Raw genomic sequence first — 225774 nt, 5'->3', positions numbered from 1 at the left:
AGGATCGCGACGGGCGGGAACAGGATCGTCAGGACGACCGCGGTCACGGGGATCACGAGCGCGCCCAGGGTGCGCACCGGCTGGGCGGCGGGCAGCAGCAGGGCGTTCTTGAGGGTCTGGCGCACACTGTTCTTGAAATACGCGACCTGCGCCATCGCGAACAGGAACGCGGCGAAGAGGTAGACGGCGCCGATCACGGCCAGCGCCCCGGCCACTCCCGCGAACAGGGCCGGATGCGAGAACCAGAACACGCTCGAGAAGCCGAGCAGCACCGCGGGAAGCAGCAGGCAGAGCATCAGCGCCGTCGCGCGGCCGAAGTTCGCGCGGAACGCGGGGAAGAAGTCATTGAGGGGGCGTCCGCTCTCGTCGTCGGAGTAGCGGATCGTCACCTCGTACAGCGCGCTCGTCGCGGCGCCGATCGTCACGATCGGCAGACACACGACGATGTAGAGCAGGTTGAGCCCGACGAACGTCAGGAAGGTCGAGAAACCGCCGAGCGCACGGCTGTCGGGGTCGATCCTCATGCGGTGGTCACCGCGCCGCGGGTGCTCCGGTCAGCGCCGGCGGCAGCAGCCGCACGGCGGGCTTGGCGCCGCTCGCCAGGATCTCGCAGAGCATGTCGGTCGCCGCCGCGCCGATCGCCTCGGCAGGCACCGCGATGCTGTCGGCGAGCCCCGGTACCGAGCGCGCCACGTCGTCTGGGCACAGCGCAACGATGGCGGGCTCGTCGCCCCGCTGACGTCCGCGCTGGGCGATCGTCGTCGCGACATGGGGGAGTGCGCCCTCGTTGTGCACGAAGAAGCCCGTGATGCGCGGGTCCTCCGTCATGACGCCGTCGACCGTGGCGATGGACTCGGCCGTGCTCGGGCACGCGTGCACCGTGCCGTGAACCCCGTTCGCCTCGCACGCCGCGACGAAGCCGCGCGCCAGGCGTTCGGCGTACGCGGTGTGGCGTGCCATCACCTCCGGCGGTGAGCCGATGAGGGCGAGCCGGCGATGCCCGAGCGCGACGAGCCTGTCGACGGCGAGCCAGCCCGCGGCCTCGAAATCGAAGTCGACGCAGGGGATCGCGCGGCGACCCGCGGGCAGGCCGATGAGGACGCTCGGATGCCCGAGCCCCGACAGCGTGTCGATGCGCGGGTCGTCGGACTCGACGTCCATCACCAGCAGCGCGTCGACCATCGACCCCTTCGCCGCGCGCTGCAGCGCCTTGGAGTCGTCGCTGGCGAGCAGCAGGATGTCGTAACCGTGCTTTCGCGCCTGTGTGACGACACCCGTGACGATCTGCATCACGACGTGCACGTCGACGCCCGTGCGCAGCGGCGCCTGCAGGCCGATGACGTTCGTCGAGCGGGACGCCAGCGAGCGCGCGCCCGCGTGCGGGCTGAATCCGAGGCTGTCGATCGCCTTCTCGACGCGGTCCCGCGTCTCCTGCGAGATGGCCCGCTTGCCGCTCATGACGTACGACACCGTCGAGATCGACACGCCTGCCTTCTGCGCGACGTCCGCGATCGTCACCATGAGATCCCCCGCTCTCCTCGTTCGATCACCCGCGTGGTTCCGGGTGCGAGCTCGTATGTTCCGATCGAACCGTCCGGCCCGTGCACACTCATTGTGACCGCTCGCGTGCCCGCCCGAAGACGCGCCCGCACGAGTTCTCCCTCGGCCCACTCGACGTCGACCGATACGTCCCCACGGGAACGTATGCCGCGCACCCGGCCGTCCGGCCACTCCGGGGGCAGCGCAGGCAGCAGTCGCAGCGTGATGCGGGCCGGTTCGGCGCCCGACGCGGGATGGTCGTCGAACGACTGCACGAGGGCCTCGGCGATGGCCGCGGTCAGGCCGAGGTTGCCGTCGATCTGGTACGGCGGGTGGGCGCTGAAGAGGTTCGGATAGACGCCTCCGCGGTGCGCGTCCGAGTTCTCCTCCGCCGGACGCAGCGCGAGCCGCAGGTGCGCGTGCACTGCCGCGCCGTCGCCCAGGCGGGCCTGCATGGCGGCGCGCCATGCGAGTGCCCAGCCCGTCGACTCCGGACCGCGCAGACGGATGGACTCGGATGCCGCGCGCGCGAGGCCGGGCGTCGCCTCCGGGGTGATCTGCGCCAGCGGGAAGAGGCCGACGAGGTGCGAGAGGTGGCGGTGGAGCGGCTCAGCCTCGGCGCGCTCGCGATCCCACTCGAGCAGGTCGCCGCGCGCCGAGACCCGGGGATCGGGGAGGGCGCCGGTGAGCTGGGCGAGCTCCGAGATCCACGGCTCGTCGAGGTCGAGCGCGCCTGCGGCCGCGCGGCAGACCGCGGCGAGTTCGCGCAGCAGGGCGACGTCCATGGTCGCCGAGACGGCGACGCCGCGCTCGCGCCCTTCGTCGTCGAGGTAGTGGTTCTCGGGCGATGTGGACGGGCTCGTCCAGGCGCGCTCGCCGTCGGTCTGGATCCACGACCGCGCGAACTCCGCGGTCGATGCCAGCACCGGCCAGGCCTCGTCGCGCAGGTACGAGCGATCCCGGCCGAACGCGTAGTGCTCCCACAGGTGCAGCGCGAGCCACACGCCCCCGAGCGACCAGTTCGCCCACGCCGGGTCGCCGTGACCGGCGCCCACGGGGGCGGCGAACGCCCAGGCGTCCGAGTTGTGGTGCGCGACCCAGCCCAGCGGGAGGTAGGCCTGCGCCCACGGCGCCTGCATACGCTGCAGAAGCTCTTCGGCGGTGCCGATGTCGCCGGCGTCGATGGCCGTGCGCACCGCCGCCAGCGTTTCCGGCCCGCGGCCGGCGACACCCTCGAGCGGATCCGCGCCGGCGTTGCCGGACCAGGCCGTCATGTCGTTCAGCCACAGCCGTTCGCCGCCGGCGAGCCCCGCGCACATCGCGCCCCGCGCCCCGTTGCCGACCGGGTACGCCTCGAGCCACCGCGACGCGGGCGACGGGGCGCGCAGGACGTGGAGAGCCTCGGAAGGGGCCTGAGGAGTCGCATCATCGCGGCGCGTGGACAACGTCACGGTCGTAGTATACCGTCTCAGTGTTGAAGCGCTTCGAAAGTTCGACGCACTTCTCACCGACAATCCTGTGACCGCTCGATCGAACTCAGCGAAGAGGTTCCCGGCTCCATGGCCACCATCCGCGACCCGCGTCGCGTCGACGCGTTCTCCGGGATCTCGCGCGATCTCGGAGTCTGCTTCGGCGGTGACTACAACCCCGAGCAGTGGCCCCGCGAGGTGTGGCGGGAGGATGCCGAGCTCATGGTGCGCGCCGGCGTCAACCTCGTGACGGTCGGGGTGTTCAGCTGGGCGCGCCTCGAGCCGTCGCCGGGCGAGTACGACTTCGCATGGCTCGACGACGTGGTCGACCTCCTGCACGCGAGCGGCATCGCGGTGGACCTCGCGACGCCGACCGCGTCGCCGCCGCCGTGGCTCGGCATCCTCCACCCCGAGACTCTTCCAGTGAATCCCGACGGCGTCCGCCTCGCGGCCGGGTCGCGCAACCAGTTCACGCCGGCCTCGCATGCCTACCGCGAGAAGGCCCTCGCGATCGCGAGCGCACTGGCCGATCGCTATGCCGCGCACCCGGCCGTGCGGATGTGGCACGTCGGCAACGAGTTCGGGCAGATCGACTTCGGCGACGAGGCGGCGCGCGAGTTCCGGCTGTGGCTTCACGCGCGCTATGGCTCGATCGACGCGCTCAACGAGGCGTGGGGAACGATCGTGTGGTCGCAGCGCTACCGCGACTTCGACGAGATCCTGCCGCCGCGCCGCATGCCGTACCTCGTCAACCCGGCGCAGTCGCTGGACTTCCGTCGCTACACCTCGTGGGCGCTGCAGCGCGTGTTCGCCGAGCAGCGCGACGCCATCCGCGCGACCGGTGCGACGCAGCCGATAACCACGAACTTCATGGGCTTCGAGCCGCTCACCGACCTGTGGCAGTGGGCGGGCGATGTCGACGTCGTCTCCGACGACCAGTACCCCGACCACACCGCTGCGACGTCGTCGTCCGACATCGCGCTCGTGCAGGACCTCATGCGCTCGCTCGGCCACGGCCGGCCGTGGGTGCTCATGGAGCAGGCGGTGAGTGCGACCTCGTGGCGCCCGCACAACCTGCCCAAGAGCCGCGACCGCGCACGCCTGGACTCATTGCAGGCCGTCGCGCGCGGTGCCGACGCCATCTGCTTCTTCCAGTGGCGTCAGGCGCGCACCGGCGCCGAGCGCTTCCACTCCGCGATGCTGCCGCACGCCGGCGCCGACTCCGAGGTGTTCGAGACCACGTGCGCGCTGGGCGCCGACCTGCGGCGACTGCGACCGGTGGTCGGCGCGCGGGTCGAGGCATCCGTCGCCCTGCTCTACGACTGGCCGTCGCGATGGGCCGCCGAGGAGCCGGGGCGCCCGACACAGCGCCTCGACACGCTCGACCAGGTGCAGCGTTGGCACCGGGCGCTCTGGCGTCGTGGCATCTCGGTCGACCTCGTGCGTCCGGGCGCCGACCTGTCGGCGTATCGCACGGTGCTCGTGCCGCACACCTACATCGTCGAGACGGATGCTGCCGCCACCCTCCGCGCAGGGGTCGAGCGCGGCGCGAGCCTCGTGGTCGGTCCGTTCTCCGGCGTCGCAGACGTGAACGCCGGCATCCTCGCCGGGCGCTCGCCGGTGCTGCTGCGCGATCTCCTCGGCGTGAGCGGCGAGGAGTGGGTCGGTCTTCCCGACGCACCCACGCCCGTCGCGGTCGAGCCGACCTGGACGACGGCACCGGCGGAGGTCGAGGCATCCATTCTCGGTGAGCGCCTGCGCGCCGACGGGGCCGACGTGCTCGCCCGGTTCGGTGCCGGCCACCTCGAAGGCGCTCCCGCGATCACCCGCCACCGTGTCGGCGACGGCACCGCGTGGTACCTCGGCGCGATCCTCTCGGACGACGCGCTCGCCGCGGTGCTCGACGACGCCCTCGACGCCGCGGGAGTCGCCGGCGTCACCCCCGACCGCGTGCTGCCCGACGACGTCGAGGCCGTGCAGCGCGGCGAGGCCCTCTTCCTCCTCAACCACGGCCAGCGAACCCGGAGCATCACGCTGCCGGGCGCGCGCCGCGATCTCCTGTCGGACGCGGACGTCGGGGGGCAGCTGAGGCTCGATCCCGGCGCCGCCATGGTGCTCATCGAAAGGCACGCAGAGTGAAGTTCACCGATGGTTACTGGCTCACCAGGCCCGGCCTCGCCCCGCTGTACGCGGTCGAGGTCGACGACATCCGCGTCGACGAGGCGGCGGGCACGATGACCGTTTACGCTCCGACAGCGGCAATCCGCGACCGGGGCGACACCCTCAACCGCGCGATGCTCACCGTCACGGTCTCCGCGCCCGCACCGGGAGTCGTCAAGGTGCGGGTCGAGCGTCACGCGGGCGCCCTGCACCGCGGGCCGGACTTCGAGATCTTCGGCGCGGAGGGCTTCCGTCCTGGCATCACGGTCGACGACGAAGAGGGCGTCCTCGACGCCGGTCCCCTCAAGGTGCGGGTCGCGCGCGCGGCGGGCCAGTGGCGCGTCGACTTCATCGAGGCCGGCGGGCGCATGCTCACGAGCTCTCTCCCGCGGTCGATCGGGCACTACACCGACACGACGGGCAAGAACGGCACCGCGGCCACGGCGGGGACCGCCGGAACCGCCGGCACCGCCGCCGGTGGGGCGAAGCCCACGTGGGTGCACCAGCAGCTGAGCATCGAGCCGGGCGAGCGCGTCTACGGGCTGGGCGAGCGTTTCGGCGCGTTCGTCAAGAACGGCCAGGTCGTCGACACGTGGAACGCCGATGGCGGCACGTCGAGCGAGCAGGCGTACAAGAACGTGCCGTTCTACCTGACCTCGCGTGGCTACGGTGTGTTCGTCGACCACCCTGAGAACGTCTCGTTCGAGGTCGGCAGCGAGGTCAACTCGCGCGTGCAGTTCTCGGTCGGCGGCGAGTCCCTGGAGTACTACGTCATCGCCGGCCCCGAACCGAAGGACGTGCTCCGCCGCTACACCGCGCTCACCGGCCGTCCGGCCCGGGTGCCCGCGTGGTCGTTCGGATTGTGGCTCACGACATCATTCACCGCCAGCTACGACGAAGACACCGTCAGCGCGTTCGTCGACGGCATGGCCGAGCGCGACATCCCGCTGTCGGTGTTCCACTACGACTGCTTCTGGATGCGCGAGTACCAGTGGAGCGACTTCGAGTGGGACTCCCGCGCATTCCACGACCCGGTGGGGCAGATCGCCCGCATGCACGAGCGCGACGTGCACGTGTCGCTGTGGATCAACCCCTACATCGCGCAGCGCTCGGCGCTGTTCCGCGAGGCGGCCGACAACGGCTATCTCCTCAAGCGCACCGACGGCAGCGTGTGGCAGTGGGACATGTGGCAGGCGGGCATGGGCCTCGTGGATTTCACGAACGCGGATGCCGCGGACTGGTACGTCGAGAAGCTCCAGGGTCTGCTCGACCAGGGCGTCGACGCGTTCAAGACGGACTTCGGCGAGCGGATCCCGGTCGAGGGCGTCGTGTGGCACGACGGCTCCGACCCGCACCGCATGCACAACTACTACGCGAAGCTCTACAACGAGGTGGTGTTCCGTGCGCTCGAGCGGCACCACGGCGCCGGCGACGCCGTCGTGTTCGCCCGTTCCGCGACGGCCGGGTCGCAGCAGTTCCCCGTGCACTGGGGCGGCGACAACGACTCGACGTTCCTGTCGATGGCCGAATCGCTGCGCGGCGGCCTCTCGCTCGCGATGTCGGGCTTCGGCTACTGGAGCCACGACATCGGCGGCTTCGAGGGCACCCCCGACCCCGGACTCTTCAAGCGCTGGCTCGCCTTCGGCCTGCTGTCGTCGCACTCGCGGCTGCACGGCTCGTCGTCGGTGCGCGTGCCGTGGGCGTTCGACGACGAGGCGGTCGACGTCGCCCGCGCGTTCACGAAGCTCAAGATGCGGCTCATGCCGTACCTCGCGGGCGCGGCCGAGCAGGCGCATCGCTGCGGGACGCCGATGATGCGCCCGATGGCGCTCGAGTTCCCCGGCGACCGCTCGGGCTTCGACGCCGACACCCAGTACATGCTGGGCGATGCCCTGCTGGTGGCGCCGGTGTTCACGGCCGACGGCAGTGTGGAGTACTACGTGCCCGAAGGGGAGTGGGCCTCGCTCCTCGACGGATCCGTGGTCGAGGGGCGTCGGTGGGTCTCCGAGACCCACGGGTACGACTCCGTGCCGCTGCGGGTGCGTCCCGGAACGGTGCTCCCGTTCGGCGCCGACGACAGCCGCCCCGACTACGACTGGTCCGACGGCGTGACCCTGCGCTGCTTCGAGCTTCCCGACGGCTACGACCGCGAGACGAGGGTGCCGGGCCACGACGCCAAGGGATCCATCGACGGCGTCGGTGCGACCACCTTCCGCGTGCGCTGCGACGGCGCCGCGATCATCGCGTCGACGGACGACGCGCACGCCCCGTGGGCGCTGCAGGTGGGCGACCGGATCGCCCGGGCCGCAGCATCCGGAGAGATTCGTCTCGAGATCGAGGAGAACGCACGATGAGCGACACGATGACGGATGCTGCGACCGCGGCGCTCGCGCAAGACCAGACGCCCGGCAGGCCGTTGTTCCGGCAGGTGGACCAGCCGCTCGCCGCGCGCGCCCGCGACCTGCTCGACCGGCTGACGCCCGAGGAGCGCATCGCGATGCTGCACCAGGCGGCGCCGGCCGTGGAGCGTCTCGGGGTGTCCGCGTGGCACACGGGGTGCGAAGCGCTGCACGGCGTGGCGTGGCTCGGTCGTGCGACGGTGTTCCCGCAGCCGGTGGGGCTCGCCGCCACCTGGGACACCGACCTCGTCGAGAAAGTCGGCGAGGTCGCCGCGGTCGAGGTGCGCGCCAAGCGCGCCGAGAACCCGCGGGTGAGCCTCAACGTGTGGGCACCAGTCGTCAACACGCTGCGCCACCCGGGCTGGGGGCGCAACGAGGAGGGTTACTCCGAGGACCCGCACGTGACCGCGGTCCTCGGCACCGCATACTCGCGCGGCCTGCGCGGCGACCACCCGCGCGTGTGGCGCACCGTCCCCGCGCTCAAGCACTTCCTCGCCTACAACAACGAGACCGACCGTTCCACGACGTCGTCCGAGATATCGCTGCGCACGCTCCACGAGGAGGAGCTTCCGGCCTTCCGCGGCGCGATCGAGGAGGGCGTGGCGGGCGGCATGATGCTCGCGTACAACCGCGTGAACGGCGTCCCCGCGCATACGCAGCCCGAGCTCGTCGCGGAGGCGCGCACGTGGTCGGACGAGTCGATCGCGGTGGTGTCGGATGCCGGCGCCCCGACCTTCCTCGTCACCACGCAGCGCTCTCAGCCCGATCACGTGCACGCCGCGGCAGCCCTGGTGACTTCGGGGCTCGACTCGTTCACCGACAACGAGGCCGATGCGTCACCCACGATCCGCTACGTGACGGAGGCGCTCGCCGTCGGGCTGCTCACCACGGACGACGTCGATCGGGCCGTGCTGCGGCTGCTCGAGCTGCGCATCCGCACGGGCGAGTTCGACGGCGACGCCGACCCGTACGCGGGGATCGGCATCGACGCCATCGACGCGCCGGAGGCCCGTGAACTCGCCCGGGAGGCGGTGGGGCGCTCGGTCGTCGTGCTGCGCAACGACGCCGGCGTGCTGCCGCTCTCCCGGGCGTCACGGATCGCGGTCGTCGGGCCGCTCGCCGAGCTGGTGCTCACCGACTGGTATGCGGGCACCCCGCCGTACGCGGTCGGCATCGGCGGGGCCGCCGCCGAGCGCTTCGGCGAGGCCGAGGTCGTCACCGGCGCCGACACGATCGCACTCAGGGCAGCCTCGAACGGCCGTTACGTCGTGGCGAGCGCCGACGGCTCCGTGGTCGAGGCCGCCGGCGACGACGCCGCCGCCGACGACGCCCTGTTCGACGTGACCGATTGGGGCGACGGCATCCTGACTTTCCGCTCCCACGCGAGCGGACGGCTGCTCACCGGAGGGAAGTGGCCCATGCGCGCCGACGCCGCCCGCGTCGGCGAGTGGGTGGTGCAGGAGAGCTACCGCACGCACGTCCACGCCGACGGCACGTGGTCGCTGCTGCACCTCGGCTCTGGGCGGTGGCTGCGCGTGTTCCGCGACTCGGGGCTGCTGGCTGCCGAGGCGGTCACGCTCGACGATGCCGAGCGCTTCGGTGTGCGTGTGGTGCGATCGGGCGCCGCAGCGGTCGCGGAGGCGTCCGCGCGCGCGGACGCCGTCGTCGTCGCGGTCGGCAACGACCCCCACCTCAACGGCCGCGAGACGGAGGACCGGCCGCACCTGCGCCTGCCCGCCGCATGGGCCGAGGTGTGGCGTGCCGCGCGCGAGGCGAACCCGCGCGCTGTGCTCACGATCGTGTCGAGCTACCCCTACGTGCTCGACGACGTGCAGGCCGCGACCGTCGTCTGGTCGAGTCACGGCGGCCAGGAGCTCGGCCACGGCGTGATCGACGTGCTCTCGGGCGACCGCGAGCCGTCGGGCCGCCTCTCGCAGAGCTGGCCCGCGACCGTCGAGCAGGCGGGTGATCTGTTCGATTACGACACCCTCCGCCAGGGAGCGACCTACCGCCACCAGCCCGACGAACCGGCGTTCGCGTTCGGCCACGGCCTCACCTACGCGCCGGTCGCGTACGAGTCGGTTTCGCTGACGGATGCTGCGATCTCCGCGCCCGCGCCGACGCACCGGCACCCCGGCTTCGCGCCGCGGGCCGACGAGTCCGTGGTGAACGCGGTGGTGCGGGTCCGCAACACCGGCGACCGCGACGCCGAGGAGCTCGTGCAGCTCTATGCGCTGCCGGGGGCGGAGCATCCCCTGCCCGCGCCCCGCCGACTGCTCGTGGCGTACCGCCGGGTGCGGCTCGCCCCCGGCGAGACCCGAGACGTGGAGCTGTCGTTCTCGCCGGCGCGCCTCGCGGTGTGGGACGACGCGGTGCGCCTTCCGGGGGCGGTCGACGACTGGCTCCACCAGGGCGCGCTGCGGGTTCAGCCTGGGTCGTATGCCGTGGCCGCGGGCCCGTCGGCATGGGCGCTGCCCGTGCGGGCCGAGCTGGAGGTCACCGCAGACTGAGGTTGCCCGCACGCACTCGCGAGGCGTTTCGACTGCGGACGATCGAGCGCCCTCCGCTCCACGACCGGTGCATCGAGCGCCGGTCGTGGAGCGAGCGGTGCCTCGTTCTCGGACGTTGAGCGAGCGAGGAACGAGCGAGGAGAAACGCCCGCGCCCGGCGCAGACTCAGAGCGCGAGCTTCTTTCCCTCCCTCGCCCGAGGCAGGCACGACGTCGTGAATGCGGAGGCGTAATCTAGCGCCCCCGGTGCTCCCGCGGTAGAGGCATCCCCGCACGGACCGGCGGCGATAGCGTCTTCGTCATCTCATACGAGACGCCGCACCCCCCGCGGAGTCCACGAGACAGAAGGAGAGAAACATGCTCTGGACTATCCTCGGCCTGATCATCATCGGCCTGATCGCCGGCCTCATCGCTCGTGCCATCATCCCCGGCAAGCAGAGCATGGGCATCCTGCTCACGATCGTCCTCGGAATCGTCGGCTCGTTCGTCGGCGGGTTCCTCGGCTTCCTGCTGTTCGGAAGCGACCCGAACGGCGGCTTCCTGCAGCCGTCGGGCATCATCGGCTCGATCCTCGGCTCGATCGTTGTACTCGGCCTGTACGTGCTCCTCACCCGTCGCCGTGGTGTGAACCGCGTCTGACCGGCCTGCCCGACGAACGGCCACGCCCGGACCCTCGCGGGGTCCGGGCGTCGCCGTCTCGGGCGGGCGCACAACTCAGGCTGCGCGGGCCGCGCATCACGCCGAGGCCCGGATTCTCGCGGGGTGCTGCCGACGCGCGTCGCATTCTGCCTGAGTTATGCGCCGACAGCCGGGTCGCCCACCGCCGGGCCGCCGACGGCGTCAGGCCCCGGCGAGGGCCGCCGAGACCACTTCGCGGGCCTCGGCCTGCACCTGTGCGAGGTGCTCGGGGCCGCGCAGCGACTCGGCGTAGAGCTTGTAGACGTCCTCGGTGCCCGAAGGGCGGGCGGCGAACCAGGCGTGCTCGGTCTGCACCTTGAGGCCGCCGATCGCGGCCCCGTTGCCCGGAGCGTGCGAGAGCTTCGCCGTGATGGGCTCGCCGGCGAGCTCGGTCGCCGTCACGGCTTCGGGGGCGAGCTTGCCGAGCGCCGCCTTCTGGGCGGGGGATGCCGGGGCATCCACCCGCTGGTAGGCCGAGGCGCCGAACTCGGCCTCGAGCTCGGCATAGCGCTGCGACGGCGTCTTGCCGGTGACCGCGAGGATCTCGGCTGCCAGAAGGCACAGCAGGATGCCGTCCTTGTCGGTGGTCCACACCGAGCCGTCCTTGCGCAGGAACGAGGCTCCGGCCGACTCCTCGCCGCCGAAGGCCACCGATCCGTCCAGCAGTCCGGGAACGAACCACTTGAACCCGACGGGAACCTCGAGCAGTTCGCGGCCGAGCGATGCGGCCACGCGGTCGATGATCATCGAGCTGACGAGCGTCTTGCCGACCGCCGCATCCGCCGGCCATTCCGGCCGGTGCGAGTACAGGTAGTCGATCGCGACGGCGAGGTAGTGGTTCGGGTTCATGAGACCGGCGTCGGGCGTCACGATGCCGTGGCGATCGGCGTCGGCGTCGTTGCCGGTGAGGATGTCGTACTCCTCGCGGCGGCCGATGAGGCCTGCCATGGCCGACGGCGACGACGGGTCCATGCGGATCTTCTCGTCCCAGTCGAGGGTCATGAACCGCCACGTCGGGTCGACGTCGGGGTTCACGACCGTGAGGTCGAGGCCGTGCACCTCGGCGATGAGAGCCCAGTACTCCACCGACGCGCCGCCGAGCGGGTCGGCGCCGATGCGGACTCCGGCCGAGCGGATCGCCTCGACGTCGATGATGTTGGCGAGGTCGCGCACGTACGCGTCGCGGAAGTCGTACTGCCCGAGCGTGTCGGCGTCGAGGTCCTTGAACGGGGTCCGTGCCACACCCTCGAGGTCGGCGGCGATGAGCTCGTTCGCCCGGTTCGCGATCCAGCCCGTCGCGTCGGTGTCGGCGGGACCGCCGTTCGGCGGGTTGTACTTGAAGCCGCCGTCGCGGGGCGGATTGTGGCTCGGGGTGACCACGATGCCGTCGCTGCGGCCCGGGTCCGCGGCATCCTTCCCGCGGTTGTAGGTCAGGATCGCGTGGCTGAGGGCCGGGGTCGGGACCCAGGAGTCGCGGGCATCGACGCGGACGTCGATGCCGTTGGCGACGAGCACCTCGATCGCGCTGCGCTCCGCCGGCAGCGACAGGCCGTGGGTGTCGCGCCCGAGGAACAGCGGCCCCTCGATGCCCTGAGACCGGCGGTAGTCGACGATCGCCTGCGTCGTGGCGAGGATATGTGTCTCGGTGAAGCTGGCCGAGAGCGACGAGCCGCGGTGCCCGCTCGTGCCGAACGCGACGCGCTGCTCGGGGACGGCGGGGTCCGGCTTGAGGTCGTAGTAGGCCGCGATCAGCTCATCGATGTCGATGAGGTCGGATGCTTCGGCCGGCTGTCCTGCGCGAGTCATGCGTCCCAGTCTGCCTGTCCGCGGCCCGCCGCGCACGGTTCGTGACGCCGACACCCGGATCGCAACTCAGGCAGAATCGCCGATGCGGCTGACTCGCCGGCCCGATCCCGGCTATCTGCCTGAGTTGTGGTCCGGCGGGGCCGGGCAGGCGCCCCGGCTAGGCTGGCACGCGTGACTTCCGAGGTCGCCTCCGCCGAGGCATCCGTTCCCGTTCGCCGCACGTACAGCTACCTGGGCCCCGCGGGCACGTTCACCGAGGCGGCGCTGGCCCAGGTGCCGGAGGCGCGCGGCCAGGAGTGGAGGCCGGTACGCAACGTCGGCGAGGCGCTCGCCGACGTCGTCGAGGGGCGCTCCGACGCCGCGATGATCGCGATCGAGAACTCCGTCGACGGCGGCGTGTCGACGGCACAGGACGCTCTCGCGACAGTGCCGGGGCTGCGCATCGTGGGGGAGTACCTCGTGCCGGTCGAGTTCGTCCTCGTCGGACGCCCCGGTGCGCGGCTCCAGGAGGTCTCGCTCATCGCCGCGCACCCGGTCGCCTACGCGCAGTGCCTCCAGTGGCTCTCGGGAACGCTGCCCGCCCACGCGCACGTCCCGGCGGCGAGCAACGTCGCAAGCGCGATGGGGCTCCTCGACGGATCGAGCGACGCCGATGCGGCGATCGCCCCTCCGGGGATCCTCGAGCACCACCAGCTCGAGCTGCTGGCCTCGAACATCGGCGACAACCCCAACGCGGTCACCCGGTTCGTGCTGGTGAGCCGCACCGTCGTGCCGCCGCCCCCGACCGGCGCCGACAAGACCTCGCTCATCGTCGAGCTGCCCGACGACTACCCCGGCGCGCTCCTCGAGATGCTGGAGCAGTTCGCCACACGAGGCATCAACCTGTCGCTCTTGGCCTCGCGCCCGATCGGCGACGAGCTCGGCCGCTACCGCTTCGTCGTCGACGCCGACGGGCACCTCGAGGACGAGCGCATGGCCGACGCCCTCATGGGTCTTCGCCGCTTCAGCCCGCGCGTGACGTTCCTCGGGTCGTACCCGCGCGCGGACCGCGCCGTCGTGCGCTACCCGGAGCGCTACGCCGACGACGTCTTCGTCGAGGCACGTGACTGGCTGCGGGGGCTCATCTCCGGAGAGCCCGAAGTCCAGGACTGACGAGGGCCCCCGTTCAGAGTCCGAGCTCGGCGGCGAGCAGTTCCAGCGTCTGCAGGCGTCCGGGCGCGGCGTCCATCGGCTCGGCCTCGTACGAGCCGGCGATCGGCGAGACCATCACCTCGTCGACGCCGTGCTGCGCGGCGAACGAGCGGAGATCGGATGCTACGGCCGCCGCCGTGCCGACGAACCACTTCGCGCGGGCCGACGCCATGACCGTGTCGCCGAGGCCGGCGAAGTCGCCCGCGTTCGCGAGGGAGTGCTCCACCGTCTCGAGCGGGACGAGGGGCTTGTTGGTGCGCAGGCGTGCCGTCATGCGGAGGTTGGGCAGCGCACGGGCGTCGGCCTCTTCCTGCGTCGGTGCGGCCAGCACGTTCGCGGTCAGGAAGGTGCGCGGAGCAGAGAGCGCCTCGGACGCCACGAAGGTCGAGCGGTAGAGGTCGAGGGCGCGCTCGAGGCCCTCGCCCGAGAAGTGGTTGGCGAACACGTAGGGCAGGCCGAGCGACGCGGCGAGCTGCGCGGAGTAGTCGCTCGACCCGAGCAGCCACACCTCGGGGGTGGTGGTCGCCGCGGGGGTCGCGTGCACGTCGTAGGTGCCGCCCGACGTGAAGCGCAATGACGCGCCGTCGGGGGCCACGAGCGAGAGGATGTCGCGCACGTGGTCGGGGAACCGCTCGACGTCGCTCGTGGTACCGCTCTGCCGAAGCAGCTGCGTGATCACCGGGTCCGACCCCGGTGCACGCCCGAGGCCGAGATCGATGCGGCCGGGCGCGAGCGCCTCGAGGGCCGCGAACTGCTCGGCGACGACCAGCGGGGAGTGATTCGGCAGCATGACGCCGCCCGACCCGAGCCGGATCCGCGAGGTCCGCGCGGCGGCGGCCGCCGCCAGCACCGGCGGCGTGGTCGAGGCGACGGCCGGCATGTTGTGGTGCTCGGCGAACCAGTACCGGCGGAAGCCGAGCCGATCCGCCGCATCCACGAGGGACAGGGATGCTGCCACCGCCTGCGCGCTCGTCTGGCCGGTGCGCACCGGAACGAGATCGAGAACGGAGAGGGCCGGGACGGGGGTCGCAGTGCTCATCGACACCTGCAACCACGCGCCCCGGCATCCGCATTCCGGATCCGCGGTGAGGGCGCCCGTCAGGGCAGGCGGTTCGCCTTCGCGAGGTTCTCGCGCAGTTCGTCGGCGGTCTGCGCGACGACGTACGCGGGCCGATCGCGCTCGAGGCGCCACGATTCGCTCAGCGGGCCCGCACTCACGGTGTCGAAGCCCAGTGCGTCGTAGACGCCGGTGACGAACTCGATGGCGTCGGCGTCGTCGCTCGCGGTGCCGAGCGCGCGGCGCTGCGGGTCTCCCGCGCCACTGCCGCCCGCGTTGATGTCCGACGCGTAGAGGTGATTGAAGGCCTTGACGACCTTCGACGTCGGCAGGTGCTGCTGAAGGAGTCCCGAGGTCGTGGCCTCGCCGCGGTCGAGAGCGTCGATGTGGCCGTCGCGCTCGAAGTAGTAGTTGTTCGTGTCGAGGACGATCTTCCCGGCGAGCGGCTCGACGGGAACGTCCTTCAGCGCCCTGAGCGGCACCGTCACCACGGCGATGTCCGCGGCGGCGGCCGCGTCGACGGGGGTCGCTGCACTGACTTTCGGGCCGAGTTCGTCGACGAGTCCGGCGAGGCTCTCGGGTCCGCGCGAGTTCGAGATCACGACGTCGTAGCCGAGTCCCGAGAAGGCGCGGGCGAGCGCGCTGCCGATGTGTCCTGCACCGATGATTCCGATCGTGGTCATGACGGGCCGCAACCGCGGGGCGCAGCATCCCATTCCGCAACGGCGTCACAGGATGAATTCCGGCCCCGCCGCGCTCAGGAGCGGGCGGCCCGCTTGACGTGCTCGTAGGCGGCCAGGGCGGCCTTGCGCGTCTCGCCGAGGTCGACGAGCGGCTCGGAAGCCTCGTCGCCGAGCGCGTCGGGAGCCCACTCGCGCACGTAGTGCCCGTCGGCGTCGAACTTCTTCGCCTGCAGGTCGGGATTGAAGACGCGGAAGTACGGCGCCGCGTCGGCGCCCGAGCCGGCGACCCACTGCCAGTTGAACGGGTTGTTGGCCGCGTCGGCGTCCACGAGCGTGTCCCAGAACCACTCCTCGCCACGCCGCCAGTCGATGAGCAGGTTCTTGACGAGGAAAGATGCCGTCACCATCCGCACGCGGTTGTGCATGTAGCCGGTCGTCCAGAGCTCCCGCATCCCCGCGTCGACGAGCGGGACGCCCGTGCGGCCCCACTGCCACGCCTCGAGGTGCGTCGGCTTCAGCCGCGGCCACGGGAACGCGTCGAACTCGGGCCGGAGGTTCTTCGTCGCGAGCTTCGGGAAGTGGAACAGCGTGTGCCACGCGAACTCGCGCCAGCCGAGCTCCGAGAGGAACCGCCCGCCGTGCCCGGCCTCGACCGTCTCGTGCCACACGGTGAACGGGCTCACCTCGCCCCATCGCAACCGCGGCGACAGCAGCGACGTCGCGCCGGCCGCGGGCTCGTCACGCGCCCGGTCGTACGCGGCGAGGTCGTCGTCGAGGAACTGCCGCAGACGCCGCCGGGCCGCGGGTTCGCCCGGCTCCCACGCCTCACGCAGCCCGCCCGCCCAGTCCGGGTGGCGGGGGAGCAGTCCCCAGTCGTCGAGGGAATCGGATGCTGCGCCCCGGCGCCCACCGCCGACCTCACGCGGCTCGGGCAACGGTGCCCGAGGCGAGGGCAGCGCGAGGCATGCGCGCCAGAAGGGTGTGAACACCGAGAAGTGCGTTCCCCCACCCGTCTTCACCGTCCAGGGCTCGAACAGCAGCGAGCCGGCGAAGGACGCGACCTCGACGCCCTCGTCCCGCAGCCGCGCCTTGAGTGCCGCGTCGATCTCGCGCTCGGCCCCGCCGTAGCGCCGGTTCCAGAACGCGGCACCGGCCGCAGCATCCGTCACGAGATCGCTCACCACGCGCTCGGCCGGTCCGCGCCGCAGGACGAGGGCCACGCCGCGCTCGCGCAGCCGTTCGCGGAGGGAGGCGAGCGAGTGGTGCAGCCACCACCGGGCGGCGCCGCCGAGAGGCCGGATCCCCGGGGACTGCTCGTCGAGCACGTAGAGCGCGATGATCGGCTCGCCGCGGTCGATCGCCGCGCGCAGCGCGGGGTTGTCGGCGAGGCGGAGGTCATCGCGAAACCACACGATCGACGGGCTGGCCATGGGTTCATCCTCGCCCGTCGTCACTGCCCGCGCCCGGCATTGACAGGCAGGCGCCCGCCCGCCTCGTCAGAGGCCGTCGGTGGTGTGGCCCTTGGGGACCACGACGAGGAGCGCCGAAGCGTCGACCCGGGTCTTGACCGAGAGCGCCTCGCCGAACTCGTCGCCGTCGAGCTGGACGGGGCGCGCCTCGTGCGTCGCGAGCTCGATGCCGGCGCCGCGCGAGTAGACGACCGCATTGTCCTTGGTGCGCAGCGACAGCACGCGGCGGCCGGCGCGGAAGCGGCGGAGGAAGCTGTTGTCCCACGCGACGCGACGCCAGACGAAGAGCCAGCCGAACGGCCCCTTGGGCTGGAAGATCACGATGTCGAGCGCACCGTCGGCGACGGAGGCCTCCGGGATCAGGTCGAGTCCAGCCGGCAGCTTGCCGCAGTTCGCGAACAGCACGCTCTGCACCCGCGACGAGTGCAGCCGGTGCCCGGGCAGCTCGTACACGACGCGGAACGGCTTGGCGGCGGGCAGCGACCGGGCCGCCCCGTCGACGTAGGCGACCCAGCCCACGGTCTTCTTCAGCTGCGGGTTGGTGTTGGCGATCATCGCGGCGTCCAGGCCGATGCCGCCCATCACCACGAACGCGTGCTCGGCCGTGGTTCCGTCTGGACGGGCGAGCTCCGTCCAGCCGACGTCGATCGACAGCCGGTCGCCGTCGAAGACGGCCCGGATCATCGCCTCGGGCTCGGTGAGCGGCAGCTTGAGGTTGCGTGCGAGAAGGTTGCCGGTGCCGCTGGGCACGATGGCCAACGGCACGCCCGAGCCGCTCATCGCCTCCGACACCGCGCGAACGGTGCCGTCGCCGCCGGCGACGAGCACCGTGTCGACACCTTCTTCGAGCGCCTCGCGGGTCACGTCGTCGCCGAGGTCGTCGACGGTCGTCTCGTAGAAGAGAGGTTCCGACCAGCCGGCCTCGGCCGCGAGCCGGGTGACCATGGCGCGCAAGCGGTCGGCATCGACCTTGATCGGGTTGTAGACGAGCGCGGCCTTGGGGGTGGGGCGGCCGCCGCTCTTCAGGGGGCGTGTCTCGCCACCGGGACCGACGCGGCGCGCGTGTCCGCTCCCGTCGTCGGTGGTGTCGGACTCGATGTCGTCCGGTTCACGGATGACGTGGTCGGGCGCGGCGGCCTCCTCCGGATCCGGGGCTTCCGCCGCCCCGTCGGAGGCCGCCGGCGCGGGGTCCACCGCGGAGGCAGGGGCGTCAGCATCCGTCCCCTCCGTCGTCACGTCGGCGAGGTCGAGCTCGGAAGTCGATGGACCATCGGCGTAGATGGCATCAGCCGGGTGCGGATTCAGGTCGGTCGGGATCTCGCCGGGGGGAACATCGTCGACAGGACCGTCGCCGCCAGTGGGAAGGTCTTCGCCCGATCCGGATGCCGCCGCCATGAGGTACAGATTAGGACCCGAATCGCCCGGCGGGAGCATTCGGCGGGAGGCTTGACAGGCCGGGTGTCCGCTTGCGAGCCCCGACTAAGCTTGCAGGGTGATCGATCCCCTGCTGCTTCGCGATAATCCCGAGCTGGTCAAGCGGTCGCAGGAGGCGCGGGGCGAGTCGCCCGGCACCGTCGACGCCGCCGTCGAGGCCGACCGCGCGCGACGCGCCGCCATCACAGCCTTCGAAGAGCTCCGTGCAGCGCAGAACGCCCACGGCAAGAAGGTCGCTCAGGCGCCGAAAGAGGAGAAGGCGGCCCTCGTCGCCGAGGCGAAGGAGCTCAGCGAGCGGGTGAAGCGGGCCCAGCACGCGGTCGCCGCGGCGGAGGAGGCATCCGCCGAGGTCTTCGGTGCGCTCGAGAACATCGTGATCGAGGGTGTGCCCGTGGGAGGCGAGGACGACTTCATCACGCTGCGCACGCACGGCGAGGTACCGGCGTTCGGCTTCGAGCCGCGCGATCACCTGGAGCTCGGCGAGAAGCTCGGCGCGATCGACATGGAGCGCGGCACCAAGGTGTCGGGCAGCCGCTTCTACTTCCTCACGGGAATCGGCGCGCGGCTCGAGATCGCCCTCATGAACCTCGCGCTCGACCGGGCGCTGCAGGCCGGCTTCACGCCCATCATCCCGCCGACGCTGGTGCGGCCCGAGGTGATGCAGGGCACCGGGTTCCTCGGCAAGCACTCCGCCGAGGTCTACCACCTCGAAGACGACGACCTCTATCTCGTCGGCACGAGCGAGGTGCCGCTCGCCGGCTACCACATGAACGAGATCCTCGACCTGTCGCGCGGCGCCAAGCGCTACGCCGGCTGGTCGACCTGCTACCGCAGCGAGGCGGGCTCGTACGGCAAGGACACCCGCGGCATCATCCGCGTGCACCAGTTCAACAAGCTCGAGATGTTCGTCTACACGACGCCCGAGGAGGCGGAGGCCGAGCACCTGCGCCTCGTCGCGATGCAGGAGGGGATGCTGCAGGACCTCGGCCTGTCGTATCGCGTGATCGACGTCGCCGCCGGCGACCTCGGCTCCAGCGCCGCCCGCAAGTACGACATCGAAGCCTGGGTCCCCACGCAGCACGCCTACCGCGAGCTCACCTCGACCTCGAACTGCACGACCTACCAGGCTCGACGGCTCGACATCCGCTATCGGCCCGAGGGCGGCAAGACGCAGCCCGTCGCGACCCTCAACGGCACGCTCGCGACCACCCGCTGGATCGTCGCACTGCTCGAGACGCACCAGCGGGAGGACGGCTCCGTGACGGTCCCGGAGGTGCTGCGACCATTCCTCGGCGGGCTCGAGGTGATGGAGCCGATCGCGTGAGCGAAGCGCACCTGCCGAAGACCGGGTCGATCAAGGTCGTCGCGCCGAAGAAGGCCGCGAAGCTCGTGGAGCAGGTGGCCCGCGACACCGAGAACCCCGCGGTCGCGACCGAGCAGCTGCTCATCGCCCTCGACATCGACGGCACCGTCCTCCTCGAGGACGAATCGCTCAGCCCGGGTGTCGTGGACGCCGTCGAGCACGCCCACCGGTCCGGCCACGAGGTGATGGTCGCGACCGGCCGCAGCTGGGAGGGCACGCGCGGCATCGTGCGCGTGCTCGGCATCGCGCCCGAGTTCGTCGTGTGCTCGAACGGCGCCGTCGTGCTCAAACGCGTCGAGGCCGACGAGCTGCGCTACGACCGCTGGCACGTCGAGACGTTCGACCCGCGCGCGGTGCTGGAGCAGCTGCGCCTGCACCTGCCCGACGCCCGCTACCTCGTCGAGCTCGCCGACGGGCAGCGTCTGTACACCGAGTACCTCGAGGACTGGAACCTCACCGCGGCGCGGCGCGTGCCGTTCGAGGAGCTCGGCGCGCAGCCGGTGTGCCGAATCGTGGTCGTGTCGCCCGACAAGCGCGAGCAGGACTTCGTCGAGCTGGTGAAGCGCATCGGCCTCAATCACGTCTCGTACGCCGTCGGCTGGACGGCGTGGCTCGACATCGCGCCGAAGGGCGTCGACAAGAGCACCGGCCTCGAGCTCGTGCGCACGGAGCTCGGCATCGACCCCGCTCACGTGCTGGTGATGGGCGACGGCCGCAACGACGTCGGCATGTTCCGCTGGGCGCTCGACAACGGCGGCCGTGCCGTCGCGATGGCGCAGGGGCCGCAGGAGGTGCGCGACGCCGCTGGAGAGATCACGGAGTCGGTGCACGAGGGCGGCGTGGCCGCGGTGCTCCGCCGCCTCTGACGCCTTCCGCCGGTCGCCGGCCCGGCTCGGGGGGAAAGCGCGCGTCCCTCAGAGGATTGCCAGGCGCCGTTGGAAGAATGAGGCGACAGTGCCGTCGGCTAGACTCGACGCCTGTTCGACAGATGCTCCCCTCGGGGCGGCATCGGTCGGGAGGGTTGTCCGAGCGGCCGATGGACCTGGTCTTGAAAACCAGTGGGCAGCAATGTCCCGTGGGTTCGAATCCCACACCCTCCGCAGTGCTGATGTGCCGGGGGGCGAGAAGCAGTCCCCGAAAGGAACCGAGTGAGTCCGACGCACAAGCCCACGAGGCGCGGCCGCCGCACGGTGGCCCGTCACGGTGAGCTGTCGTCTCCGACCCCGTTCGGTTTCATCGTGAAGCTCGTCGGCATCGTCGCCGCCGTCGTGCTGGTGTCGGGCGCCGGCGTGGCCGCCTACGCCGCCACGGACTTCACGACGAGCTTCACCGAGGACGCCGTCGAACTCGAGGGCCAGGGTGCCGTCCCGCCGGACATCGGCGCGATCGAGGGCGGCGTCGACGTGCTCCTGGTCGGCACCGACGAGTGCGAAGAGGAGTTCGCCTACATCTTCGGTGAGCGCTGCACCGGCGCGGACGCCGGCGGGCAGCTCAACGACGTCAACATGCTCGTGCACATCTCCGACAATCCGCGGCGGGTGACGGTGGTGTCGTTCCCGCGCGACCTCATGGTGCCGATCCCGTCGTGCACCCGCGAGGACGGCTCGACCACCTCCGCGACGAGCAAGACGCAGATCAACGAAGCGTGGGGCTACGGCGGGCTCTCCTGCGTCGCGAAGACGATCAAGGAGCTCAGCGGCCAGAACATCCCGTTCGCCGCCAAGGTGAGTTTCGGCAACGTCATCAACATCACCGATGCGATCGGCGGCGTAGACGTCTGCATCGGCAACGGCGGCATCAAAGACAAGTACACCGCCATCAACTGGCCGGCCGGGCCGCGCACGATCCAGGGCGTCGAGGCGCTGCAGTTCCTGCGCACCCGCCACGGCCTGCAGAACGGCAGCGACCTGGCGCGCATCAGCAACCAGCAGCAGTACATGTCGAGCCTCGCACGCAAGCTCGTGAGCGACGAAGTGCTGTCGAACCCGGCGACGCTGTACAAGCTCGCAGCGACCGCCGTCGACAACATCACGCCGAGCAAGTCGCTGACCAACCCGATGACACTCGTGCAGATCGCGCTCGCGGTCAAGAACGTGCCCTTCGAAGACATCGTGTTCGTGCAGTACCCCGTGCTGACCGACCCCGCCGACGTCAACCGTGTGGTGCCCGACTACGACTCGGCGAAGGAGCTGTGGGCGGCGCTCGCGGCGAACGAGCCGATCGAGATCACGCACGACCAAGACCTCACCGGAGGAGTGATCGTGGCCGACCCGCAGCCCACCGAGGCGCCCGCCGACCCCGCACCCACGGCGACCGCCGATCCGTCGCCGACGCCCGCGCCGACTGACACCGCGGTGGCGCTGCCTGACAACATCCCCGGCCAGAACGCCGCCCAGCAGACCTGTTCCGCCGGCAACGTCAGGTCCAACGGCTGATGGCAGCGGTGAAGCGGCCCTCGAGAGAGGGCCAGACACCCCTCGCGCGTCACGGAGTGCTGAAGTCGCGGCATCCGTTCATGACCCTCGTGGCGATGCTGGGAGTCGCGCTCGGCGTGTTCGGCGTGAGCGCGGCCGGAATCGCCGCTTACAACCTGTTCGACGCGACGCAGACGATCACCGCGAACGCCGTCGTGCTCGACGAGGAGAAGCCGTTACCGCCGTCGCTCGGCGCGATCGAGGGCGGCGTGAACATCCTCATGGTCGGCACCGACTCGTGCGAGGGTGCGAACGCCGCGCTGTCGGGGGCGTGCCAGGCCAAGGCGACCGCGGGTGAGCGCAACGACGTCACGATGCTCGTGCACATCTCGGACGAGCCGCGCCGCGTGACCGTGGTGTCGTTCCCGCGCGACATGCTCGTGCCGATCCCGTCGTGCCCGAAGCAGGACGGCAGCGGCAGCTACTCGGCCATGTCGTCGCAGATGCTCAATGCGTCTTATCAGTACGGCGGGCTCGCGTGCACCGTGCTCACGATCGAGTCCCTGATCGATGACCAGATCGACTTCGCCGCCGCGATCCGCTGGACCGGCGTCATCAACATGTCCGACGCCATCGGCGGCGTCGACGTGTGTGTCGCGGGCGACATCAGCGACTCGCACACGGGACTCAAGCTGACGGCCGGGACCCACACCCTGCAGGGAGTCCAGGCGCTGCAATTCCTGCGCATCCGTCACGGCATCGGCGACGGCTCCGACCTCGGCCGCATCTCGAACCAGCAGCAGTTCATGTCGTCCATGGTGCGCAAGCTCCAGTCCGATTCGGTGCTCGCGAACCCCGCGACGCTGCTGAACCTCGCGTCCACGGCTATCAGCCAGGCGAAGGAAGGTCAGCTCGTGCTGAGCTCCGGCCTCACCAATCCCACGCTCATGGTGCAGATCGCGATGGCCGTCAAGGATGTGCCGTACGAGGACATCGTCTTCGTGCAGTACCCGACGCGCTACGCCTCGGGCGACGGCGCCAGCCGCGTGATGCCCGTGAAGGACGCCGCGACGGTGCTCTTCGACGCCCTGAAGGCCAATCAACCGCTGACGCTCACCGGCGACGCGAGCCAGGGGTACGGCGTCGAGGTGACCGGTGAGGCTGTCAAGCCCGAGGTTGCTCCGACGCCCGCCGCGACCGAGGCGGTCGGCGAGACGCCCGCGGCCGAGACTCCGGTCACCGAGCCCCCGCCGGCGGAGACGCGTGTCGAGCTGCCGTCGGCGATCGCCGGGCAGACCGCGGCGCAGACGACATGCACCCAGCCCGAGGGCCGGTAGGCCGCGAAGGCGTCGACGAAGCCTGGCGCGGCTCCAGCGGTGGAGCACGTCGGTGCGTTGTTCGCTTCGCGTCCCGTTCCTGTCGCTGCGGGATCGGGTTTGGGTTAGATTTCTCACGCGCCCTGGGCGCCCGACACGGGGGAGGAACCGATGATCGGACCGGACATCGACGCGCTCCCGGTCGTCGTCCTCCGGCTCGACGCCGACGACCGCGTCATCGAGTCGAACGGCTGGTTCCGTCGGTGGATCGGCGTCGAGCCCGTCGGCCGGGCGCTGCACGAGCTGCTCGTGGTCGCTCCTGACTTCCTCGATGAGACGAGCACGGTCCTCATGGCGAGCACGGCAGACCCCGATCGAGTCCTCATGCTCGTGCGCGAGCGGCAGGGCGACGGGGCGGTCCTCACGGGCATCGACGCATCGGACCGGTATGCGGCCGGCAGGCGCCTCCGGCGCCTCCACAGCCTCGCCGACCGCACGCAGACGCGTCTGCAGCTCATCATGGATGCGTCTATCGCGCTCGCGACGGCCACGACCGAGGAGCGGCTGAGCCAGATCCTCGCGAGCACGGCCGCGCAGGCGTATCGGGCCGAGGAATCGGCTGTCGCCCTCTGCGGCGAGGACGGCGTGCTCCGCCGCACCGCGGGGACCGATCCCTTCCACGACCTCATTCCCGAGTCGCTCATCGCTGGAGTGCCGATGCGGCTCCGGCAGGTCGTCAAGGTCAGCGGCCTCACCGAGGCCGAGCACCTCTCACCCGTCATCGCGTCGGCCATGCGGCAGGCCGGGGTGGACGCGTTCCTCACGGCACCGCTCCAGCTGGATGACGCCGCGGCGGGCGTCTTCGCCTGCTTCTTCCGCCACCCACGTGTCTTCGACGATGAGGCGACCCCGCTCGCCGAGGCGCTGGCGGGGCAGGCCGCCCAGAAACTCGCGGCCGTGCGGCTGCAGCGTCGCCTCGAGCACGCGGCGATGCACGACGAGACGACGGATCTGCCGAATCGGCGCAGCCTCGAGGATCTCTCCGCCTTGACGGATCTGTCGCACGGCACGGTGATCTTCATCGACCTGGACGGCTTCAAGGCCGTCAACGACCACCTCGGGCATGACTTCGGCGACGAGGTGCTCCGCGAAGTCGCACGGCGGCTCCAGGCGAACGTCCGCGAGGGAGACGTGGTCGCGCGCTACGGCGGCGACGAGTTCGTCGTCGTCCTCACCGCGGATCCCGACTCCGCTGTCGAGATCGCGGAGCGTCTGCGCCGAGCGGTGGAGGAGGACTATGCATTCCTGACGGAATCGCTCTCGATCCGTGCGAGCATCGGCGTCGCACACGCTCGCGGCCCTTCCGACGCAGGCAACGTCGATCAGCTCATACGCCTCGCCGACCAGGCGATGTACATGGCGAAGGCCCGCGGCGGCAATCAGGTGGCGTCCGCCGGATGAACCCCGGCCCGCGGATCGGCCGTGCAAGAAGCGGTCCCGGTCTCGGTTATGATTGCTGGGTGCATCCGCGCCTTCGCGGCAGGATGCCTGGAGACGTCGCATAGTCAGGCCTAGTGCACCACCCTGCTAAGGTGGAGTCCTCGTAAGGGGACCGAGGGTTCAAATCCCTCCGTCTCCGCAGAATAAAAGGCCAGGTCAGAGTATATTTCCTGCGCCTCGATCTGCGTCTGCGCGTTCGAAATGCGCCTCAGTTGCGTCACGTTTCGGACGCAGAATGCGGCGGCGGCTGGGTGCGGCGCGGACTCACGCGGAGTTTCGGCTTCGATCTCGTCGGCAGTTGACGCCCGCGACGAGCCGCCCGCTGACCGACCCGCTTGCGTACCTGCCGCGCAGATCGGGCCGGCCGGTGCAGCCCGCCGGCCCTCTCGCGGAGTCAGGACATGCCGTGGAAAGAGCCTCGGATGTCGTCCGAGAGCAACTGAAGCTCCTCCATCGCGGGAAGTGGCCGCCCTCGACGTGGTCGGTCCAGTGGTCGACGACGTTCCGGGGATCCATCGTTCGGCGGATGAGGGGGTGGGCGTCGACCGCCGCCATCGCTGACGGCACCCCGATCGTCGTGGTCCTCGACTGGAGTCTGGTGGGAGATCGTGGCCCCCGGCCGTGGCGTGGCCTTTGGCTCGTGTTGCCCTGTCCGATCTGCTGGCTGTTCGTGGTCTTGGTGCGCGGCGTCACCGACGGATGGGTGCCTTACGCCCGGGCGAACGAAGACAGACTGAGTCCGTTCGAGCGAAACTTGGTCTTTCGAGCTAGGGGCTCATCGACTGTCGGGCGGTCACAGTCCCAGAGACAGGGCGATCAGGGACGCGGAAGGAGGCCCCGTTCGGTGAAGACCTTCTTCGCGACGAAGGTCGCGTTCAGCGCGCGTGGGAATCCGCAGTAGACGGCGGAGTGCAGGAGCGCTTCGACGATCTGCTGCGGGGCCAGGCCGACGTTGAGGGCCGCATTGATGTGGACCTCCAGCTGTGGTTCGCAACCCCCGAGCGCCGTCAGCATGCCAAGGGTGACGAGTTGGCGGTCGCGCGGAGCGAGTTCGGGTCGCGCGTAGATTTCGCCGAATCCCCATGCGACGACCTGGTGACCGAGTTCGGGGGCGATGTCCTGCAGCGAATCGATCACGTTCGCCCCGGCGGTTCCGTCGACCGCGTCGAGGACCGTTCGTCCCATCTTGTAGCGTTCCTCGCGAGTTGTGGCTTCAGTCATGGATGTCTGCTCCTTCCACGAAATCGTGGGCGCGCTGTTGCGCGAGGTCGTGGCGGTAGGTCGAGATCTTGCTGTCGAGGGCTTGCTCGTGCCGCTCGAGCACGGCGATCCGCTCGCGGAGCTCTCCTTGATGGGTTTCGAGCAGCGCCAGCCTCGAGCCGAGGGTTGAAGGACCCTCGGCGCGCAAGTCGGCGTATTCGCGCATCTGCGCGATCGGCATGCCCGTCTCGCGCAGCCGCAGCAGGAACCGCAACCATTCGAGGTCCGCTTCGGAGTACCGGCGCTGGTTCGCTGAGGTTCGCGCGACCGGGTGGATCAGCCCGGCTCGCTCGTAGTAGCGCAGCGTGTGGGCCGACACCCCGGTCGCAGCTGCCATCTGCGCGACCGTCAGACCCGCGGTCCCGTTCTCGTTCGTCGTCACAGTGAAGAGGCTAAGAGTTCGAGCGCACTCGAAGTCAAGTCGTGTGGGAACTCAGTGCTTGTGCCCCTTCAGCTATCCATCGCGGGTCGACGCATCCTTCGACGCACGCGAGGCGCCGGTGTTGCAGACGAGACGGGTTCAGCAATGCGGACATAGGATGTCGCCGCGAAGGAGACCCTCTGCGCGGTTGTTCGTACGCCGGGTGCTGGCGAGAAGAGGACACAGCTTGCGACTCGATTGCGTCTGTGTGAATGACTGCGGGCATCTCGAACCTCATCGAACGCGGCCGCGAACCGCCACGAATCCACGTGGAGTACCCGGAGCGACGGTGGACGCTGGTTGCGTCCGTCAGAGTGGTGTATCGGTAGCTCGGTGAGCGTGTCGCTGTGAATGGCGTCGGTCCTAGAGGCAACGGCGAGGATCAACGCGTGCCCGGTCCAGAGAGTCGATGTCAGCTACGGTCGACGCATGTCGCTGAATGCATGCGGAAGGTCAGATCGCGCAAGATCCGCCTCACGGGGGCGCGTTCGCCGATGTGAGATGTCGCGGAAGAACTGCCATGCGATCGCCCGACTCCACCGCTGACGTCAGCCGCGCTGTCGCTCAATGACGGAACCCGAGGGACTCGATCGCGGAGCCGCTCGCCGTAATGCCGAAGGCAGGCATCCATACTCGCTTCGAAATGTCCGGTTGAGGTGAGACAGGTCGCTGAACCCCCATCTCAACGCGATGTCGGTCATAGCGCCGGCTGTCCCCGACATCAGATCTTCGGCGCAAGCGCGGACTCGCATGTGCTTCACCGTCTGCGCGTAACTGCGATCTGCCTGCTCGAACAGCCCGTGCAACTTTCTAACCGAGATGGAGAACGCGCGCGCGGTCGACGTTGCCGAGAGATCGCGGCCTTGGAGGCCAGCCTCGATGTGGCGCTCGACGGCGGCGCGCATCGCTGCGTCGCGTGCGGCCCGATCGGCACGTTCGGCGTGGGGGGTGCCTTTGTTCATCGCCGCGACGAGAACCGCGTGGAGCGATGTCTCGGCGGCCAGCATCCCTCTTCGATCGAGCTGTTCGGCGTTGCGCCAGACGTTGAGCATTGTCGATAGGGCCAGGGCAGCCATCCCCCCTTGCGCAGCACTGTGCAACTCGGCCGTTGAGGCGAGCGGCTCAAACAGCTGATCGATCACCGACTCACGAGGCAGACGGTACGAAAGAGCCCGCCACCGCCCTCGCTGGGAGTCCTCCACGTACAGCTGTCGGTACTCCCGGGTCGTGTCGACAACGGAGTAACCACCCGACGCGATCGAGGCGCAGCGTCCATCCTGCTCGACGATGCACGAACCCTCGAGCATGACATTGACGAAGATGTGGTGCCGATCAGTACGACGGACCTCGCGTGGGCCGTGGGAGATCACCTGGCTGCGTGAGGCGATCTCCGCGCCGTTCGTGTCGGACACGGGCATCGAACGCACCCAGCCGGAGTGACCGAACGCCTTTTCGCGGTCCACGTCCGCTGCAAGAGGAGTGAAGGCTTGGCAGAGCACCTCACGCCAGTACGGGAAGCGTTCCCGTGGCGCCAGCGAGTCCAGAGTCCAGTACGCCATGCGCGCTCCTGATGATTCAACGCGTCGAAGCACCCGTCTCCGACGGATGCGTCCTTTCAGACTCACGGGACGGTGCGCATGGCCGATTGCTCCGCGATTTCGGGGGTGTAACAACGTGCTCACAGACGTTCGACGATTGGAACCCGCCTGCACCGTTGCTGGAACACATGTGCAGACATCAACGACGTGTGCGGAGGCGCCGCGCTCACCACCGTACTTTGCTCTCACCGGTGCCGACACGAAAGGAGCACCACATGAACCACGACACGAACGTGCCAGCGCGACCTATCTCGCCAGACCCATCAAGAGCTGTGGATCCGATGCTGTTCAGAGACGGGATGCGAAAGCTAGCCTCCGGCGTGGCGCTCGTCACGACTCGGAGTGATGCGGGTCCGGCGGGGCTCGCGGCGACTGCGGTCAGCTCCGTGAGCTTCGATCCGCCGTCGTTGCTCGTGTGCGTGAACAAGAGCGCCTCCGCACATGACCCGATCGTGACCGAAGGTCGGTTCACCGTAAACGTGCTCTCCACCGAGCATGGCGAGGTGCTCGACGCTTTCGCGCGGAGCCGGAGTCGTGCGGAACGGTTCGCCCACGCCGACTGGGGCAGCACTGCCAGTGGCCTTCCGTCGCTGACCACTGCGCTCGCGGTGTTCGAGTGCAGCGTTACGCAACGACTCGAGTACGGAACCCACTCGATCATCGTCGGCAACGTCGTCGATGCCTCGAACGACCCCGGTGCCACAGAGCCGATGATCTATCTCGATCGGCAAACCCGCGCACTGGCTGTCGCACCTAGCTAAGACCTCACCCGCCCACCACTGCAGGAGAAATCATGAATCGCAAGCGTCTTATCTTCAACGCATTCACCATGAATGTGGTGTCGCACGTCTACCACGGGACCTGGCGCAACCCTGAGACCACCCAGGTTCATCTGAATGATCTCGACACGTGGGTCGAGCTTGCCCGGATCGCCGAAGCGGGCAAGTTCGATGCGCTCTTCTTCGCCGACGTAATCGGGATCGACCCTGCCTTCGACGGAAGCTGGGACGCCTACATCCGCGAGGGACTGCAGATTCCTTGCAACGATCCCGCAGTGCTGTGCGCTGCGCTTCTCGCGTCCACGACGAACCTCGGGCTCACCTTCACCAGCTCGATCCTCAGCGAGCATCCGTTCAGCTTCGCACGCAAGGTCTCTACACTCGATCACCTCAGTAAGGGACGCATCGGCTGGAACATCGTCACGAGCGTGTCGCACAACGCGGCTCAGAACTACGGACTCGACGAGATCGTCGCGCACGACCGACGATACGAGTGGGCCGAGGAGTACATGGACGTCGTGTACAAACTCTGGGAAGGATCGTGGGACGAGGGCGCGGTGCTCGCCGATCGGGAGGGCGGGGTCTACGCCGATAGAGACCAGATTCACCGCATTCACCATCAGGGCGAGAACTATCGAGTTATGGGGCCGCATCTCGTCTCGCCCTCACCCCAGCGAACGCCCGTACTGTACCAGGCCGGCGCGTCCGGCCGTGGAAGAGACTTCGCCGCCCGACACGCCGAAGGAACGTTCGTCGTCTTCCCCAGCGTCGAGGGCGCGCGTCGAGGCATTGCCGATCAGCGCGCACTCGCGGTCACGAACGGTCGCCGCGCCGACGACCTTAAGTTCATCCAGGGAATGTCCTTTGTGATCGGCAGCACCGAGGAAGAGGCACAGCGCAAGGCGGCGGAGATCGACGAGTGGGTCAGCTACGAGGGGTTGGCCGCCCACATCAGCCGAGACATGGGCATCGACCTCGCTAAGTACGACCCCACCATGCCGATCGAGCAGACCGACGCAGTCGGAATTCAGGGCTACGCTCGCGTCTTCGAAGACGCCAACCCGGGAAGGAAGGCCACGGTGGCCGACGTCGCCGGGGCGCTGTCGTACAACCTCCGTATGGTCGGCACGCCGGAGTCGATCGCGGATCGTCTGGAGGAATGGCAGGACGCCGGAATCGATGGCATCAACGTAATCGCCCAGTACTTCCCGGGGTCCTACCGCGAGTTTGTTGAGCACGTCATCCCTGTTCTGCAGGAGCGCGGCCTCGCCCAGCGTGAGTATGAACCGGGAACTCTGCGCGAGCGGCTCTTCCCTGACACGGACGGGCGGCTGCCCGACCGCCATCCGGCAGCCGCCTACCGCGGGGCGTTCGAACCCGAAGAGGTCCTCAGCACCCACGGGACAGGCGCCGGCTGGCACTGATCCGTATGAGGGCGGGTCGCGCATCGGCGCGACCCGCCCTGTGCCTTGCATTCCGGCGGTCTGAAGCGCCCTGAGTTTGTTGGAGGCTCGAACGCCGTGGAACCCGGGACACACCAGAGCCTCCATCAGACCCAGAGCGCTTCAGACAGCGAACGTGTTCGGCCTGGGATGAGCCTGCTGGACGCGGCCTGCTTCAACGCTTCGGATCCGGAGACGCGGCTCCACCGGCGAGTCGTCGAGATCCGAGACGCCGTCGTCGACTCGCGTGTTCCGTTCGAGATGAGCGATGCTGAGCGTGTGGTGGTTGAGGCAGTTGAGAAGCACCTGCTCGGGCGCGGCGCCAGCGCGGATGCGCCGAGTGCGGGTGCCACGACGAGGGGCACGCGTTGAGGGCCGACGCGTGGGTCGCCGGCGTCACCGGGTTCGCTCTTGCCATCGTTGCCGGAGCCGCGACTCTCGGGTTCGTGATCGCGCGCAAGCTCACGGCACCTCCGTCAGGGAGGGACTACAACCTCAAGATCCAGGACATCGTGCAGCACGAGGATCACACCGCGGTGGTTCTCGACCGCACGTCAGCGACGGCGGCGCCGGGCATCTACAACCTGTGGCTTGAGGATGGAGGGTGGGTTCGGCTCGGGCCGGTCGTCGCCCAGGACGCCGGAACGGTGACGCGGCTGGTGGAGTCAGCCGAACCAGAGGACGCGCTCCGACTTGGCCGCCGCGCGTCGTGGAGCGGCATCTACTACCGCGATCCGGCGGATGCCGGTCTCCACGCGGAGGACGTCATCGTGGAGACACCTGTCGGACCTGCGCCAGCCTGGCTGATCCGTCCTACCTCCAACGCGACCAACGCCTGGGCCGTCCACATCCACGGCCTCTCCAGCCCTCGCGCCGGCACGCTTCGCGGCGTGCAAGTCGCCGCTGACGTGGGACTTACCTCGCTCGTCGTCACCTACCGCAACGACCGCGAGGGCCCCACCGCGGGATCGGGGCGCTCAACACTCGGTGCCACCGAGACCGACGACGTTCGCGCTGCGGTGAGGTTCGCGATCGCGCGTGGCGCCGAACGAATCGTCCTGTTCGGGTGGTCGATGGGGGGCGCAATCGCGCTGCAGGTGGCCGCCGATCTCGAGTTCGAGGGCATCATCAATCGGCTCATCCTCGACTCTCCGGTGCTCGATTGGTACGCAACGATTGAAGCGAACTGCGCCCGCGCCGGCTTGCCACCTCACGTGGGTAGGCTTACTCGCCCGTGGCTGCAGTGGAGTGCGCTCGTACGAGTCGTCGGGCTAGAGTCGGCCCTGGCCCTGGACAGCTATGACTGGATCACGCGTGCCAAGGAGCTGTCCGTTCCGACGCTGATCCTCCACGGGACTGACGACACTTCATCGCCGACGGCTGCGGCCCGTCGACTCGCGCAGCTCCGCCCCGACATAGTCGAACTCGAGACATTCCGCGCTGATCACGCCTTGGGGTGGAACACGGATCCCACGCGGTGGGGGCGCCTGACCGGCGCGTGGCTCGCCGGGCCGCTCCGAGAGTCCTAGCCGCAGCGTTGGAACCCTTTCACCGCCCATGCGGTGTCCTTCACCTCGCGGGTGGACGGCAGCGAGCTAGTTCTCGCGAAGCAGCCAGTCCTGAATCGCCGCGATCGTTTCTTCTGCGCCGCGCGTGCCGGGTCGATCGAGTTGGCCGTGTGTTGTGCCTGGTTCCACGTGCACATGTGTCTCGACGCCTGCGCTTTCCAGTGCTGCCGCGTAGGCCTCACCGGAGGGGCGGATCGTGTCGATGTCGGACAGGACGAGGAATGTGGGTGGTAGCCCCGCGACGGTTCCATTCAGTGGGAAGGCGTAGGGGTCAGTTAGGAGGGCGGTGTCTCCGACGTAGTTCTGAGCCATTTGTTCGAGCCACCAGTCCGGGAATGCTTCGGTTGGTGGGTTCTCGACGGGTTGAGCGTTTGGTCCGATGAAGGGGTAAGCGAGCGCGACTGATGCGGGAAGGGGTCCGGCTCCGTCTCGCAAGCGCTTCGCGACACCGGCTGCGAGGTTACCGCCGGCGCTGGCGCCGGCGAGATGGAGCTCTTCCACCTGTTCAATTCCCAGCCGGTCCAGGTTCTGTGTCGCCCAGAGCCAACCGGTGAGGATGTCGTCGGAGGGTGCGGGGTAGTGGACGCCGCCGATCGCCTTCCGATAGTCCAGCGAGAGAACGGCGATGCCGCCGGCGGCTAGCACGGAGCTGATGTGGTGCGCTTCGGGGCCGTCGAGTGAGTAGAAGATGAAGCCGCCGCCGTGAACCCAGACGACCGCGGCGGATACGTGAGGCTCCGCGGGGCGGTAGAGCCGTGCTTGCACGGGCACGTCGCCGGGGATCGTGAGGTCGGTGACGGTGACACCTGCCTTCGCCAGGAGGGCTTTGTCTTCAGCGGGCCTCGCCCCTGGCCGTGCGTCGTATGCAGCTGGGTCCTTCTCGAGAACGTCGACGAGGTCGGGGATGGGCGTCCATCCACCGGCTCCGAACCATTCGACCATCACGGGCGCGGCGTCGTTCGTCATACAGGCCTCTTACGCGGGGAGACGCTCGTCTGAGCGTCGGTGGCAGGCATTACGGCAGGTGGAAGTATTCCTCGAGAACGTCGACGTCTTCGTCGGGGCGGCCCTCGACGAAGTACTCGGCCATCGTTCGCTGCCAGCGGGTGTTCACTTCTCTGCGTGCCATCGCGGAAGTCGCCAGGGCGTAGTCCGCTGTCTCGACGTAGCCGACGACGAGCCCATCACGCCGCCGCAGGAAGAGGGAGAAATTCGTCCACCCGGTCTCACGAAGAGCTTCCAGCATGTCCGGCCAGATGTCCTCATGCACCGTGAGGTACTCCGCCACGCGCTCGGATTTGACTTGCATGAGGAAACAGACCCGCTGCGGCGTTGAAGCATCGGCGACGTCGCTCATGCGAGCTCCTTGTTCTCTTCGGTGCGCTGATGTGTGGTCGCGACGCGACGCAGCACCTCGATCCACTGCCCGACTGCTCGCCGCGCGATCGCCGAATCCGGTACCTCGTATTCGAACCCGTGGTATCCGCCGGGGAGGAACTGCGCGGTGACTTCGACACCGTCGGCGGCGAGACGTTCGGCGTACCGCCATCCTTCCAGTCGCAACGGGTCACCGGAGGTGGTGAAGACGTAGGCCGGCGGGAGCCCGGCGAGCGTGCCGGCATGGGCTGGCACGGCGTAGATGCTGGGTTTCCGCCCTCGCGCCTGCAGGTACGCGGACCAGAACATGTTCATGTCTTCGCGGCGCAGCGGCCCCGCGTCGTCGTCGGTGGCCTCGTTGTCCAGTGCGGGGCAGATCAGGAGCTGGCAGAGGGGCAGTGGGTCGCCTTCGTCACGCAGGCGGAGACACAGTCCAGCGGCGAGGGTCGCGCCTGCGCTGGCGCCGGCGACGATGACCTGCTCTGTGGCGCTGAGCTCGCGATAGACGTTGTGTGCGTCATCGGCTGCGGCGGGGAACGGGTGCTCGGGTGCGAGCCGGTAGTCCGGCGCGACAACTCTGAGGTCACCTTCATCCGCGATGCGTTGCAGCATCATTTCGTCGCCCTCCGGCTCCCCATACAGCCACCCTCCACCGTGAAGCCACATCAGGGTCGCGCCAGCCGGGGTGGACGGTTCGTAGAGGCGGCAACGCACCCCGCCGATGATCGCCTCGACTCCGAGGGGCTCCGCTCCTTCACGCCGTTCGTGGTGCCATTCCCGGCGACGGCGGCGTTCGACGGCTTCTGGTGTTTCGTCGGGACGCCGGCGGACGTTGAACCGCCGGGTGAGTGCGGCGGCGAGCTCGGGGTCGAGGCTGACGGGTCGGATACGAGGCGAGTCGCGCTGGCTCATCGCGAGCGAAGCAGACGCTGACGGAGGCGGTCGAACGACACTGCGAGGATCAGCAGAATGCCCGTGGCTACCTGCTGCCACGACGAGTTGATGTTCAGCAGGGTCATGCCGTTGCCCAGGACCGCGACGATCAGCAGGCCGAGGACCGTGCCGCTCATCGAGCCGACGCCGCCGGTGAGGCTGGTTCCGCCGAGGATGACGGCGGTGATCGCGGCCAGTTCCATGCCGAGACCGGTGGTCCCGGAGGTGGCGCCGAGTTGGGACACGCTGGTCAGCCCGGCCAGGGCCATGCAGAGTCCGGAAATGAGGAAGGCGATGAAGATGTTCCGCTTGCTTCCCAGTCCGACCAGTCGTGCAGCGGACGGGTTCGCGCCGATGGCGTAGATGCTGCGCCCATAGACCGTGTTGCGCAGCAGCAGTGCGACGACGATGGCGACGAGGACGAAAAGGATCACGGGAAGGGGAATGCCCAGGAACGGGCGGATGAGTGCCCAGTCGAAACCGGTGACGCCGATGCTCTGACCTTGACCGATGGAGATGGTGAGTCCGCGGAAAATGGCCATCGTCCCGAGGGTGGTGATCAGCGCATTGACTCCGACGACGGTGACCAGGAACCCGTTGATGACACCGATCAGGAGTCCGCTACCGAAGGAGATGAGCAGCGCCGCCGGGGTACCGAGGATCGGATTCGTCAAGGCGAACATCAGGCCGACCCAGGCGACACCGGAGCCGATGGACAGGTCGAACTGGCCGCCGATCAGCAGGATGGTGGCGCCTGCAGCCAGGATTCCCGTGACGGCGACGGCGGAGAAGATGTTGACGAAGTTGTCCCAGCTGAGGAAGTACTTGGAGGCGACGGAGAAGAAGATGACTTCGGCGAGCAGGAAGATGATCAGCGCCAGCGTCTCCGGAAGTCGCAGCCTGTTGCGGGTGGGAGTGGGGGTGAGGCTGGGCGCGGTGAGTGTGTCAGACATGGATGGCGCCTCCGGCGGCCTCGGTCAAGGAATTGACGGTGATTTCTTGGTGAGGAATGTGTGCGACGATCTCGCCGCGCACCATGACGAGCGCAGTGTCCGCAACACCCACGATGTCCTCATAATCGGATGTGGCGATGATGATGGTGGTGCCGTTGCCGGCAAGTTCGCGCAGCACCGCGTAGATCTCTTCGCGGGCTCCGACATCGACACCACGGGTGGGCTCACTGAGGATGAGCACCCGTGAGCCGGCTTCCAGCCACCGACCCAGGAGAACTTTCTGCTGGTTGCCGCCGGACAACGTCCCCAGATTCTGCTTGGGGTCGCCGGTGGATCTCACCCCGAGAGGCTTGTGCCAGCGCCGGTAGGCGAGCGCATCGATGCTGCGTGTCATGAATGCATGCGCGGTGGCCAGACGTCGCCAACTGGGTGCGGTGAGGTTCTCCGCAACGGACAGGATGAGGAACGCCCCGTCCCGCGCGCGGTCGGGGGGAAGATAGCCGATGCCGTGCCTAATGGCGTCGGCCGGACCGGTCAGGGACAGTTCCGCGCCGTCGAGGGCGACGGTGCCCGTGTCGATAGGTCGCGTTCCGAAGAGTGCTTCGGCGACTTCGATAACGCCCGCGCCGACCTTGCCATAGAGGCCGAGGATCTGGCCGCGGTGGGCGGTGAAGCTCACGCCGCTGTATCCGGGGCCGGTCAGGTCCGCCGCTTGCAGGGCAGCGGCTTCGCTCGTGAAGTCGCGCACGGCGCCGCGGGCGCGCTCGACTTTGTGGCCGACCATGGCTTCGACCACGGCGGGCGCGTTGGTCTCAGCGACCAGCGTCTGCATGGCCATCACCCCGTCGCGCAGGACGCAGACGCGGTCGGCGATCGCAAAGACCTCGTCGAGCCGGTGGGTGATGTACAGCACGGCGACGCCGCGCTCAGTGAGCGTGGCGATAACCCGGTAAAGCTGTTTCGCCTCGGCGTCCGAGAGCGCCGCGGTCGGTTCGTCGAAAATGACCAGCTTGCTCTGCCCGCGGATCGCGCGGGCGACCTCCACGATCTGCCGCTCACCCAGCCGCAGTGAGGTTTGAATCGCGTCGAGATCCAGGTCGTCGGCGCCCAGGGCATGCAGCGCCTGTCGGGCTTCGCTTCGCATGGCCTTGCGGTTCACGAAGCCTGTGCTGGTCGGCCACGCTCCGAGCACGACGTTCTCGGCCACAGTGAGGGTGGGTGCGTCACTGATCTCCTGGGAGATCAGGCGGATGCCGCGTTTGCGGGCGCCTGCGACGGAGTAGCGCTCTTCGACCCCATCGAGGCGGATGGTGCCGCCGTCGGGCTGGTAGTCGCCCGCGATGATGCGGACGAAGGTGGACTTGCCGGCGCCATTCTCGCCCAGCAGCGCCGTGACGGTGCCGGGCGCCAGGTCGAGATCCACACCGTGGAGGACCTCGACCTGGCCGAATGACTTCCTGAGCCCACGGGCGCTGAGGAAGACGGAGTCAGTCACTAGCAGCTGTAATCCGGGTAGTAGTCCAGCAGGGTGTCCTTCGTGATGAACTCATGCGGCACCAGGATCTCGTCCGGCACTTCCTCGCCCTTGATGAGCTTGATGATCGCGGGGATGATCAGCAGCGCATACTTCTCCGGGAAGTACGCCGCGCTCCCGATCCAGTGATCGAACGTGAGAATCGCGCAGTTGTCCGGGTCCAGGTTCTGCACCCCGATATAGAGGTCATCGGTGCGGTCCTGGGCGCGAGCAGCGGCGAGGGCGCCGAGGATGACGTCCTCGTTGATGCCGACGACCACGATCTTGGATGCGCCGGGCAGCGCGGTGAGCGTGTCGGTGAACAGCCGCTGTGCGACGTCGGTCTGACCGCCGGCGCCGGTGTCGAGGATCTTCTCGTCGTGGATGGGTCCGCAGACGCTCTCGAAGCCGTCCTCCGTCCCGTCCATGCGAGCGTCGTTCACCGCGCCGACCGCGGTGGACTCCAGAGAGACATAGGCGTCGTACTCGCAGTCGAATTCATCTGCGAAGTACTTCCCGACGTGGTAGCCGATGAGCTGGCCGGCGTACTCGTTGGCCGCGCCGACGAACACCTTCTGGCAAGGGTCCTGCACGATGTCGATGGCGATGACCGGGACCTGCGCGCCCTCTTCGCAGATGGACGGCGATGCGGCCGCGTCCGCCTGGAAGGTGACCAGGCCGTCGACGTTCTGGGTCTTGAACTGGCGGGCGCAATCCAGCGCCGCCGCGGTGTCGAACTTCGAGTCGCAGGTGATGAGGTTCAGCCCGGCCTCAGCGGCTGCGTCGTCCATGCCTGCCTGCAGCGCTGTCGGGAATGCCGCGGCGAGCGTCAGCTGGGTGAAGCCCACCGTGAGACCTTCACCGGAACCCGCCTCGATCGGCTCGAACGAGGCGACGCCTGCGGGCGGGGTCGGCGGTTCGGCATCAGCGTTGACCGCCGAGCCGCCGGACGGCGCTGCGGCCCCACTGCCGGAACAGCCGGAGAGGACCAGGGCGACCGCGAACATCGCGGCCATCAGCGGGACGAGCCCGCGCTTGCTGTGTCGGGTCATGTTGTGGGGACCTCCTTGCCCCTCACCACGGTCGCCATTGTAACGTTGCAATGGATGCATCGGAGTGTAGGTCGACCGGACCGAGCCTGTCAAGTTAACCGACGGTGCTGGCGCGAACGATCAATTCAGGGAGGAATCGAGTGGATTCGTGCTGGTGTGTCTCGGGGGATTCGATCTCGTCCATCAGGAGGGCTGCCGCACGGGCGCCGATCTCGCGGGCGGGCTGACGGAGCGTTGTCAACGGCACCCGCGCCACTGCGGCGACGGAGACATCGTCATAGCCGACCACGGCGATGTCGCGCGGAACACCGATCCCCCGGTCCAGAAGGCCGGAGACGACGCCCATGGCGAGAAGATCGTTGACGGCGAAGATCGCGTCGGGTCGTTCGTCCGGTCGCCGACTGGCGATGACCGCCGCGGCCTCAAGGCCAGCCTGGACGAAGTAGCCCGAGGTGACGATCTCCTCGCACCGCATCCCGCCCTGTTGTGCGAAGTCGAGGGCGCCGGCGGATCGGCTCGCGATCTGGGGGAGTCCTTCCGGACCTCGCACGAGTGCGATACGTGAGCGACCCAACGACTCCAGGTGTTGCATGGCCAGAGTAGCCCCCAGTGTGTCGTCAACGGCCACAGAGCAGAACTGATCCGTGGCCGCCGAGAGATCGAGGAAGATCACCGGTACCCCGCGGTTGACGATGCTAGAAAGACCAGGCGGGTTCCCGCTCATCGGCGCGATCAGCAGCCCCCGCACCCTTTGCGACTCGAACAGCTCGATCAGCTGCTTCTCGATCGACGCGTTCTGGACCGCGTTTCCCACGAGCGTCGAATAGTTGCGATCACCCAACGCGATCGTTGCGGCTTGGGTGACGTCGGCGAAGAACGGGCTGGAGGCCTCGCTGACAATCACGCCGATCGCGCGACTGCTGCCCAGGCGAAGCGAGCGGGCCGCGTCATTGCGGACGTAACCGAGATCATCGATCGCGGCCTGCACTCGAGCCAGCGTCTCGGCGGCGAGGACCTGCGGACGGTTCAGGGCATTGGAGACCGTGCTGAGGCCCACGCCAGCCCGGGCAGCCACGTCACGCACAGTGACGGTGTCCCTCGCTCGCATCTCCACAGTCTTGCATTCCTCTGTTTGACAGACCTTCCTGTGCTCAATAGCGTGTCATAGAATTGCAACGTTTTCATCACAGAGGATTGATGACCGAGCAAGTGGAGACCACATAGGCGGATCCACGGCGACGCTGATCCGCGCGACGCAGGAGTGCTTGCCGTTCGCGATCGCGATGTTGCGGCACCCGGCACCGCGTTCCCGACCAGCCGCATTGGGCTCTACTTCATCATCCGTTCCGCGTAGCGGACGCCCAGCTCGTATGCCTTGGCCGTTGTGATGGTCGGATCTTCGAGGGCGACCTGCACCATGAGGCCATCGAGCAGGGCTGCCAACGTGAGGATGGCGGACTCACGTTCTTCCTCGCTCCCGGGGAAGTCGTCGGCGACAGCGTTGTCGAAGAGTGTCCGCCAGCGCTCATCCTGTCGGGCCCGCGCGTCCGCGACGACGTCTCGGTGAGCGGCCTCAGCCCAGCTTTCGAGCCAGAGGGTCCAGGCTCGAGTCTGCCGACTGTCTTCGGAGAACACCCATTCCACCAGGCGACGCAGACGCTCCGCGCCTGATGTCGGTTGTGTCACGATGGTGTCGGCTACCTCATAGAAGCGCTCCTCCGTGGAAAGGAGCGCTTCTATCAGGAGGTTCTCCAGGCTGCCGAAATAGAAATTGACAAGCCCGTGGCTGACCTTCGCGCGTTTGGCAATGTCGCCCACCCGAGTGGCGGCGAATCCCTTGTCGGCGATGAGGTCGGCGGCTGCCATGAGGATCTGCTGCTTGCGTGCTTCAGCGGCTGCTTCACCGCGGGCGGGGGATGCGCTGGGTGCTTGGGGTGTCATGGTCGACGCACCTCAGTGAAATCGATCTGAAGGAGGAGTCCGGCGACCCGCTCGAGAAGCGTTCCCGATCGTTCTGGGTCGAACGGGTGGATGTTCAGGCCGGCGTCGACGATCAGGCCATCGATCACCGCCATGATCGTGTCGAGAACCTGGTCGTCCGGCTGGGTCGGCGAGAAGACGGCAGCTTCGATGCCGTCGCGCAGCGTGCGGGCTAAGGACGCTCGCCACGAGTCGTAGATCTTGGCGACATGCGGCACGAGTTCTGGGTGCCGGGTCGCCGCGGAGCACATCGTCATCCACGCGGCACACCGCTCGCGGTCCGTGACCGATCCCCGGAGGAGCGCGCGCAGCCGTGCAATCGGGTCGTCATATTCCACGCCGAGCCGGGTCCATTCCTGCGCTCGTCGCAGACTGGCCGCGCTCACCGTCTCCAAAAGGAGATTGTCACGAGTGTCGAAGTAGTGCTGGATCGATCCGATCGACACACCAGCCCGTCGAGCGATGTCGCGTAGGCGAACGGTCTCGTAGCCCTCCTCGGCGATGAGAGACTCCGCCGCGGCCATCACCGCTCGCTTCCGATCTTCGACCTCGTCGCCCGCCAACATGTGCCTCCGCCCGAATTGTACCGGCGGCCTTCCGCGTCACGCGATTGCGGGCGACGGCTCGGTCTGCAGTCACCGTCGCCACCCTTAATAATACGCTACTATTGTAGCCTCGACAGGATGGACTGCTCTCATGGTTGCAACAGTGTTGATGCCTCGGGTCATGAGGATCGGGGGCGGCGCGATCGCACAGGTGGGCGAGGTCGTCACCGCGCTGGGGGCGCGACGCCCGCTGGTGGTGACGGATTCGTTCATGGTCTCGACCGGTGTCGCCGCGCTCGTCGTCGAGCACCTGGCCACGGCTGGTGCGCATGCGGCAGTGTTCGCGGAGACCGTGCCCGACCCCACGACGGCATCACTTGGCGCGGGGTCGGCCGCGGTGCGTGCGCACGGCGCGGATGCGATCGTCGCAGTGGGTGGTGGAAGCCCGATCGACACGGGCAAGGCTCTCGCACTGCTCAGCGCTCAGGGCGGCCACATGAGGGACTACAAGTCCCCGCGGGTCAACCACGGGCCAGCGCTGCCGGTGATTGCCGTGCCGACCACGTCGGGCAGCGGGTCGGAGGCGACGCAGTTCTCGATCATCACCGACAGTGACACGAATGAGAAGATGCTCTGCGCAGGTCCCGGGTTCCTTCCGGCGGCGGCGATCTTGGACTTCGAGCTCACAATGTCGAAGCCGCCCCGCCTCACCGCCGATACCGCAGTGGACGCGATGTGCCACGCGATCGAGGCATATGTGAGCCGGAAGGCGAGTCCGTTCTCGGACTCGATGGCGCTCGCCGCTCTCCGCACCGGAGGTGCTGCGATCCGGGACGTGTACGCCGACGGCGGGAACCGGGCCGGACGGGAATCGCTCATGCTCGCCTCCCTGCAAGCGGGGATCGCGTTCTCAAACTCGAGCGTCACCTTGATCCACGGGATGAGCCGCCCTATCGGGGGGAATCTCCATGTCGCCCACGGCCTCTCCAATGCGATGCTGCTTCCCACAGTCACAGAGTTCTCGATCGCGGGCGCACCCGAGAGATATGCCGAGATTTCCCGTGTTCTGGGAGCTTCAGGGCCGAACGCGAGCGACGTGACAGCCACGAGGAGGCTTGTGGACTGGTTGCGGCAGCTGTGTGCGGACCTCGCTGTCCCGACGCCGGCGAGCTATGGGATCGACCGATCTGTCTGGGACGCTCTCATCCCGACGATGGCGCAACAGGCGATTGCCTCGGGATCTCCCGCCAACAATCCCGTCGTGCCGTCGCGCGAGCAGGTCGAGGACTTGTATGCGCGGGTCTTCGACGCACAACCGCACTGAACCTGAGACCGCCCCCTCATCCGTCAGTCCTGACTCGGGCTGACCGTCGCTACAGGATCAAGGAGACGCGTGTCCACAGCTGACCACCCCTCGTCGGACGCACTTCAGCGCACCTCGAAGCTTCCGCTGGCTGGGATCAACGTGCTCGATCTCGGGCAGTACATCGCAGGACCCGCCGTCGCGATGGTTCTCGGCGACCTCGGAGCGACAGTGGTGAGGATCGAGCATCCCGATGGCCCGAGATGGAACAGTCCCGCCACCGCAGTGCTCAATCGCAACAAGCTCATCGTCCCGCTGGATCTGAAGTCCGCCCAGGGCCTCGACGACGCGCGGACTCTCGCGATGGAAGCAGATGTCGTGGTGGAGAACTTCCGTCCGGGAGTCCTCTCCCGGCTCGGCCTCGACCTCGCGCAGCTACGGCGGGTGCAGCCGGGGCTGATCACGTTGTCGATCCCGGGGTTCGCCTCGGACGACGAGCTCCGGTCCCAGTGGAAGGCGTTCGAGTCGATCGTCGCAGCTGCGTCCGGGGTGTTCACGGACATGGGACTGAACCGGGTGCTGATGGGGGTCAACCCCTCTTTCTCCCCTCTCCCTCTGGCCTCCGCGTACGCGACGAGCATCGCCGCAGCGTCGGTTGCCCTCGCCCTGTATGGACGCTCCCAGACCGGGAGAGGCGATCACATCGAGGTGCCGCTGGCGAGCGCTGCGATGGAGGGGCTGACGTACAACTCGATCCACATCGAGGACTATCCCGACCGTTACAGGACCCAGCGGGAGCTCGAGATCCTCCGCCGCCGCGAACTCGGGTTGACGATGGACGTCACCTACGACGAGCTCCAGGAACTGCTCGACCCGTTCTATCGCAGCTATCGGTGCAGCGACGGCCGCATGTTCTACGTCGTATGCCCAAGCCACCGTTATCACGCCAAGCGGTGCCTGCAGGCGCTCGGTCTCTATGACGAGATGGTCGCGCTCGGGTTGAAAGAGGAGGACGACGTCTACCTGCCGAAATCGGAATGGTCCTCCACCGCCTCGCTCGGCTCTTATCCGCTCCCCAAGGAGTGGGCGGACACGATTGCCGCGCGGATGAAAGAAGTGTTCCTGACGAAGACCTCGGACGAATGGAACCGTATCTTCGGGGAGGGCCAGTTCCCCGGAACGTCACAGAACTGGCTGTCGGAGTGGATCGACGACCCACACGTCCGCGAAGCCGCGCTCGTGCTCGAGGTGGATGACCCTGTGCTCGGCCCTATGATCCAACCTGGCCCGATCGCCTGGCTGACCGAGAGCGCGACGGACATGCTGTGCCCGACTCCACGGATGTGGGGCTCGATCACGGACGCGAAGGACCGCTTCGCGCGAACCCTGCGCCAGGAACCTCCGCAGACGGTGGCGCCAGCGGGCGCGCCGTGGCTGCAGGGCGTCCGGGTGCTCGACCTGTGCAACGTCATCGCCGGCCCGCATTCGGGCTCCTTCCTCAACCGGTTCGGCGCCGAGGTGATCAAGATCGACCCCGCGCAGCCGCTGTTCGATCCGTGGAACCACGTCGTCTTCGGGATGACCCACATGCGCGGCAAGAAGTCGGCGCTTGTGGACCTGCGATCCCCCGAGGGGAAGACCATCCTCGAGGACCTCGTCCGGTCCGTCGACGTCGTCATCTGGAACGCGACCGATCGTCAGGTCCGGCAGATGGGGTTGGATGCCGAATCCCTGCATGCGATCAATCCCCGCGCCGTATTCTGCCAGCTGGACTGTTTCAGCGGGGTCCTCACCGGCCCGCGGACGAACTACCTCGGTTACGACGATCTTGTCCAGGCTGCAACAGGTATCATGCTGCGGTTCGGCGGTTCCATGGAAACCCCCGAAGAACACGCCCATGTGGGAACCATCGACGTGATGTGCGGATTCGCCGCGGCGCTCGGCATGGCGTGCGCCCTCTACCAGCGCGAGACCACGGGCCACGTCGATCGTGCCCGGACCTCCCTGTCGGCGCTGACCGGTCTCGCGCAGCTGCCGTTCTTCTTCACCTACTCCGACCGTGGTGTGTTCGACGAACCGAGCGGCCGGGAGACGCGCGGATACGGCCCGCAAGAGCGCATATACCCGACGGCGTCCGGCAGCATCATGCTCGTCGTCCCGGACCGCGACCTCGACCTCCTGTCGGCCGTCGAAGGACTGCCACCCCTCGGCGGCCTGGCGTCGGAGGAGCTCGAGAACACCCTCAGCTTGGCCCTGCTCGGCGCCAGTGCGGCGATGTGGCAGGAGCGGTTCACAGCGGCCGGCATCGGTGGCGTCGCCTGCGTCGACATCGGTAGTCTGCGCGCCGAGTACGCGCGCGACGCGGACGGCACACCAGGCACCGGTACCAGGAGCAGCTACGCTTTCTCCCGGTTCCCCGACCACCCCAGCGGGCACGTCGTGACTCAGCTCGACCCGCTCGCCGTGCGGCTCACCGACGGAACCATCCTCGCGCCGGTGCCGGCTGAGAAGTACGGGACATCTACCCGTGCGATCCTCACCGCCGCCGGTTATAAGCCCAGCCGGATCCAGGAACTACTTGCTTCGGGCGTCATCAGCGAGAGCTGGAGCCGGGAATACCTGCCCTCCTGAGGCACGCCCATGATTTCGGCCCGAACGTCGCTCCAGACTTGCAACATCGGAAGGCCCCGGATCCTGGGCTTGGGATCCGAGGCCTTCACCTTGTTCTGCTACCGGTCGAGTGAGCCTTCCACGAAGGTCCGGAAGTTGCGGGCGAACAGGTCGATGTCGTCTTGCGTGTGCTGAGCGGAGATCAGCCATTGCTCGACCTTGCCCCACGGTGGCAGGAACGCCCCATTGTTATGCTGCACCAGCCAGTGCGCGTGGCTGAACCGGTCGTCCACACCCAGGAAGTCCCGGAAGTTCCGCACCCGCTCTGGCGTGAACGTGACGCATCCCTTCGCCCCGACGCTCACGACACTCCACGCAGGGCCGTGCTCGGCGATGGTCGCCTCCATCTGCGTCTGCAGCGAGCTGGCGAGGGAGTCCAGGTGGGTGTAGGTGTCCGCGGTCAGCACCCCGGACAGCGTTGCGCGCGCCGCAGCCATCGCGAGGGGGTTGCCGTTGAAGGTCCCCACCTGGTCGTAGCGGCCGTCGACGATGGCATTCATGACCTCGCGGGTACCACCGATGGCCGAGACCGCAATGCCACCGCCGAGGGCCTTCGCCAGACAGACGATGTCGGGAGTGACCCCGTACAGTGCGGTCGCGCCACCCGGGCCGGTGGTGAATCCGGTCTTCACCTCGTCGAACGCCATCAGCGCACCGTGCCGGTGCAGCAGAACCTTCAGGCCCTGCAAGTATCCAGGCTCCGGCGGAATGATGCCGGCGTTCATCATGACGGGCTCGAGCAGCATGCCTGCGACCCGCCCCTCGTGCTCGATGAGTGCCCGCTCGACCGCTTCGAGGTCGTTGAAGGGCACGACGACGGTCAGGTCGGTGAACGCCTTGGGGATTCCACCGTTCGCGATCACGCCGGTGGGACGTTCCGCGGGACCGATCTCGGCCGCGTCGGGCATGACCGAGACCTGTACGGAGTCGTGGTGTCCGTCGTAGCCGCCCTCGAGCTTGAGGATCAGGTCGCGCCCGGTTACTGCCCTCATCAGGTGAACGGCGTCCATCGTCGACTCTGTGCCGGAGTTCCCGAACCGCCAGAGGGGCAGGTCGAACCTGTTCGCCAGCTCGCGGCCGACCCAGATCGCGTCCTCGGTCGGCTGTGCGAAGTGAGTGCCGCGGCGCACGCGATCGCTGACGGCCTCGACGATCGCCGGATGGGCGTGACCGGCGATCGAGGCACCGTACCCGCCATGCATGTCGACGTACTCGTTGCCGTCGACGTCGTAGACTTTCGACCCTTTACCGTGCGTCATCCAGACGGCCTGCGGCTTCGCGATCTGCCAGCTCGACGTCGCCCCGCCCGCGAGATACTTCGCGGCCTCCGCTCCGAACTCCGCACTCCGCGGCTGACGCTTCAAGAACGCCGTCTGCTCCTGAGCGATGAGCCGCTCCACCGCATCTGGTTCAGCCATGTTCAAGCTCTCTCTTCTTCTTGCCCAATTGTTAATTGATTGGTCGTTCAATCAATAAGGTACCCGGGAGCGGGCCCCCTCACAACCCCTTGCACCGTGTGGGTGGGCCAGTGGGAAGGTTCCAAGAAGATCCGCTTCCCACTCGGTCGAGCGTCAGGGGTGATGCCTACGATGTCGGTCACGAGATGCGCCCACTCGTCGCGGCCTGATGAGGTCGGCTCTTCAGCGAGCGGTATCCCGGGAGTTCACGCCAGCTGGGAGATCGGCGTCACAGCTTCGACCGCGGCCTCGACGTCGCGCGCCGCAGCCAGAGCGATGTGATCACCGTTGCGCGGCGCGATCAGCTGAACACCCGAGGGGATGCCGTCAGCGTCCAGTCCGGTGGGCACCGCGACCGAGGGGAGGCCGAGGAAGTTCACGGTGACGAGCAGCCGATGGTCGCGCCACAGCTGCGTCGTTGCTGTCGGGCCGGAGAGGTCGTAGCCGATCAACGGCATGCGGCGAGTGGAGACCGGTCCGAGCACGATCGGGTGCTCCGACTGGAACTGCTCCCACGCAGCGGCGATGACGAGCCGTCGCCCCCACGCGTCGGCATAGTCGCCGACCGAACCGAACACGGCCGTCTCGTCGGCGTTGTCGAGGAAGTACTGCATGGCGCCAGCGCCCAGAGGAGCAGGGCGTGCTCCCGGCTGGAACAAGCCCACGAGTTCGGTGACCGACAGCTGACGCCACAGCACCGCGGCGTCTTCGATCATGGGAGGTTCCACCTCGTCCACGTCCCACCCCGCGTCGCTCAGCGCGTCGGCGGCGATCGTGAGCGCCTGTGCCACCTCCGGGTCGACGCCCCAGCCGAGCGGGTCGCGCGTCAGAGCGACCTTTCGGATGCCGTCGTATCCGTGCGGGTGAGGGATGGATGCCGTGGCAGGATCGAGCCCATCCGCGCCATGCATGAGCGAGAAGGCCATGTCGAGATCGTCGACGTGTCGCGCGATCGGGCCGTTGACGGAGAAGAACTGCTCGGTGAGAGGCGAGGGCTGCACCGGCCCCGCTGCCGGAACTCGCCCGGCCGACGGCCGCAGCGCGGTCACACCGGCGGCGTACGCCGGCAGGCGCAGCGATCCGCCGTAATCGTTGCCGAGGCCGAGTGCCACCATGCCCGTCGCGACCGCGACGGCATCGCCTCCGCTGGACCCGCCGGGCACCCGCGTGCGGTCCCATGGGTTGTAGGTGCGCCCGAACAGCTCGTTGTCGGTGTCCCAGCGCAACCCGGTCTCGGGCATGTTGCCGCGGCCGATCGGGATCGCATCCGCTTCCAGGAGGCGGCGCACGATGGTGGCGTCCTCTGAGGGGAGGGCGTCCGCGAGGAACGTCCATCCTTCCGTCGTCGGCGACCAGGTCAGATCGATGTTCTCCTTCACGGAGATGGGCACGCCCGCCAGGTCGCCGAGCTCTTCGCCGTCCGCGATGCGGCGATCCAGCTGCGCGGCGAGTTCGCGGGCTCGATCCGCGAACACGACGGTGAGCGCGCCGAGCCGCGGGTTGACATCGGCGATCCGTGCGAGGTGCGACTCGACCACCTCGAGCGCCGTCACCTCGCCCTCACGGACGAGTCGTGCGATCTCACGGGCGCTGTTGCGCCAGATGGGCTGCGGGTTCGTTGTCATCTCAGGCCTCCTGGTGGCTCGCTGTGGACGATTGGACACCGTCGTCGGGTCCGGACAGATCGAAAGCCGCGCCGCCGGGCACGGATTCGATGAGTGTTCTGGTGTACTCCGCGCGTGGCTCGGCGAAGACGGATGTCACAGGCCCCGCTTCGATGACCTCGCCGTTCAGCAGCACGACGACCTCGTCGCAGAGCTGGCTGACGACGGCGAGATTGTGCGAGATGAAAAGCATCGTCAGGCCGAGTTCCTCGCGCAGTCGGGTGAGAAGCTCGAGGATCTCCGCCTGAGTCGACACGTCGAGTGCCGACGTGATCTCGTCCGCGATGATCACCTCGGGGTCGATGGCGAGAGCGCGCGCGATCGCGATGCGCTGGCGCTGCCCGCCCGAGAACTCGTGGGGATAGCGGCTCATCACCTCCGCATCCAGCGAGACCGCGGTGAGAGCCGCTTCGAGATGCTCCCGGTGGCGCGCGACCCGGGCGAACACGGGATCGATCGCTTCGGCCAGCGTCTGCCCGATCGTTCGCCGGGGGTCGAGCGACGAGTAGGGATTCTGCGGGATGAGCTGGATCCGCCGCCGTACCGATCCGCGGGTCCGACGGTCCGCGCCGACGAGCTCGACGTCGCCGAATCGGATGGAGCCGCTCTGGGCCCGGTGGATCCCGATGATCGTCTTCGCGATCGTGGACTTGCCCGACCCGGACTCCCCGACGAGCGCCACGGTGGAGCCGCGGGTCAGCGCCAGGTCGACGTCGTGGAGGATCCTCGTCGCGCGCGCGCCGTGGCTGAGCGTCACATTCAGGCCGGTGATTTCCAGAAGGGGCCTCTCCGTGCGGGTCATGACGTCACCTCCTGGGACATCGCCGGATTCTGGCGGGCGAGAGTGGGTGTGGCATCAAGGAGTGCACGGGTGTAGGGATGCTGCACTCTGCGGGCGGCGAGATCCGCGGCGGACAGCCGTTCGACGATCTCGCCGTGCCGCATCACGATGACTCGGTCGCACAGCGCCTCCACGACGGCGATGTCATGCGAGATGAAGAGGATGGCCGTGCCCTCGCTCTTGTTGATCCGCTTGAGGTGGCGCAGCACCTCGGCCTGCACCGTGACGTCGAGGGCGGTCGTGGGCTCGTCGGCGATGATGAGCCGCGGGTTGGTGACCAGAGACGACGCGATGATCGCCCGCTGGAGCATCCCGCCCGAGAGCTGGAACGGGTGGTGATGCATGCGCTCCTCGGGCTTGCGGATACGCATCCGTCGCAGCGCGTCGACCAGCGTGTCGGCGGCCTGTCTGCGCGACAGGCCGAGATGCACGCGCGCCACTTCCGTCAGCTGGACGCCGAGTCGGAGTGCCGGGTTGAAGGTCGAGCCGGGGTCCTGATACACGAGGCCGATCTCCTTCGCAAGGCGGCCGCGGTGACGGTCGGATCGCAGATCGAGGTCGCCGAGACGCATCAGGCCTGCGTCGACGCTCACGCTCTCGGGCTGGAGTCGCGCCAGGCTCATGGCGGTCATCGACTTTCCGGAGCCCGACTCGCCCACGAGGCCGAGGATCTCACCCGGGCCGATCTCGAGATCCACGCCCTTGACGAGCACGCGACCCGTGGCCGTCGTGACGGTGAGATCACGTACCTCCACGAGCGCCAGAGGCGCGGTCGAGGGGCTCGTCGACACCGCACGCCGGCTGCGGCGCACCCGCGGCTGGCGCCCCCAGGGATCGATCCGGGCGGCGAGCCCGTCGCCGGTCAGCATCGCGGCGACGCCGGCGAAGATCAGCATCATCGATGGTGCGACGACCTGCATCGGCTGCGAGTAGATCGCGGGCAGCCCCTCGTTCAGGAGCCGCCCCCAGTCGTAGTCGGGGCTCTGCACGCCGAGGCCCACGAAGGACAGGCTCGAGATGTCGAGCAGCGACAGCGCGAAGCTGGAGGCGATCAGCACCAGGAGCGGACCGCCGATGTTCGGCAGCAGATGCCTGCTGAAGAGCATCCAGCCGGGCACGCCGAGCAGTCTCGCCGTCCCGACGAAGTCCCGGTGGGCGACCGTGGCGGTCATGTTCGACGTGATCCGCGCGAACCCGGGGATGCCGGCGATCCCGATGGCGATGATCGCGGACGACGTCGCCGGGCCGAGGATGGCGGCGATGACGAGTGCGAGGATGATCGACGGGAACGCGACGGTCGAGTCGATGATGCGCAGCACCGTTTCGCGCAGCCAGCGGGGGGCGAGCCACACCAGCGCTCCGATGAGCACGCCGGCGACCACGGCGATGGCAGTCGCGGACACCGACATCACCAGGGTGAGGCGCGTGGCCACGAGGGATCGGGCCAGGATGTCGCGGCCGAGGTCGTCGGTGCCGAACCAGTGCTCGGCCGATGGCTGAGCGCGGGTGTCGGGAGTGATGGTGTTGGCTGCGCCGCTGAGGAGGATCGGCGCGAGGATGGCGATCAGCACCAGGACGCTCATCATCGCCAGACCGGCGATCAGTGGAACGGGGTAGCCGCGTCGAGTGGCATCAGTCATCGGACGGCCCTCCCAGAGTGCGCGGATCGATCAGGCCGAGCAGGATGTCGATCACGAGATTGATGATGATCGCCAAGGCTCCGATCGTCAGGACGATGCCTTGGATCACCGGGTAGTCCCGATAGATGATGGCCTGCACGACTTCGAGCCCGAGGCCGGGAAGGCTGAAGACGGTCTCGATGATCACGGCGCCGCCCAGCAGGCCGGCCAGGATGAGCCCGGTCAGCGTGAGTGTCGACGCCATGAGGTTGGGGAGTGCGTGCCGCAGGTAGAGGCGCGCGGCGCTGATGCGCCGTCCGCGCGCGGTCCTCATGTAGTCCTGCTGCAGAACCTCGAATGTCTCCTGCCGCACGACGCGGGCGACCGCGAATGTGGGGCCGAGTGCGAGGGCGGCGATCGGCAGCACGAATGCTCCCGGCGCGGTCGCACCTCCCGCGGGGAGGATCTGCAGCCCGATGGCGAAGACGACGATGAGAAGGGTCGCAGCCACATACGCGGGGAACGACGCGAGGAAGCCCGCGAGCGCCCCGAAGCCGGTCGCCAGCGCGGGTCGGCGGCCCCCGCGGGTCAGGACCCCGATGGACATTCCCAGGGGGATCGCGACGACGATGACCACGGCGATCGCACCGAAGGCGATGGTGGCCGTGTAGGGGAGCTTCGTCATGATCGTCGTCGTCACCGGCGTGCCGTACCGGAAGCTCTCGCCGAGATCGAAGGTGAACAGGCCCTGGGCGTACAGCGCGAACTGCGTCCAGAGCGGCGAGTCGAGGTTGAGCCGTTCCCGCAGGGCGGCGATGGTCTCGGGTGTGGCATCAGGGCCGAGGATCGCGATCGCCGGGTCGCCGGGGATGAGCGGCACGATCAAGAACGTCAGGATCACGAGAAGCGCCAGCGAGAGCAGGAGCCCGCCCAGGCGTCGGACGGCGAATCCGCCCCAGGAGCTGCGGACGAAGCGCCGTCGGATGCCGAGCGCAGGTGCGTCGGCAAGGCTGGTGAGCTCTGCGCCGGACATGTGATTCCTCGGGTGTGATCGGGGCTCCCGCGGCCGACGTGACGGTCGGCCGCGGGAGCAGGTGTCAGTCAGCGATTCGGAATATCGGGTCGTCGAGCGCGCCTCCGAGCATCTGCACCGTGAAGCCGGGCCGCTGCACGTAGATGAAGGCGTCGTTCACGAGCGGGAACGTGTCGACGTTCTCGATCAGCGCGTCCACCGCGGTGTTCAGGAACGCGCACCGCTCGTCCTCCGACGTCGCGGTCAGCGAGGCGCCGAAGGCTTCGTTCGCCGCGGCGTTCGTCGCACCTCCGACGTTGCCGCCGCCCTCCTGGATCGTCGGACCGACGAAGCTGCCCAGCGGGCTGGTCAGCGAGCCCAGGAAGTTCAGATCGGCGAACATCGTCAGGTCCCAGGCATCCGGCTCGCCGAAGACCTTCGCGATCCACGAGCCCACGTCCGTGTTCTCGATCGTCACCTCGGCACCCGCGGCCCGGAGAGCCTCGGCGATGTACTCGTTGCCCGCGCCTGCAGGGCCGGCGACATTGGGGCCCACGAACCGGATGCTCACCCCGGTCAGCGCCGCCGTGGCTGCGTCGACATCCTGCTCGGGGATCGCCGGGTTCGAGGCCGGGACACACGGGATCTGCTCGGATGCCAGCGAGGTCAGGATCTCGCCGGTGCCGAGCGAGGTGACCTCTTCGAACATCGCGCGGTCCAGTGCCTGCGCCACCGCGAGGCGCAGGGTGGGATCGGTGAAGACACTGCTGGGCCGCTCGTTGAAGAGGAGGTAGAAGTCGGAGAACCGGTTGACCGAGACGTCGTACCCTTCCATGCGGTCGAAGCGTTCGATGGTCTGAGCCTGGATTTTCGCGATGTCGAGCTGACCGCTGAGCACGAGGTTCGCGGTGGCGGTGGAGTCGGGAGAGACGACGTATTCCAGCGTGCTCGCCGGGCGGCCATCGATCGTCGTCGTCCAGTCCGGCCACGCGTCGTAGTCCTCGCGGAGCGCGTAGGTGTACTTCACGCCGGGCTCGAAGGACTCCAGTGTGTACGGCCCCGATTCGCTGCCCTCCACGGTGCCGTCGGCGAGCCCCTCAGGATCTGCGAGCCCGGCCGGGCACACGATACCCGTCGATGAGATGCTCAGCCCGGCGATGAGGTCCGGCCAGGGGCTGCCCAGGTCGATCGTCACGGTGCCGGCCGCGTCGTCAGCGGTGATCGTCGGCGGAGGGCCGCCGAACACCTGGAAGGAGGTGGTCGAGCCGTTGCCTACGAAGTAGTCGAGTGAGTCCTTCACCACGGTCGGCGTGATCTCGGTGCCGTCGGCGCAGGTCGCGCCCGCTCTGATGGTGAGCACCGCCTGCGTCGGCGTCGACGTCCACTCGGCCGCGAGGCCGGGAACCAGTCCCGAGGCATCCCTGCGCACGAGGGTGTCGTATGCGGCACGCGCGAGGAGGTAGTCGGGCAGCGAGAGCGTGACGCTCGGGTCGAAGGTGGCGGGGATGTCGATGGTGGTGCGGATCGTGTCGACGTCCGCTGTGTCGCCTTCACCTCCGCCTCCACCGGTGCAGCCGGTCGCAGTCAGGGCGATCGTCGCAGCGATGGCGGCCGCGCCGATCAAGGTGAGTCGTCGGGACATGCTGGGCCTCTCTCGGTGGTTTCTCGGGTGGGACGGGAGGAGTCAGGCAAAGACGTCGAAGACGTCGATCGTGGTGTCGTGCTCATCGGCGAACGCGCGATCGACGAAGACCGAGCGTGTGAGGTGCCGCACGACGGTGCCTCCCGTGATCGGGACGAACTCGAGCAGTTCGCGATCTCGATGCTCGAGCGGGAGGTAGGCGCCCACTTCGGCGACGACCTGGAATGCGAAGCGCAGCACGGGGGCTTCGGGAGTGCTCATCAGGCTCCTGTCCTCATCACGTTGCGCCATCGCAAGTTGGAACGAGTATGGCCATAGTGACTGACATAGTCAATACTGTTCACTAAATGGACACGCGGTGGGAACAGAAAGAATGGGAATGCGCATGCATGTGCGGGTGCGGAAGGCGGGTGGCAGTTGACTGAGATCACACGGGTGCGTCGCAAGCGCGGATCCCTCTCTCGAGATGAGATCGTCGCGGCGGCGCTGCGTCTGATGGACGGCGAAGGAGAGCCCGCCCTGACCTTCGCTCGTCTCGGTGAGGAACTGAAGGCGTCTCCGACCGCCGTCTACCGTCACTTCCTGAGTCGTCAGGATCTGCTTCGCGCCCTCGCGGATCACCTGGACGGCATCTCGATCGAGGGGTACACCCCGACCGACGACTGGCGGATCGACCTGCAGGACCTCGCATGGCGGGCGTGGCGCACCGCCAACGAGCATCCGGCGGCGGCCGCGATCTCCCTCTCCCTGGTGTCGAACGGGACGAACGAACTGCGGGCAGTCGAGTGGGTTCTCAGGGCGATCCATCGAGCCGGATTGACTGGACGCCAGGCTGTCGTCCAGTACCAGGTCTACTCCAACCTCGTGCTCGGCTCGGCGGGAGCTCACGGAGCGCGCCTCAGCGCGCCCGACGCCCGCGAGGTCGATGAGGGCTGGATCCAGGTGTACGCGCCTAAGGACCCGAGTCAGTTCCCTCATGCCGAAGCGGTGAAGGCCGAGCTGGCGTCGGTCACCTACGAGGAGGTCTTCGCCAAGCAACTCGAGATGTATCTGGACGCACTCGCGATCATGGGCGCTCCAGGCGACGGCGGGTGATCCGCGTCCGGCGCCTCGTCAACCCCCGCTCCTCGGCTCGCAGGGTCTCGAGGCGGTCATCCACACCAGGTCGCTCGAGGCCCCGAACCGGTTCCGCTCGTAACACTTGGACACACGGGAGGAGCTTTTCTATGCACGGGAATAGGTGTCCGGGCCGCCATGTTGGCCTTGCTATGTCCGCACAGGGCGGACGAAGCGACTTGACGAGAAGGACAGCCATGACTGACACCAGCACGATCGACGTTCCCGGTTACACGGCGGGCACCTGGGTGCTCGACGCCGCGCACAGCGAGGTGCACTTCAGCGTTCGCCACATGATGATCGCGAAGGTGCGGGGGAAGTTCGGCGTGAAGAGCGCGACGCTGCATGCGCCGGAGAACCCGTTGGAGGCGCGCGTCGAGGCTTCCGTCGACGCCACATCGCTTGATACGAACGACGAGAACCGTGACGCACATCTGCGCTCCGCGGACTTCTTCGACGTCGAGCAGTACCCGACGATCGAGTTCCGCTCTACCGGGGTGCGCCTCGAGGCTGGCGAGTTCCTGGTTGACGGCGACCTGACGATCCGCGGCATCACGAAGCCGGTGACCTTCGATTTCGAGTTCGGCGGATTCGGCAAGGACCCGATCTACAGCAGCTACAAGGCCGGCGCGACGGCGACCACCGTCATCAATCGCGAGGACTTCGGCCTCACCTGGAACGCCGCGCTCGAGACCGGCGGCGTACTCGTCGGCAAGGACGTCACGATCACCCTCGAGCTCGAGGGCGCGCTGCAGGAGGACTGACCACCGCAGACCGAAGAGCGGATGCCTCGAACCAGAGGCATCCGCTCTCGGCCCTGGGAGCGGGGATCCCGTGTGGCCCGCCTAAGCGGCGCGTTGCAGAAGATGCATTCATTTGCACAGATTCGCCCGGAGCGGGAACCAGCCGGGGCGCAGAAGCGGAGAGATCATGAGCGAGAGCACCACGTGGGCGGGGATGCAGTTCGGCATCTTCACGGTGAGCGACATCACCGAGGACCCGACGGACGGGACGACACCCAGTGAGGCGGAGAGGATTCAGGCGACCCTGCGGATCGCCCAGCATGCCGAGGAGGTGGGGCTGGACGTCTTCGCCCTCGGTGAGCACCACAACCCGCCGTTCTGGTCCTCGTCGCCCACGACGACACTCGCGTACATCGCGGCGCGGACCGAGCGTCTCATCCTGTCGACCGCGACGACCTTGATCACCACGAACGACCCGGTGAAGATCGCCGAGGACTATGCGATGCTGCAGCACGTGTCGGGCGGTCGCACCGACCTGATGCTGGGTCGTGGCAACACCGGCCCGGTGTACCCGTGGTTCGGCAAGGACATCCGCCAGGGCCTGCCGTTGGCGATCGAGAACTACAATCTGCTGCACCGCCTCTGGCGGGAGGACGTCGTGGACTGGGAGGGGCAGTTCCGCACGCCGCTGCAGGGCTTCACCTCCACACCCCGTCCGCTGGACGGCGTGGCGCCCTTCGTGTGGCACGGGTCGATCCGCACCCCCGAGATCGCCGAGCAGGCCGCGTACTACGGCGACGGGTTCTTCGCGAACAACATCTTCTGGCCGAAGGAGCACTACCAGCGCCTGATCCAGCTGTACCGTCAGCGCTACGCGCACTACGGGCACGGCACGCCCGAGCAGGCGATCGTGGGCCTGGGTGGCCAGGTGTTCATGGCGGCGAACTCGCAGGACGCGGTGACGCGGTTCCGCCCGTACTTCGACAACGCCCCGGTCTACGGCCACGGCCCGTCGCTCGAGGACTTCAGCGAGATGACGCCGCTCACGGTGGGCTCGCCGCAGCAGGTGATCGACCGCTACGCGGCGATGCGCGAGACGTACGGTGATTACCAGCGCCAGCTGTTCCTCATCGATCACGCCGGCCTGCCGCTGAAGACCGTGCTCGAGCAGCTCGACATCCTGGGCGGCGAGGTGGTTCCGGTGCTGCGCAAGGAGCTGCAGAAGAACCGCCCCGCGGAGGTGCCCGACGCACCCACCCACACGAACCTCGTGGCCGCCAAGTACGGCGACGAGGCGCCGCGGCAGGCCATCCCCGGCGCGAACCGCGGCGACAACCTCGTGGGCGCCAGCCCGTACCAGGACAGCCCGGCCCCGGCCGGCGCTGCGTTCGGCATCCGTCCTCACCAGGGATGACCGGACGAGCTCTGGACGGGATCTCGGCCCGCCCGTCGACCACGCTTCAAGTCCCTGATGCGAGCGGTCTCCTACAGCTCCAGCGATCTCGTCGTGCGTGCTCGCCCTGAGCTGGGAGCGCACAGTCAGATGGTGAGTTCGGGTGCAGTCCACGGCCGCAATCGTGCCAGCCCAGGCAGTGATGACGTCGGAGTCTCTCACAACGGGTGCACGGTGATCCTCCTATCCCATGGGGGTATAGACGCCCTCCGGCGGCACTCCCTCAATGGCTGGATGCGGCTTCGGCAACCGCGGCTCGCGTGTCATTCGAATACCTGGTGTCGTCGAGCAGAACCGAGCCGGAGCGGTCGCCCGCATATCCCATTCTCGGATCTCGAGTTCATGCGGCCGCGGTGCTTGGCGGGCGATGGGCGTCCGGAGATCCGCGGACGCGGGCCAAGAATGCTAAGCAATCGATTGTGTTGAGGTCTGAGGCTCGGAAGCTCTCGCGGCCGCTTGACGCATCGGTACCACGCCACAATCGTTTGCAGTTCTCCTTCGCGTTTGCGAACATGTACGGGAACGCGACGACACACCCGAGGACGGCCATGACACAAACACTACGAATTGCCGATGACTGGTCTTCGTCGGACTGGATGAGTGCGCGATCCGAAGACGTTGTCGTCACCGAGACCGCGGCGAGGGTCCTGTATCTCTCCAGCGTGGGCCCGTGGGCTCCGAGCAACGAACCGAACGCGGACTTGCTCGCGCCTGGAGATTTCGCGAACAGACACGGCACGCTTTCGGGAGGCTCGAACATGTCTTGGCTCATGAAAGCGCGACTTGGCGGGACATCGTCCGGATGACGGCATACGTTGCGGATGCGTCGCACATCCGAACGTTCTTCGAAGTCCAACGCAGGGTGCTCGGTGACGCCCCGCCGACCGTAATGAAGGTCGCGAAGTTCAGTTCGCTTCAGAAGCTCGTCGAGGTAGGTGCAACGGCGGTGGTGCCATTGCCGATGTCGTCGAGGGGCGTCGATCGGGGCACGCTCGACTGATAGCCGATGTGTGCCCGCCGCCCGATGCTCTCGCGCCCACATTGCGTCCGGATTCAGATGTAGGCCGGCTCGGAAGTCGGATCACGCGGGCGTCAAGGCGGCTGGCTGTGGCGTGACTCATGGTCGCTGGGCTCCCCATTTGACAACGTGGATAGTGCAATGCCAATGACCCGGCGATTCGGGGTGTCGGTCTGTATGGACGCCAAGACCGATAGGATCACACGTGCTCGTGAGCTTCGGTGGCGCGAAGAGCAGTCGTACGATGAGGGGGTGGCGGGTGGCGGAGGCCCGGCGCGCCACGATCGCTGAGGTGGCCCAACTGGCGGGGGTGCACGCTGGGACGGCGTCCCGCGCACTGAATGCTCGCACCCGAGCGATGGTCAACGCCGACACCGTTCTGAGGGTCGAGGAGGCCGCCAAACGTCTGGGATACGTGCCCAACGCCCTGGCGCGTGGCCTCCGTACGAGGAACTCGATGACGATCGGCGTGGTCATCCCCGACATCACCAATCCCTTCTTCCCCCCGGTGGTGAGGGGCATCGAGGCGCATCTCCAGCCCCACGGGTACTCGGCGCTCATTGCGAACACTGATGGTTTCGCCGAAGGTGAGAGTGGGGCACTCCGTTCGCTGCTCGACCGCCGCGTGGATGGACTCATCGTCGCCTCCGGGCAGCGGGAAGAGACGGCGATCGCGGAACTCTACCGCTCAGGCGTGAAAGTCGTCCTGCTCAACCGCGACGCCGGGCCAGTGCCCTATCCATTGGTGGCGGGAAACGACGCAAGCGGTATCGCTGCAGCTGTCGAATCCCTCGTCGAGTTGGGGCATCGACGCCTTGTCCACGTGGCCGGCCCGATGAGCATCTCGACCAGCGCCTCTCGCGCTCAGGCGTTCGAAGCGTCCTGTTCGGCTCACGAGGGCGTCGTCGGGACCGTGGTGAATGCGGACGCACTATCGATCGAGGCAGGCCGGGATGCGATGCTGCCGCTCTTGCGTAACCGCAGTCACGGTATTACGGGTGTCATCGCGAGTACTGATCTCATCGCAGTTGGCATCCTGCGTGCGATGAAGCAGATGGCCATCCAATGCCCGCGCGACATGTCGGTCATCGGCTTCAATGACGTCCAGTTCGCCGAGGACTTCTGTCCGCCGCTCAGCACGATTAGGGTGCCGACCACCGCGATGGGGGAACGCGCAGCACGGCTGCTACTCGATGCACTCAACGGCGGTGATCAGATGGCCGAGACCGTCATGCTCCCCGTGTCCCTGGTCTTGCGAGATTCGACTGGGCCGGCGCCAGTCGAAGGCATCCAGCAACTCTGAGAGGCAACGTGCATCGGGCGATATCCCGAGCGATGCTTTGACTTCTTCGTGTTTGCGCACGCGCTGGGGAGGTGGCTCGACCGGTCCTGTTCGGGGCGTTGCATTGGGCTGCTCGACGGCGTCGCGCCACCGGACTGTTGCACCAGATCACCGCGGACGTTATGGTGGATGCAATCGATTGCTTAGCAGGGGAGCAAACATGACTACGAAGCCGACCGTCGGGTGGATTGGCGCTGGACGAATGGGCTCCCAGCTCATCAAACGCCTGCTTGATGCTGGATACGAGGTTGCGGTCTACAACCGGACTCGCGCGAAGGCCGAGCCTCTTACCGAGTTCGGCGCGACTGTCGTCGACCGGCCAGTAGAGCTGGCGGGACGCAACATCGTGTTCAGCATGGTGTCTGCATCCAAGGACCTCGAGCATGTCATGCTCGGCGAAGGTGGACTGCTCACTGACGATGGTCGTGCGCCGAAGCTGATCGGCGACGCCTCGACGGTGTCGCCGGAGGCAAGTGCGAGCGTTCGCTCGGTTGCTGAAGGTCGTGGCGTGGGCTTCCTCGCAACGCCGGTCTCGGGCAATCCCGCGGTGATCGCGGCTGGCAAGCTCACCGTCGCCGTTTCGGGCCCGCGGGATGTTTTCGAGACCGCGCTGCCGCTGCTGCAGACCTGGGGCCGAGGCGTCACTTACGTGGGCGAGGGGGAAGTTGCACGCACAGTCAAAATCGCGCACAACGTATTCCTGGGCGTTGTGACGCAGTCGCTCGCCGAGATCACCGTGCTCGCTGAGAAGGCGGGCGTGACTCGTGAGGCGTTCCTCGAATTCCTCAACGACTCGGTGATGGGCTCCGTGTTCACGCAGTACAAGACCCCCGCCTTCGTGAACCTGGACTTCAAGCCCACCTTCACCAACGTGCTGCTGCAGAAGGACTTCGATCTCGGCCTCGCCGCGGCGCACAATCTGGGTGTGGTCATGCCTGTCGCCTCGGTGACGCGAAACATCGTCGCTCAGGAGGTCGGTAACGGCAACGTCGAGCAGGACTTCGCGACGCTTCTGCTGACGGTTGCGCGCGGCTCCGCGCTCGACATCGCCTCGGAGAACGCGTCGGTGAGCGACGGCCTCGAGGCCGAGTGATGGGGGCTCACCACTCTCACGGGGGAGCCGGCCGCTTCGAGCGGCCGGTTTCCCGGCCCGCCGGTGTGCGGCCGTTGGGTGCGCCGGGTCAGAACGGCGTGGACTACGAGCATCGCGTCGACTTCGACCGGCTGCGCAACTATCGCCTCTCACGCGCCAAGCTGGCGCTCGAGAACAGCGAATGCGGTGCATTCCTGCTGTTCGACTTCTACAACATCCGGTACACCACGCAGACGTGGATCGGCGGGGCGCTGGGCGACAAGATGATCCGGTACACCCTGCTCATGCGTGATCACGATCCGATCCTCTGGGACTTCGGCTCCGCGGTCCGTCATCACAAGCTCTACTCGGACTGGGTGCCGGAGGAGAACTATCGCGCCGGGTTCCTCGGCTTCCGAGGTGCCGTCGATCCCGAGGGCGGCGCAGGTCTCATGCGGGACGCGGTGTCCGAGATCCGTTCTCTGCTGCAGGGTGCCGGCCTGGCCGACGCACCGGTAGGCGTCGACATCGTCGAACCGCCGTTCCTGTTCGAGATGCAGCGACAGGGACTGCGCGTGGTCGATGCGCAGCAGTCGATGCTGGACGCGCGTGTGATCAAGAACCAGGATGAGATCCTGCTGCTCAATCAGGCCGCAGCGATGGTTGACGGCGTCTACCAGGACATCGCCGAGGCCCTCAAGCCTGGCGTGCGTGAGAACGAGATCGTCGCTCTGGCGAACAAGCGCCTCTACGAGTATGGCTCCGACCAGGTCGAGGCAGTCAATGCCATCTCCGGTGAGCGGTGCAACCCGCACCCGCACAACTTCACCGACCGGATCATCCGTCCGGGTGACCAAGCATTCTTCGACATCATTCACTCGTTCAACGGCTACCGCACCTGCTACTACCGCACGTTCGGGGTGGGGTGGGCGACCGCGAGCCAGCGGGACGCGTACAAGCAGGCGCGAGAATGGATGGACATCGCCTTGGACGCGATCAGGCCGGGCGTCGGAAGCGATCAGGTTGCGAGTGTGCTGCCGGCCGCGCAGGACTTCGGGTTCGAGAATGAACTCGCTGCTTTCGGGTTGCAGTTCGCCCACGGTCTGGGCCTCGGTTTGCACGAACGGCCGATCATCTCGCGGCTGAACTCGATGAAGGACCCCGTCGAACTGAAGGCGGGCATGGTTTTCGCCATGGAGACGTACTGCCCTGCATCGGATGGAGTTTCGGCGGCGCGAATCGAAGAGGAAGTGGTCGTCACCGACTACGGGATCGAAGTCCTGACAAAGTTCCCGGCGCAAGAGCTGTTCGTCGCGAACCAGTACTGAGGAGTCCGGGAGCATGCCTCATTACGACGTCGCCATCCTCGGCGCGGGGCCCGGCGGCTACGTCGCGGCCGTCCGTGCTTCGCAGCTCGGCCTGAAGGTCGCCATCATCGAAGAGAAGTACTGGGGCGGTGTCTGTCTGAATGTGGGTTGCATCCCCTCGAAGGCTCTGCTGAAGAACGCGGACCTCGCGCACCAGTTCCACCACAAGGCCGATCTGTTCGGCATCTCGGGTGATGTGCGCTTCGACTTCGGTGTGGCGTGGGACCGCAGCCGCAAGGTGGCGGACACCCATGTCAAGGGCATCCATTACCTGATGAAGAAGAACAAGGTCGACGAGTACGAGGGGCGTGGTTCGTTCGTCGACGCGCACACGATCGATGTCGCGAAGTCCGACGGCGCCACCGAGCGGGTCACGTTCGACAACGCGATCATCTCGACCGGCTCGAAGGTGCGTCTGCTGCCGGGCGTGCAGATCGGGGGCAACGTCGTGACGTACGAGGAGCAGATCCTCGCCCGTGACCTGCCGCAGTCGATCGTCATCGTCGGCGCCGGCGCGATCGGCATGGAGTTCGCGTTCGTGATGGTGAACTACGGCGTGAAGGTCACGATCATCGAGTTCCTCGACCGTGCCCTGCCGAACGAGGACGCGGACGTCTCGAAGGAGATCGCGCGTCAGTACAAGGGTTACGGCGTCGACATCCTCACCTCGACCAAGGTGGAGACGGTCACCGATCACGGTGACAAGGTCACCGTGACCTACACCGCCAAGGACGGCTCCACCGGCTCGATCGACGCCGACAAGGTCATGATGTCGATCGGCTTCGCCGCCAACGTCGAGGGCTTCGGTCTCGAGAACACCGGCGTGAAGCTCACCGACCGCGGCGCCATCGACATCGACGACCACATGCGCACGAACGTTCCGCACATCTACGCGATCGGCGACGTCACGGCGAAGCTGCAGCTCGCGCACGTGGCCGAGGCGCAGGGCGTCGTCGCCGCCGAGACGATCGGCAAGGCCGAGACCATGACCCTGGGCGATTACCGCATGATGCCGCGCGCGACGTTCTGCTCGCCGCAGGTCGCCTCGTTCGGCCTCACCGAGCAGCAGGCGCGCGACGCCGGCTACGACGTCAAGGTCGCGAAGTTCCCGTTCTCGGCGAACGGCAAGGCCAACGGCCTGGGCGAGCCCATCGGCTTCGTCAAGCTCATCGCCGACGGCGAGCACCTCGAGCTGCTCGGCGGCCACCTGATCGGCCCCGACGTGTCCGAGCTGCTGCCCGAGCTCACCCTCGCGCAGAAGTGGGACCTCACCGCCCTCGAGGCCGCCCGCAACGTCCACACGCACCCGACGCTGTCGGAGGCCGTGCAGGAGGCCTTCCACGGCCTCGCCGGCCACATGATCAACCTCTGATCCGCTGACACGCGGAACGCCCCGGACCTCCTCGAAGGTCCGGGGCGTTTCTTCGTCTCACGCGCCGAGGGTGCGGGCGAGCTTGTCTTCCAGCGCGTACGCGGTGCGGCTGTCGAGGATCCGGGCGATCGGCGCCAAGGCCGACGCGCGCGCGATCTTCGAGACCGCGTCGGCGACAGCATCCGGGATCTCGCCCACCGATCCGATCGGCCAGTGCAGCAGAGACCGATGAAACGTCAGTGCACGACCTCGGTGGAAACCGCACCGGAAGAGTAGATCGGACGGCCTCCCAGGAGCGTCAGGTCTGAGGTGATCCCCGGAATGGCATCCCGCTCGACGGTGAAGTAGTCGCGGGAGAGAACGGCGATGTCGGCCAAGGCTCCTTCGGCGAGCAGTCCACGAGTGCCCTCCTCGTTCGTGAACCACGCGTTTCCCCGAGTGATCGTGTGCAATGCCTGCCGTCGCGTCATGAGCTGCGTCTGGTGGCGGCGGGGGACGCCGTCAAGAGACGATCCCGCGACCAGCCACCACAGGGCGAGCCATGGGTCGCTGGAAGAGGCGCGCGTCGCGTCGGTACCGAGACCCAGCGGCACGTGACCGTCGAGCAGTGAGCTGATGGGGGGAGCGTACGAGAGAGCGTCAGCTCCCCACGCCGTCTCGGACGACTCGGCCCGCAGCGTCTGCCGGCCATCGAGGATGACGCCCACGCCCAACGCCCGCATCCGTGCGATGGCGGTGGGGGAGGCGAGGTCGGCGTGCGCGATGGAGAACCGCAGGTCGCGAATCGGCACGACCGCGTCAACCTGCTCCCACGCGGTGAGCACGAAGTCCACGACCTGCTCTGTGACGGCGTGAACGTGGATCGGTGTGCGGGCCCGGGCGGCGTATCGACTGATCTCGAGGAACTCGCCGAAGACGGAGGGCGCGATCGTCACGTCTTCGAGACCTTCGAAGTCGTGGCATCCGAAATGCACGATTTCCCCGAGGCCGACCTCCCGGAAGAAGGGGTCGTCGGAGCTGCTGCGGATACGATCGATGATCCCCCGCGCGTCGGCGACCTCACCGCCGCGATCGACCACCGACGAGAACGTGCGCACGCGCATGTCGAGGTCGCCGGCGGCGTGGAGCGCGCGGACGTGCGCGTAGCGATCTGCGCTCATGCCGAATCCGCCCGCATCGATCACACCCGTCACCCCGCGTGCCGCCACCGCGCGGAAGAACTGGCGCGTGCCCTCCTCGGGTGTGGCCGCTGTGCCGCGCTCGGCAGCCGCGACGAAGAGCGAGAACGCGGGCAGCCCGGCGATGCGCCCGGTCGGCGCGCCCGTCTCATCCCGCTCGACCCCGGGGACGTCTTCGAGTGCCTCACCGACGATTTGCAGCGCTCTGGTGCTGGCGATCCCGATCTCGTAGAGCGCTTGGAGGTAGACAGGGTGCTCAGGCGCCCACGCGTCGAGCTCCTGAGGGTCGGGGAGCCAACGCCCGTGGAACTGCGTCGGATGCCAGCCGCCGATGACCGTGATCCAGGTCCCAGGAGGTTGTGTGGCGGCGGCGCGCACGATCTGGTCGCGTGCCTCGCGCGGATCCCGGAGGTCTTCCCAATGCAGCTCAGCAGCCCAGGTGTGGCCGGCGCGGATGGCGTGGACATGGCCGTCGATGATTCCCGGAACCACAGTTCGCCCGCCGAGGTCGAGTTCGTCGGCGTCAGCGAAGCGCTCTCTCAGGTCGAACTGATCTCCGATCGCCGCGATTCGGTCGCCGACAATTGCGAGAGCGGTTGCAGGCTCTATGTCATGCGCTGACCAGATATGTCCGTTCGTCAGCAACTGAGGCTTCGATGCCACCATGAAGGTTCGTCTCTCCCGTTGAAAGAATGCGACCGGTCGCATTCTGATACGTTCCTGAGTGTTCACTTTTCGCCGCCGCAAGTGTTCAGTTTTCGAACGCCGCCGACAGCAGTTTCAGCGGCCGGTCGAGAGGGCGTTCTGGGTTGAGATCGCTAAGGGGCTACTACCCATCGAGGCGGCTACCGTCGAAGAAGCTCTCCATCACCAGCCGAAGTATTCAACGAGGAGCTACTGTTGCTCCAACAAACCGGTGTTGCGACGACCGGTTGAATCCGGTCAGTTCCGCAGTCGGAAATTCCTGCGCGAGATCAGCCACCACCGCATGGTCGGATCGATGGGTCGCGTGCAGACCAGTCTTGGCGCCCCGCTGCCGTTCACGCCGGCGATTCGGGTGCCGACCGCGACGGTCCGTCCGGGAGCCTGATACTCGGATCGAACTCTCTCGACCGGATGCTGGTCAGCATAGCGCCTGCCAGCCTCCGGTCGTGCATGTTTGTGCCGCATGTGACGAGCCGAACGGCCTCCGAAAATTCGTCCCCTTGGTCGGTCACTGCCACTCCACCCTCCGCGCCACGCTGCGCATCTCGAGCCAACTGCTGGCGAACGGGCTCGCGCAGGGCGTGATCGGTGTCGACCCGGTCGATGACAGCCTGCGTCGTCTGTCCTCGGTGGTGTCGGTGACCTGCGACGTCGACCAGGAGAACTCCCGCGCGGCGGGATACACGACCGACGCGAGGATCATCGCCGTCCAAGCGGCGCAGCTGGACGCCGCCGGCCAGGCGCCCGCCGAAACGGCGACGATTTCCTCGCCCGCGCGGAGGCCACGGACCTGGAGCGGTCCCGGCGCGACAACCCGCGCGCCGACCTCGAGGCAAGACATGAGCCGCTGTTCGCTGGGGCTTCTCCACGTCCGTGAGGAGTGGGCGGACTGACGTGGGGCGGCGGAGCGTGTGCTCCGCAGCTTCGCGCGGGGCGAGATGAACGCGCTCGACGATCGTACTTACTTGCGGAGCGCGAAGCCGCCGTCCCAGCCGACGATTCCCTGGGCGGCGAGAGTGATCTGCAGGAAGGCGAACGCTTCCAGTTCCCGGGCGCGCTTGAGCGAGCCGATCGAAGCAGCTTCGACCCCCGCGGCGGTAATGAGGTCGATCAACGACTGCTTCGCCGCGTCATCGTCGCCAGCGACGAGCACCGTGGTCGGTAGGTCGCCGACCTGCCCCGTTGCGATCGTCCCTGCGAAGTTCGTGTTGAACGCCTTGACGACATGCGCGCCCCGAAGCTTCTTCTGGAGCTCGGCGGCCGCTGACGAGTCGGCGGGAACGGTCAGATCATCGAACGTGGCGAAATCGACCGGGTTGGTCACGTCGACGACTACCTTGCCGTCCACCTGGTCACGGTACTGCTCGGTCAGTTCCGCGAGCGCGGCGTACGGCACTGCCAGCACGACGATGTCTCCCGTGAGGGCGTCGCCGACCTCACCGGCGGTCGCGCCGACGCCGGCGGCGACGCCCGAGGTCTTTTCCGGGTCTCGGCCCAGCAGCTGCACCGCCGCGCCGCCCCTCGCGGCGACCGCAGCCACAGCTGATCCGATGTTGCCCGTGCCGATCACGGTCACATTCGTCATCGTAGATCCTTTCCACCGATCAGGGAGGCCGCATATGCTGCTCCGGGCAACGAGCCTATCCAGACCTTGTTGCCTAGGCAAATAGATCCGGTACTCTGCCTTCATGGGCATCGTCGTACCGCGGATGGATGCAACCCAAGCCCGCGCGTGGGTCGCGCTCGTCTCCGTGGCTGAGTCGCTGCCTCGGGCGCTGGACACGCAGCTGACGACGGCCGCCGGGCTCGCCAACTTCGAGTACGGGATCCTCAGCGTCTTGATCGCCGCGCCCCAGCGGACGCTGCGGATGGGCGATGTGGCTTGCGCGCTCGGCTCACCGGCGCCCAAGCTCTCCAAGGCCATCACACGTCTCGAACGGCGTGGTCTCGTCGAGCGACTTGCCTGTCCGGATGACGGCAGGGCGATCGACGTGCACCTTACGCGCGACGGCCGCCGGGCCTGGCTCGCTGCCACCCCGTCTCACATCCTTCTCGCTCGCGATACACTCCTCGCCGACCTCGACCACGACGACCTGATTCACCTCGCGGCACTCCTCGAACGAGTCCTCCACCGGCTTGATCCAGATTGGGAGCTCGGGCAGGTGCCCGCCCAGGTGCAACCCTGACCGAGGGATGGGAAGAGATCGTTCTCGGCGAGCGGCCCCCGGTAGACAGCGCCGGCTACTCAGCGGGCCGCGGGGGCGTGGCGGCGATTCCGTCGATTTCGATGGTTGAGTGGTGGTAGAGCGATTGCACGCCGATGACGGTGCTGGCCGAGGGTGTCGTGGTGTTGATGATCGCGTCGCGTGTCTCGCGCCAGGTGAACAGCTTCTCCTGGTCGAGCTCGGTGATGTATACGTTGACGCGGACGAGGTCGTCGTAGGTCACGCCGGCTGCGTGCAGCGCGCGCTCGAACTCGCCGTAGGTGAGTTCGATGGCGCGTGTGAAGTCAGTCGGGACGGAGCCGTCTTCTTCGAATCCGACCTGACCTGAGATGAAGACGAGGTCGCCGGCTGTGACTCGGGCGCTGTCGGAGATCCCCGGGATGACGGGGGCGGGGACGCGGGAGATTCGGTCGTTGGTCATGTGGTCCTTCCTCGTGCGGGGTGGCGGTCTGAAGAGCGGATGCGCCTATTCGACTCGTCCGTACACGGCGTAGAAGGGCGAGGTCGCGTCTGGAAGGGCGGATCTCTCACTGAGGACATGCCATTCGCGGTTGTGGTACACGAGCGGCTTCGGCTCACCGTTCGTGTCGATGCTCGTGCCCTTGGCCTGGATCGCTTCGACGACGATCAGACTCGATCCGTTCGCGTCGACGCGTTGGTTGACTCTGCAGCGGAGCCAGGTCGCGGCCGGATAGTAGGGCTCGCCGGTGGGTAGTCTGTCCCACTCCACGTCCGGGCCGAAACGATCGGCACCGCGACGTGCACACAGTTTGGCCAATGCGACTTCGTCGGCCGCCAGCATGTGTACGACGACTGTCTCGGCTTTGCAGATGGTTGGCGTACTGGACGACAGCGCCGAGGCCGAGAACACAAGCGCCGGCGGATCGATCGAGACAGACGCCACAGAGCTCACCGTCATCGCGACCGGGCCGTCGCCGGCATCCGCGGTGACGATCGCGACGCCCGCGGGGTGAGATCGGAACGCGTGTCGAAACTCGTCCGCGGTGATACGCGGCTCTGCGTGAGTGGTGATCATTGTTCCGCCTTCACGTGATGCGTCGGTTCGAGTACCGACGGGACGGATCGGGGCTAGCTTTCAGCCCTACGACCGACTGGTCGAAGCGCATCCGCCCGCACCGATCTCCCGCCGAAGACGGCAATCGTTTGCCGCCAGACGTTAGCGTAGACGCGGCTCGTTTCCAAGGCGTTTCGGCGAGGTATCCCCGAAGCTCGATCGGCCCTGCGTGAGCCGACGCGTTACACCTCGATGGAATCACCCACCGCGAGCTTGGTGATGGGAGCACTCTGCGCAATCAGATTCAGGAAGTAGAGCGCGTACTCCTGCCCTGGCTCACTGAGCTCGAACTCGTGAATCTGGTAGGCGCGCGTCGGAGCAACGCCGCGGACGAAGTCGATGCCCTGCCGGATGGACGTCCACGGACCGCTCGTTGGCATGAGCAGCGTCTCAACCGGGACTCCGGGGAGCTCGTACGAATCGCCCGGGTGATACACGCGTCCCTCGATCAAGTAGGAGATGTTAGACATCTCCGGCATCTCGGGGTGGATGACCGCATGTGTTCCTCCGAACGTCTCGACGAAGAATGGGCCGATGGTGAACGATTCACCGGGCGAAACCTCGGTGAATCGGTCGGAGTGGTCGCCGACGAGCTCGGCCACGGGGGCCGGTCCGTAGACCTGCAGATCCGGATTGCGGTCGAGCCCCCGACGCAGAGCATCCGCGTCGCAGTGATCGAAGTGCTCGTGCGTCACCAGGACTGCTGCAGCGGAAGACAGGAGCTCTTCCGACTCCGGGGTTGGCGTGCCCGGGTCGGTTACCAGCGAAACACCGTCCTTCTCGAACCGCACGGTGGCGTGATTGAACTTGGTGAGGATCATCTTCTGACAGACCTTTCTCAGTGGAGGGTTGAGGTATCAACGACCAGCGGCATAGCCCTGCATGCCCCGCGCGTTCGCTGCCGCCACGAGCATCCCGTCGTCGCGCACGCCCGCGGCGCTCAGACGGCCGAGAGTCCACGGCTTCGAGATCACGATGTCATGGCCGCGGCAACGAAGGTCGTCGATGACCGACGACCCGAGCGACTCCTCCACGACCAGCCCACCAGGCGTGAACGTGCGCGGGAAGAAGGAAGAGGGCATATGCGTCGAATGCCAGGTGGCGGCATCGATGGCTTCCTGGAGGTTCATCTTGTGTACGAGCAGATTCAGGAGGAACGGGACGGTCCACTGATCCTGCTGATCGCCGCCGGGAGTGCCGAATGCCAAGTGGGGCGTGCCATCACGCAACAGCATCCCGGGGCTCAGCGTCGTCCGGGGCCGCTTGCCAGGTGCGATCGAATTCGGGAGGCCGGGCTCGACCCAGAACATCTGGGCGCGAGTCGGGAGTGAGAAGCCCAGGCCCGGGACGGCAGGTGAGCTCTGGAGCCATCCGCCGCTCGGCGTCGCCGCGACGACGTTCCCCCAGCGATCCACGACGTCCAGATGGCACGTGTCCCCGCGCACGAGGCCCATGCTGCCGAGAGTCGGCTCGCCCGTGCCGACGCCGTGAATCGCGCGGTCGTTGAAGATGGCCGGGGACAGCCGGGGTTCTCGTCCGCCGGGGCGTCCGGGCCGGAGCTCAGTGGAAGCCTCCGGGCCGACAAGCGTCGCTCGCTCGCGAGCGTACTCGTCCGACAGCAGCGCCGTCAGTGGTACGTCGACGAAATCCGGATCGCCGTAAAACGCTTCCCGGTCGGCGAAGGCCAACTTGGCGGTCTCGGCTACCGCATGCACCATTTGCGCTGAGCCCGGCGCGCCGACGTCCTGGTGCGCCAGCGCAGCCAGTTGCTGCAGGAGGACCGGCCCCTGCCCCCACGGTCCGGTCTTCGCGACTGTGACGCCGCCGAACTCGATCGTCACCGGCGCCTCCCAGCGAGGCACCCAGTGCGCGAGATCCTCTCCCGTGAGCAGGCCAGCGTGGTCTTCCCCGGTGACATCCCGAACAGGCTGCCGGACGAATGCATCGATCGACTCCGCGACGAACCCGCGATAGAAGACCTCCCGCGCGCGCGCGATCACCGACTCACGCGTGCCGCCACCTGCGTTCGCCTCGCGGACGATCCGCTCCAACGTGTCTGCCAGCGTCAGGTTCCGAAACCGGGCTCCCGCTCGAGGCGCCTGTTCCCCGGTGAGATAGATCTCGGCGGAGCTCTGCCAGTGCTGGGCGAAGAGCTCGGTCACCGAGCGGATCGCGGTCGCGGCGTCGGGAATCAGCGGGTAGCCATCGCGCGCGTAGCCGATGGCGAACCGAGTGATCGCCTCCAACGGGAGCGTTCCGTGCCTCTCGATCATGCTCATCCACGCGCCGAACGAGCCAGGGATCACCGCGGCGAGATGGCCGGTACCGGGTATGACGTCCAAGCCCAGCTGCTCGAACGCACTGCCCGTCGCCGCCGAGGGTGCTGGGCCTTGCCCGCAGAGGACCCACGGCGCGCCTGACTCGACATCGAAACCCAGGATCGGCGTATCCCCGCCCAGCCCGTTCAGGTGGGGCTCGACGACGTGCAGCACGAGGCCGGCCGCGGCCGCCGCATCGAATGCGTTGCCACCCTCCTCGAGGATGGCCATTCCGGCAGCGGACGCCAGCCAATGAGTCGAGGCCACCATGCCGAAGGTTCCGACAAGTTCCGGACGTGTTGTGAACTGCATGCGGTGATCCGTTCGTTTCCTGGAGCGCGCCTGGTCCCGCGGATCCGGACGCTTCGTAGCAGGTGAGCGCGGGGACCGAGATCCTATGCTGAGTCAGATCGTATACTAACTGCGGGCACGTATACGAGACCTATCGCTGGGGCGAGTGATCGTGCCCATGCCGGTCCTCCCCTTGGGCTCCGACCAGCGGCGCGCGGCAGGCGCCTCCATGGCAGTCATCGTGCTCACTGCACCCGTCAGGGTGGTCGAGTACGCGCTGAACGGCTCGGTGAACCGGGTCGCGGACCTCATTCTCGCCGCGGGAGCGATCGTAGGCGCCCAGATCGGCACGTGCCTTCTGTCGAAGGTGTCGAATACGCGGCTGCGGTAGGGCCTTCGTCACCTTCCTCCTCGGTGTGATCGTCAGCCTGTTCCTGGTCGTCGCCTCCCGTGAGGTTGCCCTTGAACTCTCCTGGCTCAGCGGTGCGGGACTGATCGTTTGGGCCTCGGGACCGGCATCGTCGCCGGTCTGATCGGGGCGGGCGGCGGTATCGTCGTGGTGCCGACGTTGATGTTCGCGTTCGGCATGAGTGGCCTCACTGCGCGGGGCACCTCTCTCCTCATGATGATTCCTACAGCTGTGTCTGGGACGGCAGGGAACCTGCGGAGAGACAACGTGGATCTCTTCGCCGCCGCCGCGGCGGTCGGCGTCGCGGCGTGCGCGACGACGGCCGTGGGTGCGTGGGTCGCGACATTGTTGGCCCCGCACGCCGCGAAATGCGCTCTTCGCCGTCTTCCTCGCGTTCATCGCCATCCGGATAGCCGTGCGAGCCGTCCGGAGAGCGAGGGCCTGAGCAGCGGGGCTGCCACGCAGGGCGAGCTGTCTTTGGCGTGATCTCACTCCGCGGATCGGGTGATCGGCATCGCCAGGCGATCCGAGAAGCTGCACCGATCGCCGGCGGAGATGCAGAGGACAGTGGCCGCTCTCACATACCCATCGCAGCAGCGCGTCTTGGCGCCGTCCCCGTGGCGCACCACATCGGTTGGAGTCGCATTCCGTATACGAATCGCAGCAACTCCGCACTTCGTTGCGACTGCCCGGATCTACCGAGGTCATCGTCCTCGTCTGCGACTGTGACATCACTAGCGCGGATGCGCTCGTCGCGGAATGGGCGAATGTCCTCAATGTCTGGTCGTGCGTCCGGGACACCGTCTACGGACCTCAGAGGGGTCTCACATCGACTCCTTCTCCCTCGTGATCCCGCCCGGGTTCTTAGTCGAGCAGGGTGGACGAGGAGCGCGTAGAGTGAGGTGTCGGTCGTACGGAAGGGGTCGACGTGACGATGTCGGCGATTCGTGGCCGGACGTTGGTCGATGCCATCCGCGACTTGGTCGTTGCCGGCGAGCTGGCTCCGGGGTCGCGGGTTACCGAACCGGCGCTCGCGGAGCGCTTCGGCGTCTCACGTGTGCCGGTGAGGGAGGCGCTGCGGGTGCTCGCGGCGGAGGGCTTCATCGATCTGCGACCGTATGGTTCCCCGACTGTGCAACTTCTGACTGAGAACGTCGTTCGAGAGGTCAGTGACGCGCGCAACCTTCTGGAGCCGAACGTGGCGCGGGAGGCGGCGCTGCACCGCGGGGACGCGGACCTGGCGACGATTCGGTCGATCTTGACCGAGGGGGACGAGGCGATCGCTGAGAGAGAGCTTCACAGACTGAACCGCTTGAACTCGCGCTTCCACAACGCTGTCGCCTCGGCGTGCGGCAACTCCGTCCTCGGGGCCTTTGTCCATGTGCTGTCCAACCGGTCCGAGTGGATCAATGTCGCGATGATCGCTCCGAACTCGGAGCTGCTGTGGGGGGATCACCGCGAGATCTATTCCGCCATCACCCGGGGCGACGCGCCGCTCGCCGAGGCGTTGATGGCGGCGCATGTGCGGCGAGCGACCTCGGTCGATCTGCGAACAGAGCCGGCAGTGCTCGCTGGATCCGCTGAGGAATCTACGCAGACGTAATGGGTTCGCGCGCGCATTCCCGGGGACGGGGGCTTTGGTGGCGACTCGGTTTCAGTAGTGCGACTGACGCCCTCCGGACCAGCCGAACCATCGGTCGATCGCCACGTGGACCGTCACGAGCGGGCTCTCCCTGGCGGGGTAGTCCTTGCCGAGGAAATGCCTCGAGAGTCGATCGATGTCTGCGAGTCCCTCATCGGGCCTGATCGACACGACGTGCCCCTGGACAGACAGGTGCGTCCCGAAGTCATCCCGTGCGAGCACGGTCAACGACACGTGGCCGTTGTTCTGCAGGTGCTTCAGGCGCGCGCGGTCTGCGTTCATGCAGAGCATGAGCAGTCCGTCGTCTTCGATCAGATACCAGGTCGCCACCGATACGGGACGGCCCTTCGCCGTGACCGTCGCCATGACGGCGGGGTTCGGCTGTCGGAGGAAGGCGAGGGCGGCTTCGGGCAACGGAGTGTCGGTCACTGGTCCATTTTGCCAGTCCCCTACGGCACGGGCGCGGAGAGCGCGTGCTCGGCGCGGCCGGCGCTCAGGAGAACACCTCAGGGTGCCGGGAGAGTTCCAGCCGGCTCCGGCGAATGTGGCGTGAGAGAACCTGCTCCGCCTCGTCTGCATCGCCCAACCGGATCGCGTTGACGATGAGGTGATGATCGAAATGCACGCTGCGGTCTTCCTCGAGATAGAACAGTCTTGTCGCGGCGCGCCTATAGTGCTGAGTCCTGTTCCAGAGATTGAGCACAGTGGTCCCGAGGACGCTCGTTTCCACGGCTTCAATGCAGGACAGGTGGAACTCGCGGTCCATTCGCAGGAATCGCTCGACATCGGTGGCGTCCTCCATGGCGTCGGCGAGGAGGTCCAGACCGTCGGCATCGTCGGTCGTCATCAGTGGGACATTCAACCGGAGCAGCAGCGGCTCCAGACGCTCCCGCATCTGGTAGATCTCCTCACACTCCGCCATGCTGATCTTCGATACCCACGCGCCCGTGTTCGCGACCAGGTTGACAAGGCCTTCCGCCTCGAGGATACGCAGCGCGTCCCGAACCGGAAGTCGGCTCGCACCGTGGAGGTCGGCGAGTTCGTCCTGGCGGATTCGCTCCCCAGGTGCGTACGTCCCGGCCAGAATCTCGTCGCGGAGTCGTGCCGCAATCGCGGCGCCGGTTGCTCCGTGGGTCGCCGTGTTCATCGCTCGTGCTCGCCTCATCGCTCCGGGTGGACTGGGTGCCAGAGAAGGCGGGGAGCGTCCTTCTCGTACGCTTTCCCCTGCGGGAAGCTTACGAGTTCGAACTGCAAGCCCCATGGGCTGCGGAAGTAGATCCACCGCTGACCTTCGGCCGACTGCTTGCTTGCGGTAGGTTCCCCCATCACTTCCACATCGTTGTCGCGGAGATACTGCACGGCCGCATCGAGATCGTCGACGTAGAAGGCGATGTGATACCCGCCGATATCGCTGTTGCGGGGTTGGGTGCGCTGCCGATCGGCCGACTGATAGAGGAAGACCTCGAAGTTCCCGCCGTTACCCAACCGGTAGAAGCGGATCTCCCTGACAACCGTGCGTGGGTGGACTCCCAGGTGCGTGTGCATCCAGTCGTCACCGTCCGAGCGCTTGGCGCCCAGACGGTAGATCTCTTCGCAGCCGAGGATGTCCACCAGAAACGTATGCGCGTCCTCCAGGTCTGGAACGGTGAACCCGATGTGGTCCGTGCCTCGAATGCCCGGGATGCCTCGTTGAGCGCTCATTCGACCTCCGTGTCGCTGTCCTCGTAAAATTGTATCCGATCAGATCGCTGGAAGTTCAGTCAGCGGCATCAAAGCCAGACGAAGGGCTTGTATTGGATAAAATCGTTGTCTACTCTGTGTATCGGCTGGCGACCGCCGGTCGTGTGAGGGAGTGAGGCGAGGATGCCGAAGAAGAAGCGCCTGCAGACAGGGGTCGACTGGTTCGAACTGTCCACGACCAATGCGGACTGGGATGCCGTGGACCCGGTCTTGCTCGGGACGATGCTCGCGCAGCTGCACCTGATCCGCGCTTTCGAAGAGACCGTGCTGGAACTGGCAGGCGAGGGGCTGGTTCACGGACCGGCGCACTCGAGCATCGGTCAGGAAGGCGGTGCGGTCGGCTCGATCGTGGGGCTTCGCTCCACGGACGGTGTGAACGGGTCCCACCGCGGTCACCATCAGTTCCTCGCAAAGGCGCTCACACACGTCTCCGGGGGCACCATTGATCCCAACGCCCCCATCGACTCGGCGACTCAGGAAGTGCTTCAGCGCACTCTCGCCGAGATCCTGGGGCTCGCGGAGGGGTACTGCGGCGGGCGCGGCGGCTCGATGCATCTGCAGTGGTTCGAGGCGGGAGCCCTCGGCACCAACGCTATCGTCGGCGGCGGGGCACCTCTGGCTGCGGGTAACGCTTGGGCGCAGAAGCACAGCGGGACCACCGACCTCACCATCAACTACCTCGGTGACGGCGCATCCCAGATCGGCTCTGTCCTCGAGTCGATGAACCTCGCGGCCGCCTGGAAGCTGCCGGTTTCCTACTTCATCGAGAACAACCTCTACGCGGTGTCGACGCGCGCCGACGAGGTCACCGCGGATCCTCGATTCTCCGTGCGCGGGCAGGGCTTCGGCATCCCGTCTTGGCGCGTCGACGGTATGGATCCGCTTGCCGTGTACCTCGCCACCCAGGAAGCTGCTGAGCGGATGCGCTCCGGCGAAGGCCCGACCGTGATCGAAGCCGAGGTCTATCGCTTCTTCCACCAGAACGGGCCGTACCCGGGCAGCGCGTTCGGGTATCGCAGTAAGGAAGAGGAAGCGTCGTGGCGCGCCCGTGACCCGCTCGACCTGGTCGCACAGCGCATGCTGGAGCGCGGGCTGATCGCCGATGAGCAGATCGCGGACCTGCGCGCAGCGGCGCAGCGCGCGATGGCCGACGCGGTTTCGCAGCTGCTCGAAGCCGATCCGGACAAACCGGGCAAGCGCCGGATCAAGCCTGACCTGTGGCCCCAGACCAGCTTCGTGAATGTCGGTGTGCGCGGCGACGCCAGCGAACTCGAGGGGCTCCCCCTTCTGGGTGAGGTCAGTGAGACTCGTGCGCTCAAGTTCGTCGACGCGGTCGCGCAGGTGATGGACCGGCGCATGGAAGTCGACGAGCGCATCGTCGTGATGGGTGAGGACGTGCACCGCCTCAATGGCGGGACGAACGGAGCAACGAAGGGGCTGGCCAAGCGCTACGGCTCGGACCGCATTCTGGGCACTCCCATCAGTGAGAACGCGTTCACCGGGCTCGCCGGCGGGCTCGCCCTCGACGGACGCTTCCGGCCGGTGGTCGAGTTCATGTACCCCGACTTCATGTGGGTTGCAGCTGATCAGGTCTTCAACCAGATCGGCAAAGCCCGCCACATGTTCGGCGGACAGAATCCGGTGCCGCTGGTTCTGCGCACCAAAGTGGCGATGGGGTCGGGATACGGTTCCCAGCACTTGATGGATCCGGCCGGGATCTTCGCGACCAACCCCGGCTGGCGGATCGTCGCCGCCTCCAACGCCACCGACTACGTCGGCCTCATGAACGCCGCCTTGGCACTCGAAGATCCCGTGCTGGTCATCGAACACGTCGATCTGTACGGCCAAGCCGACCAGGTGCCCGCCGGCCACCTCGACTACATAATTCCTCCCGGCAGTGCGGCACTGGTGCGAACCGGTGCGGACCTCACCGTCATCAGCTACCTGTCGATGGTCGGGCACGCGCGCGAGGCGATAGAGCAGACCGGCATAGATGCCGATCTGATCGACCTTCGGTGGCTGGACCGCGCCTCCATCGACTGGGACACGATCGGCGAGAGCATAAAGAAGACCAACGCCGTCCTGGTCGTCGAGCAAGGCGCCCAGGGCACGTCGTACGGTGCCTGGCTCGCTGACGAGATTCAGCGTCGCTACTTCGACTGGCTCGATCAGCCGGTGGGGCGCGTCATGGGGCAGGAAGCGTCGCCGAGCATCTCCAAGGTGCTCGAGCGTGCAGCGATCGCCCGCACTGAAGAAGTCGTGGCCGGCCTGGAGGCCGTGCGGGCCGGGTTCGGAGGCTGATCATGGCTGAAGTGATTCGCATGCCGGAGGTTCTCGCCGGCGCGACAGAAGCTGCTATCCAGACCTGGCTGGTCGCTCAGGACACCCCGGTTGCGGTCAATCAGGGACTGGCCGAGATCGAGACCGACAAAGCGATCGTGGAACTCACCGCCGAAGTCGCCGGAACGATCGGCCGACTCCTGGTCTCGGAGGGCTCGAGCGTCTCGGTCGGAGAGCCGATCCTCGTGCTTCTCGCCGACGGTGAGGGCCAGGACGCGATCGGACCGGCGCTTGCCGCCGCCGGGGTGCACACGGGTGGCAACGCCACGGCGGCCCTCTCTCCGACACCCTCAGCCGCGTCGGCGACGGCCGAAGCAGCCCAGGCAAACCCGGACGATGCTGTCACGCAGCGGGCGGCTGCGGTCGACGTCGGGGGAGCTGGGGCAGAAGAGAGCTCCGCGCGCCGCTTGTTCGCCAGCCCGCTGGTGCGGAGGCTTGCAGCCGATGCGGGAGCCGACCTGGACGACATCCGTGGCACCGGGCCACAGGGACGCATCGTGCGGAGGGACCTCGAGCGTCATCTGGCAGATCGCGAGGCGGTGAAGCCGGCACAGCCCGATACTGCCAAGGCGCCGACACCGGCCCCCACTGCGCCGATGCCGGACGCCACGCCGGAGCCGTCGGCGAACTTCGAGGACGTTCCGCTCAACCGGATGCGAAAGGCGATCGCTCGTCGGCTCACGGAGAGCAAGTCGACGGTCCCGCACTTCTATCTCCTCGCTGATTGTCGCGTGGATGCACTGCTCGCGCTGCGCCGGACCGTGAACGAGAACGCAGCCCGAAAGATCTCGGTCAATGACTTCGTCCTCAAGGCGGTCGCTGGCGCTCTCGTAGACGTGCCGGTTGCGAACGCGATCTGGAACGACGACAGTATTCGCCGATTCTCATCGGTCGACATCTCCGTGGCGGTCGCCACCGAGGGCGGGCTGATGACGCCCGTGCTGCGTGAGGTCGAACGACTCTCACTCGGTCAGATCAGTGCAACGGTCGCAGAAATGGCGGGGCGCGCACGAGAGGGCAGATTGAAGCAGCATGAGCTGGAAGGCGGAAGCTTCTCTGTCTCCAATCTCGGCATGTACGGCACGAGCCAGTTCTCGGCCATCCTCAACCCGCCGCAGTCGGGCATCCTCGCCGTTGGTGCAGCACGTCGGCTGCCGGTTGTCGGGGCGGATGGCGAGCTCACCGTCGGGCAGGTGATGACTGTCACGCTCTCCGCCGACCACCGCGTAATGGATGGCGCGGTCGCCGCAGAGTGGCTGGCCGCGTTCCAGCGCCGGATAGAGAACCCCCTCACCATCCTCGTTTGACCCGCAAACGCTCACCGAAGAGGACACATGTCAACCATTCGCAGCATCGACCCATCCACGGGCGCCGAGATCGCCGTGTTCGAGGAGGACTCCGAGGAGGCCGTCGAGGCACGGCTGGCCGCCGCCGCAGCGGCGGTCCCTCAACTCGCCGAACTGGGGTGGGACGGTCGCGCACGCCTGATGCGCGCGGCCGCCGACCTCATCGAGTCCGAGATCGACGAGCTCGCTGGTGTGATCACCGCAGAGATGGGCAAGCCGATCGATCAGTCTCGCGCCGAAGTCACGAAGTCTGCCTACGCGATGAGGTTCTACGCCGATAACGCGGAAGCATTCCTCGTCGGGCGAGAACTCGAGAACCCGGCTGCGGTCTCTGCATCCGCGGCCCGCATCAGATTCGACCCGCTCGGCGTCGTCCTCGCCGTGATGCCGTGGAACTACCCGATCTGGCAAGTCGTCCGATTCGCGGCGCCGGCGTTGATGGCGGGCAACGCCGGTGTGCTCAAGCACGCCTCCAACGTTCCGCAGTCGGCGGTGTACCTCGGCGAACTGTTCACGCGAGCCGGGTTCCCGGAAGGGGCCTTCTCGGCCCTGTTGATCGGGTCGCGCCGCGTCGAGGCGGTGATCCGCGACCCCCGGGTCGCGGCGGTCACCCTGACCGGTTCGGAAGGCGCCGGCCGGGCGATCGGATCCGCCGCGGGCGATGTGCTGAAGAAGGCCGTGCTCGAGCTGGGAGGCTCGGATCCGTTCATCGTGATGCCGTCGGCGCAGCTCGGCGATGCCGTGGCGATGGCGGTCAAAGCACGGACCAGCAACAACGGTCAGGCGTGCATCAACGCGAAGCGGTTCATCGTGCACGAGGACGTCTATGACGACTTCGCCCGCCTGTTCGCTGACCGAATGGCCGCGTTGGTGGTGGGCAACCCGGCCGATCCATCGACCCAGGTAGGGCCCCTCGCGACCGAATCTGGTCGAAAGGACATCGAGGAGCTCGTCGAGGACGCCCGTGAGAAGGGGGCATCGATCCTGGCTGGGGGACGTCGTGGCGATTCGGAGGAGGGCTGGTTCTACGAGCCGACCGTGATCGCCGACATCGGCCCGGATATGAGGCTGTATCAAGAAGAGGCGTTCGGCCCGGTCGCGTCGCTGTATAGGGTGTCCTCCCTTGACGAAGCATTGGAAGTCGCGAACAACAGCCCGTTCGGGCTCGGGTCCGCGTTCTGGAGTAACGACGAGTCTGAGATCGCACGTGCGGAGCGTGAGATCGAGGCGGGCGCCGTGTTCGTGAACGGCATGACCATCTCGTACCCCGAGTTGCCGTTCGGCGGGATCAAGCGCTCGGGCTACGGCCGTGAGCTATCGGTCGAAGGCATCCGCGAGTTCTGTAACCTCAAGACCGTCTGGGTCGCCTGACGACCCCGACTTGCCGCCATATGTCCATCTGCACGTGATCGATTCCTGACGTTCCAGAACGACTCGGTGATGGGTCGGCGTTGACGAAGAGAACATCGTTGAGAGGCCGTGGTCATGGCACTTCTGGGAGATCGAGCGTGGCCCCGCGTGGCGCGCCAATGACATTCACATCGGCGAGCACAGGGGGACTCATATCGACGTGCCGATTCATTGGATCACGGGACCCAACGGCCGCGACGTGTCCGAGACGCCCCTGCCCCGCCTCGGTGTGGTCCGGATGCTGATGGGCGGGGAGGCTGTGCTCGGGATCGGCCGTGTCGAAGTGACGTGACCCACGGGTTGGCTACGAGTTTCGCTGGCTAAGAGCTGCCACGGAGATGAGACAGCATGGCTTCGTGGTGTGCGAGCACGTGTTCGTGCATCGCGACGGCGTCACCTCGCTGGAGCGCATCGAGCATGGCGACATGCACTTCGTCCGGCCGGTCTCTCGATACAAAGAGCCACGAGGGTGCTTTGCCGGATTCGATCCACGTCCGATAGGTGTTGCTCACGGCCGTCGTGTGCACCGCCTCGAACATCGCGGCGAGGTACTCGTTCTGACCGGCACGGACCAGGGCGACGTGAAAGACCGCGTCTGCCGCGACCCAACTCGACGCGGATGCCGCGTTCGTCATTCGATCGAGGGCCCGGTGCACTTTGCCGAGATCGGTCTCCGTGGCACCTGTGATGGCCAGCGCGGCACCACGGTCCTCGAGCAACAACCGCAGATCCAGCAGATGGTCAAGAGAGTCGCCGTCGACCTCCATCATGAGTTGCATGGACTGCGCAATGAGATGCTCGGGTCGCCGCATGACGTACGCCCCCGAGCCCGGTCGGATATCGACCAGACCCATCATCGAGAGCGTCCTGAGCGCCTGAGCGATGATGGGTCGACTCGCGCCGAGTTGTGAGGCGAGATCACGCTCTGAGGGCAGACGAGTTCCCTCAGAAAGATCATTCTTGAGGATGATATTTCTGATCTGCTCGACCACCTCATCGGCGAGGCGGCTGGCGGAGACAGGGCGAACCGCAGGGAAAGTCTGCAACGGCTTCGGATCGACCATCCGTTATCCCCTCCCTGTCAGCGCAGTCAAAAAGCCTGATCAAAATTATCAGCATCGTCAGTAGTGGTGAGTACGGCTTCCGGAATCAAGCCGGGATCGTGTCAGGTTAGCTGGTGCGCCGCTGTCGCTGCCTCGTGAGTGTCGAGAGTATCCCGGCGTAGTCGCCTCTTGCCGGCTCGCGTGTTGCGGATGGATTCTGGGAGCACCGGGCGCGGTGACCTCGGTGCGCTATGGTGCGGTCGAGCCCGAAGGTTAGCTTGACGTGGAGGGCCGCCACGGGAACCGTGGATTGTTGCTGCGAGCACGTGTACTAGAGTCCATTCTTCATCCTGTTCCTCCCCGCGACCGCTGTCCTGGTCGGGATCGAGTGAAGGAGCGGTGGCGGGCCTTCCGAACGCGGCGGCGACGCCGGCGTCAACGACTCCAGGTCGAGTTGCTGCATGCCCGCGATCCGCTCCCGCGCGATCGCGACCAGCGCAGCCAACTGCGCGCCGTCGTGGGTAGAGCCGAGGTGCTCGACGATGGTCTGCACGCCGCGATCCGTCCGAGCGATCTGCACCGCCGTCGCGCCCGACCCGGTGCGCACTTTCCGCACGAACAGGCCCACCGAAGCATTCTGGACAGTCACCGTTAGTGCGTGACCGACGCACCAAGAACCCCGGAAATCAAGGTTCCACGGCGCTCAACATCGGTAATCAGCCGAAGGTGACACGAGCCAGGTCAAGGGTGCAGCCCGGGTCTGAAACCTCCGGGTTCGAGCTGCGATCGGGCAATGCAGAAAGTGAGATTGCAGAAGCCGAGCGCGGACCCGTGGAGGCGCTCGGGCCGTTGATCACTTCGGTGGGGCTTATGCCCGACGAGGCCCTGACCCGCGAAGCGCAGGCTTGACACCGAGTCTCCTTACCCATATTGTCAATTGGCATAGCCACCTGGCCACTAGAACGGGAGTAGCTATGACGACGACGTCGACACCGGTGAGAGACACGGTCTCGCTCGCACGCGGCATCCGCCGACGTGCGGTGGGCATGGTTGCTCCGCAGGGATTCGGCTACCTGGGGCAAGCGCTGTCCAGCGCGGAGACGGTTGCGGCTCTGTATGGCAGCTATTTGCGTCCGGGGGTGGACCGGTTCATCTGTTCTCCGGGGCATTACATCATCGCGGCGTACGCTGCCGCTGCCGAGGTTGGTCTCCTCAGCGAGGAGCAGTTGCTCACCTACGGGCAGGATGGCTCGGAGCTTGAGGCGATCGGCACTGAGCGTACTCCGCTGGTGGATCTGACGTGTGGTTCGCTGGCTCAGGGGCTGTCCGGAGCTGCGGGTTTCGCGTATGCCGACAGGCTCCTCTCGCGCAACGAGGGACGTGTCTATGCCCTTATCAGCGACGGCGAGTTGGAGGAGGGTCAGGTGTGGGAGGCGGCCATGTTCGCGGCTCATCACCGTCTGGGCAGCCTCGTGGTCATTCTCGACGCGAACAACTCGCAGGTCGATGGACCGGTTGACTCCATTACGACCATCGAGCCGATTGCCGACAAGTGGACGGCGTTCGGGTGGCATGCCGTCGACGTCGACGGGCATGATGTGGACGCGGTGCACGCGGCGTTCGAGAGTGCGTTGAAGGATGAGCGCCCGTCGGTCATCATCGCCCGCACCTCCACCGTTCACGGACTCGATGTGCTGCCGCCCGACGCGGATGGTCACTTCATCAAGCTTCCGCCGGAGTTGGCGGCTGCAGCCCGAGAGGAACTCGCTGATGCATAAGCCGCCGTACGCGACCGAACTCAAGCCGTACGGGCGAGCTCTTGTTGAGCTTGCCGAGCGGCGGGACGACGTCATCTGCCTCTCTGGTGACCTCACCCGCCAGACGGAGATCGATCTGTTCCAGGCACGGTTCCCGGAGCGCTTCGTGCACGCCGGTATGGCCGAGGCGAACATGATCAGCATGGCCGGGGCGATGGCGCGTGAGGGTCTGCAGCCATTCGTGCATACTTTCGGGGTGTTCGCCACGCGGCGACCCTACGACCAGATCGTCAACGCGGTCGCCTACCCGAACCTGCCGGTGCGTCTGGTGGGCTTCATGCCCGGCATCTCCAGTCCGGGCGGCCCCAGTCACCAGGCCATCGAGGACGTCGCCATCATGCGGGCTCTGCCGAACTTCACGGTCATCGACGTCGCTGACGCGGTCGAGATCGCGCAGGTCGTCCCTCACCTGGCCACTATCCCCGGACCCGTGTATCTGCGGCTCAAGCGTGGTGAGATCCCGGTCATCTTCGAGGAGGACCACACGTTCCGCCTCAACAAGGCGCACGTGCTCACCGAGGGGGATGACGTCGCCCTCGTCACGAACGGGATGATGCTGGCTGCGAGCCTGGACGCTGCCCGGACGCTGGCGGACGCCGGCGTCGGGGTACGGATCGTGCATGTGCCGGTGGTGAAGCCGCTGGACGCCGCAACGATTCGGCAGGCGGTGGAGCAGACCCGTGTGGTTGTCACCGCGGAGAACCACTCCGTGATCGGTGGCCTCGGGTCCGCCGTCGCCGAAGTGGTCGCCGAAGCCGGCCTCGGCCGCCCACTTCGCCGGGTCGGACTGCAGGACACCTTCGCTGAGGGCTCACGCACTGCCCCGTACCTGTTCGAGAAGTACGGCCTCTCCACCCAGGCGCTCATCGACTCGATCTGGGCGCACATCGGCCGCGACGGCGCGGCGCCCATCGCCGAACGCCACGAGCTCGCCGTCGGCGAGTACCAGCCGGTCTGACCCCGGCGCCCGACTGCCTCTTCGACGAAGGAACCGAACGACATGACCACCACTCATCTTCAGACGCCTGTCTCTTCTCCCGGCGCGATCATGGGCGTCGACTGGGAGGAGCGGGTCAACTTCGCTCGCCTCCGTGACGAGCGCCTCGCCCGTGCGCAGGCTGAGCTGGAGCGCTCCTCGCTCGGTGCGCTGATCCTGTTCGACATGAACAACGTCCGCTACACCACTGCCACCCACATCGGGAACTGGGCGCGGGACAAGCTGTTCCGGTGCGTGCTGCTGATGCGCGGCCACGACCCCATCCTGTGGGACATCGGCTCGGCGGCCCGCCAGCACAAGATGCACGCACCGTGGCTGGACGAGGACAATTGGCGCGCCGGCCTGTCGACGTGGCGCGGCTCCATCCCCGAGGAAGTGGGGGTCGAGGTCGGAAACGCCAAGCGGATCGCCGACATCCTGCGCGAAAACGGCCTGCAGAACGACCCCATCGGCATCGACGTCGTCGAGATCCCGGTGTTGCGTGCGTTCGAGGGCGAGGGCCTGCACATCGTCAACGGCCAGGACCTCATGCAGCGGGCGCGGCGCATCAAGACCGTGGACGAGATCGCCCTCCTCTCACACGCCGCGGGGATGGTGGACGCCGCCTACGACGAGCTCTACCGGTTCCTGCACGTCGGCGTCCGCGAGAACGACGCGGTCGCGCTGGTCAACCGTGTGCTCTACGAGCTGGGTTCGGAAGAGGTCGAGGCCGTCAACGCCATCGCCGGCGAACGGTGCTCCCCCCACCCGCACGTGTTCTCCGACCGGATGATGCGGCCCGGCGACACGGCGTACTTCGACATCATCCACTCCTTCAACGGCTACCGCACCTGCTACTACCGCACGCTCAACATCGGCAGCGCGAACGCCAACCAGCGCGACGCCTACACCCGCGCCCGCGAGGCCATCGACGCCGCCATCGACCAGGTCAAGCCCGGCGCGTCGAGCGCCGACATCGCTCGCGCCTTCCCCTCAGCAGCCGATCTCGGCTACCACAGTGAGGAAGAGGCATTCGGCCTGCAGTACTGCCACGGCATCGGCCTGTCACTGTGGGAACAGCCGCTCATCAGCCGCTACCACTCGCTCGAGCACCCGGTGGAGATCGAAGAGGGCATGGTCTTCGCGCTCGAAACGTACTGGCCCACCAAGGACGGCTCGTCCGCGGCCAGAATCGAAGAAGAGGTCGTCGTGACCAGCGAGGGCTGCAAAGTCATCACCCGCTTCCCCGCCGACGAACTCCTCGTCGCAGGCACCCGCTACTGGAACGGCCACTCCTTCAACACCAACAACCTCGGCACCGGCATCCGTCACAACGCGTGACGAGGGTCCATGCCGCGCTCCGCTCGACGTGAGCGAGCGCGCCGGGCGGAGCTCGCAGAGTGTGTAGTCTGGCTGCACGTGATGCGAGCTTCGCCTACGCTGGAAACCGAGTCCGCGATGTCAGGAATCGTCACGAAGTGATCGTTCGGGAGTCCGCGAACGAGCGCCCGTCCACCGATCAACGCCACGATCCGAGGAGACCGCATGAACTCGCAGGCACCGGTGAACGCCGAGGCGGGCGCATTCCTCGCACTTGTCAACGACAACCCTCCCCTCGACACGCAGACCGCGACGAAGAACCGGGAGGATCTGGTGCACGCGTTGCCGCTGACCGGCGTCGGCCCCGCCGTGGCGCAGGTCGTGGACACGCAGATCGTCGGCGTTGGGGTCAGGGTCTATGCCGTATCGGACTTACCCGACCAGCCGTGCGTGGTCTACTTCCACGGCGGGGGATGGGTGCTGGGCGATCTTGAACTGGCTGACTCCACCGCGCGTGCGCTTGCCGTCTACGCCCACGCGACCGTCGTCAGCGTCGATTACCGGCTCGCGCCCGAACACCCTTTCCCTGCTGCGTACGATGACGCCGTCGCTGTGACGGCCGCCATTCTCGCAGGCGAGAGCGGGCTCAACGTGAACACGGCGGCGGTTGCCGTCGCTGGTGACAGCGCCGGCGGCAATCTGGCCGCGGGCGTCGCGCAGGCACTCAAGGACCGCGACCACCGTCCCGTCCACCAGGTCCTGATCTATCCGTGTCTCGATCGCGACCTGATCCGCGAGTCGGATGCGTGGCGCCACTACGGGGAGGGTCACTTCCTCACGGCCCGAGACATGGAGTACTTCTACTCGACTTACGCAGGCCATGTCCAGGAGGCGGACCCGCGCCTGGACCCCGGCACGCGGACCGATCTCGCGGGTCTTCCGCGGACCACCGTCGTCACAGCGGAATGCGACCCGATTCGCGACAGCGGCGAGGCTTATGCGCGCGCGCTCGACGCCGCCGGGGTCGAAGTGACGTGCGTGCGCTTCCAGGGACAGGTCCATCCCTTCTTCTACATGGCCGGCGCGATGAAGGACGCGGAAGCGGCTCGTCGGCTCGTCGGCGCCGAACTGCGCGCCACCTTCACGGAGACTGCAATCTGTTGACGATTCGCATCGGTGGGAGTGGGGTGCGCGCCCCGTCGCCCGGCCGATCGACCCGCGGCTCGAGGAGGCCAGATGGTCACGCCCCACGCACAGGAGGCGAGCGCCCCGACGTTCGCCAATCTCTCCGACCGGGACGTCGTGGGATGGCTTCCAACGACGCTCCCCGACGCGCGGATCCACTACTCATCCGAGGCGCTGACGTACGGTGATCTTCGGATGCCGCGTAGCGACACCGACGAGAAGGCCCCGCTGGTGGTCGTCATCCACGGCGGCGGCTGGGAGTCCAGCTATTCTTCGGACTACGTCGCGCGGCTTGCCGAAGCTGTCACGGCGCTGGGAGCGGCGACCTGGAATCTCGAATTCCGCCGCCTCAACAATCCCGGAAGCGAGTTCCCCGGGATGTTCCTCGACATCTCGCGCGGGGTGGACTTCGCACGCGAACTTGCGCGGGAGTACCCGATCGATCTGGACCGAGTGCTTCTGCTGGGGCACTCCTCTGGAGGTCATCTCGCGACGTGGGCGGCGGGCCGGAGGAACCTCTCTCCGGTCAGCCCCTTGTACGTGAAGGACCCGCTGCGGGTGCGGGGCGTCATCGATCTTGCCGGAGTGCTCGATCTCGAGCACGCCCACAGCGCGGGACGGACCGACGTCCTCCAAGTGGTCCGCGCAGATGAGCCTGCGGGGCTATCGGCCCGGGCGCGCGACGCGTCCGCGATCCGGCTCCTTCCCTTCGGTGTGCCGCAGACCCTCATCATCGGGACGAAGGACAACCCGTGGCGCATCGAGAGCCACCGGCGCTACCGCGACACAGGCACGGCACTCGGCGACGATATCGACCTGATCGAGTTGGAAGGCGCCAATCACTTCGACGTGGTCGACCCGAGCAGTCCGGCGTGGGAGAAGATCGCGAGCGCCGTCCGTGACTACGCCGGCCTTCGGAACCGCGACGCGTCATAGGACGGCTATGGCGTCGATCTCGATCGTGGCCTGGTTGTACAGGGAATGAACGCCGACAAGGGTGCTGGCCGGCATCTGGTCCGAACTGATGATCGAGTCGCGAACACGGCGATAGGTCTGCAGCTTCTCTTCATCGAGGTGCTTCACATAGATGTTCACTCGGACGAGATTGTTGAGGTTCGTTCCCGCACGCACAAGGGCCTCTTCCAGCGCGCGGAACGTCAGCTCGGTGGAGCGCGCGAAGTCGTCCGGCACGGGGACGTAGACGCCCGACACGTAGACCAGCCCGGTCGCCGTGTCGATCACGCTGTCGGAAATACCCGGTACTACGGGGGCGGGGACGCGAGTCAAACGCTGGGCGGTCATCGGCCATCTCCTATTAAGTGATAGTGGACTAATGAAGTGGTAGTGGACGTTGATGAAGCGTACATGATAACTTGACGACTGACCCGACCACCATGGGCTGGCCTCACCCGGACAGCCGTATCGACCCCCCCGGAGGAAATCATGACGATCGACACTCTTGTTCCGGCACCACGCGAAGCGATCGGGGTCGACCCTGCGCACACGCCCGTCGACGACGAACTGGTTGCTCGCGCGACCAAGCTTGTGCCGCTCATCCGGGAGCACGCCGCAGAGGGTGCCGCAGCGGAGCAGGTCTCCCAGGTGGTCATCGATGCACTCGTCTCTGAGGGCCTGCTGAGCCTGTTCGTGCCTCGTCGCCTCGGCGGCCAGGAGACCACGGCCCGCACGGCTCTCGAGGTGTTGGCAGAGGTCAGCCGAGGGGACGGTGCGACGGGATGGATCTCGGCCCTCGTCAGCGTCTCGACCTGGTTCGGAACCACCTACGGCGAGCGGACCCAACAGGAGATCTGGGGGGACAACCCGGCTTCGGTCATCTCGGCTGTCTTCACACCCGGCAGCACGATGGAGCGCGTCGAGGGCGGCTACCTGGTGAGCGGCCGCTGGCCGTGGGCGAGCGGCAGCTACGCGACGAACTGGGCGTGCCTCGGCATCGCCCTCGACGTTCCCGAAGGTGAGGACCCGCGCGGTCTCGCGCTGTTCTCGCGCGACCAGTACTCGATCGAGAAGACGTGGTTCGTCACGGGTATGAAGGGCACCGCCTCCAACACCGTCGTGATGGAGAACCAGTTCGTCCCCGACCACCGCGTGCAGGGCTTTGCCGCGATGCGCGACGCCGAGTACATCACTCCGTTCACTGAAGAGCTGACCTCGCAGATGGCGTTCATCCCGCTCGCCGCCATCATCCTCATCGCTCCGCAGCTGGGCCTGGCGCGCCACGCGCTGGAGCTGACCCTCCAGAAGCTGCCCAGCAAGGGTGTTGCCTACACGCGCTATACGGAGGCACGCAACTCGCCGTCGCATCAGGTCGGCATCGCCGAGGCCACGACCAAAATCCGTCTCGCCGAGCTCCTGGCCGCCAACATGGCCGACCTCATCGACAGCAGCGCTGCCGCGCGTGAACTCCAGCCCCTGGAGACGCGTGCGCAAATCCGCAACGACGTAGGTGTGGTCGCCGACCTGTGCAAGGAGGCCATCGACATCCTGATGTCCCTCAACGGTGCAGGCTCGTTCGCGGAGCCGAACGTCCTTTCCCGGATCTGGCGCGACTCGGAGATCGCGGCTCGTCATGCGTACGTGACCTCCGCAGTGGGCAAGGAGAACTACGGCCGGGTCCTCCTCGGCACGGACGACCCCATCGTCATGGACGTCTGATCGTCCCCGGTACCCACCTCGCGTTCCCCGTAAGAAGAAGAGAGAAACATGTCGCAAGAACGCTTCACCCGCATCCCCGCGCCCGTCGTCCCCGGGATCGCTGACAGTGTGAAGGTCACCGCAGGAGACCTTCTGTTCGTCTCCGGCGCCGTCGGATTCGAGCAGGATGGTTCGGTGCCCGCCGACTTCGCGCGCGCAACGGAACTGACCCTTCGCGAGCTGGAGCGCGCGTTGAAGGCCGGAGGAGCCGACTTCTCCTCCGTCGTGCGCTTCAACGTCTACATCACCGACCTGAACAAGGAGAAGCTCGGCATCTACCGTCGTGTGCGCGACGAGATCGTCGGCACCGACAACCTGATCGCCAGCACCTTGCTGGGTGTGGCGGCGCTGTTCAACGACTCGACGATCGAGATCGACGCGATCGCCGCCGTCTGAGCGGTCGAAGGAGAGGTGGGCACCGCAGGTGCCCACCTCTTTTCGTTGTCTCCCTGGCGCGGTCATGCGCCGGCGAGGCGTTCCCCTTCAAGCCCTGAGCTGCGAACGACTGCAGCATGAGCGCACAACAAGCCGCATTTACGTTAAGCACAGGTTGACAACATGCTCCGCGACTGTGACGATGTGACGATCGCATTGCGGAAGCCGCGGGCGAGGGTGTCCGGACGGGTGCGGTAGCGGAAGGGGCGAGCTCATGACGATCAGCATCGATGTGACCAGACTTGGACACGCATGCGTGCGGCTTGAGAAGGACGGTCGTCGGATCGTCATAGATCCGGGCGAGTATTCCGATCCGGCCAATGCTCTGGAAGGCGCCGAGCACATTCTGATCACGCACCAGCATCCCGACCACCTCGACGAGGATGCCGTCCTCCAGTACCTCGCCGCGCACCCTGACGCGACGGTCCGTGCACCTCAGGTCCCCTCGGCTCGGCTCCTCGCCGAGGCAGAGGCAGCGGGAGTCGGCGAGGATCAGATCATCGCCACCGGCGCCGGCGAGAAGTTCGACAGCGCGGGATTCTCGGTGCGGACGGTCGGCGGCCAGCATGCCGTGATCCACACCCTCATTCCGGTCGTCGCGAATACCGGCTACATCATCGACGGGCTGGTGTACCACCCGGGCGACAGTTTCATCGTCCCTGCCGGGCCGGCGCCGGACACGCTCCTGTTCCCGCTCAACGGCCCCTGGAACAAGATGTCGGAGATGGTCGACTTCATCATTGCCGTGCGGCCACGACAGGCCGTGCCCGTGCACGACATACTCCTGAATGAACTCGGGCGCGACCTTTACGTAAAGCGGGCGCAAATGTTCGCAGATCGGCACGGTGTGACTCTCACCGATCTCGCCGTGGGCCAGACGATTCTGATCGAAGGGCCTGAGCCGGTGGATGTCGATCCGGCTGCGGACTCCGGTTTCGTCGACAGACTGGACATCAGGCAGTTCAACGGCTGAGGGGAGATCGCTGCGGGGCGATCCGTCTGCGGGGCGGCGGAGCCATCAAAGTCGGTTGTCCGGAGTTAAACTGGGATTGACATTTTTCAGTTCCGCTGTACAGTCGGTTCTATGACAGAGCAACGATGCTCGATCACCCGCCTTCGACCTCACACCCACAAGGTGTCGCCTGGGCCACCGACGTCCGATCCTAACCGTGCAGTACCCCGCTCAACCCGCGGGTCCTGTCATCCGACACACCCAGGAGCGAGTGTCAGACGAGGCGCAGGGGGTGCAGCGTCGACCCGACGCCTCAAGGGCCACAGCGAGTTCCGCGCATCTTGGAGAAGCAGAGTGAAGAGAATCCGCATCGGCGCAATCGGCCTGGGAATGGTCGGATCCGCTCAGGTGAAGACGATCGCGAGCTCCGTAGGGGCGGGGGACCTCGTCGCCGTCGCCGACGCCAACCTCGAGCGTGCACAGGTAGTCGCGGCGACCCTGCCCGGCGACGTTCGCGTGTTCGCCAGCGCGGAGGAACTCATCGCATCGGCTGACGTCGACGCGATCACGATCGCGTCGAGCGCAGAGTCTCATCTCGCCCTGGTGCTGGCGTGCATCGAGCACCGCAAACCGGTGTTCTGCGAGAAGCCGTTGGCCATGACCGCCGCAGACTGCGAGCTGATCCTCGACGCCGAGATCCGGGCCGGCAGGCGATTTGTTCAGGTGGGCTTCATGCGTCGCTACGACGCGGCGTTCGTGGATCTCAAGGCAGCGGTGGACACGGGTGAGCTGGGCGAGATCGTCTCGCTGCAGTTCGTGCATCGGGCCGCGGACGTTCCCCCCTCCGTCACCTCGTCGGCCCACACCACGGAAGCGGTGGTGCACGAGGTGGACAGCACCCGCTGGCTCCTCGACGACGACATCGTCGAAGTCCGCGTGACGGGAAATGGCGGAAAGACCGGATTGGAAGACTGGCTGGACCCACAGTTCTTCTATTTCCGCACTGCTGCCGGTGTGATGATCTACTCGGAGGTCTTCCTCAAGGCCGCCTATGGGTACGAAATCGGCTGCGACGTCATCGGACGTTCGGGCATGGCCCGACTGACAAACGCGACGCCTGTCGCCGTGAGCCTGGACTTCCGCGTCTCCGGTGTGCGAGAGAAGGACTTCACAGTCCGCTTCGGCGATGCGTACCGGCGCGAGCTCGTTGCGTGGGCGCTGGACGCGGTCGAGGGAGTGGTTACGGGGCCTAACGCATGGGACGGCTACTGCGCCGCTCTCGTGACGGACGCCTGTCTTGATTCCCTCCGCAGCGGCGACTCCGTGCAGGTTCACTCCCGTGATCGCCCCGCCTTGTACGGCGCTGACTGAGATCGTGCCCTCGTGCCCTCGTTGCTGAACGTGCAGAGAGATGATCCCTCGTGGCGCACGGTCGGACGACACTCGGGGTTGGAACCGCCGTAGTTCCCGCCCTCATTCATGATCGTATACTTCGACGCGATTCCATGTGACTCGCGTTCATCAATCGCGCATCCCCGCGCGCATGCCTCAAGGGTGAGCAGCGCGCGAGCGGTGTGATGCGTCTGCTGCGTTGGCTGCCGTGTAGGAACGGCCAAAAGAGCCGCAGAATCAATGGTTATCGCCCCTGCGGACCGTCACAACGCTGTGTAAATTCTGCGTTCCAAGAACGCAACGTGGTCTTAATAAATGCACTCTTGTCGCCAGGCACTGCCCCCGGCTACTGTTGCCGCACCGACTCTTCGTATACGACAACGATTTACTAGTTCCCGCTTACGCCTTCTACGCGGCGGGTGTGCACACCTGATCTTGTTTGCCGGTCCACAGCAGTACCCGAAAGAAAGCGAGTAAGCGAACCATGAGATTCTCGTCACGAACGGTCGCCGCCCTCGGCGTTGCGACCTTGTCGGCGATCGCCCTGACCGGGTGCGTCGCCAGTGCTTCCCAGCCGAGCGGCTCGTCCGCCGGGGACGACTCCGACACGATCATCCTGGGCGCGGCGATGGCCGAGACGGGTTTCATGTCCGTCCCGGACGTACCCGCGATGAACTCCATGAAGATGGCGATCGACGACCTCAACAAGAACGGTGGCATCGGCGGGAAGCAGGTCGAACTCCGCGTCGTCGACACCGGCTCCAAGCTGGAGGAGTATGCGCCGGCGGCCCAGCAGCTGATCGACGACGGAGCCAAGGCGATTCTGTTCACCTGCGACTTCGATCTCTCCAGCCCCGGAGCCCTCGTCGCCGAGCAGGCCAACGTCCTGAGCGTCTCCCCGTGCATCAACGAGGCGCTCTTCGGTCCGAAGGGCGGCCTCAACCTCAGCTTCTCCTACGGCAACTCCACCATCGGCGAGGGCGTCGTGATGTCGGAGTTCGCCGACAGCAAGGGCTGGAAGAGCGCGGCGTTCCTGACCGACACGACTCTCAAGTACACCCAGAGCCAGTGCCAGTACGCCCGTGATCGCTTCACCGAGCTCGGCGGCACGGACGTGGGCGATTACGAATACGTCCAGGGCGACAGCATCCCCGAGATCGTCTCGAAGATCACCGGCGGAACCGCGCCCGACGTCATCTTCAACTGCGGTTACCTTCCCGGCGGCGCCCAGGTGGCCAAAGACCTGCGCGACGGAGGCATCACCGCCCCCATCGTCTCGGGCTTCGGTATGGACGGAACCACCTGGCTCGACGCCATCCCCGGGCTCAAGGACTACTACACCGTCGGGCCGGTCTCGCTCACCGGCGACGACCCCGACCCCGCCGTCAACGAGTTCCTCGAGCGGTACACGGCCGAGTACGGTGCTCCCGCCATGGGCACGTTCGTGATGGGGCCGTCGGCGATCGATGGAATCGCGAAGGCGTATGACATCGCCGGCACCTGGGACGGAGCCGAGATCGCCGACGCCATGGCGACTTTCACCGATGAGGAGTTCCTGGTCGGTGCCACCACCTTTACGCCGGAGTACCACATCGCCCTCGAGCGCCCGCAGGCTGTGCGCGTCGTCGAGGACGGGACGCTCAAGTTCGTCGAGCGACGAGCTCCCGAGAAGATCAACGTCAATGGCTGATGTACGCACTCTCCCTGGAGCCGGGCGCGACAGCGTCCGGCTCCAGGGGCGCGGTATCACGCGGTCGTACCGCGGCGTCAAAGCTCTCAACGACGTGCACATCGAGATTCCCCGTGGTCGGGTGACCGGCTTGATCGGCGCCAACGGAGCCGGGAAGTCGACACTCGTCAACATCCTGAGCGGTTTCGACCGCCCTGACGAGGGCATCGTCGAGATCGATGGCGAGGCTCTCCCGAAAGAGCCTGCGCAGCGCAGGACCCACCGAGGGATCGCGCGCACGTTCCAGCACGGTCACCTCTATCCGCTGCTCACCGTCCTCGAGAACGTCGAGGTCACTGCTCTGGCATGCGGGCTGCATCATCGCACGGCGCGCTCCCTCTCCCTGGAACTCCTGGCGGAGTTGAATCTCGAGGAGTGGGCACTTCACAGCGCCGACCATCTGCCGCACGGCGTCGAGCGGCGTCTGGGTGTGGCGCGGGCGCTCGCGACGCAACCCAGCTGGGTGCTGTTCGACGAGCCGGCGGCCGGCCTGAACGAGGGGGAGGCGCAGCACTTCCGCGACACGATGCGTACCCTCGCGGAGCGCGGAATCGGAGTTCTCCTGATCGATCACAACATGCCGCTCGTGTTCGGCAGCTGTGATCACATCTTCGTTCTCGGGGCGGGCCGAAACGTCCTGGACGGATCGCCCGACGAGATTCGTCACGATGAGCGCCTGGCTACGTCGTATCTCGGCAACGCCGCCCGCCAGATCGCGCAAGGGGGTCAAGATGTCACGCTCTGATACCGACCGGATACTGACGGTCGCGAATCTCAAGGTCGCGTACCGCGGCGTCCCCGCGGTGCGAGATGTCACGTTCCATGTTGACGCGGGCGAGCTGGTGGGAATCATCGGCCCGAACGGCGCCGGGAAGTCCTCGACCCTTCTCGGCATCGTCAACGCCGTGGGATCCGAGTCCACCGAGACAAGCCTGCAAGGCACCGATCTGCGTCGGATGCCTCCCGAGCGCGTGGCACGGAGTGGGCTGGCGCTGGTGACGGAGGGACATCACATCTTCGGTCGGCTGAGCGTGCGTGACAACCTCCGGCTGGGATCCACCGCCCGTCGTGACCGCGCCGGGCTGGAGGAAGACCTCGAGTGGGTGTACGAACTGTTCCCCATCCTGAACGAGTTCTCCGACCGTCCTGCAGGGCTCCTGTCCGGCGGGCAGCAACAGCAGCTCGCGATCGGACGCGCGCTACTTGCCGCACCGGCCCTCCTGGCTCTGGATGAGCCCTCCCTCGGTTTGTCGCCGACAGCGGTCGACACGGTCTTCAGCGCCATCGAGAGCATCCGCGCTCGTGGCACGGCGGTGCTGATCGTCGAGCAGCGCGCGCAGCAGACGGTGGCCGCAGCCACCCGCACATACGTATTGAGCGAAGGGCGTATTGCGATGACACTCTCTCCGACCGACGCGGACGACCCCGCGCTCCTCATGAAGGCGTACCTCGGATCGTGATTCCTTTCATTCAGTCACTCATCGACGCGACATCCGCGGGTGCCGTCTATGCGCTCGCCGCTCTGGGTATCGGACTCGTGTTCGGCGTGCTGCGCCTGGCGAACTTCGCCAATGGCGAGATCATCACGGGCGCCGCGTACGCCCTCCTCCTTCTGTGGCCGGTCTCCTGGCCGCTCGCACTCGTCGCCTCCATTGTGGTCGCGATCGCGCTCTCGCTGCTGATGGACCTCGCGGTCTTCCGGTGGATGAGGTCGCAGTCGCCCGCGGCGCTTCTCATCGCCAGCTTCGGGGTGAGCATCCTGCTGCAGCGCTTCTACGAGGGGATCTTCGGTGCCAGGGTTCGCAGCGGCTCCGTCGCCCCGGCGTTGACGCAATCCGTCAACGTCGGCGGGCTCCGGCTCAACCTTCTCGCCCTCGTCGCGATCGTGCTCGCGGGGATCCTCCTCCTCGGGGTGCACCTGTTCCTCAGCCGCTCGCGGATGGGACTGCAAGTGCAGGCCGCTGCGGCGGACTTCCGGGTGGCCCGCATTCTGGGCATCCGATCGGGAGTCGTGATCGCCGTCACTCTGGGCATGAGCGGAGTGTTGGCCGCCGCCGTGGCCTTCATCCTCACCGCGCAGTCGGGCGCCGTGGACCCGACCTTCGGGGTCCAGGCGACTGTGTTCGGACTCATCGGGGCCGTGATCGGCGGGCTGAATCGCGTCGGCGGTGCGGTCGTCGGCGGTTTCGCCGTCGGGTTCGCTCTCTCGCTGTTCACCTCCTGGCTGCCCTCCGGATTCGACGACTTCCGCGTCGCATTCGTCTACCTACTCGTCATCGTCGTCCTCTTGATCGTCCCGAACGGGATCTTCGCCGGACGCACCGCCAAGGAGCGCACATGACCTCCTCACATTCTTCCCGCACTAATCGCTTCGGCTGGTCGGTGCCCAGTTCGGTGCTCTCCCTGTGGACGCTCGCCGTGCCGCTGGTGACCGTGTGGCTGTTCACATCGCTGGGGAGCAACCTGTCGTCCTCCGCGGCGATCGATCTCGGCTATGCGCTGGCGAACCTCATCGTCGTCGTGGCGATGTGGACTTTCATCGGCAACAGCGGCGTCCTGTCGTTCGGTCATCTTGCGTTCGTCGCCGCGGGTGCGTGGACGATGTCTCTGCTCACCATCAGCCCCCTCGTCAAATCGTCGATCATGCCGGACCTCGCGCCCTTCCTGGCGGACGCGTCCGTCGAGCCCTTCGTCGCCCTGATCATCGCGGGTGTGGTCGGCGGTCTCACGGCACTCATCAGCGGCTTCGCACTCATGCGCCTCCACGGACTCGAGGCCGGCATCGCCACCTTCGCCCTGCTGATGCTGGTCGTCCAGGTCCTCACGTACTGGAGTGCCATCGGCCCCAAGTCCGGTCAGTCGATGACGGGCGTTCCGCGCAGCTTCGATCTGCAGAGCACGATGTTCGTCGCGCTCATCGTGATCGTGATCGCCTGGGGCTATGGACAGAGCCGCAGCGCCCGGATGCTTCGCGCATCCCGCGAGAACGCGCAGGCCGCCCCGGCATCCGGGATCAGCACCACCCGGCATCGGATCATCGCGTTCGCCGTGTCCGGAGCGCTCGCAGGCGTCGGCGGCGCGATCTGGGCACAGACCAACCGCGTGGTCCAGGCCTCGCAGTTCGGTCTGGATTTCACCTTCACCACGATCGCCATGCTCATCATCGGCGGGATGTTGTCGCTGTGGGGAGCGGTTGTCGGCACGCTTCTGATCGCCGCGCTGAACCATGTGCTCGGCGTCGTCGAGAACGGTGTGCAGATAGGAGGAGTGATCGTCTCGCTTCCTTCCGGCAGTCGTCTCGTCGTCGTCGCCGTGCTGATGGTGCTGATCATCATTCTGCGACCGTCCGGAATCACCGGGGGACGAGAGGCCCGGTGGCCGTTCCGACCGCGAGACCCTTTCCCCGCCGCCGCGGGCCGGAACCGAGTTCAACCACCGTCTGAGAAGACGCCAGCTGCTGCCGGAGCAGCGGTCTAAGAGAAGGATTCAATCATGAGCTTTTTGTCTCACAAGCCGATCGAGAGCGTGGCGGAGGCGCGCGCGCGCGCGAAGAGGCTGCTCCCCAAGGATGTCTTCACCGCGATGGAGGCCGGAAGCGACAGCGGAGCCACGATGCGTGAGAATCTGCGCGCGTTCGAGCAGATCGGGATGATCCCGCGTGTCGGAGTGGACATTCCGACACGGCCCGACCTAAAGACGCGCTTCATGGGGATGGACATCGATCTCCCCGTCGTCATCGCCCCCGCAGCCGCGCAGGCGATGCACCCAGACGGCGAGGTGGGCGTCGCGCGGGCTGCGAGTCGTGCCGGCACCGTGATGGGTCTGTCCAACTTCGCCTCCATGCCCGTCGAGTCCGTCGCCAGTGCGAACTCGCAGCTCGTCGGCCACCTGTATCTGTCCGGCGATCGCGACACCATGGCCGATCGTGTCGAGCGCTTTCGTCGGGCCGGCGTCAAGGGGTTGATCTTCACGCTCGACCTCTCCGCCAGCCGGGTCGTGCACCAGCCACGGGACTGGGGTTCGCCCGTCTACCCTGACGGACTCGGTCTCGGCACCTTCCTCAAGTACGCACCGACGGCGGCACTTCATCCTCGATGGACGTTGCGCTACCTGCGGCGCGGATCGGTCCCGGGCCTGTACGCGCCGAACATGAGCAAGAAGGGTGGAGCCGTGCCGACCCTCATCGGAGGGTTGAACGAGTGGATCGGCACACACATCCCGACCTGGGAGGACATGGCATGGCTGAGCAACCTGTGGGGCGGACCGTTCATGATCAAGGGCCTGGTCACTCCTGACGACGCGCGACGGGCGATCGACGTCGGTGCGACGGCGATCGGTGTCTCCAACCACGGCGGGAACAACCTCGACACCACGCCGTCTCCGCTGCGATTCCTCCCCGCCGTGGTGAAGGCGGTCGGCGATCAGGCAGAAGTGACATTCGACAGCGGGGTGCGCAGGGGTACCGACGTCGTGAAGGCGCTCGCGCTGGGAGCCACGTCCGTCATGATCGGCCGGCCGTGGTTCTATGGCCTCGCGACAGACGGAGAGCGCGGCGTCTATGAGGTGCTGGAGACTTTCAGGGTCACCATAGAGCGAGCTCTCATCGGTCTCGGGAAGTCGTCGATCAAAGCCCTCACGCCTGACGACCTGGTGGTCCCGAAGGACTTCTTCATTGACGAGATCGCGGTCGCACGATATTGAATGGCGAGCTCTGAGGGGGGCTGGTCTTGACACAGCCAGGCCCGCGGGGCGAATTGCTTGTCGAAGCCATTCGCGATCTCATCATCGCCGGCGAGCTGGCACCGGGATCGCGCGTGACGGAGCCCTATCTGGCCGGTCGATTCGGGGTGTCCCGCGTTCCGGTGAGGGAGGGTCTCCGAGCTCTCGCCGCGGAAGGATTGATCGACCTCAGGCCGTACGGATCCCCCACGGTTGCGAAGCTCACCGAGGAGGTGGTGCGGGAAGTCCGCGCAGCACGGAACATCCTGGAGCCGCCGGCTGCGCGTGAAGCGGCTCTGCACCGCACCGACGAGCATGTCGCGATCATCGACAGCATCCTCGCGGAGGGGGATGAGGCGCTAAAGCGTGCGGCGACGAGCACGATCAATCGACTCAACACCCGATTCCACGATGCGATCGCTTCGGCGTGCGGCAATGCCGTTCTCAGCGCCTTCGTACACGTGCTCAGCAGCCGATCCGAGTGGATCAACACCGCCACCATCACTCCCGACAATGAGAATCTCTGGTGCGATCACCACGAGATCCGTTTCGCCATCGCGGCAGGAGACGGTCCGTTGGCCGAGGCCCTCATGGTCGCCCATGTGCAGCGCGCCACCTCCGCGACACTCCTGGCAGCAACCCGGACGTCACGCGCGCTCACGATGGACGGCTGATCGCGGCGGCGACGCCATCGCGGCTCTCGCTTAAGAATCATTGCACTGGACTGAACGCCCCATGTACTCTTACTACACATCCGAGCAGCATTGGTTACCGCCGCATCCACTACCCGAGAAAGACCGGCATGTCATGAGCGAACGTAAGACCGACTACTCCATCTACTCTCTCGAATTCTGCCAGGGCGACGTGCCGACGGACTTCGTCGGAGGAGTGATCATCCATAGCAACGAGGGCATCTCGCGAGCGTCGATGCTGTACACGCTCATCATCGGTGGCGAGGTCGGCGGAAAGCAGCATGTGGCACTCGTGGACTGCGGATTCCGCAACGACTACTGGCTCGATCGATTCCCCTTCACCAAGTGGGAAAGCCCGGAGGAGGTCCTCGCCCGCGTCGACCTGCGCCCGGAGGACATCGAGGTAATTCTCGTCTCCCACATGCACTTCGATCACATGGGAAACTTCGAGGCGTTCCCCAACGCCCAGCTGTATGTGCAGCTGGATGAGTACGTCGGCTGGTCGCAGGCGGTGGAGACGGCGAACCAGCTGACCTCCGATGCCGAGCGCGCCTGGATCTTCTCCTCCTTCGACCCCACCGACCTGACTCGCGCGGCGAAGGGCATCGCGGACGGCCGTATTCGCTTTGTCAAGGGCGACCAGGAGCTTCTGCCCGGTGTGACCGCGCGACTCGCGCGCGACTCGCACACCTTCGGGTCGCAGTGGTTCAAGATCGAGACGCAGAATGGTCCGTTCATCGTCGCGGGGGATACCGTCTATTGGTACGAGAACGTCGAGAGGATGTGGGTTCCCGGCTACGGCCAGGGCAACTCGTTCAACCTCATCAACCTCTACAAGACGTATAAAGAGGAGCTCAAGGGCGAGACGAACAGGCTGATCCCCGGACACGACCCGGAGATCAAGCGGCGCTACACCTCTTGGCAGTCGGAGAGCGGCAACTCGACAACCGAGGTCAATCTGCGGGCGATCGATGCGTCGCGCGCGCCCAAGACCGGTGAGTCGCTGATGCTCTGACCCCATTCGAATCGTGCGTTCCCGTCCGACTCCGAGGTCGGGCGGGAACGACTTTTGGGAGTGGGGGTCACCGGCCAATGCGTTTAGTATTAGTTACAGTCAGTCGCTCCGACTGAACACCAACCGGTCGCACCGACCGTTTCATGGGAGAAACATCATGGCTGCAAGAAAGATTCTGATCGTCGGCGGATCCAGTGGCATAGGCCTCGCGCTGGCACAAGACCTGACGGGCGCCGGCGATGAGGTCATCGTCACCAGTCGCTCGCTCGAGACAGCAGAGCGGATCGCGGCCGAGATCGGCGGCAAGACACAGGGCATCGCCGTCGATGTGTCGGACCCTGAGGGGATCGCTGCGCAGCTGGCGGACGTGGGAAAGCTGGACGGCATCGTGCTCAGCGCGATCGAGCGCGATGTGAACTCCGTGCGCGACTTCGACATCAGCCGTGCCCGGCGTCTTGTGACCCTGAAGCTGCTCGGCTACACGGAGGTGGTCCACTCATTGATCGATCGGCTCGAGCCGTCCGTGGAGACCGGAATCGTGCTCTTCGGAGGCCGCGCGAAGGATGCCCCCTACCCCGGCTCGCTGGTCGTGTCGGCGATCAATGGCGGCGTGGACGGGCTCATGAACGCGATGGCGCTGGAACTCGCGCCCATCCGCGTGAATGCGCTGCACCCGGGCATCATCGGCGATAGCCCGTTCTGGGCCGCAAAGCCCGCCGAGGTGCTCGACGGCTACCGGTCATCGACGCCGGGAGGCGAGCTCGCGACGACGCGGGACATCGTCGACGCGACGAAGTTCCTTCTCTTCAACCAGGGCGTGTCCGCTCACAGTCTGAACGTCGACCGGGGCTGGCGGATCAGCTGACCCGAGCGCCTTCTCCGTCGCTCGCATCGAATCCATCAGAGCCGGGTCGTCATTACGCCCCGGCTCTGATGCGTGATCAGCAGCATCACGCAGGCCTTGGACCTACTGGACATCCAGGGAGTCGAGTCGGCGCAGCACATCCACCGCGGAACGAGCGGGCGGACGCGCGGAACTCGACGTCTCTAGGGCGGACACCATGGTCTCTCCGTGGCGCCCGACGACGAACCAAATGCCTACTGCGGGAGTATCGCCTCGGTTCGCGGCGAGATGAGGCCTCGACGAATCGAAATGCCATGAGTCGCCCGCGTTCAGCTCGTACGTGTCGAACTCCACCTGCAGGTGGAGGGAGCCTTCGAGAAGATATGCGTACTCAAGGCCGACGTGCCGCATCAGCCGATTCTCGACCGAGCTGGAAGCGCCAGGCTGATACGTGACCAGGAGGACATCCGCGGGGCCGCCGGCTCCCATGGCGAGCTTCTCCCACCGGACGCCGTTCTCCATCTCGATGACCGGATTCTGTGTCGCGCGCTGCACGATCGATTCTTCCTTGGACAGAGGGAGTGGCGCAGTCCCGGCCGGCTCCAGCCCGAGGAGCTCGTCGACGGAAACGGAGAGCAACGTGGCAAGCGAGTACAGCGTCGCCACGGATGGCTGGCTCTTGCCGGTCTCTACTTGAGAAATGAGGCTCGCCGAGACCTTGAGTTCTTGTGCGACGGCACGCAGGCTCAGACCCTGCGCCTGACGATGGCGGCGGAGGCGGGTGCCGATTTCATTCTCCGTCGACATGGTTACCTACTCTGGTCAAACAGCGGGGGACGTGTTCAGTTTAGCGCGACGAAGAACAGCAAGGGGTTCACTTCGGAACGACACGCGGGAGCACGGCGCGGAAGCACGGACGCACATCTGCCGAGGAGCATGCCCGTCTCGGCCCACGGGAACCCATGGTCGAGATCTCGATATGGTATCCCCCTCTGTTGGCCGGCCCTCCGACCGAGGAATGGAACGCGGAGCTGTTCACTGGCCCCTCTGCCCCGATAGCATTGTTCAATGCTGCTTACAAAGTTCACTCACGCCACTGTACGGTTCGAGAAGGACGGGCACAGTATCATCACCGACCCCGGGACACTCAGCACGGAGGCGCCGGAACTCCTCACGAGCGCCCTGGGGGTCCTCGTGACACACGACCACTTCGATCACCTGGATGTCGACGCCGTGAAGGAGGCGCTCGCGGTGAACCCGCAGCTCCAGGTGTACGGGCCCGTCGGGCTCGCGGAACTCCTGGGATCCGACGACCGTGTCACGGAGGTGAGCCCTGGCGATTCCTACGACATCGGCCCCTTCTCCGTGAGGGCATTCGGAGGGACGCACGCCGCGGTTCACCCGGACCTGCCGCCCGCGCGCAACATCTCGTACCTCGTGGACGGCCGGGTCTTCCATCCCGGCGACTCATACGAACTCCCGGGCGTTCCCGTCGACACTCTGCTGATGCCCACGAGCGGCCCGTGGACGTCGATCGGGAAGGCGATCGACTTCATCCGGGGAGTCGCTCCCGCTCGGGCGATCCAGATCCACGAGGTCGAGCTCAGTGAACTGGGCCAGGAGTATGCGCTGTACTTCCTCGGCGTGGACGGTGTCGGCGGAGTGCCGATCTCCAAGCTGCCCTACGGCGAGTCCGTCGACGCGTGACCCTGACGGTCAGCGGCCGGCGTGGGGCCACCTGACCGGAATGTCCACAGAGGCACGGACGGCCCGGCGATGCGATCGCAACGCCAAGCCGTCCGTGCCTGGGCTTCGCGTCAGGCCTTTGCCTGGCCCCAAGGCGTGTTGAGGTGGGACTGAGAGTCGCGGACATTGTTGAGCGGCCCCCCCACGGCGATGTATCGCGGTCCCGCGATAAGGAGCTTCTCGGCCGGGAACTTGGTGATGACCTCGCACCCGTCCGCCGTCACGACGACTTCCTCCTCGATGCGCGCCGCGCCCCAGCCGTCGGCTGACGGCCAATAGGTCTCGAGCGCGAAGACCATGCCCTCCTTCAGCTCCTCTGGGTGGTCGAAGGACGTCAGCCGCGAGAAGATCGGCTTCTCCCAGATCGAGAGGCCGACCCCATGGCCGTACTGCAGCGCGAAGGCGGCCTCCTCGTCGCCGAAACCGAACTCTTGCGCGGTGGGCCAGACCGCGCAGATGTCGGCAGTCGTCGCGCCGGGACGCACGAGAGCGATCGCGCGATCCATGTACTCGCGAGCTCGTGTGTACGCGTCCTCTTGGGCGCTTGAGGCCGACCCTACGGCGAAGGTGCGGTAATAGCACGTCCGGTACCCGTTCCAGCTGTGCAGGATGTCGAAGAACGCGGGGTCTCCGGGACGAATGAGGCGGTCGCTGAAGACGTGGGGATGAGGGGAGCAGCGCTCTCCGGAGATCGCGTTGACGCCTTCGACGTACTCAGACCCGAGGTCGTACAGCGTCTTCGCCACGAGCCCGACGGCCTCGTTCTCGCGGACACCTGGGCGCAGGAAGCGGTACAGCTCCTCGTAAGCCGCGTCGACCATGGACGCTGCCTGCGTGAGCAGGCGGATCTCGTCGGAAGTCTTGATGCGGCGCGCTTCCAGGAACACCTGCTGACCGTCGACGACCCTGATGCCGGCTCGTTGGAGAGCGAACAGGACGGGGAGCTCGATCACGTCGACGCCGAGGGGCTCGTTCGCAACCCCGAACTTCTCGAGCTCTCGCTTTATCTTGCGAGCGACCCCGTCGGCGATGCCGGCGTCGACGGGGAAGGCGCCCCGCAGGGTCGAGATGCCCGCCCGGGCACCCGACTCGAGCCGCGGCCTCTTCGTCCCCTCGTGTGGGCTGTGGGGATCGGCATCCATCTCGGATGAGGTGACGTCGAGCCAGGGATTGTAGAGAGCGTGGTGCTTGGCCGCTGATCCGAAGTCCCACGAGATGGGGTCGGTGTTGCGTGTCAGCAAACTGAAGCGGATGAGCTTGTCCATCGCCCAGGTTCCGATGTGGGTGGACGTCATATAACGGATGTTCGAAAAGTCGAATGCCAGGACGGCTCCCAGCTCCGATCGCTGCAGCTCCGCCTTCAAACGGGCGAGTCGCTCGTCGCGAAGCCGGTCGAAATCGACCCGCGCCTCCCAGTCGACACCGTTCGTGCCCGTGGTACCGGTGTTCTTCATGTCACTCCTTCGGACGGGGCACCTGCGCCCCGTGGGATATCGGGTAGGGCGCGATCGCGGCGCGCGTCACGATGCGGTCGCCCGCCCGAGTTCGGCGATGACCGACCAGTCCAGACCCGCGAGCTGGGGGTCAGCCAGCGCGGTCTCGAACCGCGCGCGCAGAACCGGCGCCGTCGGCAACTCAACGCGCCTCTCCGCGGCGAGCTGCTCAGCGAGACTCAGATCCTTCAGGCCGAGCGCGACGGTGAAGCCCGGCGGGTCATAGCGCCTGTCCGCGATGATGCGGCCGTAGACCCGGTGAATGGGCCCGCCGAAGAAGGTGGTCGTGAACAGATCTACGAAGTCCGACCCGTTGACGCCTTCCGCCTCGACGAGCGCGATTCCCTCAGCCATGGACTCCAGGGCATGGAGCAGCATGAAATTCATCGCGACCTTCACGGCGTTGGCCTGTCGTGGCGACTCTCCGAGGTACCACCGCTTGACGCTGGCGAAGGCGAGCAGAGGATCGACCTCCGCCACGGCGTGTTGGGGTCCTGCGACGAGGATGTTCAGGGCGCCCTCTGCGGCCACCTCGGGTCGACCCAGGACCGGCGCCGCGATGTAGGTCACACCCGCATCGGCAAACCGGCGGGTGAGAAGATCTGCCATCTGGGCGCTGACGGAGGCCAGGTTCACGTGTACGCGGCCGTACGCGGCGGCCCCGATGTTCGCGCGGCTCAGGACGGCGTCGGCGGCTGAGTCGTCCGCCAGCATGGAGAACGAGACCGGCGCCGCGAGAGCCTCCGCCGCAGAATCCGCTTGTGTCAGTCCAGCGCTGAGCAGCTCACTGTCCGGGGCGAGCCGTGTCCGGTTCCAGACCACGATCGGTGATCCCGACCGAGCTACGCGTAGTGAAATGGCCGCTCCCATGCGGCCCAGGCCCAAGAAACCGATGTGGTTCATGCTGAGCCCCTCCTTTCTCGTTCTGACAACCTGGAAATCGCGTCGAACTGGACCGTCGCTCCGTTGAAGAGCGACTCGACGCCGATCACGGTGCCTGCGGGGGGGGGCCAGGTGCGACATCGCGCGGGCCTTCCCGATGCGTCGAGCGGGATGAAGTCTGCGCGCTGTCTCGCTTCGTACGTCAGTCGTCGCGCCCATACACCCTGTGGAAGGGGGGAGCCGCAGTCGTGGGCAGCTCGGTCTTCCCGTTGATCACATGCCACCGCCGATTGTGATAGACCAACGGCGCCGGCTCGCCCGCCTCATCCTCGACGTGAGGTTTCGCCTCGATCGCCTCGACGATGAGCACCGTCGACCCGTGCACGTCGATGCGTTGCACGACGCGGCCACGCAGCCACGTCACCCCCGGATAGTACGGCTCGCCGGTCGGTAGCCGCCCCCATTCGATGTCGCTTCCGAACCGCGCGGCACCGCTACGCGACCCGAGTCTGGCAAGCGCGACATGGTCGGCCGCGAGTAGGTGCACGACGACCGTCTCCGCCCTGCAGATGGTCGGGGTGCTCGACGAGATCGCCGAGGCCGAGAACATCAACGTCGGTGGGTTGATGGAGATCGACGCCACCGAACTCACCGTCATGGCCACCGGTCCGTCGCCCGCGTCAGCGGTGACGACGGCTACGCCGGCGGGGTGCGAGCGGAACGCGAAACGGAACTCCTCAGCGGAAGTTCGTGGTTCTGCCTCCATTGACATCCTCCGTACCTCTTCCTGACTCGACGCGGCCGTCACACGATGGGAAGCACGAAGCGGGCATCGTCCTCGCGTCCGAGCAGAACCTTGCCGTACGCCTCGTACCCGCTCGCGCCGAGCGTGTGACCATGCGTGGCAGCGGTAGCCTGGTCACGCCAGATCCGCTGCAGAGAAGACGCCTCCGCGAAGCCGCTCGAGCCGTGTGCCGTCACCAGGTCGTTGATCACGGCTGTGATCGTCTCGACCACCCACGCCGCTTTCGCTCGCATCTCGATGCGGGTCGCGTAAGGAGCGTAGTAGTCGCGATCGGCCCCGGCGTAGATCTCATCGGCGACCTGCTGCGCGACCGACTCGGCGGCGCTCAGGTTGACGCTCGCTCTCGCGATCACCGACTGGAAGATGCTGGAATCTGCCTGCTTCTCGTACCCGGTATACGGGATGGACTTCGTGTCGGCGTGGGAGATGAGGAAGTCGAGTGCTGCGCGCCCCATGCCCAGATGGGGCCCGACCAGCTTCATGAACAGCGACGGGACGAAGACCGTCCGATACGTTGTCTCGGTGTTGCTGCCGAGGTGGTCACCCTCGACGGCCGCGGTCAACGGCAAGACGCGGTGAGCAGGTACGAACACGTCCTGCGCGATTTGCGTGACGCTCGATGTGGACCTCATTCCGGCGACATGCCAATTGTCTTCGGAGGACAGATCAGAAGCGGGAATTAGTGCCAAGCCCGCGTCGACGATCTCGCCGGCACCGTTCCTTAGCGGGATGCCCAGAAGGGACCAGTTCGCGTGCGTGCTGCCGGTGCCGTAGGCCCACTTCCCGGAGACCCGGTATCCGCCGTCGGTGGGAGTGGAATCCGACGTCGTGGCCAGCACGATCGAGACGAGACGGTTCCCGTCTGCATCGTTGCCCCAGACGTCCGCCTGAGCGCGGTCGTCCATCAGGCTAAGGACCCAGGCCCCCGAGTCGAGAATGCCGAACATCCACGCGAGGCTTCCATCTCCGCGTGCGACTGCGCGAGCGACGGCGATCGACTCGCGGGTATTCGCAGCGAGTCCACCGAACTTCTCGGGGGCGGAGACGGCGAACGCCCCTGTGCCCACCAGTGCCGCGAACGCCTCGTCGTCCACATGGCGCGTCTGATCACCGCTTCGGCCGCTGGCGACGAGCAGTGGTCGCAGCGCGTCGATCTTGGAGATGATCGTGGACACCTGCGATCGGATCTCTGCCTCACCCATGTCTTGCTCGCTTTCGGCTTGGACGTGGTGATATTCGTTCATCACAAAATGACAGAGTCGGTGGGTTCTGTCAATTTGTACTGGACATCGAGCCTCTGACTGGACACGTCGACGCCAGGGGCGTGGCGCAGCAGAAGCGATGGCGCCCCCGTTCGTTAAGTGATTCCACATGAGGGAGTGGTAGGTGTTCACTGAGGGTCTTGACACACCAGAACTGTTCATTGAGAATGAACGCTACGAAGTTCTTGGCCGAGGGCCATACCGCCCGAGCCGCCAGGATAAGACCCGGTTGTGGAAGTGCAACCGCACTGAACGGAGACGCAAGCATGGTTACAGCGACTTCAGTGGACAGAGAGAGGTCAGCGATCGTGGAGCAGACAGCTCAAGCCGTATCGGCGGATCAGTTCAAGAGCGCCTTTCGAAACCATCCGGCCGGGGTCGCCGTGGTCTCCGCCAGTGCGGGCGGTGTGAACGCTGCTCTCACCGTCAGTTCGCTCTCCTCTTTGAGCGCAGAGCCTCCTCTCCTCGTCTTCTCCGTCTCGGACATCTCGTCGAGCACTCCCGTCGTGCTCGCTGCAGAGACGGTCGTCGTGCACATGCTCGACGCGGGGTGCGCGTGGCTGGCGAAGCTCGGCGCCGAGCGCGGCGCTGACCGATTCAGGGACGCGGAGCAGTGGGACGTGCTGCCCGGAGGCGAGCCCTTCTTCGTCGGCGCCCCCGTGATCGTCCGCGCGCGGATGGTCGACCGCGTGCGCGCCGGCTCGTCGACTCTCTGCATCGTAGAGGCGGTCGAGATCGTCGACCGGGGCGAGGCGGAGTCGGATGCGGCGCGGCCGCTCGTCTACCACAACCGCACGTGGCATGAACTAAGCCCGGCCTCGACTCTGGCATTCTGACCGATCGGGGTGAGTGCGAGCTGACTCCCGTACGCTGACACGACGTCCACGGACGAAAGCGCCCTTGCCCACCCCGTAGGCGAAGTCGTCGATCGCGACGGTGGCGATCGACGACTTCGCCGGCGACTGGAGCGCAGCCGGAGCCCATCCCTGCGCAGAGCATCGATCTCACTCTCCGGCGGGATCCGCCCCCGATCGGTCGGGGTCGACCGCGCGTCTTCGGACCCAACCCGTCTTCGCCGTCCCGTCGATAGATGCTCGTCCAGTTGGCGATGGTGCTGGGCGACGGAAGGTCGTACTCTTCGGCAAGAAATCTTCCCGGTGCCTCGCAACGGCTCGCCGCTGATCGAGATATGCGATCCATCGTCTTGCAAGGAACCGCCGGCATAGGCGTTTGCTTCAGATCGGGACACTCGCCACGCGCTAGGCGAGGAGCAGATCTTGTCGCGATTCTGGCTGGCGTAGACGCCGGCAAGTACCAACATCACTGCGTACTCATCGACGACGACGGCAAGCAGTCGTTATCGCGCGGAGTGTGCCGAATGACGAGCGCGAGCTGCTCTACATCCTCGGACGAACAATGCGCCACGCTTCCAGGACCTATCGAGGCGATGGCATTCCGATGCGCAGGACGCGGAGGACTTCGAAGTAGTGGTCCAGCTGGATCGACTCGCCGCCGCGGGCGGCGACCCGCCCGTGACGGGCGACAGCAGTGCGGCCGTCGAAGACGTCTAGGGCGTGTCTGACAATGACTTTGTCCATGCGATGACGGCGTTGAGGACACGGCGGCGCGGTAGGTGACGGCGTGTTTGTCGAAGCGGGTGGCGAGGCCGCGCCATTGCTTGGTGGGGCAGTAGCGGCGCTCGATCACGTTGCGGTTCTTGTAGTCCGCGACGTCGAGCCCGACCGGCCTGCCGCCGCGTGACCCGCGGCGCTTGCGGTGGCCCTTCTGATCGTCGGGCTCGGGGATCACCGCCTTGATCCCGCGGGAGCGGAGGTGCCCGCGGATCGCGCGAGACGAGTACGCCTTGTCACCGCGGACCGCGTCCGGACGAGTCCGCGGCCGGCCAACGTCGCGACCGACCCGCAGTTGCGCCATCAGCGGCAGGAACATCGGTGAGTCGCCGGCCTGCCTCGGCGTGATCAGCGTGACCAGTGGCAGCCCGTTGCCGTCGACGAGCTGATGGATCTTCGTCGACAGCCCGCCGCGGGAGCGGCCGATCCCATGATCAGGCGGCTCGATCAGCAGATTCGTGTAGTTCGACCCAGCCCCCTGTGGTGCGGGTCGTGTTCGTCGCGTGCTGATGCGCGCGGGCGACGGTCGAGTCCACCGACAGCTACCAATCGATCAACCCCGCCGCGTCGGCCGCGGCGGTCAGCTTCGCGTGCACCTTGTCCCAGGTGCCGGCAGCGGCCATCCGGTGATGCCACGTCCACACCGTCTGCCACGGCCCGAACACCTCCGGCAAGTCCCGCCACGCGATCCCGCACCGGTACCGGTAGATGATCGCCTCGACCATCAGCCTCGCGTCAGAGAACTTCCGCCCCGGCCGCCCGGTCGGCCGCGGCAACATGTCCTCGATCAACGACCACTGAGCATCCGAGAGCAACCGAAACCGCGACACCCATCAAGACTCTCAGCCACAGTCCTCAACCTTTTTCAGACACGCCCTAGCTCGGACGCACGCAGCGGGACGCGCACCTGCCGGCCGACCAGGCAGGCGGGCGGGCGGGGACGGCGTAGCGGGGCCATCCGCAGTTCGACGTCGTCCCTCCGGCTCGGCGACGTCATCTCGACTTTTATATAGCATCTGATGCAAAAAAGAGCCATAATCAGGAGACCCTTATCCACTCCCGAAAGGTCTACTGTGACCGAGCAGTTGCGTGCCCACCCGAGTTCTCTAGCGGCGATGATGAAGCCCGCGAGCGTCGCGATCATCGGCGCGTCCAGTTCGCGCTCGAACGCAACCGGCAACCAGGTCATCCGCAATCTGCGCGCCAGCGCGTATCCGGGTCGGATCGTCGTCATCAACCCGGCGGGCGGGCGCATCGAAGGGGTGGAGGCCGTGACGACGGCTCAAGAGGCAGGAGCAGTCGACCTCGTCGTCGTCGCCGTTGCTCCGCAGGCAGTCGTCGCCGCGGTGCGCGGCGCGCGCGAGGCAGGCGCCCGAGCGGCCCTCGTGATGAGCGTGGGCATGTCCTCGGCCGACCTGGTTGAACTCGCGTCGTTCGCCCACGACTCGGGCATGCCGGTGCACGGGCCGAACTGCATGGGCTTGATCAATGTCGCCGACGATGTGATGCTGTGGGCGGATGAGGGGATTCTCGCGGGACTCCCCGCCGGTCCGGTCGCGCTGATCTCGCAGTCCGGCTCCGGCGCCATCTTCGTGGCCCGCTCGATGACCGGCGTGGGGTTCTCGCACGTGGTGTCCACGGGGAGCGAGGCGTGCACCACTACCGCCGACTACATCGACTTCCTTGTGGATGATGACGCGACAGGCGTGATCGGCGTCATCATCGAGTCGGTGGGCGCCGCCGACCGCTTCGCGCAGGCCGTCGAAAGAGCTCGCGAGGCCGGCAAGCCGGTCGTGGCTCTGAAAGTGGGGCGAAGCCGAGCGGGTGCCATCGCGACGGTCGCGCACACCGGCGCGATGATGTCAGAGGACCGCGTCGTCGCGGCCTTCTTCGACCGAATCGGTGTGCCGCTTGTCCACGATTACGACACGCTCGCGGCCACATTGGAACTGCTGGCTCACCATCGACACAAAGCCTTCGGAACCGCAAGAATTGCTGCGATCACGATCTCGGGCGGCCAAGCCGCCCTGGCCGCCGATCTGGCGGACTCAGCGGGCGCGGCTCTCGCCCCCCTGAGCGCTGAAACCCGGGCGATGCTGCAGGAAGCACTGCCCGGCGCTGGAATCAACAATCCCCTCGACGCTGGCGGCAGCGAGAGCGTGAAGGACGATTGGTACGGCCGCTGCCTGGATCTGCTCGCTGAAGACCCCACGGTCGATGTGTTGCTTGTCATCACGGATTCGCAGGCGAGTTTGAACGACGTCGAGATCAGCTACGAGGACGAAATCGTGGCTGACGCACGCGCTGCCGCGCTTCGGCACGCCAAGCCGTTCGTCTTGGCGTCCAGCTCGTCGCTGTCCCTCCACCCCAGCCGCGTCGCTTCCACCGATGATCCGTTTCCTCACATTCGTGGGATCGGCAACGCCCTGACGGCGATCGTCGGCGCGGCTGAGGCCCTTTCGCCGGGACTCGACGAAGCGCCGCGGCCGTCAGGTCTGCCGCAGGGTTCGGAACTCGAGGAACTCCGATCCCTCGTGCGCGCTTCTGGCGGGAGAATCGCCAACGGCGTAGGCGAGCAATTGCTGCTCGCCTACGGCATCAGGAGCGCGCCGTCGATACGGACCGGTTCTGTTGAAGAAGCTGCCGCTTGGGCGGACTCAGTCGGATACCCCGTCGTCTTGAAAGTCGACTCACCGGACATACCTCACCGCACCGAGGTGGGAGGAGTGGTCGTCGGGATCCCAAGCTCGGCAGCGCTGCGAATCGAGTGGGCAGAGATGTTCGAGCGCATCCGGCTGTCACATCCTGAAGCAGTGTTGATCGGTGCCGAAGTTCAGCGTCAGTTGCCGACCGGTATCGAGGCGATCGTCGGAGCCGTGAGCGATCCGGCCATTGGTGCAACGGTTGGTGTCGGACTCGGGGGCGTACTCGTCGAGCTTCTCCGTGACACGGAGTCGGTATTCGCGCCCGCCTCACCTGGCGCTGTGAAGAGGGCCCTCGGCATGACCCGGCTGGGTCAGCTGCTGGATGGCTATCGCGGAATCAACCCGATTGTCGACGATGGCCCGCTGATCGACACCGTGGTGCGAGTCTCTTGGCTCATGCAGGATTTCCGTGGACTGATCGCGGAGTTGGAGGCCAATCCCATCCTGATCGATCCGGAAACCGGCCGAGCGTTCGCTGTGGATGTGTTGCTCGTGCCGGTATCGGGCGCGTGAGGCTGACGAGATGGCGCAATTCCGTGACCTGCGCAACGAAATCACGGGGTCTCATCGGACCGCGGGCGCGGCGACCGTGGCGCCTAGACGTCGGCAGCGGCTCCAACGAGCTCGACGACCGACACCGCGCTCAGCCGTGGCGGCTTATGGAGTTCAGCGTAAGGCGACGGTTGCTTTTTGCATAGCAGTTGTTCTATAAAAGTCCCAACGCAAGACATTCGAGGCGGAACGGCACGTAGATGAAGCGAGAGACGATGTGGCATCGAACGCGTCGGCACCGGACCAGTTCGCGCGCGTCCGCGGCGCTGCTGCTGAGCGGGATGCTGGTCGTCGTTGCCTCGGCATGCGCGCCTGGCGCAACCCCTCCCTCGGCAGAGGTGCCGGTGCTGAGCCGAATGCCTGCAGGGGAGGGGCCAGTCTCGCAAGTGGTCTGGAATCTTCCCGAAGGCGAGCCACCCACCTTGGACCCGAAGGACGCGGCGACGTACTCGGGAGCGACGGTGGTCTCGAATCTTTGCGACCCTCTCCTCGCAATCGACGAAGATTACAATCTGCGTCCCAATCTGGTGAGTTTCACCGCGCCGGACCCGCTCACCCTCGTCTACGCGCTCGAACCGGAGGCGGCGTTCTGGAACGGCAATCCCGTGACGGTCGACGACATCGTGTTCAGCCTGAAGCGAGCCGCTGACCCCGCCTCGATCACGTCCTTTCTCTTCGCCAACGTGGCGGAGATCGAGGCGACTGGTGAGCGTGCGGTGCGGGTGACGTTCTCTCGGCCCGACGTCATGTTCAACGCAGAGATGGCGACGTTCGCAGGCTCGGTCGTGGAGCGCGAGTTTGCCGAAGCGGCCGGGCCGGCGTTCGGAACCCCCGCAGGCGGAATCATGTGCAGCGGCCCGTATTCGCTCGCCTCCTGGGAACCCGGCGACAGCATCGTCCTGGAAAGGAATCCCGCCTACTGGAACAGCGACGTCCAGTCACTGGTGGAGCGAGCGAAGTTCACCTTCGTCACCGACAGCACGGCGTCGACGCAAGCTCTCTCGACCGGCGAGATCGACGGATCGTACCAGATCGATCCATCCGCGATCCCGGTCCTCAAGGACGCCGCCGAAGGCAGCCTCGTCTTCGGGCCCTCGATGGAGAGTCTGCAGCTCTACGTCGCCCGCCCCGACGGACCCCTCGCCGACGTCGACCTGCGGCGCGCGCTGCAGCAGAGCATCGACCGCGCGGCGCTCGCAGCGACGGTCTACAACGGAGCCGCCGAGCCGTTGTACACCGCGCTGACGCCGCGCACCTGGCCCAACGCGCAGCGCGAGACCTATTCCGGGGCGTACGCGAGGTGGGAGGAAGAACGCCAGTACGACCCCGCCAGTGCTCAGTCGCTCGTTGACGGGTCCACCTACAGCGGCGATCGGATCGTGCTGGGCATTCCAGCGGGTCAGGCAACCATCTCGAGCGTCGCGCAACTGCTCCAGCAGCAGTCGAAGGCGATCGGCATCGACATCGAGATCAAAGATGTTCAGTCGCTCGACTACGCCACCGCGGCATACGACGAGCAGGCACGTACGCGGCTCGGGGTGGATCTGACGATCGGCACGTCGTTCAACGCCGCTGCCGAGCCGCTCGAACCGCTGGGGTTCACATTGTCCGAGGGTGCGCCGTACAACTACACCAACTTCAGCGATGCGACCGTGTCAGCACTGCTCGAAGAGGCGCGCGGAACACTCGACCCAGACCGTCGAGCCGAACTCATCGTCGAAGCTCAGGACATCGCGGAGGAATCCTCCGCCACCATCCCGCTCTTGAGTCTGTCCACCACGACGTTCGTGAATTCTCGTCTCGGGGGAGCGATCACCTCGTTCGCTTACATGTCGATGCCGACCATCGCGTACCTCGGGGGAATGACAGCAGAGTGAGTACCGTGACCATGTCGAACCCTCCGCAGTCACGCCCGGTGTTGAACCACGTCCTGACCAACGGCATAGTTCGAACCTCCGATGCAGCTCTGACCGATGGTGACACCGTCATCGTCCGCGACGGCCGGATCGACTGGGTGGGAAAGAGCACCGATGCTCCCGATTGGGGGGAGCTCCCCGTTGTCGATCTGGGTGGGAAGACGATCATTCCCGGAATCATCGATGCGCACTCGCACCCGGGACTGGTGGCCATGAGCCGGTGGCACGTCGCGCTCCCGCGTACGGAGGATCTGGACGAACTGCTCGCGTTCATCCGTGAGTACGGTCAGCTCCACCCGAAGGAGGAGTGGCCGTACCTGTACTTCGAGTACTACTCGCCCACCATCTTCGGTGAAGGAGGCCCCACCAAGGAACTGCTCGACCGCGCGATCTCGGATCGTCCGGTGCTGTGCCAAGACGCGGGGGACCACGCGTGCTGGGTCAACACTCGAATGCTGGAGATGCTCGGAATCGATCAGGCCACGCCCGATCCGGAGCCGGCGGGGCTTGAACGGTTCGTCCGCAGCGCGTCCGGAGAGCCGACCGGCCTGGTCCTCGAGAACGCTCATGTTCCCCGTCTGCCGGTCATGTACAAGGCGCTCGGCTGGTCGCCACCCGAAGATCCCACGCCCGAGACGATCACTCCGGTTCTCGAGTTCCTCTCGAGCAAGGGTGTCGTCGCAGTGTTCGATGCCCTGATCGAGAGTCCGGAAGTCGTAGACGCGATGGTGGAGATCGACCGGCGGGGCGATCTGCCGATGCACTACGAGGGAGCGATCAGATTCCGATCGATGGCCGACCTGCCCGACGCGCTGAACATGGTGCGTCGTCTCGACGCCAAGCGGGTGTCGGAGCGGACCCGCGTTCGCACGGTGAAGCTGTTCCTGGACGGCACGAACGAACTAGGAAGCAGCGCGGTTCTCGAGCCGCTGCTCAGCGACGACAACTCGGGCGAGCTCGGCGCGATCCAGATGGAGACCGACGAACTCGTCGGATGCCTCGAGCTGTGCAACCGCGCCGGCATCGATCTGCACATTCACATGGTGGGGGACCGAGCATTCCGAACGGGCTGCGATGCGGTCGAACAGGCGCTGCGATCGCCGGAGCGCGCTGACCATCCGTGGAGCATCCAGGTCACATTCGCCCATTGCGAGCTGATCGATCCGTCCGACATGGGCCGGCCCGCAGAGCTCGGGATCATCCTCAACTGGACCAATCATTGGTCGGGCGGGTACTTCGGCGACGAAGCGATCCATCACCTGGGTGAGGCGCGCTGGAACCGTATGTACGACTTCAACGTCGTCGCGGACGCCGGGGCGGTACTGACGTTCTCGAGCGACGTGGTGTCCAGCGCTGAGCTTCATCGCGCAGACCCGTTCTTCGGGATGCAGGTCGCCGCCACACGCGTCGACCCCGAAACACCATTGGATTCCTCGCGGTGGCCCGCGGCGGTACGCCCTCGAGCCGATTCCGTCCTCGACATCGACAGGCTCCTGCTGGGCTACACCGCGCACGCAGCACTCCAGCTTCGGATCGCACATGAGTTCGGCACGATTTCGCCCGGCAAACCAGCACACCTGGTGGTCCTCGACCGTGACCCGTTCTCGACGCCTTCGTCCGAACTCGCTCAGATCACGCCGACCGCAGTGGTCTTCGAGGGACGGGTCGTCTCCGGTGCCCTGTGACGCTCATGATCACCGCGTGGACGCAGAGGTGGCTCATCCCGCGTCCGCCTCGACAACTTTCCGCCTTACACACCGTTGAAGGAGTCCCCGTGACCAATGCTCCCACCCCCGCGCTGGAGTTCGTCTTCGAGCTGTTCATCGACGTCGACGAAGGCTGGCACATCGGACGTGGCCCCGATGAGAAGCTGTGGTTCACGCCGGTGACCGGTGGCAGGATCTCAGGTCCTCGCCTCTCCGGCTCTGTCGTGCCCGGCGGCGGCGATTGGTCGACCAAGCGCCTGGACACGACGCAGGTCGAGGCGCGCTATCTCATCCGCGCTGAGGACGGCTCTATCATCGACATCGTCAATCGCGGCTACTTCCGGGCCAGCCCGGATGTTGAAGCGCGGCTGGATGCGGGAGAACGAGTCGACGAGAACGAGTACTACTTCCGCACAGCGTTCACGTTCCGTACTGATGCGCCGGCGCATCGGTGGTTGGCCGAGAGTCAGTTCGTGGGTTTCGCACGCGATGAGGAAGGCCAGATCCGTATCCGCGTCTACCTGCTCCCTTAGCGGCAGAGCGGAGCATCTCCGCGACGTATCGCCGCTAGCATTGGCCGCCGGGCGGCCAGCGGTCGCTCATCGAACGGCGAGCGGCCGCAGCTGGACTTCGAATGGAGGACTCGACCGAATGCCCAAGATCGTGGACCACAAGGAGCGGAAGCACGAGATCAGTGTCGCGGCGATGCGTGTACTTGCCCGGAGCGGACCTGATGGTCTGACGTTGCGGGCGCTTGCCCGCGAGCTGAACGGCTCGATCACGCTGGTCACACATTTCTACGCAGACCGTCAGACCCTCCTTGAGGGAATCATCGACGAGCTCTCGACGAACTACGACGAAGATCTGGCATCGATTCCGGCGGGTAGCAACAGGATCGAAGATCTCCGTGCATACCTGCTTTGGATGGTCCCCCAGACCCCTGAGGAGGTCGATGTGGAGCGCTGCCGAGTCGCGCTCGTTCACTCGGCCGACAATCCCGCTATCGCGCGGTTCTTCGCATCTATGGAGGCGAAGGCGCGCGCGGCATTCGAGGAGCGGCTCGAGGGGCTCGTTGCCCCGGCTGAGATTCCCGGGGCGGTTGATTTCCTCCGTGCCCTTGTCAACGGTGCTGTGCTGTCTGCGGTCGAGCACCCCGAGATCTGGACTCCGGAACGGCAATTCCGCGTCGTCGACTTCGGACTGAGCGCACTTGGCCTGATGCGCGTGAGCGCGCAGGGCTAGACGGCATGTAGTGGCCGCATTCTGGTGAGACGGTCGCGGGACGGGGCCCCGCTCATAAAGCTCGTGTTACCGGGCGGAGGCGGTCCGCCCGGCCTATGCCCTTTGTCAGACACGCCCGAGCTCAGGGGACGCGTCCCGTCACCCGACCCGCCGGCGCTCCGGCGGGCGCCAGCCTCGACCGGGGACAGACGCCACAAGCCGCTGCGTGTAAGGGTGTGAGGGGGAGGTGAGCACGGACTCGACGTCGCCCTCCTCGACGATCTCACCGTGGCGCATCACGATCACCCGATCGCAGACTTGTCGCACAACCGCGAGGTCGTGCGAGACGAAGAGATACGACACGTCGCTCTGCTGCCGCAGTTCGACCAGGAGATTGAGGATCTGTGCTTGGACACTGACATCGAGCGCGGAGACCGCCTCATCCAGAATGACGAGTTCCGGGCTGGGCGCAAGCGCGCGGGCGATGGCAAAGCGCTGGCGTTGGCCCCCCGACAGGGCCCGAGGGTAGGAATGTGAATGCCGTTCTTCCAGCCCGACCCGCCCTAACAGCTGGGCAACGTACTCCGTGCGGGACAAGCCAGCCGGGGCGCCGTTCACCGCGATGACCTCTTTCAGGCAGTTGCCCAGCCGCTGACGCGGGTCCAGTGAGCCGAAGGGATCCTGGAACACCATCTGCGCTCGTCTTGCCTGAGCGCGCCGGCTCGCCAGGCCGCGTGCTGGTCGCACCGGCGCGCCACGGAAAAGGATGTCGCCCGAGGTAGGCGTCTCCAGCCCCGCGATCATGCGGGCGGTCGTCGACTTCCCCGACCCCGACTCGCCGACCACGCCGAGCGATTCGCCGGGGGAGATCGCGAACGATATTGAGTCGACTGCCTTCACCGATCCTGAAGCCGTGTGGAAGCTCTTCGTCAGGCTCTCAACAGTCACGAGCGCGTCGGTCATGTGCTCACTCCCTCGATCTCCAGCGAGAGCTCGTGCGAACGAATGCAGGCGCTGACTTGCTGCGTTCCCGACTCGGTCAGCGGTGGATCTGTCGCGTAGCAGTCGGGGATGGTGAACCCGCATCGGTCTGCGAATGCGCAGCCCGATCCGGCAGTCGCCGCGGACGCCGGGACGCCAGGAATACTGAGCGGGAGTCTTCGCACCTTGGCGCTCGGGCGCGAAGCGAGAAGCGCGGCCGTATACGGATGCCTGGGATGCTCCGTCACGCGCTCCGACGGACCCTCCTCCACGATTCTCCCGGCGTACATCACCGCGATCCGATCCGTCGCGGCGGCCGCGAGGTCCAGGTCGTGAGTGATGAAGACCAAACCGACGCCATGCGTCTTCGTCATGTCGGCGAAGATGCTCATGACCTCGGCTTGCACCGTGACGTCGAGAGCGGTGGTCGGCTCATCAGCAAGGATGAGTTCGGGTTCGGGCATGAGGGCTGCGACGATCATCACTCGCTGCAGCAGGCCGCCGGACAGCTGGCTCGGATACTGCGACATCCGACGTGCCGGGGACTGCACCCCCACCTCCTCCAGGAGTTCAAGCGCCCGCGCGGTCGCGGCGCGACGAGACATCGCCCGCGTCGCCACAACCGCCTCGACAAGAAAGTCGCCCACGGTCCAGAGAGGGTTGATGTGCGCCCGCGGATCCTGATAGATCATCGCTACCCGCCGTGCCCGGAAGTCGGCGAGCCGGCGACGGTCCATCTCGAAGATGCTCTGATTCCGGAAGTCCGCACGGCCCGAGGCGACCATGCCAGCCGGCAGTTGCCGCATGATGGCGCGCATCGTCATCGACTTCCCGGAGCCGGACTCGCCGACGATTCCGAGAGCCTCGCCGGGCTTCACGTCAATGCTGACACCCCGCAGAATCGGGGTGGTGTGTCCCTTGGCGCGCACGTCGACGCGCAGATCGCGCACCGACAACAGGGTCTCCGCGTCAAACGTCTTGGAGATCGTCATGCCGTCCCCCCGACCACGCGGGCGAGTCGATCGCCGAGCAGGGTGAACGCGACCACGGAGATCACGATCATCGCGCCGGCGGCGAATGTCTGCTGCATGTTTCCCGACAGCAGCTCGGACCTCCCCGCAACGACCATCGCACCCCACTCTGCTGTGGGCGCCTGAATACCGAGCCCGATGAATGAGAGCGCGCCGAACTCGAGCAGGGCGACACCGAAGCTGAACGTGGCCTGCGCCAGGATCAGTGCACTGAGCCCGCGCACGATGTGCACATTGATCCGAGCCGAGGAGACGCCTGAGAGCGTGAGCGCTTCGATGTAGGGTTTGCGTCGCTCTACCACGGCGGACGACCGGATGATGCGGGCGACGTAGGGTGCGCTCGCGATCGACATGGCGATCACCGGTGCCCAGAACCCCGTCCCGAGGATCGTCACAGCGATGAGGGCGACCAGGATGCCGGGCACCGCGATCATCACGTTGAGCGTGCCGCCCACCCCTGCGTCGACGGGGCCACCGAACCAGGCCGAGAGCACGGCGATCGCGCAACCGATGACCATACTGAAGACGACGATGAGCGCGGCCGCCGCGTAGCTGACGCGCGCACCCCACAGCAGACGGGAGAAGATATCGCGTCCGAGCGAATCCGTTCCCAAGATGTGCGTGGGAGACGGGCCCTGATTCGCTGCCAGGATGTCGGTGGCGTCTGGCGGATAGGGAGCGAGCCAAGGGCCCAGGATTGCCACGCAGAGAAGCGTCGCACAGACGAGGATCAGGACCAGTAGGTAAGGATCCGAGACTCGAACCCATGATCTGGTGAGTGCCGGGGTCCTCGGAGTCGCCGGAGTCGTCACAAGAGCATTCATTTTGTACGCCCTCCTCGCCGGGCGGTCGGATCGATCGCGACGTGAATGAGCTCGACGAGAGTCATCATCACGACGAAGATTGCGACGATCAGCACGCTGATCGCGGCCACCACGGGTACGTCTTTGCTTGAGACGCTCCTCACGAGGAGCGACCCGACTCCGTCGATCGTGAATGCGCTCTCGACCACGACGCTTCCGGCGACGAGCGCCGCCAGCGTCAGACCCGATGCCGTGACGATGGGGATTCCTGCGTTGCGAAGGATGTGCTTCCGAATGACCAGCGAGCGCGGCAGGCCTCTTCCCTCGGCTGTGCGGACGTGTTCGTTGGCACGCTGCTCACTGACCGCTGCCATCGAGATCTGCGCCATGTACGCGATCCAGGCGATCGACAGGGCTATTGCGGGCAGCGTGAGGTGCCAGATGCGGTCCGGACCCGGCGTGCCTGCCCCGTATGTCGGGAACAGCCGCAGGTTGACCGCGAACACGCCGAGCAGCGCCGTGGCGGCGACATAACTGGGAATCGAGATGAGGACGGCGACGAGAACCACCATTGCGGGCTTGATCCGGGTGCTGAGCCCCCCGACCAAGCCCAGCGCGATCCCGACGATAAGGATGAGGATCCCTGCATAGAGCACCAGCGAGACCGTCGTCTCGATACGAGGGAGCAGCACCGTGCCGACGGCATCCTTGTATGTGTAGGAAGTTCCGAGATCCCCCGTCAGGATGCCGCCGAGCCAATCCGCGTACCGCACGATCAGCGGATCATCCAAGCCGAGCTGTTCCCGGAGCTGGGCCCGCTGTTCGGCAGACGCCTTGCCCCCGAGTATCTGCGTCACCGGGTCTCCCGGGGTGAGGGTGAGCGCGGCGAACACGATGAACGAGGTGACCAGGATCGTTGTGACGGGTCCGATGACCCATCGCCACGCGTGTGACAGGATCCGCCGTTCACGATCGCGACCCGAGCTCGAGTCGGCAGCCTGCACCCGGCTTGTCACCGTGGTCACCGCAGGAACTCCGGAAGAATCTGTCGCCAGGGGGCGATCTGCTCCCAAGCCCGCGCGAGCCGCAGCAACTCGATGTCTTGATGCTGAGGAGCGTGCAGCTGCATGCCTATCGGCAGTCCCTCGCTGTTCGATCCGGCCGGTACGGTGATCGCAGGGATACCCGCGTGGGACGCCGACTCCGTCAGCCGGTGAAAGTCGATCGCCGGATAGCGGACTTCGGTCTCGTCGACGTGAGTCGCCCCACCCAGCGCTCCGGGGTGCACGAAAGGAGCGACGGGACTAGTGGGCGTGATCAGGAAGTCATGATCCCGGAAGACGTCGTTGTAGACGCGGGTGATCTCACCGCGCGTCACTGTGGACGCGTGCAGATAGCTCGCCAGCGTGACTCGGCCTGCCGCTTCGCGCACTTCTCGCATCGCCGGATGCGGCAAGGGCGCGTCTTCGGCGAGAAAGAAGGGGCCCCAGAAGTCGATGAAGTACTCGACCGGATCAGGGAGATCCAGTCGGACCTCCGACACAACGGCGCCAGCTTCGGCCAGGCGAGCGACTGCCGCTTCCACGACTGCGCGGACTTCGGCGGCCACGGGACCGTCGGAGGGAGTCATCGCCACGGCGATCCGTACGCCAGACAGGTCCGGTGAAGCCGCCAGGGTCGCGGCGACGAAGTCCTTCCGAGCGATCGGCGTCGAGTGCGGGGATCGGGGATCGAAGCCTGCGGTCACCTCGAGCATCAGTGCGATGCCAGCCACGGTGCGCGATAGAGGCCCGTCGGTCACGGCCGTATCCCAGGGCTGATCGCCCGGAATCCAGCGCATAGAAGGCTTGAGCCCGACGACGCCGCAGTAGGAAGCCGGAATCCGAATCGAGCCTCCACCGTCCGAGCCCCATGCGAGCGGTGCCATGCCTGCGGCGACCGCCGCTGCGGCGCCCCCGCTGGAACCGCCCGTCGTGTACCCAAGTCTCCAGGGGTTGTTGGTGATGCCGGTCAGCGCGCTCTCCGTCACGCCCAGCATCCCGAACTCGGGTGTGGTCGTCTTGCCGATGAGAATGGCACCCGCACCGCGCAGGCGGCCGACGGAGATGGAGTCTTCCGAAGGCACGTGGTCCGCGAACGCGGTGCTGCCGAATGTGGTGCGTACGCCGGCAGTGGGCGCGAGGTCTTTGACAGTGAGCGGGACGCCGAACAACGGCGGCAACTCGTGCGCGCCGATCTCCATCAGACGCTTGTCCGCCTGTTCGGCGGCGCTCATCGCCTCCTCGAAGAGGACGGTGACGAACGCGTTGACCTGTGACTCGTGGTTCGAAACCTGAGCCAGCGCAGCGGCGACGGCCTCACTGGGTTTGATCTCGCGCGTGCGTATCAGCGCCGCGATCTCGTGCCCGTCGAGCCAGGCAAGCTCATTCGTCACTTCCGGCCTCCACTTCGTCGACGCTCCAGAGCACCTTCCAGGTCGCGACCAACGCCGGCTTCGACACTCCTTCGACCTCCATCTGACAGTCGTATGTGACGAGAACCGCCGAACCGCGGTCGTCCAGTCCGGTGATCTCTCCCTGGACCCTCACGCGATCGGCGGTCGTGACGGGATGGGTGAACCGAACGCGATCAAGCCCATAGTTCCACCCTTCCCACCCGTCCGATTCGATGAAAGACACCTGGCCGACCAGGTAGTCGAGGAGCGCCAGAAGATGGAAACCCTCGACGAGTCCTTCCGGGTAGGCCGAGAGGTCGAACTTCGAATCCTCTTGAGCGAGGTAGGCTGCCTGCTCGAAGTGCTCGACAGCACCTTCGGACACCCCGACCCAGGGGCTGACGAATCTCTTGCCCACCAACTTCGCAACGTCGCGCCACTCAGCGCTCGCAGTCTGGATTGTCGTCACCACGGCCCATCTCTGTATGTCAAATGCCAACCGGCCCTTCGGAGGCCGCCGAGGGGCGGCCTCCGAAGAACCGCAATCGATCTCGGAACCAGCGCCCGCGGATCAGCGTCCGCCGATGAACGCCAGCGAAGGGAGATTCGTGTACACCCACGAGGTGATCACGCCTCCGATGCGGTCGTTCACGAAGTTCACCTGATACGGATTCACGATCGCGATCGTGGCTCCGTGTGCTTCGTAGATCGACTGGATCTCGAGCGTCCGCTTCACTCGCTCGGCAGGATCAGCCGTCGTGATCGCATCCTCGAAGAGTGTGGAGAGCTCGTCATCGACGAAGCCGTCCCAGTTGTACAGACCGTCCGGCAGGTAGTAGTAGCGGATCGACGTCAGCGGCTCCTGAATGACGTCTCCGCTCACTCCGAGAAGCAAGTCGCTTCCCGCGCGGACCGCGGGGTCGTACATCGCCTGCGCGTACTCGAGCGGCTGCAACGAGTTGATCGACAGGTCGAGCCCGACGGACTTGGCCTGCTCCTGGAGAAGCTGTGCGATCTTCGACGCCGTCTCATCGCCGCTCGCGACGATGACCTCCAGCTTCTCCCCCGTCGCGCCCGCCTCTTCGACGAGGTCTTCAGCCTTCTCGGGGTCGTAGGAGCGATCGCCGGCTATCGTGTTGTACGCCTCGAGCGCCTGCTCGCTTTCTGCGGCCGGCCACGAGTTGGGGCTGATGGCTGTTGCCCACGGCTGCGCGGCTCCGGAGAACACGACGCTCGCGATCGCATCGCGATCGATGAGGTGCTGCAAAGCCTCGCGAAGCTTCGGTTCGGTTGCGAGCACACTCGACGGGTCGGCTACGCGAAGGCTCCACACCGAGGTGGTGTCGCCGAAGTACAGGGCGCCGACGTCGGTGTTCGTGAGAGCCGGCACCGCGGTGCTCGGAATCTCCCAGCCGCCGTCGACCTCTCCCGTCGCGAACGCCTGGGTCATCGCCGACGTATCGGTGATGAACGTCAGGCGAACGCTCTCGACAAGGGGAGCCCGCTCCGCGTCCCAGTAGTTCTCGTTCTTGGTGATCGTGATGTCTGTACCGGGGTTCCATCGGCCGAGCTCGAATGGGCCGGAGCACATCAGTCCGACGCCGGGAGTGCCGACGTTCTCGCCGGCTGCCTCGGTGAACGCCTGCTGCATGATGGCGCCGCCCACGCCCGCCATGGTGGGCAGGAATGCGGCATCCGGCGCGCTGAAGTCGACGGCCACCTCGGTCGGCGAAAGCGCCGTGATCGATGTGACGCCGGCGTAGGTGGGAGCGAGGTACGAAGCAGGAGAGGCGGCGAGATTCATACTGAAGACGATGTCCGCAGACGTGAGAGGTGTGCCGTCCCAGAAGGTCGGTTCGCCGCGAAGTGTGAAGACCGCACGTGTTGGCGTCTCCATCTCCACGGTGGCCAAGCCGGGAATGATCGCTCCCTCTTCATCAACGGAGAGGAGGGAATCGCAAAGGTTGGAGACCAGCGCCATCCCCGAGTAGGTGGGAACGTTGGGCGGGTTCAAGGTGGCCGGTTCCCCGGAACCCATGTTCCAGGTCACCGACTCCACCGGCTCCGAGCCGGTCGGAGACTGAGGCACCGTTTGGACGTCCTTGCTTGCCTCCGGAGCGGGGGTTCCAGCGCATGCGGTTGCGAGTAGTCCGATGCAGGCGAGGGTGACCGTCGCCAGGACTCCCGCCCGTGTGGTTGCGTGTCGACTCTTCATGACTCTCCTATGGGGGAACTACGCGGGGCGGCGAGTTTGGTGCGGTGCTGATGAGGAGATTCGCCGCTCAGGTTCTCTACTTCGAGAACATCGGTCGCGTTGTCGGGTGTGTTATTTGTCCGATTCGGGATCGGTGTGTTCATAGCTTGCGCCAGCGACGCCTTGATGTAAAGACTGATGTATAAAACGCGATGTAAAATCTGTGTTTCGGGAGGTCAGATCGCCGCGTCAAGTTGCCGCGCGGCTTCCTCGAGGAGCTGCTCCGCAACACGAGGATCGAGCTGGGCGACGGAAATCACCGCGACGAAGGCATCGGCCCCGATGATGGGGATGCGCACGAGCTTCGCCGCGGTGAACCCGTGACCAGATCTGTCCGCGATTCCGAGCGGTGGACGATCCTCACCCCAGGTGGCGTCACTGCCGCTCTCACGAGCGCGGATCGCCTGCACAGCCGTTCCCACGCCGGAAGATCCGTCGTGCACGAAGCCAGTCGGGATGGAGAGGTGGATACCTGGCATCGCCGGTTGCGCGCTGGCCACCGTCACGAGAATGCCGTCTGTATCGGCGATCAGCGCGGCCGTCGAGCCGGAGGCGTCCGCGAGGCGCTGAAGAGGAATTCGGACGATGCTCTCCAAGGGCTCTGCCACTGCTCGAGCCAGTGCCGTGATCCCGAAGCCGAGATAGTAGCGCTTCCGGGTGTCGCGACGGATGAACTGCTCGCGGAGGAACGGGCGGAGAAGCCGGTACAACGCGGTCCGTTGAGTATCGAGTCGCGCCGCGAGTTCGGAAGCGGTCAGTCCCTCGGGCTCGGCGTACAGATGCCAAAGAAGCGCCAGGGCGCGTTCCAGCGTGCTCGACGAGTCGCTCTGTTGCATTCGACCCACCTCTCCACGTTCGGTCCGGGCGCGAGCGAACAGAGTCGTCATCGGTTCAGCCGCGTCAGCTGGCCCCCGTAGAACAGCAATGGGGATCCGTCGCCGGAACCACAGCGCTGCACTTCGCCGAGAACAATCGTATGATCGCCCGCCTCATGGCGTGCCCATGGCGCGCAATGGAACCAGCCGATGGCACCCGCGACGAGTGGAACACCCATTGAGCGATCCCACTCCGGTGCTCCGTCGCGAGACTTCGACGCGAATGCGCGAGCGACGTCCGAATGGTCGGCCGAGAGCACGCTGACAGTGAACCGCCTGTCCAACAGCGCTGCGTGAGAGCGCGAATTCTTCTGGATCGAGACAAGCAGCAACGGCGGGTCGAGCGAGATCGAGGTGAGAGAGTTGACGGTCAAGCCGTGCGTGCCGGCGTCGTCTTCGTACGCGACGACGGCGACACCGGTAGCGAATCGGGCGAAGGTCGCGCGCAGTTCTGTGGCGATCTGCGGGGGCTCCAAGCGAACGGCCTCCATGACGGCGTTCACTTCTTCCTCGTCGGGAGCTCGACTCGGATGTTCGCCCGATCTGCGAACTGCGGATGCGGCGGGTAGATCGCCGACATCTCGATGTTCTCGATGAAGGGGCCGCCCTCCATGTCTTTGGTCATCCAGTACGCGCCAACCGATGGCTGCTGGTTCTGGGCAATGATGATGTGATTCGCGGCGGTGGACATGTCGCGGTAGATCCGACCCAGCCGCGATCCCTTGAAGACGCCACCGACACCGCTTTCGAGAAAGAGCGAGTTCACCACCTCGCGCATCTCGTGCACGATGAAGGTGTTCATCTCCGCCATCAGCACGCGCAACTCGTAGTCGATGTATCGGTTTTCCTGCGCGCTCGCGAAAGCCCGGGTGAGCACGTCGTTCTGGAAGAGGCGGCACGAGCGGATCCGAGCATCCGCAGTCGCGATCTTGATGTGCAGGTTCTCGTCGGTAGCGAACCGAAGCTGTCGGTAGGACCCGCGGCGGGCCTTCAGATGCGTCTGCTTGATGAGTTCTTCCATCGCGGCGGTGGCGAGCCCGATGGCGTGTGCAGAGTGGGCTGCCTGGATGAACGGGCCCTTTTCGTGGGGGGTTCCGTAGGTGATTCCCCAGATGCCTCGTTCGTCGACCATCTCAGCGGGAACGAAGACGTTGTCCACGGAGAAGTCGCCGCTGCCCGTTCCCCGAAGACCCAGTCCGTCCCACGTGTCATAGAGGGTTACGTCCTCCCGGCGGAAGTAGGGCACCACAAACCACGGCGCGCCGTCCTTCGGTGACAGCACCTCGTTGCCGTCGTCGTCATGGAGAACGCACAGACCGAACAGGTGGGTCGCCTCAGGGGATCCGCTCGAGAAGGGCCACCGCCCCGAAACCCAGTAGCCTCCCTCGACCGCCCTCGCCACGCCGCCTGCACGCCCGCCATTGCCGGCGATGATCCAACGCTCGTCGGCGAGGATCCGCTTCATGGCGTCTCTCGAGGCCCAGGTCTGCCCTGTATGGAGCATGCAGAGCCATCCGACCGAACCGTTGATGTGGGAAAGCGCCTCGACCGCTTCCAACCAATCGACGGGGTGACTCTCGAGTCCGCCGAGTTCCTTCGGGAGGAATGCGCGGTACATACCGCATTCGTAGAGCGCATCCGTGATCTCTTCGGGCACGCGGCGCTCGTTCTCGATCACGTCCTCGGCGTCACGGACGAGTTCGAAGAACGGCGTCACCCGCTCAAGCATCGAAGGGTTGGTGGTCATTGCTTCTCCTTATGTCGCAATAGTGATACGCCATTGCCAATGTGTATCACTATAGCGACACCTGTCGGACGCGCAAGCATTTGCTCTTCGTGGCGCGCGAACTCGACCTCCCGGCCGTTCGAGCGGCCCGGCGGCTACGTCGCGATCGGGGGCTCACTCGATGAGCTGCGTCGCGGGCGCAGGAACATCGGGTCGGAGGTGCTAGCGGGCGTATCCGAGTTCGGCCACGCACCTCGTGAAGCTCGGCGGCGGTGCCTCTCCGCGCGACACCGCGGCCGAACCCGACTGAGCAGACAGCGATCCTCCCGCACCGAGTGGCCGCGGGAGGATCGTCGTGTGCTGCGTCAGGAGCCGCCGGGCCCCGGGCAGTAGATGATGTGACTGATGTCCTTGCCGGAGAGCGACGACACGTCGCCGCCGCCGAAGAACTCGTACACCGTGTTGGTGCGTCCTGCCTTCACGACGACCACCGTGTAGGTGTCGGGAAGCGTGTACGACAGCACCCCGTCGTCGTCGAACTCGATCTTCTCGCAGTTGTCCCCCCACGTCGCCGCGTGATTGCCCTCCGGCGTCGCGGGTATCTCGTACGCCCACCCGTTCGCCTGCGCTGCGGCCGCGCCGCCGAGCGTGGCACAGAGGACGAGCGCCGCTGTCGCGGCAGCCTTCTTGATCGGATTCTTCATCGGACCCTCCCCAGGTTCCGGGCGCGGGAGAATCGACTCGGGCGCACGAATCCCCCTGTTGCGCCATTCCTGGCGGGATCCTATGACCGATGCACCCACCCGTCGATAAGGAACGACTGCCGAAACCCCTTAAGGAGGCGGATGCTGCGCCCTCGCAGCGTCGCGGAGACTCGACGTCTCAGGAGCCGAGTTCCGCGACCATGGCTGCGAGGCGCTCGTACTCCTCCGGCATCCCCGGGTTCGTGAGACGCCGGTCGGTCGGCACGCGCCCGGCGACGACGTCGTCGAGGTACCGGCGATCGGCGTCCACGCGGGCCACGGCATCGAACCCGGGCGTGCCGTGGCCGGGGATCACGAGCTCCGCCCGGCGGGCGAACGGCGCGAGAAGATCGAGCGCCACGAGATACGACGGCAGGTCGTCGGGAGCGAACGGCAGGGGCAACTCGAGGTCGCTCAGCATGTCGCCCGCGACGAGCACCCCCTGCTCCGGCAGCCACACGGCGGTGTGACCCGGAGCATGGCCGTCGTGCACCACCAGCTCGGGTGCGAATCCCCGAGGAATCGACGCGGGCGGGATCGCAGCATCCGTTCCCTCCACGCGCCCCATCAACTGCACCAGCTCGCCCGGAAAGTCGACGCCGAGCGCCGAGACGAGGGCCGCGCGCTCATCTCGTGCCAGCGCCGCCGTCGCGGGCGACGCCCAGCGCGGGGCGGGGCCGAAGCGCGGGTGCCACAGCAGATGGTCGTGGTGGGCGTGCGTGGCGAAGCCGCCGACGACGCGGAGCCCGCGCGCGTCCAGTTCGTCGGCGAGGGCATCCAGCTCGTCAGGCATCCACGCCGGATCGATGAGCAGGGCCTCGCCATCGCGGCACAGGACGGTCGACGTCGTCGACATCACGCGGCTGGTGGCGACGAGCACGCCGTCGGCGACCTCGATCATCGCCGTTCACTCTAACGGCCCCGCTTCCGCCCGGGCGCGTTAGCATCGCACCGACGGAACGCGTGCGATGAGAGGCAGGTGCATGAGCCTGAGTGAGATCGACACCACCGTGCCGCCCTCTGGCGAAGGCTGCGCCGACTGCGACGCCGCCGGCGGGTGGTGGGTGCATCTGCGGCGGTGCGCGGTGTGCGGGGATGTGCGGTGCTGCGACACCTCGCCCGCACAGCACGCGACCGCGCATTTCCGGGCGACGGGCCACCGGTACGTCCGCAGCTTCGAGCCGGGCGAGGACTGGTTCTGGGACTACGTCGCCGAGGGCTACGTCGACGGACCCCGGCTCTCGCCGCCCGAATCGCGTCCCGACACGCAGCCGTCGCCGGGGCCGGAGGGCCGGGTTCCGGCCGACTGGCGCGAACTGATCCACCGCTGAGAAAGGGACGTGCGATGGGCACCGCGAAGATGAAGCAGCGCGAGTTCGAGCGAATGATGAAGCCCGCACTCACCGACGCCCAGTGGGAGCGCCTGCTGTCGTTCGGTGAGCCGCACGACGTCGCGCAGGGCGAGTATCTGTTCCAGGCCGGCGACCTCGACTACGACCTCATCCTGGTCGACAGCGGCGAGATCGAGATCGTCCGCGTCGCGTTCGGCTGGGTGGGCGAGACCCACGTCGGCACGATGGGGCCGCGCAGCTTCGTCGGCGAGCTCGGGCTCCTCAACGGGCAGGGGGCGTTCCTGTCGGCACGGGCGACGAAAGCGGGACGGATGCTGCGTGTCAGTCGTTCGCGGCTGCGCGTGCTGATGGCGGAAGATGACGAGCTGTGCGACATCATCCTGCACGCGCTGTGGGCGCGGCGCGAGATCCTCCGCACCGGACCCGCCGCGCTGACCCTCAAGCTCGTCGGACCCCGCTCGTCGCGCGAATTCCTGGCGCTGCGCCGCTTCGCGGAGCGGGTCGATCTCGTGCACACGGCGATCGAGCTCGCCCCGGGCGACCTCTGGACGCTCGGCGAGCACGGAATCGGTCTCGACGACCTGCCGGTCGCCTTCATCCAGGGCGAGGCCATGAAGCGGGCGACGCCCGGCATGGTCGCCGAGCGGCTCGGGCTCAGCTACCAGGGCCGCGCCGACGAGGTGGTCGACCTCGTCGTCGTGGGCGGCGGCCCTGCAGGGCTCGCAGCCGCCATCTACGGCGCCTCCGAGGGTCTGAGCACCGTGCTGCTGGATGCTGTGGCCCCCGGCGGGCAGGCGGCGGCGACGTCGCGGATCGAGAACTTCCTGGGCTTCCCGTTCGGTGTCAGCGGCGGTGACCTCATCGGCCAGGCGTCGCTCCAGGCCCTCAAGTTCGGGGTGCGCGTCTACGCACCCTGTGAGGCCGCAGACCTCCGCCCCGCGGGGAACGACCTCGACGTCACGCTCACCGACGGACGCGTCATCCGCGCCCGCACGGCGATCGTCACCTCGGGAGCGGCGTACCGCACGCTCGACCTCGACCGCTGGAACGAGTTCGAGGGTGCGGGGATCTACTATGCCGCGACTCCGCTCGAGCTGCGACAGGTCTTCGAGTCGCCGGTGGTCGTCGTCGGCGGGGCCAATTCCGCCGGGCAGGCGTCGCTGTACCTCGCCGCGAACGGATGCCCCGTGCACCTCGTGGTCCGCGGCTCCGACCTCGGCAGCCGCATGTCGTCGTATCTCGTGGACCGGCTGCTCGAAGACCCGCGGATCGACGTGCACACCCGGTCCCGCGTCACGGCGCTCGGTGGCAGGTCGGCGCTGGAGAGCGTCCGCATCGACTCGATCGGCGACGTCACGGCGCGCGGGCTCTTCTGCTTCATCGGCGCGGAGCCCGCGACATCGTGGCTCGCGGAGCTCGATCGCGACGCCGACGGGTTCCTCCGCACCGGCACGGACGTGTCGGTGCAGTCGCTGGAGCGCTGGCAGGGGATGGGCCGCGAGCCGCTGCCGTTCGAGACGTCGGTGCCCCGCATCTTCGCCGCGGGAGACGTGCGCCGCGGCTCGATGAAACGCGTCGCCGCAGCGGTGGGCGAGGGATCCAGCGCCGTCGCATCGGTGCACCGCGCGCTCGCCGACATCCGCTGATCCGGGGCCGCCGCGTCGTCACCAGCCGCTGCGGGTCGGCGTGTGGCCCTCGCGGACGTCGTCGGGCATCGCCATCTCGGCGCGCACGCCGAGGAGGCGGATCGGCCGACCGGGCTCGATCTTGGCGACGAGCTCCATCGTGCGGGCGAGCACGACCTCGCGGTCGGAGGTCGACGGGATCTTCTTCGTGAACGTCTTGGTGAGGAATGGCGCGTAGCGCACCTTCAGCCCGAGTCCGACGACCGGCCGGTCGTCGGCGGCGACCTCGTCGAGCACCTCGCCCAGCAGTCTGCGGGTGGCCTCCTCGATCTCGGCGGGCTCGACGATGTCGACCTGGAACGTCGTCTCCTTGCTGTGGCCACGAGCGACCCAGGGGGTGTCGTCGACGACGTTCGAGCCGTCGCCGCGACCGAGCTGGCGGTACCACAGGCCCATCTTGGGGCCGAACTCGGCGGTCAGGGCATCCGGGTCGGCGACGGCGAGCTGCGCCACCGTCTCGATCCCCAGCAGCGCCAGCCGCTTCGAGATCTTCGATCCGACGCCCCACAGGGCGATCGTCGGGCGGTGGCCCATCACATCGAGCCAGTTGTCGGCGGTGAGGTGGAAGGTGCCGCGCGGCTTGCCGAAGTCGGTGGCGTTCTTGGCACGGACCAGGTTGTCGCCGATGCCGACACTGCAGTGCAACCGGGTGCGGTCGAGCACGTCCTGCTGCAGCCTTCGGGCATAGCCTTCGGGGTCGTCGGTCTCGACACCGACGAACGCCTCGTCCCAACCGAGCACCTGCACCACGGCTCCCGGCTGGGACCGTAGCGTCGCCATGACCTGCTCCGACGCGGCGAGGTACAGCGGCGCGTCGACCGGCAGGATGACGGCATCCGGGATCTTCCGCGCGGCGATGCGCAGCGGCATCCCCGACCCGACTCCGAACTCGCGTGCCTCGTACGACGCCGTCGAGACGACAGCGCGCTCGGTGGGATCGCCCCGGCCGCCCACGACGACCGGCTTGCCTGCGAGCACGGGGTTGCGCAGGATCTCGACGGCGGCGATGAACTGGTCGAGGTCGACGTGGAGCACCCAGCGACGAACCTCTCGCGTCTCGCGCATGAGATGAGCGTAGGCCGGGCTGCGGACGTGCACTCGCTCCACGCCGCCTCGCTCACGGCGACGCTCGTCTTCGTGACCTGACATGTATCACCGCCGAGCCCGGCGGCCTCTTCGGACGAGCACCCTCACGTCGACGATCAGAGGAGCCTTCGATGCAACCCACACCAGCGCGGTCGAGGAACCGCCATCGCCAGAGCCGGATCGCGATCGCCGCCGTCGCCTTACTCGCGGGATCCACGTTCGCGGTTCTCACACCCACCGCGGCGAGCGGAGAGACTCTGACCAATGTGCGCGTCGTCATCGAGCGTGTCGAGGAGCGCGGATGCACCGACACGTTCGACGGCTCCGACTTCTACTCCCGCGTGACGATCGACGGCGTCGACACGAGCTTCGGAGAGATCGAGGACGAGGACGAGATCTCGCCCAACTGGATCGCCGAGCACGTGGTCGACGCCGACGTGACGACATCCGTGCCCGTCGTCGTCAAGATCTCGGATTCCGACGGCTTCCTGAACTTCGACGACGACGTCTGCGACCTCACCGCGGGGCCTGGCGACGACCTCCATCTCACGGTGGATCTCTCGGTCGGCGGCTGCACCGTGACCGGCGACGTGAGCGGGCAGTGCGACTCGCAGCTGACGACCACGGGCGGTGGCGGCGAGAGTGTGTTCGTTCGCTTCCGCATCGAGGCGGATGTCGACGCCCCGCCGCAGACGGCCTCCGATGCCCTCGTGCGGTGCACGCACTCGCCGCTGTGGCCGCAACCGGGCGACACGGTCACGATCACGGCCGAGGCGCTCGATCCCGCCCTCAATGTCGGCGACACCATCCAGGACACGTCCACCGGATCCGGGCCACCCCTGGTCAACCGCGCAGTCGTGGTGGATCAGCTGGAGATCTGGGTGAACGACAAGGCCGGACCCGATCAGGTCGCCACGACCGCATCCTCCACCACCTTCACGGTGCCCGACGTAAACGCGGGTGATCTGGTCTACTCGTGCAAAGTCGCGACCAACGGCGAAGAGAGCTTCACCGGCTGGCGACGCACGCGGGTCGGCCCGCCCGAGCAGGGCTCCGCGGTTCCCGTGCTGCTCACCGGAGGGCGTGCGAACCGGGTGGACGTCGTGCTGATCGCGGACGGCGACGACTACACCGGTGCGACGGATGCGGCGTTCCAGGCGGCCGTGAGCACCACGATCCAGGGGGCTCACTTCGGCGAGGGCTTCTTCCTCGCTCGTCAGCAGGGATTCAACTTCTGGCTGGCGACCGGCACGGGCGACTCCGAGGTGGCCGCGCCGACTCCCGCAGACCCGAATGCCACGAGGTGCCAGCCGCAGGGCCCGGCGAACTGGGCGACGGACTACTCGTGGGCCGATACCGGCGCGGTGCTGCACGCCAACACGTTCCGCGACTGCGCCTCGAACGGCATGTTCACCAGCGAGCCGACATCGCTCGGGACGGTGCTGCACGAGACGGGACACTCGCCGTTCGGGCTGCCCGATGAATACTGCTGCGACGGCGGCTACTGGGAGAACACCCCGAACCCGACGATGTTCGACACGCAGGCCGAGTGCCAGGCCGATGCGCCGAACCTCGGGCGCACGGCCGCCGACTGCCGCTCGATCGCGGAGACCGGCGGCGGGACGTGGTGGGTGTCCGAGCCGACACCCGACGACCTCATGAACAGCGACAGACGACCACCCAGAGCCGGCGATGTCCGGCGGATCGACTGGTTCCTGACCGAGTGCCTCGACGGCAGCTGCTGAGGAGACGACGATGAACATCACGACGAAGCGGCGCGCGGCCCTGCTGGCCGGCGCTGTGGCCGCGGCGACGGCTCTGACCATCACCGCGGGGGCCGTCAGCGGGTACGCCGAGCCGTTCAGCGACACCGACCCTGCGGCGGCTCCGATCCCCGAGTACGACTACGACGACACGGCACGCTCGTTCGTCGTCGAGGCCGACTTCGGCCCGACGACGGCGACGCCCACCTCGGTGGTCGTGGGCATGCAGCGGTCGCGCACGCATCTCGGCGATCCCGCGCTGCTCGAGCTGCGCCTCGAAGGCCACGCGGGCGACGTGCTCGACGCCATCCACGCCTGGGATCCCCGCTGGGTCTTCGAGGAGACCGAGACCGGAGGAGAGCGTCGCGTGGTTCGTCCGGGGGCGGGCCTGCTGACGGTCCCGTTCGACGCGGATGCCGAGACCATGGTCGTGCACGACGTCCGGGCCGGAACGACGCTGGCGGAGGTCGATCTGGCCCCTGCCGTGCGCGAGTACTGCCTGGCTCACCCGGATGACGCCCAGTGCGTCGAGGCCGACCTGGGCGTCACGGAGATCGGCGCGGAGGGAGTCGGGTTCAGCGTCGTCGGCGCGACCACCGCCTTCGAGGTCACGGCGGAGGTGGCGAACCTCGGTCCCGACGGCCCTGTCGACGCCATCGTCGGAGAAACGGTGACCGCTGAACCGGGCGTCGTCGTGACTCCGGTCACGGCGACGTGGGATGCCGACGCGCTCGCGGTGGGCGCGCCGCGCGGCCACACCGGCTCGTACGCGATCACCTGCACCGAGCCGGGTCTGCACACCGTGGCGATCGCCGCCGCCGTGGCGCCGGTGCTCGCCAAGGTCGCGGACCCCGATCCCGCCAACGACCAGAAGGCGACGGAGTTCTCGATCGACTGCGCCGTACCGGTGAAGCTCGACATCAAACCGGGCTCCACTCGCAATCCGGTCACCGTGAACGAGGCCGCCATCCCGATGGCCGTGCTGACCACGGTGGCGGGCGAGTTCGGGCTGCCGCTCGCGTTCGACGCGGCCACGATCGATGCGGACAGTGTCCGCATCGGCGACCGCGCGCCGCTCGTCGCCTCGGCGACGGGTGTACCGGAACGGCATGGCAAGGTGCATCTCGAGGACGTGGTGGCAGCCGACGGCGACCGCGACGCGATGCTGCACGCCGCGGGCCGCGGGATCCCGGTGCGCAAGACGACGACCGAGCTGTGCGTGCGCGGCACGACCACGGACGGGCTGAGCTTCTTCGGCTGCGACGTCGTCGACGTGGTGCCCTGATCGCGCGCACGGGAACGGGACGGATGCTGCGGGCGCGGCATCCGTGTCTATACGAAGGCGAAGAGCGGCGGGAAGGCGACCACCACGATCGCCGCCCACGCGAGGTACACGGGCAGGAAGCCCGTCTGCCAGCGCTCGAGACGCTCGTACGGAGCCCGGTGCATCGAGAAGCGCAGCTGCAGCCAGGCGGCGCCGGCGAGATTGGCGAGCAGGATGACGTTGAGCCCGAGTGAGGCCAGCTTGTTCGGGCTCGCGCCCCACTCGGCGATGCGCCCGATCATGGCGACGAGCACCATGATGTCGACCACGAGCGCCGCGACGACCATGACCAGCTGCATCCGGTCGAACCACGAGGGCGGCGCCAGCGGATCGCGGGCAGAGAGCGCGTAGAGCAGCAGGCCCACCACCACGATGAGCACGATGTCGAAGAGGATGAGCAGGTCGCGCTGGCCGAACACCTCGGTCGCGCTGTCGTCGATCAGGTTCCCCTGGATGAAGCCCGCGGCGATGAACGCGAGCAGCAGCACGGTGAACAGCGGCGTGAAGAGCTTCGTGAGCACCGGGGCGATGTTCTCGATGACGCTCTGCTTCGCCTCCACGAGCCATGCGGCGACGAGGATCGCGCCCGCCAGACCGCACGGCACCATGACCTCTTCCACGAACCAGCCGGCGTCGAGGTCGATGGCGGCGAAGACGCCCATCGTGAGCGCGATGAGCACGCCACCGCCGAGCGCGATGAGCGCGAGGTAGACGACCCACTCGCCGGTGAAGCGGATGAAGTCCATGCGGGCGCGGCTCGATCTGACCCGGCCGTTGACATAGGCGATGCCGGTGACGAGCCACAGCACCACGACGACGTGCGTCGCCGCGAGCATCAGCGTCGCGCCGCCCGGGGCGAACGGGTAGACCGCCATCACCAGGGCTGCCGCCACGAACGGCACCGCCACGACCGCGATCGTCGAGAGCGTCGCCGTCCGCCGCACCAGGAAGTACGTCGCGAGGAAGGGCAGCACGAGCAGTGCGTACCAGCGGCCGTAGAAGTCCCCGTTCTCCGCGAACTGCACACCGAACAGGGCCGGGATCTTCACCGCGAGGGCGGCACCCACTGCGAGTCCGACCGCGAGCAGCACACCACCGCCGGTGCGGGGTGCGCGCGGCTCGTCCTGGAACATCAGCTGCTTCCAGAGCCGCTCGGAGTGCTCGCGCGCAAACTCGCGCGACAGGTCGTCGAGGCCGCCGAGCCGCTTCACCGCGACCAGGAAGGCCTCGTCACGGTCGAGGCCGGAGGCCTCGAGTCGGTCGATCTGGCCGCGCAGGTGGTCTTCGAGCTCGTCGACGTCACGGCCGTCGATCGCCTCGGGGCGTGACACGTACGCGCGCCACGCCGAGATCTGGTCCTCGATGCGAGGGTCGAGGTCTTCAGTCATGTCAGGCACCTCCGAGCGCCGGGATGCCCGCGAAGTCCGTGCCGCCGTCGCGATCCGCCCACACCCGCTGCAGCGCGCGGCTCACGACCGCCCACTGCTGCCGCTGTTCGGCGAACGCCGCCCGTCCCGTGGAGCTGAGCCGGTAGTGCTTGCGGGGCCGTCCGCTCGGGGAGGCGCCCCACGACGACTCCACGTGCCCGAGCCGCTCGAGGCGGTGCAGCAGCGGGTACAGCATGCCGTCACTCCATTCGAGCTCCCCGCCCGACAGCTCGCCGACGCGCTGCAGGATCGCGTAGCCGTACGACTCGCCCTCCGCGAGGATGCCGAGCACCATCGGCGTCGCCGCGGCGGCGACCAGGTCCTTGCCGATCTTCACGTCGTCCTCCATACCTAGAAGTTCTAGGTACATAGAAGTACACGTTACCTAGAACCGCAAGGTATCCGGGTGGCGGCACGTGACATCCGAGGCCCCCTGGGGATGCGGGAACAGTCGCCTCACCCGCACGCGTCGAGGGTGGGGCGCGCGCCAGCGGACTCGCCTGAGAGTCTGCGCGCACGCGAGGGCGCGGTGCGAGCACAATGGGGCACAGCCGGAGCGCGTCCGGTCTCGCCCGACCCGAGGAGCCCCGCCATGGCCCGTTCCCTCTCCGAGATCCGCGAGCGGTCCCGCGCGCGCGCCAGCGCTCGCGCCGAGGCGCGTGCCGAGCTCAAGAACACCGCGTACGAGATCTTCATCGGCGCGCTGTCGATCCTCTCGATCGGCAACCTCGTGCTGATGTACGTCATCGCTGGCGACACCGCGCTCGAACTGGTGCTCTCGGTGATGAACGCCCTGTTCAGCGCGATCTTCCTGGGCGACTTCGTCTATCGCATCTTCACGGCGCCGAAGGCGTCGCGCTACTTCTTCCGCGGCTTCGGCTGGGCCGATCTGCTCGCCAGCCTCCCGTTCCCGCAGTTCAAGATCCTGCGACTGTTCCGCCTGCTGCGGGTCTTCCGTCTGCTGCGCGAACTCGGCCCGCGCACGGTGTGGTCGACCCTCATTCATGACCGCGCGAACAGCGCGCTGATGACCCTGCTGCTGATGGGCATCCTCGTGCTGCAGTTCGGCAGCATCTCGATCCTGTACGTCGAAGAGGACGCGGAGGGCGCCAACATCACGTCGGCCTCCGACGCGCTCTGGTACACGATCGTCACGATCTCGACCGTCGGCTACGGCGACCAGTACCCGGTCACCAACGTCGGCCGCATGATCGGCACGCTCATCATCGTCGTGGGCGTCGGCATCTTCGGTACGTTCACCGGCTATCTCGCGAACCTCTTCCTCGGTCCTCGCAAAGCGGCAGAGGAGGCGCAGACGGATGCTGAGACTCCGGCTCCCGCGGACGATACCGCCGTGGTTCCCGCCGACGCCGAGCCGGCGATCGCGGATCACGCGGCGAAGGGCGTCGCGGCCGGTGCGGTCTCCGGCGCGGTGAAGGCCGGTGTGGCCGCGGGGCAGGGGGGTGGTCCGGGGGCGCCGATCGCCGGCACGCCGGAGTCGCCGGGGCTCGAGCCCGAAGTCCGGGGGGCCGAGGCCGAGGACACGGTCGAGCGACTGCGCGCACTGCTCGCGCAGTCCGAGGAGACGATGGCAGAGATGCGGCGGCTCCTCGCCGACGCGACCCGGTAGGCGCCCGACCGGAGGGCGAGGCGAGTAACCGACCGGTCAGTGGCGCGAGGCGAGCGCGTTCCAGATGCCCGCGCCGAGCACGACGGACGCGGCGACGACGGGCGCGACGAGTGCGGTGCCGGCTCCGGCGGAGTCGGCCACGAGTCCCGTGAGCGCGGATGCTGCGGACTGGCCGACGACGATGGCAGAGCCGAGCATCGTCATCACGGTCGCGGATCGGCCCGGCGGGCTGAAGGCCGCTGCGAGGCTGTACTGCGTGACCAGGGTCGGTCCGATGCCGACGCCGATCACGAGGAGGCAGATCGCGATCGCGCCGATGCTCCCGACGAACGGCAGCGCGATCGCGCCCGCGACCAGGATCGAGGCGAACGCGAGCCACCGCGCGCGCAGTGGGAAGCGCGCCGGGAAGAGCGCGACGCCGAGAGCGAGGGCAGCCGACCCGATGCCCATCGCCCCGTAGACGAGGCCGGCCTGCTCGGGAGCGCCGCGCTCTGCCATGAACGCCGTGAGCGACGTCAGCATCGCGCCGAAGAACAGCCCCATTCCCAGGGACCCTGCCACGGGCGCGAGCACGCGCCGACGGAGCAGTTCGCGCACGGGCGCCTGCTCGGGCCGCGGGCCGCCGGTCGATGCCGTGACCGTCTGCGCGGTCGGGTGCAGGGCGAACGCGCTGACGAAGACGAGTCCGAGGACGGCGGCGCCGATCACCGGGGCAGCCGGGTCGAGAGTGGTCGCGAGCAGGCCCACGATCACCGGTCCGAAGACGAACACGATCTCGTCCGCCGCGGACTCGTATGCCATCGCTCCGTTCACGACGGGCGTGCGGCGCTCCTTCGGGTACCCGCCGCCGATGATACCGACGAGGCGACTGCGCGAGAGCGGCGCGACCTGCGGCATGGTCGCGCCGATGAAGAACGCGACGGCGAGGAGCGCAGCATCCGGAACCGGCGCGAAAGCCAGCCACGCCATCGTCCCGAGCATCGCGCTGTTGGCGGCCCCGGCGATCAGCAGCACGCGCCGCTGACCGAAGCGGTCGGCGGCGGCGCCGAGGAGCGGCCCGACGAGAGCGGTGCCGAGACCGGTCATGGCGCTGGTCGCACCGCCGAGGGAGAGCGAGCCGCGCGCCGAGACGACGAGGGTCAGGATGCCGACCACCATCATGGCGAACGGCAGCCGGGCGATGAGCGCGATGGGGAAGTACGCGTAGCCGGCCTCGCGGATGAGGCTCGGGCGCCGGAGGGCGGCGCGCACAGAGGTGTCGGTCGCGACGAGTGTCGTGTGCATCTTTCTCCTGGCCATGCGCCGAGGGTCGGCGGCTGCTGGTGCCGCCTTGTGCGCAGCCGGGAGCCGCAGACAGGTAGATGCACATCGAAATGGGCACGGACAGTCTACCGTCGCCCACCTGGGCAACGCCTGGTCGCGGCGGGCTCAGAGCACGGCGCCGACCATCGCCTCACCGAGAGGCGTGCGGCGGTGCAGCATCCGGACGCCGTCGCGGGTGCTGGCGACCAGGCCCGCGTCACGCAGCACCGTGAGGTGGTGGGAGGCGGTCGAGAGTGCGAGGGCGCAGTCGCGGGCGACCTGGGAGGTGGTTCGCGGCTCGTGGGCATCGAGCAGGATCCGGGCGCGCGCGGGGCCGAGCAGGGCGCCGAGGGCTGACGACACGTCGGTGGGGTCGCGCGCCCACGTCGCCGTCACACCCTGCGCGGGGTAGAAGAGCGTCGGCTGCGCGGGCGGCTCGGTGAGCACGAAGCAGCCCGTCGCGCCCATCACCGACGGCACGAGCACGAGACCGCTGCCTCGGCAGTCGACGAGCTCGCTCCAGATGCGCATCGTGACGCGCACCGCCCCGTCCGACCACTCGACACGATCGTGCAGCGTCTGGATCATCCCGCCGATCCCGCTCTCGGCGATGCGGCGCGAGCGCACCGCGATGTCGGCGCGCAGCAGTCGTTCGAGCTGCGTCCAGACCGGGGCGATGCCGGCGTTCCACACCGACAGCCACGCGTCGGCGATCATCGCGCGGGCGCGGTCGGGTTGATCGAGCATCCGTTGCACGGCGTCGCGGCGCGCGCCGTCGGTGCGGACGAGCACCTTCGTCATGTCGACCTCGAAGCGCTCGTCGTCGATGTCGCGCAGACGCTCGGCCTCCGCCGCGGGGGTGAGCTCCCAGGTCGGGGTCGTGGTGAGGAAGTCGGGGAAGTAGCCCTCGTCGCGGATCAGCAGCGCGAGCATGTCGAAGTCGTCGCGCGGGATCGCTCCGCGGGTCGCCCGCATCCACCCCCACTGCAGGGGGTACTCGTCGGGCCGGAGCATCGCACGCACCGCATGGCAGAGCTCGTGACCGGGCGAGATTCCGAACCGGATCGCGGTGAGGTCGTCCGGCGCGAGCTGGAAGTCGACGAACTTTCGATCCACATCGAAACTATAGAGTCCCCGTGCGTCGGCGAGGAGGGTGGCATCACAGAGAACGAGAGCAGGGAGCATCCCATGAGCATCGCGATCCCGGACATCGTCCCGGCTGCCGCCACCCGCGTCGGCTCAGGAACCCTGCGCCGCTTCATCGGCGCCGAGCACGGCGCCGGCGTGTCGTACTTCTTCGTCGACAACGAGCCGGGGCAGGGACCCGACATCCACCGTCACCCGTACCCCGAGACGTGGGTGCTCCTCGAGGGCGAGGCGCGCATCACGATCGACGGCCAGATGCTCCACGCGGTCGCCGGCGACACGGCGACCGCGCCCGCGGGCGCGTGGCACGGCTTCAAGAACTGCGGGACCGGACGCCTGCGGGTGCTCTGCATCCACGCCTCGGACCGCATCATCCAGGAGTGGCAGGATGCTCCTGGAGTACTCGACATCCCGTCCACCGGCAACTGAGGAGAACCGCATGTCGTTCCAGGCATATCTCGACAACATCGAGAGCAAGACCGGACTCACGCCGCGTCAGCTCATCGAGAAGGCGCACGAGAGGGGGTTCGACGAGAACTCCAAGGCGACGCCGATCGTCGAGTGGCTCGCAGCCGACTACGGGCTCGGCCGCGGCCACGCGATGGCCCTCGTCCACGTCATCACCAAGGGCCCGCAGATCAGCGACAAGCACGTCGGCACCGACACGACCCACTCCGATCCGTCGAACACGCTGTGGCTCGACGGCAAGGCCACGAACCCGAACCCCTGACCGAGGTCGCGGCCCGGGTTCGGGGCGCGCCGCGCCCGCTCGGGGCGCACGCGGCACGCCCCGAGCGTGCGGGATGCGCCCCGAACCCGGAAGGGTCAGGCGTGGGGACGCCGCCACCACGGCCGGCGCGGGGGTGCGGCATCCGTCGCTGCCTCGGCGCCCGCCGCGCCGACGTCGCGGCGCCCGCGCCATGCGGCGATCTCCGCCTCGACGTCGCGCGTGGGCGTCACGACGGGCGGCCCGCCGAGCAGCTGGCGGCGCGCCTCGACGACGCGGCGGTTGAAGTCTGCGAGCGCCTCGCGCACGTCGGCCTCGCTCGACAGCTCGTCGAGCTTCGCGTCGAGCTCGGCGTTCTCGACCCGCAGCATGAGCGCGGGCGGGCCGAGCCCGGTGAGCTGCTCGGTCTCGATCTTGCGGCGGATCCACCAGTCCGGGTCGTGGGTCTCACCGAGTCCAGGGATCGGCTTGCCCGCGCCGGGCAGGTGGTCGAACTCGCCGCGCCTGATCGCCTGCTGGATCGCCGTCTCGACGACCGCCGCGCGATCGGCAGCCGAATACGACCGCGCGGCCTGCGAACCCCGAGGCGCAGCATCCGTCTCGTCCGTGTCCTCGGCCTCGGTGCGGCGCGCCGCGCGGTAGCGTGCGGCGGCGAGTCGCGGGTCGTCGGTCATGAGCCCGATACGTGGTCCCGCCACGAGTGCTGCGGGTCGTAGCCCAGCAGGCGGCGAGCTTTGTCGATGGAGAGGAGGGTGTCGTGCTCGCCGAACTCGCGGGTCTCGACGCCCGGGAAGACCTCGGCGACGAGCTCGGCATTGGGACGCGACATGACGGTGTCGGCGGCGGCGATGATGTAGGTCTCGAAGCCCAGCGGAGCGCCTTCGAGCGCGCGCTGCACCGCCTGCGCGCCGTCGCGGGCGTCGATGTAGCCCCACAGGTTCCACTTGCGCTTCCGCGCGTCGTCGTCGTACGACGGGAAGGCCTCGTAGTCCTCCGGCACCATCACGTTCGAGAACCGCAGGCCGGTGATCGAGAGGTCGGGGTGCCAGCGAACGAGCTCCACCGCCATGCGCTCTTCGAGCGTCTTGACCAGCGAATACACCGACTCGGGGCGCGGCGGGTACTCCTCGTCGACCGGGATGTACGGCGGCGGCGCGTCGAACGGCAGTCCCAGAACCGTCTCGCTGGACGCGTAGACGATGCGGCGGATGCCGAGCCTCACCGCCGCCCAGAACACATTGAACGTCGCGTTCATGTTGTTGTGGAAGGTTGCGACGTCGGAGCGGATGCCGGGTGCCGGGATGGCGCCGAGATGCACGACCGCGTCGAACCCGTCGTGGCGGTCGTTCACCGCAGTGAGGGCATCGACGACCTGGCCGTAGTCGGTGAGGTCGACCTGGACGAGATCAGGACCGCGGGTGCCGACGACGTCAAGGCCGATGACGTCGTGCCCGGCCGCGCGCAGTTCGCGGGCGACAACGGTGCCGAGCTTGCCGGATGAACCGGTGAGGGCGATGCGCATGACTCCAGCCTGCCATTGCGGCGCGCTCGCCGGGCCGGATCGGCGGGTCGGATCGGCGGGTCGGATCGGCGGGCCGGATCGGGGCGCGTCGCCCGGGGTCAGGACCGCGGGGCGCGGGTCGAGTCGCGCACGATCAGGTGCGTGGGGATGGGGGTGTCCTCGGTGACGCTGTCGGGCTCCTCGACCGAGACCAGGACCTTCTGCATGATGAGCTCGCCGAGGGTGCCGAAGTCCTGCCGCACCGTCGTGAGCGGCGGGTAGAGGAAGCCCGCCTCGGGCACATCGTCGAAGCCGACGACGCTGACGTCTTCGGGCACGCCGAGCCCGCGCTCGCGCAGAGCCGACAGCAGGCCGATCGACATGTGGTCGTTCGCGGCGAAGACGGCCGAACCGGGACCGATGTCGAGCTCGAGCCCGACGCGGTGCCCGCTCGCCGCCGACCAGTCGCCGTGGCGGGGCTCGACGATCTCGAGCCGTCGGTCGGCGAGCTCGTCACGCCACCCGCGGATGCGCTCGAGCGCATCGGGGGCCCGGGTCGGCCCCGCGAGGTGGAGGATCCGTGTGTGTCCGAGCTCGGCGAGGTGGCGGACGGCCGACCGCGCGCCGCGGTACTGGTCGATCGACACGATGTGCGGGCTCCGCCGTGCGGCGGCGGTCGCGGCGACGAGGGGGATGCTGAGATCGAGCCCGCGCACGACTTCGAGAACCCCGATGTCGTCGACGATGAGCACGATCGCGTCCACCCGCTGGCGCAGCAGTCCTTCCACGACTCCCTTGACGGCGGCGGGGTCGGGATCGACCGCGCTGACCGTGTCGACGCTGTAGCGCGCCGCCCGCGCGGCGAAATTGAAGTGCGTCGCGATCGAGGTGGGGCCGTAGTCGGGGACGCCCGGTGTGACCAGGCCGATTGTGCGCGTGCGCCGGGTGACCAGTGCCCGGGCTGCGGGGGAGGGGCTGTACCGCAGCTGCGCGATCGCCTGCTCGACCCGGGCACGGGTCGCGGGGCGGACGTTCGGCAGGTCGTTGATGACGCGCGACACCGTCTGGTGGGAGACCCCGGCCAGGCGGGCGACGTCGAAGATGTTGGCGGCACGTGTCGACGCGTCGTCGGCCGTCGCCCGCGGTTCAGTCATCGGACTCATCCGGACGGGCGACGAGCGCGAGCAGGGAGTCCACCGTCAGTGCGTCGGAGGGGAGCGTGTCGACGATGCGGCCGTCGCGCACGATCGCGACGCGGTGCCCGACACGCAGCACCTCCTCGAGCTCCGCCGAGATGAACATCACCGAGAGGCCGTTGGCCGCCATCTCGCCTACCAGGTTCTGGATCTCGACCTTGGCTCCCACGTCGATGCCGCGGGTCGGCTCGTCCAGCACCAGCACCCGCGGTGAGAGCGCCAGGAGCCGGGCGAGCAGCACCTTCTGCTGGTTGCCGCCCGACAGAGTGCCGGCCGGCCGGTCGAGGTCGGGTGGACGGATGTCGAGGGCCTCCACCCAGCTCGCCGCCAGCTCTCGCTGACGTGCCGGCGGGATGCGGCGCAGCACCCCGCGGTCCGCCTGGAGCGCGAGGGTGATGTTCTCGAGCACGCTCAGCGCGCTGATGATCCCCTCGGTGCGGCGGCTCTCGGACGAGTAGACGACCCCGAGCGAGATGGCGGAACGCGGGCTCGACGGCCCCCGACCGTTGCCCTCGATGCGGATCACTCCGCTGTCGATGCGATCGATGCCCGTGAGCGCGCGCGCCAGCTCCGTGCGTCCCGACCCGAGGAGCCCCGCGACGCCCAGCACGTCGCCCTCGTGCAGATCGAGATCGGCGTCGCGGATGCCGGCGCCGGCACTCACTCCGCGGGCCGACAGGACCGGGTGCTCGTCGTCCGCGGCGGAGTCCGCGCGCGGAGCGGCATTGAGCGCAGTCGCGCTACGGCCGAGCATCGCCTGGACGAGGTCGATGCGCAGCAGCTCGCGGGTGAGGTACTCGCCGATGAACTTGCCGTCACGCAGCACCGTCACGCGGTCGCACAGCTCGTAGACCTGGTCGAGGAAATGCGACACGAACAGGATCGCCACGCCACGGCTCTTCAGGTCGCGGACGACGCGGAAGAGCTCGGCCACCTCGTCGAGGTCGAGGCTGGACGTGGGCTCGTCGAGGACGAGCACCCGCACGTCGGTCGAGATCGCCCGGGCGATGGCGACGAGCTGCTGCACCGCGAGCGAGTGAGTGCCCAGGCGCGACGCCGGGTCGATGTCGAGTCCGAGGTCGGCGAGCACGTCGTGGGCCTCACGACGCATACGACGCCAGTCGATCATGCCTGCCCGGCGCGGCTCGCGACCCAGCGCGATGTTCTCAGCCACTGAGACGTTCGGGAGCAGATCGATCTCCTGATACACCGTGCTGATGCCCGCCCGCTGCGCGTCGTGCGGGGACCCGAAGCGCACCACCTCTCCGGCGAGCGTCAGCACACCGGCGTCCAGCGGGAGGGCGCCGGTGATCGCCTTGATGAGCGTCGATTTGCCGGCGCCGTTCTCGCCCATGAGCGAGTGCACCTCACCGGGGAACAGACGGAAGTCGACGCCGTCGATCGCGGCATCTGCACCGAAGCGGACCGTCGCTCCGGACAGCTGCAGCAGCGGCCGCGACTCGTCCATCAGGCCATTATCCCGGCGGACAGGGGCGCGGCCGCTGTGCGCAGACGTGGTGTCGCCGGCTATCTGCGGCGCTGCGAGCGTGCGACGATCACGCGCTGCACCACGATGAAGACGAGCAGGAGTGCTCCGACGATGATCTGCGTCCAGGACTGCTCGGCCCCCATGAACGAGATCAGCTTCTTGATCGTCGCGTACACGAGCACCCCGACGAGCGAACCGAGGACGTAGCCCGTGCCGCCTGTCAGCAGCGTGCCGCCGATCACCACCGCGGCGATCGCGTCGAGCTCGGTGCCGATGCCGTTGCGCGGGTATCCGGCCCCCGAGTACGCCGTGAGCAGCAGGCCCGCGAGCCCCCCGCAGACGCCGCTGATCACGTAGACGACGATCTTGGTGCGCGCCACGTTCAGGCCCATGAGCCGAGCGGACTGCTCATTGCCGCCGATCCCGTACACGGTGCGGCCGAAGCGAGTCCAGAGGAGCACGAAGAACGCGATCGCGACGGCGAGCAGCGCGATGATGCCGGTGGGCGTGATGTACCACCCGGCCACGGTGAACCGTGTCCGCTGAAGCCACAGGACCGCCGGGTCCTCGACGCGGATGGAGGCGAGACTCACCACGAAGGCGAGGCCCCGCGCCAGGAACAGTGCTGCGAGTGAGGCGATGAACGGCTGAACGTCGAAGTACTGGACCAGGATGCCGATCAGCAGGCCGATCACGGCTCCGGTGATGAGCATGACAGGCACCGCGATCACCGCGGGGATCCCCTGGGCGAGAAGACTCGCCCCGAGAATTCCGGTGAACGCCATCACGGATCCGACCGACAGATCGATGCCTCCGGTGAGGATGACGAAGGTGAGCCCGACGGCGAGGACGACCAGGTAGGCGTTGTCGAGCAGGAGGGCGGAGATGTTCCCGGGGCTCAGGAACCGGGGGAACCGCGCCTGCGCGCCGACGAGCAGCACGACGAGGATCGCGACGGCGGCGAACGTCGGCATCAGTGAGGCGTGGCGGCTCATGAAGGTCGCGTACCGCGACGGGGCCGTCGTGGGACGGGTCGTCTCCAGGCTCCTGGTCATGACGACACCCCCGCTCGGCTGCCGGCGTCGGCTCCGCGGCGCGCGCCCGCGGAGGCGAGAGCGCCGCGGGCCCAGCGGTGGAGGCGAGGCGACTGCACCAGCACGACGACGATCACGACGATCGCGAAGAACACGGGACTCTGCGCCGAGGGTACGCCGAGGAACAGGATGGTGGCCTCCAGGGTCTGGATCGTGAGCACGCCGATGACCGTCCCGGCGATGGTGAACTTGCCGCCCATGAGGGAGGTGCCGCCGAGGACCACGGCGAGGATCGCATAGAGCTCGATGAAGAGGCCCGCCGCGTTCGCGTCGGCCGCGCGGATGTTGGAGCTGTAGATGATGCCGGCGATGCCCGCGAGGAATCCGCTCAGGACATACGCGCCGAAGACGATGCCCCGTGCCCGGACGCCCGCCAGCCGGCTCGCCTCGGGGTTGATGCCGACGGCCTCGGTCAGGACCCCCAGCGCCGTGCGCCGCTCGGTCAGGGCGATCACTGCGACGGCGGCGACCCAGATCAGGAACGCGACGGGGAGGGCGACCAGGTAGCCCGTCGCGATGAACTCGTACGGCGGGCTGTTGACGGTCGTGATGAAGCCCTCGGTGATGAGCAGGGCGACGCCGCGGCCGGCGAGCATCAGCACCAGCGTCGCGATGATCGGCTGAATGCCGACGACGGCGACCAGGAAGCCGTTCCAGACACCCAGCACGAGCGACACGGCGACCGCCACCACGAGCGCGACCAGCACGGTGCCGAGATTGCCGGGGTCCGAGGAGCCGTCGATGATCGTCAGGGCGACGGCGCCGGAGACCGCCATGATCGCGCCCACCGACAGGTCGATGCCGCGCGTCGCGATCACGATCGTCATGCCGAGGGCGACGAGCATGAGGGGGGCGCTGTTGCGCAGGATGTCGATGAGCGCGCCGTACAGCTCGCCGTCGCGGAGCGTCACGAGGATGAACTGCGGACGCGCGATCGTGTTGATGGCGACGAGCGCGAGCAGCGCGACGACGGGCCAGAACAGCCGGTGCTTCAGGATCGCCTTCATGCGACGCTCTCCTCTGCCTGGTTGGCGATGTAGTCGATGAGCCCGTCGAGGTCGACCTCGTGCGAGTCGAGCTCGCCGATCTTTCGCCGGTCGCGCATGACGACGATCCGCTGCGCGATGCGCAGAACCTCCTCGAGCTCGGACGAGATGAAGACGACCGACAGGCCTCGAGCGCTCAGTTCGGCCACCTTGCGCTGGATGTCGGCCTTGGCGCCGACGTCGATCCCGCGCGTGGGTTCGTCGAGCACCAGCAGGTCGGGGGCGGTCGCCAGCCAGCGCGCCAGGAGCACTTTCTGCTGATTGCCGCCGGACAGGTTACCCGCGAGCATGGCCGGGTCTGCGGGCCGGACGCCGAGTGCGGCGATGTACTCGTGAACGAGGGCGTCGGCTTCGGCCTTGGCGATCCTGCGCATGGCACCGCGGCGGGCCTGGATGCCGAGCACGATGTTCTCGGCGACGGTGAGGTCGGCGATGATGCCCTCGGCGCGCCGGTTCTCGGAGGAGAACGCGATCCGGTTCTCGATCGCCTGTCGGGGAGAGGAGTGCTTGGCCGCGCGGCCGCCCACCTCGATCTGGCCGGTCTCGGCGCGGTCCGCGCCGTAGAGCAGGCGGACCAGTTCGGTGCGGCCGGAGCCCAGCAACCCTGCGATCCCGACGACCTCTCCCTCGTAGACGTCGAGGTCGACGGGCTCGAGGACGCCGCGCCTGCCGACGCCGCTCGCCCGCAGCACGGGCGTGCCGGTTCGGTCGATCGACCGGTCGGCAACCGAGGCGAGTGCAGTGAGCTCGTCCAGTTCCCGGCCGATCATCTTGGTGACCAGGTCGCCACGCGGAAGGTCGCGCAAGAGGTACTCGCCGACGAGGCGCCCGTTGCGCAGCACCGTGATGCGGTCGGAGATCTCGTAGATCTGGTCGAGGAAGTGGCTCACGAACAGGATCGCGACGCCCTTGTCGCGCAGATCGCGGACCACCTGGAAGAGCTGCTCGACCTCGCCGCGGTCCAGGCTCGAGGTCGGCTCGTCGAGGATCAGCACCTTCGCGTCGAGCACCATGGCTCGTCCGATGGCGATCAGCTGCTGGATCGCGATCGAATGGCTCGACAGTGTGGATCGCGTGTCGATGGTGAGCCCGAGGCTCCCGAGGTGCTCCTCGGCCAGCCGATGCACGGCCTTCCAGTCGATGCCGGTGGCGGTGCGCGGCTCGTGGCCGAGCATGACGTTCTCACCGACCGAGAGGTTCGCGCACAGGTTCACCTCCTGGTACACCGTGGAGATCCCGGCGGTCTGGGCGTCGGCCGTGGTCGTGAATCGTCGGGGACGCCCGTTCACGACGATCTCGCCCGCGTCGATCGGGTAGACGCCCGTGAGAGCCTTGATGAGCGTCGACTTTCCGGCACCGTTCTCGCCCATGAGCGAGTGGACCTCGCCGGGGCGGAGGGTGAAGTCGACGGCGTCGAGTGCGAGCACGCCGGGGAATCGGATCGTGATCCCGGTCATCTCGACGACCGGAGGGATTGCGGTGTCCGCGGATATGGTCACTCATCTGCCTTTCCGGGCTGGTCGTCGGCGCGACCGCCGGGGAACCTGGGCGGTTCCCCGGCGGGGCGCTGTCGATCTCGTTGGATACAGGTCGGTGTCGATCAGTACGGACGGCTGTCGATGACTTCGGCCGCCTGCTCCTGAGTGAAGGTCTGGTCCTCGACGTAGACCTTCTTCTCCACCGTCTTGCCATCGAGCACGTCGGTGACAAGGCCCGCGGCAAGCTCGCCGAGGAGCGGGTTGCACTCGACGATGAAGTTGATCTTGCCGTCCACCAGGGCCTGCATGCCATCCTTCACCGCGTCGATCGAGACGATCTGGATGTCGACTCCCGGCTCCGCTCCCGCCGCCTCGATGGCCTCGATCGCGCCGAGTGCCATGTCGTCGTTGTGCGCGTAGACCAGGTCGATGCCGTCGACCCCGTACTTCTGCAGGAAGCCTTCCATGACGGTCTTCCCGCCGTCACGGGTGAAGTCACCCGTCTGCGAGTCGATCTTCTCGATGGCGGTGCCTTCGACGGCCTCGTCGAAGCCCTCGGCGCGGTCGTTCGCCGGGGCGGAGCCCGTGGTGCCCTCGAGGACGACCATCTTGGTCGGAGTGTCGCCGAAGGTCTCGGCCGCCCACTCGCCCGCCATGACGCCTTCCTTCTTGAAGTCCAGTCCGACCCAGCTCGCATAGAGGTCGTCGGACGACGAGACCGTGCGGTCTTCGAGGACGACGGGAATGCCGGCGTCCGCAGCCTCCTGAAGGACGTCGTCCCAGCCGTCCTCGACGATCGGCGCGATGACGATCGCGTCGACCCCCTGGTTGATGAAGTCGCGCACTGCAGCGATCTGAGCCGCCGTGTCGTTGTCGGCGGCGTTGAAGATCAGCTCGAACCCGTTCTCGGCCGAGAAAGCCGCCTTCATCGACTCGGTGTTGGCCGACCTCCAACCGGACTCCGATCCTGTCTGGGCGAAACCGACGGTGACGACCCCGTCGCCGTCGCCGCCGGCATCGCCGGAAGCGTCGTCGGTGCTTGCGCAGCCGGTCGCCGTGAGGGCGAGAGCCCCCAGGAGCGCGAACCCGGCGAGAAGCGTCTTCTTCGTCATTACCGAACCTCCTCGTTCTGGTCCGGCATCGCTGCCGGCTCGGTGTGATGCGGGCCGCTGCTGCGCGACTCCGCCGCTGGAAATGTTAGCCCTCACATTCCACCCGCTGGCAAGATGTGAGCGGTAACAGTTTTGTAACGCGAGACCGCGCCGCCCAGTGTGGGGAGGCGCACGCTCGGCAAGCCGATGTCCGAAGTGAAGGATCACATTTCATCGTCGCGCCGGTCCGGCTCGTGCCCACGCCCGCCGTGGAGACGTCCGTCAGGGCGGATAGGGTGAGCGCGATGAGCGAGCCGCAGCATCGGACCGCGTCCCGGGTGGGGGTGCGCGAGGTCGCGCGCGCCGCCGGCGTGTCGACCCAGACGGTCTCTCGGGTGATCAACGAGCACCCGAACATCCGGCCCGAGACCCGCGACCGGGTGCTGCAGGCGATCGCAGACCTCGGCTATCGGGTCAACAATGCCGCGCGCACGCTCGGCACGCGCACGACGCGCACCCTCGGCGTCATCGCCTCCGACGCGACGCTGTACGGACCGGCGGTCGGCATCGCGGCTCTGGAGGCTGCGGCGCGCGATGCGGGAAGGTGGATCGCGACGGCGTACGCGGATGCCTCGGCCGAGGCATCCGTCCGCGATGCCGCCGACCGCCTGCTCGCGCAGGGTGTCGATGGGCTGATCGTGCTCGCGCCCCACGCGACGACGTTGACCGCCCTGGTCGACGACCACCCCGGCGTCGCGATCGCCGCCCTGCATACCGGCCCTGGCGCCGAGCGGCAGGAGGCGGGCGCCGCTCTCGCGGTGTCGCATCTGCTCGAGCTGGGCCATCGGCGCATCGGGCGCATCGCCGGACCGGCGGAATGGCTCGAGGCGCGCTCGCGCGAGGTGGGCATGCAGCGCGCGCTCGCCGCGGCAGGGGTAGAGCGGCGTCCGCGCTGGAACGGCGACTGGACGGCGGCGGCGGGCGCCGCGCTGGCGCCCGAGATCGCTGCGGCACTGCGCGCGCCCGACGGCCCCACGGCGATCGCCGCGGCCAACGACCAGATGGCACTGGGGCTCATCGCGGGCCTCCGCGAGGCCGGCGTCGACGTCCCGGGCGACGTCAGCATCGTGGGCTTCGACGACAACCCGGATGCAGCGTACTACCGTCCTGCGCTCAGCACGATCGGTCTCGACCTCCCGGGAGAGGCGCGCCGTGCCGTGGCGGAGGTGCTCGGGGAGGCCGCGTCCGTCTCGGCCCTGCCGCGCCTCGTCGCACGGACGTCGACGGCCGCCCCCCGCCGCTGACCCCGCACGACGGGGAGGGCGGGGCTGCCCACCTGTCGCGTCGTGTCGTGTCGTGTCGTGCCGGCGACGCTTCCCCTTTTGCGACGGCGAGCAGCGGGGGCGAGGTTGGCAAACCCCGATGTTACCGGTAACATCGGGGCGGCGGCAGAGCGAGCCGTTCGACGACACGAGACCCGACGGAGGACCCCGTGACCAGCCCCGAACCGGCAACGCCGGCGCCGACGTTCAGCCCGGAGGTCGAGGCATCCATCGCCGCCGTCCGTGCCGATGTCGCGAAGCTCCACGGCGAGCTCGTCCGCTACAACCTGATCGTCTGGACCGGTGGCAACGTCTCGGGTCGCGTGCCCGGCGCCGACCTCTTCGTCATCAAGCCCTCGGGCGTGAGCTACGACGACCTCGCGCCCGAGAACATGATCCTGTGCGACCTCGACGGCAACGTCATCCCCGGCAGCCCGGGGAGCGAGCGCAGCCCGTCGAGCGACACCGCGGCGCACGCTTACGTGTACCGGAACATGGCCGAGGTCGGGGGAGTGGTGCACACGCACTCGACCTTCGCCGTCGCGTGGGCGGCGCGTGGCGAGGAGATCCCGTGCGTCATCACTGCGATGGCCGACGAGTTCGGCGGACCCATCCCGGTGGGTCCGTTCGCGATCATCGGCGACGACTCGATCGGCCGCGGCATCGTCGACACGCTCACCGGTCACCGCTCGCGCGCGGTGCTGATGCAGAACCATGGCCCCTTCACCATCGGCGTCTCGGCCAAGGACGCGGTGAAGGCCGCCGTCATGGTCGAGGACGTCGCCCGCACCGTGCACTACGCGCGTGAGGCCGGCCCGCTGATCCCGATTCCCCAGCACGCGATCGACAGTCTCTACGACCGGTATCAGAACGTGTACGGGCAGAGCACCGACGAGCGTCGCGACGGTGCCGGCGAGAGCGACGGGGAGGTCGAACGATGACGAATGGTGCGTCCCAGGCCATCCGCGAAGGGCGTACCGCGCTCGGCATCGAGCTCGGATCGACGCGAATCAAGGCCTGTCTTGTCGACGCCGACGACCCGGCGGCCGTCTTGGCGGTCGGCTCTCACGCGTGGGAGAACCGGTTCGACGGCGGCCTCTGGACCTACTCGCTCGACGACGTCTGGTCGGGGCTTCAGGCCGCGTACGCCGACCTCGTCGCCGATGCGCAGCAGCGCCATGGCGTCGCACCCGACACATTCGGCGCCATCGGCGTCTCGGCGATGATGCACGGCTACCTCGCGTTCGACGAGGCGGGCGAGCTGCTCGCCCCCTTCCGCACGTGGCGCAACACGAACACCGGCGCGGCAGCCGCCGAGCTCACCGAGACGTTCGGCGTGAACATCCCGCTGCGCTGGTCGATCGCGCACCTGCACCAGGTCGTGCTGGATGGCGAGGCGCACGTGCCCGACATCCGCTTCGTCACGACGCTCGCCGGTTACGTCCACTGGAAGCTGACCGGCGCGAAGGTGCTCGGCGTCGGCGACGCATCGGGGATGTTCCCGATCGACTCGGCGACGCGCGACTACGACGCCGACCTCCTCGCGCGCTACGACGCGCTGGCCGCCGGCCGGTTGCCGGTCGCGCACGTCGCCGAGCTCCTGCCCGAGTCGCTCGCCGCAGGCGCGCCCGCGGGCGCACTCACGGCCGAGGGCGCGGCGCTGCTCGATGCGTCGGGAGCCCTGCGCCCCGGCATCGCGTTCTGCGCCCCCGAGGGCGACGCCGGCACGGGCATGGTCGCGACGAACGCCGTCGCGCCGCGCACAGGGAACGTGAGCGCCGGGACGAGCATCTTCGCGATGGTCGTACTCGAGCGCCCGCTCGCCGAGGTGCACCACGAGCTCGACCTCGTCACGACGCCGGTCGGCGACACCGTCGCGATGGTGCACTGCAACAACGGCGCGAGCGAGCTCGCGGCCTGGGCCGGCATGTTCGCCCGCTTCGCCGAGGCCGCCGGAACCCCACTCGCCGACGACGCGGTCTACGAGACCCTCTTCCGCGAAGCACTGGACGGCGAAGCGGACGGTGGCGGCCTGCTCGCCTACAACCACCTCGCGGGCGAACCCATCGCGGGGCTCACCGAGGGCCGCCCGCTGTTCGTCCGCACGCCGGACAGCCGCTTGACGCTCGCGAACGCGATGCGCGCGCAGCTGTACGGCGTCTTCGGCACCCTCGCGCTCGGCATGCGCGTGCTCGACGGCGAGGGCGTGGCGCTCGACCGCATGTTCGCGCACGGCGGCATGTTCCGCACCGCCGGCGTCGCGCAGCGCTTCCTCGCAGGCGCGATCGGCGCCCCGGTGTCGGTCGGCGACACCGCCTCGGAGGGCGGCGCGTGGGGCATCGCGGTGCTCGCCGCGTACGCGCGGGCCGTGAACGGAACGGATGCCGCGGCCGCAGCATCCGTCCCCGAACTCGCGTCGTATCTCGACGACCGTGTCTTCGCCCACGCCGCCGTTGCGACCGCCGAACCGGATCCCGCCGATGTCGCGGGCTTCGCCGCCTACCTGGACCGCTATCGCGCCGGCCTCGCCGTCGAAGCCGCCGCCGTCTCCGCCCTCTGACCCGCGAAGGACCCACGATGACCCGCACCCCCCTGTCCACCACGCTCGACGCCTACGAGATCTGGTTCGTCACCGGCAGCCAGACGCTGTACGGCGAAGAGACCCTCCGCCAGGTCGCCGAGCAGTCCCAGGCCGTCGCGGCCGGACTGGAAGGCCTCCCCGTCAAGGTCGTGTGGAAGCCCGTCCTCAAGGACTCGGACTCGATCCGCCGCCTCGCCCTCGACGTGAACGCCCGCGACGAGGTCATCGGCGTCGTCGCGTGGATGCACACGTTCAGCCCGGCGAAGATGTGGATCGCCGGTCTCGACGCGCTGCAGAAGCCGCTGCTGCACCTGCACACTCAGGCCAACGTCGAGCTGCCCTGGGCCGACATCGACTTCGACTTCATGAACCTCAACCAGGCGGCGCACGGCGACCGCGAGTTCGGGTACATCCAGACGCGCCTCGGCGTCGCGCGCAAGACCGTCGTCGGCCACGTCTCGAACCCGGCGGTGCGCCAGCAGGTCGAGGACTGGCAGCGCGCCGCTGCCGGCTGGGCCGCCTCGCGCACCCTCAAGCTCGCGCGCTTCGGCGACAACATGCGCTACGTCGCCGTCACCGAGGGCGACAAGACCGAGGCCGAGCTGCGGTTCGGCGTACAGGTCAACACGTGGGGCGTGAACGAGCTCGTCGCCGCGGTCGAGGCAGCGTCCGACGACGACATCGATGCGCTGGTCCAGGTGTACCTCGACACGTACGACGTGGCCGATGAGCTGCTGCCCGACGGTGACCGCCACCAGTCGCTGCGAGACGGCGCGGCGATCGAGCTCGGCCTGCGCTCGTTCCTCGAGGAGGGCGGGTTCGGCGCGTTCACCACGTCGTTCGAGGACCTCGGCGCGCTGAAGCAGCTGCCCGGCCTCGCGGTGCAGCGCCTGATGGCCGAGGGCTACGGCTTCGGCGCCGAGGGCGACTGGAAGACCGCGATCCTGGTGCGCGTCGCCAACGTCATGGGTGCGGGCCTTCCCGGGGGAGCGAGCCTCATGGAGGACTACACCTACGACCTCGTCGCGGGCGACGAGAAGATCCTCGGCGCGCACATGCTCGAGGTCTCGCCCTCACTCACCAGGGCCAAGCCGCGCCTCGAGGTGCACCCGCTCGGCATCGGAGGCAAGGACGACCCGGTGCGCCTGGTGTTCACCGCGGACCCCGGCCCCGCGCTCGTCGTCGCGATGAGCGACATGCGCGACCGCTTCCGTCTCGTCGCCAACGTGGTGGAGAACGTCGACGCACCGGACCTGCCGAAGCTCCCTGTCGGCCGCGCGGTGTGGAAGCCCGCGCCAGACTTCGCGACGAGCGCGGCGTGCTGGCTCGCCGCGGGCGCAGCGCACCACACCGTCATGACGACGGCGGTCGGCATCGAGGTGTTCCGCGACTTCGCCGACATCGCCGCCACCGAACTCGTCGTGATCGACGAAGACACCACGGTCCGCGGTTTCCAGCGGGAGCTCCGCTGGAACCAGGCGTACTACCGCCTCGCCCAGGGCTTCTGACCCCCCGTCCGGAATCCCCGGTCTCGACAGGACCGGGGGTTCCGGGTGAAGCCGGGGGCGTCGTCCCCGGTGTCGGCGCGAATCCCCGGTTGTGATGCGCGCCGAGTCTCGATCCCTGGGTTCGAGGCGCCTCGTACCTCGCCGCTACTCTGGTTGGCGGCATCCCCGATCCGCAAGGAGCCTCCCATGGCACGTCCCCCCGCATCCGGAACCCAGCACGCCCTGCGCGCCGGTGACTACGAAGCCGTCGTTGCGAGCGTCGGCGCGACGCTCCGCTCGCTCACCTACCGCGGGCGCGACCTCGTCGTCCCGTTCGACGCGGATGAGGTGCGCCCATCCTATCGAGGGGCGACGCTGGCTCCCTGGCCGAACCGGGTCGTCGATGGCGCGTATTCGTTCGGCGGACGCGACTTCCAGCTGGCACTCACCGAGCCGGCCCGGTCTCATGCGCTGCACGGGCTCGCGGCGTGGCTGGACTTCGACGCGATCGACAAAGGCCCCGACCACGTCACGCTGGAAGCGGTGGTGCAGGCGCAGACCGGGTATCCGTGGCGTGTGGTCGTGACCACCCGGTTCTCCCTCGGGACGGATGGACTGACCCAGTCGGTGACGGCGCGGAACGAGAGTGCCGAGCCGGCGCCGTGGGGCACCGGCCCGCATCCCTATCTCGTGGCCGGCGACGGACTGGTGGATGAGTGGACCTTGGAGCTGCCCGCGTCGCGGGTGCTGGCGGTCACGGACGACCGGCTGGCGCCGACCGGGCTCGTGGCGGTGGATGCCGACGAGCCGGATCGGTTCGACTTCCGGGCCGCGCGCCGGATCGGGTCGGCGTTCATCGACCACGCATACACGGGTCTCGAGAGAGGCGCCGACGGCACCGCCACGGTGCGCCTGACCGATCCCGCCGGCTCGGGCGTCGAGATGTCGTGGGATGCCGCGTGCCCGTGGGTCCAGATCCACACCGCCGACAAGCCGGACCCCGCCCAGAGCCGCCTCGGCCTCGCCGTCGAGCCCATGACGTGCGCGCCCGATGCGTTCAACGCCGGGTCGTACGACTACGACGCGGGGCTCCTCGTCATCGAGCCCGCGGCATCCGTCACTGCTTCGTGGCGCATCGCCGCCATCGGCTGAATCTGCCGCACCAGGCACAGCGAAAGCGGAGCCGGCCCCCCGGTCGGCTCCGCTTTCATCGTCCGCGGGTCAGCTGTCCCGCAGGTCTTCCTTGATGTCGTTGCGCGTTTTCACCGAGTCGCGCTCGGCCTCGGCCTTCTTGACTTCGGCATCAGCCTTCATCTCGTCGACCTTGTCCCCGACCCGATCGGTGGTGTCCTCCCACGCGTCCTGGATCTTCTCGCCGACGGCCTTGGCCGTCTCCTTCGCGTCGTCCATGAATCCCATCGATCTCTCCTCTCATGAGGGATGACATCGACGCTACGCGCGCGACGGGGACCGATGCAGTGGGTTGATTCGGTCTGCGACCCTTGATATACGTGCGGACGGATGCTGCCGCCCTGGGCGCGCAGCGCGCGCCAGGTTCGCGACGGCCCGGGCGCGCCTCGCGGCCGATCATCGTGCGCGGTGCAGGCAGCAGCGCCTGTGTGACGTTCACGGTGCCCCCGAGATCGACATCCATGAGCCAGCGCATCTCAGACATCGTGACCTGGTCGATGTGGCCGAGCATCGACGATCCCGCGCACGTCACGAGCGCCCGGAGGCGGGAATGGCATGCCTCGACCTCCGTCACAACCGAGGCCACCGCGTCGTCGCTTCGCCATGTGATGCCTCTCGCTCCGGCCGTCGCCGTCGACGGGCCGCGCTGACGATTCCCACTGACTCGGGAGGGCCCGACGGACGCTAGCCTTTGAGGGGAGGTTCGATGGGCAAGACCGCAGAGGCGATTGCCGAAGGGGTGTCCATCGCGTCCGCCGCAGCGCGCCTGGCGATCCGCAACCGTATCCTCGTCGAGACGATCGCGCACGACGAGCAGTTCGACGTGGTCGGTTTCACGCCGTTCGCGCGCGAGACGCTGCTCCACCTCGCCGACGAGCAGGACCAGGCCGCCGCGCTCGTCAAGCGTCAGCGCAAGAAGGCCTGGGGCAAGTTCACCGACCCCGACGGCACGCACGACTACCGCGACCGCGACACCCGCAATCTCCGTCGGCGGGGCCGCCAGTATGCGGGCGTGGCCACCGCCCTCCGACGCATGGCCGACGACCCGCATGTCGTGCGGACCTTCATCGAGCAGTCCCGCGACGCCGCATGGGGCGACGTCGAGGCCAACCTGGAGCGCCGCCTGCGCGTCGAGGGCATGCGCCCCGAGCTCGACCCCGACTACGACCGCATGCGTGCCGCTCGCATGCAGTCGATCCGCCTCGTCGATCTCCCGCGCCTCGCCGCCCACAAGCGGCATCTCGACGATCCCGGGACGGATGCTGCGCCCCCTGCCGAGCCCACAGCGCACTCTCCACGGGTCTCCGGCATCGACGTCAGCGAACTCGAGTCCTGACGGTGTCACCCGTCGCGGTGAGGCTCGGGTGGCTCGCCATCCGCGTGGAGCCGGAGGCCGGTGACTGGGGGCTGCTCGCGGAGCTCATCGACACGTCCTATCGACAGGTCGCGCTGCAACGACAGTTGCGTGTTCTAGACGGCGGATAGCGCAGGCCCGGTGCGTGCGGACACGCCCGGGAAACCAGCATCCGTCCGCCGATTCGCGCGGCGCGCATCCGTCGGGTAGTCTGGACGACGTTGTGCGCGAGAGCAAGCAACGTGCGCCCGTAGCTCAATGGATAGAGCATCTGACTACGGATCAGAAGGTTAGGGGTTCGAGTCCCTTCGGGCGCGCACTGTGTTGAGACAGTAAGCACTGAAAACCCGCGGAGTTCCGCGGGTTTTCGTGTCTCTGGGGCGGGCTGGAATCTTTCTGATTCCGCGGGCCTTGCGTCTGACGCCGAATCAGGGACGGCGACAGAGTGAAGCGCGGTGCTCGACCTCAGCCCAGCCCTGGTCGGAGTTGCATGTGTGCACCTATGTGTGCACTGGAGTCGAGCATGTTTGTTTATCATCTGTGATGCCTCCGGACATCGGTGACGGTTCTGTATCAGGACATCGTTGACACTGCATGTGTCAGGACATCGGTGACAGTCCGCTCGTGCGGCCGCGGGGTCGGCTGTTGCTGACGTAGGTGGTGCCGGTCTTGGGCTGGTCCAACCCGGAATGCTCCAACGCTGCCGCACCGCCACCGCCCGTTCGGCGACCTCGTCCACGATCCGGTTCGGGCTCGACAACGGGCGCCGCGACCGCGGCTCCAACGCCGCCGCCGGCCCGTCCGCCGCAACTCGCTTGCGGATCTCGTAAAACGTCTCCGCGAGATGCCCTGCTCCGCACAGAACGAGGTCACCGACCCGCGCGGCGCGTCCTCCGGCCACTGCACGATCGCAAGACGAACACGAGGATCAACAGGCTCGGCGCGGCTCATCCCTCACAGATAGAGGGGCAGAACTGTCACCACCAACCACACCAGAACCGTCACCGATGTAATGACGCACTTCCGTCACCGACGTCCCTAGACATGGCATTGCTTGTTTCTCATCACAGCGCCGCGGCTCACGCGCGGAGGCAGCACGCGAGGCGCGATCGGGCCCCGCTACGGTCACTGTGACGAGTGGGCTTTGCGGGCAGAGGGGAGTGCGTGCGGCGTGCTCGTGTCGCTCACGTCGCACGCGCGGCCGAGGAGCGGCTTTGGGGCGGCGATCCTGTGACCACTGGGGGCGGGCACTGCTCGCTCTGTCTTCGCGCGAGATCGTGCGAACGTCGCCTCAGTTGGTTCTGCTGGCTCCGCGCAAGTGCGCGATGATCCGCCCCTGCACGTTCTCGCTTGTGGGGTCGGTCCATGCTGCGATGTGGGTGCCATCGGCGATAGGCAGGAGAACGGCGCCGGGGATCGACCCGCGCGCCCGCTCGCTCTGATCGAACGGCACGTCGGCATCAGCAGTGCCGTGCACCAACAGTGTCGGTGCGGTCACCTCGGCAAGACGGAGGTCCACGATCTCCGGGAAGGTCGTCTGGTCGTTCTTGAGCCCTGCCTTTCGCTGGGAGCCGGTCACCGACCTCGCGAGCTCGAGAGCGAACGAGCGTGTTGCCGGGTCGTTCCAGATGTGATCGACGAGGGCGGCTAGGTGCGACCGGTCGAGGTGGCCCTCTTCCTTCGCGAGTGAGCGAACAACCGACTTCGGGGCGTGGTGGACGAGCTGATCCATGACCCATCGTCCGCTGGAGCCGGCCATGAGCCGTGACTCCGTGATGCCGGTGAAGCGGAAGTCTCCGCTCACGGCGGCGATCGCGACCACACGGTCCACCCGAGCGGAGTGCGTCGTCGCCAGTGAGTACGTCGACGGTCCACCGCCGGACCAGCACACCACCGACGCCCGCTCGAGACCGAGCGCGTCCATGAGGTCGACGTGCAGCACGGCTTGCGCGGCGGGCGTGCGATTCTCCTTTGTCAGCGGCGTCCGCCCGTATCCGGGCCGCGCGGGAGCGATAACTCGAAAGCCCGCGTCTAACAGAAATGCGCCCATCAGCGCACCTTGATCCGCGCCACCCGGAGAGCCGTGGACGAACAACACCGGCTGACCCTCCCCCGCGTCGATGCACTCGATGGCACCATGCGCGGTGTCGACAACTCGCGACGTCGAACGATCCATCATCTACCTCTCGGCGCAAGCGTCTACGAGCGCGGTAGTCGGATCGTAATGCACCCGCTTGAGCGGGTCGACGATCGCCTCGCAAGCCGACCGGTCTGGGTGCCGTGGAAGGGACGGCGGCGGCTTCTATGCTCGGCTCATGATTCAGTCCGGCCGAGCGTCGCTGGTTGTGGTTTCCACCGACACGGAGCCCGTCGCCATATCGGCGGTACTTGCGCTCACCCCGACCAGAGTCGAACACAAAGGCACCGTGGCCCGCTCCGGTCGCATCCGCGAGAACCACGTCTGGTCGCTCGACGTCGACTCACTCGACGACACTGGCGCCGACCAAACCGGTACGCGAGCCCTGAGAGCGCTTCTCATGCGCAGCGATCCGGCGTTCGGGCGGGTCACGAACCTGCCGCAGGATTGCGATGCTCGGATCTGGTGGTCAATGGACTCAGACTCGACCCAGGGCGGATTCTTTCTGCCAGTGGATTTGGCCGAAAAGATCTCGGCGCTCGGTGTCGACGTCTACGCAACGGTCTACCTGGATGAAGGTGCCGCGTGATCCGAGGGGGTATACGGCGCGCGTTGGCCGACTGCCTGACGTGAGTCGCTAAGACGCTACCGATGGCGCGTTGAAGCGACGAAGGCGTCGTGCTCCTCGTAGTCGGATGCGACGCCAACGAATGCGCTGCTACGGGCTGCGAACTCGAGGACCTGCTTCCGGTATGCCCGCCGCAGAGGAAGGCGAAGGTTCTCTAGGTGTGGCAACTCGAGCAGTGGAGTCAGATCCGGGTCGATCAGGCGGGTGCCGGGAAGCTCTAGTTGCCTCAACTCGTTGAGAGAGGTCACCCATCGGAGGTCTTGAAGAACGACGCTCTTGTCGGATCCTAGGTCAGCGTTTCCAAAGCAGCGCCCTCGCAGCTGCACCAGCGATCCGAGAGCGGCACCGTCGGCCTTGTGCGCTTGTGACACGAAAAGGCGCGAGAGGACCGGCAACGAAGTCAGGGGTTCCAGCGACTCCACACTCGTTGCACCGCCCAGGGCCAGTTCTTCCAACGACCTCAACGCGGAGAGTGCGGAGAGGTCGCGGTACGGTCCCCACTTCACCGCGAGCTTCCGAAGGTGCCGCTGCCCTGAGGCGGCGTCCACGAGATCCTGCGGGACTCTTGATACGAGGTCCAGGTCGACGATGTTCGTTTCGGCCGTCGACAGAAATCGCACCCAATCCTCGAACAGGGTGCGGCGGGCAGCCGAGCTTGCCTCGTGGGTCTCAAGCTGCGTCGCCTGTACCCGCACCGCAGACTGCCCGGTGTACTGGTCGACGCGCCACAGCACCTCCACCGGCACTCCCTCGACGGGCGCAGGCAACGTCTTCTTCCGGCGGAACAGGCTCACCCGCCAGAGTGTACGGAACGCGCCACGGCAGGCCGTTGCTCCCTCGTATTCGGCGCGCTCGGCGACCGATCGCGGCTGAGGCGCTCTAAGCCCGCCCGACCGGGATGCCGAGCAAGGCGAGCAACGTGAAGAGCAAGCTGATAAGGCAAAGCGTTGCGCAGGTGCTCCTCCGACGACCGGTGAATCCCCAGATGTCCCGATCGGGAAGCAGCCAGCCGATGAGTCCGACACCCGTGAGAACCAATCCTGCGATCACTCCAGGAATGACCGGCTGCACAAGGGGAGTGTAGGCGAGTCAAGATAAGAGGTGCGCGCCCCGCAGCAGGACCGGCTAGCGCACGGCGGCAACTGAGCCTTGACCGTGGCCATGGTCTGCGAGGATCGCTGTCGTGGCTGACGATTGGTTCCGGTCTCCGCTGTGGACGGAGACGGCTCGTACGGACTTCGAGTCCCGCCTTGCGCGCGCTCGCGCGCGCAACCGGGCCCAGTACCTGCGGATCAAAGGACTCGCGCTGGCTGACGCCGGGGAGATAGTCGCCGCTCGAGCACTGTGGCAACGGGTCCTGACCGACAAGGGCGAATTCGCTCATCTGGAGAGCGCCGGGGCGCTGGAACATCTCGGAGACTCCTACGCCCGCGAGGACCCAATCCGGGCTGAGCACTACTACCGCCGACTTCTCGACGAGCACCCGAGCCTGAACGGCACGACCGCGATGCAGCACGTCAAGCTCGCCGAACTCCTCATCCGGCGACGCCAAGCAGGGGATCTCCAAGAGGCGGCCGACCTCCTGACTCATTGGGCTGGCGAAGGTCGGGTCCCGTTCCCGGGCGCTCATTTCCGGTGGAACGTGGCGATGATGTCGTTGGCCGAGGCGACTGGGGATCGGCCAACGGCGCGCGACGCTGCCCGGCGCGCGCTCGACCTCGCCGGTAGTGGGCCAGTGTTTTCGCGGCACAAGGACGTCGGCGTGGTGCGCGCCGACCGCCACACAATGAAGAAACTCCGGCGAATCGCCAACTGAGCTCGGCTGCGCGTCACATCGTTCCCGTTGCCCCTCGACACCGAGGATGTCCACGAGCAACGGCGCGCTCAACGACCCTGCCGTGCCACGCGCTCCACCAGACCTGGCGGCGTGTTCGGTTCCTCGGCCAGGATGGCGTCATGCAGTTCGTCTGAGTTCTTCCTGAGGATGCGCCCGACCCGCGGCTTGAGCGCGAGCAGTTGGTGAAGTCAATGCCAATTCCAATTATCGAGTTCGCTCCGCAGGCCGCTGTGGAGTTCGCGGACTTCAGCGTGGCTACGACGAGCAGTCGCGAAAGTGGGGTTGATGAGATGTCCGTGAGCATCTCTGCGACGCTGTGGCGCAACCCGGTCGACAAGTCCGATCCGGTGAACCTCGCTGTCCTCGATGACAGCACTCGTCGATCGATTGATGAGACTCCTCCGTGGCCGCGGCCGGCTTGGCTGATCGAGCACGTCGAGCGCATGCGATACCCGATGTTGTGGGAGGCGGTTCAGACGTCCTGGCAACGCAAGGACTCCGAGCACACCACGCTCGCCGCCCGGCTGGTGCACCACGCCAACCACATCCTCATGAACCAGTTCCGCGAAGAACTTGGCCTCGGATTGCACGACGGGGACTCACCAGCCCTCACTTCCGTACGGGTTGTCCGCGGCGGCGTCGACGTCTTGATCGATGGAGCTTTGTTCTCGGGAGCGGAGATCGACACCGATCCGTTCGTCTACGCGGTGGGCGCGAGGCTACCTAGTGGCGGCACGCTCACCGCGGTCGTTCCACGCGAGCACCTGCGGTACGTCACGCTCGAGTTCGTGCAGCGACCATCCGCCTGACGGTGGCTGAGCCGCCCGTGACGGACCGCCTCGCGTGCGAGATCGGCCAGGGAGGATCAGAAGGTTAGGGGTTCGAGTCCCTTCGGGCGCGCAGTGCGTTGAAACAGTAGCCTTGAGAAAAGTCCCGGTCTTCCGGGGTGTTTCTTGTTTCTGCCGTTCAGACGGCGTCTCTGCTGCGCGGTGCATGGCGCCCATCACGTCACCCATGTGCGTGTGAGGAGAGCATCCGCGGACCGCAGGTCCGCTTCCGCAAGCAGGCCCGCGCGATCCGCCGCCACGGCACGGTCGGGTCACTGGGGAGAGGTGGGCGCTCCGCATCGGCCCCTGGGAAGACATCGGACCCATGCGCCATTGTCGCCGAGGGTCGCGAGGATCGAAGCTTCCTGGACGAGTACCGGGATGGTGTCGAGGCTGACTGGCGTCTCATTTCGTCTGACCGCTTTCGAACCGACCCGTCCGAGCGCGCGTACCAGTTCACTCCGGCCGGCATCTACCGAGCGCAGGCATCCCGAGGACGACTTGATTATTGAGACGTAATATGTATGATCAAGTGAGAGGTCGCCGAGGGGTGACACGTCGTCAACGACGCCGACTAGAAAGGGACGCGAATGCTTGCACAGCATCAGCGCGCTTCACGCTTCATCAGACTCGCTGCGGCAGTTTCCGCCGTCGCGGGAATCGTCGCCCTGGGCGGCTGCTCGTCTGGTGGGGGGGAGGTTGACTCGAAGTACGGCTTCCCGACGGTTGAGCAGGTGCCGGACAGCGAGATCACGGTGTGGGTGGATGCAACTCGCCAGCCCGCAGTCGAGGCTTTTGAGAAGGCCAACCCCGACATCGAGGTCAACATGGTCGTCGACGACGGCTCCGCGAGCGGATCCGGGACGTTCCAGACCAAGATCGGGCTCGCCGATCAAGCCGGCGAGGGGTGGCCCGATGTCGTCTTCTCCACGCAGAACAATGACGCCTCGTGGGCCTCGAAGCCGACGAATGGGGTTCAGGCGTTCGCCGCTCCTATCAACAAGGGCTTCTTCGATCAGAGCTTCCTCGACGGCTTCACTCCCGGCGCGCTTGACCCCGTGACCGTGGATGACACGGTCTGGGGCCTTCGGAACGATCTGGCGCCCGTTCTCTTCTGGTACAACAAGCCGCTTCTCGAGCAGTTCGGCTACGAGGTGCCGACGACGTGGGAGCAGTATCAGGAGCTTGGCGACAAGCTCGCTGCGGAGCACCCGGGTTACACGCTGGGATCGGTGGGGGACTCGTTCACTGGCCCCTTCGTCTACTACTGGAGTGGGTCGGCTCCGATCTTCCAGGTGGACGGCGACTCGTTCAGCTCTGACGTGCACGCGGCCGACTCCGAGAAGGTCACCGCGCTGATCGACCACATGGTCGCGAACAAGACCCTGACTCAGGACAGTGTTTTCGGGGCTGACTTCGTCGCTGACAGCAGCAAGCTTGTCGCGATACCCGGACCGGCTTGGTATGCGGGAGCCCTGTTCCAGAATCCGAACAGCATCAACGCGACCTCGGGCCAGTGGATCGCCGCGCCTCCGCTGTCCTGGGAGGGCAGCGACGAGGTGACCGGCAATGTGGGTGGCGGCGTCTGGTATGCATCGAGTCATTCGAAGAATCTCGAGGCGGTCAAGACTTTCCTGGAGTTCGTCACGACCCAGGATGGCGTTGCCGGCACCGGCGGTCTTCCCGCCTATCAGAGCGCGGCGGACACCTGGCTGAACGACCAGGCCGCCAGCGGATTCTTCGGCCCGGACTTCGCCACGAGTGTGGGCACCGCCGCGGAAAGCGTGTGGAGTGGTTGGGGATACCCGAGCTTCTCCGCCGAGACCGCATATGCGAAGGTCATCGTTCCCGCCCTTGCCGCAGGCAAGAAGATCTCCGACGTCGCCGACGAGTGGCAGAAGGAGATGGAGAACGAAGCGACCGTTCAGGGCTACTCGGTCGATTAGGACCGCGTCATCGAAAGGCCTGTGCCAACCCCATGAGTGCACTTCGTTCGAGTGCGGTTGCCGGATCCCACCGGGTCCGGCAACCCCGCGCCGCCCGCGCCGCTGCCGGCGCGGGAGCTCAAGCCCGCATCGGGCTCTTGTTCACCAGCGTCTACACGCTCTTTCTGATCGCGTTCGGCGTGCTGCCCACGCTGTACGCCGTCTTCTTGGCGTTCACACGCGACGGGGCCTTCGCCGGCGTCGACAATTTTCTCCGGGTGTTCTCGGACTACCGCTTCCTGCCTGCAGTGATGCATGTCGCTGCGTATGTCGTGGTCTGGCTCATCAGCCTGCTCGTCTTCGTTGTCCTCCTCGCGCTGGTCGTGCAGGCGATTCGAATCCGATGGGTCTCGACGAGCGTCCGGTTCCTCTACTACGTTCCTGGTGCGCTGGCAGGCGCGGCCAGCGTCATGCTGTGGCTGTTCGTGCTCGACCCGTCCGTCAGTCCCGTGGCCTGGCTGCTGCACGCGCTCGGCAGCGATTCGCTCGTTCAAACGGTCCAGCTCGACACACTCCCGATCGTTTTGGCCGTCATCGCCTTCTGGACCGGTGCCGGCGGATGGATCGTGATCATGTACGGTGCTCTGAACAACATCAGCGCCGACATTCTGGAGGCCGCGCGGATCGATGGTGCCGGAGCGTGGTCGACTGCCTGGTTCATCCAGATCCCGCTTCTGCGCAAGTGGATCTCGTACATGGCGATCCTGTCTCTCGCGGCCGGAACGCAGCTCTTCGTCGAGCCACGCGTCCTGTCGCAGGCGACTCATGGTGTGGTCCCGCAGGACTACTCCCTCAATCAACTGAGCTTTCTCTATGCGTTCAAGCAGGCCGACTTCAACGGCTCGGCGGCGATCTCGCTGCTCCTGCTCGCTGTCGCATTGTTGCTGAGCGTCTATTTCGTCTTCAGGGGTGGTCTCTTTGAGCGTGAGTGAGCTCGATACTCGAGCCGTTACAACGAAAGGTTCGTCGCAGCGAAGGGGGGGACTCCCGCGCGACGGTCGCCCGCTGAGCCCGGCTCGGTGGATGGGGCGGGCGCTGGCGATCGCCCTCCTTGCGGTGTTCGTCTCCTTCTTCGTCATCCCGCTGGTGTGGCTCGTTCTCGCGCCGACGAAGTCGTCCCGCGAGCTTCTGCTCGGAAACCCCTTCTCGGTCGGGGGTTTGCAGCAGCTGCAGGACAACTGGCAGAGCCTCATCGCCTACCAGGACGGCGTGATGTGGACGTGGCTGGGGAATTCGACCCTGTATGCCCTCAGCGCGCTCGTCATCACCCTCGTCATCAGCATCCCCGCGGGATACGCGTTGGCACTGACCGAGTTCCGCGGACGCAAGGCGCTCCTCGCGGTGACGCTGATCGTCATGCTGATTCCCAACACCGCCCTCGTCCTGCCGATCTTCCTTCAGATGAGCGCGTTGAAACTGATCGGGAATCCCCTCTCGGTGATCCTGCCGTTCTCGTTCTTCCCGTTCGGCGTCTACCTGACGTACATCTACTTCTCCACCACCGTGTCGCGCGACCTGCTCGACGCCGCGCGCATCGATGGCGCGGGCGAGTTCCGCGTCTTCGCGCAGGTCGCCATGCCGCTCGCCACCCCGGTGATCGCGCTGGTGGGGTTCTTCAGCTTCGTCGGCAACTGGAACAACTACTTCCTCCCGTTCGTGATGGTTCCTGGCCGGAAAGCTCCCGTCCAAGTGGGCATCGCGGAGCTGCTGGCCAATGTTCCGCAGTTCAACCCCACCAATGCGGCGTCCTCGACGATCGAATTGCCGACACTCGCGCTCGCGACGCTCGTCGCCATCGCGCCGGTGCTGATCATCTTCCTGTTCTCGCAGAGATTCCTGGTCACGGGCATGACGGCGGGCGGAACGAAAGAGTGAGCACCGTACGATACGCCATGGCCTGCCGGCTCCGTCCGGACAAGCGCGCGGAGTATCTCCGCCTGCATTCCGATGTCTGGCCGGGTGTCGAGGAGATGATCTCACGCTGCGGGATTCGCAACTTCACGATCTTCATCCGCGGCGACGTGCTCTTCGGGTACTACGAATACGTGGGTGATGACTGGGACGCGGACCAGGCCCGAATGGCGGCGGACCCCGTGACGCGGGAGTGGTGGTCCCACACCGACCCATGCCAGATCGGCTTCGACTCCGACGCTGCGGATGGCGACCGTTGGCAGGCGCTTGACGAAGTGTGGCACCAGGACTGAGCCACAGCGTCCCGCCCGGCCAGGTGGGACGTTATCGGGCGGGCGGGCGTCGCCGCGACCAGGCCCGGGTGATGTGAGTGCTCATCTCCTCGGCTGCCTTGTCGCCATCGCCTGCGATCACGGCCTCCATGATCGCCCGGTGCTCCTCGAGCGTCAGCCGAACGGCATCCACGTCCTGCGTGCCCGTGAAGCGTGTGCTCTCACGGGCACGCGCGAAGAGGATCCGCGTGATGTTCGCGGCGAGACGATTTCCGGACTGCTCCATGATCATGTCGTGGAAGGCGGCATCCGCGTCGAGATAGGCGTCCATGTCACGCAGGGCCGACTCGCCCGCTTCGTACATGCGGAGCAGGTCGTTGCTCGACTCGGTCGTCTGTGCCGCGGCCGCGGCCGCCGCCATCGACCCCTCGAGGCTGGCCCGAACCACGGCCAGCTCGTCGAGGATCTCGAGTGACTCGTCGTTGTCGACAAGCGCGGAGAGAACGTCAGGATCGAGCACGTTCCAACGCGACGGCGAGTTCACGATCGTGCCCCGCCCTTGACTGACCGTGACCAGGCCCTTCTCCTCGAGACGCTTCACCGACTCGCGGATCACCGTCCGGCTGACAGCGAACTGCTGAATGAGCACACTCTCGGGAGGCAGTGCATCCCCGGGTCGCACCGAACCCGTCACCACTGCCGTAACTAGGTCCTTGACGACGGCGATGCCCAACCTTGCCGCCGGCACTCGTCCCGCCCCACTGGCCAGCAGAACCTGGCCATTGCCCCGCTCGGCCCCGATCTGGTCAGACATACGACCAGTTTACGCACCCGGCACCAGCGGGCCGGCGATGGTTCGATCGGGCGGCGGTTGCGTTGCGAGTCCGAGCCCTGCCCGTTCCGGTCGCACGTGCGGGCCGGACGCCACGAGGCGCTGCGCGTCCAGAGCGCTTCCCGCCGCGTCGCGGATGGCCGACTCGTCAATGGTGACGCCGACTCCGGGCTCGTCGCCGAGGACGATACCGCCGTCGGCGTACGTCTGATCGATCGTCATCCCGAACGGCGTACCAAGGTCCTGCACTTCGGCAGCCAGGTGGTTGGGTACGGTCGCGGCGGCATGAGCGACAGCGACGTTCGCGGTGAGCCCCACCGGGCTGATCGGCAGGTCGCGGCTATGGGCGGCGTAAGCGACGCGGAGAAAATGACTGATACCCCAGACGCTTCCCGTCTGAACGACGTCGACCGCGTGGTGCTCGAACAACGCTGAATACTGCTCGAGCCCCGTGAGGTTCTCGCCGGTGGCCACGGCCGCCTTCACGGACCTGCTGAGACGCGCATGGCCGATCGCATCCCACCGACGGAGAGGTTCTTCGATCCACGCGAGATCGTGGACCGCCTCGACGGCAGACACGTAACGGACCGCTTGCTTCAGATTCCAGGACTCGTTGGCATCGAGCATCAGGGTCGGGTGCGCGCTGTTGCGCGACAGTGCTCCGCGAATGATATCCAGCCGCTCGATATCTCCCTCGAGGTCCAAGCCGCCCTTGAGCTTGCCGCTCACGAAGCCACGTTCGGCCATCCCGTCATAGAAGCGAGCCAGCCGCTCGTTGTCGAGGGCGATGTCCAAACCGGAGGAGTAACCGGCCACGAAACGGTCGCGTGCCCCGAGGAGCCGCCAGAGCGGCTCTCCGAGAGCCTTGCTCTTGATGTCCCACAGCGCCATGTCGAGCGCGCCGATTCCTCCGAAGGTCGCGCCGCCGTGCCCGGCTTTGAACACGCGGGCGAGCATGCGCTCGTACAGCGCCGTCACCGCGCGGGGGTCCTCTCCCTCGATGGCCGGAAAGAGACGGTCGATGTCGTGATGCGATCCCATCCCGACACCGATGACGCCCACATCAGTCTCCAGGATGACGATGGGAACGTCCGTCACGCCGGAGGCGAAGTAGCCGTTGACGTCGCCGATCGGACGCCCCCAGTCGTGGAAGGTGTTGAGGAGGCGGTAGCCCGTGATCTTCATCAATCGCCCTTGGCTAAGCGGCCGACGTGAACCTCGACCGAATGATTCTCCAATTCAGCATACATCACACGTAATATGAGACGCTACCTCCTGACAGGCTCGCTCGCCACGACGGGCACGGAGATCAGTCCCAACGTCTCCCCGAGAGTGACCAGTCCAGTCACGACTCACTCCTTGATGTCGCCAGGGCGGCGGCGGTCGCACTGAGCCGTTCGATCGCCGGCCAATCGCCGCATTGAATCATGCGACGCGTTGCCATCCAGCTGCCGCTGACGGCGGGGACGGCCGCATCGCGGAGGTAGCCGGCCGCGGTTTCGGCGTCGACGCCGCCACTGGGGATGAAACGGACGTCGGGGAAGGGGCCGGCGAGAGCGCGGATGGTCGCCAACCCGCCCAGTCGATCTGCGGGGAAGAACTTCACCGTGTTGAGGCCGAGCCGCACTGCCGCCTGCACCTCGGTCGCCGTCGCCACCCCCGGGAGCACGCCGACACCGATCTTGCGCGCGACGGAGATGAGATCGGGATCGAGGCCCGGGCTCACGATGAATTGTGCTCCCGCGGCAACCGCCTCGTGGAGCTGGGTGACGGACACCACCGTGCCCGCGCCGACCACGAACCCCGTCTCTTCTCGCATTGCGGCGATGGCATCGAGCCCGGCGGACGTGCGGAGCGTGACTTCCGCGCAGCCGATCCCAGCGGTCGCGAGCACGTGAGCGGTCGGACCCGCCTGCATCGCGTCATCGACCACCAGCAACGGAACGATCAGGTGGCCGGCCAGGGGCCCGAGTTGATTGGCTGCCCGTTGGTCCGCGGCGATCATGGCAATCGGCCGTCGATCCGTGCTCATCGTCCCAGCCAGCCGCCGTCGACCGGCAGCACGACGCCGCTGACATCGTCCGAGGCGGGCGACGCGAGAAACACCGTCGCTCCACCGAGGTCGCTCGCGACCCCCCAGCGTCCTGCCGGGATGCGATCCAGGATGCTGCGCGACCTGTCCGGATCGTAGCCCCGGATGAGCATCACGCGCCCGATGAGTTGACTGAGCACGAACGGACTCGACAGATCCACCTGAATCACTTCGTCCCACCAGTCCAGCGGGGCCCCGCCGCTGGGGCCCACGGGATCGTCCCGGCATTGTTGATGAGGATGTCCACCTCGCGTGCCGCGAGCTCAGCCGCGAGGTCGGCAACGGCCTCACGATCCGAGCAGTCCCCGAGACCGGAACGTCGGACATCATGCACCGCGACCGCGACCGGCTCCGCCAGTGCCGCGTGTCGGAGGGGGAGTCCGTCGGGCACGCGTACGAGCCACTCCTCGGGCACCGTCCGCAGCTCCTGCAGCGACCCGGTATAAGCGACGGCGATACGAACCTCCCCGGTGCCGGGGGCGACGGGATCGGCTTCGCTGGGAACGACCGACCGCTCGCCGCGGTACACCGCAGCTCGCATAACGACTCCAATTCATATGATGTAATATCAATGCTGATTCAAGGAGGATACGCCATCGACGCACGAACACCAGCCAGAGGGCGGGCACTCACAGAGATCGGACTCGGCACGTCGCTGTTCGGCAACCTCTATCGCGAGACGACCGATGAACAGGTCGGCGCGGCAGCAGATCGCGCGTGGCGGGGCGGGGTGCGATACTTCGATACCGCTCCGCACTACGGCCTGGGATTGGCAGAGCAGCGGCTCGGTTCCCTTCTGCGCGCGCACCCACGGGAGGAGTACGTCCTCTCTACGAAGGTGGGGCGCATTCTGGTGCCGACGCCGGAGAACGCGCGCCTGCGAGACGACGGCGGGTTCGCCGTTCCGGCGGCCTATCGACGCGAATGGGACTTCAGCCGTGACGGCATCCTGCGCTCGGTCGATGCAAGCCTGGCGCGGCTCGGCTTGGACGGCGTGGACATTCTCTACCTGCATGATCCCGACGAGCACTGGGATGCCGCGTCGACAACCGGGATCGATGCACTCATCGAGCTGCGCGAGCAGGGAGTCGTGCAGGCTATCGGGGCGGGGATGAATCAGTCGCGCATGCTCGCGGAGTTCGTGCGCCGTGCCGACGTCGACATCGTCATGCTGGCAGGCCGCTACACCCTTCTGGATCAGTCTGCACTCGATGATCTGCTGCCTCTCGCACGAGAACGAGGAGTGAGCGTGGTCGCGGCCGGTGTGTACAACTCGGGCGTGCTCAGCCGGCCCGACGTTTCCGACGATGCCCACTTCGACTACGGTGCCGCGCCCCGCGAGATGATCGAACAAGCTCGGCGAATCGCAGCTGTGTGCCGCGATCATGGTGTGACTCTCGCCGACGCGGCAGTGCAGTTCCCCCTGCGCCACCCCGCCATCGTCTCCGCAGTGCTCGGAGCCCGCGACGGCGGCCAGGTGGCGGACGGGCTCGAGAGGTATGCGGTGCACATCCCTGAAGAGCTCTGGTTCGAGCTCGAGGATGCCGGGCTGGTAAAGCCGACCGGGTGATCGTCGTGACCCATCTGCACCTTCTGACAGGGGAGTGGTGCTCGTTGCGAGTGGCTGACGCCCGGTCCGGCAGCAGCTCGCTGCAGCGGGCCCGCGTCCGTCTACAGGATGGACATGGCGGGATCCGAAGCGGTGTGAAGGTGGGAGGCGGCGGAAGGCCGCTCGCATCCGCCCGGGCCTGTCTCCCGGGGGCGAACGAGCCAGCCATTCATCAGATGCGTGCCTCCGAGCGTTGGTGTGCGGAGGAGTCCGAAGCGGATCGAACCGGCGACGCGGAATCACCGGATGCCCACGGTCCTCTGGCATTCGACGATGTCGCACCAGGGACAATCGTGATCGCCGTCCTTGCCTGGGGCCCGCAATGAATCATATGATGTCTGATTAATTGGCGATGCCGTCTCAGCGACGAGGTGAGACGCGAACTCCGAAAGGTGACCTCATGCTCAGTGTCGAGCGCTCTGGATCCGGCTGGCGTGCGTGGCGTTTGAAGGCGCTCGTGGCGGCCTTGGTCGTCGGCTCCGGCGTCGCGGCCGTACCGATCACCACCCAGTCCGCCTCAGCGGCCGGTACCGCCCTGTACGTCGCACCGAACGGCGATGATTCGGCCGACGGCTCCATCGGCGCGCCGTTTCGCACCATCGAGCACGCACGCGATGTCGTGCGCACGATGAACAGCGGTATGACCGACGACATCACCGTCTTTCTGCGCGGCGGGACGTATCCGGTCAGCGACACCATAAGGTTCGGCGCGCAGGACTCGGGTAACAACGGCCACCGGGTGATCTACTCGGCCTACGCGAACGAAGTCCCCGTGCTGGACGCCGGTGTGCCGGTGACGGGCTGGACCCCGCACGACGGCAACATCTGGGTCGCGCCGCTGGAGCGCGCGGACAAGCTGCGTGCCCTCTACGTCGACGGATCCCGTGCGTTCATGGCGAGCAAGACGGTGCAGTCGGCCGGATGCTACGGAACGTACTCCGTGACCGCGGGGCAGGCGCCGTGGGCCTGGGAGTCCGGCTCGAAATGCGACGGGTCCTCCTACGCCCTCGGCGACGTGCCGGCGATCCCGCGGAACGCGGGGGACATGGAGCTGACCACCCAGACGACGTGGTCGACGGCGATCACCGGCATCCGCGGCGTGACGACCTCACCCGACGGGACGAAGCGCGTCGCACTCTTCCAGCAGCCCGGGGCCGCGATCGCTCAGGCTGCCGCCTACGCGCCTCTGCAGGCCACCGGCACGCACGTTCTCTCGAACGCCTACGAGTTCCTCGACCAGCCGGGCGAGTTCTTCTTCGACCGCGAAGCCCAGAAGGTGTACCTGTACCCCCTTGCCGGCACCGACCCGTCGACGGCCTCGATCTCTGCTCCGAACAGTGTGGAGACGGTCCTCGACATCTCCGGGACCGACCGGGCGAATCGCATCCACGACGTCACCTTCAGCGGCATCACCGTCCGCCACTCCGACTGGAACCTGACCCAGATCGACGGATCGTCGTTCAAGCAGACCCAACAGGGCAACACCGTCAACCTGGCCTTCACCAAGCAGAACTTCCACGTCTACACCTACCGCAACATCCAGGTGCAGCCCGGAGCAGTCGAGGTCAACAGCGCGGCCGACATCGAGTTCATCCGCAACCGTGTCGAGCATGCGGGGGCCGACGGCATCCAGTTCGTCAACGACGTCGTCGATTCCCGGATCGAGGGCAATGTCACCAATGACGTCGGGGGCAGCGCGCTCAACATCGGCGACCCTCAGCACGTGTATATCGGCGACGGCACCTCGAGCAACCGCGAGCACTACGCGCCCAGCGTCGAGGGCGCCCCGACGAACATCTCGGTGCGCAACAACTACTTCTACGACAGCGCCGTACTGTTCTGGGGATCCGCGGCGATCGCGGGGTACTTCCTGGACACCGTCGCCTTCGAGAACAACCGCATCGAGAAGACCTCCTGGGCGGGAATCTCCCTGGGCTGGGGCTGGCACAACTTCGACGGAGGCACGGGGTCGGTCAACCCGGGCAACCCGACGACCGTGGCGCGCAGCAACAGCATCCAACGCAACGACATCTTCGACACGATGCGGTTCCTGAGCGACTCCGGCCCCATCTACACGCTCGGCAGCCAGCCCGGGACAGTGATCGACGACAATTACGCTCGCGGCATCCGACCAGGGCACACGTACGGCCTGCACCCCGACGAAGGGTCGGCCTTCATCGGCTACGACAACAACGTCATCGAAGCCGATCCTGGCATCAAGTACGTCATCAACTCGGGGACATGGGGCGCCCAGCACGATCTGCAGATCCACAACACCTGGGGGCCGACCGGCACGATCTATAACCGGAACGTCCCCAACAGCGTCATCGACCCGATCCGCGTCGTCCCTGACATGGTGTGGCCGCTCCAGGCCTACGCCGTCGCCGCCGGAGCCGGCGTGCAGTCGCCATACCGCGACATCCTCGCCTCGGTCGGGAAGAGCGCGGACTTCGCTCTGCCGGCCAGTGTCCTGGCACCCGAGGGGATGCCGTCGCTTGCCGTGCGCGGGATAGGCGACGCGACTCGGACGATGTGGCTGGCACCCGCGGGCACGACGTCGTTCGCGCCATCGGCCACGATGACCTCGGCGGCCGGTGACGCCACCCGGATCCCGATGCCGTCGACCAACGGCAGCTACAAGCTCTACATCGTCGACGCCGACGGGACCGTCTCGGGCCCCTCGAGCGCGACGGTCGTGCGCACGCCCCCGCGCGCGGTCAACCAGACGCTCACCCAGGTCACCGCTGGCAAGTGCCTCGACCTGCCTGGCGCCACCAAGCTGAACGGAGCCCTGCCCGCGCTGTATACGTGCAGCGGTGCGGTGAACCAGCTGTTCACCCTCACCCTGCAGTCGGAGATCAGCGTGTACGGCAACAAGTGCCTGGACGCCGCGAGCGGCGGGACGACTCCGGGGACCGCGGTCGTCATCTGGGACTGCAATGGAGCCGCGAGCCAGAAGTGGGTCCTCAACGCCGACGGCACGATCAAGGCGACGTCGTCGGGTCTGTGCTTGGCGACGGTCAACGGCGGCACGGCCAACGGGACGCGCGTCCAGCTGGCCACCTGCTCGTCGACGGCGTCGGCCCAGAAGTGGAAGTTCCCGCCGTCGCCCGACACGGTCTGGACCGATACGGTGGCGCCGGTGGTGTCGGCGAGTACGTTGCCGGTGGTGGCGGATGGTGCGGGTGGTTGGTTTGTGTCGCCGGTGTCGGTGAGTGTGTCGGCGTCGGATGCGGATTCGGCTGTGGCGAGTGTGGAGTATCGGTTGGGTGAGGGGGCGTGGAGTGCGTACTCTTCGCCGGTGTCGATCCCGGAGGGTGCGACGACGTTCAGTTATCGCGCGACTGATGAGGCGGGCAATGTGTCGGAGGTGGGGCAGTTGCCGGTCACGGTGGACACGGTTGCGCCGGTGACTTCGGCGGTGGTGTCGCCGGGTTCGGGGGCTGTGCTGGCGGGGTCGGCGGTGTCGGCGACGTTCTCGGCGTCGGATGAGACGTCGGGTGTGGCGTTGACGGAGTATTCGACGGATGGTGGAGCGAGCTGGGTTGCGGCGACGGCGGCGGGTGTGTCGTTCACGGAGGTGGGCGCGTATGTCGTGAAGTTCCGGTCGGTGGATGCGGCGGGCAATGTGGAGGAGGCTCGGGAGGTGACCCTCAGTGTTGTTCAGCCGCGGACCTTCAGGGGTTTTTATGCTCCGGTGGATATGGCGGGTGTGGTGAATGTGGTCAAGGGCGGTTCGACGGTTCCGTTGAAGTTCGAGCTGTTCTTCGGTGAGGAGGAGCTGACGTCGACGACGGCGATCGAGTCGTTGCGGACGGTGCAGCATTCGTGTGATCCGGCGGCGCCGTCCGATGAGATCGAGTCGCTTGTTGCGGGTGGTACGTCGTTGAGTTACGACGTAGAGGCGGGGCAGTTCCAGTACAACTGGAAGACTTCGAAGGGGACTACCGGGTGCTTCGACGTGATCGTGCGCAGCACGGACGGGGTCGAGCTGAAGGCGCAGTTCCGTTTGAAGTAGACCGCACGGGCATCCAGCGTGGGCCGGCCGGGACACCCGGCCGGCCCACCAGGGCTTCCGTCGGGCGGGCGACCCATCACGAGACGGGTCACCATGACCATTCACCCCTGCAGCCGGGCGGTGGCTTCGCATGCGATGACCTCGGCGGGTTCACCGTTGTGGAGGTGGCGGACGACGCGGCGGCGCGCTACCGGGCAGGACGACTGGCGGTCGCGCTGGACTGGCCCAGGAGGTGCACCGATTCCCGTCGGATCTCGCCGAGATCATCGAACGGCAATCCTCTGCGACTGAGTGAAATGGGTCGATCGCTGTTGTCAGGGACGGGCGCCGGATGCTGCTGGAATACCGATCTCGTCCAACCAATCGGAAAGAAGCGCTGCGATGAGACGCGGGCGCTCGTGTGGAAGTGCATGCCCGGCGTCCCCGGCGGTGACGACGGTGGCGCGCGGATACCTGTCGCCGAGGTCTTGTTGCCGTTCCCAACCGACCCAGTGATCGTGTCGGCCCGAGACCACCAGTACGGGAGCTTCTACAGCCACCGTGTCCGGATCGGCGGCATGCGGACCGGCAGTGATCGCCGTCTCCAGCGTTCGTTCGTCGACCTCCCCGATGGCGGGGGCCACCGCGTGACGGAACCGCTCCAGGGTTTCCGCTGTTCGAACGACGAAGTATCCCTCGTACTCCGCTCGCTGAGCGCGATCGAGTGAGGTGGACACGAGATCGTCTCGAACCACCGTCGGCGGGGGTGTGCTTTGCTCCCCGGGCATGGCCGGGCAGATCAGTGCGAGACCGGCTACCCGGTCGGGATGCCGTGCCGCGATCGCGCGGGCGAAGTGTCCACCGAACGAATGCCCGAGCACGAGAAATCTCCCACTCGGCGCCTCCCGTCGAAGGAGACGGTCGACGAGGTCCAGCACGGCATCCGGTCGCCGAACTCCTGATGAGGGGCGGGAATCGCCGTGTCCCGGCAAGTCGATGTACACCCGACGCACCGGACGCGCCCCGATCATCGGTTCAAGGAAACCCCGCACCTCGCCCCGTGCCGAGTACGCGCCGTGAACAGCGATGAGGGGGATGCCGGAACCGACAGCGTCGTAGGCCAGCGACGCCGTCTCGCTCTCCTGAACTCTCCGCGTCATGTCCCCATGATGGCCAGGTGCAGCGCTGAGTTCGACGGAGCCCCGTTCATCGAGCACGAGGCGGGGCAACGGATTCCCGCCATACGACCTTCTGTAGAGCCTCCTCCTGGGCGGGCGGCTCAGTTCCCCGGATGGCGGCGAGGAGGCGCTGCATCGAGGAGGACCCCAGGCGCTGGCGATCCTGGAACACGGTGGTGAGGGAGGGGATGAAATGCGCGCTCATGGTGAGGTCGTCCCAGCCGGTCACGCTCACATCCCCCGGAACCGTCCAGCCGCGCGAGACCGCGCCGCGGATGGCTCCGGCGGCGAGGACGTCGTTGGCGGCGATGATCGCCAGCGGCGGAGTGTCGTCGGGCAGAGCCTGCACGCTCCGGTTCGCGGTGACGCCGCTCCAGTCGCCTCCCGCCACGCCGACTGACTCAAGGCCCAGACGATCGATTGTCGCGAGGTAGGCGTCTCGGCGTGCGACTGCCGCCGGGTAGTCAGGCGGTCCTGCGATGTGGAGGAACCGTCGGTGGCCGATCTCCGCGAGCCTCTCCATCATCTCGGCCACGGGACGGGCGTCGCTGAAGGCGCCGGTGGCGTGCATGTTCTCGTCGAATTCGGACAAGGACAGCAGCACGGGAGCCGAGTCGGTCGAGGTCGGCTGCGGCGCCCGGATCGGAGTGAACGAGAGGATGCCCTCGTACTCGCCGGATTCGGCGACGGAAGCGAGGTCGTCCGCGCGCTCCTCGGGTGAGGACGAGAGGCTGATCACTTCGACGACGTAGCCGGCGTCGCGCGCCGTGGCGGCAGCTCCCTCGAGCACCGGGAAGAGATTCAGTCCCGAGACGGGGATGACGACGGCCAGCCGTCCCGTCCGATGGGTCCGCATGGATCGGGCGGCAAGATTCGGGCGATAGTTCAGTTCGGCCGCGGCCGCCAGCACGCGCTCGCGCGTTGCGGGCGAGATCCCGCTGCGGCCCGTGAAGACGAACGAGACCGTCGTCTGCGAGACACCCGCGCGACGGGCGACATCATGACTGGTCGGGCGTTTGCCCATGTGGTGATCCCCCATCGCCGACATCCTCCCCTGGAAAAGCACTTGACCGTGCGGACGTTGGCTCCATACTATCTACTACGTCTTAGTAATACGTAGTAAGGACTTGCGAGGAAGCAATGCTCAGAATCGGAATCATCGGCACCGGCAGCATCGCGAGTGCCCACATCAGTGGGTATCTGGCGTTTCCCGGGCAATGCGAGGTCGTCGCCCTCGCCGATGTCATGCCGGGCAAGGCGGCAGAGAAGGCCGAGTCGTCCGGGCTGAGGCACGCAATCGGATACGACGACCCGCTGCGGATGATCGCGCAGGCGCGCCTCGACCTGGTGAGCATCGCCACTCCGCCCTCGTCACACGCAGCGCTCGCGATCGCCGCGCTGGATGCGGGTGTGAACGTCCTCGTCGAGAAGCCGATGGCGCCGTCGCTCGAGGAGTGCGACGCGATGCTCGCGGCGCAGGAGCGCTCGGGAAAGACCCTCTCGGTCGTCGCGCAGAATCGCTTCCGCGACGACCTCGACACTCTTAAGCGCGTCGTCGATTCGGGACTTCTCGGCTCGATCTCTCACGTACGCGTGGACTCCGCCTGGTGGCGGGGTCTGCCGTACTACGACCTGTGGTGGCGCGGCACGTGGGAGAAGGAGGGCGGGGGCAGCACGCTCAACCATGCCATCCACCACATCGATCTGCTCCTCTGGCTCCTGGGTCGGCCGACGGAGATCACGGCGATGCTCGCGAACGCACAACACGACAACAGCGAGGTGGAGGATCTCTCCGTCGCGGTGCTCCGGTACGGACGGGGCCTGGCGCAACTGACGAGCTCGGTGGTGCATCACGGCGAAGAGCAGGAGATCGTCATCCAGGGAGAGCATGCCCGCGTCTCGCAGCCGTGGAAGGTCCTCGCCGAGCGAGCCGACGGCGGGGGATTCCCCGCCAACGGCGGCGACCCCGAACTCGTCGCCGCCATCGAGGCCGTCGCCTCGCAGCGCGAGCCGCTGCGCCACCGCGGACACGAGGGGCAGATCGGCGACCTGCTCGCCGCCGTCCGCGACCGCCGGGCACCTCTCGCGGACGGCCGGGATGGCCGCAACGCGATCGAGGTCGTCACCGCGATCTACAAGGCGGGCATCGAGCACACCTTCGTATCGCTGCCACTCAGTACGGACGACCCTTACTATCGCGGCGGTCAGCTCGTTGCGCATGCACCGCGCTTCTCCGAGAAGCGGTCGTCGCTGGTCGAGGCGGGTGCGTCATGAGCGCCTCGTCATTCCCGGGCGGCACATCGCTTTCGCACCTCGACATCTACGCGGATGCCGCTCCGGACGGCGTGTGCGGCGGAAGCCCGCACATGCATCTCGTCTCGACCGAGGCGTACGTCGTCGTGGAAGGGCGCGGCGCCCTGCAGACGATCGACGGCGAGGGCTTCCACGAGACCGAGCTCCACGCGGGTTCGGTCGTATGGTTCACACCCGGAACGATCCACCGAGCCGTGAACCACGGCGGTCTGCGGGTGATCGTCCTGATGAGCAATGCGGGGCTGCCCGAGGCGGGCGACGCGGTGATGACCTTCCCCGCCGACATCGTGGCAGACCCCGACGCGTACGCCGCGGCTGCGTCCCTCGGTAAGCCGGACGGCCGTGAGAAGCGTGCCTCGCGCCGTCGCGATCTCGCGGTGACCGGGTTCGACGCGCTGCGTGACGCCGTCATCGCCGGGGATCGCGGACCTCTTGAGCACTTCTACAAGGCGGCCGGCGCGCTCGTCCTTCGCAGCGCCGCCGCGTGGGCGCAGATCGTGCGGGAACGCCCGCTCGCCCAAGCTGAGCGGTCGCTCGCGCTCACGGAGGCGATCGCGAGCGGCGACGTCGCGCACCTGCGCGACGCGCGCGTGCGCGAAGCACCGACAGCGCCCGAGCGGAGCTTCGGCATGTGCGGACGCCTCCGCGCCTACGACGTCACCGATTCCGAGGAGAATCCCCGATGAACCACCCGTATAGCTTCGATCCTCTGCCGCAGCCGGCCGTCGCTCCCGGCGAGTTCGCCTTCGCCGCCGTGGGCCTGGACCATGGCCATATCTTCGGCATGACCGACGGCCTCATCGGCGCTGGAGCGACCGTGAAATGGGTGTACGACGAGAACCCCGGCCGGGTTGCGTCGTTCACGCAGCGGTACCCCACGGCCCGCCCCGCATCGTCGGAGCAGGAGGTGCTCGACGATCCAGAGGTGCGCCTCGTCGCCACGGCGGCCATCGCCTCGGAGCGCGCACCGATCGGCCTGCGCGCGATCGAGGCAGGGAAGGACGCATTCGTCGACAAGGCACCGCTGACCACGTTCGCCCAGCTCGCGGCCGTTCGCGAGGCGACGGCGCGCACCGGTCGCAAGTACGCGGTCTACTATGGCGAGCGCGTGCACTCGGAGGCTGCGATCCTCGCCGGCCAGCTCATCGAACGCGGCGCGATCGGCACCGTCCTGCAGGTGGTCTGCTTCGGACCGCATCGCATCGGCGGAGGACGGCCCGACTGGTTCTACGACCCCGAGCAGTATGGCGGCATCCTCTGCGACATCGGCAGCCACAACTTCGAGCAGATGCTCTTCTACACCGGCGCCACCGATGGGCGCGTGTCGACCTCGACGGTCGCGAACTATGCGCACTCCGACACGCCGGGGCTGCAGGACTTCGGCGACGCGCACGTCGTGCTCGACAACGGCACGACCGGCTACGTCCGCGTCGACTGGTTCACACCAGACGGTCTGGGTGTGTTCGGCGACGGGCGCACTCTCCTTCTGGGGACCGGCGGGTACATCGAGCTGCGCAAGTACATCGACGTCGCCACGGACAACGGCGGCGGCCAGGTCATCCTCGTCAACCAGGATGGCCAGTACCGCTTCGATGCGAACGGTATGACCGGATTCCCCTACTTCGGGCAGCTCATCCGCGACTGCATCGACCGAACCGAGACGGCGATGACCCAGGCCCACGCGCTCAAGGCCGCGGAACTCAGTCTTCACGCGCAAGGCGAAGCGCTCGTGCTCGCTCCGTAACGGCCATCTGAACCACGACGATGTGGAGTTCTCATGACACAGTCTCTTGAAACACCCCTGTCGCTGGTGGGCGATCCGCCTCCTGTCAACGAGACGCGGGCGATCACGACCGCACCGGCGAGGCGGCGTCTGTTCCGAAGCGACCGCAGTCCTCGCGCCAAGCAGTCGTGGCGTCGAGCTCTCGCCCGGGATTGGCGGCTCTACACGTTTCTCATCGCACCGCTGATCTTCCTGCTGGTGTTCAAATACGTCCCGATGCTGGGCAACATCATCGCCTTTCGTCGATTCCGCCCCGGAGGATCGATCTTCGGAGACGAATGGGTGGGGTTCTACTACTTCGAGGCGTTCATCTCGAACCAGCAGTTCTGGACGGTGTTCTGGAACACCGTGATCCTCGGAGCGCTCACGCTGCTGATCACCTTCCCGCTGCCGATCATCCTGGCTCTCATGCTCAACGAGCTGCGGTCACGGCGGTTCAAGCGGATCGCGCAGACGATCTCGTACCTGCCGCACTTCATGTCGGTCGTCATCGTCGCGGGGCTCGTCCTGCAGTTGACGGCACTCAATGGAACGGTCAACCAGGTGGTCGAGGCCATGGGCGCCGACCCGGTGCCGTTCATGCAGCGGCCGGAGTGGTTCCGCGCGATCTATGTGTCCTCCGAGGTGTGGCAGACCGTCGGCTGGGGCACGATCCTCTACCTCGCCGCCCTCACGACGATCGACGAGCAGCTGTACGAGGCGGCGCGGATCGACGGCGCGAACAGGTGGCAGCAGACGTGGCACATCACGCTGCCCGGCATTCAACCGACGATGATGGTGCTCCTCATCCTGAACATCGGCTCGTTCATGTCCGTCGGATTCGAGAAGGTGCTGCTGTTGCAGAACCCGCTCATCTACTCCACGGCCGACGTCATCGCCACCTACCTGTACCGCGTGGGCATCCAGTCGGCCCAGTTCTCCTACGGCACGGCCATCGGACTCTTCGAGGCCCTCATCGGCCTGGCACTCGTGCTCGGCGCGAACGCACTCTCTCGTCGAATGGTTGGAACGTCCCTATGGTGACCGAATCCCTGCCCCAGAAGCCCGATATCGCCCACGTCCGGAGGGAGGCCGGGGTCATTCGGGAATCGCGCGGGACCCAAGCGTTCCGCGCCGTCAACGTGATCTGCGTTCTGCTGGTCTGCGCCGTCACGCTGTACCCGTTCGTCAATCTGATCGCGAAGGCGTTCTCCTCCGAGGGCTACATCGCCGCCGGCGAGGTCAATCTCATCCCGCGCGGGTTCAACCTCGACACCTTCCGTGTCGTGCTGAGCGATCAGCTGTTCTGGACGAACTACGCGAACACGTTCCTCTACACGATCGTCGGGACGATCATCGCCATGGCGATGACCACGACATACGCGTATGCGCTCAGCAAGCCCTACCTCAAGGGACGCACGTTCTTCGTCGGCGTCGCGGTCTTCACGATGTTCTTCGGTGGCGGCCTCATTCCGAACTACATCCTCATCGCCAGCTATCTCGGCTGGCGCAACAGCATCTGGGCCATCGTCGTGCCGGGTGCCTTGAGCGTCTTCAACCTCCTCGTCATGAAGTCGTTCTTCGAGAACTTCCCCACAGATCTCGAGGAGGCGGCCGCGATCGACGGGCTGTCGACGTACGGCATCTTCTTCCGCATCGTTCTGCCGCTGTCCAAGGCGGTCATCGCGACGATGACGCTCTTCTACGCGGTGAGCCTCTGGAACTCCTGGTTCAGTGCCTTCCTGTTCATGGACGACAAGACCCAGTTCCCTGTGACGGTCTACCTGCGCAACCTCATCGCCGCTGCGACCGGAACACACGAGGCGACTGGCGGCGAGGCCGTTCAGATCGCGTCCAATATCCAGGCCGTCACGATGCTGCTCACCGTGCTACCGATCATCTGCCTCTACCCCTTCATCCAGCGCTACTTCGTCTCGGGCGTGATGCTCGGGTCTGTCAAGGGCTGACGATGAGCCTCGCTCGAATCCCATCCCCCCGAACGACGACGTTCACGAACAGGAGAAAATCATGACCATCACTCGCAAGGCACTCGCGGGCTTCGCGGGCCTCGCCATATGCGCGGTCGCCCTCGCCGCATGCTCGAACGGCCCGACCGACGAGCCCGTCGCGACTGACGGCGGAGCGACCATCGACGAGGCCCACTCCGTCGGAGCCATGGAGGACTTCGGCGTCGGCGTCACCTTCGAGGCGACCGAGCCGGTCGATTTCTCGATCATGTACCGCGACCATCCCAACTATCCCGTCAAGGACGACTGGTCGATCTTCCAGCACCTCGCGGACGACCAGAACGTCACGTTCTCTCGCACCGACATCCCGATGGCCGACTTCGATCAGAAGAAATCCCTGCTCATCGGCAGCGGTGAGGCGACCGACATCATCTCGTCGACCTACGCGGGCAGCGAGACGCAGTTCGTGTCGGGCGGCGCGCTTCTGCCGGTGTCGGATTACTTCGACTACCTCCCCAACTTCATGCAGAAGATCGAGGACTGGGGCCTGGAGGAGGACCTCGACAACCGTCGACAGGCGGACGGGAAGATCTACCATCTCCCTGGCCTCCGCGAGGCGCCGGACGTCCAGTACTCGGTCGTGATCCGCGAGGACCTCTGGGAGAGGGCCGGGATCGAGGGCGACCCTGCAACGTGGGACGAGTATCTCGAGCAGCTCGAGAAGGTGAAGGAGGCGAACCCGGAGATCGACTTCGCGATGTCGGACCGCTGGACGGACTCGCAGCCCCTGGGCTCGCTGCTCAGCGTCATGGCTCCGAATTACGGCACTGCTGCAGGATGGGGCTACTCGAACACCTGGTACGACAACGAGGCCGGGGACTACGTCTTCACGGGGACGACCGACGAGTACAAGGATGTCGTCACCTACGCCGCGGACCTGGTCGCAGCCGGGGTGCTCGACCCCGAGATCACGCAGAGCGACGACCAGGCGGTCCAGAAATTCGTCTCCGGTCGGTCGGCCGCCATCTCGGGGAACACCCAGGCGCTCGCCGAATATCGCGCCAAGCTCGCGGATGCGGGCAGGGGTGATGTTCCCATCCGGCTGATCTCGGTGCCGGGTGGACCGGCCGGGTCGAATATGGCGAGCGGGCGCTTCACTTCCGGGCTTCTCATCGGCAGCGAGGCAGCTGACAAGCCGTATTTCAAGGCGCTCCTGCAGTTCATCGACTGGCTCTACTACTCCGACGAAGGGCTCGAGTTCGCCCAGTGGGGCGTCGAAGGCGAGACCTTCTCCCGCGAGACCGACGGCACGCGCACGCTCAACGACGACATCGCCTGGAGTTCAATCAACGCGGGGGCGCCCAAGCTGCTGAATGCCGACTTCGGGTACAGCAACGGGGTCTTCCTGCTCGCCAACGGGTCTTCGCGCGACCTTGTGCTCTCGATGATGACCGATGAGGTCGCCACGTGGACCGAGGAGCAGCTCGACACGAAGGAGCAGCTGCCGACAGCACCCGCTCCGCTTCTGGACGAGATCGAACTCGAGCAGACGTCGCTTGTCCAGACGCAGCTCTCTGACGCTGTGCAGTCTGCGACCGCGGCGTTCATCACCGGCCAACGGTCGATCGAGGACGACTGGGACGCGTACGTCAGCGAGATGGAGAGCCTCGGGGCGAGTCAGCTCGTCGACACTTTCAACACGGCGCTGGAGCGCGGCCGCGGCAAGTCCGCAGAGTGAGACTCGGCGGGTCGGCCGCCTTCGTGCGGCCGACCCGCCATCCCCTTCCGGAGGAGAAGCAACATGAGCGTCGACCATCACCCGCGCGTGGCACTCATGGCGGACGAGATCGGGCGCGGACCGCTCTCCCGCGCCGCTGCCGCGGTGTATCGGATGCTGGTGCTCGAGCTCCAGCTCCTGCTCGCGACACTTCCCACGATCGGCGCCGTCCTGTTGCTCGACCGCGACCCGTCCAACCTGCCGCTGTTCATCCTTGCTCTGCTGCCGATCGCTCCGGCGCTCGTTGCCGGGGTGTCGGCAGTTCGCGCGGCGGCCCGTTCCAACGACCTCGCGCCGGGGAAGTACTTCTTCCGCGCGTATCGTCGAGACATCGCCGCGACGCTCGCCTGGGCTGTTCCCGTGAGCCTGCTGCTAGCGATACTGACGTTCAACCTCATCCATCTCGATGACGTCGACGGGGGAGCAGCGATGCGTCCCTTCGTGCTCTTCCTGGCGGCGCTCGTCATCGTCTGGGCCGGCCACATGCTCGTCCTCACGGCAGGTTTCCGCTTTCGAACCCGCGATGCCGCGCGCATCGCGCTTGCGCAGATCGTTCCTCGCTGGGGCTACTCGCTGGGCGTCCTGTCGCTCGTCCTCGTCGCCGCGTTCGTGGTTCTCATTGCGTCGGAGGTGATCCTGTTGCTCTTCCTGTGGGCGGGTGTCGGTCTCCTCACGCTGATGGCGCGTCCGGTGCTCCACCACGTCACGAAGAGGTTCACGGACCAGCATTACCACCAGATGCAGGATCCCGAGGGGAACGAGTTCTGCTCGCCGTGAGCCGGCACCGATGCGGACGGGTCGTCCGGTGCGGATCCCCGTGGGTTTCGTGTTTCCGGTGAGCCGCACGCCCCGTGTCATTTCGCGGCACGCGAAGATGGAGCCATGTCCTCCTCCGTCGAACGTCAGTCCAATCCGACTGCCTGGGCCGCGTTCTGGTGCGCGCTGGCCGGCCTGGTGCTCATGCCCATACCGCTTTTCATCGGGCTGATCCTGGGCGGCGCACTCTCCATCGTCGCCGCGATCCTCGCCGTGATCGCGCTCCTCAAGGGGCTCGCGCGGAGCGGCAAGGGCATCGCGCCCGTCGTCTTCGCCGCGATCTTCATCGCGCTCACGTGGGGCGGCATCTCGATCGGCGGCGGCACCATCTGGTAGGTCCCGGAGGCTTTAGGGGCGCAGCATCCTGCCGCTCGGATGCTCGTCGAGGTGACGGGCGAGGGTCTCGAGCAGGCCACGGGTGCCCTCTTCGCGATTCGGGCCGTCCGCCCAGAACTCGTCGAAGAAGACGCCGTGTTCGACATGGGTGAGCCTGGTGCCGCCCGTGATCTCCTCGAACTCGAACGACGCCACCGACGTCGACATGTGGGTGCCGTCGAGCCACATGTCGTAGGTCGTGACGATGCGAACGTGTTCGACGATGTCGGTGTAGACGGCCTCATACCGCGAGTGCGGGCCGCCGTGGAACCTCGCCTCGTCGACGTCGCGTCCGCCGACGCGGAAGTCGAACCTCCACTCGCCGGGCTCGTACGCGTCTGCGTCGCTGAGCCAGCGGCGCTTCTGCTCCCCGTCGGCGAACGCCTCCCAGACGCTGCTGACGGGTACGGGGTACTCGCGGGTGAGCGTGAACCCGGAGTGGGCGAGGCGGCGGTCGATCGTCATCGGGATGTGTCCTCGCGGGTGAAGGTGACGTGGATCGTGCCGCTCTCGGCGACCTGGGTCTGCACTGCATGAGTCGCTTCGAGGCTGCGGAGGTCGTCCCACACGCGGATCCCTCGGGCGAGCAGGATCGGCGCGATCGCGACGTGGAGGTCGTCGACGAGTCCGGCACGGAGGAACTCGCGTGCAGTGCTCACGCCGCCGCCGACCCGCACGTCGAGACCATCTGCGGAAGCCTGCGCCTCGGCCAGGACGTCCTCGATCGCGCCGTCGCGGAACTCGAACGTCGTCCCGCCGGCCATCGGGATCGACGGCCGCGGTGCGGAGTGCGTGAGCACGTAGACGGGGTAGCCGAATGGCGGCCGGTCGCCCCACCAGCCCTTCCAGTCCGGGTCATCGGGAAACGCATGCAGACCGAACATCGCGGCGCCCATGATCTCGGCGCCCACGCCCTCGAAGAACGCGGCGGCGAACGACTCATCGAGCCCGGTCGTCCCGGCTCCGCTCGTGTCGCCGAAGACCTTCCGCCGAAAGGTGCGCGTCGCCGCGTAGGCAGCGGTCAAGGGGCCCCAGTCCTCACCCATCGGGTTGTCGGCGTCGGGCTCTGGTGCGGACGTGTATCCGTCGAGCGACGAGAACAGATCGACGCGGACGCGGCTCATTTCAGATCTCCTGGGTGGTTGTGCGGGCGAGGTGGATGCCGAGGCGGTCTGCCTGGCGTTCCGCTGAAGTTCGCTGCTCGCCGAGCCAGAGGTGCAGGACGTCGAGCGCCCCGGGGCGCAGGCTCACGGTCCGGACCCGCCCCTGCTTGCTCGAAGCCACGACCCTCGCGTCCTCGAGGATCCGAAGGTGCTGAAGCAGCGACGGCAGCGCCATCGAGAACGGCGTCAGCAGATCGGAAACGACGGCCGGCGATTTCGCCAGTCGCTCGACGACCGCGCGTCGCGTCGGGTCCGCGAGAGCGCGGAGCACCGCGTCCAGCTCTGCGTAATAGTTAGGCATATGCCTAACTATTACGGATGGCCGGGATCCCGTCAAGATTCTCGCCCGACCGGCTGCGGGAGCGTCGGCTAGCATTCGGGGATGACGAACCCGGCATCGATCGACGACGTCCCGATCGGAGGCGAGTCCATTCGCCTCGGACAGTTCCTCAAGTTCGCCGGATTCCTCGACTCGGGTGGGAACGTGAAGGAAGCGATCATCGACGGGTACGTGCTCGTCAACGGCGAGGTAGATCGCCGGCGCGGACGGCAGCTGCAACTCGGCGACGTGGTCAGCTTCGAAGGACGCCGGGTGCGCGTCTGCCCGTAGATCTCCCGATGGGACCCGCGCCGGCAGGCCGTCACGCAGCGCGTTGTCGCGGAGGACCTCACCTCCGCGGTCGTGGCGGTCGTCGACGATCGCTGGGCCGACAATATCGAGGTGGCGCTTCAGCGGTCGGACAGCGCATCAGCACGGCGACCCGTGCTCGTACCATCTGAGGCATGACCCGTACCGCCTTCAAGCCCGGTGACGATGTCTTCACGACGAGATCACGCGGCTTCATCATCGACATGCGAGCGACGCCTTCCGGCAAGTGGGTATTCGGCGTCGAGGGGGCCGACGGCGAGGTGAGCTACTTCACCAGCGCGGGTCTGCGGCTCGCAGAGCACTGACGCGGACCCACCACCGGCCGGGGCTCCCAACCGCACTTCGAGCGGCAGCGACGGACGGGCTCCTTGCCCTGAACACGTGCCTGGTCCGCGTCGTCTGGACGCGACCGCGGCTGTCGACCCGGGAACGCCGCCCGTTTACGCTCGTCGTGTGCTCACCGATCGCGACATCGCACGCTGGCGACTGCACTCGCAGCATCTGGCGGCGCCCGTCCACTGCGCGGAGGACGTCGTGCGTTCGCTCCTCGCCGTGCAGGCTGAGAATCCGTCGCAGTCGGCGTGGGCCGTCGCCACTCGCACGCACGACCCGCGCCCGGCCGACCTCGCCGGTCTGCTGGCGAGCGGACGCGTACTGAGGACGCACGTGCTGCGTCCGACATGGCACTACGTCCTCGCCGACGACGCGCTGTGGCTCCTCGAGCTCACCCGCGCCCGCGTGCTGTCGACGGTGGACCAGCAGCTCGTCGCGCTCGGCGATCGCCTGACCGCCCTCACCGACGCCGTGCTCGCAACGCTGGCCGAGTCCCCGGACCGCACGCGCACCGACCTCGCCGACGCCCTCGTGGAGCGCGGTCACGAGCTGACCGGGATGCAGCTCATGCTCCTGGCGGCCCATCTCGAGCTGCATGCCCGGATCTGCAGCGGAATCCCGCGTGACGGAGAGCACACCTACGCGCTCTTCTCGGACCGGGTCGTCGCACCTCGGCGTCTGTCTCGTGACGAGGCGCTCGTCGAACTCGCCCTCCGCTACTTCACCTCACACGGGCCCGCCACCGCGCGCGACCTCGCGTACTGGGCGACTCTCACCCTCACCGATGTGCGCCGCGGACTCGCGGGCGCGGCGGACCGACTCGAGTCGTTCGATCACGACGATCGCACCTATTGGCACGCTCCCGGGCGGCCCGCAGCATCCGTCTCGCCGAAAGGCCACCTGTTGCAGGTGCTCGACGAGATGTATCGCGGCTATCAGGACTCGCGCTGGGCGCTCGATGCCGACGGACTGCTGTCGCGGGGGCGCGAGAGCGCGATCGGAATGGCGCTCGTCGACGGGCAGGTGGTCGCGGGGATGAAGCGGACGCTCACGACGCGGGTGGCGACCTTCGAGATCCGCCCGCTGCGGCGTCTCGCTCCTGATGAAGAAGACGCGATCCAGGATGCTGCCGCCCGCTGCGCCCGCTACCTCGAACTCGAGCCGCGCCTGGTATGGCAAGAGCCGCCGGGCGTCGGCCGAGCGTGAGGCGGGAGGGGTCAGCTGATCGATGCCGCCGCGGCACGGATCGCCTCGAGCGTCGCGTCCGGCTGCGACACCATCGAGACGTGCGATGCATCGACCTCGGTGATGGTGGCTCCGGCACGCCGGGCCATGCGGCGCTGTGTGTCGATCGGGATGACGCGGTCCTCGGTGCCGAGGACCGCCCAGCTCGGAATCGTCTTCCATGCGGGCGCGGCCGAGGGCGTCACGTTCGCGACGAAGGATGCCGGACGCTGGGTCGCGACGATGGTCCACCGGTCGGCTTCCGGCAGGTCCTGCGCGAACGCGTCGTGCACCGTCTGCGGCTTGAGGAAGGCCTCGGCGGCTCCCTCCGGCGCGCCCGGGTAGCCGGCGACGTCGAGCACCGTGGTCGGATCCGCGACCGCGAGGGCGGAGCCCGATCCCTCGAGGATCCCGACGACGGTCTCGCCTTCGTCGGGGATGAAGGCATCGACGTACACCAGCGCCTTCACGTCGCCCCCGTGTGCGCCGGCGTTCGTGATCACCGCACCTCCGTAGGAGTGACCGACGAGCACGACGGGTCCACTCGTCCGCTGCGCGAGGAACGACGCGATGTAGGCCGCGTCGGCGGTCAGCCCGCGCAGCTCGTTCGGCGGGGCGAGGACCGTGTACCCCTCCGCCTGGAGAGGAACGCTCACGGCGTTCCAGCTGGATGCGTCGGCCCACGCGCCGTGCACGAGGACGATGGTCGGCTTGCTGTCTGACATTCGACTTCCCATCTGTGGCGCCGCCCCCCGGCGGCTGCGGATGAACAAAGTCGCGTCGTGTGCTGTCCTGGACGCGCTGTCCGACACCTTAGGGCCGCGCACGGCGCCGGCGCCAGCGTTGTCCGGATGGCGGGGTGCTGAACGCTCGACGATGGTCGCGCGCGACGCGACAGACGCCGCCTGTCAATGGGTATCTGCCGCCGGGCTGACGTGCCTAGCCTGGGGCGATGGCAGTGAGAGAGCTGTGGCTCGTCCGGCACGGTGAGAGCACCGGGAACATCGCGGCGACGCGCGCCGAGATCGAAGGTCTCGACGTGATCCCGCTCGACGTGCGGGATGCTGATGTCCCTCTTTCCGGGACCGGTCAGCAGCAGGCGGCCGCGCTCGGCGCGTGGCTCGCCGGCCACCGTGACGACATCGACCTGTATTGGGTGTCGCCCTACGCCCGAGCCCGGGAGACGCTCGCTATCGCGCTGGGCGACGGAGCGGCCGGCCCTCATGACGGAGCAGCCGGCCTGCGGGTCTTCGTCGACGAGCGGCTGCGCGACCGCGAGCTCGGCATCCTGGATCTGCTCACGAGGCAGGGAGTCGCGCGTCGTCACCCCGAGGAATTCTCGCGCCGCCGCCACCTCGGCAAGTTCTACCATCGGCCACCCGGGGGCGAGTCCTGGGCGGACGTCGCCCTGCGACTCCGGTCGTTCCTGCGCGAGGCGCTGGACAGCGGTCCCGACACGGCGATGCTGGTCGTGCACGATGCGGTGGTCATGCTGTTGCTATACATCCTGCTTCCGCTGCGGGAGGACGAGCTCCTCAGCTTCGCTGACGATCACACCGTCTTGAACGCCTCGATCACCCACCTGGTCCGGGCCGATGCCGGCTGGGAGCTCGCCGCGTTCTCGGATGTCGCGCACCTCCAGCGCGAGGGCGCCGATGTCACCGCTCACCCCGGGGATCCCGATGTCCAGCCGCGCTGAGCCCGTCACCGATGCGCTCCTGCGGGAGTGGGGCCTGCCCGGGCCGGGCGACTCGAAGAAGTCCCGCGGCGACGTCGTGGTCGTCGGCGGATCGCGCACCTCACCCGGAGCGGTGCTCCTCGCGGGGGAGTCGGCGCTGCGGGTCGGTGCCGGACGCGTAGCGCTCGCGGTGCCCCAGTCGATCGACGCGCAGGTGGGTATCGGGCTTCCGGAAGCCGGCATCCTGGCGCTCCCGGACGGTGCCGACGCGCCGCTGGACGGAGAGCTGGGCGAGAGGGTCGCCGCGGCCGATGCGGTGCTGATCGGGCCCGGCTTCAGCGACGCCGACGAGACGCGGGCGACGCTGCGCACCGTCGCGGCGACAGGACCTCGCCTGGTCGTGCTCGACGCCTTCGCGCTCGGAGTGCTTCCCGAGATCGATCGCGGCAGCCTTCCCGACGACCTCCTCCTGAACCCCAACAAGGACGAGGCGAAGATCCTGCTCGGCCGCGAGTTCGCCGACGACGTGGCCGACGTCTGCGAGATCGCCGCGGCCTTCGACGCGGTCGTGAACTGCTACGGCGTGGTGGCCTGCCCGGACGGGCGCGCATGGCGGCTCGACGACGGCGACGGCGGGCTGGGCACGTCCGGCAGCGGCGATGTGCTCGCCGGCGCCATCGCAGGGTTCGCCGCACGCGGCGTGGATCCGGCTCGTGCCGCGGTGTGGGGATCCTGGGCGCATGCTCGCGCGGGGGTCCGCCTCGGGGAGCGGATCGGACTCGGGTACCTCGCGCGAGATCTCGCGCGCGAACTGACTCCGGCCATCCATAGCCTCAGCGGATAACCAATGCTCCGCTCGACCGTGGGGACCGCTCGACCACAGCGCCACTCATTCCCCGTGGGGACGCACCGCGGAGGACAGGGGGCGCGCTACCTGCGCTGCTCGAAGGCCCCCGCGGTGACCGGAATGGCGACCGCGGCGACGATGCAGAGCAGGCCGGCGACGAACACCAGGGCCGGAAGGATCGGTGACGCGAACGACAAGCCCAGGATCACCATTCCGCCGATGAGCAGGATCAGATAGAGCACGAACAGCATCGCCAACCTCCAGGATCGCCTGCCTCATTGATACCCCAACCCCGGTGCGGCGGGAAGAGCGCCATCACTGGCACACCGCCGAGGCGAGGGCGAGAATGACGCCATGAGACTTGTGCAGGTGGCCCAGCACGCCGACGACCTCGAGCGTGCCGCCGGCTTCTACGCCGCTCTCCTCGGCACCGACGCGACGGCGATCTTCGATCCGCCGGGTCTGCTCTTCTTCGACCTCGACGGGGTCCGGCTGCTGCTCGACCGCAACGCCCCGACGGCGCTGCTGTACCTGCACGTCGACGATGTGGTGGCAGCTCTCGGGCGGATCGGTGAACTGGCCGAGGTCGTCTCGCCGCCGCACGTGATCTTCACCCACGACGACGACACCCTCGGACCGGCCGGCCACCGCGAGTGGCAGGCGTTCGTCAAGGACTCCGAGGGCAACACCGTGGGCCTCGTCTCGTTCCGGCCCGTCGCCGCCTGACGGCGCCACGCTGCACCATGGATGCGCCGATGAAGAGGCATCCTGCTCATATCGAGTCGATAACAGGCGTCAGACTGCGCGCCCCGATCGGGTTAGCCTGGTCGCGATGAGCGCCTACGTCTCGGCATTCGAGCTGTTCTCCATCGGCGTAGGACCCTCGAGCTCCCACACGGTCGGCCCCATGCGGGCCGCCTACGATTTCGTCGTCCGTCTCCGCGAGACCGGCGTGCTGCCGCGCGTCGGCCGCGTCACCTGCACGCTGTACGGCTCGCTGGGCGCGACAGGCATCGGTCACGGCACGCCCGACGCCGTCGTCGCGGGTCTGCAGGGTCTCGAGCCGGAGTCGGTGGATCCGGATGCTGTGCGCTCGGCGTGGACAGACTGGCCCGACGGGCGCGCGCTCGAGTTGGCCGGTACGCACCCGGTGCCGTTCGAACGCGGCGACGTCGTTTTCGCCCCCCGCACGCACCTGCCCGCCCACCCGAACGCGATGAGGCTCGAGGCATGGGCCTCACCGGGCGACGGCCCCGCGCGTTCCCTCTCCACGCCCGGGATCCGGCGGACAGGCTTGACGGCGCCGGTCGAGCCGGTGAGCGGGACGGATGCCGGAATCGTCGTCCGCGAGACCTACTACTCCGTCGGCGGCGGCTTCATCCGCCGCGACGGCGAGGTGGCGCAGGTGCGCCCGCACGCGTTCCCCCTGGACTTCTCGAGCGCCGAGGAGCTGCTCGCGGTGTGCGACGAGCGGGGCATCACCATCGCCGAGGCCGCGCGTATGAACGAGGAGTCCCTGCGTCGCGACGAGGACATCGCGGAGGGCCTCGACATGATCTGGGACGCGATGGCCGCGTGCGTCGAGGCAGGTCTCCAGTCCGTGGGTGTGCTCCCTGGAATGCTGGGCGTAAAGCGCCGAGCCTCATCCATCCGCGAGCAGCTCGAGGCGGCCGAGGCCGACGGTCGGCGAGAGCTCCCGGGGGAGTGGCTGGGCGCATTCGCGCTCGCGGTGAACGAGGAGAACGCCGCGGCCGGGCGCGTGGTGACCGCGCCGACGAACGGTGCCGCCGGCATCGTGCCAGCCGTCGCGATGTACTGGTGGCGCTTTCTCGCCGACTCCGGCCTCGGAGCCGGCAATGCGGTGACGCCGTACGGCGAGCTGGTCGGCAGCGCCCTGCTCGGCTACCACGGGCATGCGGCGACCTCCGAACAGGCCGCAGGCTGGGATGACGAGCAGGTCGCAGAGGCCAATCGTCGCAGAGGCATCCGCCGGTTCCTTCTCACCGCCACGGCGCTGGGCTCGCTGTTCAAGGCCAACGCCTCGATCTCGGGTGCCGAAGGGGGCTGCCAGGCGGAGGTCGGGTCGGCGTGCGCGATGGCCGCGGGCGGTCTCACCGCGGTGATGGGTGGCACGAACCGGCAGATCGAGAACGCTGCGGAGATCGCCATGGAGCACCATCTGGGTCTCACCTGCGACCCCGTCGGCGGCCTCGTGCAGATCCCGTGCATCGAGCGCAACGCGATCGCCGCGTCGACCGCGGTCACGGCTGCGCGCCTCGCCCTGCGCGGCGACGGCTCGCACTATGTCTCGCTCGACGCGGTGGTCGAGACCATGCGCCAGACCGGCGTCGACATGTCGCACAAGTACAAGGAGACGAGCGAGGGCGGTCTCGCCGTGAACGTCATCGAGTGTTGAGCCGAGCCGGCCGCCTGCGCACGAAAGATGGCGGCGGTGGCCGCGTGGGGTGACCTGAGCGGCGCCGGCTGCCGGGGGAGGGGGGCCGATCCCGGGCCGCGTTCGTTCACGGCGAACGCCGAACCACTTAGCACTCCGCACCCGAGAGTGCTAATCTGAGCATAGTTGAGCCGATACGACTCAACCTCAGAAACGAGAGGAGATAACCATGGCCACTTACGACCCGTTCCGGGACCTCGACCGCCTTGCGGCCGGTCTCTTCGACGCGCGCCGCGGCCCGCGCCGCATGCCGATGGACCTGTACCGCGACGGCGATCACTACGTCCTGACGGCCGACCTTCCGGGCATCGACCCGGGCTCGGTCGACATCGACGTCGACGGACAGCTGCTCACCATCCGCGCGGAGCGCACGCTGACGAGCGGCGACGACGTCAAGTGGATCACACGCGAGCGAGAGGCGGCGAGCTTCCTGCGCCAGCTCAACCTGGGCCAGGGCGTCGACACCGAGCGCATCTCGGCGAGCTACAACAACGGCGTGCTGAGCGTGACGATCCCGGTCAGCGAGAGGGCGAAGCCGCGCAAGATCGAGGTCATGTCCGAGGGTGGCGCGCCCACGATCACGGCACACGAGTCCGACGCCCCGCAGCCGATCGAGCAGTAGGGCCATTCCAGAACACGGATGCCTCCCGCCGACCGAGCGGCGAGGCATCCGTTCTGTCGTCTACGGTCGAGCGGTTCCGGTGAAGTGCCTGCGGCAGCGGGCCTGGTAGGACTCGATCCCCCCGACGTGCGCGGGCGTCGGCACACCGGCATCGCCGGCGGGAACCCCGGCGATGCGCTGGTGGAACGCGGCGTCCTCCCCGCAAACCGCGCACACCGCGGTGAGCTTCAGTACATCCTCCGCCATCGCCATCAGCTCCGGCAGCGGCTCGAACGGCCGGCCGTCGAACGTGATGCACAGCCCCGACACCACCACGGTCACCCCGCCGGCGACCAGCTCGTCGACGGCGGGGACGAGGTCGGTGCCGAAGAACTGAGCCTCGTCTATGGCGACGAGGTCGAGGCCGCGGCCTCGAACCCCGGTGACGAGGGAGGCGACGTCGGGCACGGACCGCGACGGCACGCTCAGCCCCGAGTGCGAGCTCACGAGCCCCTCGCCCCGGCGATCGTCGAGGGCGTGGCTCACCACCTCGACCTCGAGCCCGGCGATGCGCGCGCGGCGGACGCGGCGCAGCAGCTCCTCCGACTTTCCGGCGAACATCGGGCCGGCGACGACCTGCAGCCTTGCCTGCGTGCGCGTGTGCATGGCGTCAGACTACGTCCGCCGAGGATCGAACGACTCGACCCTGGAGCGTCAGCAAGGATGCCGGCCGGCCGTCGCCGTGCCCGGCCGCCGGACCCGCTTCCCGTACACCGCGAAGGACGTCGCGCCCGGCCTCGGGCTCGGTCACCATCGACGGTGTCACCCATGACGGACGTCTCCGCGAGATCCACGACGAGGTGGGCCTCGCCGAGGACGTCTGACACCGCACCACCGCGCGGCTCGTTGACGGCGCGGAGGAGGGAGAGCACTATTCGACTCGTGACGAACGAAGCAGGGGCGGATGCGGTGAGCCTGCGCGGTCTGCACGTCCGGCGCGGGAGGACCGCGGTGTTCACCGGGCTCGATCTCGACATCCCGCGCGGGCAGGTGACCGGGCTGCTCGGCCCCTCGGGATGCGGCAAGACCACCCTGATGCGCGCGATCGTGGGCGTGCAGAAGGTGGCGGGTGGCGACGTGACGGTGCTCGGCGAACCCGCGGGCTCGCGCGCACTGCGCAAGCGGGTGGCGTACGACACTCAGGCCGCGTCGGTCTACGGAGACCTCACGATCCAGCAGAACCTGCGCTACTTCGCACGGCTGGTCGACGCGCCCCGGACCGACGTCGATCGTGTCATCGAGCAGGTGGGCCTGGCCGACCAGCGCGACCAGACGATCGACTCGCTCTCCGGCGGACAGGAGAGCCGCGTCTCGCTCGCCGTCGCCATGCTGGGCGTTCCCGAGCTGCTCGTGCTCGACGAGCCCACCGTCGGCCTCGACCCACTGCTGCGCGCGGAGCTGTGGGAGGTCTTCCGCGGCCTCGCCGACGCCGGGGCGACGCTGATCGTCTCGAGCCACGTCATGGACGAAGCGCTCCGCTGCGACCGCCTCGTGCTCATGCGCGCGGGCCGCATCATCGCCGACACGACACCCGGCGGCCTCTTCGCCGACACCGGGACGACGGATCCGGATGCTGCGTTCCTCACGCTCATCGAGCGCGACGCGCCGTCTCGGGCGGAGGTCGAGGCGCAGCATCCGCTCACCCGCCGCGAAGCGCGAGAACAGTCCGAGCACGTGGAGCACCCGCACCGCGGGAGCGCGTCGTGAACGGGCTGCTGACCCTCGCGACGGCGGGCCGCGTGTTGCGGCAGCTCAGCCACGACCCGCGTTCCATCGCGCTCATGCTCGTCGCACCGAGCCTGCTGGTCGGCCTGTTCGCGTGGCTGTTCAGCGATCAGGAGGGGGTCTTCGACCAGTTCGGCGGACCGATCCTCGCGCTGTTCCCGTTCATCGTGATGTTCCTGATCACTTCCATCACGACGCTTCGCGAGCGCCGGTCCGGAACGCTCGAGCGGCTCATGACGACGCCGATCGCGAAGGCGGACTTCATCCTCGGGTACGGGTTCGCCTTCGGGCTCATGGCGACCCTGCAAGCCGTCATCACGGTGACGTTCGCCGTGTGGGTGTGCGGGCTGGAGGTCGACGGGCCGCTGTGGCAACTCGGGCTGGTGGCCGTGGTCGATGCGATCCTCGGCACCGCGCTGGGCCTTCTCGCGAGCGCCTTCGCGCGGACAGAGTTCCAGGCGGTGCAGTTCATGCCGCTGATCGTGTTCCCGCAGATCATCCTGGGCGGCCTCTTCATGCCCCGGGAGGACATGCCCGAGGCGCTGTACCAGATCTCGAAGATCCTCCCGCTGAGTTACGCCATCGACACGATCAACGCGGTGACGGACGGCGACCAGGGCTGGGAGGTCTTCGGGCCGCTGCTCATCGTGGTCGCGTTCGCGGTGGGCGCGCTGATCCTCGCGTCGCTCACCCTGCGCCGCCGCACGCCGTAGCCGCGACCGGGAGTGAAATCAGCAGCTGGGCTGCTTCTTTCGGAGCTTGGCGGTGAGGTCGCGAAGCTGTGAGAGCTCGTCGTCCGACAGGAGCGACATGCGCTCGGCGATGGCCTTGCCGTGGGCACTGGCGATGCGGCGGAACAGCGACGCCCCGGCATCCGTCGCGCGCACGAGCGCGCCGCGCCCGTCGTCGGGGTCGGCGCACTTGGTGAGCAGATCGCGCGCGACCATGCGGTCGACGAGGCGCGAGACGCTCGGCTGGCTGATCAGCATGTTCGCCGTCACGTCGCGCAGGCGCGCCGTGAGGTCGTCGGCGCGGGTCACCGTGAGGAGCACGTCGTACTCGGCCTGGCTCAGCGTCTCGTCGTCGAAGTCGTCGTTGATATCGCCGAACACCTCGTGCTGCGCGCGGAACAGACTCTCCCACGCGTCGATGGCGAGACGGCGATCGGTCATAGCGTCCAGATTAGAGCCTTGTGCCGACCCTAGGCTGGCCCCATGGGGTCTTCTGCAGTCGCGTCGTCGCGCACGCGTCGTCTCGGAGTCGTGGGTGCGGTGCTCGCCGTGCTGGGAGCCTTGGCGTTCACCGGCCTCGACCCTGCCCCCGCGCACGCGGGAGTCGACGACTTCTCGTTCGAGAGTCTCGACGTCGACTACCAGCTCGGCCGTGCCGACGACGGCACGAGCACCCTGACGGTCGTCGAGACGTTCGTCGCGATCTTCCCCGATTTCGACCAGAACCGCGGCATGCGGCGCATCATCCCCGACAGCTACCAGGGCGCGCCTCTGCACCCCGATCTCGTCTCGATCACCGACGAGACCGGCGCACCCCGCGCCGAGGAGACCGAGTCCGAGGACGGCTTCTACATCATGACGTCGCGCGCCGACGACTACGTCCACGGCCGCCAGACGTACGTCTTCACCTACACGCTCGAGAACGTCACACGGTACTTCGCCGACACCGGCGCCGACGAGTTCTACTGGGACATCAACGGCGTCGCCTGGCCGCAGCGGTTCGGTCGCATCACCGCGCGGGTGAGCATGCCCGATGACCTCACCGACGCGAGCACCGGCGCGCAGTCCTGCTACGTCGGCTACCAGGGCTCGACCCAGACCTGCCCGATCGGCGACGTCGACGGCGCGGTCGTGGCGTCGACGCTCGACGTCCAGCCGTACCAGACGATGACGATCGCGATCGGGTTCGAACCCGACACGTTCGTCCAGTTCGATCCGGGCTTCCTGGCGTCACCGTGGGGCTGGCTGCAAAGCGGCGTGGCGGTGCTCGGACTCGGCACAGCGGTCGTGCTCGCGGCCGTCGCGCGCCGGCGCCACCTCCGCGACGAGCCCGGCCGACCCGTCATCATCGCGGAGTACACGCCGCCGCACGGCATCGATGCCCTCGAAAGCGCCGTGCTGCTCGGCCGCACCACGAAGGCGATCCCGGCCGAAGTGCTCGAGCAGGCAGTGGTGGGCAGCATCCGCATCGAAGAAGGCCCGCCGAAGTGGTTCGGCGGCACGAAGCTGAAGGCCGTGCTCGTGAACCCGGCACTCGCCGACGGGGACGGACGGATGCTGCTGCCCGGTCTCTTCCCCATGGGCATGCCGGGCGAGGAGTTCGAGTTCGGCCGCAGCGACACGAGGTTCTCGACGACCGCGCAGAAGGTCCTGAAGGCGGCGTCCGCGGAGCTCTACTCCCGGCGCCTGCGGCGAAAGGTGCCGATGAGCGCACGCGCGTGGCCCATCGCCATCGCGATCATCTCAGATGTGATGGTGCTGCTCTTCGGCATCGGCGCGCTGGTGGGCTACGTGACGCCGTGGGTGCCGATCCTGCTGATCATCGCGGCGACACTCGTCACCCTCCTCGTCGCCGGGATGGTGTCCCGCAAGCCGCTGACCGTCGCCGGCGCCCAGACGCGCGACCACCTGCTCGGCCTCAAGCAGTTCATCGAGTGGGCGGAGGCCGATCGCATCCGCATGCTGCAGTCTCCGCAGGGCGCCGAGCGCGAGTACGTCGACGTGTCCGACCCCCGGGTGAAGCTGAAGCTGTACGAGACGCTGCTGCCGTACGCGGTGGTGTTCGGCCAGGAGAAGAAGTGGGCCGAGGAGCTGGTCGTGCTGTACGGGGCCGGCAACTCGCCCGGCTGGTACGCGGGTTCGAGCGGCTTCAACGCCGCGGCGTTCTCGGCGGGGATCTCGAACCTGTCGACGTCGGCCTCCTCGTCGTCGTCCTCCGGCGGATCGTCGGGCGGCGGCTCCGCGGGCGGTGGAGGCGGGGGCGGCGGAGGAGGCGGCGTCTGACGGATGCTGCCACCCGCCTGGGCCCGTTGCGCTCAGCCCTCGCGGCCGGTCGGGGCGGCCTGCTCGGGAACGTGCAGCCGCGTGAGGAACCGCTCGGTGCCCCGGGGGATGCCGCGGCGGTCGCCGAGCGAGACGAGCACGGTGACGAGCACCGCGACCGGGACGGTCCACGCGGCGGGCTGCTCGAGGAACGGCCGGAGGGCGGGGAGTGCTGCGGAGACGAGCCCGCCACCCAGGATCGCGACGCCGGACAGCACCGCCCCGGTGAGCATGCCGGCGACCGCGCCCCGCGCCGTGAGCCCGCGCCACCAGATACCGAGCAGGAGCACGGGGCACAGGGTCGACGCGGTGAACGCGAACACCAGGTCCACACTGCCCGCGAGTCCCGCCGGCTCGGTCGCGAGCGCCACGACGAGCGGCACGAACGACGAGAGCACCGCAGCGATGCGGAAGCCGCGCACGCTGCCGCCGAGCAGGTCCTGGCTGATCACGCCGGCGAGCGACACGACGAGGCCGGACGATGTGGAGAGGAACGCCGCGAACGCGCCCGCGATGACGAGAGCGGTCAGCACGTCGCCGAGCGGCCCGGAGATCAGCCGCCCCGGAAGCAGCAGGACGAGCGCATCGGCGTCGCCCGAGGCTGCAAGCTCGGGCGCGAACGCGCGTCCGAGGAATCCGAACGCGGTGGGGAACAGGTAGAACACGGAGAGCAGTACGAGCACAATGACGGTCGTGCGGCGCGCGGCGACGCCGTCGGGGTTCGTATAGAACCGCACGAGCACGTGGGGGAGTCCGAGGGTGCCGAGCAGCAGCGCCACCATGAGCGACACCGTGCGGTAGACCTCGAGATCGCCGGGGCCGGCGCTCGGCGGGAACGCCTCGACCGGCGGCAGCGCGGGCTGCACGTCGCCGACGAGGAGCAGGATCGCGACGACGGGGACCGCGAGCGCCGTGAGCTTGAGCCAGAACTGGAACGCCTGCACGAACGTGATCGAGCGCATTCCGCCCGAGGCGACGACCACCGCGACGATCACCGCGACCGCGAGCGACCCCACCCACGCCGGAAGCCCCGTGGTGATCCGCACCGTCAGTGCCGCGCCCTGCAGCTGCGGCACGATGTAGAACCAGCCGATGACGATCACGAGCGTGCTGGTGACGCGCCGCGCCCACAGCGATTCGAGCCGCGCTTCGGTGAAATCGGGGATGGTGTACGCGCCCGAGCGGCGCAGCGGCGCGGCCACGAACAGCAGCAGCATGAGGTACCCGGCCGTGTACCCGATCGGGAACCACAGTGCCGACGATCCCGTGAGCAGGATGAGACCGGCGATGCCGAGGAACGACGCCGCCGACAGGTACTCGCCGCCGATGGCCGACGCGTTCCACCACGGCCGTACGGTGCGGCTCGCGACGTAGAAGTCGCTCGTCGTGCGCGAGACGCGCAGCCCGTAGAAGCCGATGAGCGCCGACGCCACCGCGACGCCGGCGATGGCGAAGTACCCGATGGCGGCGTTCACTCGTCCTCCGCGAGCGCCCGGTACCTGGCCTCGTTGCGCGACGCCGCGCGCACGTACAGCCCGCCGACGGTGATGGCGAGCGGGTACACGCCGGCCCCCAGCAGCAGCCACGACAGCGGCACGCCGAGGACGAACGTCGTGTCGAGCGGGGGCACGAGCGCGATCGCGAGCACGAAGAGGGCCGTCGCGACCACGAATCCGAGGGCGAACACGATCCCGAGCCGCAGCTGCGAACGGATGAGCGAGCGCACGTACACGCCGGCGATGTCGCTCGTAGGTCCGTCGTCCGCCTGCGGCGATGCAGAGCGGACGGATGCTGCGGCCGAGTCCGCGTGCGGAGCAGTCACGCGCACCCGGCCCGGCGCGGGCGGGCGCCCATCGGATGGGGGGGAGCCGTTGATCGAGGTCATGTGCGCGGCCGGATCGTCGCCGACTCGAGCCGTTCGCGCAGCGCGGGCAGGCACCGCCGGCTGACGGGCAGCTCCGCACCGCCGACCGTGACGCTGGGGTGGTCGCCGCCGAGGCGCAGCCGGGCGAGATGCGGGATCGCGACGAGGTACGAGCGGTGGATGCGCACGAACGCGTCTGCCCACTGCCGCTCGAGATCCGACATCGGCACTCGCACGAGGTAGCTCGCCTCCTCGGTGTGCAGCCGTGCGTAATCGCCCTGAGCCTGCACGTAGCGCACCTCGTCGCGGCGGATCATGCGCGTCGTCCCGCCGAGCGTGACGGCGATGAGCTCCGCGTGCGCGGCCGCCGCAGCATCCGTCGCCGGCGCAGCCTGCGCCTTCATCGCCTCGATGACGCGCGTGACCGAACGGTGCAGCCGCTCGGTGCGCACGGGCTTCAGCAGGTAGTCGACCGCGGCGAGATCGAAGGCCTCGAGCGCGCTCTCTTCGTCGGCCGTCACGAACACCAGGGCGGGCCGGCGCTCGAACCGCTGGAGGGCGCGCGCGAGGTCGAACCCGCTGAGGCCGGGCATGTGGATGTCGAGGAACGCGGCGTCGACGCTCTCCCGCGTGAGCAGCCGGATCGCCTCGGCGCCCGACGACGCCTGGTGGATGATGCCGATCCGAGGGTCCTGCCCCAGCAGGAACGCGAGCTCGTCGATCGCGGGCTGCTCGTCGTCGGCGATGAGCACGGAGATCACGGCTCGCGCCTCCCCTCGCCGCGTTCGAGGGTCGCCGTGGCGCGGACGGGTCCCGTGGATGCAGCGACCCGGCCCGGCTGCGACTTCGGCACGCGCATCCGCACCAGCGTGCCCGCACCGACGTTCGTCTCGACGACGAGACCGTGCTCGTCGCCGTAGACCTGCCGGAGCCGGGCGTCGACGTTGCGCAGGCCCACGTGCTCGCCCGGAGCGCCGCCGGCGAGTGCGCGCTCCAGCACCACCGGGTCGATGCCGACGCCGTCGTCCTCGACGCTGATCTCGGCGAACGCTCCCTGATCGGAGGCCTCGATCGTGATGCGTCCGCCGCCCTCCTTGCCCTCGAGCCCGTGGCGCACCGCGTTCTCGACGAGCGGCTGGATCGAGAGGAACGGCACGACCGTCGACAGCACCTCGGGGGCGATCTGCAGCGTCACCTTCAGGCGGTCGCCGAAGCGCGCCCGTTCGAGTTTGAGGTAGCTGTCGATCGAGCGAAGCTCTTCGGCGACGGTGGTGAAGTCGCCGTGCCGGCGGAACGAGTACCGCGTGAAGTCGGCGAACTCGAGCACGAGATCGCGGGCCTTCGCGGGGTCGGTGTTGATGAAGGAGGCGATGGCGTTGAGCGAGTTGTAGATGAAGTGCGGGCTGATCTGCGCGCGGAGCGCACGGACCTCTGCCTCGGCGAGCGCGGCTCTCGAGGCGTCGAGCTCGCCGAGCTCCACCTGGGCGGCGACCCAGTCGGCCACCTCGCCGGTCGCGCGCACGAGCCCGGCCCGCACGCGCGGCGCGAACGCGACGATGGCCCCGGCGGGCACTCCGCTCGCGAGGATCGGTGCGGCGACAGCATCCGTCTCCCGTGCTCCGATCCGGGTGCGCCGCTGCATCTGCGTGCGGCCCGACGCGCGCGCCTCGGCGGCCAGCCGGCCGGCGACCTCGCGGACGGCGTCGTCGCCCTCGACGGTCACGTGACCGGACGGGTCGACGAGCGCGAGCGTCTCGCAGCCCAGGAGGGCCTTCAGGTGACGCCCCGCGCGGGTCGCGTCGCCCTCGGACATGCCGCCGCGCAGGTGCTTCGCGGCCCGGCTCGCCAGGTGGAGCGTCTGGTACGTGGCCTGTTCGACGTCGGTGCCGAGCTCTTTCGATGCCACCACGATGCGCCGGAGCAGGATCACGACGCCGACCGCGAGTGCCCCGGCGAGGACGCCGGCGGCCGCGGCGAGCAGCATCGACTCGGGCATGCGGCCAGCGTAGCCGTCGTTCGTCGTCACCCCGCCGCCGCTCGTCGCACCGTGGACGCCGCTCACCGACGACGAACGGCGACGCCCCCCGGGCCCTCCGGCCGAAGACGAGCATGGTCGCACTGTCAACGCAGCGGCGCGGCCGACGGGCGCGCCGAACCCCCTCGAAGGAGAGACGCCATGGGCAACGAAGCCCCCAGCGCCGCGACGAACCTCGCAGAGGTCGACTACGGCGCGGTCCAAGCATCCCCTGAATTCCAGCGGCTCCGGCGCACGCATCGGAGCTTCGTCTTCCCGGTGCTGGGCGCCTGCCTGGCCTGGTACTTCGCGTACGTCCTCCTCGCGAGCTACGCCCACGACTTCATGTCGATCCGGGTGTTCGGCAGCGTCAACGTCGCGATGGTCCTCGGTATGGCGCAGGTCGTCACCACCTTCGCAGTGACGACCTGGTACGTCCACTACGCCAACAAGCGCCTCGATCCGCTCGCGGAGGAGATCCGCGACGAGATCGAGATCGGCGAGTTCGAGAAGGCGGAGGAGGCGCGCTGATGCGGTACTTCACGGAAGCGGCGACCACCTCGCCCGGTGAGCCCTGGCTCAACATCGCGATCTTCGGCGCGTTCGTGGCGGTCACGATGGTGATCGTGTTCCGCGCCAGCCGCAACAACAAGACCGCGGCCGACTACTACGCCGCCGGCCGCTCGTTCACGGGCGGGCAGAACGGCTCCGCCATCGCGGGCGACTACCTGTCGGCGGCATCGTTCCTCGGCATCGTCGGCGCGATCGCCATGACCGGCTACGACGGGTTCCTGTACTCGATCGGCTTCCTCGTGGCGTGGCTCGTCGCGCTGCTCCTCGTCGCCGAGCTGCTGCGCAACACGGGAAAGTTCACGATGGCCGATGTGCTGTCGTTCCGCCTCAAGCAGCGCCCGGTGCGCATCGCGGCGGCGACCACGACGCTCGTCGTGTGCTTCTTCTATCTGCTCGCGCAGATGGCGGGTGCGGGTGGCCTGGTGTCGCTGCTGCTCGGCATCGGCGACCAGCTCGGCCAGGCCGTCGTGATCACGGTGGTCGGCGCGCTGATGATCCTCTACGTGCTCATCGGCGGCATGAAAGGCACGACATGGGTGCAGATCATCAAGGCGGTGCTGCTCATCGCGGGTGCCGGCGTGATGACGGTGTGGGTGCTCGCTCTCAACGGCTTCGACTTCTCGGCGCTGCTCGACAAGGCCGTGGCCGTCGCCGAGAACCCGGCGATCCTCGATCCGGGCCTCAAGTACGGCGTGTCCGACACCTCGAAGATCGACTTCCTCTCGCTCGGGCTCGCTCTTGTGCTCGGTACCGCGGCGCTGCCCCATGTGCTGATGCGCTTCTACACCGTGCCCACGGCGAAGGAGGCGCGCAAGTCGGTGGTGTGGGCGATCTGGCTCATCGGCATCTTCTACGTCTTCACGCTCGTGCTCGGCTACGGCGCCGCGGCCCTCGTCGGCCCGGCCGTCATCGCCGCGGCGCCCGGCGGCCCGAACTCGGCGGCTCCGCTGCTCGCGTTCTCGCTCGGTGGCCCGCTCCTGCTCGGCCTCATCTCGGCGATCGCGTTCGCCACGATCCTCGCGGTCGTCGCCGGGCTCACGATCACCGCGGCGGCGTCGTTCGCGCACGACATCTATGCGTCGGTCGTGAAGAAGGGCAAGCCCGAACCGGGCGCCGAGGTCAATGTCGCGCGCCGCACGGTGGTCATCATCGGCATCGTCGCGATCATCGGCGGCATCGGCGCCAACGGCCAGAACGTCGCGTTCCTCGTGGCGCTGGCGTTCGCGGTCGCGGCCTCCGCGAACCTGCCGACGATCGTCTACTCGCTGTTCTGGAAGCGGTTCACGACCAAGGGCGCACTGTGGAGCATGTACGGCGGGCTCGCCTCGGCGATCCTGCTGATCGTGTTCTCGCCGGTCGTCTCGGGCGCCGAGACCTCGATGCTGAAGACCGACGCGATCGACTTCGCGTGGTTCCCGCTGTCGAACCCGGGCATCGTCTCGATCCCGCTGGCGTTCTTCCTCGGCTGGATCGTGAGCGTGCTCGACAAGACTCCGGAGGATGCGAAGAAGCAGTCCGAGATGGAGGTGCGCTCGCTCACCGGCATCGGGGCCGAGAAGGCGGTCAGTCACTAGCGCGGAGGCAAGAGTAAGGGCCGGTCGGAGAGGCCACCGACCGGCCCTTGTCCCTTGCACCAAGAGTGTCCTGCAATCACATGCCGGCAGCTGCCACAGCAAAACAACTACCGTGCCAGCACTCTATAACGGCCAGGTAACGCTGACAAGGGGTGGCTGTGATCTTTTCGTGATCTTCGCAGGCTCCGTTCGACCGACGGGCTCCCGACCGCCCAGAGGTCGTGCCGGCGAGGTCGCGACGGCACGAGATGCCCTGGTCGGCAAGCAAAAGTGAAGGGCCGGTCGGAGAGGCTACCGACCGGCCCTTGTCCCTTGCACCAAGAGTGTCCTGCAATCACATGCCGGCAGCTGCCACAGCAAACAACTACCGTGGCAGCACTCTATAACGGCCAGGTAACGCTGACAAGGGGGCGTTGTGATGTTTCCGTGATCGATCTCCGGGGAGGCCGGAACGGCACGGACGTGCCGGCCGCGGGACAGGGGCTCGAGACCTCTCGACCCCCGCATTCAGATGTGTACGGTGTGAACATATCCACGCGCACATTCGGAGGTTCCGATGCAGAGCACGACCCAGAACGCCCTCCCGCCCGTCGTCGATGCCGAGACGTGGCGGCGCGAACTCGCGGAGCTCCGCGTGCGCGAGAAGGCCGCGACGCGCGAGCTCGACGCCATCGCCGCGCAGCGCCGGCGGCTGCCGATGGTTCAGATGCCCGACTACACGCTCATGGGCGAGTCCGGCCCGGTGCGCCTCGTCGACGTGTTCGAAGGCAAGTCCCAGCTCATCGTCTACAACCACATGTGGTTCGAGGGCAAGGAATGGCACTGCCCCGGCTGCACCGGCTACACGTCGCAGTTCACCCGTCTCGACTTCCTCGACGCGTACGACGCCCGCTTCGTCATCGTGACGCAGGGGCCGATCGATGAGGCGCTCGAGTACAAGGAGCGCACCGGCAACCGCATGGACTGGTTCTCCATCGCCGGCAGCGCGTTCGGCGCCGACGTCGACGCCCCGCCGGGCGGCGGGTTCGCCGTCAACGTCTTCCTCCGCCACGGCGATACCGTGTACCGCACATGGCACACGGACGGCCGCGGCACCGAGCAGCTGAGCCACACCTTCCCGCTCATCGACGTGCTGCCGTACGGCCGACAGGAGGAGTGGCAGGACTCTCCCGAAGGTTGGCCGAAGACCGACACGTTCGACGGATGGTTCTCGTCGCAGAAGGTGGCGGAACTGTACGGGCCGGGCGCTCACAGTCACGCATAGAGACGCGGATGCCGCACCCCGCGACTGCGGCCAGGGTGCGGCATCCGTCCACATCGGCGACGGATCAGTACCAGTCGGTGGCCTGGGAGTGGCCCCATGCGGCGCACGGCGTGCCGTACGAGCCGGCGATGTATCCGAGGCCCCACGAGATCTGCGTGGCGGCGTTGGTCTGCCAGTCGGCTCCGGCGCTCGCCATCTTGTTGCCGGGGAGCGACTGCGGGATGCCCGTCGCACCACTGCCGGAGTTGTAGGCCTGGTAGTTCCAGTTGGACTCCTTGGTCCAAAGCGACTCGAGGCACGAGAACTGGTCGTCGCCCCAGCCGTACTGCGAGGCCGCCATCTGTCGAGCGGTCGCCTTGGCGCCCTCGGGGGTGTTCGCGGCGGCGAGCGCGGCGGCAGCCTCGGCCTGGCGCTGCGCCTCGGCGGCAGCCTCGGCGGCGGCTGCGGCGGCCGCCTCTTCCGCGGCCTTCTTCTCCTTTGCGGCGACGAGGTGCTCGCGGAGCTCGGTCACGCGGGCCTTCACCGTCTCGGTGGCGCCGCTCACGTCGGTGGTCAGTCCCGGAACCAGCAGCATCGGAACGACATCGAGCTTCGAGAGCCGGTCCGCGGCGTGCTCGAGACCGGCGGTGTCGACCGACGTGTCGGCGAGACCGAGGTCCAATCCCGCGGCGGCGATGTCGGCGGTGATCGAGGCGGCGTCGCTCAGCGCGACACGGGCCGAGAGGAGGGTGCCCTGCGCATCGGCGCGGATCTCGCGGAAGGAGTCGGCGGTGGCTTCAGGAGTCGCGGCAGAGGCGATGGCCGATGCGGCGAGCGGCGCGGCTGCGGCGAGCGCCGGCGAGGCGAGCGTGAGGCCTGTCGTGAGGAGCACGCCCAGGGCGGCTCCGGTGGCGACGGCGGGCACGATGAAGCGGCGGCGTGAACGGCGGGCAGGCGTGGGTGACTGGTCTGAATGCATGACGAACGTACGATCCTTCGGGTTTCGCGCCGCGGGTATCGGCGCCCGTGCGCCTTCGGGTCGGACGCACAAGTCCCCGAGTCTGCCTCATCGCGTCTGGACGGTTCCCGGTGGTTTCCTGGACAGAACGTGAGAGTGCTTTTGCGGGAAAGTCCTGATCGGAGTATGAGAAATCTCTCACCCGCGCGGATCGGCGGACCCGTGCTCCGGGGCGAGATCGCGGTCGGCGGCTCGCTCATCACGGTCGACGGGAAGGAGCAGGAGGAACGGATGCTGCGGCGCGGCCTCCGGCTGGCGTGCTTCTGCGTTGGCCACCACACGATGAAGGCCGAGGCCGACCGCGAACGTCGAAGGGTGGGTGCCGGAAGCCCGGCACCCACCCTTCGTCAGGTGCGGGCTACTTGCGGTGCTCGGCGTAGTAGGCGAGGAGCGCTCGGGTCGAGGCGTCCTGGGCGGCGATCGCGGTCTCGTCTCCTTCGATCGCGGGGGCGATCTGCAGTGCGAGCTGCTTGCCGAGCTCGACGCCCCACTGGTCGAAGGAGTTGACGCCCCAGATGACGCCCTGCGTGAAGGTGATGTGCTCGTACAGAGCGACGAGCTGGCCGAGCACGGCGGGGGTCAGCGCCGGCGCGAAGATCGACGTCGTCGGCTTGTTGCCCGCGAAGGTGCGCGCGGCCACGAGGGCTCCGGTGGTGCCCTCGGCCTCGACCTCTTCGGCGGTCTTGCCGAAGGCGAGGGCCTTCGTCTGCGCGAGGAAGTTCGACAGGAACAGGCCGTGCACGTCGCGGCCGCCGTCCTCGAGCGGGTACGCCGGGTTCGCGAAGGCGATGAAGTCGGCGGGGATCAGGCGCGTGCCCTGGTGGATCAGCTGGTAGAACGCGTGCTGGCCGTTCGTGCCAGGCTCGCCCCAGAACACCTCGCCGGTGTCGGTGGTGACGGGGGAGCCGTCCCAGCGCACCGACTTGCCGTTGGACTCCATCGTGAGCTGCTGCAGGTACGCGGCGAAGCGCGACAGCTGCTGCGCGTACGGGAGCACCGCGTGCGACTGAGCGCCCAGGAAGTTCGAGTACCAGATGTTCAGGAGGCCCATCAGAACCGGCACGTTGCGCTCGAGCGGCGTGTTCGCCACGTGCTCGTCGACCGCGTGGAATCCGGCGAGCAGCTCGCGGAAGACCTCGGGTCCGAGCTCGATCATGAGCGACAGGCCGATGGCGGAGTCCACCGAATAGCGGCCGCCGACCCAGTCCCAGAAGCCGAAGGCGTTGTCGGTGTCGATCCCGAACGCGGCGACCTTGTCGAGAGCGGTCGAGACGGCGACGAAGTGGTGGGCCACAGCATCCGTCTTCGCCTCGTCCGAACCGTCGATCGCCCCCGACTTCTCCAGGCCCGCCCACAGCCAGTCGCGCGCGAGGCGCGCGTTGGTCAGCGTCTCGAGGGTCGTGAACGTCTTCGACGCGACGATGAAGAGCGTGGTCTCGGGGTCGAGGTCCTTGGTCTTGTTCGCGATGTCGAACGGATCGATGTTCGACACGAACCGGGCCTGAATGCCGGCGGTGGCGTACGGCTCGAGCGCAGCCGAGATCATCACGGGGCCGAGGTCGGAGCCGCCGATTCCGATGTTGACGATGTGGGTGACCTTCTTGCCGGTCACGCCGTGCCACTCACCCGAGCGCACGCGGTCGGCGAAGGCGGTCATGGCGGTGAGGACCGACTGCACGTCGGCGTCGATGTCCTGGCCGTCGACGACGAGCGCGGGCTCGGCGTCCGCGGGGCGGCGGAGCGCCGTGTGCAGCACCGCGCGGTCCTCGGTGGTGTTGATGTGCTCGCCGGCGAGCATCGCGGCGTAGCGCTCGGCGACGCCGGTCTCTTCCGCGAGGCGCACGAGGGAGGCGAGGATCTCGTCGGTCACGAGGTTCTTCGACAGGTCGACGTGCAGGTCGGCGAGCTCGAAGCTCAGGCGCTCGGCGCGGCGCGGATCGATGGCGAACCAGTCGCGCAGATCGGGGGCGAACGAGTCGCGGATCGAGCTGAGCTCGGCCCAGGCGGACGTGATGGTGGCATCGATGGGAGCTGTCACGCACCCCAAGGTACCCGCGCGGGTGCGCGCATTGGTTACGCATTTCTCACCGGCGGTCTCCCTGTCTTGTGAGCGCCGGGTCTCGCCTGACGGACAGGGACGCGAACGTAGGGTGGAAGCACCATGCCTTTCCCCTCGCCCGACCTTCGCCTGATCGCCGTCGACATGGACGGCACCCTGCTCGACGGCGACGGCCGCATCCCCGAGGCCCTCTGGCCGCTGCTGGACCGCCTGCACGAAGCCGGCATCCGCTTCGCCCCGGCGAGCGGGCGGCAGCTCGCGACCCTCCAGCGTGCGTTCGCCGAGCACCTCGACGACACGGTGTTCATCGCCGAGAACGGCGCGTACGTCGTCGAGGGCGACACCGAGATCAGCTCGGAGGCGATGGATGCCGCGTTCACCGCGTCCCTCGTCACGCGCCTGCGTGCGCTCGCCGCAGCCGGGCGCGATCTCGGAGTCGTCGTCTGCGGCAAGCGGTCGGCGTACATCGAGCGCGCCGGCGATGCGTTCCTGCCCGAGGCCGAGAAGTACTACGCGCGCCTCGCGACCGTGCCCGACCTCCTCGCGGTCGACGACCAGATCCTCAAGGTCGCGATCTTCGACTTCGCGGACGCCGCAGCCACCGCCCCCGCGCTCGACGACCTCCGCGCGACCCACCAGGTGGTCGTGTCGGGCGAGCACTGGATCGACGTCATGAACCAGGGCGTCAACAAGGGCGTCGCGCTGCGGCGCCTGCAGGCGGCGACAGGCATCACGCCCGGGCAGACCGCGGTGTTCGGCGACTACCTCAACGACCTCGAGATGATGGATGCTGCGTCCCTCTCGTTCGCGATGGCCAACGCCCACCCGGACGTCGCGGCCCGGGCGCGCTACTCGGCGCCATCGAACCTCGAGCACGGTGTGATCACGACGATCGAGAAGCTCCTCGACGGGGTGCCCGACCGCGTCGCCTGACCCTCCCGAGCGCGGCAACGCACGCTGTCGACGCGCGAGCGGTGGGTCGTCGACGCCGCGCCTGCGGAGGGCAATAGGCTCCGGGTATGGCGGTGAGTCAGACCAGGCGTGCCCGCGCCGCGCGGCGCCGCGCGCGCCGGGTGGCCGCCGCCGACAACGACCTCACGCTCGACGAGTGGGAGGCTCTCGTCGAAGCATGGGGCGCGTGCGCGTACTGCGGCGTGGCGGCGGGTCCGTTCCAGAAGGACTGCGTGCTGCCGATCTCGCGCGGCGGCCGCTACACGTTCGAGAACGTGGTTCCCGCGTGTCGCTCGTGCAACGCGAGCAAGAGCAACGACGAGGTGACGGGGTGGCTGCGCCGCAAACGGCTCGATGAGCGGGCGTTCCTGCTGCGTCACATCGAGGTGCTCGCCTCCTGGCGCGGAACCGCGTCGGTACCCCGGGAGACCGCATGAGTCTCAGCATCCGTCTGTACGAGAGCTCCGGCACGGCAACCCGGCGCGCGACTTCCGCGAGGCGCTAGGATTCATGCTCGAGCCGACCACGACCGGCGAGCTCGCCGGTAACGAATTGTTCACCGCGACCGGTCACACTCTCGTCTGGACCCCGCCGCAGCTGTAGACATCGCGCGGAATGGGAAGCGGCCCGCGTGCTTCGGGTGCACGCGGGCCGCTGGTTCGCGAACGGACGCTGCCGCGCCGCGTATCCGCCTTCGCAGAAGTGGTGGCACGATCCGCGGGGGACTTCCTGGCGTCTACCGGGCGCTGTTGCCGGACCGGTGGCCGACGGCCGGTACGTCCCACTCGACCTGGTGGTTGTAGAGCCAGTCGTTGCGGGTGTCGTCGCGCGCCTTCCTCAGGAACATCGGGAGCATGGCGTCGCGGATCGCGATGCCGAGCCGTGACTTCGTGACGCGCTTGTGCCTGTTGATCGCCTGCGCGTAGCCGACGACCGCCTCGGCGCGAGGCTGCCGAAGCCGCTGATACTCGGCGAATGCGGCGCTGCGATCGGGGATGTCCCGAAGGCACCGCGCCAGCGTGATCGCGTCCTCGAGGGCGAGAGAGGCTCCCTGACCGGCACTCGGCGACGTGGCGTGCACCGCGTCGCCGACGCCCACGACCCGCCCGCTGCTCCATTTCGGCACGTGCGCGAGGTCGTCGATCGGGTAGCCGCCCACATCGCCCGTCGCGTGCTCGAGGATCAGCGGCACCGGGTGCGGATCGCCCGCATGCAGTTCGCGCAGCTCCGCGAGCCATTCCTCGGCCGAGACGTTCCGAACCGCTGCGCGATCGGCGGCCGGGTGGGTGATGTTGGCGAACCAGTACACCTCGCCATCGTCGCGCACGAGCCAGCCGAAGAACGAACGGCGCCCGAAGAGCATGTGCTGCGCCCCCGGCGTCGGCGCGAGACCGGGCACGTGTGCGAAGCCGCCGAGCCCGACGAGCCCTGAATACGCGGGGTCAGGGGCGTGCGGATCAATGTGGCGGCGGGTCGGCGACCCGACGCCATCGGCGCCCACGAGCACATCGCCGGCCGCTGTGCGACCGTCGGCGAAGAACGCGCGCACCGCGGCATGCGTCTCCTCGATCTGTTCGAGCCGCGCCCCGAACGTGATCGGAATACCTGCCTCCTGCGCCGCCCGCCGCAACGCCTGGTGCAGGATGCCGCGCCGCACCACGACGCTGCCGCGCTCGGGTTCGCGCGCCGGGCCGTTCGGCACCGTGCCGAGCGCTCTGCCCGAACTCGACCACATCGTCATCTCCGGAGCGGGATGCCCCGCTGCGACCAATTCCTCGCGAAGTCCGAGCTGGTCGAGCACGGCGAGCCCGTTCGTCGCGAGGTTGAGGAAGAGGCCGGCGTAGCCGTCGGGTTCCTGGGCGGCCTCGAAGATCTCGACTTCCCAGCCGGCGCGTTGCAGGAACAGTGCGGTGGCCGGGCCGGCGACGCCGCTTCCGATGATGATGGCCCGTGGCATGGGATGCTCCTCAGTAGACTGTCACCCAGGAGTCTCGATATTCGAGTCTCTCGATAATGGAGAGAATACGCGAAGCATGGCCGAGACGTCAACGCGAACGCGCGAGATGGCGCGCGCTGCGGAAGTGATGCGCGAGTTCATGGCCCGGGCGGTGCTCTTCCAAGACGCGGTGGCGAAGTGGGGCGGCCTGAACGGCACGGACCTCCAGTGCGCCAGCCTGCTCATGAGCGAAGGCCCCGCGACGCCGGGCGAGCTCGCCGAGCGCACCGGGCTCACCGCCGGTGGCGCCATCACAACGGCGATCGACCGGCTCGAGCGCGCCGGGTTCGTCACGCGCGACCGCGATCCGAACGACCGCCGCCGCGTCATCGTGGCCGCCGTGCCCGAGGCGATCTTCGCCCGCTTCGGCGAGGTCTACGGCCGCGTCGGAGCCCGCTGGAACGCGTATCTCGAGACCCTGACCGACGATCAGCTCGCCTTCGCCAACGAGCTCTTCGCCCACGCCGCCGAGGTGAACCGCGAGGAGATCGAGATGCTCCGCCGCCACTGACGTCGACCCACTCGGCAGCGGATGCCGCTCGACCGGCTCGTCAGGCCGTGACCAGCCGCGGCTTAGTCCGCCGTGTGACCTCGCGCGGTGAGCACGGCGATGCCGTCGAGCACGGCGCGCTGGGTCGATCGGGCGCCCAGGACGCGGAAATGGCCGGATGTCGGCACCGCGATGTTCGTCGCGCCGTCGAGCGCGCTCCCTTCGGGGATGTGGGGATCCCACGGCCCGAACACCGACACGATGCGGCCGTTGACCGACGTCTCGCGCCCGAGGGTGAGGATGGTCTCGTCCTTGGGGCGGAACGCGCGGATGCTCGGCACGACGAACATTCGCGCAAGCCGGGAGCCTCCGAACGGGGTGGCGACGGCGACGAGGCCGACGAGGCCGAGCGGGCGCCCGTGGTCGGTCGCCGCTGCGGCGGCCTCGGCCGGGTCGCCGCCCGCGGCAGCCTCCGCGGCGGCGCGCGCGGCCGCGCCCGACGAGACGAGGAGGTGCTTGCCGATGAGCCCGCCCTTGCTGTGCGCCACCAGCACGCGCCCGGCGTCGGGGGCCGGCGTGCGGGCGAGGAGGTCACCGAGGCGATCGGCGGTCGAGGGGATCGCGCGGCGGTTCACGCCCAGGCCGTGCACGACCGCGACGCGGTGGCCCGCGGCGGCGAGGGCGTCGCCGAGGGGACGCAGAAAAGTCCAGTGCTCGTACACGCCGGGGATGAGGTACACCTCCGGCAGCGTGGGGTCGCCCCGGCGCCACGCCCGCGGGACGGGCCGGCGGCTCCCGATCGTCCATGGCAGCGCCAACAGGGCGAGCTGCCGGCGGGCCGCGTAGACGTAGTCGGCGACCCACGACAGTCCGCGCCGCACCAGCGACAGGCGAGGGACGGAGACGGCGGTCGCCTGGTCGGACATGTGCGAAGTCTACGAGGGCGCGGTGGACGTGCCGCGGACGCCTGCGATAGCCGACTCCACGACGGTTGCTGCGAGGGCGTCGATGACGGATGCCGGCTGCCATCGCACCGGGCCGTGCACGGCGATGTCGGCGAAGCCGTGGACGGCCGACCAGCAGGCCCACTCGGCGAACGGGCGGCGTCCGGGGGAGAGGGCACCGGCGTCGACCATCGCGTCGAGCGTGTCCATCAGAAGCCGGAAGGGGGCGACGATCTCGTCGTCCAGGGTCACGATGCCGTCGTTCGCGTGGGTGTCCTGCGTGAAGAACGCGGTCTCGAACCACCCGCGCTCGGTGCGCGCGAAGTCGATGTAGGCCAGTCCCACGCGGCGCAGCCGCTCGATCGCGGTGTCGGCGGGGGAGAGGTCCGACGGCGTGGCCTCGACGCGCGCCGTGATCGCGGCGGCCAGTTCGAGCTGTGCTTCGCGGGCCACCGCCCGCACCAGGGCGTCGCGATCGGCGAAGTGCCGGTACGCCGCATTGGGTGAGACGCCGGCGGCGCGGGTCGCCTCGCGCAGGGTCACCGCGGCCGGGCCGCCGGTGCGGGCGAGCTGCAGTCCCTCGCTGATCAGTGCGTGTCGGAGGTGGCCGTGATGATAGGCACGCAGGGGCGAAGTCATTGCGTCCTCCCGGCCGGGTGTGTACGTTGTGAACACTGAATGTGAACAGTGTCCACATTCACCTTAGGCCCTCGCCCTCACCGCTCGTTCAGTGAACACGCGGAAGGAATCGTCATGAGCCAGCCGAGCCCCGCCGGGCCCGCAGCATCCGAAGATCCCGTCCAGCACCGCCCCGACGCGCGCACCCTGCGTGCGTTCTACCAGGTGCTCGTCAACACCGCGCTCGCCAACGTGACATCGAGCTACCTGTGGTTCGCGCTGACGTTCTGGGTCTACCTCGAGACGAAGTCGGTGCTCGCGACGGCGATCATCGGCGGGTTGTACATGCTTCTCGTCGCGGTCTTCGGCGTCGTGTTCGGTGTGATCGTCGACCACATGAAGAAGAAGTCGGTCATGCTCCTCTCGAGCATCGTGACCGCGTCGGCGTACGTCGGCGCCGGGGCCATGTTCGTGGCGTTCCCCGAGAGCGCACTGCTCGACTGGACCGGACCGTGGTTCTGGGCGTTCGCCGGCGTGATCCTCATCGGCGGGGTCGTCGAGAACCTCCGCAACATCGCTCTGTCGACGACGGTCACGCTCCTCGTGCCCGGCGATCGCCGCGACAAGGCCAACGGCCTCGTCGGCGCGGTGCAGGGAATCGCCTTCATGGTGACGAGCGTGTTCTCGGGCCTGTCGATCGGGCTCCTCGGCATGGGCTGGACGGTGGCCATCGCGATCGCCGCCACCGGCGTGGCGCTCATCCACCTGATGTTCGTCCCGATCCCCGAGCGCGGCGTCGCGCAGGTCGAGGGGGACGCGCCGAAGGGCTTCAGCTTCAAGGGCGTGATCCCGGCGGTCATGGCTGTGCCGGGCCTGCTCGCCCTCATCCTCTTCTCGACGTTCAACAACCTCGTGGGCGGCGTCTTCATGGCCCTGATGGATCCCTACGGGCTGACGCTCTTCTCGGTGGAGATGTGGGGCATCGTCCTCGGCGTCACGAGCTTCGGGTTCATCATCGGCGGCGCGCTCGTCGCCAAGTTCGGGTTGGGCGAGAACCCGGTGCGCACGATGCTCCTCGTCAACATCGGCATCGCCTTCCTCGGCATGGCATTCGCGATCCGCGAGTGGTGGTGGCTGTACGGGCTCGGCATCCTCGTCTTCATGGCGCTCATGCCGATCGCGGAGGCCTCGGAGCAGACGATCGTGCAGCGCGTCGTGCCGTTCGAGAAGCAGGGGCGGGTCTTCGGCTTCGCGGCCAGCGTGGAGTCCGCGGCGGCCCCGGTCTCGGCGTTCCTCATCGGACCCATCGCCCAGTTCTGGCTCATCCCGTACATGAACTCGCCCGAGGGGCAGCAGGCGTGGGGCTGGCTGCTCGGCGACGGCGAGGCGCGCGGCATCGCGCTCGCGTTCGTCGGCGCGAGCCTGGTGCTCCTGCTCGTGGTGCTGCTCGCCTTCGTGTCGAAGCCCTACCGTGAGCTCTCCGACGCGTACGCCGGGGCGCCGCCGTCGCTCCACGCCGACGACGAGGGAACGGATGCCGCCACCCCGGCGGCGTCGGCGTCCACGGCGATCGGTGAGGCCGGAGCGGATGTGCGCTCGGGGCTGCGCTGACCCGCGATCCCGGACGGGGTCGCCGCAGCGACTCCGGTGTGTGTGGTTCAGAAGCGGACGACACCCATGGCAGCAACCTCGTCGGGGCGGCCGGGGAACACCTCGAGCGCGAAGCCCTCGGTGTCGACGGCGACCGTGAGGAGGGTCGTCCACTGATCGAGCGGCGGCAGGGTCAGGTCGGGGATCATGCAGATCTCGGCGGCCGAACCCCGCCCGCCGCACGCCGCCAGGGCGCGATCGGTGGACGCGAGGCCTGCGAGTTCACCACGCACCTGGTCGAGATGCGCCAGGCGGGCGACCGTCGTGGAGTCTTGCATCGTGTCGCCCGCCGACAGCGCCGGATCCAGGAAGTGGTTCGTGTGGAAGAGCCAGCCGTCGGCGCCAGGCTCGACGACGCCGAGTCCCGACGGTGCGAGTTCGAGCGCCGCGGCTCGGGAGCCCGTGGGGGTGGTCTCGAACACCGTGAGCACCGTCGACGCGCTGACGGCTGCGCTCGTCGCGATCGATCGGGCGTCGGCGAGGGAGCGGGCTTCGTCGAGCACCCGGCGGGCGACCGCGTGCACCGGGACGCCGCCCGCGTCCGAATCGGACTCGTGGGACAGGATGTTGAAATGCAGCCCGACCCCGGCGCTGTTCACGCCGATCTTGCCCGGCGCGCCGAATTCGGTGAACGTCTTCACGCGCAGCCCGCTCGCCGACGTGAGCTCGAGCAGCAGCGCCTCGGGGACGAGGAACCCGTGCCAGTCCCACGTCTGGAGCGACTCGGCCGCCACACCCGTCCCGACGTGCACGGCGGTGGAGCACTCGCCCGGCCGTGGCGGCGCGGACGCGAGGATCTCGGTTCGCGCGGCGACCGCGGCGAGCCGCCAGCGCTCGACGTCCGCAGCGTCGGCGATGGCGTCCGACTCGGCGGCGAGGCCGGGCGCCCACGCGGCGAGTGCCTCGCGACTGCGCTCGGCGACGGCGCGCACCTGCGTGGCCGGGACGCCGAGCTCGGCGAAATGCGCAAGGTAGAGCTCCGCGGTGCGGCGGTACTGGGGGCCGAAAGCGGCGCCCAGCTCGGTGCCGCGCTGGGCGGGATCGGTGGTCGTCGAAGTGAAGGTGCGGAGGTCCACGGGTTCCTAGTCGAGCTCGGGGGTGCGCGGGGGAGCGGTGCGGCGCGGCCGCAGCGCCTCGAACGCCGCCGCCCAGGCGAGCAGATCGGGGTCGCTGTACGCGCGCCCGGCGATCGTGAGGCCCACCGGCATCCCGATGTCGTCCATCGTCCCCATCGGGATGGTCACGGTCGGGATGCCGAGGTGGCGGATCGCGAGGTTGCCGTTGGCGACCCAGACACCGTTGCGCCAGCCGAGATCGGCGGATGCCTCGTTCACGTCCATGTCGGCCGGCCCGATGTCGGCGACCGCGGGGAAGATGACGGCGTGGAGGCCGAGGATCGACATCCAGTCCTCGAGATCGATGCGCCGCGTCTCTTCGAGGCCCCGTGCGCCGTCCTCGATCTCGGGGATGTCGGCGAACGAGGCGTACGGGTGCTCGCGCACCTGCGCCGGATAGGTCGCGATGTCGTCGTCGAAGCCGGTGTAGCGGTCGGGCAAGGCGCCGTCGGGGTGTGGGAAGATCGCCGCGCCGTCGACGTCCTCGAGGCGGTCGAGCGTCGGGTCGCCGTTCGCCCGCAGGAAGTCGTCCCACGCCCACGCCGACAGGTCGACGATCTCGCGCTGGAGGAACGCCTCGGTCACCAGCCCGCGCGTCATGATCGTCGGGGCGCCCAGCCGGTCGCCCTCGTAGTTCGTCACGGCCGGGAAGTCGACCTCCACGACCTCTGCGCCCGCGGCCTCGAGGTCCATGCGGGCCTTCTCCCACAGCGCGAGCACCGAGGGCCGCGTCTCGATCCCGGTGCCGGTCGGCCCGCCGATGCCGCCGTCAGGGTTGGTCCCGGCCTCGGGGTCGGCGTTGATGTACATCCGCGGCACGCCGAATCGGCGCCCGGCCAGGGTCGCGGCGGCCGCGTCCGCATCGGCCGACGCGAGCGCCGGGTACGACGCCGGGCGCAGGGCCGAGGCATCCGGGATCTCGATCCAGGGCTGCGCGCGCCAGAAGTCGCCGCGAGTCTCAGGATCGTCGGCGACCAGCACATCGAGGATCTCGAGCAGGTCCGCCATGGTGCGGGTGTGGGGCACGACGACGTCCATCGTGGGCACGAGCGGCCAGTTGCCGCGCACCGAGATCACCCCGCGCGACGGCGTGTAGGCGCACAGCGCGTTGTTCGATGCCGGCGCGCGGCCGCTCGACCAGGTCTCCTCGCCGAGCCCGAACGCCGCGAACGACGCCGCGGTCGCCGTGCCCGAGCCGTTGGACGAGCCCGACCCGAACGCCGAGGTCAGGTACTCGGCGTTGTACGGGCTCTCGGCGCGGCCGTAGACGCCGCGCTGCATGCCGCCGTTGGCCATCGGGGGCATGTTGGTGAGCCCGATGAGCACCGCTCCGGCCTGCCGCAGGCGCTCGATCGAGAACGCGTCGCGCTGCGCGACGAGGTCGGCGAACGCGGGCGAGCCCGCCGCGACGGTGAGGCCCTTCGCCATGAACGAGTCCTTCGCCGTGTACGGGATGCCGTCGAGCGGCCCGAGCGTGCGGCCTTCGGCGCGACGGAGATCGGATGCTGCCGCCTCGGCCCGCGCGTCGGGATTGCGCACGATCACCGCGTTGAGGGCGGTCGCCGTGCCGGGTGCGTCGTACGCGTCGATCCGGGCCAGGTACGCGTCGACGAGTTCGACGCTGGTCACTTCCCCGGCGTCGAGTGCGTCGCGGAGCTCGGCGATCGTCTTCTCGACCACGGGGTACATCAGGCCTCCTCCCGTCGGACACGCCCGCGGGTCATCGGGCCACCGCCGGCTGCTGCTGGGTGATGCAGTGGATGCCGCCGCCACCGGCGAAGATCTGGCGCGCGTCGACCGTCACCGCTCTCCGCCCGGGGTACGCGGCTTCGAGGATGTCGCGCGCCCGCTCGTCGGCGCGGTCCTCGCCGAATCCGCACGCGATGATCCCGCCGTTCACGACGAGGTGGTTGACGTAGCTGTAGTCGACGAAGCCCTCCGCATCCCGGAGCGTCTCGGGGGCGGGCAGGTCGATGATCTCGAAGGTGCGGCCCGCGGCATCCGTCTCGGCCGACAGGAAGGCGCGCAGATCCCGCGACACCTCGAAGTCGGGGTGCTCGGGGTTCTGTTGCGCGTGCAGGAGGACGCGACCGGGCGTGGGGATGGTCGCCACGATGTCGACGTGCCCGTTCGTGCCGAACTCGTCGTAGTCGCGGGTGAGTCCGCGGGGGAGCCACACGACCTTCGTCGCGCCGATGGTGCGGTGAAGCTCGGCCTCGACGCGGGCGCGGTCGGCGAAGCGGTTGCGGCGCGGATCGAGCTGCACGGTCTCGGTGACGAGCACCGTGCCCTCGCCGTCGACGTGGATGCCGCCGCCCTCGTTGACGAGCAGCGAGCTCACGACCTCGGCGTCCGCGAGGTCGGCGGTGAAGCGGGCGTGCTGAGCCGCCTTCTCCCACGTCGCCCACGCCGGTGCACCCCAGCCGTTGAAGATCCAATCCACGGCGCCGAGTGCGCCGGACCGCTCGTCGTCGACGACGAACGTCGGGCCGTGGTCGCGGAACCAGAACTCGTCCACCGGAGTCTCGACGATGTCGATGGCCGAGTCGAGCATGCGCCGCGCGCGGTGCGCCTTCGACGGATCGACGAGCATCGTCACGGGCTCGAAGTTCGCGACGGTGTTGGCCACCGCGCTCCACGCGGCGTAGAAGCGCTCCTGCTCTGCGGGGTCGTCGCCGAGCGTCGGCCCCTCGTTCGGGAACGCCATCCACGTGCGCTCGTGCGGCTCGCTCTCGTGCGGCATCCTCCAGGCCATCGTCGCCCCTTCGTTCGGTCGTCTCGCGACACGGGCCCCGCCGTTCCGCGAAGTAATTGATCTAGCGATCAATAGGAAAGATACCTATGCTGGCGAGACCATGTCAAGCACATCGTCACGGCCGCGCACCCGCAAGGCTCCTGCCGAACGGGCCGCCGAGATCGTCGCAGCGGCGACGGCGATCGCACATGAGCACGGCCTCCGGGCGCTCACGCTGCGCGCCGTGGCGGAGCGGGCGGGGGTCGCGTCGGGCCTCGTCGCGCATTATCAGCCGTCCATGGACGACCTCGTGGCGCGCGTCTATGCCGACCTCGTCGACGAGGAGGTGCGCGACGTCGAGCGGCTCGTCGGCGCCGTCGCCGATCCGGCGGCCCGGCTCGGCGCGCTGATCGACACCCTCATGGACGCCGCGCGCGAGGACCTCACCGTGGTGTGGGTCGAGGGCTGGGCGATGGCCCGCCGCAACGACGCACTCGCACACGCCGTGCGTGCGCAGATGGAGCGCTGGCAGTCGCTCGTCGAGTCGATCATCGCGGACGGATGCCGCACCGGCGCGTTCTCGACCACCGAGCCCGGCGAGGTGGCGTGGGAGCTCCTCGGCATGATCGACGGGCTCAACGCGCAGTCCCTCGCCCGCGGCACCGACACGGCCCGGTTCGCCGCCCGTACCGCGCGCGCGGCCGAGACCCTCGTCGGCGCCAGGCCGGGATCGGTCCCGGTCGGCTCGTAGCCCTCCGGGCACTACGGCACAACCCCCTCCCCACCTCGTGGCGGGCGCCCGTACGTTCGAGGCAGCACCCTCGACGTCGACGATCGTCCGTGACGACCTGCGACGACGCGCGCCCCGCGCGGGAGGAGCAGGGCAGGATGGAACCATGAGCGCGATCCCCACCGTGACCTTGAACGACGGTGCCTGGTTCCCCGAGCTGGGACTCGGCACCTACCACCTGCGAGGCGAGGAGGGGATCGCGGCGATCGTCGCGGCGATCGACGCGGGCTACCGGCTGCTCGACACCGCGGTCAACTACGAGAACGAGCGCGAGGTCGGTGAGGCGGTGCGGCGCAGTGACGTCGACCGCGGCAAGCTGCTGGTCGCGTCCAAGATCCCCGGACGCCACCATGGCCGGCAGGAGGCGATCGACAGCATCAAGGGTTCGCTGGACCTGCTGGGCCTGGACCGCATCGACCTGCAGCTGATCCATTGGCCGAACCCCAGCGTCGGCAAGTACGTCGACACCTGGCGCGGCATGATCGAGGCGCGCGAGCTGGGGCTCGTCCGCTCGATCGGCGTCTCGAACTTCACCGAGGACCAGCTCACCCAGCTCATCGAAGAGACGGGCGTCGTGCCGGCGGTCAACCAGGTGGAGCTGCACCCGTACTTCCCGCAGGAGCAGCTGCGGGCGTTCCACAGGACCCACGGCATCCGCACCGAGAGCTGGAGCCCGCTCGCCCGACGCAGCGAGCTGCTGACCGAGCAGATCCTCACCGAGCTCGCCACGGTCCACGACGTCACTCCGACGCAGGTGGTGCTCCGCTGGCACACACACCTCGGCAGCACGCCGATCCCCAAGTCGGCCGATTCGGACCGCCAGCGCGAGAACGCGGACGTCTTCGGCTTCACGCTCACCGACGATCAGCTCGCCGCCATCAGCGCGCTCGAGCGCGGGCGCCTGTGGAACGGTGACCCGCTCACCCACGAGGAGATGTGACACGGATGCTGCGGCCCGGCGCACCGCGCCGGGCCGCAGCATCCGTCCCGGCTTCAGGCGTCGGGCAGGGCGTCGAGCCACTCGGCGAACGTCTGAGTGCCGCGCAGCGCTTCGGGACCGGGAAGCAGCGCGCCCGAACGGAGGGCGCGGCCGAGGGCGCCCGGCGTGTTCACGACGGGGACCGGCGCGCGACGGCCGATCGCGTGGGCGTAGCGGTGCACCATGTCTGCCAGGCTCTCCTCTTGCGGTCCGGCGAGGTCGGTCGTGCGGCCCGCGGGGCCTTGTTCGGCGAGGTCGACGAGATGCGCGGCGACCTCGTGCACGGCGATGGGCTGCACACGGCCGGACGGGGCGACGTGGGCGCCGGCGTGGCCGCGGTGGTAGACCATCGCCGCGTACTCGTGGAACTGGGTCGCGCGCAGGATCGTCCACGGCACGTCGCTGCCGGCGACCAGCCGCTCCTGCACCAGCTTTCCGGCGTAGTAGCCGTCCGGCGCGGCCTCGGCGCCGACGATGGTCAGTGCCAGGTGATGCGCGACGTGTGCGATGCGCTCGGCTGCGAGCAGGCTCTTCGTGGCACCGGCGAAGAACATGACCGACACGTCGGGCTTCGCGGTCGTCACGTTGGTGACGTCGATGAGCGCGTCGACGCCGTCGAGCGTGCCCGCGAGGCCCGCACCGCTCAGCAGTTCGACGCCCGTGCGGCGCGACAGGATGACGCCATCGTGTCCGCGCTCGCGCGCGATCGCCGCGATGTGCCCGCCCGTCATGCCGGTGCCGCCGGCGATGGCGAGTCTCACGAGTCCTCCCGGTGCGTGTGACTCCGAACCCCCGCTCAGCGTAGACCTACGCCCTGCGGGTCCGTCAGCCGAGTTCGGCGAGCCAGTCCGCGACGTCTGAGTGCCGAGCACCGCGCCCCTGCCGCGCCTGGCGCCCGATGCGGTGCTCCCCCCGGTGGAGACTCCCGACGGACTCGGCTTCCTCGCGACGCTTCATGGCGTGGCCGACGCGCTCGTCACGCGCGAGGTGCGGGACGGCCGGATCACCGACGTCTTCATCATGCGCAACCCCGACAAGCTCACCCAGTGGGGCTGACGCGGCTCGTACCGGCGCTCTGCGAGGGGCGAGGCGGGCGGCGCGTTCACGGCGGGCGGCGGCATCCTCTTCGTGTCGGCCTGCTCCGACGCCGAGGGTGACGCCGACGACGAGTCGGGTCGGCTGGGCCGGACGGAGCCGCGTCCGGCGCGCGTCTCAGGACGCGTGCCGGACTTCGCAGTCGCTTCCCGGCGACAGGATCGCCTCATGCCCGTCGTCGTAGCGGACCACCAGCAGCGGGTTCTCCTCGCTGCCCCGGACCTCGATGACCTCACCCGCGCGCTCCACGGCACCGACTACGCGGCCGTGGATGATCACGCGATCGCCGACGCTCGCCTGCATGGCGGACCACCTCCTCGCGCTCACGATACGACGCGGCGGCGGCGAGGGGTAGGGGTGTCCGGCCTCCGGCTACAGCCGGGCGCCGTCGTCGTCGCGGTTCTCGAGGCCGACGCTGCGCCCACGCCAGGACTCGTAAGCCATCAGCCAGCCGATCGACACCGCCGCGGCGAGCACGACGCCCAGCAGCACGTTTCCCCAGATGAGCCCGAAGACGATCCCCAGCGTGAACATCAGGGCCGTGCCGAGCGCCCAGCCCGAGTGTCCCCGCGTCCAGCCCTTCCGCGTCGTGGTCATGTCGCCAGCCTAGGGCCGCGGCGGCGGCGGGCGGGCGCCGGGCCTCCGGGGGCCTACCGGCCGGTGCCGCTCGCTAGGTCGGAAGGACCCACCACACGGTACGGACCTCATGTCCCTCGACGTCGGCCCGCTCACGCTCGGCACCTCGCCCCTCGCACGGTCCACCGATCCCGGCTCGTCCGCCGAGGACGCCGCGGTCGCCTTCGCGGAGCAGCTGCTCGAGAGCAGCCACGCCTTCATCGACACCCCATCGACGACAGCGAGGCCGCCTGATCGCGCCCGACACGGCGAGCGCGGACCCCGGCCTCTCGCCGGAGTCCGCGACCTGCTCAGCCCTGCCGCGCGTTGACCGCCACCATCCAGTCGATGCCGAAGCGGTCGGTGAGCATGCCGAACTTGCCGCCCCACGGCGGCGTGTCGTACGGCATCGTGATGGTGCCGCCGTCGGCGAGCTTGTCCCAGAAGCCCTGCAGCGAGGCCTCGTCGTCACCGCTCACCGAGACCGAGATGCCGGCCGGCTTCTCGTAGTTCATGCCGGTGGGCGTGTCGGCGCCCATCAGGACGAAGCCGTCGGGGCTGGTGAGCTGTGCGTGCATCACGAGATCGTTCTCGGAGGGGTCCTGCACCATCCCCTCGAACTGGCCGAACGTCGAGATGTCGAGGTCGCCCCCGAAAACGGTCTGGTAGAAGGTCATCGCCTCACGGGCTTGGTTCTTGAAGGAGAGATACGGGTTGAGGCTGGGCATGTCGAACTCCTGAAGTGGGTGGTGGATGCCGCGCCCGGCCGCGTGGCGCGTCCCAGTGTCGTCGGCACCTCCGACATCCACAAGACAGGGTGTCGTCACGCCTTCTTCGGAGGCGGGCGGTCGCGCCACTTGACGCCGCGCGCCGCCGTCCTCTAGCGTTGCGGGGCTGCGCCGACCGGCGCGGCCTCACGAGCGAGCCGAGAGGACGACGGATGAACGCCGAGCGCGAACTCCGTTTCGAGGCGGTCCTGGGTCAGCAGCCCAAGGGCCGTTACGAGTCGTCCCCTCCGGCGCAGGCCGTGTAGCAGCATCCGCTGATCCACGCCCCGCACCGCACAGGTCCGGGGCGTTTCCCTTTCCCGGGGAACTCCGGACCGACGGCCCGCCCCCCGCGCACCCGAACGGGTGCGTGAGCTCGCAAGGAAAGGAATCATGGAGAGGCTCACAGACCGGCTGCTCTCGTGGGCGAGCCTGATCGACGAGAAGACCGTCGAGCAGGCCCGCACCTCGTCCCGCATGCCGTTCATCCACCCGCATCTGGCCCTCATGCCCGATGCCCATCTCGGGAAGGGCGCGACCGTCGGGTCGGTCATCCCGACGCTCGGGGCCATCATGCCCGCCGCCGTCGGGGTCGACATCGGCTGCGGCATGATCGCCGTACGCACCCAGTTCACGAAGGCGCAGCTCGTCGCGCACGATCTCACGCAGCTGCGTGAGCAGATCGAGCGGGCCGTTCCGCTCTCGGCCGGGCGTGACAACCGCAAAGTGGTCGCCACCGCCGAGCCCCGGGTCGCGGAGCTGGAGGAGCTCGCCGAGAAGGCCGAGTTCGACCCGGCGCGGTACGCCGGCCATTGGCGGCTGCAGCTCGGTTCGCTGGGGTCGGGCAACCACTTCATCGAGGTGTCGGTCGATGAGCTCGACCGCGTGTGGATGTTCCTCCACTCCGGTTCGAGGGGCGTCGGGAACAAGATCGCCACGCACCACATCGGTGTCGCGCAGCGCCTGGCCAAGCAGTGGTGGATCGAGCTTGCCGACCCCGACCTCGCGTACCTCGTCGAGGGCACGCCGGAGTTCCGCGCGTACATCCGTGAGCTGCGGTGGGCGCAGCACTTCGCTCTTCTCAATCGTGAGGAGATGATGGACCGCGTCGCACGTCAGCTCTCGGAGATCATGGGTACGACTGTGATCGAGCACGAGCGGATCAACTGCCACCACAACTTCACGGAGTCGGAGAAGCACTTCGGCACGCAGGTGTGGGTGTCCCGCAAGGGCGCGATCCAGGCGGACGCCGGTCGGCCGGGCCTCATCCCCGGTTCGATGGGCACCGCATCCTACGTCGTGGAGGGCCTCGGCAACCCGCTGTCGCTGAACTCCTCGCCGCACGGTGCGGGTCGCGAGTACTCGCGGAGCGCGGCGCGCCGCACCTTCACGCACGACCAGCTGCGCGCGGCCATGAGGGGGATCGAGTTCCGCGACACCGACGCGTTCCTGGACGAGATCCCGCAGGCGTACAAGCCGATCGACCGGGTCATGGCCGACGCGGCCGACCTCGTCGCCGTGCGCCATACGCTGCGGCAACTCGTCAACGTGAAGGGCGACTGAACGGAGGCAGCGACCCGACGGTTCTCAGGAGCGCCGGGTCGCTGCCTCGCGAACGTCGACGTCAGCGGTCGCGGTGATCCTCGGGATGCAGGCGCGCGCCACGACGAGGTTCGCGCACACCGCTGGCGCCGAGGAGACGGATGACGCGCTGACGCTGCCCGGGCCACGCGGCCAAGAGCTGCAGCATCCCCTCGTCGTCCGTCCGGTGGCCGGTCAGCGCGTAGCCGACCTCGTGAGCCAGGTGGTAGTCGCCGACGCTCACCGCGTCGGGGTCGCCGAGAGCCCGGATGCGGGTTTCGGCCGAGGTCCACGGACCGATGCCGGGCTGGCTGATCAGCACGCGGTCGACGGCCTCGCCGTCGCCGGCGGCGA

217 protein-coding genes, 3 tRNA genes and 3 pseudogenes (2 of these 223 running past the window's edge) are annotated in these 225774 nt (G+C 67.7%); 116 read left to right on the top strand and 107 right to left on the bottom strand.

Translation table 11 applies throughout. From position 1 onward, the window contains the following. The 3 genes in view from MRBLWH3_RS01625 to MRBLWH3_RS01615 are tightly spaced (at most 7 nt apart) and all read right to left on the bottom strand, a layout consistent with a single transcriptional unit that may run on beyond the window. Positions 1-524, bottom strand: partial view of a YesL family protein gene (locus MRBLWH3_RS01625; protein WP_363428064.1) — the 5' portion only. 82 nt of this gene lie to the left of the window's left edge; the window shows 524 of its 606 coding nt (coding positions 1-524); the start codon lies at positions 522-524; the stop codon falls past the left edge of the window. A gap of 7 nt (positions 525-531) precedes the next feature. Beyond that, positions 532-1521 carry a LacI family DNA-binding transcriptional regulator gene (locus MRBLWH3_RS01620; protein WP_363428062.1) on the bottom strand — a complete coding sequence of 330 codons (990 nt, stop codon included), beginning with the start codon at positions 1519-1521 and terminating at the stop codon, positions 532-534. Next, on the bottom strand, positions 1515-2990 hold the full coding sequence (locus tag MRBLWH3_RS01615) for a glycosyl hydrolase family 95 catalytic domain-containing protein (RefSeq protein ID WP_363428060.1): 1476 nt from the start codon (positions 2988-2990) through the stop codon (positions 1515-1517). Before MRBLWH3_RS01615 ends, MRBLWH3_RS01620 begins: the two co-directional genes overlap by 7 nt. 108 nt (positions 2991-3098) lie before the next feature. Here MRBLWH3_RS01615 and MRBLWH3_RS01610 point away from each other — a divergent pair, with 108 nt between their 5' ends. The 4 genes from MRBLWH3_RS01610 (at position 3099) to MRBLWH3_RS01595 (ending at position 10715) form a co-directional block, all read left to right on the top strand. Continuing rightward, positions 3099-5147 (top strand): beta-galactosidase, encoded by a 2049-nt coding sequence (locus tag MRBLWH3_RS01610; RefSeq protein ID WP_363428058.1) that lies wholly within the window; start codon positions 3099-3101, stop codon positions 5145-5147. After that, positions 5144-7522, top strand: a complete 2379-nt coding sequence (gene yicI, locus MRBLWH3_RS01605; RefSeq protein ID WP_363428056.1) for an alpha-xylosidase — start codon at positions 5144-5146, stop codon at positions 7520-7522. Before MRBLWH3_RS01610 ends, yicI begins: the two co-directional genes overlap by 4 nt. An 8-nt stretch (positions 7523-7530) precedes the next feature. After that, the gene (locus MRBLWH3_RS01600) at positions 7531-10077 is read left to right on the top strand and encodes a glycoside hydrolase family 3 C-terminal domain-containing protein (protein WP_414685391.1); all 2547 of its coding nucleotides are present in this window, start codon (positions 7531-7533) and stop codon (positions 10075-10077) included. 356 nt (positions 10078-10433) lie between these two features. Next, a complete protein-coding gene (locus MRBLWH3_RS01595; protein ID WP_363428052.1) occupies positions 10434-10715 on the top strand; it encodes a GlsB/YeaQ/YmgE family stress response membrane protein in 282 nt (93 codons plus the stop codon). A gap of 201 nt (positions 10716-10916) precedes the next feature. Here the strand turns inward: MRBLWH3_RS01595 and pgm are convergent, their stop codons facing one another. Further along, positions 10917-12560 (bottom strand): phosphoglucomutase (alpha-D-glucose-1,6-bisphosphate-dependent), encoded by a 1644-nt coding sequence (gene pgm, locus MRBLWH3_RS01590; protein ID WP_363428050.1) that lies wholly within the window; start codon positions 12558-12560, stop codon positions 10917-10919. A gap of 171 nt (positions 12561-12731) precedes the next feature. On the opposite strand from pgm, the gene pheA reads away from it, so the two are divergent. Further along, complete coding sequence (pheA, locus tag MRBLWH3_RS01585; RefSeq protein ID WP_363428048.1) at positions 12732-13712, top strand: prephenate dehydratase; 981 nt, start codon at positions 12732-12734, stop codon at positions 13710-13712. A 13-nt stretch (positions 13713-13725) separates the two neighbouring features. On the opposite strand, the gene MRBLWH3_RS01580 is transcribed toward pheA, so the two are convergent. The 4 genes from MRBLWH3_RS01580 to MRBLWH3_RS01565 form a co-directional block, all read right to left on the bottom strand. Then, on the bottom strand, positions 13726-14790 hold the full coding sequence (locus MRBLWH3_RS01580) for an LLM class flavin-dependent oxidoreductase (protein ID WP_363428046.1): 1065 nt from the start codon (positions 14788-14790) through the stop codon (positions 13726-13728). A gap of 59 nt (positions 14791-14849) precedes the next feature. Further along, positions 14850-15491, bottom strand: coding sequence for an NADPH-dependent F420 reductase (locus MRBLWH3_RS01575; RefSeq protein ID WP_363428044.1), 642 nt, complete (start codon positions 15489-15491; stop codon positions 14850-14852). Positions 15492-15565: 74 nt separating this feature from the next. Next, positions 15566-16921 (bottom strand): cryptochrome/photolyase family protein, encoded by a 1356-nt coding sequence (locus MRBLWH3_RS01570; protein ID WP_363428042.1) that lies wholly within the window; start codon positions 16919-16921, stop codon positions 15566-15568. Positions 16922-16987: 66 nt separating this feature from the next. Next, the gene (locus MRBLWH3_RS01565; protein ID WP_363428040.1) at positions 16988-18394 is read right to left on the bottom strand and encodes a diacylglycerol kinase family protein; all 1407 of its coding nucleotides are present in this window, start codon (positions 18392-18394) and stop codon (positions 16988-16990) included. 58 nt (positions 18395-18452) lie between these two features. On the opposite strand from MRBLWH3_RS01565, the gene serS reads away from it, so the two are divergent. The 7 genes from serS to MRBLWH3_RS01530 all read left to right on the top strand — a co-directional run bounded on the left by serS (position 18453) and on the right by MRBLWH3_RS01530 (position 25126). After that, positions 18453-19718, top strand: coding sequence for a serine--tRNA ligase (serS, locus tag MRBLWH3_RS01560; protein ID WP_363428038.1), 1266 nt, complete (start codon positions 18453-18455; stop codon positions 19716-19718). After that, positions 19715-20623 carry an HAD family hydrolase gene (locus tag MRBLWH3_RS01555; protein WP_363428036.1) on the top strand — a complete coding sequence of 303 codons (909 nt, stop codon included), beginning with the start codon at positions 19715-19717 and terminating at the stop codon, positions 20621-20623. Before serS ends, MRBLWH3_RS01555 begins: the two co-directional genes overlap by 4 nt. 149 nt (positions 20624-20772) lie before the next feature. Then, a tRNA-Ser gene (locus MRBLWH3_RS01550) sits at positions 20773-20857 on the top strand. Between the two features lie 48 nt (positions 20858-20905). Further along, a complete protein-coding gene (locus MRBLWH3_RS01545) occupies positions 20906-22192 on the top strand; it encodes an LCP family protein (protein WP_363428034.1) in 1287 nt (428 codons plus the stop codon). After that, on the top strand, positions 22192-23508 hold the full coding sequence (locus MRBLWH3_RS01540) for an LCP family protein (RefSeq protein ID WP_363428032.1): 1317 nt from the start codon (positions 22192-22194) through the stop codon (positions 23506-23508). Before MRBLWH3_RS01545 ends, MRBLWH3_RS01540 begins: the two co-directional genes overlap by 1 nt. Before the next feature lie 150 nt (positions 23509-23658). After that, positions 23659-24948: a sensor domain-containing diguanylate cyclase gene (locus tag MRBLWH3_RS01535; RefSeq protein WP_363428030.1), complete on the top strand. Its 1290-nt coding sequence runs from the start codon at positions 23659-23661 to the stop codon at positions 24946-24948. A gap of 89 nt (positions 24949-25037) precedes the next feature. After that, positions 25038-25126 (top strand) — tRNA-Ser (locus MRBLWH3_RS01530). Positions 25127-25803: 677 nt separating this feature from the next. Here MRBLWH3_RS01530 and MRBLWH3_RS01525 read toward each other — a convergent pair. The 3 genes from MRBLWH3_RS01525 to MRBLWH3_RS01515 form a co-directional block, all read right to left on the bottom strand. Then, the gene (locus MRBLWH3_RS01525) at positions 25804-26208 is read right to left on the bottom strand and encodes a carboxymuconolactone decarboxylase family protein (RefSeq protein ID WP_363428028.1); all 405 of its coding nucleotides are present in this window, start codon (positions 26206-26208) and stop codon (positions 25804-25806) included. Beyond that, entirely contained in the window at positions 26201-26629 is a 429-nt protein-coding gene (locus tag MRBLWH3_RS01520; protein ID WP_363428026.1) for a MerR family transcriptional regulator, read from the bottom strand. The genes MRBLWH3_RS01525 and MRBLWH3_RS01520 overlap by 8 nt, the downstream gene beginning before the upstream one ends. A gap of 587 nt (positions 26630-27216) precedes the next feature. Further along, positions 27217-28227 carry a helix-turn-helix domain-containing protein gene (locus MRBLWH3_RS01515; RefSeq protein WP_363428024.1) on the bottom strand — a complete coding sequence of 337 codons (1011 nt, stop codon included), beginning with the start codon at positions 28225-28227 and terminating at the stop codon, positions 27217-27219. Positions 28228-28481: 254 nt separating this feature from the next. Between MRBLWH3_RS01515 and MRBLWH3_RS01510 the strand changes: the two genes are divergently transcribed. From MRBLWH3_RS01510 to MRBLWH3_RS01495, 4 genes are all read left to right on the top strand, one after another. Then, on the top strand, positions 28482-29027 hold the full coding sequence (locus MRBLWH3_RS01510) for a flavin reductase family protein (protein WP_363428022.1): 546 nt from the start codon (positions 28482-28484) through the stop codon (positions 29025-29027). A 32-nt stretch (positions 29028-29059) separates the two neighbouring features. Next, on the top strand, positions 29060-30469 hold the full coding sequence (locus tag MRBLWH3_RS01505) for an LLM class flavin-dependent oxidoreductase (protein WP_363428020.1): 1410 nt from the start codon (positions 29060-29062) through the stop codon (positions 30467-30469). Positions 30470-30637: 168 nt separating this feature from the next. After that, entirely contained in the window at positions 30638-30859 is a 222-nt protein-coding gene (locus tag MRBLWH3_RS01500; RefSeq protein WP_363428018.1) for a DUF6545 domain-containing protein, read from the top strand. Further along, positions 30856-32016 carry an alpha/beta hydrolase family protein gene (locus MRBLWH3_RS01495; protein ID WP_363428016.1) on the top strand — a complete coding sequence of 387 codons (1161 nt, stop codon included), beginning with the start codon at positions 30856-30858 and terminating at the stop codon, positions 32014-32016. Before MRBLWH3_RS01500 ends, MRBLWH3_RS01495 begins: the two co-directional genes overlap by 4 nt. Positions 32017-32082: 66 nt before the next feature. Here MRBLWH3_RS01495 and MRBLWH3_RS01490 read toward each other — a convergent pair whose 3' ends face one another. The 9 genes from MRBLWH3_RS01490 to MRBLWH3_RS01450 form a co-directional block, all read right to left on the bottom strand. Next, positions 32083-33021, bottom strand: coding sequence for an alpha/beta hydrolase (locus MRBLWH3_RS01490; protein ID WP_363428014.1), 939 nt, complete (start codon positions 33019-33021; stop codon positions 32083-32085). A gap of 49 nt (positions 33022-33070) precedes the next feature. Beyond that, positions 33071-33412 (bottom strand): L-rhamnose mutarotase, encoded by a 342-nt coding sequence (locus MRBLWH3_RS01485; RefSeq protein ID WP_363428012.1) that lies wholly within the window; start codon positions 33410-33412, stop codon positions 33071-33073. After that, the gene (locus MRBLWH3_RS01480) at positions 33409-34344 is read right to left on the bottom strand and encodes an alpha/beta hydrolase (RefSeq protein WP_363428010.1); all 936 of its coding nucleotides are present in this window, start codon (positions 34342-34344) and stop codon (positions 33409-33411) included. Before MRBLWH3_RS01480 ends, MRBLWH3_RS01485 begins: the two co-directional genes overlap by 4 nt. After that, complete coding sequence (locus MRBLWH3_RS01475; protein WP_363428008.1) at positions 34341-35318, bottom strand: ABC transporter permease; 978 nt, start codon at positions 35316-35318, stop codon at positions 34341-34343. The genes MRBLWH3_RS01480 and MRBLWH3_RS01475 overlap by 4 nt, the downstream gene beginning before the upstream one ends. Then, positions 35311-36741 (bottom strand): sugar ABC transporter ATP-binding protein, encoded by a 1431-nt coding sequence (locus tag MRBLWH3_RS01470; protein WP_363428006.1) that lies wholly within the window; start codon positions 36739-36741, stop codon positions 35311-35313. The genes MRBLWH3_RS01475 and MRBLWH3_RS01470 overlap by 8 nt, the downstream gene beginning before the upstream one ends. 71 nt (positions 36742-36812) lie before the next feature. Then, entirely contained in the window at positions 36813-37883 is a 1071-nt protein-coding gene (locus MRBLWH3_RS01465) for a sugar ABC transporter substrate-binding protein (protein ID WP_363428004.1), read from the bottom strand. Between the two features lie 94 nt (positions 37884-37977). After that, positions 37978-38958 (bottom strand): LacI family DNA-binding transcriptional regulator, encoded by a 981-nt coding sequence (locus MRBLWH3_RS01460; RefSeq protein ID WP_363428002.1) that lies wholly within the window; start codon positions 38956-38958, stop codon positions 37978-37980. Between the two features lie 254 nt (positions 38959-39212). After that, positions 39213-39749, bottom strand: coding sequence for a TetR/AcrR family transcriptional regulator (locus MRBLWH3_RS01455; protein WP_363428000.1), 537 nt, complete (start codon positions 39747-39749; stop codon positions 39213-39215). 71 nt (positions 39750-39820) lie between these two features. Continuing rightward, the gene (locus MRBLWH3_RS01450) at positions 39821-40429 is read right to left on the bottom strand and encodes a TetR/AcrR family transcriptional regulator (protein ID WP_363427998.1); all 609 of its coding nucleotides are present in this window, start codon (positions 40427-40429) and stop codon (positions 39821-39823) included. 160 nt (positions 40430-40589) lie between these two features. Between MRBLWH3_RS01450 and MRBLWH3_RS01445 the strand changes: the two genes are divergently transcribed. Beyond that, positions 40590-41732, top strand: a complete 1143-nt coding sequence (locus tag MRBLWH3_RS01445) for an iron-containing alcohol dehydrogenase (RefSeq protein WP_363427996.1) — start codon at positions 40590-40592, stop codon at positions 41730-41732. 69 nt (positions 41733-41801) lie between these two features. Then, a complete protein-coding gene (locus tag MRBLWH3_RS01440) occupies positions 41802-44342 on the top strand; it encodes a CoA transferase (protein WP_363427994.1) in 2541 nt (846 codons plus the stop codon). Between the two features lie 98 nt (positions 44343-44440). On the opposite strand, the gene MRBLWH3_RS01435 is transcribed toward MRBLWH3_RS01440, so the two are convergent. From MRBLWH3_RS01435 to MRBLWH3_RS01405, 7 genes are all read right to left on the bottom strand, one after another. Next, positions 44441-45799, bottom strand: coding sequence for an aspartate aminotransferase family protein (locus tag MRBLWH3_RS01435; RefSeq protein WP_363427992.1), 1359 nt, complete (start codon positions 45797-45799; stop codon positions 44441-44443). Between the two features lie 245 nt (positions 45800-46044). Further along, on the bottom strand, positions 46045-47463 hold the full coding sequence (locus tag MRBLWH3_RS01430; RefSeq protein ID WP_363427990.1) for an amidase: 1419 nt from the start codon (positions 47461-47463) through the stop codon (positions 46045-46047). A 1-nt stretch (position 47464) separates the two neighbouring features. Then, entirely contained in the window at positions 47465-48304 is an 840-nt protein-coding gene (locus tag MRBLWH3_RS01425; protein ID WP_363427988.1) for an ABC transporter ATP-binding protein, read from the bottom strand. After that, a complete protein-coding gene (locus MRBLWH3_RS01420) occupies positions 48301-49983 on the bottom strand; it encodes a dipeptide/oligopeptide/nickel ABC transporter permease/ATP-binding protein (RefSeq protein ID WP_363427986.1) in 1683 nt (560 codons plus the stop codon). Before MRBLWH3_RS01420 ends, MRBLWH3_RS01425 begins: the two co-directional genes overlap by 4 nt. Then, a complete protein-coding gene (locus tag MRBLWH3_RS01415; protein ID WP_363427984.1) occupies positions 49976-50995 on the bottom strand; it encodes an ABC transporter permease in 1020 nt (339 codons plus the stop codon). The genes MRBLWH3_RS01420 and MRBLWH3_RS01415 overlap by 8 nt, the downstream gene beginning before the upstream one ends. 64 nt (positions 50996-51059) lie before the next feature. Continuing rightward, positions 51060-52616 (bottom strand): ABC transporter substrate-binding protein, encoded by a 1557-nt coding sequence (locus tag MRBLWH3_RS01410; protein WP_363427982.1) that lies wholly within the window; start codon positions 52614-52616, stop codon positions 51060-51062. 42 nt (positions 52617-52658) lie between these two features. Continuing rightward, positions 52659-52877 (bottom strand): hypothetical protein, encoded by a 219-nt coding sequence (locus tag MRBLWH3_RS01405; protein ID WP_363427980.1) that lies wholly within the window; start codon positions 52875-52877, stop codon positions 52659-52661. A gap of 156 nt (positions 52878-53033) precedes the next feature. On the opposite strand from MRBLWH3_RS01405, the gene MRBLWH3_RS01400 reads away from it, so the two are divergent. The 8 genes from MRBLWH3_RS01400 to lpdA all read left to right on the top strand — a co-directional run bounded on the left by MRBLWH3_RS01400 (position 53034) and on the right by lpdA (position 62099). Then, positions 53034-53711 carry a TetR/AcrR family transcriptional regulator gene (locus MRBLWH3_RS01400; protein ID WP_363427978.1) on the top strand — a complete coding sequence of 226 codons (678 nt, stop codon included), beginning with the start codon at positions 53034-53036 and terminating at the stop codon, positions 53709-53711. 218 nt (positions 53712-53929) lie between these two features. After that, on the top strand, positions 53930-54496 hold the full coding sequence (locus MRBLWH3_RS01395; RefSeq protein WP_363427976.1) for a YceI family protein: 567 nt from the start codon (positions 53930-53932) through the stop codon (positions 54494-54496). A gap of 193 nt (positions 54497-54689) precedes the next feature. Continuing rightward, positions 54690-55889, top strand: coding sequence for an LLM class flavin-dependent oxidoreductase (locus MRBLWH3_RS01390; protein WP_414685390.1), 1200 nt, complete (start codon positions 54690-54692; stop codon positions 55887-55889). A gap of 709 nt (positions 55890-56598) precedes the next feature. Next, on the top strand, positions 56599-56928 hold the full coding sequence (locus tag MRBLWH3_RS01385; protein WP_363427972.1) for a RidA family protein: 330 nt from the start codon (positions 56599-56601) through the stop codon (positions 56926-56928). 223 nt (positions 56929-57151) lie between these two features. Then, positions 57152-58249, top strand: a complete 1098-nt coding sequence (locus MRBLWH3_RS01380) for a LacI family DNA-binding transcriptional regulator (RefSeq protein ID WP_363427970.1) — start codon at positions 57152-57154, stop codon at positions 58247-58249. 199 nt (positions 58250-58448) lie between these two features. Then, positions 58449-59381, top strand: a complete 933-nt coding sequence (locus MRBLWH3_RS01375) for an NAD(P)-dependent oxidoreductase (RefSeq protein WP_363427968.1) — start codon at positions 58449-58451, stop codon at positions 59379-59381. Positions 59382-59479: 98 nt separating this feature from the next. Further along, on the top strand, positions 59480-60688 hold the full coding sequence (locus MRBLWH3_RS01370; RefSeq protein WP_363427966.1) for a M24 family metallopeptidase: 1209 nt from the start codon (positions 59480-59482) through the stop codon (positions 60686-60688). A 13-nt stretch (positions 60689-60701) separates the two neighbouring features. Beyond that, positions 60702-62099 carry a dihydrolipoyl dehydrogenase gene (lpdA, locus tag MRBLWH3_RS01365; RefSeq protein ID WP_363427964.1) on the top strand — a complete coding sequence of 466 codons (1398 nt, stop codon included), beginning with the start codon at positions 60702-60704 and terminating at the stop codon, positions 62097-62099. A gap of 57 nt (positions 62100-62156) precedes the next feature. On the opposite strand, the gene MRBLWH3_RS01360 is transcribed toward lpdA, so the two are convergent. Both MRBLWH3_RS01360 and MRBLWH3_RS01355 read right to left on the bottom strand, forming a co-directional pair. Further along, positions 62157-62297 carry a hypothetical protein gene (locus MRBLWH3_RS01360; RefSeq protein WP_363427962.1) on the bottom strand — a complete coding sequence of 47 codons (141 nt, stop codon included), beginning with the start codon at positions 62295-62297 and terminating at the stop codon, positions 62157-62159. A 38-nt stretch (positions 62298-62335) separates the two neighbouring features. Continuing rightward, positions 62336-63769 carry an amidohydrolase gene (locus tag MRBLWH3_RS01355; RefSeq protein ID WP_363427960.1) on the bottom strand — a complete coding sequence of 478 codons (1434 nt, stop codon included), beginning with the start codon at positions 63767-63769 and terminating at the stop codon, positions 62336-62338. Between MRBLWH3_RS01355 and MRBLWH3_RS01350 the strand changes: the two genes are divergently transcribed. Both MRBLWH3_RS01350 and MRBLWH3_RS01345 read left to right on the top strand, forming a co-directional pair. Continuing rightward, the gene (locus tag MRBLWH3_RS01350) at positions 63743-63898 is read left to right on the top strand and encodes a hypothetical protein (RefSeq protein WP_363427958.1); all 156 of its coding nucleotides are present in this window, start codon (positions 63743-63745) and stop codon (positions 63896-63898) included. The genes MRBLWH3_RS01355 and MRBLWH3_RS01350 overlap by 27 nt on opposite strands. 584 nt (positions 63899-64482) lie before the next feature. Beyond that, on the top strand, positions 64483-64875 hold the full coding sequence (locus MRBLWH3_RS01345; protein ID WP_363427956.1) for a hypothetical protein: 393 nt from the start codon (positions 64483-64485) through the stop codon (positions 64873-64875). A gap of 68 nt (positions 64876-64943) precedes the next feature. Here MRBLWH3_RS01345 and MRBLWH3_RS01340 read toward each other — a convergent pair whose 3' ends face one another. Beyond that, positions 64944-65567 (bottom strand): NADPH-dependent F420 reductase, encoded by a 624-nt coding sequence (locus MRBLWH3_RS01340; RefSeq protein ID WP_363427954.1) that lies wholly within the window; start codon positions 65565-65567, stop codon positions 64944-64946. A 103-nt stretch (positions 65568-65670) separates the two neighbouring features. Between MRBLWH3_RS01340 and MRBLWH3_RS01335 the strand changes: the two genes are divergently transcribed. After that, the gene (locus MRBLWH3_RS01335; RefSeq protein WP_363427952.1) at positions 65671-66168 is read left to right on the top strand and encodes a MarR family winged helix-turn-helix transcriptional regulator; all 498 of its coding nucleotides are present in this window, start codon (positions 65671-65673) and stop codon (positions 66166-66168) included. A 55-nt stretch (positions 66169-66223) separates the two neighbouring features. Here the strand turns inward: MRBLWH3_RS01335 and MRBLWH3_RS01330 are convergent, their stop codons facing one another. The 4 genes from MRBLWH3_RS01330 to MRBLWH3_RS01315 all read right to left on the bottom strand — a co-directional run bounded on the left by MRBLWH3_RS01330 (position 66224) and on the right by MRBLWH3_RS01315 (position 69912). Next, a complete protein-coding gene (locus MRBLWH3_RS01330; RefSeq protein ID WP_363427950.1) occupies positions 66224-66628 on the bottom strand; it encodes a RidA family protein in 405 nt (134 codons plus the stop codon). 45 nt (positions 66629-66673) lie between these two features. Continuing rightward, the gene (locus MRBLWH3_RS01325; RefSeq protein WP_363427948.1) at positions 66674-67243 is read right to left on the bottom strand and encodes a flavin reductase family protein; all 570 of its coding nucleotides are present in this window, start codon (positions 67241-67243) and stop codon (positions 66674-66676) included. Positions 67244-67464: 221 nt separating this feature from the next. Beyond that, positions 67465-68103: an MBL fold metallo-hydrolase gene (locus tag MRBLWH3_RS01320; protein ID WP_363427946.1), complete on the bottom strand. Its 639-nt coding sequence runs from the start codon at positions 68101-68103 to the stop codon at positions 67465-67467. Positions 68104-68139: 36 nt separating this feature from the next. Next, a complete protein-coding gene (locus MRBLWH3_RS01315) occupies positions 68140-69912 on the bottom strand; it encodes a gamma-glutamyltransferase family protein (protein ID WP_363427944.1) in 1773 nt (590 codons plus the stop codon). Positions 69913-70069: 157 nt separating this feature from the next. Between MRBLWH3_RS01315 and MRBLWH3_RS01310 the strand changes: the two genes are divergently transcribed. From MRBLWH3_RS01310 to MRBLWH3_RS01300, 3 genes are all read left to right on the top strand, one after another. Next, entirely contained in the window at positions 70070-70282 is a 213-nt protein-coding gene (locus MRBLWH3_RS01310; protein WP_363427942.1) for a TSUP family transporter, read from the top strand. A gap of 165 nt (positions 70283-70447) precedes the next feature. Continuing rightward, complete coding sequence (locus MRBLWH3_RS01305) at positions 70448-70786, top strand: TSUP family transporter (protein WP_363435202.1); 339 nt, start codon at positions 70448-70450, stop codon at positions 70784-70786. Between the two features lie 448 nt (positions 70787-71234). Beyond that, positions 71235-71903, top strand: a complete 669-nt coding sequence (locus MRBLWH3_RS01300; protein ID WP_363435200.1) for a GntR family transcriptional regulator — start codon at positions 71235-71237, stop codon at positions 71901-71903. 51 nt (positions 71904-71954) lie between these two features. Here MRBLWH3_RS01300 and MRBLWH3_RS01295 read toward each other — a convergent pair whose 3' ends face one another. From MRBLWH3_RS01295 to MRBLWH3_RS01285, 3 genes are all read right to left on the bottom strand, one after another. Continuing rightward, positions 71955-72371 carry a pyridoxamine 5'-phosphate oxidase family protein gene (locus tag MRBLWH3_RS01295; protein ID WP_363427940.1) on the bottom strand — a complete coding sequence of 139 codons (417 nt, stop codon included), beginning with the start codon at positions 72369-72371 and terminating at the stop codon, positions 71955-71957. 64 nt (positions 72372-72435) lie between these two features. Next, positions 72436-73089 carry a GntR family transcriptional regulator gene (locus MRBLWH3_RS01290; RefSeq protein WP_363427938.1) on the bottom strand — a complete coding sequence of 218 codons (654 nt, stop codon included), beginning with the start codon at positions 73087-73089 and terminating at the stop codon, positions 72436-72438. A 14-nt stretch (positions 73090-73103) separates the two neighbouring features. Further along, positions 73104-73643 carry a VOC family protein gene (locus MRBLWH3_RS01285; RefSeq protein WP_363427936.1) on the bottom strand — a complete coding sequence of 180 codons (540 nt, stop codon included), beginning with the start codon at positions 73641-73643 and terminating at the stop codon, positions 73104-73106. 162 nt (positions 73644-73805) lie between these two features. Between MRBLWH3_RS01285 and MRBLWH3_RS01280 the strand changes: the two genes are divergently transcribed. The 4 genes from MRBLWH3_RS01280 to MRBLWH3_RS01265 all read left to right on the top strand — a co-directional run bounded on the left by MRBLWH3_RS01280 (position 73806) and on the right by MRBLWH3_RS01265 (position 79070). Further along, a complete protein-coding gene (locus MRBLWH3_RS01280; protein ID WP_363427934.1) occupies positions 73806-75983 on the top strand; it encodes an alpha-ketoacid dehydrogenase subunit alpha/beta in 2178 nt (725 codons plus the stop codon). A gap of 20 nt (positions 75984-76003) precedes the next feature. After that, positions 76004-77329: a 2-oxo acid dehydrogenase subunit E2 gene (locus MRBLWH3_RS01275; RefSeq protein WP_363427932.1), complete on the top strand. Its 1326-nt coding sequence runs from the start codon at positions 76004-76006 to the stop codon at positions 77327-77329. Between the two features lie 27 nt (positions 77330-77356). After that, positions 77357-78739 carry an aldehyde dehydrogenase family protein gene (locus MRBLWH3_RS01270; RefSeq protein WP_363427930.1) on the top strand — a complete coding sequence of 461 codons (1383 nt, stop codon included), beginning with the start codon at positions 77357-77359 and terminating at the stop codon, positions 78737-78739. Positions 78740-78833: 94 nt separating this feature from the next. Further along, complete coding sequence (locus tag MRBLWH3_RS01265) at positions 78834-79070, top strand: cyclase family protein (protein ID WP_363435197.1); 237 nt, start codon at positions 78834-78836, stop codon at positions 79068-79070. Between the two features lie 28 nt (positions 79071-79098). Here the strand turns inward: MRBLWH3_RS01265 and MRBLWH3_RS01260 are convergent, their stop codons facing one another. Both MRBLWH3_RS01260 and MRBLWH3_RS01255 read right to left on the bottom strand, forming a co-directional pair. After that, positions 79099-79842, bottom strand: a complete 744-nt coding sequence (locus tag MRBLWH3_RS01260; protein ID WP_363427928.1) for a FadR/GntR family transcriptional regulator — start codon at positions 79840-79842, stop codon at positions 79099-79101. A gap of 397 nt (positions 79843-80239) precedes the next feature. Further along, a pseudogene (locus MRBLWH3_RS01255) lies at positions 80240-80449 on the bottom strand (IS1634 family transposase); the annotation flags it as partial. Between the two features lie 346 nt (positions 80450-80795). Here MRBLWH3_RS01255 and MRBLWH3_RS01250 point away from each other — a divergent pair. The 5 genes from MRBLWH3_RS01250 (at position 80796) to MRBLWH3_RS01230 (ending at position 86055) form a co-directional block, all read left to right on the top strand. Further along, positions 80796-81599 carry a 1-deoxy-D-xylulose-5-phosphate synthase N-terminal domain-containing protein gene (locus MRBLWH3_RS01250; protein ID WP_363427926.1) on the top strand — a complete coding sequence of 268 codons (804 nt, stop codon included), beginning with the start codon at positions 80796-80798 and terminating at the stop codon, positions 81597-81599. Then, positions 81592-82596 (top strand): transketolase family protein, encoded by a 1005-nt coding sequence (locus tag MRBLWH3_RS01245; RefSeq protein WP_363427924.1) that lies wholly within the window; start codon positions 81592-81594, stop codon positions 82594-82596. The genes MRBLWH3_RS01250 and MRBLWH3_RS01245 overlap by 8 nt, the downstream gene beginning before the upstream one ends. A gap of 42 nt (positions 82597-82638) precedes the next feature. Beyond that, positions 82639-83955 (top strand): M24 family metallopeptidase, encoded by a 1317-nt coding sequence (locus tag MRBLWH3_RS01240; RefSeq protein WP_363427922.1) that lies wholly within the window; start codon positions 82639-82641, stop codon positions 83953-83955. 204 nt (positions 83956-84159) lie between these two features. Next, positions 84160-85098, top strand: a complete 939-nt coding sequence (locus MRBLWH3_RS01235; protein WP_363427920.1) for an alpha/beta hydrolase — start codon at positions 84160-84162, stop codon at positions 85096-85098. 72 nt (positions 85099-85170) lie between these two features. Then, positions 85171-86055, top strand: coding sequence for an alpha/beta hydrolase (locus MRBLWH3_RS01230; RefSeq protein WP_363427918.1), 885 nt, complete (start codon positions 85171-85173; stop codon positions 86053-86055). Here the strand turns inward: MRBLWH3_RS01230 and MRBLWH3_RS01225 are convergent. Then, positions 86050-86421: a RidA family protein gene (locus MRBLWH3_RS01225; RefSeq protein ID WP_363427916.1), complete on the bottom strand. Its 372-nt coding sequence runs from the start codon at positions 86419-86421 to the stop codon at positions 86050-86052. The genes MRBLWH3_RS01230 and MRBLWH3_RS01225 overlap by 6 nt on opposite strands. A gap of 141 nt (positions 86422-86562) precedes the next feature. Here MRBLWH3_RS01225 and MRBLWH3_RS01220 point away from each other — a divergent pair, with 141 nt between their 5' ends. The 13 genes from MRBLWH3_RS01220 to MRBLWH3_RS01160 all read left to right on the top strand — a co-directional run bounded on the left by MRBLWH3_RS01220 (position 86563) and on the right by MRBLWH3_RS01160 (position 99630). Beyond that, positions 86563-87792: an acyl-CoA dehydrogenase family protein gene (locus MRBLWH3_RS01220; RefSeq protein ID WP_363427914.1), complete on the top strand. Its 1230-nt coding sequence runs from the start codon at positions 86563-86565 to the stop codon at positions 87790-87792. Between the two features lie 48 nt (positions 87793-87840). After that, the gene (locus tag MRBLWH3_RS01215) at positions 87841-88227 is read left to right on the top strand and encodes a RidA family protein (protein ID WP_363427912.1); all 387 of its coding nucleotides are present in this window, start codon (positions 87841-87843) and stop codon (positions 88225-88227) included. A gap of 253 nt (positions 88228-88480) precedes the next feature. Beyond that, on the top strand, positions 88481-89239 hold the full coding sequence (locus MRBLWH3_RS01210) for an MBL fold metallo-hydrolase (protein WP_363427910.1): 759 nt from the start codon (positions 88481-88483) through the stop codon (positions 89237-89239). Between the two features lie 111 nt (positions 89240-89350). Continuing rightward, entirely contained in the window at positions 89351-90589 is a 1239-nt protein-coding gene (locus tag MRBLWH3_RS01205) for a Gfo/Idh/MocA family oxidoreductase (RefSeq protein WP_363427908.1), read from the top strand. 505 nt (positions 90590-91094) lie between these two features. Beyond that, positions 91095-92300, top strand: coding sequence for an ABC transporter substrate-binding protein (locus MRBLWH3_RS01200; RefSeq protein WP_363427906.1), 1206 nt, complete (start codon positions 91095-91097; stop codon positions 92298-92300). Further along, on the top strand, positions 92293-93084 hold the full coding sequence (locus tag MRBLWH3_RS01195) for an ABC transporter ATP-binding protein (RefSeq protein WP_363427904.1): 792 nt from the start codon (positions 92293-92295) through the stop codon (positions 93082-93084). The genes MRBLWH3_RS01200 and MRBLWH3_RS01195 overlap by 8 nt, the downstream gene beginning before the upstream one ends. Beyond that, positions 93071-93799 (top strand): ABC transporter ATP-binding protein, encoded by a 729-nt coding sequence (locus MRBLWH3_RS01190; RefSeq protein WP_363427902.1) that lies wholly within the window; start codon positions 93071-93073, stop codon positions 93797-93799. Before MRBLWH3_RS01195 ends, MRBLWH3_RS01190 begins: the two co-directional genes overlap by 14 nt. Then, positions 93796-94680, top strand: a complete 885-nt coding sequence (locus MRBLWH3_RS01185) for a branched-chain amino acid ABC transporter permease (RefSeq protein WP_363427900.1) — start codon at positions 93796-93798, stop codon at positions 94678-94680. The genes MRBLWH3_RS01190 and MRBLWH3_RS01185 overlap by 4 nt, the downstream gene beginning before the upstream one ends. After that, positions 94677-95816 carry a branched-chain amino acid ABC transporter permease gene (locus MRBLWH3_RS01180; RefSeq protein WP_363427898.1) on the top strand — a complete coding sequence of 380 codons (1140 nt, stop codon included), beginning with the start codon at positions 94677-94679 and terminating at the stop codon, positions 95814-95816. Before MRBLWH3_RS01185 ends, MRBLWH3_RS01180 begins: the two co-directional genes overlap by 4 nt. A gap of 15 nt (positions 95817-95831) precedes the next feature. Beyond that, entirely contained in the window at positions 95832-97040 is a 1209-nt protein-coding gene (gene mftD / locus MRBLWH3_RS01175) for a pre-mycofactocin synthase MftD (RefSeq protein ID WP_363427896.1), read from the top strand. A 26-nt stretch (positions 97041-97066) separates the two neighbouring features. Next, positions 97067-97732, top strand: coding sequence for a GntR family transcriptional regulator (locus MRBLWH3_RS01170; RefSeq protein ID WP_363427894.1), 666 nt, complete (start codon positions 97067-97069; stop codon positions 97730-97732). Between the two features lie 133 nt (positions 97733-97865). Then, positions 97866-98765, top strand: coding sequence for an N-acyl homoserine lactonase family protein (locus MRBLWH3_RS01165; protein WP_363427892.1), 900 nt, complete (start codon positions 97866-97868; stop codon positions 98763-98765). Positions 98766-98922: 157 nt separating this feature from the next. After that, complete coding sequence (locus tag MRBLWH3_RS01160) at positions 98923-99630, top strand: SDR family NAD(P)-dependent oxidoreductase (RefSeq protein ID WP_363427890.1); 708 nt, start codon at positions 98923-98925, stop codon at positions 99628-99630. 102 nt (positions 99631-99732) lie between these two features. Here the strand turns inward: MRBLWH3_RS01160 and MRBLWH3_RS01155 are convergent, their stop codons facing one another. Further along, positions 99733-100416: a helix-turn-helix domain-containing protein gene (locus MRBLWH3_RS01155; RefSeq protein ID WP_363427888.1), complete on the bottom strand. Its 684-nt coding sequence runs from the start codon at positions 100414-100416 to the stop codon at positions 99733-99735. 261 nt (positions 100417-100677) lie between these two features. Here MRBLWH3_RS01155 and MRBLWH3_RS01150 point away from each other — a divergent pair, with 261 nt between their 5' ends. Continuing rightward, on the top strand, positions 100678-101316 hold the full coding sequence (locus tag MRBLWH3_RS01150) for an MBL fold metallo-hydrolase (RefSeq protein ID WP_363427886.1): 639 nt from the start codon (positions 100678-100680) through the stop codon (positions 101314-101316). Positions 101317-101426: 110 nt separating this feature from the next. Here MRBLWH3_RS01150 and MRBLWH3_RS01145 read toward each other — a convergent pair whose 3' ends face one another. The 4 genes from MRBLWH3_RS01145 to MRBLWH3_RS01130 form a co-directional block, all read right to left on the bottom strand. Beyond that, complete coding sequence (locus MRBLWH3_RS01145) at positions 101427-102809, bottom strand: M24 family metallopeptidase (protein WP_363427884.1); 1383 nt, start codon at positions 102807-102809, stop codon at positions 101427-101429. A gap of 66 nt (positions 102810-102875) precedes the next feature. Then, positions 102876-103751 carry an NAD(P)-dependent oxidoreductase gene (locus tag MRBLWH3_RS01140; RefSeq protein WP_363427882.1) on the bottom strand — a complete coding sequence of 292 codons (876 nt, stop codon included), beginning with the start codon at positions 103749-103751 and terminating at the stop codon, positions 102876-102878. Positions 103752-103932: 181 nt separating this feature from the next. After that, on the bottom strand, positions 103933-104496 hold the full coding sequence (locus MRBLWH3_RS01135; protein ID WP_363427880.1) for a flavin reductase family protein: 564 nt from the start codon (positions 104494-104496) through the stop codon (positions 103933-103935). Positions 104497-104534: 38 nt separating this feature from the next. Then, positions 104535-105737 (bottom strand): acyl-CoA dehydrogenase family protein, encoded by a 1203-nt coding sequence (locus MRBLWH3_RS01130; protein ID WP_363427878.1) that lies wholly within the window; start codon positions 105735-105737, stop codon positions 104535-104537. A gap of 227 nt (positions 105738-105964) precedes the next feature. On the opposite strand from MRBLWH3_RS01130, the gene MRBLWH3_RS01125 reads away from it, so the two are divergent. Continuing rightward, positions 105965-106633, top strand: a complete 669-nt coding sequence (locus MRBLWH3_RS01125) for a flavin reductase family protein (RefSeq protein WP_363427876.1) — start codon at positions 105965-105967, stop codon at positions 106631-106633. A gap of 211 nt (positions 106634-106844) precedes the next feature. Here MRBLWH3_RS01125 and MRBLWH3_RS01120 read toward each other — a convergent pair. Both MRBLWH3_RS01120 and MRBLWH3_RS01115 read right to left on the bottom strand, forming a co-directional pair. Further along, positions 106845-106997, bottom strand: a pseudogene (locus MRBLWH3_RS01120) (helix-turn-helix domain-containing protein); the annotation flags it as partial. A 367-nt stretch (positions 106998-107364) separates the two neighbouring features. After that, positions 107365-108258 (bottom strand): annotated as a pseudogene (locus tag MRBLWH3_RS01115) (IS5 family transposase). Between the two features lie 243 nt (positions 108259-108501). On the opposite strand from MRBLWH3_RS01115, the gene MRBLWH3_RS01110 reads away from it, so the two are divergent. From MRBLWH3_RS01110 to MRBLWH3_RS01090, 5 genes are all read left to right on the top strand, one after another. Continuing rightward, the gene (locus MRBLWH3_RS01110; protein WP_363427874.1) at positions 108502-110646 is read left to right on the top strand and encodes an acetate--CoA ligase family protein; all 2145 of its coding nucleotides are present in this window, start codon (positions 108502-108504) and stop codon (positions 110644-110646) included. A 566-nt stretch (positions 110647-111212) separates the two neighbouring features. After that, positions 111213-112562: an ABC transporter substrate-binding protein gene (locus tag MRBLWH3_RS01105; protein ID WP_363427872.1), complete on the top strand. Its 1350-nt coding sequence runs from the start codon at positions 111213-111215 to the stop codon at positions 112560-112562. A gap of 11 nt (positions 112563-112573) precedes the next feature. After that, positions 112574-114286: an amidohydrolase gene (locus MRBLWH3_RS01100; protein WP_363435194.1), complete on the top strand. Its 1713-nt coding sequence runs from the start codon at positions 112574-112576 to the stop codon at positions 114284-114286. Between the two features lie 89 nt (positions 114287-114375). Continuing rightward, on the top strand, positions 114376-114840 hold the full coding sequence (locus MRBLWH3_RS01095; RefSeq protein WP_363427870.1) for a DUF3237 domain-containing protein: 465 nt from the start codon (positions 114376-114378) through the stop codon (positions 114838-114840). Positions 114841-114958: 118 nt separating this feature from the next. Further along, the gene (locus MRBLWH3_RS01090; RefSeq protein ID WP_363427868.1) at positions 114959-115549 is read left to right on the top strand and encodes a TetR/AcrR family transcriptional regulator; all 591 of its coding nucleotides are present in this window, start codon (positions 114959-114961) and stop codon (positions 115547-115549) included. A 138-nt stretch (positions 115550-115687) separates the two neighbouring features. Here MRBLWH3_RS01090 and MRBLWH3_RS01085 read toward each other — a convergent pair whose 3' ends face one another. The 12 genes from MRBLWH3_RS01085 to MRBLWH3_RS01030 form a co-directional block, all read right to left on the bottom strand. Further along, positions 115688-116491, bottom strand: a complete 804-nt coding sequence (locus MRBLWH3_RS01085) for an ATP-binding cassette domain-containing protein (protein WP_363427866.1) — start codon at positions 116489-116491, stop codon at positions 115688-115690. Then, positions 116488-117501, bottom strand: coding sequence for an ABC transporter ATP-binding protein (locus MRBLWH3_RS01080; protein ID WP_363427864.1), 1014 nt, complete (start codon positions 117499-117501; stop codon positions 116488-116490). The genes MRBLWH3_RS01085 and MRBLWH3_RS01080 overlap by 4 nt, the downstream gene beginning before the upstream one ends. Further along, complete coding sequence (locus MRBLWH3_RS01075) at positions 117498-118244, bottom strand: ABC transporter permease (protein ID WP_414685246.1); 747 nt, start codon at positions 118242-118244, stop codon at positions 117498-117500. Before MRBLWH3_RS01075 ends, MRBLWH3_RS01080 begins: the two co-directional genes overlap by 4 nt. Before the next feature lie 116 nt (positions 118245-118360). Then, entirely contained in the window at positions 118361-119368 is a 1008-nt protein-coding gene (locus MRBLWH3_RS01070) for an ABC transporter permease (protein ID WP_363427860.1), read from the bottom strand. Then, on the bottom strand, positions 119365-120777 hold the full coding sequence (locus MRBLWH3_RS01065; RefSeq protein WP_363427858.1) for an amidase: 1413 nt from the start codon (positions 120775-120777) through the stop codon (positions 119365-119367). Before MRBLWH3_RS01065 ends, MRBLWH3_RS01070 begins: the two co-directional genes overlap by 4 nt. After that, positions 120767-121249, bottom strand: a complete 483-nt coding sequence (locus MRBLWH3_RS01060) for a hypothetical protein (RefSeq protein WP_363427856.1) — start codon at positions 121247-121249, stop codon at positions 120767-120769. The genes MRBLWH3_RS01065 and MRBLWH3_RS01060 overlap by 11 nt, the downstream gene beginning before the upstream one ends. 99 nt (positions 121250-121348) lie before the next feature. Next, positions 121349-122866, bottom strand: a complete 1518-nt coding sequence (locus tag MRBLWH3_RS01055; protein WP_363427854.1) for an ABC transporter substrate-binding protein — start codon at positions 122864-122866, stop codon at positions 121349-121351. Between the two features lie 341 nt (positions 122867-123207). Beyond that, a complete protein-coding gene (locus tag MRBLWH3_RS01050) occupies positions 123208-123867 on the bottom strand; it encodes a helix-turn-helix domain-containing protein (protein WP_363427852.1) in 660 nt (219 codons plus the stop codon). A 47-nt stretch (positions 123868-123914) separates the two neighbouring features. After that, positions 123915-124409: a flavin reductase family protein gene (locus MRBLWH3_RS01045; RefSeq protein WP_363427850.1), complete on the bottom strand. Its 495-nt coding sequence runs from the start codon at positions 124407-124409 to the stop codon at positions 123915-123917. Next, entirely contained in the window at positions 124406-125584 is a 1179-nt protein-coding gene (locus MRBLWH3_RS01040; protein ID WP_363427848.1) for an acyl-CoA dehydrogenase family protein, read from the bottom strand. The genes MRBLWH3_RS01045 and MRBLWH3_RS01040 overlap by 4 nt, the downstream gene beginning before the upstream one ends. Before the next feature lie 413 nt (positions 125585-125997). Beyond that, positions 125998-126336, bottom strand: a complete 339-nt coding sequence (locus MRBLWH3_RS01035) for a hypothetical protein (RefSeq protein ID WP_363427846.1) — start codon at positions 126334-126336, stop codon at positions 125998-126000. A 178-nt stretch (positions 126337-126514) separates the two neighbouring features. Then, positions 126515-127276 carry an MBL fold metallo-hydrolase gene (locus MRBLWH3_RS01030; RefSeq protein WP_363427844.1) on the bottom strand — a complete coding sequence of 254 codons (762 nt, stop codon included), beginning with the start codon at positions 127274-127276 and terminating at the stop codon, positions 126515-126517. Positions 127277-127358: 82 nt separating this feature from the next. Here MRBLWH3_RS01030 and MRBLWH3_RS01025 point away from each other — a divergent pair, with 82 nt between their 5' ends. Both MRBLWH3_RS01025 and MRBLWH3_RS01020 read left to right on the top strand, forming a co-directional pair. Continuing rightward, on the top strand, positions 127359-127706 hold the full coding sequence (locus MRBLWH3_RS01025) for a UBP-type zinc finger domain-containing protein (protein WP_363427842.1): 348 nt from the start codon (positions 127359-127361) through the stop codon (positions 127704-127706). 14 nt (positions 127707-127720) lie between these two features. Then, the gene (locus MRBLWH3_RS01020) at positions 127721-129373 is read left to right on the top strand and encodes an FAD-dependent oxidoreductase (protein WP_363427840.1); all 1653 of its coding nucleotides are present in this window, start codon (positions 127721-127723) and stop codon (positions 129371-129373) included. Between the two features lie 18 nt (positions 129374-129391). Here the strand turns inward: MRBLWH3_RS01020 and MRBLWH3_RS01015 are convergent, their stop codons facing one another. Further along, the gene (locus MRBLWH3_RS01015) at positions 129392-130477 is read right to left on the bottom strand and encodes a DNA polymerase IV (protein ID WP_363427838.1); all 1086 of its coding nucleotides are present in this window, start codon (positions 130475-130477) and stop codon (positions 129392-129394) included. Positions 130478-130629: 152 nt separating this feature from the next. Between MRBLWH3_RS01015 and MRBLWH3_RS01010 the strand changes: the two genes are divergently transcribed. Together MRBLWH3_RS01010 and MRBLWH3_RS01005 are read left to right on the top strand one after the other, a co-directional pair. Further along, complete coding sequence (locus tag MRBLWH3_RS01010) at positions 130630-132243, top strand: hypothetical protein (protein WP_363427836.1); 1614 nt, start codon at positions 130630-130632, stop codon at positions 132241-132243. Between the two features lie 10 nt (positions 132244-132253). Further along, complete coding sequence (locus tag MRBLWH3_RS01005) at positions 132254-133546, top strand: hypothetical protein (protein ID WP_363427834.1); 1293 nt, start codon at positions 132254-132256, stop codon at positions 133544-133546. Between the two features lie 47 nt (positions 133547-133593). On the opposite strand, the gene MRBLWH3_RS01000 is transcribed toward MRBLWH3_RS01005, so the two are convergent. Then, positions 133594-134973, bottom strand: coding sequence for a permease prefix domain 1-containing protein (locus tag MRBLWH3_RS01000; protein WP_363427832.1), 1380 nt, complete (start codon positions 134971-134973; stop codon positions 133594-133596). A 1-nt stretch (position 134974) separates the two neighbouring features. Continuing rightward, the gene (locus MRBLWH3_RS00995; protein WP_363427830.1) at positions 134975-135349 is read right to left on the bottom strand and encodes a PadR family transcriptional regulator; all 375 of its coding nucleotides are present in this window, start codon (positions 135347-135349) and stop codon (positions 134975-134977) included. 255 nt (positions 135350-135604) lie between these two features. On the opposite strand from MRBLWH3_RS00995, the gene MRBLWH3_RS00990 reads away from it, so the two are divergent. Continuing rightward, entirely contained in the window at positions 135605-136642 is a 1038-nt protein-coding gene (locus MRBLWH3_RS00990; protein ID WP_363427828.1) for a potassium channel family protein, read from the top strand. Between the two features lie 36 nt (positions 136643-136678). Here the strand turns inward: MRBLWH3_RS00990 and MRBLWH3_RS00985 are convergent, their stop codons facing one another. After that, positions 136679-137926: an MFS transporter gene (locus tag MRBLWH3_RS00985; RefSeq protein WP_363435189.1), complete on the bottom strand. Its 1248-nt coding sequence runs from the start codon at positions 137924-137926 to the stop codon at positions 136679-136681. A gap of 144 nt (positions 137927-138070) precedes the next feature. Beyond that, complete coding sequence (locus MRBLWH3_RS00980; protein WP_363427826.1) at positions 138071-139060, bottom strand: ArsR/SmtB family transcription factor; 990 nt, start codon at positions 139058-139060, stop codon at positions 138071-138073. Between the two features lie 72 nt (positions 139061-139132). On the opposite strand from MRBLWH3_RS00980, the gene MRBLWH3_RS00975 reads away from it, so the two are divergent. Both MRBLWH3_RS00975 and MRBLWH3_RS00970 read left to right on the top strand, forming a co-directional pair. After that, positions 139133-139519 (top strand): cupin domain-containing protein, encoded by a 387-nt coding sequence (locus tag MRBLWH3_RS00975; protein ID WP_363427824.1) that lies wholly within the window; start codon positions 139133-139135, stop codon positions 139517-139519. Between the two features lie 10 nt (positions 139520-139529). Beyond that, positions 139530-139820 carry a DUF4287 domain-containing protein gene (locus MRBLWH3_RS00970; RefSeq protein WP_363427822.1) on the top strand — a complete coding sequence of 97 codons (291 nt, stop codon included), beginning with the start codon at positions 139530-139532 and terminating at the stop codon, positions 139818-139820. Between the two features lie 95 nt (positions 139821-139915). Here the strand turns inward: MRBLWH3_RS00970 and MRBLWH3_RS00965 are convergent, their stop codons facing one another. The 8 genes from MRBLWH3_RS00965 to MRBLWH3_RS00930 all read right to left on the bottom strand — a co-directional run bounded on the left by MRBLWH3_RS00965 (position 139916) and on the right by MRBLWH3_RS00930 (position 148733). Next, positions 139916-140491 (bottom strand): DUF1992 domain-containing protein, encoded by a 576-nt coding sequence (locus MRBLWH3_RS00965; protein ID WP_363427820.1) that lies wholly within the window; start codon positions 140489-140491, stop codon positions 139916-139918. Continuing rightward, positions 140488-141339, bottom strand: a complete 852-nt coding sequence (locus MRBLWH3_RS00960) for an NAD-dependent epimerase/dehydratase family protein (RefSeq protein ID WP_363427818.1) — start codon at positions 141337-141339, stop codon at positions 140488-140490. The genes MRBLWH3_RS00965 and MRBLWH3_RS00960 overlap by 4 nt, the downstream gene beginning before the upstream one ends. Before the next feature lie 98 nt (positions 141340-141437). Further along, positions 141438-142472 carry a LacI family DNA-binding transcriptional regulator gene (locus MRBLWH3_RS00955; RefSeq protein WP_363427816.1) on the bottom strand — a complete coding sequence of 345 codons (1035 nt, stop codon included), beginning with the start codon at positions 142470-142472 and terminating at the stop codon, positions 141438-141440. Beyond that, a complete protein-coding gene (locus tag MRBLWH3_RS00950; RefSeq protein ID WP_363427814.1) occupies positions 142465-143982 on the bottom strand; it encodes a sugar ABC transporter ATP-binding protein in 1518 nt (505 codons plus the stop codon). The genes MRBLWH3_RS00955 and MRBLWH3_RS00950 overlap by 8 nt, the downstream gene beginning before the upstream one ends. 59 nt (positions 143983-144041) lie before the next feature. Continuing rightward, complete coding sequence (locus tag MRBLWH3_RS00945; RefSeq protein WP_363427812.1) at positions 144042-145058, bottom strand: ABC transporter permease subunit; 1017 nt, start codon at positions 145056-145058, stop codon at positions 144042-144044. Then, positions 145055-146104, bottom strand: a complete 1050-nt coding sequence (locus MRBLWH3_RS00940; protein WP_363427810.1) for an ABC transporter permease — start codon at positions 146102-146104, stop codon at positions 145055-145057. The genes MRBLWH3_RS00945 and MRBLWH3_RS00940 overlap by 4 nt, the downstream gene beginning before the upstream one ends. Then, positions 146101-147600, bottom strand: coding sequence for a sugar ABC transporter ATP-binding protein (locus MRBLWH3_RS00935; RefSeq protein WP_363435181.1), 1500 nt, complete (start codon positions 147598-147600; stop codon positions 146101-146103). The genes MRBLWH3_RS00940 and MRBLWH3_RS00935 overlap by 4 nt, the downstream gene beginning before the upstream one ends. Before the next feature lie 143 nt (positions 147601-147743). Beyond that, positions 147744-148733, bottom strand: a complete 990-nt coding sequence (locus MRBLWH3_RS00930; RefSeq protein WP_363427808.1) for an ABC transporter substrate-binding protein — start codon at positions 148731-148733, stop codon at positions 147744-147746. A gap of 284 nt (positions 148734-149017) precedes the next feature. On the opposite strand from MRBLWH3_RS00930, the gene MRBLWH3_RS00925 reads away from it, so the two are divergent. The 5 genes from MRBLWH3_RS00925 to MRBLWH3_RS00905 all read left to right on the top strand — a co-directional run bounded on the left by MRBLWH3_RS00925 (position 149018) and on the right by MRBLWH3_RS00905 (position 155254). Then, entirely contained in the window at positions 149018-150016 is a 999-nt protein-coding gene (locus tag MRBLWH3_RS00925) for a LacI family DNA-binding transcriptional regulator (RefSeq protein WP_363427806.1), read from the top strand. 188 nt (positions 150017-150204) lie between these two features. Further along, a complete protein-coding gene (locus tag MRBLWH3_RS00920) occupies positions 150205-150975 on the top strand; it encodes an L-ribulose-5-phosphate 4-epimerase (protein ID WP_363427804.1) in 771 nt (256 codons plus the stop codon). Next, entirely contained in the window at positions 150972-152594 is a 1623-nt protein-coding gene (locus tag MRBLWH3_RS00915; RefSeq protein ID WP_363427802.1) for a xylulokinase, read from the top strand. Before MRBLWH3_RS00920 ends, MRBLWH3_RS00915 begins: the two co-directional genes overlap by 4 nt. A 17-nt stretch (positions 152595-152611) precedes the next feature. Beyond that, complete coding sequence (gene araA / locus MRBLWH3_RS00910) at positions 152612-154123, top strand: L-arabinose isomerase (protein WP_363427800.1); 1512 nt, start codon at positions 152612-152614, stop codon at positions 154121-154123. A gap of 186 nt (positions 154124-154309) precedes the next feature. Further along, positions 154310-155254 (top strand): aldose 1-epimerase family protein, encoded by a 945-nt coding sequence (locus tag MRBLWH3_RS00905; RefSeq protein WP_363427798.1) that lies wholly within the window; start codon positions 154310-154312, stop codon positions 155252-155254. A 69-nt stretch (positions 155255-155323) separates the two neighbouring features. Here MRBLWH3_RS00905 and MRBLWH3_RS00900 read toward each other — a convergent pair whose 3' ends face one another. Continuing rightward, positions 155324-155521: a hypothetical protein gene (locus MRBLWH3_RS00900; RefSeq protein WP_159841977.1), complete on the bottom strand. Its 198-nt coding sequence runs from the start codon at positions 155519-155521 to the stop codon at positions 155324-155326. A 233-nt stretch (positions 155522-155754) separates the two neighbouring features. Here MRBLWH3_RS00900 and MRBLWH3_RS00895 point away from each other — a divergent pair, with 233 nt between their 5' ends. From MRBLWH3_RS00895 to MRBLWH3_RS00885, 3 genes are all read left to right on the top strand, one after another. After that, entirely contained in the window at positions 155755-155943 is a 189-nt protein-coding gene (locus MRBLWH3_RS00895) for a hypothetical protein (RefSeq protein ID WP_363427796.1), read from the top strand. A 56-nt stretch (positions 155944-155999) separates the two neighbouring features. Then, positions 156000-156629, top strand: coding sequence for an asparagine synthase (locus MRBLWH3_RS00890; protein ID WP_363427794.1), 630 nt, complete (start codon positions 156000-156002; stop codon positions 156627-156629). A 262-nt stretch (positions 156630-156891) separates the two neighbouring features. Beyond that, positions 156892-156964, top strand: a tRNA-Arg gene (locus MRBLWH3_RS00885). 974 nt (positions 156965-157938) lie between these two features. Here MRBLWH3_RS00885 and MRBLWH3_RS00880 read toward each other — a convergent pair. Continuing rightward, positions 157939-158823 (bottom strand): alpha/beta fold hydrolase, encoded by an 885-nt coding sequence (locus tag MRBLWH3_RS00880; protein WP_363427792.1) that lies wholly within the window; start codon positions 158821-158823, stop codon positions 157939-157941. 139 nt (positions 158824-158962) lie between these two features. Between MRBLWH3_RS00880 and MRBLWH3_RS00875 the strand changes: the two genes are divergently transcribed. Continuing rightward, positions 158963-159373, top strand: a complete 411-nt coding sequence (locus MRBLWH3_RS00875; protein ID WP_363427790.1) for a DUF4279 domain-containing protein — start codon at positions 158963-158965, stop codon at positions 159371-159373. A 56-nt stretch (positions 159374-159429) separates the two neighbouring features. Here the strand turns inward: MRBLWH3_RS00875 and MRBLWH3_RS00870 are convergent, their stop codons facing one another. Beyond that, positions 159430-160206 carry a hypothetical protein gene (locus MRBLWH3_RS00870; protein ID WP_363427788.1) on the bottom strand — a complete coding sequence of 259 codons (777 nt, stop codon included), beginning with the start codon at positions 160204-160206 and terminating at the stop codon, positions 159430-159432. A gap of 389 nt (positions 160207-160595) precedes the next feature. On the opposite strand from MRBLWH3_RS00870, the gene MRBLWH3_RS00865 reads away from it, so the two are divergent. The 6 genes from MRBLWH3_RS00865 to MRBLWH3_RS00840 all read left to right on the top strand — a co-directional run bounded on the left by MRBLWH3_RS00865 (position 160596) and on the right by MRBLWH3_RS00840 (position 166265). Continuing rightward, the gene (locus MRBLWH3_RS00865) at positions 160596-161228 is read left to right on the top strand and encodes a hypothetical protein (protein ID WP_363427786.1); all 633 of its coding nucleotides are present in this window, start codon (positions 160596-160598) and stop codon (positions 161226-161228) included. Positions 161229-161545: 317 nt separating this feature from the next. Further along, entirely contained in the window at positions 161546-162058 is a 513-nt protein-coding gene (locus MRBLWH3_RS00860) for a hypothetical protein (RefSeq protein ID WP_363427784.1), read from the top strand. 608 nt (positions 162059-162666) lie between these two features. Further along, the gene (locus MRBLWH3_RS00855; protein WP_363427782.1) at positions 162667-164022 is read left to right on the top strand and encodes an ABC transporter substrate-binding protein; all 1356 of its coding nucleotides are present in this window, start codon (positions 162667-162669) and stop codon (positions 164020-164022) included. Between the two features lie 32 nt (positions 164023-164054). After that, the gene (locus tag MRBLWH3_RS00850) at positions 164055-164993 is read left to right on the top strand and encodes a carbohydrate ABC transporter permease (protein ID WP_363427780.1); all 939 of its coding nucleotides are present in this window, start codon (positions 164055-164057) and stop codon (positions 164991-164993) included. Positions 164994-165084: 91 nt separating this feature from the next. Continuing rightward, positions 165085-165936 (top strand): carbohydrate ABC transporter permease, encoded by an 852-nt coding sequence (locus MRBLWH3_RS00845; protein WP_363427778.1) that lies wholly within the window; start codon positions 165085-165087, stop codon positions 165934-165936. Beyond that, positions 165933-166265 (top strand): L-rhamnose mutarotase, encoded by a 333-nt coding sequence (locus tag MRBLWH3_RS00840; RefSeq protein WP_363427777.1) that lies wholly within the window; start codon positions 165933-165935, stop codon positions 166263-166265. Before MRBLWH3_RS00845 ends, MRBLWH3_RS00840 begins: the two co-directional genes overlap by 4 nt. Before the next feature lie 31 nt (positions 166266-166296). Here the strand turns inward: MRBLWH3_RS00840 and MRBLWH3_RS00835 are convergent, their stop codons facing one another. The 5 genes from MRBLWH3_RS00835 to MRBLWH3_RS00815 form a co-directional block, all read right to left on the bottom strand. After that, positions 166297-167058, bottom strand: coding sequence for a FadR/GntR family transcriptional regulator (locus MRBLWH3_RS00835; protein WP_363427776.1), 762 nt, complete (start codon positions 167056-167058; stop codon positions 166297-166299). 9 nt (positions 167059-167067) lie between these two features. Continuing rightward, on the bottom strand, positions 167068-168261 hold the full coding sequence (locus MRBLWH3_RS00830) for a mandelate racemase/muconate lactonizing enzyme family protein (protein ID WP_363427774.1): 1194 nt from the start codon (positions 168259-168261) through the stop codon (positions 167068-167070). Positions 168262-168421: 160 nt separating this feature from the next. Then, a complete protein-coding gene (locus MRBLWH3_RS00825; protein ID WP_363427772.1) occupies positions 168422-169108 on the bottom strand; it encodes a bifunctional 4-hydroxy-2-oxoglutarate aldolase/2-dehydro-3-deoxy-phosphogluconate aldolase in 687 nt (228 codons plus the stop codon). Further along, complete coding sequence (locus tag MRBLWH3_RS00820; RefSeq protein WP_363427770.1) at positions 169105-169308, bottom strand: SDR family oxidoreductase; 204 nt, start codon at positions 169306-169308, stop codon at positions 169105-169107. The genes MRBLWH3_RS00825 and MRBLWH3_RS00820 overlap by 4 nt, the downstream gene beginning before the upstream one ends. A gap of 26 nt (positions 169309-169334) precedes the next feature. Then, entirely contained in the window at positions 169335-169709 is a 375-nt protein-coding gene (locus tag MRBLWH3_RS00815) for a hypothetical protein (protein WP_363427768.1), read from the bottom strand. A gap of 30 nt (positions 169710-169739) precedes the next feature. Here MRBLWH3_RS00815 and MRBLWH3_RS00810 point away from each other — a divergent pair, with 30 nt between their 5' ends. After that, the gene (locus MRBLWH3_RS00810) at positions 169740-170738 is read left to right on the top strand and encodes an aldo/keto reductase (RefSeq protein ID WP_363427766.1); all 999 of its coding nucleotides are present in this window, start codon (positions 169740-169742) and stop codon (positions 170736-170738) included. A 439-nt stretch (positions 170739-171177) separates the two neighbouring features. Then, a complete protein-coding gene (locus MRBLWH3_RS00805; RefSeq protein WP_363427764.1) occupies positions 171178-174795 on the top strand; it encodes an OmpL47-type beta-barrel domain-containing protein in 3618 nt (1205 codons plus the stop codon). Between the two features lie 314 nt (positions 174796-175109). Here the strand turns inward: MRBLWH3_RS00805 and MRBLWH3_RS00800 are convergent, their stop codons facing one another. Then, positions 175110-175934, bottom strand: coding sequence for an alpha/beta fold hydrolase (locus MRBLWH3_RS00800; RefSeq protein ID WP_363427762.1), 825 nt, complete (start codon positions 175932-175934; stop codon positions 175110-175112). A gap of 46 nt (positions 175935-175980) precedes the next feature. After that, positions 175981-176991 (bottom strand): LacI family DNA-binding transcriptional regulator, encoded by a 1011-nt coding sequence (locus tag MRBLWH3_RS00795; RefSeq protein WP_363427760.1) that lies wholly within the window; start codon positions 176989-176991, stop codon positions 175981-175983. A 101-nt stretch (positions 176992-177092) separates the two neighbouring features. Between MRBLWH3_RS00795 and MRBLWH3_RS00790 the strand changes: the two genes are divergently transcribed. The 8 genes from MRBLWH3_RS00790 (at position 177093) to MRBLWH3_RS00755 (ending at position 184923) form a co-directional block, all read left to right on the top strand. Next, the gene (locus MRBLWH3_RS00790) at positions 177093-178226 is read left to right on the top strand and encodes a Gfo/Idh/MocA family protein (RefSeq protein ID WP_363427758.1); all 1134 of its coding nucleotides are present in this window, start codon (positions 177093-177095) and stop codon (positions 178224-178226) included. Continuing rightward, positions 178223-178951: a cupin domain-containing protein gene (locus MRBLWH3_RS00785; RefSeq protein WP_363427756.1), complete on the top strand. Its 729-nt coding sequence runs from the start codon at positions 178223-178225 to the stop codon at positions 178949-178951. Before MRBLWH3_RS00790 ends, MRBLWH3_RS00785 begins: the two co-directional genes overlap by 4 nt. Continuing rightward, positions 178948-180009 (top strand): Gfo/Idh/MocA family protein, encoded by a 1062-nt coding sequence (locus MRBLWH3_RS00780; protein ID WP_363427754.1) that lies wholly within the window; start codon positions 178948-178950, stop codon positions 180007-180009. The genes MRBLWH3_RS00785 and MRBLWH3_RS00780 overlap by 4 nt, the downstream gene beginning before the upstream one ends. A 33-nt stretch (positions 180010-180042) precedes the next feature. Next, positions 180043-181071 (top strand): ABC transporter permease, encoded by a 1029-nt coding sequence (locus MRBLWH3_RS00775; RefSeq protein WP_363427752.1) that lies wholly within the window; start codon positions 180043-180045, stop codon positions 181069-181071. Further along, positions 181065-181994: a carbohydrate ABC transporter permease gene (locus tag MRBLWH3_RS00770; RefSeq protein WP_363427750.1), complete on the top strand. Its 930-nt coding sequence runs from the start codon at positions 181065-181067 to the stop codon at positions 181992-181994. The genes MRBLWH3_RS00775 and MRBLWH3_RS00770 overlap by 7 nt, the downstream gene beginning before the upstream one ends. A gap of 61 nt (positions 181995-182055) precedes the next feature. Further along, positions 182056-183732, top strand: coding sequence for an extracellular solute-binding protein (locus MRBLWH3_RS00765; RefSeq protein ID WP_363427748.1), 1677 nt, complete (start codon positions 182056-182058; stop codon positions 183730-183732). A gap of 63 nt (positions 183733-183795) precedes the next feature. Beyond that, positions 183796-184548 carry a hypothetical protein gene (locus tag MRBLWH3_RS00760; RefSeq protein ID WP_363427746.1) on the top strand — a complete coding sequence of 251 codons (753 nt, stop codon included), beginning with the start codon at positions 183796-183798 and terminating at the stop codon, positions 184546-184548. 105 nt (positions 184549-184653) lie between these two features. Beyond that, a complete protein-coding gene (locus tag MRBLWH3_RS00755; protein WP_363427744.1) occupies positions 184654-184923 on the top strand; it encodes a hypothetical protein in 270 nt (89 codons plus the stop codon). A 12-nt stretch (positions 184924-184935) separates the two neighbouring features. Here the strand turns inward: MRBLWH3_RS00755 and MRBLWH3_RS00750 are convergent, their stop codons facing one another. Genes MRBLWH3_RS00750 through MRBLWH3_RS00740 form a run of 3 tightly spaced genes read right to left on the bottom strand, consistent with a single transcriptional unit; the run spans position 184936 to position 186426 of the window. Then, positions 184936-185427, bottom strand: a complete 492-nt coding sequence (locus MRBLWH3_RS00750) for an SRPBCC domain-containing protein (RefSeq protein ID WP_363427742.1) — start codon at positions 185425-185427, stop codon at positions 184936-184938. After that, positions 185424-186086 (bottom strand): dihydrofolate reductase family protein, encoded by a 663-nt coding sequence (locus MRBLWH3_RS00745; RefSeq protein WP_363427740.1) that lies wholly within the window; start codon positions 186084-186086, stop codon positions 185424-185426. The genes MRBLWH3_RS00750 and MRBLWH3_RS00745 overlap by 4 nt, the downstream gene beginning before the upstream one ends. Before the next feature lies 1 nt (position 186087). Next, on the bottom strand, positions 186088-186426 hold the full coding sequence (locus MRBLWH3_RS00740) for an ArsR/SmtB family transcription factor (protein ID WP_363427738.1): 339 nt from the start codon (positions 186424-186426) through the stop codon (positions 186088-186090). A gap of 81 nt (positions 186427-186507) precedes the next feature. On the opposite strand from MRBLWH3_RS00740, the gene MRBLWH3_RS00735 reads away from it, so the two are divergent. The 3 genes from MRBLWH3_RS00735 to MRBLWH3_RS00725 all read left to right on the top strand — a co-directional run bounded on the left by MRBLWH3_RS00735 (position 186508) and on the right by MRBLWH3_RS00725 (position 188313). Next, positions 186508-186735, top strand: coding sequence for an RNA-binding S4 domain-containing protein (locus MRBLWH3_RS00735; RefSeq protein ID WP_363427736.1), 228 nt, complete (start codon positions 186508-186510; stop codon positions 186733-186735). Between the two features lie 173 nt (positions 186736-186908). After that, positions 186909-187079 carry a hypothetical protein gene (locus MRBLWH3_RS00730; protein WP_363427734.1) on the top strand — a complete coding sequence of 57 codons (171 nt, stop codon included), beginning with the start codon at positions 186909-186911 and terminating at the stop codon, positions 187077-187079. Between the two features lie 148 nt (positions 187080-187227). After that, positions 187228-188313 carry a winged helix DNA-binding domain-containing protein gene (locus tag MRBLWH3_RS00725; RefSeq protein WP_363427732.1) on the top strand — a complete coding sequence of 362 codons (1086 nt, stop codon included), beginning with the start codon at positions 187228-187230 and terminating at the stop codon, positions 188311-188313. Between the two features lie 11 nt (positions 188314-188324). Here MRBLWH3_RS00725 and MRBLWH3_RS00720 read toward each other — a convergent pair whose 3' ends face one another. Beyond that, positions 188325-189056 (bottom strand): alpha/beta fold hydrolase, encoded by a 732-nt coding sequence (locus MRBLWH3_RS00720; RefSeq protein WP_363427730.1) that lies wholly within the window; start codon positions 189054-189056, stop codon positions 188325-188327. Between the two features lie 227 nt (positions 189057-189283). Between MRBLWH3_RS00720 and MRBLWH3_RS00715 the strand changes: the two genes are divergently transcribed. Both MRBLWH3_RS00715 and MRBLWH3_RS00710 read left to right on the top strand, forming a co-directional pair. After that, positions 189284-190030: a histidine phosphatase family protein gene (locus tag MRBLWH3_RS00715; RefSeq protein WP_363427728.1), complete on the top strand. Its 747-nt coding sequence runs from the start codon at positions 189284-189286 to the stop codon at positions 190028-190030. After that, on the top strand, positions 190014-190853 hold the full coding sequence (locus tag MRBLWH3_RS00710) for an ADP-dependent NAD(P)H-hydrate dehydratase (protein WP_363427726.1): 840 nt from the start codon (positions 190014-190016) through the stop codon (positions 190851-190853). The genes MRBLWH3_RS00715 and MRBLWH3_RS00710 overlap by 17 nt, the downstream gene beginning before the upstream one ends. Before the next feature lie 86 nt (positions 190854-190939). Here the strand turns inward: MRBLWH3_RS00710 and MRBLWH3_RS00705 are convergent, their stop codons facing one another. Then, positions 190940-191107: a hypothetical protein gene (locus tag MRBLWH3_RS00705; RefSeq protein ID WP_310285476.1), complete on the bottom strand. Its 168-nt coding sequence runs from the start codon at positions 191105-191107 to the stop codon at positions 190940-190942. A gap of 103 nt (positions 191108-191210) precedes the next feature. Between MRBLWH3_RS00705 and MRBLWH3_RS00700 the strand changes: the two genes are divergently transcribed. From MRBLWH3_RS00700 to MRBLWH3_RS00690, 3 genes are all read left to right on the top strand, one after another. Continuing rightward, positions 191211-191582 carry a VOC family protein gene (locus MRBLWH3_RS00700; RefSeq protein WP_363427724.1) on the top strand — a complete coding sequence of 124 codons (372 nt, stop codon included), beginning with the start codon at positions 191211-191213 and terminating at the stop codon, positions 191580-191582. Between the two features lie 106 nt (positions 191583-191688). Continuing rightward, complete coding sequence (locus tag MRBLWH3_RS00695; RefSeq protein WP_363427722.1) at positions 191689-193272, top strand: L-serine ammonia-lyase, iron-sulfur-dependent, subunit alpha; 1584 nt, start codon at positions 191689-191691, stop codon at positions 193270-193272. A gap of 208 nt (positions 193273-193480) precedes the next feature. Further along, positions 193481-193933: an Hsp20/alpha crystallin family protein gene (locus tag MRBLWH3_RS00690; RefSeq protein ID WP_363427720.1), complete on the top strand. Its 453-nt coding sequence runs from the start codon at positions 193481-193483 to the stop codon at positions 193931-193933. 60 nt (positions 193934-193993) lie between these two features. Here the strand turns inward: MRBLWH3_RS00690 and MRBLWH3_RS00685 are convergent, their stop codons facing one another. Next, the gene (locus MRBLWH3_RS00685; RefSeq protein WP_363427718.1) at positions 193994-194578 is read right to left on the bottom strand and encodes a thymidine kinase; all 585 of its coding nucleotides are present in this window, start codon (positions 194576-194578) and stop codon (positions 193994-193996) included. A gap of 276 nt (positions 194579-194854) precedes the next feature. Between MRBLWH3_RS00685 and MRBLWH3_RS00680 the strand changes: the two genes are divergently transcribed. Both MRBLWH3_RS00680 and MRBLWH3_RS00675 read left to right on the top strand, forming a co-directional pair. Beyond that, a complete protein-coding gene (locus MRBLWH3_RS00680; RefSeq protein WP_363427716.1) occupies positions 194855-195679 on the top strand; it encodes an ABC transporter ATP-binding protein in 825 nt (274 codons plus the stop codon). Continuing rightward, positions 195676-196410 carry an ABC transporter permease gene (locus MRBLWH3_RS00675; RefSeq protein WP_363427714.1) on the top strand — a complete coding sequence of 245 codons (735 nt, stop codon included), beginning with the start codon at positions 195676-195678 and terminating at the stop codon, positions 196408-196410. Before MRBLWH3_RS00680 ends, MRBLWH3_RS00675 begins: the two co-directional genes overlap by 4 nt. 18 nt (positions 196411-196428) lie before the next feature. On the opposite strand, the gene MRBLWH3_RS00670 is transcribed toward MRBLWH3_RS00675, so the two are convergent. Further along, positions 196429-196869 (bottom strand): MarR family winged helix-turn-helix transcriptional regulator, encoded by a 441-nt coding sequence (locus tag MRBLWH3_RS00670; protein ID WP_363427712.1) that lies wholly within the window; start codon positions 196867-196869, stop codon positions 196429-196431. 42 nt (positions 196870-196911) lie between these two features. Between MRBLWH3_RS00670 and MRBLWH3_RS00665 the strand changes: the two genes are divergently transcribed. Then, on the top strand, positions 196912-198711 hold the full coding sequence (locus MRBLWH3_RS00665; protein WP_363427710.1) for a DUF2207 domain-containing protein: 1800 nt from the start codon (positions 196912-196914) through the stop codon (positions 198709-198711). Between the two features lie 32 nt (positions 198712-198743). On the opposite strand, the gene MRBLWH3_RS00660 is transcribed toward MRBLWH3_RS00665, so the two are convergent. Genes MRBLWH3_RS00660 through MRBLWH3_RS00645 form a run of 4 tightly spaced genes read right to left on the bottom strand, consistent with a single transcriptional unit; the run spans position 198744 to position 202610 of the window. Continuing rightward, positions 198744-200225, bottom strand: coding sequence for a cation acetate symporter (locus MRBLWH3_RS00660; RefSeq protein ID WP_363427708.1), 1482 nt, complete (start codon positions 200223-200225; stop codon positions 198744-198746). Next, the gene (locus MRBLWH3_RS00655; RefSeq protein WP_363427706.1) at positions 200222-200572 is read right to left on the bottom strand and encodes a hypothetical protein; all 351 of its coding nucleotides are present in this window, start codon (positions 200570-200572) and stop codon (positions 200222-200224) included. Before MRBLWH3_RS00655 ends, MRBLWH3_RS00660 begins: the two co-directional genes overlap by 4 nt. 59 nt (positions 200573-200631) lie before the next feature. Then, positions 200632-201375, bottom strand: a complete 744-nt coding sequence (locus MRBLWH3_RS00650) for a LytR/AlgR family response regulator transcription factor (RefSeq protein WP_363427704.1) — start codon at positions 201373-201375, stop codon at positions 200632-200634. Next, a complete protein-coding gene (locus MRBLWH3_RS00645) occupies positions 201372-202610 on the bottom strand; it encodes a sensor histidine kinase (protein ID WP_363427702.1) in 1239 nt (412 codons plus the stop codon). Before MRBLWH3_RS00645 ends, MRBLWH3_RS00650 begins: the two co-directional genes overlap by 4 nt. 180 nt (positions 202611-202790) lie before the next feature. Here MRBLWH3_RS00645 and MRBLWH3_RS00640 point away from each other — a divergent pair, with 180 nt between their 5' ends. The 3 genes from MRBLWH3_RS00640 to MRBLWH3_RS00630 all read left to right on the top strand — a co-directional run bounded on the left by MRBLWH3_RS00640 (position 202791) and on the right by MRBLWH3_RS00630 (position 206039). Then, positions 202791-203159: a DUF485 domain-containing protein gene (locus MRBLWH3_RS00640; protein ID WP_363427700.1), complete on the top strand. Its 369-nt coding sequence runs from the start codon at positions 202791-202793 to the stop codon at positions 203157-203159. Next, a complete protein-coding gene (locus MRBLWH3_RS00635) occupies positions 203159-204775 on the top strand; it encodes a solute symporter family protein (protein WP_363427698.1) in 1617 nt (538 codons plus the stop codon). Before MRBLWH3_RS00640 ends, MRBLWH3_RS00635 begins: the two co-directional genes overlap by 1 nt. A gap of 556 nt (positions 204776-205331) precedes the next feature. Continuing rightward, positions 205332-206039, top strand: a complete 708-nt coding sequence (locus tag MRBLWH3_RS00630; protein ID WP_363427696.1) for a DUF899 domain-containing protein — start codon at positions 205332-205334, stop codon at positions 206037-206039. Positions 206040-206103: 64 nt separating this feature from the next. Here the strand turns inward: MRBLWH3_RS00630 and MRBLWH3_RS00625 are convergent, their stop codons facing one another. The 3 genes from MRBLWH3_RS00625 to pgi all read right to left on the bottom strand — a co-directional run bounded on the left by MRBLWH3_RS00625 (position 206104) and on the right by pgi (position 209074). Further along, complete coding sequence (locus MRBLWH3_RS00625; protein ID WP_363427694.1) at positions 206104-206997, bottom strand: phospholipase; 894 nt, start codon at positions 206995-206997, stop codon at positions 206104-206106. A 177-nt stretch (positions 206998-207174) separates the two neighbouring features. After that, positions 207175-207312 (bottom strand): hypothetical protein, encoded by a 138-nt coding sequence (locus MRBLWH3_RS00620; protein WP_363427692.1) that lies wholly within the window; start codon positions 207310-207312, stop codon positions 207175-207177. An 82-nt stretch (positions 207313-207394) separates the two neighbouring features. Further along, positions 207395-209074, bottom strand: a complete 1680-nt coding sequence (pgi, locus tag MRBLWH3_RS00615) for a glucose-6-phosphate isomerase (protein WP_363427690.1) — start codon at positions 209072-209074, stop codon at positions 207395-207397. 123 nt (positions 209075-209197) lie between these two features. Here pgi and MRBLWH3_RS00610 point away from each other — a divergent pair, with 123 nt between their 5' ends. Both MRBLWH3_RS00610 and MRBLWH3_RS00605 read left to right on the top strand, forming a co-directional pair. Further along, entirely contained in the window at positions 209198-210028 is an 831-nt protein-coding gene (locus tag MRBLWH3_RS00610) for a Cof-type HAD-IIB family hydrolase (RefSeq protein ID WP_363427688.1), read from the top strand. Between the two features lie 86 nt (positions 210029-210114). Further along, complete coding sequence (locus MRBLWH3_RS00605) at positions 210115-210483, top strand: HNH endonuclease (RefSeq protein ID WP_363427686.1); 369 nt, start codon at positions 210115-210117, stop codon at positions 210481-210483. Between the two features lie 299 nt (positions 210484-210782). Here MRBLWH3_RS00605 and MRBLWH3_RS00600 read toward each other — a convergent pair whose 3' ends face one another. Beyond that, a complete protein-coding gene (locus MRBLWH3_RS00600) occupies positions 210783-212003 on the bottom strand; it encodes an FAD-dependent oxidoreductase (protein WP_363427684.1) in 1221 nt (406 codons plus the stop codon). Positions 212004-212079: 76 nt separating this feature from the next. On the opposite strand from MRBLWH3_RS00600, the gene MRBLWH3_RS00595 reads away from it, so the two are divergent. Then, a complete protein-coding gene (locus MRBLWH3_RS00595; protein WP_363427682.1) occupies positions 212080-212553 on the top strand; it encodes a MarR family winged helix-turn-helix transcriptional regulator in 474 nt (157 codons plus the stop codon). 62 nt (positions 212554-212615) lie between these two features. Here the strand turns inward: MRBLWH3_RS00595 and MRBLWH3_RS00590 are convergent, their stop codons facing one another. Next, a complete protein-coding gene (locus MRBLWH3_RS00590) occupies positions 212616-213458 on the bottom strand; it encodes an esterase/lipase family protein (protein ID WP_363427680.1) in 843 nt (280 codons plus the stop codon). Positions 213459-213467: 9 nt separating this feature from the next. Next, positions 213468-214115 (bottom strand): TetR/AcrR family transcriptional regulator, encoded by a 648-nt coding sequence (locus MRBLWH3_RS00585; RefSeq protein ID WP_363427678.1) that lies wholly within the window; start codon positions 214113-214115, stop codon positions 213468-213470. A gap of 114 nt (positions 214116-214229) precedes the next feature. Here MRBLWH3_RS00585 and MRBLWH3_RS00580 point away from each other — a divergent pair, with 114 nt between their 5' ends. Further along, a complete protein-coding gene (locus MRBLWH3_RS00580; protein ID WP_363427676.1) occupies positions 214230-215705 on the top strand; it encodes an MFS transporter in 1476 nt (491 codons plus the stop codon). 47 nt (positions 215706-215752) lie between these two features. Here MRBLWH3_RS00580 and MRBLWH3_RS00575 read toward each other — a convergent pair whose 3' ends face one another. Genes MRBLWH3_RS00575 through MRBLWH3_RS00565 form a run of 3 tightly spaced genes read right to left on the bottom strand, consistent with a single transcriptional unit; the run spans position 215753 to position 219614 of the window. Further along, positions 215753-216820: a C45 family peptidase gene (locus tag MRBLWH3_RS00575; protein ID WP_363427674.1), complete on the bottom strand. Its 1068-nt coding sequence runs from the start codon at positions 216818-216820 to the stop codon at positions 215753-215755. A gap of 6 nt (positions 216821-216826) precedes the next feature. Next, positions 216827-218548: an amidase gene (locus tag MRBLWH3_RS00570; RefSeq protein WP_363427672.1), complete on the bottom strand. Its 1722-nt coding sequence runs from the start codon at positions 218546-218548 to the stop codon at positions 216827-216829. A gap of 31 nt (positions 218549-218579) precedes the next feature. Next, the gene (locus MRBLWH3_RS00565; RefSeq protein ID WP_363427670.1) at positions 218580-219614 is read right to left on the bottom strand and encodes an agmatine deiminase family protein; all 1035 of its coding nucleotides are present in this window, start codon (positions 219612-219614) and stop codon (positions 218580-218582) included. A 100-nt stretch (positions 219615-219714) separates the two neighbouring features. On the opposite strand from MRBLWH3_RS00565, the gene MRBLWH3_RS00560 reads away from it, so the two are divergent. Together MRBLWH3_RS00560 and MRBLWH3_RS00555 are read left to right on the top strand one after the other, a co-directional pair. After that, on the top strand, positions 219715-220344 hold the full coding sequence (locus MRBLWH3_RS00560; RefSeq protein ID WP_363427668.1) for a TetR/AcrR family transcriptional regulator: 630 nt from the start codon (positions 219715-219717) through the stop codon (positions 220342-220344). A 145-nt stretch (positions 220345-220489) separates the two neighbouring features. Continuing rightward, a complete protein-coding gene (locus MRBLWH3_RS00555; RefSeq protein WP_363427666.1) occupies positions 220490-221323 on the top strand; it encodes an aldo/keto reductase in 834 nt (277 codons plus the stop codon). A 53-nt stretch (positions 221324-221376) separates the two neighbouring features. Here MRBLWH3_RS00555 and MRBLWH3_RS00550 read toward each other — a convergent pair whose 3' ends face one another. Next, complete coding sequence (locus MRBLWH3_RS00550) at positions 221377-222123, bottom strand: SDR family oxidoreductase (RefSeq protein ID WP_363427664.1); 747 nt, start codon at positions 222121-222123, stop codon at positions 221377-221379. Between the two features lie 154 nt (positions 222124-222277). Here MRBLWH3_RS00550 and MRBLWH3_RS00545 point away from each other — a divergent pair, with 154 nt between their 5' ends. Then, the gene (locus MRBLWH3_RS00545; protein WP_363427662.1) at positions 222278-222418 is read left to right on the top strand and encodes a hypothetical protein; all 141 of its coding nucleotides are present in this window, start codon (positions 222278-222280) and stop codon (positions 222416-222418) included. Between the two features lie 156 nt (positions 222419-222574). On the opposite strand, the gene MRBLWH3_RS00540 is transcribed toward MRBLWH3_RS00545, so the two are convergent. Both MRBLWH3_RS00540 and MRBLWH3_RS00535 read right to left on the bottom strand, forming a co-directional pair. Then, a complete protein-coding gene (locus tag MRBLWH3_RS00540) occupies positions 222575-222760 on the bottom strand; it encodes a DUF1918 domain-containing protein (RefSeq protein ID WP_341996991.1) in 186 nt (61 codons plus the stop codon). 69 nt (positions 222761-222829) lie between these two features. After that, complete coding sequence (locus MRBLWH3_RS00535; protein WP_363427660.1) at positions 222830-223054, bottom strand: hypothetical protein; 225 nt, start codon at positions 223052-223054, stop codon at positions 222830-222832. A 109-nt stretch (positions 223055-223163) separates the two neighbouring features. Here MRBLWH3_RS00535 and MRBLWH3_RS00530 point away from each other — a divergent pair, with 109 nt between their 5' ends. Next, the gene (locus MRBLWH3_RS00530) at positions 223164-223403 is read left to right on the top strand and encodes a hypothetical protein (protein ID WP_363427658.1); all 240 of its coding nucleotides are present in this window, start codon (positions 223164-223166) and stop codon (positions 223401-223403) included. On the opposite strand, the gene MRBLWH3_RS00525 is transcribed toward MRBLWH3_RS00530, so the two are convergent. Beyond that, a complete protein-coding gene (locus MRBLWH3_RS00525) occupies positions 223384-223800 on the bottom strand; it encodes a VOC family protein (RefSeq protein WP_363427656.1) in 417 nt (138 codons plus the stop codon). The genes MRBLWH3_RS00530 and MRBLWH3_RS00525 overlap by 20 nt on opposite strands. Positions 223801-224232: 432 nt before the next feature. Here MRBLWH3_RS00525 and MRBLWH3_RS00520 point away from each other — a divergent pair, with 432 nt between their 5' ends. Continuing rightward, positions 224233-225402, top strand: a complete 1170-nt coding sequence (locus MRBLWH3_RS00520; protein WP_363427654.1) for an RtcB family protein — start codon at positions 224233-224235, stop codon at positions 225400-225402. Positions 225403-225463: 61 nt separating this feature from the next. Here the strand turns inward: MRBLWH3_RS00520 and MRBLWH3_RS00515 are convergent, their stop codons facing one another. Beyond that, positions 225464-225774, bottom strand: the 3' end of a protein-coding gene (locus tag MRBLWH3_RS00515) for a DNA-3-methyladenine glycosylase family protein (RefSeq protein WP_363427652.1). The gene runs 697 nt beyond the window's last position; the window shows 311 of its 1008 coding nt (coding positions 698-1008); its start codon lies beyond the right edge, outside the window; it ends in the stop codon at positions 225464-225466.

Origin of the sequence: Microbacterium sp. LWH3-1.2 (assembly GCF_040675855.1) — a bacterium.
Taxonomy (GTDB): domain Bacteria; phylum Actinomycetota; class Actinomycetes; order Actinomycetales; family Microbacteriaceae; genus Microbacterium.
The sequence above is the reverse complement of the archived record's forward strand: the minus strand, read 5'-3'. Positions and strand labels throughout refer to the sequence as shown.

Bases quoted from the DNA above. Each gene is read 5' to 3' on its own strand.
- MRBLWH3_RS01620 (WP_363428062.1), bottom strand. From the start codon at position 1,521: ATGGTGACGATCGCGGACGTCGCGCAGAAGGCAGGCGTGTCGATCTCG.
- MRBLWH3_RS01610 (WP_363428058.1), top strand. From the start codon at position 3,099: ATGGCCACCATCCGCGACCCGCGTCGCGTCGACGCGTTCTCCGGGATC.
- MRBLWH3_RS01600 (WP_414685391.1), top strand. From the start codon at position 7,531: ATGACGGATGCTGCGACCGCGGCGCTCGCGCAAGACCAGACGCCCGGC.
- MRBLWH3_RS01595 (WP_363428052.1), top strand. From the start codon at position 10,434: ATGCTCTGGACTATCCTCGGCCTGATCATCATCGGCCTGATCGCCGGC.
- pgm (WP_363428050.1), bottom strand. From the start codon at position 12,560: ATGACTCGCGCAGGACAGCCGGCCGAAGCATCCGACCTCATCGACATC.
- MRBLWH3_RS01580 (WP_363428046.1), bottom strand. From the start codon at position 14,790: ATGAGCACTGCGACCCCCGTCCCGGCCCTCTCCGTTCTCGATCTCGTT.
- MRBLWH3_RS01575 (WP_363428044.1), bottom strand. From the start codon at position 15,491: ATGACCACGATCGGAATCATCGGTGCAGGACACATCGGCAGCGCGCTC.
- MRBLWH3_RS01570 (WP_363428042.1), bottom strand. From the start codon at position 16,921: ATGGCCAGCCCGTCGATCGTGTGGTTTCGCGATGACCTCCGCCTCGCC.
- MRBLWH3_RS01565 (WP_363428040.1), bottom strand. From the start codon at position 18,394: ATGCTCCCGCCGGGCGATTCGGGTCCTAATCTGTACCTCATGGCGGCG.
- MRBLWH3_RS01540 (WP_363428032.1), top strand. From the start codon at position 22,192: ATGGCAGCGGTGAAGCGGCCCTCGAGAGAGGGCCAGACACCCCTCGCG.
- MRBLWH3_RS01535 (WP_363428030.1), top strand. From the start codon at position 23,659: ATGATCGGACCGGACATCGACGCGCTCCCGGTCGTCGTCCTCCGGCTC.
- MRBLWH3_RS01525 (WP_363428028.1), bottom strand. From the start codon at position 26,208: ATGACTGAAGCCACAACTCGCGAGGAACGCTACAAGATGGGACGAACG.
- MRBLWH3_RS01515 (WP_363428024.1), bottom strand. From the start codon at position 28,227: ATGGCGTACTGGACTCTGGACTCGCTGGCGCCACGGGAACGCTTCCCG.
- MRBLWH3_RS01510 (WP_363428022.1), top strand. From the start codon at position 28,482: ATGAACCACGACACGAACGTGCCAGCGCGACCTATCTCGCCAGACCCA.
- MRBLWH3_RS01505 (WP_363428020.1), top strand. From the start codon at position 29,060: ATGAATCGCAAGCGTCTTATCTTCAACGCATTCACCATGAATGTGGTG.
- MRBLWH3_RS01500 (WP_363428018.1), top strand. From the start codon at position 30,638: ATGAGCCTGCTGGACGCGGCCTGCTTCAACGCTTCGGATCCGGAGACG.
- MRBLWH3_RS01490 (WP_363428014.1), bottom strand. From the start codon at position 33,021: ATGACGAACGACGCCGCGCCCGTGATGGTCGAATGGTTCGGAGCCGGT.
- MRBLWH3_RS01485 (WP_363428012.1), bottom strand. From the start codon at position 33,412: ATGAGCGACGTCGCCGATGCTTCAACGCCGCAGCGGGTCTGTTTCCTC.
- MRBLWH3_RS01480 (WP_363428010.1), bottom strand. From the start codon at position 34,344: ATGAGCCAGCGCGACTCGCCTCGTATCCGACCCGTCAGCCTCGACCCC.
- MRBLWH3_RS01475 (WP_363428008.1), bottom strand. From the start codon at position 35,318: ATGTCTGACACACTCACCGCGCCCAGCCTCACCCCCACTCCCACCCGC.
- MRBLWH3_RS01465 (WP_363428004.1), bottom strand. From the start codon at position 37,883: ATGACCCGACACAGCAAGCGCGGGCTCGTCCCGCTGATGGCCGCGATG.
- MRBLWH3_RS01455 (WP_363428000.1), bottom strand. From the start codon at position 39,749: ATGGCAGCCGCCGACCTCATCGCCGACAAGGGATTCGCCGCCACTCGG.
- MRBLWH3_RS01450 (WP_363427998.1), bottom strand. From the start codon at position 40,429: ATGTTGGCGGGCGACGAGGTCGAAGATCGGAAGCGAGCGGTGATGGCC.
- MRBLWH3_RS01445 (WP_363427996.1), top strand. From the start codon at position 40,590: ATGAGGATCGGGGGCGGCGCGATCGCACAGGTGGGCGAGGTCGTCACC.
- MRBLWH3_RS01435 (WP_363427992.1), bottom strand. From the start codon at position 45,799: ATGGCTGAACCAGATGCGGTGGAGCGGCTCATCGCTCAGGAGCAGACG.
- MRBLWH3_RS01430 (WP_363427990.1), bottom strand. From the start codon at position 47,463: ATGACAACGAACCCGCAGCCCATCTGGCGCAACAGCGCCCGTGAGATC.
- MRBLWH3_RS01425 (WP_363427988.1), bottom strand. From the start codon at position 48,304: ATGACCCGCACGGAGAGGCCCCTTCTGGAAATCACCGGCCTGAATGTG.
- MRBLWH3_RS01420 (WP_363427986.1), bottom strand. From the start codon at position 49,983: ATGACTGATGCCACTCGACGCGGCTACCCCGTTCCACTGATCGCCGGT.
- MRBLWH3_RS01415 (WP_363427984.1), bottom strand. From the start codon at position 50,995: ATGTCCGGCGCAGAGCTCACCAGCCTTGCCGACGCACCTGCGCTCGGC.
- MRBLWH3_RS01410 (WP_363427982.1), bottom strand. From the start codon at position 52,616: ATGTCCCGACGACTCACCTTGATCGGCGCGGCCGCCATCGCTGCGACG.
- MRBLWH3_RS01405 (WP_363427980.1), bottom strand. From the start codon at position 52,877: ATGAGCACTCCCGAAGCCCCCGTGCTGCGCTTCGCATTCCAGGTCGTC.
- MRBLWH3_RS01395 (WP_363427976.1), top strand. From the start codon at position 53,930: ATGACTGACACCAGCACGATCGACGTTCCCGGTTACACGGCGGGCACC.
- MRBLWH3_RS01390 (WP_414685390.1), top strand. From the start codon at position 54,690: ATGCAGTTCGGCATCTTCACGGTGAGCGACATCACCGAGGACCCGACG.
- MRBLWH3_RS01375 (WP_363427968.1), top strand. From the start codon at position 58,449: ATGACTACGAAGCCGACCGTCGGGTGGATTGGCGCTGGACGAATGGGC.
- lpdA (WP_363427964.1), top strand. From the start codon at position 60,702: ATGCCTCATTACGACGTCGCCATCCTCGGCGCGGGGCCCGGCGGCTAC.
- MRBLWH3_RS01350 (WP_363427958.1), top strand. From the start codon at position 63,743: ATGGCCGTCGATGATTCCCGGAACCACAGTTCGCCCGCCGAGGTCGAG.
- MRBLWH3_RS01340 (WP_363427954.1), bottom strand. From the start codon at position 65,567: ATGACGAATGTGACCGTGATCGGCACGGGCAACATCGGATCAGCTGTG.
- MRBLWH3_RS01335 (WP_363427952.1), top strand. From the start codon at position 65,671: ATGGGCATCGTCGTACCGCGGATGGATGCAACCCAAGCCCGCGCGTGG.
- MRBLWH3_RS01330 (WP_363427950.1), bottom strand. From the start codon at position 66,628: ATGACCAACGACCGAATCTCCCGCGTCCCCGCCCCCGTCATCCCGGGG.
- MRBLWH3_RS01325 (WP_363427948.1), bottom strand. From the start codon at position 67,243: ATGATCACCACTCACGCAGAGCCGCGTATCACCGCGGACGAGTTTCGA.
- MRBLWH3_RS01320 (WP_363427946.1), bottom strand. From the start codon at position 68,103: ATGATCCTCACCAAGTTCAATCACGCCACCGTGCGGTTCGAGAAGGAC.
- MRBLWH3_RS01315 (WP_363427944.1), bottom strand. From the start codon at position 69,912: ATGCAGTTCACAACACGTCCGGAACTTGTCGGAACCTTCGGCATGGTG.
- MRBLWH3_RS01310 (WP_363427942.1), top strand. From the start codon at position 70,070: ATGCCGGTCCTCCCCTTGGGCTCCGACCAGCGGCGCGCGGCAGGCGCC.
- MRBLWH3_RS01300 (WP_363435200.1), top strand. From the start codon at position 71,235: ATGTCGGCGATTCGTGGCCGGACGTTGGTCGATGCCATCCGCGACTTG.
- MRBLWH3_RS01290 (WP_363427938.1), bottom strand. From the start codon at position 73,089: ATGAACACGGCGACCCACGGAGCAACCGGCGCCGCGATTGCGGCACGA.
- MRBLWH3_RS01285 (WP_363427936.1), bottom strand. From the start codon at position 73,643: ATGAGCGCTCAACGAGGCATCCCGGGCATTCGAGGCACGGACCACATC.
- MRBLWH3_RS01280 (WP_363427934.1), top strand. From the start codon at position 73,806: ATGCCGAAGAAGAAGCGCCTGCAGACAGGGGTCGACTGGTTCGAACTG.
- MRBLWH3_RS01275 (WP_363427932.1), top strand. From the start codon at position 76,004: ATGCCGGAGGTTCTCGCCGGCGCGACAGAAGCTGCTATCCAGACCTGG.
- MRBLWH3_RS01270 (WP_363427930.1), top strand. From the start codon at position 77,357: ATGTCAACCATTCGCAGCATCGACCCATCCACGGGCGCCGAGATCGCC.
- MRBLWH3_RS01260 (WP_363427928.1), bottom strand. From the start codon at position 79,842: ATGGTCGATCCGAAGCCGTTGCAGACTTTCCCTGCGGTTCGCCCTGTC.
- MRBLWH3_RS01250 (WP_363427926.1), top strand. From the start codon at position 80,796: ATGACGACGACGTCGACACCGGTGAGAGACACGGTCTCGCTCGCACGC.
- MRBLWH3_RS01245 (WP_363427924.1), top strand. From the start codon at position 81,592: ATGCATAAGCCGCCGTACGCGACCGAACTCAAGCCGTACGGGCGAGCT.
- MRBLWH3_RS01240 (WP_363427922.1), top strand. From the start codon at position 82,639: ATGACCACCACTCATCTTCAGACGCCTGTCTCTTCTCCCGGCGCGATC.
- MRBLWH3_RS01235 (WP_363427920.1), top strand. From the start codon at position 84,160: ATGAACTCGCAGGCACCGGTGAACGCCGAGGCGGGCGCATTCCTCGCA.
- MRBLWH3_RS01230 (WP_363427918.1), top strand. From the start codon at position 85,171: ATGGTCACGCCCCACGCACAGGAGGCGAGCGCCCCGACGTTCGCCAAT.
- MRBLWH3_RS01225 (WP_363427916.1), bottom strand. From the start codon at position 86,421: ATGACCGCCCAGCGTTTGACTCGCGTCCCCGCCCCCGTAGTACCGGGT.
- MRBLWH3_RS01220 (WP_363427914.1), top strand. From the start codon at position 86,563: ATGACGATCGACACTCTTGTTCCGGCACCACGCGAAGCGATCGGGGTC.
- MRBLWH3_RS01215 (WP_363427912.1), top strand. From the start codon at position 87,841: ATGTCGCAAGAACGCTTCACCCGCATCCCCGCGCCCGTCGTCCCCGGG.
- MRBLWH3_RS01210 (WP_363427910.1), top strand. From the start codon at position 88,481: ATGACGATCAGCATCGATGTGACCAGACTTGGACACGCATGCGTGCGG.
- MRBLWH3_RS01205 (WP_363427908.1), top strand. From the start codon at position 89,351: ATGACAGAGCAACGATGCTCGATCACCCGCCTTCGACCTCACACCCAC.
- MRBLWH3_RS01200 (WP_363427906.1), top strand. From the start codon at position 91,095: ATGAGATTCTCGTCACGAACGGTCGCCGCCCTCGGCGTTGCGACCTTG.
- MRBLWH3_RS01195 (WP_363427904.1), top strand. From the start codon at position 92,293: ATGGCTGATGTACGCACTCTCCCTGGAGCCGGGCGCGACAGCGTCCGG.
- MRBLWH3_RS01190 (WP_363427902.1), top strand. From the start codon at position 93,071: ATGTCACGCTCTGATACCGACCGGATACTGACGGTCGCGAATCTCAAG.
- MRBLWH3_RS01180 (WP_363427898.1), top strand. From the start codon at position 94,677: ATGACCTCCTCACATTCTTCCCGCACTAATCGCTTCGGCTGGTCGGTG.
- mftD (WP_363427896.1), top strand. From the start codon at position 95,832: ATGAGCTTTTTGTCTCACAAGCCGATCGAGAGCGTGGCGGAGGCGCGC.
- MRBLWH3_RS01165 (WP_363427892.1), top strand. From the start codon at position 97,866: ATGAGCGAACGTAAGACCGACTACTCCATCTACTCTCTCGAATTCTGC.
- MRBLWH3_RS01160 (WP_363427890.1), top strand. From the start codon at position 98,923: ATGGCTGCAAGAAAGATTCTGATCGTCGGCGGATCCAGTGGCATAGGC.
- MRBLWH3_RS01155 (WP_363427888.1), bottom strand. From the start codon at position 100,416: ATGTCGACGGAGAATGAAATCGGCACCCGCCTCCGCCGCCATCGTCAG.
- MRBLWH3_RS01150 (WP_363427886.1), top strand. From the start codon at position 100,678: ATGCTGCTTACAAAGTTCACTCACGCCACTGTACGGTTCGAGAAGGAC.
- MRBLWH3_RS01145 (WP_363427884.1), bottom strand. From the start codon at position 102,809: ATGAAGAACACCGGTACCACGGGCACGAACGGTGTCGACTGGGAGGCG.
- MRBLWH3_RS01140 (WP_363427882.1), bottom strand. From the start codon at position 103,751: ATGAACCACATCGGTTTCTTGGGCCTGGGCCGCATGGGAGCGGCCATT.
- MRBLWH3_RS01135 (WP_363427880.1), bottom strand. From the start codon at position 104,496: ATGGAGGCAGAACCACGAACTTCCGCTGAGGAGTTCCGTTTCGCGTTC.
- MRBLWH3_RS01130 (WP_363427878.1), bottom strand. From the start codon at position 105,737: ATGGGTGAGGCAGAGATCCGATCGCAGGTGTCCACGATCATCTCCAAG.
- MRBLWH3_RS01125 (WP_363427876.1), top strand. From the start codon at position 105,965: ATGAACGCTACGAAGTTCTTGGCCGAGGGCCATACCGCCCGAGCCGCC.
- MRBLWH3_RS01100 (WP_363435194.1), top strand. From the start codon at position 112,574: ATGTCGAACCCTCCGCAGTCACGCCCGGTGTTGAACCACGTCCTGACC.
- MRBLWH3_RS01090 (WP_363427868.1), top strand. From the start codon at position 114,959: ATGCCCAAGATCGTGGACCACAAGGAGCGGAAGCACGAGATCAGTGTC.
- MRBLWH3_RS01085 (WP_363427866.1), bottom strand. From the start codon at position 116,491: ATGACCGACGCGCTCGTGACTGTTGAGAGCCTGACGAAGAGCTTCCAC.
- MRBLWH3_RS01080 (WP_363427864.1), bottom strand. From the start codon at position 117,501: ATGACGATCTCCAAGACGTTTGACGCGGAGACCCTGTTGTCGGTGCGC.
- MRBLWH3_RS01050 (WP_363427852.1), bottom strand. From the start codon at position 123,867: ATGCAACAGAGCGACTCGTCGAGCACGCTGGAACGCGCCCTGGCGCTT.
- MRBLWH3_RS01035 (WP_363427846.1), bottom strand. From the start codon at position 126,336: ATGAAGAATCCGATCAAGAAGGCTGCCGCGACAGCGGCGCTCGTCCTC.
- MRBLWH3_RS01030 (WP_363427844.1), bottom strand. From the start codon at position 127,276: ATGATCGAGGTCGCCGACGGCGTGCTCGTCGCCACCAGCCGCGTGATG.
- MRBLWH3_RS01025 (WP_363427842.1), top strand. From the start codon at position 127,359: ATGAGCCTGAGTGAGATCGACACCACCGTGCCGCCCTCTGGCGAAGGC.
- MRBLWH3_RS01020 (WP_363427840.1), top strand. From the start codon at position 127,721: ATGGGCACCGCGAAGATGAAGCAGCGCGAGTTCGAGCGAATGATGAAG.
- MRBLWH3_RS01015 (WP_363427838.1), bottom strand. From the start codon at position 130,477: ATGCGCGAGACGCGAGAGGTTCGTCGCTGGGTGCTCCACGTCGACCTC.
- MRBLWH3_RS01010 (WP_363427836.1), top strand. From the start codon at position 130,630: ATGCAACCCACACCAGCGCGGTCGAGGAACCGCCATCGCCAGAGCCGG.
- MRBLWH3_RS01005 (WP_363427834.1), top strand. From the start codon at position 132,254: ATGAACATCACGACGAAGCGGCGCGCGGCCCTGCTGGCCGGCGCTGTG.
- MRBLWH3_RS01000 (WP_363427832.1), bottom strand. From the start codon at position 134,973: ATGACTGAAGACCTCGACCCTCGCATCGAGGACCAGATCTCGGCGTGG.
- MRBLWH3_RS00990 (WP_363427828.1), top strand. From the start codon at position 135,605: ATGGCCCGTTCCCTCTCCGAGATCCGCGAGCGGTCCCGCGCGCGCGCC.
- MRBLWH3_RS00985 (WP_363435189.1), bottom strand. From the start codon at position 137,926: ATGCACACGACACTCGTCGCGACCGACACCTCTGTGCGCGCCGCCCTC.
- MRBLWH3_RS00975 (WP_363427824.1), top strand. From the start codon at position 139,133: ATGAGCATCGCGATCCCGGACATCGTCCCGGCTGCCGCCACCCGCGTC.
- MRBLWH3_RS00970 (WP_363427822.1), top strand. From the start codon at position 139,530: ATGTCGTTCCAGGCATATCTCGACAACATCGAGAGCAAGACCGGACTC.
- MRBLWH3_RS00965 (WP_363427820.1), bottom strand. From the start codon at position 140,491: ATGACCGACGACCCGCGACTCGCCGCCGCACGCTACCGCGCGGCGCGC.
- MRBLWH3_RS00960 (WP_363427818.1), bottom strand. From the start codon at position 141,339: ATGCGCATCGCCCTCACCGGTTCATCCGGCAAGCTCGGCACCGTTGTC.
- MRBLWH3_RS00955 (WP_363427816.1), bottom strand. From the start codon at position 142,472: ATGACTGAACCGCGGGCGACGGCCGACGACGCGTCGACACGTGCCGCC.
- MRBLWH3_RS00950 (WP_363427814.1), bottom strand. From the start codon at position 143,982: ATGGACGAGTCGCGGCCGCTGCTGCAGCTGTCCGGAGCGACGGTCCGC.
- MRBLWH3_RS00945 (WP_363427812.1), bottom strand. From the start codon at position 145,058: ATGACCAGGAGCCTGGAGACGACCCGTCCCACGACGGCCCCGTCGCGG.
- MRBLWH3_RS00940 (WP_363427810.1), bottom strand. From the start codon at position 146,104: ATGAAGGCGATCCTGAAGCACCGGCTGTTCTGGCCCGTCGTCGCGCTG.
- MRBLWH3_RS00935 (WP_363435181.1), bottom strand. From the start codon at position 147,600: ATGACCGGGATCACGATCCGATTCCCCGGCGTGCTCGCACTCGACGCC.
- MRBLWH3_RS00930 (WP_363427808.1), bottom strand. From the start codon at position 148,733: ATGACGAAGAAGACGCTTCTCGCCGGGTTCGCGCTCCTGGGGGCTCTC.
- MRBLWH3_RS00925 (WP_363427806.1), top strand. From the start codon at position 149,018: ATGAGCGAGCCGCAGCATCGGACCGCGTCCCGGGTGGGGGTGCGCGAG.
- MRBLWH3_RS00915 (WP_363427802.1), top strand. From the start codon at position 150,972: ATGACGAATGGTGCGTCCCAGGCCATCCGCGAAGGGCGTACCGCGCTC.
- araA (WP_363427800.1), top strand. From the start codon at position 152,612: ATGACCCGCACCCCCCTGTCCACCACGCTCGACGCCTACGAGATCTGG.
- MRBLWH3_RS00905 (WP_363427798.1), top strand. From the start codon at position 154,310: ATGGCACGTCCCCCCGCATCCGGAACCCAGCACGCCCTGCGCGCCGGT.
- MRBLWH3_RS00900 (WP_159841977.1), bottom strand. From the start codon at position 155,521: ATGGGATTCATGGACGACGCGAAGGAGACGGCCAAGGCCGTCGGCGAG.
- MRBLWH3_RS00895 (WP_363427796.1), top strand. From the start codon at position 155,755: ATGAGCCAGCGCATCTCAGACATCGTGACCTGGTCGATGTGGCCGAGC.
- MRBLWH3_RS00890 (WP_363427794.1), top strand. From the start codon at position 156,000: ATGGGCAAGACCGCAGAGGCGATTGCCGAAGGGGTGTCCATCGCGTCC.
- MRBLWH3_RS00880 (WP_363427792.1), bottom strand. From the start codon at position 158,823: ATGGATCGTTCGACGTCGCGAGTTGTCGACACCGCGCATGGTGCCATC.
- MRBLWH3_RS00875 (WP_363427790.1), top strand. From the start codon at position 158,963: ATGATTCAGTCCGGCCGAGCGTCGCTGGTTGTGGTTTCCACCGACACG.
- MRBLWH3_RS00855 (WP_363427782.1), top strand. From the start codon at position 162,667: ATGCTTGCACAGCATCAGCGCGCTTCACGCTTCATCAGACTCGCTGCG.
- MRBLWH3_RS00850 (WP_363427780.1), top strand. From the start codon at position 164,055: ATGAGTGCACTTCGTTCGAGTGCGGTTGCCGGATCCCACCGGGTCCGG.
- MRBLWH3_RS00845 (WP_363427778.1), top strand. From the start codon at position 165,085: ATGGGGCGGGCGCTGGCGATCGCCCTCCTTGCGGTGTTCGTCTCCTTC.
- MRBLWH3_RS00835 (WP_363427776.1), bottom strand. From the start codon at position 167,058: ATGTCTGACCAGATCGGGGCCGAGCGGGGCAATGGCCAGGTTCTGCTG.
- MRBLWH3_RS00830 (WP_363427774.1), bottom strand. From the start codon at position 168,261: ATGAAGATCACGGGCTACCGCCTCCTCAACACCTTCCACGACTGGGGG.
- MRBLWH3_RS00825 (WP_363427772.1), bottom strand. From the start codon at position 169,108: ATGAGCACGGATCGACGGCCGATTGCCATGATCGCCGCGGACCAACGG.
- MRBLWH3_RS00815 (WP_363427768.1), bottom strand. From the start codon at position 169,709: ATGCGAGCTGCGGTGTACCGCGGCGAGCGGTCGGTCGTTCCCAGCGAA.
- MRBLWH3_RS00810 (WP_363427766.1), top strand. From the start codon at position 169,740: ATGCTGATTCAAGGAGGATACGCCATCGACGCACGAACACCAGCCAGA.
- MRBLWH3_RS00805 (WP_363427764.1), top strand. From the start codon at position 171,178: ATGCTCAGTGTCGAGCGCTCTGGATCCGGCTGGCGTGCGTGGCGTTTG.
- MRBLWH3_RS00800 (WP_363427762.1), bottom strand. From the start codon at position 175,934: ATGACGCGGAGAGTTCAGGAGAGCGAGACGGCGTCGCTGGCCTACGAC.
- MRBLWH3_RS00795 (WP_363427760.1), bottom strand. From the start codon at position 176,991: ATGGGGGATCACCACATGGGCAAACGCCCGACCAGTCATGATGTCGCC.
- MRBLWH3_RS00790 (WP_363427758.1), top strand. From the start codon at position 177,093: ATGCTCAGAATCGGAATCATCGGCACCGGCAGCATCGCGAGTGCCCAC.
- MRBLWH3_RS00785 (WP_363427756.1), top strand. From the start codon at position 178,223: ATGAGCGCCTCGTCATTCCCGGGCGGCACATCGCTTTCGCACCTCGAC.
- MRBLWH3_RS00780 (WP_363427754.1), top strand. From the start codon at position 178,948: ATGAACCACCCGTATAGCTTCGATCCTCTGCCGCAGCCGGCCGTCGCT.
- MRBLWH3_RS00775 (WP_363427752.1), top strand. From the start codon at position 180,043: ATGACACAGTCTCTTGAAACACCCCTGTCGCTGGTGGGCGATCCGCCT.
- MRBLWH3_RS00770 (WP_363427750.1), top strand. From the start codon at position 181,065: ATGGTGACCGAATCCCTGCCCCAGAAGCCCGATATCGCCCACGTCCGG.
- MRBLWH3_RS00765 (WP_363427748.1), top strand. From the start codon at position 182,056: ATGACCATCACTCGCAAGGCACTCGCGGGCTTCGCGGGCCTCGCCATA.
- MRBLWH3_RS00760 (WP_363427746.1), top strand. From the start codon at position 183,796: ATGAGCGTCGACCATCACCCGCGCGTGGCACTCATGGCGGACGAGATC.
- MRBLWH3_RS00755 (WP_363427744.1), top strand. From the start codon at position 184,654: ATGTCCTCCTCCGTCGAACGTCAGTCCAATCCGACTGCCTGGGCCGCG.
- MRBLWH3_RS00750 (WP_363427742.1), bottom strand. From the start codon at position 185,427: ATGACGATCGACCGCCGCCTCGCCCACTCCGGGTTCACGCTCACCCGC.
- MRBLWH3_RS00745 (WP_363427740.1), bottom strand. From the start codon at position 186,086: ATGAGCCGCGTCCGCGTCGATCTGTTCTCGTCGCTCGACGGATACACG.
- MRBLWH3_RS00740 (WP_363427738.1), bottom strand. From the start codon at position 186,426: ATGCCTAACTATTACGCAGAGCTGGACGCGGTGCTCCGCGCTCTCGCG.
- MRBLWH3_RS00735 (WP_363427736.1), top strand. From the start codon at position 186,508: ATGACGAACCCGGCATCGATCGACGACGTCCCGATCGGAGGCGAGTCC.
- MRBLWH3_RS00730 (WP_363427734.1), top strand. From the start codon at position 186,909: ATGACCCGTACCGCCTTCAAGCCCGGTGACGATGTCTTCACGACGAGA.
- MRBLWH3_RS00720 (WP_363427730.1), bottom strand. From the start codon at position 189,056: ATGTCAGACAGCAAGCCGACCATCGTCCTCGTGCACGGCGCGTGGGCC.
- MRBLWH3_RS00715 (WP_363427728.1), top strand. From the start codon at position 189,284: ATGGCAGTGAGAGAGCTGTGGCTCGTCCGGCACGGTGAGAGCACCGGG.
- MRBLWH3_RS00710 (WP_363427726.1), top strand. From the start codon at position 190,014: ATGTCCAGCCGCGCTGAGCCCGTCACCGATGCGCTCCTGCGGGAGTGG.
- MRBLWH3_RS00705 (WP_310285476.1), bottom strand. From the start codon at position 191,107: ATGCTGTTCGTGCTCTATCTGATCCTGCTCATCGGCGGAATGGTGATC.
- MRBLWH3_RS00700 (WP_363427724.1), top strand. From the start codon at position 191,211: ATGAGACTTGTGCAGGTGGCCCAGCACGCCGACGACCTCGAGCGTGCC.
- MRBLWH3_RS00695 (WP_363427722.1), top strand. From the start codon at position 191,689: ATGAGCGCCTACGTCTCGGCATTCGAGCTGTTCTCCATCGGCGTAGGA.
- MRBLWH3_RS00690 (WP_363427720.1), top strand. From the start codon at position 193,481: ATGGCCACTTACGACCCGTTCCGGGACCTCGACCGCCTTGCGGCCGGT.
- MRBLWH3_RS00685 (WP_363427718.1), bottom strand. From the start codon at position 194,578: ATGCACACGCGCACGCAGGCAAGGCTGCAGGTCGTCGCCGGCCCGATG.
- MRBLWH3_RS00670 (WP_363427712.1), bottom strand. From the start codon at position 196,869: ATGACCGATCGCCGTCTCGCCATCGACGCGTGGGAGAGTCTGTTCCGC.
- MRBLWH3_RS00665 (WP_363427710.1), top strand. From the start codon at position 196,912: ATGGGGTCTTCTGCAGTCGCGTCGTCGCGCACGCGTCGTCTCGGAGTC.
- MRBLWH3_RS00645 (WP_363427702.1), bottom strand. From the start codon at position 202,610: ATGCCCGAGTCGATGCTGCTCGCCGCGGCCGCCGGCGTCCTCGCCGGG.
- MRBLWH3_RS00640 (WP_363427700.1), top strand. From the start codon at position 202,791: ATGGGCAACGAAGCCCCCAGCGCCGCGACGAACCTCGCAGAGGTCGAC.
- MRBLWH3_RS00635 (WP_363427698.1), top strand. From the start codon at position 203,159: ATGCGGTACTTCACGGAAGCGGCGACCACCTCGCCCGGTGAGCCCTGG.
- MRBLWH3_RS00630 (WP_363427696.1), top strand. From the start codon at position 205,332: ATGCAGAGCACGACCCAGAACGCCCTCCCGCCCGTCGTCGATGCCGAG.
- MRBLWH3_RS00625 (WP_363427694.1), bottom strand. From the start codon at position 206,997: ATGCATTCAGACCAGTCACCCACGCCTGCCCGCCGTTCACGCCGCCGC.
- MRBLWH3_RS00610 (WP_363427688.1), top strand. From the start codon at position 209,198: ATGCCTTTCCCCTCGCCCGACCTTCGCCTGATCGCCGTCGACATGGAC.
- MRBLWH3_RS00605 (WP_363427686.1), top strand. From the start codon at position 210,115: ATGGCGGTGAGTCAGACCAGGCGTGCCCGCGCCGCGCGGCGCCGCGCG.
- MRBLWH3_RS00600 (WP_363427684.1), bottom strand. From the start codon at position 212,003: ATGCCACGGGCCATCATCATCGGAAGCGGCGTCGCCGGCCCGGCCACC.
- MRBLWH3_RS00595 (WP_363427682.1), top strand. From the start codon at position 212,080: ATGGCCGAGACGTCAACGCGAACGCGCGAGATGGCGCGCGCTGCGGAA.
- MRBLWH3_RS00590 (WP_363427680.1), bottom strand. From the start codon at position 213,458: ATGTCCGACCAGGCGACCGCCGTCTCCGTCCCTCGCCTGTCGCTGGTG.
- MRBLWH3_RS00585 (WP_363427678.1), bottom strand. From the start codon at position 214,115: ATGACTTCGCCCCTGCGTGCCTATCATCACGGCCACCTCCGACACGCA.
- MRBLWH3_RS00580 (WP_363427676.1), top strand. From the start codon at position 214,230: ATGAGCCAGCCGAGCCCCGCCGGGCCCGCAGCATCCGAAGATCCCGTC.
- MRBLWH3_RS00570 (WP_363427672.1), bottom strand. From the start codon at position 218,548: ATGTACCCCGTGGTCGAGAAGACGATCGCCGAGCTCCGCGACGCACTC.
- MRBLWH3_RS00565 (WP_363427670.1), bottom strand. From the start codon at position 219,614: ATGGCCTGGAGGATGCCGCACGAGAGCGAGCCGCACGAGCGCACGTGG.
- MRBLWH3_RS00560 (WP_363427668.1), top strand. From the start codon at position 219,715: ATGTCAAGCACATCGTCACGGCCGCGCACCCGCAAGGCTCCTGCCGAA.
- MRBLWH3_RS00555 (WP_363427666.1), top strand. From the start codon at position 220,490: ATGAGCGCGATCCCCACCGTGACCTTGAACGACGGTGCCTGGTTCCCC.
- MRBLWH3_RS00540 (WP_341996991.1), bottom strand. From the start codon at position 222,760: ATGCAGGCGAGCGTCGGCGATCGCGTGATCATCCACGGCCGCGTAGTC.
- MRBLWH3_RS00535 (WP_363427660.1), bottom strand. From the start codon at position 223,054: ATGACCACGACGCGGAAGGGCTGGACGCGGGGACACTCGGGCTGGGCG.
- MRBLWH3_RS00530 (WP_363427658.1), top strand. From the start codon at position 223,164: ATGTCCCTCGACGTCGGCCCGCTCACGCTCGGCACCTCGCCCCTCGCA.
- MRBLWH3_RS00525 (WP_363427656.1), bottom strand. From the start codon at position 223,800: ATGCCCAGCCTCAACCCGTATCTCTCCTTCAAGAACCAAGCCCGTGAG.
- MRBLWH3_RS00520 (WP_363427654.1), top strand. From the start codon at position 224,233: ATGGAGAGGCTCACAGACCGGCTGCTCTCGTGGGCGAGCCTGATCGAC.